The sequence below is a fragment of the Aureimonas endophytica genome, assembly GCF_014642635.1.
Lineage (GTDB): Bacteria > Pseudomonadota > Alphaproteobacteria > Rhizobiales > Rhizobiaceae > Plantimonas > Plantimonas endophytica.
Genome location: NZ_BMIQ01000007.1, coordinates 56,372 through 265,580, shown reverse-complemented (window position 1 = coordinate 265,580; position 209,209 = coordinate 56,372). Strand labels below are relative to the sequence as shown.

Genomic DNA, 209,209 nt, shown 5'->3' with positions numbered 1-209,209 from the left:
GCTCGGTGGCCCCTTGCGACAGCTGCTCGGCCGTCGCGGCGGATTGCTGCGAGCCGGCCGCGACCTGGCTCGCCGGCCGCGATCTGCGCCGACGCGCCCTGGCCGAGTTCCTGCGTCGAGGCGGTCAGCGTCGCGATCCCACGGCTGAGCGTCTGGCTGGCGGTGACCTGCGCCGCCGCGCCTTGGCCGAGCTGTTCGGCGGATGCCGCCTGTTCGCAAGCGCCTTGGCTGAGCTGCTCGATCGCCACCGCCGATTGCTGGGAGCCGGCGGCGACCAGCGTCGCCGACTTGATGACCTCGGCGGTGATGCCGCGCAGCTTCGCCGTCATCGTGTTCATGGCGCGCAGGAGATCGCCGATCTCGTCCTCCTGCTTCACCTCGACGGCGTCGGTCAGATCGCCCTGGCTGATCCGTTCGGCGACCTTCACCGATTTGGCGAGGCCGCGTCCGATGGACAAGGACATCCAGATCGCGCTGCCGAGGCCGAGCAGCAGGGCACCGAGCACGACGCCGAACAGCGTCAGGCGGGTCGTGTGATAGGCCTCCTCCGAAAGCCGTACCGACTGTCGGGCCGCCTCTTCCGCCTCGTCATTCATCTCGTCGATCTTGCCTTCGATGCGCATGGTCAGCGGCACCACCTTGCCGCCGAGGAGATCGAGCGCCCGGCTGAGATAGTTCTGCTCGCCCCGATCGACGAAGGTCTTCAAGGTCGCGTAGTAGTTGTCCCAGTCGATCCCCAGCCGGTCCAGCTGCTCGCGATGCGCCGCCATCGCCGGATTGCGCATGAGTTCGGCGAGCTTGTCATGCATGCCGCTCCTGTCGCCGGCGAAAGCGGCGGCGGCGCGGTGGATCGTATCGATATCGGTATGCGAGACGGCGGTGATCGCCTCGCCACGGCTGCGCAGGATATATTCCAGGACCTCGGTCATCAGACTGATGGCCTCGACCGAGTCGCTGCCGCCCTTGGACGTCGTCTGGTCCTTCAGCATGTCGAAGTCGGCGGTCATCTTCTCGAACACGCCGCGGCTCGCATCGAGCAGCGTGCCGCCGATGACAATGTCGATATTCTCGCCGAGATCGATCATCTGCGACGAGGCGGCCTTCAGCTCGGCCAGCATCGGGCGCAGATCCTGGAGCCGGCCGCGCGAGGCCTCGGGCATGGCGTTGGAAATCCGCGCCAGCGAATCGTCGATGCGCTGCCAGTCCTGATCGATGGCCTCGTGCAGCGGCTTCGTCTCGTGGGAACCGGCGAAGACGGCCCGGTTCACGATCCGGCGGGCATCGTTCAGGACGCCCTGGACGAAGCGTCCCTCCTCGACCTGGACGAAGGGTCCGGCGGAGAAATCCGCCATTCGCTCGTTGCTGCGGGAAAGGCTGTGGATCCCCGCGTAGCCGACCCCTGCGAGAATGGCGAGGAGAAGTCCAGAGGACGTCAATAGTTTCGTCTTGATCGTGAAACGCACGGCAGGCGCCTTTACCCGGGTGGGGGAGGGAACGCCATTTATTTAGCCAACGAAACACAACGGCGGGTTGCCGAACTTGGTTAAGTCCGAAATTCTATTCCCTGTCCGCGCGATCTCGAAAGGATCGCGCGGACAGGGCGCGATGGAGGAGCCGGTCGTGCCTCGCGAGCACGGCGAAGGCCGAGGACGCGGCATCCGGCGGAGACCGTTCAGGTGACGGGGCCGGGCGATGGCGGCACGGGGCCGGACACCCGCGCGCCGCGATCCGGAGTTCCCCGGATCAGCCGTCCATCTTCAGCGCGGCGATGAAGGCTTCCTGCGGGATCTCGACCTTGCCGAACTGGCGCATCCGCTTCTTGCCCTCCTTCTGCTTCTCCAGAAGCTTGCGCTTGCGCGTCGCGTCGCCGCCATAGCATTTGGCGGTCACGTCCTTGCGCAGGGCCGAGATAGTCTCGCGCGCGATCACCTTGCCGCCGATCGCCGCCTGGATCGGGATTTTGAAGAGATGCTGCGGGATGAGCTCCTTCAGCTTCTCGCACATGGCGCGGCCGCGCCGCTCGGCCTGATTGCGGTGGACCAGCATCGACAGGGCGTCCACCGGCTCGGCATTGACGAGGATCTGCATCTTCACGAGGTCGCCCTCGCGATAGTCGTCGAGATGGTAGTCGAAGGAGGCATAGCCCTTCGAGATCGACTTCAGCCGGTCGTAGAAGTCGAAGACCACCTCGTTCAGCGGCAGTTCGTAGGCGACCATCGCGCGCTTGCCGACATAGGAGAGGTCGGTCTGCACGCCGCGCCGCTCCTGGCAGAGCTGCAGGATATTGCCGAGATAGTCGTCGGGGGTGAGGATCGTCGCCTTGATCCACGGCTCCTCGATATGGTCGATGCGCACCACTTCCGGCATGTCGGCCGGATTGTGGAGGTCGAGCGCCGTCCCGTCGGTCAGATGGATCTTGTAGACGACGGAGGGCGCCGTCGCGATGAGGTCGAGATCGAACTCGCGCGACAGGCGCTCCTGGATGATCTCCAGATGCAGGAGGCCGAGGAAGCCGCAGCGGAAGCCGAAGCCGAGCGCGGCGGAGGATTCCATCTCGAAGGAGAAGGAAGCGTCGTTCAGGCGCAGCTTGCCCATGGCGGCGCGCAGATCGTCGAAATCGGCGGCATCCACCGGAAAGAGGCCGCAGAACACGACGGGCTGCGCCGGCTTGAAGCCCGGCAGCATCTCGGCCGTCGGCCGGCGGTCCTCGGTGATCGTGTCGCCGACGCGGGTATCGGCGACCTCCTTGATCGAGGCGGTGATGAAGCCGAGCTCGCCCGGGCCGAGCGCCTCGACATTCACCATCTTCGGCGTGAAGACGCCCACCCGGTCCACCGGATATTTGGCGTCCGTGCCCATCATGCGGATGGTCTGGCCCTTCTTCAGCTCGCCGTCGATGACGCGCACGAGCACGACGACGCCGAGATAGGCGTCGTACCAGCTGTCGACGAGCATGGCCTTCAGCGGCGCGGCGCGGTCGCCCGTCGCCGGCGGCGGCAGGCGGGTGACGATCGCCTCCAGCACCTCGTCGATGCCGATGCCGCTCTTGGCCGAGATCATCACGGCATTCGAGGCGTCGATGCCGATCACCTCCTCGATCTGCTCCTTCACCCGGTCGGGCTCGGCGGCGGGCAGGTCGATCTTGTTGAGGACGGGCACGATCTCGAGATCGTTGTCGATCGCGAGATAGACATTGGCGAGCGTCTGCGCCTCGACGCCCTGCGCGGCGTCCACCACGAGAAGCGCGCCCTCGCAGGCCGAGAGCGAGCGCGAGACCTCGTAGGCGAAGTCGACATGGCCGGGCGTGTCGATCAGGTTGATGACATAGTCCTCGCCGTTCCGCGCCTGGTAGCGCAGGCGCACGGTCTGGGCCTTGATGGTGATGCCGCGCTCGCGCTCGATATCCATGTTGTCGAGCACCTGCTCCTTCATGTCGCGCTCCTCCAGCCCGCCGGTCATCTGGATGAGCCGGTCGGCGAGGGTCGACTTGCCGTGGTCGATATGGGCCACGATCGAGAAGTTGCGGATGTTCGAGAGCGGGGTCGTCATGCCCCCGCTCTTATAGAAATTTAAGTCAAACGGAAGGGGTCGGCTGCGGCCGCGCGGCCTCGCGCCAGAGGGATTCGATCTGGCGGCGGGAAGCCTTCGGCTTCAGCGCGAAGAGCCGGCGCGAGGCACTGAGCGCCTGCGCCCGCAGTTCCGCCGAATGTTCGGCGATGAGCCCGACCGCCGTCTCGCGCTCCGCCTGCGGGCCGAAGGCCTCGGGCTCGGCCGCGATCTCGGCCAGAAGCACCGCATAGTCGTGGTCGCGACCGAGATCCTCGGCGACGCGCTCGGCCGTATCGTGCAGCGGCTTCAGCGCGTCCGGCCAGAGCTCCGAGAGGAGCCGCAGATGGTTCATGTAATATTTGGCGCGCTTGCGCAGCTCGTGGAAATCGTCGGGCTTGCCGGACCTCTCGGCGACCTTCAGGGCGCGGCGCGCCTCGGCGTAGTTGCGGGCATAGCCGCGCGCGACGATGCGGCGATCGGCCTTGCCGAAGGCCGCCGCCTCGACGCGCGCCTCGCTCTCCTCCAGTTCGGCGATGGTCGCCGCGATCGCCGCGTCGAGATCGCCCTCGGCCGCGACGGCCGCGTCGCGCCGCTGCTCCAGCACCTCGCGCACCGGCCGCAGCGGGCCGCCCTCGCCGCCCAGCGCCTCCGAAAGCCCTTCCGCCGCCTCGATCAGTGCCGTGCGGTCGCGCGTGCCGGACAATCTGCCCGCCAGATCGCGCAGCCGGGCATTCTCGCGCCGATAGAGACCCTCGTCGCCGTCGCGCACGAGGCGCAGGAGCGCCCGCAGCTTCTTGGCGCGCTTCCTCACGTCATGGATCGCCTCGTGCCGGTCCTCCTCCGGCTCGCGCAGTTCCGAAAGCGCCTTGCCGATCTGCTCGTCGGCGATGCGGCGGACCTCCTCGGCAAGCGGCTTCGTCGGGTCGATGGAAAAGCTCAAGTCCGAAACTCCTCGGGCAGGCCGTTCGTCGCCAGCCCCACATTGGAAAAAGCCGGATCGTCCGTGATCTCGCGGCCGAACCAGCGGGGAAGCTCGACGACGTCCTCCGCGCTTTCGAGTTCGATCTCGGCGACGACGAGGGGCGCCAGAGCGCCGGCAAAGACATCGACCTCGATCACGTGCCGGCCATGCGCGATGCAATGGCGACGCTTCTCGATGACGGTGCCGATATGGGCGCGCTCCAGTTCCCGCGCGTCGGCGAGCGGCAGCTCGTATTCGTATTCGCCGCGCTGGAGCCCGTTGCCGGTCTTCATGGTGAGAAAGGCACGCGCCTCGTCGATGATGCGGATGCGGACGGAGAAGCCGTCGCGCCGCGCCAGGTAGAACTGCCGGAACGTCTCGGTCGAGGCCGGCTCGTCCCGCCAGGAAGCGTCGCGAATCAGGAACTTGCGTTCGATCTCTTGCGCCATGACGGTTCGATGACAGAAGCGGCTGTCACAAAAAAGGGCAGGTGCCGAAGTTTTCGGCCCGTCCGTTCAGATTTCGAGCGGCGGCGAGCGGCCGCTTTTTTCCAGTTCCCATTCCGCCGTCCAGCGCTCGGCGCGGCGCTCCAGCACCAGATAGTTGCGCTCGGCCGTATAGACCGCCCGCTTGCCGGGCAGCGGCCGCATGCGGATCGGGCAGCCCTTGATCGGCGCCTCGCCGAAACGGGCGAGAAGGCCGAGCGCCTTCGCATAGAGCGCGGAGGGCTCGGGATGGGTGATGCCGGAGGCGACGAGCTGGTGCAGGTCGCCGCCGCCCTCGCGAAACGGCATGGTGCCGCGCGCCGCGAGATGGATCTCGCCGGACAGGACCGTCACCTGCGCCCCGTCATCGACCGCCAGACGCTCCAGGCATTCCAGGAAGTCGCGCCATTCGACGCGATGGGCATGGCTCTGCCACTGGTCGCGCAGATCGTCCTCGTAGTCCTGGGTGCCCGGCATGCGGTTCATCAGCCGCTCGACCAGGGACAGGCGCGGCCCCAGCACCGGAACGGTGGAGACGACGAGCACCCTCTCGCCCTCGCGCACGGAGGCGAGCGTGCGCTCGAAGGCGCGCCAGCCGGCCGGGCCCATCACCCGCGTCAGCCGCCGCTCGCTCCTGAGGTCCGGCAGGAGGACGCGCAGGCGCGGAAAGGCGGCGCCGAGCGTGAAGGAGAGGCCCTCGGGATCGGGCGCCAGCGGCGAGACGCCGTCCGGCGCGATGCCGAGCTGGAACAGCATGAACATCTCGCGCGCCACCGCGAAGAGCCCCTGGCCGACCGGACTCGTCTGCAATTCGGGCGGATGGCTGCCCCAGCCGTCCATGATGTCGTGATCGTCCCACATCATCAGGGAGGGCACGCGGGCGACGACCTCGGCCATGGCCGGCTCGGCGGCGAGCTTCACGTAGCGCTCGGCATACCAGCGCCGCGCCGCCTCGCGCATCTCGGGCGTGAAGGCGATGTCCGGCTTCTCGGCGAGCGAGGCCTTCGCCCAGCGGGCGAGCGCGGGATGGCAGAACATCGCCTCGTCGGCATAGAGCTGGTCGCCGCCCTGGATCAGCAGGGAGAAGGGCCGGGTGCGATGCTCCAGCGCCAGACGGCGCCACATATGGTTGCGCTCGTCGAGCGGCCGTTCGCCGTCGCCCGCCTCCTGCCCGTTGCAGGAGGCGAAGGCGACGCGGATATCGCCCGTCATGTCGGCGGCGACGGCGAAGGCGCGGTCCCCGAGCGCGTAGGACGCGCCGGCCTCGGCCGGCAGGGCGAAGTCGTAGCCCCAGGCGGTCCAGCCGAAGAACTGGTGGAGGCGCGCCGGCTTCGCCTCGCCGCGCGGACCGCGCAGCACCGGCGGCGCGTCGCCCTCGCCGAGAACGAGCAGCGCGGTCAGGCGGCATTCGTCGCTGCGCGCGCCCCTGGCGAAGAGGATCGGGCCAACGCATCGCGGCCGTTCGGCCTCCAGCGGGCGGTCGGTGGAAAACCGTTCGGTCGGGCTCGGCGAATTCATTCGGCTCGGGACGAGAAGTCGGGAGGCACCGATATAGCGCCGGCCGGAGCGCGGTCGATGCGCGTCCGGCAACGGATCGCGGCCTTTTCCGTCGCTCCGGTCAGGCCGGATCGTCGCGGGCGCCGGACGGGCGGCGGATGGCGCTCGGCGGGCGGCGATAGGTTTCCAGAAACACCGTGTTGAAGCGTCGCAGGCTGCCGAAGCCGGCCTTCAGCGCGATCTCGGTCATCGGCAGGTCCGTCTCGCTCAACAGGCGCTTCGCCCGCTGCACCCGCGCCGTCTTCGCCACGTCCGACGGGCTGGCGCCGAGATGCCGGGCGAAAAGACGCGACAGGTGCCGCGCGCCGATGCCGAGGCGTGCCGCCAGAGGCTCGATCCGCGCGCCCTCGCCGTCCAGCGCCCCCTCCTCCCGGATCAGCCGCACGGCCTTCTCGACGGTCGCGAGGCTGCCCTTCCAGGCGGGGCAGAAGGGCGCCGCTTCCGGGCGGCAGCGCAGGCAGGGCCGATAGCCGGCGCGCTCCGCCGCGGCGGCGCTCGGCAGGAACTCGACATTGCGGCGCAGCGGCAGGCGCACCGGGCAGACGCAGCGGCAATAGATGCCGGTCGTGCGGACGCCGACGAAGAACCGCCCGTCGAAGGCGGGGTCCTTCGCCTGCCAGGCCGCTTCGCAATGATCGTGATTGAGGGGCGCCATGCGCCGATCCTAACGCGGTTTCGATCGCGCCGTGAGGATGGAGTCCGAATCCGGCGAGCGCGACCCGGGCGCGGCGGCAGAATGACCCGTCATCCTGCCAGGCGAATCATCCGATGCCGAAACCACCCGCCATGGGCCCGCTCGAATGGGCGCTGCTCCTCCTGCTTTCCGTCCTCTGGGGCGGCGCCTTCTTCTTCTCGAAGCTCGCGCTGCACGAATTGCCGCCCTTCACCGTGGTGCTGGCGCGCGTCGCGATCGCCGCCCTGGCGCTCGCCCTCTATCTCGTCGCCACGGGGCGGGCGCTGCCGGCGGGAAGAGCGGCCTGGTCCGCCTTTCTCGGCATGGGCCTTCTCAACAACCTCGTGCCTTTCAGCCTGATCTTCTGGGGCCAGACGCAGATCGCGAGCGGCCTCGCCTCGATCCTCAACGCGACGACGCCGATCTTCTCCATCGTGATCGCCCATGCCCTGACCGAGGACGAGACATTGACGGCCCATCGGCTCGCCGGCATCGGGCTCGGCATCGCGGGCGTCGCCCTCCTGATGGCGGGCCGCGTCGCCGCCGCCGACGGCCCGCCCCTCCTACCCATGCTCGCCTGTCTCGGCGCCGCCTGTTCCTACGGCTTCGCCAGCGTCTATGGCCGGCGGTTCCGGCGCATGGGGCTGATGCCGGTCTCCGTCGCCTTCGGGCAGACCGCCGCGACGACGCTGATGATCCTGCCCGTCGTTCTCGCCGTCGACGCGCCCTGGCGCCTCGCCGTGCCGAGCGCGACGGTGATGCTGGCGCTCGGCGGTCTCGCCCTCCTGTCGACGGCGCTCGCCTATATCCTGTTCTTCCGCATCCTGGCGGTCGGCGGCGCGATCAACGCCTCGCTCGTCACGCTGCTCATCCCGGTCAGCGCCATCCTGCTCGGCGGGCTGGTCCTCGGCGAAAGGCTGGGCGCCAACCATTTCGCCGGAATGGGGCTGATCGCCCTCGGCCTTCTCGCCATCGACGGCCGGGCGCTGCGCGTCCTCGGCCGGAAAGCAGCGTGAACCCGGTCCGGCCGTCGCGGCGGGGCCGAGCCGCCCCGCCTCACTCCGCCGCGACGGGCCGCACCCATTGGCTCTGCGAGACGATCTTCGAGCGGTCGCAGCGCTCGGCATAGCGCCGGGCGATGGCGACGACCTCGGTCATCAGCCCGTCCGAGAGCCGCGTCGGCTGGAGGCCGAGCTTCAGCAGCATGTCGTTGGCGACGACGAGATCGTTTTCCGGCGCTTCCTTGCGCGGGTTCAGCTGGTGCTCGACCGGCACGCCGGTCATGCCGGAGATCATCGCCGCCAGATCCCGCACCCGGTGCGTCTCGGTCATCTGGTTGATGATCCGCACCCGGTCGCCGCGCTTCGGCGGCGTCTGCGCCGCCTTGTGGATGCATCGCACCGTGTCGCGGATATGGATGAAGGCGCGGGTCTGGCCGCCCGAGCCGTGGACGGTCAGCGGATGGCCGATCGCCGCCTGCATCAGGAAGCGGTTCAGCACCGTGCCGTAGTCGCCGTCATAGTCGAAACGATTGATCAGCCGCTCGTCGAGATCCGTTTCCGGCGTCGCCGTGCCCCAGACGATGCCCTGGTGGAGATCGGTGATCTTCAGCCCGTCATTCTTGGCGTAGTAGTAGAAGAGCAGCTGATCCAGCGTCTTCGTCATGTGGTAGATCGAGCCGGGATCGGCCGGATAGAGGATCTCGACATCGGCCGAAACGCCGCCGGAGCGCAGCGTCGCGTCGATATAGCCCTCCGGGATCGTCATGCCCTTGGTCTTGCCGTAGCCGTAGACGCCCATCGTGCCGAGATGGACGAGATGCGCGTCGGGCGCCGCCTCGACCATGGCGCAGAGCACGGCATTGGTGGCGTTGACGTTGTTGTCGACCGTGTAGCGCTTGTGGCGCGGCGACTTCATCGAATAGGGCGCGGCGCGCTGCTCGGCGAAATGCACGATCGCCTCCGGCCGCACTTCGCGGAACAGCTCCTCCAGCGCGTCGTAATCCTTCGCGACGTCGAGCTCCACGAAGTCGATCGGCGAATTGCGGGTCTCGCGCCAGGCCGTCAGCCGCTCCTCGATCGGGCGGATCGGCGTCAGGCTGGAGGCGCCGAGCTCCGTATCGGTACGCCGGCGAACGAGATTGTCGACGATCGTCACATGATGGCCGTTCGCCGAGAGATGAAGCGAGGTGGGCCAGCCGCAGAAACCGTCGCCGCCGAGGACAATGATTCTCATGACAGGGGAACTATCGTCTCCAAGCGGCGCGAACTCGCGACATTTCCTTCAACTAACATCGAGATGTAGAACGCGAAACCTCGACTCGAAGGGCTGGCGGCGTTTTTGACGATGCGCATCCTCATTGCAACGGACGCCTGGAAGCCGCAGATCAACGGCGTGGTGCGCGTCTTCGACATCACGGCGGACCATCTCCGCGCCATGGGCCACGAGGTGGCGGTGATCGGGCCGGACAGCTTTGCGCTGACGCTGCCGGCGCCGAGCTACCCGGAAGTGCGCCTCGCCCTGCCCTTCGGCGGCCGGCTCGGGCGCCTGATCGAGGATTTTTCGCCGGACGCGATCCATGTGCCGGTCGAAGGCCCGATCGGCCTTGCCGCCCGGCGCTGGTGCCTGAAGCGCGGCCTGCCCTTCACCACCTCGTTCCACACCCGCTTCGGCGACTATTTCGAGACGCGCCTCGGCATCGACGCCCGGCATTTCTACCGCATGCAGCGCTGGTTCCACGATGCGGGCGCCGGCTTCATGGTGCAGACCGACAGCCTGGAGCGCCAGCTCGGCGCCTATGGCTTCCGCCGCATCCGGCGCTGGGGCCGCGCCGTCGACACGGAGCGCTTCCGCCCTTGGCGCGAGGCGCCCGGCTTCGACCCGGACTTCCTCGGCCTGCCGCGCCCGATCTTCGCCTATGTCGGCCGCGTGGCGAGAGAGAAGAATCTCGAAGCCTTCTTCCGGCTGGACCTGCCGGGCACCAAGCTCGTCGTCGGCGACGGTCCCTCGCTCGCCGAGTATCGCGCGGCCTGGCCGAAGGTGCATTTCACCGGCTACCGGCATGGCGACGACCTCGCCCGGCATTTCGCGGCGGCGGATGTCTTCGTCCTGCCCTCGCGCTTCGAGACCTTCGGCCTCGTGGTGCTGGAGGCGCTCGCCTGCGGCACGCCGGTCGCCGCCCTGCCGGTGCCCGGCCCGCTCGACATCGTCGGTGCCGCCCCGGAGGTCGCCTCCCTGTCGGAGGATCTCGCCCAGGCGGCCGAGGACGCCCTCGCCCTCGACCGCACCGCCTGCCGGCGCTTCGCCGAACGCTTCTCCTGGGCCGAATGCACGCGGCAATTTTCGGCCAATCTCGTGCGAATCGCTTGAGAAAGAACCGGAAACCGGTGGAACGCGCATCGTAAAACTTGAGTTTTCTTGTCACCTATGAACAAGACATGACCGCCAGGCCGGGCCGACACGCCCTCGACCGGCCGAACGGACGCGATTTTCCAAGGAGACAGCCATGCCGATTCCCTGCCGTCGGATTTCCGCGGAAGGATGCTCCGGCAAAGCCGTCAAACGCAGCGCCGTCCTGGCTCTCGCCCTTCTGACGCTGGGCGCCGGGCCGGCTCCGGCGCAGGACGGCGCGCCCGCGTCGCCGCCGCCCGCCGCGACATCCTCGCAATCCGCGCCCGCCCCGGAGGCCTCGCCCCCGGCGACGATCACGCCCGCCGCTCCGCCGCAAGCCGGTGACGCCGCTCCGGCGCCGGGCGGCGAGACGGCGCCGCCGCCGGCGCCCGTCGGCGCGGCGACCCTGCCGCACGATCTGTCGCCCTGGGGCATGTTCATGGCCGCCGACATCGTCGTGAAGACGGTGATGTCGGCCCTGGCGCTGGCTTCGCTCGCGACCTGGGTGATCTGGCTCGCCAAGACGCTCGAACTCGTCGGCGCCAAGACGCGGGCGCGACGGGCGCTCGGTCGCCTGGAACGGGCCGAGAGCCTCGGCCGGCTGATGGCCGAATCGGAGAACCGCTTCCGGCGCGGCCCGGTCGCCGCCCTGGTGCGGAGCGCCGTCGCCGAGCGCGACCGCTCGGCCGAACTCGCGCCGGACGGCGTCAAGGAGCGCACCGCCATCGCGCTCGGCCGGATCGAGGCGCGCGCCGGACGCTCCATGGCGCGCGGCACCGGCATTCTCGCGACGATCGGCTCGATCTCGCCCTTCGTCGGCCTGTTCGGCACGGTCTGGGGCATCATGAACTCGTTCATCGGCATCAGCCAGTCGAACACCACCAATCTCGCCGTGGTGGCGCCCGGCATCGCCGAAGCCCTGCTCGCCACCGCCATCGGCCTCGTCGCGGCGATCCCGGCGGTGGTGATCTACAACATCTTCTCGCGCGCCATCGCCGGCTATCGCGCCGTGCTCGCCGACGCCTCGGCCGAGGTGATGCGCCATCTCTCACGCGATCTCGACCGCGAGCGCCGCGCGCCCGCGCCGAGGGCGCGGCCGCGCCTCGAGGCGGCGGAGTAGCGCCGCCATGGGCTTCAGCGTCAAGGACAGCCATTCGGACGACGAGGGCGAACTCGCCGACATCAACGTCACGCCGTTCATCGACGTGGTGCTGGTGCTGCTCATCATCTTCATGGTGGCGGCGCCGCTTTCCACCGTCGACGTGCCGGTGGACCTGCCGGCCTCCAACGCGCAGCCGAAGCAGCGGCCGGACGAGCCGATCTTCCTCACCGTGAAGGACGATCTCGGCCTCGTCATCGGCAACGAGCCGGTGGAGCGCGCGGCGCTCGGCCCGGCGCTCGACGGGCGCACCGGGGGCAAGCGCGACGAGCGCATCTTCCTGCGCGCCGACAAGGGCGTCTCCTATGGCGACCTCATGGAGGTGATGAACGCCATGCGCGGCGCCGGCTATCTGAAGATCGCGCTGGTCGGGCTGGAGGCCGCGCCGACATCCGCCGCACCCGCCCCCGCCGCGCCATGACGCTCTTTCTCGACGATCCGCGCCGGATCGCGGGCGAAAGCCTGTCCGCCGGGGCGGCGCGCTGGGGCTTTTCCGGGGTCGCGGTCGCCCTCGCCTTTTCCGGCGCACTGTTCTTCGCCGCGCAGCTGCCGGCGCCGCAGGGCGCTCAGGGCGATCTGAACGACGCGGTGATCATCGATCTGGAGCCGATGGAAGCGCTGGAAGAAGCCCCGCCGCCCGCCCCGGCGCCGGAACCGCCGGTCGAACAGCCTGTCGCCGAGACGCCCCCGCCGCCGCCCGAACCCGTCGTGGAACAGCCGCCACCGCCGGAGCCGCCTCCGCCGGAGCCGCAGGTCGAAGCGCCGCCGGAGCCGGCTCCCCCGCCGCCTGAGCCGATCGTGGAGCCGGTGCCGCCGGAACCCGTCGCCGAGCAACCGCCGCCGCCCGAGCCGGCGCCACCCGAGCCGGAGCCGATCCCGCAGCCGGAGCCCGTTCCCGCGCCCGAACCCCTGCCCGACCTTCCGCAGAACGAGGCGGCGGAAGCGGTGCTGAACGCGCCGCCGCCCGCGCCCCGCCCCGCTCCGCCGCGCCCGAAGGTGGAGAAGGCGGAAGCAAAGCCGCGTCCGGTGAAGAAGAAGCCCGAGCCGGCGAAGCCCCGTCCGGCGCGTCAGGCCTCGACCGCCCCGCAATCCTCGGCGCCCGCCGCCCGCAACACGGCGTCGGCGCCACAGGTCAGCCAGGCGACCTGGGCGCGTCAGGTCATCTCGCGCATCCGCGCCCAGGCACCGCGCAGCGCCGGGGCCGCCGGCCTGACGGCAAGGGTCAGCTTCTCCATCGATCGCGGCGGCCGCATCATCTCCGCCGGCATCGCCAGTTCGTCGGGAGACGGCGCATTCGACCGGGAGGCCGTGGCGCTGGTGCGGCGGGCGAGCCCCGTGCCCGCCCCGCCCGACGGCGTCGGCAGCCGGACGACGGCCCTGACCGTCCCGATCCGGGCGCGTTAATTAGAGCCGATCGTCTGGATCACCTCGAAGCCTTCGAATTCGGGATGGCCGAGATAGAGCGGGCGGGTGCCGCCCGCCTTCGCATGCGAGGCGCGGAAGGCGTCCGAGCGCGTCCAGTCCTCGAAGGCCTCGCGGCTCGCCCAGACCGTGTGCGAGGAATAGAGCCGGTGATCCTCGCGCTCCGGCCCCTTCAGCATGTGGAATTCCACGAAGCCCGGCAGGCCCTTCAGGTTCGAGGTGCGGTTGCGCCAGAGCTCCTCGAATTCCTCGGCCGCGTCCTTGATGACCTTGAAGCGGTTCATCGCGATGAACATCGAACATCTCCTCTGACCGGCGCGACGGGGCGCCGTGCCGCGCGGCGGCGGCGGGCTTGCCATCGGCCCCGGCGATGGCACATCAGGGCGCCAGGGGCAACGCGGACAGGAGCGCGGACATGATGGAGGCCGAACAGGAACGGCGCCTTAGGGCGCTGCGGGCCGAGATGGCGAAGGAGCATCTCGCCGCGCTGATCGTGCCGCGCGCCGACGAGTTCCAGGGCGAATATGTCGCGCCCTCCTCCGAGCGTCTCGCCTTCGTCAGCGGCTTCACCGGCTCGGCGGGCTTCGCCGCCGTCGGGCGCGAGGCGGCGGCCCTCTTCGTCGACGGGCGCTACACGATCCAGGTCCGCCGCGAGGCCCTGCCCGGCTTCTGGGACTTTCGGCACGTTCTCGACCAGCCCGTCGAGGACTGGGCGAAGACGCATCTGAAGGCGGGCGAGCGCCTCGGCTACGATCCGAACCTCCATACGCCGGCGCAGCTGCGCGCCCTGGATGCGGCGCTGGCCGGCCAGGGCCTCGTCCTCGTGCCGACGACCCGCAATCTCGTCGACGCGATCTGGTCGGAGCGCCCGGCCGAGCCGGAAGCGCCGGTCGAGCCCTATGGCGCGGAATTCGCCGGCGAGGCGGCCTCCGCCAAGCTCCAGCGCATCGCGGCCGCCTTGCGGGAGCAAGGACTCGACGCGCTGGTGATCTCGGCGCCGGACAATCTCGCCTGGACCTTCAACATCCGCGGCGGCGACGTCGCGATGCTGCCCGTCGCCTTCGGCCATGCCATCGTGATGGCGGACGGCACGGGCACGCTCTTCCTGTCCTCGAAGAAGCTCGGCCGCGAGGCCCTCGCCCATCTCGCCACCCTCCCCGGCTTCGACCGGCGCGAGCCGGCCGAATTCGCAGGCGCGCTCGCCGGTCTCGGGGGCAAGCGCGTGCGCCTCGACCGGGCGACCGGCAGCAGCGCCATCGCCGAAAGCCTGAAGGCGGCCGGCGCCGAGGCCGAACCCGGCCCCGATCCCGTCACGCTGATGAAGGCGGTGAAGTCGCCGGTCGAGCTCGGCGGCATGCGCGCCGCCCATCGCCGCGACGCGGCGGCGGTGACGCGCTTCCTCGCTTGGTTCGAGGAAACGCCGCCCGAGACGCTCGACGAGTGGACCGCCTCGGAAAAGCTGGAGGAGTTCCGCCGGGCGGGCAATCTCTATCGCGGCCAGAGCTTCGCGACGATCTCCGCCTTCGGCGCCAATGCCGCGCAGGCGCATTATCACGCGGATGCGGCGAGCGCCGCGCCGCTCGGCCGCGACGGCATCTATCTCGTCGATTCCGGCGCGCAATATCTCGACGGCACGACGGACATCACCCGCGTCCTCGTCACCGGCACGCCGACGCCGGAAATGAAGCGGCGCTACACGCAGGTGCTGAAAGGGCATATCGCCGTCAGCCGCGCCCGCTTTCCCGAGGGCGTCACCGGCGCGCAAATCGACAGTCTCGCGCGCCAGTTCCTCTGGGCCTCCGGCACGGATTTCGACCATGGCACCGGCCATGGCGTCGGCTGCTATCTTTCCGTCCACGAGGGGCCGCAGAGCATCTCGAAGCGCGGCACGGAGACGGCGCTGAAGCCGGGCATGGTCGTGTCGAACGAGCCCGGCTACTACAAGGAAGGCGGCTTCGGCATCCGCATCGAGAATCTCCTCGCCGTCGTGGCGCTCGATCCGCAGCCGGAAGGGGCGGAGCGCCGGACGCTCGGCTTCGAGACGCTGACCTTCGTGCCCTACGAGCGCCGCCTGATCGAGGTGGACCTCCTCGACGCGGGCGAGCGCGCCTTCGTCGATGCCTATCACGCCGAGGTGCGGGCGCGGCTCGAGGGCGAGCTCTCGGACAAGGAGCGGGACTTCCTCCAGCGCGCGACGGCGCCGCTCGGCGGGCCGGACTGAGGGCGGCGGAACGCCCTCGTTCAGGCTTCAGCAGTCACGACTTGAGGAAAAGGGCGGCGGGCGGTGGCGCTCGCGCCGGGATCGGCTAAGATCGGGCGATGTCGAAGCATGACGCCTATCCGCGCGAGGCTCCCCTCGCGCCGGCCACGGAGCCCGAACGGGAAGACCTCGCCGAACTCGTCGACGATGCGGTGAAGGCGCTGCGCATCGGCGGCGTGCTCGCGACCGACGACGCGCTGCGCCAGGCGGTCGACGAGCTGAAGCACCAGATCGAGGCCGACCGGGCGACGGTCTGACCGCGCCCCCGCGCCTTCCGAACCGTTCCGCAACACGATCCCGGCTCCGCGCCGGGATTTTTCGTTCGCCGCCGCCGATCCTTCGACCGCGCGGCGAAGGCGGCCCGGTTTCCCGCGCCGCCCGACCGCCCCGCCGTCAGAAGTTCCGGCGGAACTGGAGGAAGCCGAAGGTGCGGTCGAAATCGTCGATGCCGGCCGGCAGGTCGAGATCGCGATAGGTCACTTCGCCGGTGATCGTGAAGTTCTCGGTGACCTTGTAGTTGATGTCGCCGCCCACCGCGAAATAGCTCTCGCCATCGGCGGCGGCGAGGTTCACCCCGTTCGCATAGGCGACGTTCAGGTCTTCCGTCTGGCCATAGGCGCCGGAAACGACGAAGGTGAACTTGCCGACCTCCTGGCTATAGGCCGCGCCGATCTGGAACTTCGACGGGATGACCGAGGGATCGAGATAGGACTGCCCGAAGCCGAAGGAGCCCGACAGCGAGGTGACGACGGCATAGATGCTCGGATCGAAGGCGTAATGGCCTTCCACCTTGAAGATCGAGCCGTCGAGCAGGAGGTCCTGCAGCTGCACGCCGCCCTTCAGGACGAAGGCGTCGTCGCCGGGGGCGTAATTGTCCGGCTGGAACTCGATCGCCCCGTCGAAGGCGCCGTCCGGATCGCGGCCGGTGAAGCGGTTGAGGTAGTTCGCGTAGCCCTGCAGCCCGTCATATTGCTGCTCGTCATAGGCGCCCATCAGATAGGCCTTCAGGCCGCCATCGGCATAGACGAGCTTGCCGAGCACGTCCGGGCGCCAGTCGCCGGTGCCGTCGTCCTCGACTGAGAGGATGCCGGTCAGCTTGCCGACCGAATAGGCATAGGAGATGCGGTTGGTCTGGAAGTCGCCCGCCGCCCAGTCGTTTTCCTCGAGGAGGAGGCCGTCGGAAACGCCGCCATCCTCGTTAGTCCAGAGCGAGTCGGCGGTGCCGACGGTCAGGCCGCCGAGCTGGAGGAAGCCCTCCTTGACGGTGAAGGCGGCTGACTGGCTGAGGATCTGGTTCGCTTCCAGGCGGATCTTGGCGCGCAGCGTGCCGAGCTCGGTTTCCTCGCGCGCGTCCATGTCGAGACGCGTGCGCATCGCCGTGCCGTAGACGGCGTCATAGGGCCCGTCCGGGTCCGGCGTGAACTCGCGCGAATTGCCGCCGACGCGGAAGCGGACATAGCCGCCGAACTGAAGGCAGGTCTCGGTGCCGGGAATGTAGAAGAAGCCCTTGCCGTAGACGTCGCAGACCCGGACATATTCCGCCGGCTCCGGCTCCACCATCGTCACCGGCGCGTCGGCCGCCCGGGCGGTGCCGCCGAGCGCCGCGACGAGCCCGAGGCTTGCGAGACCGATCCGTCCCCGATCCATGGCATTCCCTTTCCGCGACCCGCCGCTCCGATGGACCGGCACCCGCATTCATCGAATGGACGGTACGGAGAAAGGTCCCCTCGCATCAATGGTTTGGCGGCTAAATCGAACTGATCGTTTCGATGCTGTGGCGCCCTCGTCACGCTTTCGCCGTGTGGCCGGCACGATCGCAGCCCTTGGCCGAGCCCGAGAAATTCCGGCCGGGGGTCGGATTCGCGGGCAAGAGCGCCTATATAGGCGCCGAGTTCATCCGCATCGATTCGACCGGGAGAAGAGCCATGCCCAGCAAGCTCGAGCAACTGCGCGAAATGACGCTCGTCGTCGCCGATACCGGCGACATCGAAGCCGTCAAGCGCCTGAAGCCGGTGGACTGCACCACCAATCCCTCCCTGGTCCTGAAGGCGATCGGCCTGCCGCTCTTCGCCGAGAAGTTCGACGAGGCGCTGGACTGGGGCCGCTCGCAGAACCTGTCGGCCGAGCAGCGCGTGGTGAAGATCGGCGACCGTCTCGCGATCTCCGTCGGCGCCGAACTGTCCAAGCTGGTCGAGGGCCGCGTGTCGACCGAGGTCGATGCCGATCTGTCCTTCGATGTCGAGGGTTCGGTGCGCAAGGCGCATGAGATCGTCGAGGCCTATGCCGAGCGCGGCGTCTCGAAGGACCGCATCCTGGTCAAGCTCGGCTCGACCTGGGAAGGCATCCGCGCGGCCGAGCAGCTGCAGAAGGCCGGCATCGACTGCAACATGACGCTGATCTTCAACAAGGCGCAGGCGATCGCCGCCGCCGAGGCCGGCGCCTTCCTGATCTCGCCCTTCGTCGGGCGCATCCTCGACTGGCACGTCAAGGCGAGCGGCAAGCAGTTCACCGCCGCCGAGGACCCGGGCGTCCAGTCGGTCAAGGAGATCTATCAGTACTATAAGGCGCACGGCATCAAGACCGTCGTCATGGGCGCCTCCTTCCGCAACACGGGCGAGATCGAGGAACTGGCGGGCTGCGACCGCCTGACCATCTCGCCGAACCTCCTCGACGAACTGGCCAAGGCCGAGGGCACGCTGGAGCGCAAGCTGTCGCCCGAGGCCGGCGGCGCCGCGCCGGAGCGCGTCTCCTATGACGAGAAGAGCTTCCGCTGGGCGATGAACGAGGATGCGATGGCGACCGAGAAGCTCGCCGAGGGCATCCGCCAGTTCGCCGCCGATCTCCTGAAGATGCGCAAGCTGATCGCCGAGCGTCTCGGCGAAGGCGTGCGTCAGGCGGCCGAGTAACAGGCGGCGGGCTCGGGGACGGGTCCGCCCCTCCCCGTCAGCCCACCAGCCGGACGTCCGAGCAGACGAGATCGTCGACCCGGACGTCCACTTCGCCGAGCCCGATGCCGGCGAGCGACAGGGCGGCGCCGAGAAGGTCGTCGATCGGCGCGGCGAGCGTCGCGAGCACTCCCTTCAATTCCCAGGGCAGAGCGGGCGCGAGACCGAGCGGCCCGGCATGCACCGTCAGCGACGCCTCGCCGAAGAGGCTGGCGACGAGACTGCTCGCGAAGAGTTTCGTTCTCGCCGTCCGTGTCGTCCCGTCGCCGATCTCCGTTCCCCTGAAGACCAGCGGAACCGGCATGTCCTGCCGGACGGCGACCGTGCTCGCCGCTTCCACGCGCAGGAGAGGCAGGCTGAGAATGGTGGCCCGCGCCGGGCTGTCCTCGACGCCGATCGCCTCCAGCGGCTTGGACGAGCGGCCGAGCGACACGCGCAACAGGCCGGGATAGGCGAGAAGCCGCACCTCGCGCCGCGCCGGGTCGCCCGAACAGGAGGCGGATACGAGCTCGACCCGCGCGCCGGCGAGGACGGCCTCCAGCGGCAAGTCGAGTTCGGCGCCGAGGCTGGCGCCGAGACCGCCCGTCCGCAGCGCCAGACGCAGCCGCGCCTGCGCCGTGCCGAGGGCGATCGGGGCATTGCCGAGGGCGATCGGCGGCAGTCGCTGCAGCCCCTCGCCGAGAAGAAGATCGAGCGCGGCCGTCGCGATGCCCGGCAAAGCGAGCCGGGCGGCGACGGCATTGCCCTCGTCGTGCCGGCCGATCGCCGCCGACAGGAGCCCGAGCACCGAGACCCGCCCCGAAAGGGCCCGGCCCGGCCCGTCGAGCGGCACGACGAGCAGCCGGTCGTCGACCCGCAGCACCTCGCCGGGCGCGAGGTCGATCGCGCCCGCCAGCACCGATCGTCCCGCCTGGCGCGCCGCCGCCGCGCCGCCCGCATCGCCGAGTTCGGCGAGCGCGTCGGCCGAGGCGCCGAGCAGCAGCCGCAGCCGGACCGGCCGGTCCAGCACCGCCCCGACCGTCGCGCCGGGCGGCAGGCCGGTCGTGGCGGCAAGCCGCGCGAGCATCGCGCCGAGCGGCGCGTTGGCGCGGAGAAGCGCGCGATAGTCGAGCACCGAAAGCCCGAGATCGGCGCCGAGGAGCGGCGGGAGCAGGTTCGGCTCGACCGAGGCCAGCCGGCTGCCGATGGAAAAGGAAACTTCGGGCCGGATGGCCGCCCGCGCCGTGGCGCCGATCGTCTGGATCTCACGCCCGAAGAGGCGCGCGAAGTAGAGAGGGACCGTGCGCGACGCCGCGACCGAGACCGCATTGTCGAGGCTCGGCCGCGCCTCGAAACGGCGCTCCGGCCTGACGGCCGCATCGAAGGCGTAATGACCGAAGCCGATCTCGAAGCGGGCATCCGCCGCCCCGTTCGCGGCCAGCATCCGCCGCGCCTCGGCTTCGGCGGTCGCCGGCCGGCGCGCGGCGGCGAGCGCCGCGGCATCGACCGCCTTCTGGAGCGCGCGCCGGTCGAGATAGAGCGTGCCGACATCCGCCGCGAGGACGCAGGCGCAGAGCAGCGCCGGGGCGAGAATGGCGAAGACGATCGCGATCGCGCCCCGCCGCGCGCCGACGAAGCGCCGGGCCGCCCCGGTCACGGAACGGCATAGGTCGAGGAGCGCGTGATTTCCTTCGGCGTCTCGAAGAAGGCGTCGAGAAACGGCACGCGCGGCAGCGCCGAGGCGTCGTAGCGCACCCGCACCGTGAAGGCGTTGCCCACCTCCTCCGTGCTGGCGCTGAGGCGCGTCTGGGCGAGAAGCGGATATTGGTCGGCCCGCGCCAGGACCCATTGCTCGGCAAGCCGGTGCCGCTCCTCGGCGGCCAGCCCCACCACCGCATATCGGCCGGCATCGGCGGCGATCTGTTCGAGCGAATGGGCGAGGCCGAGAAAAACCCCGACCACCATGATCCCGAAGAGGATGAGGCAGAGAAACGGCACGACGAGCGCGAACTCGACGGCGCTGGCGCCGCGGGAACAGGACAGCAAGGGAAAGGACGATCGTGGAAATGAAGGACCCGGCATGAACGATTTCCTCGAAATGGAAACGTCTCGCATGTTCTGGGATTGCGGCCCTATCCTAGCTCATCATTCTCTTTGAGGTTGCGTGAACATGCATGGCCGCCTAGCCGTTCCTTCGAAAACGAGGCCAGGCTCGGCGGTAGTGCTTGACGCATCGGCCGATCCGCAGGACAGGACCTCATGGAATCCCTGCCGCATCCCGATATCGACATCCGCCTGTTGCGCCTAAAGGACGCACGCGATCTGGCGCCGCTTCTGGCCGCCTATAACCAGGCCATGCTGCGCGGCGCGCCGGGCGCCCCGGACAAGGTCTATGCCGAGCAGCTTCTGCAGGATCGCACGGCCGAGCTCCTCGGCGCGCGGCTGGAAGGCGTCCTGGTCGGATTCCTGATGTTCTACGACCTGCCCGATCCCTGGACAGGCATGCGCGCCGGCCTCGCCGACCATCTCTATGTTCACCATCAGCACCGCCGGAAGGGCATCGCCCGCGCGATGGTCGACCTCCTGGCGGAGGAAGCCGATACGCGCGGTTGGTCGAAGCTGGTGCTGCATGCCCCGCGCAATGCCGGCACGAACCGGCTCTTCTACGATTCGGTGGCGGTGCCGGCCGACTGGTCGAGCTACGTGATCCGCTTCAGCGGTCCTTGAGGCAGGCTTCGGCCGCCCGGGAGGCGTCGGAGCCGTCCGGGACGGCCGACAGCCGGTGCACGCCGATACAGCCATTCGCCAGCGCGACGAGCTCGACGCCCTCGCGGGCGAAGGCATCGACGAGCTGCTGTTCCGAGCCACGGTTCAAATGGTGGCGCTCCTTCTCGAAATCGCGCACCGTGCTGCGGGACACGCCCGCCCGCAAGGCCAGCTCCTCCTGCGTCCAATCGAGCAGGCCGCGCGCGGCGCGACACTGTTCCGGCCTCAAAATCATCCCGCCGAACCCTTGAATCTTTCGGACAATTTCAACCTTAATGGTTGACGCCTGACAATAGGGCCGCGACGCGCGAATCCGAGGAGAGACATTGACCGAGATGGCGAACGGGTTCCTGCTGCTCCTTCTCGTCCTGCCTTTCGTCGGCTCCGTCGCCGCGCTGCTCCTGCCGACCAATGCCCGCCGCGTCTACGCCCTCATCGCCGGCGGCATCGCGCTCGCCGGCCTTGTGATCACCCTCTTTCTCTACTCGGACGTGCGGAACGGCGGGCGGGTGGAGGCCGGTCTCGCCTGGCTGCCGAGCCTCGGCCTCGGCCTCGATCTGAGGATGGACGGCCTCGCCTGGCTCTTCTCCTTCCTCGTCACCGGCATCGGCCTCCTCGTCGTCATCTATGCCCGCTACTACATGTCGCCGAAGGACCCGGTGGCGCGCTTCTTCGCCTTCTTCCTCGCCTTCATGGGCGCGATGCTCGGCATGGTCCTGTCGGGCAATCTCATCCAGCTCGTCTTCTTCTGGGAGCTGACGAGCCTCTTCTCCTTCCTGCTGATCGGCTATTGGAGCCACAACGCGGCGGCGCGCGACGGCGCGCGCATGGCGCTGACGGTGACGGGCTTCGGCGGTCTCGCCCTTCTCGGCGGCGTCCTCGTCCTCGGCCATATCGCCGGCAGCTACGAGCTCGACGCCGTGCTGGCGGCCGGGCCGCGCATCCAGGCCGATCCGCTCTATCCGGCGGCGCTGATCCTCATCCTCCTCGGCGCGCTGACGAAGAGCGCGCAGTTTCCCTTCCATTTCTGGCTGCCCCAGGCCATGGCCGCGCCGACCCCGGTCTCGGCCTATCTCCATTCGGCCACCATGGTGAAGGCCGGCGTCTTCCTCATGGCCCGGCTCTGGCCGGCCCTGGCCGAGACCGAGCTCTGGTTCTACATCGTCTGCTCGGCCGGCCTCGCCACGCTTCTCGTCGGCGCCTGGCTCGCGATCTTCCAGCAGGACCTGAAGGGCCTTCTCGCCTATTCGACGATCAGCCATCTCGGGCTCATCACGCTGCTCTTCGGGCTCGGCAGTCCGCTCGGCGCCGTCGCGGCCACCTTCCACATCCTTAACCACGCCACCTTCAAGGCCTCGCTCTTCATGGCGACGGGCATCATCGACCACGAGACGGGCACGCGCGACATGCGCCGGCTGTCCGGCCTCTTCCGCTTCATGCCGGTCACCGCCACGCTCGCCATGGTCGCCGCCGCCGCCATGGCCGGCGTGCCGCTCCTCAACGGCTTCCTGTCGAAGGAGATGTTCTTCGCCGAAGCGGTCGAGTTCCATCAGGGCTCGCTCCTCGACGATTCCCTGCCCTATCTCGCGACGCTCGCCGGCGCCTTCAGCGTCGCCTATTCGATCCGCTTCGTGCACAACGTCTTCTTCGGCCCGCCGCCGACGGACCTGCCGAAGGAGCCGCACGAGCCGCCCCGGCTGATGCGCTTTCCGGTGGAGTTCCTCGTCGTCGCCTGTCTCGTCGTCGGCATCCTGCCGGCGCTCGTCGCGGGCGACGTCCTCGCCACCGCCGCCCGCGCCGTGATCGGCCGAGACCTGCCCGCCTACAGCCTCTCGATCTGGCACGGCTTCAACTATCCGCTCGCCATGAGCATCCTGGCGCTTGTCGGCGGGGCGCTGCTCTACCGCCTCCTCCAGCGCGAGCTCGCCTCCAGCCGCGACGGCGCGCCGCTGCTGCGCCGGGTCGACCCGGCCCGCATCTTCGAGCGCGTGCTCGTCACCCTGTCCTGGCGCTGGGCGCGCACGCTGGAGGCCATTCTGGAAACGCGGCGGCTGCAGCCGCAGCTCCGGCTGGTCGTCGCCCTGGCGCTCGTCGCCGCGCTCGCGCCCATCGCCCAGCACGGCTTCGGCTCACGCCAGGCCTGGCCGGTGGAGATCGACCTGCCCTTCGCGCTCCTCTGGCTGATCGGCATCGCCTGCGCGATCGGCGCGGCGGTGATGGCGAAGTTCCAGCGCCTCGCGGCCCTCGTCCTCGTCGGCGGCGCGGGCCTCGTCACCTGCCTCACCTTCGCCTGGCTGTCGGCCCCGGATCTCGCCATCACCCAGCTTCTCGTCGAGGTGGTGACGACCGTCCTCATCCTCCTCGGCCTGCGCTGGCTGCCCAAGCGCGTGCGCGGCCATGGCGGACTGGACGAGGCCGATCTCGGCACGCGCTACCGGCGCGGCCGCGACCTCGTCCTGGCGCTCGCCGCCGGGCTCGGCGCCGGCGCGATCGCCTATGCGGTGATGAACCGGCCGCTGACCGACTCGATCGCCGCCTTCTTTCTCGAACGCGCCTATTCGGAAGGCGGCGGCACCAATGTCGTCAACGTCATCTTGGTCGATTTCCGCGGCTTCGACACGCTCGGCGAGATCGTCGTCCTCGGCGCGGTCAGCCTCACCGTCTTCGCGCTGCTGCTGCGCTTCCGCCCGGCCGTGGACAGCGTCGACGCGCCGGAGCAGCAGCGCATTCAGGACGAGTTCGACGAGGCGGCCGAGGCCCGCAAGCCGGGCGACACGGCGGAGGAATATCTGCTCGTGCCCGGCGTCATCATGCGCCTGATGTTCCCGCTGATCGGCACGCTCGCCGTCTATCTGTTCCTGCGCGGCCACGACCTGCCGGGCGGGGGCTTCGCCGGCGGCGTCGCCATGTCGATCGGCTTCATCCTGCAATACATGGCCGGCGGCACGCGTTGGGTCGAGGCGCGGCTGCGCATCCGCCCGGTGCGCTGGATGAGCTTCGGCCTCCTCGTCGCCGGCGCCACGGGCGCGGGCGCCGCCCTCTTCGACCGCCCCTTCCTCACCTCCTATTTCCGCTATGCGGAGATTCCGCTGATCGGCGAAGTGCCGCTGGCCAGCGCCCTGCTCTTCGATCTCGGCGTCTTCGCCCTCGTCGTCGGCGCCACCGTCCTGATGCTGATCGCCATCGGCCACCAGTCGATCCGGCGGCCGAGGCCGGCGCGGCGGGCGGCGGCCGAGGCGACCCTCGGCCCGGGAGGCGAATGATGGAACTCGTTCTAGCCATCGCCATCGGCTGTCTCGTCGGCTCCGGGGTCTGGCTGATCCTGCGGCCCCGCACCTATCAGGTGATCATCGGCATCAGCCTCGTCTCCTACGGGGTGAACCTCTTCATGTTCGCCATGGGCATGGGCAAGCCGCGCGTCGGCCTGCCGCCGATCCTCGACAAGGGCGGCAGCGGCACGCTCGCCGTCTATGCCGATCCTCTGCCGCAGGCGCTGGTCCTCACCGCCATCGTCATCGGCTTCGCCATGACGGCGCTGTTCCTCGTCGTGCTGCTCGCCGCGCGCGGGCTGACGGGCAGCGACCATGTCGACGGCCGGGAGACGCGCTGACGATGCCCATCGCCGCCCATCTGCCGATCCTGCCGGTGCTCCTGCCGCTTGCCGGCGCCGCGATCATCATGCTCTTCGACGAGCGCCGCCGCGCGCTGAAGGCCGGCCTGTCGGTCGCCGCGACGCTTCTCCTCCTCGCCGTCGCGGTGGCGCTGCTCCTCCAGGCCGATGCCGGCGGCGGCACGACCAGCGTCTACCGGCTGGGCGACTGGCCGGCGCCCTTCGGCATCGTGCTCGTCGCGGACCGGCTCTCGGCGCTGATGGTGCTCCTGACGAGCCTGCTCGGCCTCGCGACGCTGCTCTTCTCGCTGGCCCGCTGGCACGGCGCCGGCGCGCATTTCCACACGCTGTTCCAGGTGCTCCTGATGGGGCTGAACGGCGCCTTCCTCACGGGGGACCTGTTCAATCTCTTCGTGTTCTTCGAGGTGATGCTGGCGGCCTCCTTCGGCCTTCTCCTCCACGGCTCGGGGCCGGCCCGCATCCGCGCCGGCCTCCATTACATCGCCATCAATCTCGTCGCCTCGATGCTGTTCCTCCTCGGCGTCAGCCTCGTCTACGGTGTGACCGGCACACTCAACATGGCCGATCTCGCGACGCGCCTGCCGCTGATCGCGCCGGGCGACCGCACGCTCCTGGAGGCCGGAGCGGCGCTGCTCGGCATCGCCTTCCTGATCAAGGCGGGCATGTGGCCGCTCTGCTTCTGGCTGCCCCAGGCCTATTCGGTGGCGAGCGCCCCGGTCGCGGCGGTCTTCGTCATCACCTCGAAGGTGGCGATCTACGTGATCCTGCGCCTCTTCCTGCTGCTCTTCGGGCCGGGCGGCGGCGCGCCGGGCTTCGGCAGCGCCGTGCTTCTCGCCGGCGGCCTCGCGACGATCGGCTTCGGCGCGATCGGCGTCCTCGCCTCGCAGGGGCTCGGCCGCATCGCGAGCTTCAGCACCATCGTCTCCTCCGGCACGCTGCTCGCGGCGATCGGCCTCGCCACGCCCGGCGTCACGGCGGGCGCGCTCTTCTATCTCGTCAGCTCCTCCCTCGCGATCTGCGCCTTCTTCCTCCTGATCGAGCTCGTGGAACGCGGTCGCGAGCCCGGCGCCGACATGCTGGCCGTCACCGCCGAGGCCTTCGGCGAGGAGGAGAACGAGGCGACGCATGAGAGCGAGGAGGTCGGCATCGCCATTCCCGCCGTCACCGCGCTGCTCGGCATCGGCTTCGTCACCTGCGCCATCCTGATCGCCGGCCTGCCGCCGCTGTCCGGCTTCGTCGCCAAGTTCGCGATGATGACGGCGGCGCTCGATCCGGCCGGGCTCGGGGCCGGCCAGAGGGTGCGCCTCGCCGCCTGGGGGCTTCTCGGCCTGCTCCTCGCGTCGGGCTTCGCCGCCCTGCTCGCCATGGTGCGCACCGGCATCCGCATCTTCTGGGCGCCGCACGAGGGCGCGAGCGTACAGCGCGTGCGGGTGATCGAGTTCCTGCCGGTGACGGGCCTCATCAGCCTCTGCGTGCTGATGACGATCGCCGGCGAGCCGGTGATGGCCTATATGCGCGCCGCCGCCGACGCCGCCCATCGGCCGGCCGCCTATATCGACGCGGTGATGCGGCCCGCCGCATCGGTTTCGGAGGCGCGCCCGTGACGCGGACCTGGCTCGCCTATCCGCTCCTGTCGGGCTTCGTCCTCGCCATCTGGCTGCTTCTTTCGCAGAGCGTCCGGCCGGGCAGCCTGATCCTCGGCGCGGGCCTCGGCCTCTTCGCCTCCTTCATGCTGTCGCGGCTGGCGACGCCCGGCCGGCGCCCCGGCAACCCCATGGCCGTGCTCCGCCTCGCCGGCTTCGTCGCGGTGGAGATCGTCCGCTCCAATATCGCGGTCGCCAAGGTGGTGCTGACGCCGCGGATGGAGCGCAAGTCCGGCTTTCTCACCATCCCGCTCGAACTGGAGGAGCCGCAGGCGCTCGCCGCCCTCGCCTGCATCCTCACCGCGACGCCCGGCAGCGTCTGGGTCGATTACGACCGGAGCCGGAAGCAGCTGCTGATGCATGTGCTCGACCTGATCGATGAGGCGACCTGGATCGGGATCGTGCGGAACTACGAAAGCCGGCTCAAGGAGATCTTTCGATGAGCGCCGCCATTCTCGACGGGTCGATCCTCCTCGCGCAGATCATGCTGGCGCTGGCCTGCGCCTGCTGCGCCTATCGCATCGTCTTCGGGCCGCGCGCCCAGGACCGCATCCTCGGGCTCGACGCCTTCTACGTCACCAGCATGCTGATCCTTCTCACCATCGGCATGCGCACCGGCAGCGCCGTCTATTTCGACGCCGCCCTGGTGATCGCCATCGTCGGCTTCGTCGGCACCGTGGCGCTCGCCAAGTTCCTGATGCGCGGCGAGGTGGTCGAATGAGCGCGGCCGTCGATCTGCCCGTCTGGGCGGCCCTCCTCGTCGCGGCCCTCGTGCTGCTCGCCGCCGGCATCACGCTGGTCGGGGCGATCGGCCTCCTGCGTTTCGAGAATTTCTATCAGCGCGTCCACGCCCCGACGCTCGGCGCAAGCCTCGGCACGATCGCGATGGCCCTCGCCTCCCTGATCTTCTTCAGCGTGCTCCAGACGCGGCCGGTGGTGCACGAGGTGCTGCTCTTCGTCTTCGTCACGCTGACGACGCCGGTGACGCTGATGCTGCTCGCCCGCTCCGCCCTCTATCGCGACCGGGCCGAGGGCGAGAGCGACGTGCCGCCGGCCGGCGACGGCCGCTAGGCCCATCCCTCTCCGGAAGCCCGAAACGCGAAGCGCCCGCCGGGGGAGGACCGGCGGGCGCTTGCGGAACGCCTGCGGCGGGAGGAACCGTCAGGCGAGTGCCGAGGCCGGCGGGGAGACGCCAGGCCTGGCGGAAGAGAAATCGGAAGTCAGCGAACCGCGCGGCGGGCGACGGCCGGAATGTCCGCGCGGGACAGGCCGAGATCGGCCAGTTCACGCTGCGAGAGACGGTTCAGCTCGTCCACGGTGTTGCGGTAGGTCTTCCAGTTGCGGAGCGTGCGGGCGATGCCCATCGTCTTGTCCTTCGGGTTCCGTCGATCGGAGCCGGGTTCGGTTCGATCTCGTTTCGACAAGACCAAGATAGGCGCCCGCCCGCAGCGCCGGTAGGCGCGCCGCCGCATGGGTGCCCCTCTCCTTTTCGCTATGTCGCCGGTGCGCGGCAGCCATGCGGCCGGGTCGGGCCGGCGGGAGGCGACGCTCTACCCGCCGTCCGGCGACAGTAGAGGAAGGTCGATATCATCTTTTGGTTGCATGGATCGTCGGAATAGCTCCGCCGAGGGACAAAAGCATTAATCCGGCGTCAATTTCGATATCGCTAGTATAGGCATCTTTTGTCGCGGAGGATTCGATGTTGAAGTCGATCGGCCGGAAATTGATGGCCCTTGCCGCGCTCGTGATGCTGGTGGCCTGCGGCGGCGCGGCGGTCGGGCTCTGGGTGGCGGTCGACCTGACCGGCGCCCTCGGCGAGACCCGCCTGTCGGCGAGCGTCCTGCGCAATCACATGCAGGCCGACATGATGCATGACGCGCTGCGGGCCGATGTGCTGGCGGCGCTCCTGTCCCGCGCCGGCGCGGGGGCGACCGACCCGAAGGCGATCGCCGCCGATGCGGCCGAGCACGAGGCGAGCTTCCGCCAGAGCATCGCGGAGAACAAGCGGCTCGCCGCCGATCCGGAAACCCGGACCGTCCTCGCCGAACTCGACGCGCCGCTCGACGTCTATATCGGCGAGGCGCGCCGTCTGGTCGAGCTCGCCGCGACGGATCCGCAGGCGGCGACGGGCGGGCTCGGCGCCTTTCTCCAGAAATTCTCCGCGCTGGAAGGCGCCATGGCGAAGGCCTCCGACCGGATCGAGGCCGTCGTCGGCCGGACGGCCGATGCCAGCGAAGCGCGGGCGGCGCTCGGACAGCGGCTGCTTCTCGGCACGGCGCTGGCGGGCGCTCTCCTCGCCCTGGTGCTGGCCGTCTCGATGCGGCACGTCGTGCTGCGACCGCTGCATTCGCTGGCCGGCGACATGCGGCGACTGGCGAAAGGCGAGACGGATGTCGTGCTGCGCGACGCCGCGCGAAGCGACGAGATCGGCGGCATCGCCCGGGCCGTCGGCGAATTCCAGGACATGCTCGGCCGCCGCGCCCGCGAGGAGGCGCAGGATGCCGAACGGCGCGGCCTCGCCGAGCGCGACGCGCAGGCGCGGCAGTCGGCGATCGATCAGGCCCGCGCCGAGGATTTGCGGGCGTTCGTCCATGCCGTCGAGGACGGCTTCCGGCGCCTGGCCGCCGGCGACCTGACGACCCGGCTCGCCGGGCCGATGGCCCCCGAATTCGAGCCGATCCGCCAGACCTTCGACCAGTCGGTCGCGGCGCTGGAGGAGGTGATCGGTTCGGTCGTCGGCTCGGTCGGATCGATGCGCGTCGGCCTGAACCAGATCAACGTGGCCTCGTCGGATTTGGCGCAGCGCACGGAGCAGCAGGCGGCGTCGCTGGAGGAGACGGTTGCGGCTTTGTCGGAGGTGATGCGGGGCGTCGACCAGACGGCGCAGGCGGCGGACGACGCGAAGGCGGCGGCCTCGGTGGCGCAGAGCGAGGCGGAAAAGGGCGGGGCGATCGTCGGTCGCGCGGTTCAGGCGATGAGCGAGATCGAGCGCTCCTCGGCCGAGATCGGCAAGATCATCGGCGTCATCGACGAGATCGCCTTCCAGACGAACCTTCTGGCTTTGAACGCGGGCGTGGAAGCGGCGCGCGCTGGCGAGGCGGGCAAGGGCTTCGCGGTGGTGGCGCAGGAAGTGCGGGGTCTCGCCCAGCGCTCGGCGGAAGCGGCGAAGGAGATCAAGGGCCTGATCTCGACCTCCTCGGCGCAGGTGGAGGAGGGCGTCGAGCTCGTCTCGGCCTCGGGACGGAGTCTGGAACAGATCGTGACGCAGGTCGGCGGCGTGGCGCGGGTGATCACCGAGATGGCGCGGGGCGCGCGCGAGCAGGCGGTGTCGTTGAAGGAAGTGGCGACGGCGGCGGACCAGATGGACAAGGTGACGCAGCAGAACGCGGCGATGGTGGAGGAAACGACGGCGGCGGCGCAGTCGCTGTCGGCGGAAACGCAGGAACTCGCCCATCTGACGGAGCGCTTCCGCACGAAGGCCGGCGCACCGGCACCCGCCGCCGCGAACCGCACCCCGAGCCGCCGTCCGTCCGCCCCCGCCCCGTCGCGCCCCGTCGCCCAGCTGCGCACCACCGGCCACGGCGGCGCGGCGCCGAAGGCGGCGGCGAGCGCGGACGACTGGGAAGAGTTCTGAGCGACACCACCGCCGCGACGCAGCCAACTCCCACCGACAATGCCGCCGCGTCCCCTCTCCCGAGCCGGGAGAGGGTGCCGGCAGGCGGGTGAGGGAGACGTAGGGCTCTGACGTCGGCATCCCCCACCGGACGCAGACGCCCGCGCCCGTCATTCCCTCATCCCGCTGCCGCGACCTTCTCCCGGTTCGGGAGAAGGAGGAGGCTTCACGCCCTTCGCCTTCCGGGCACCGAAGAAGCGGTTGGTACAGCGAAATCGGTTGACGGAAGAGCGCCCTTCCTCTCCCCAGCGGGGAGAGGGTGGCCCGCAGGGCCGGGTGAGGGGCATGCGGCGGTGGAGACTGGCAAACAGCCGCTCGGCTGCGCCGACCCCTCATCGCCTGCCGGCACTTCTCCCCGCTGGGGAGAAGAAAGCGGTGGGGCGGCTTCGTCCCGTCGGACACCGGAGAAGCTTCCGTTGCAGGCGAGGCGCGACGGCACCACCGCGTCCCTCTCCCGAGGCGGGTGAGGGTGCCGTGGGGCGCTGACGCCGCCGCCGGGCGGCGGCGGCGAAACGGTCCTGCGACGGCAACGCGGATCGCGAAGCGCCCGTCATTCCCTCATCCCGCTGCCGCGACCTTCTCCCGACTCGGGAGAAGGGGGAGGCGTCACGCCCTCCGCCTTCCCGGCACCGGAGAAGCGATTGGTGCCGCCAGGCCGGTGGACGGAAGAGCGCCCTTCCTCTCCCCAGCGGGGAGAGGGTGGCCGCGAAGCGGCCGGGTGAGGGGTCTGCGGCGGTGGACACTCTCCGAAACCCGCTCGGCTGCGCCGACCCCTCATCGCCTGCCGGCACTTCTCCCCGCAGGGGAGAAGAAGGCGGTGGCGCGGCTTCGTCCCGTCGGACACCGCAGAAGCGGCCGATCCGAGCGCCCGGCGACGGCCCCGCTGCGCCCCCCTCTCCCCAAACCAGACGCCGCGTGGGATTGCCGCAGGGTGTCGGCGGCTAAGGCTTTTGGCGTCGCCGGTCAGGATGGCGGTCCTATCTGCCTTCCTCGATCCCCATCATCGAAGGCAGGCCCATGACCCAGGACAATCATTCCCTCACCCGTCGCGATCTCGTCGGCGTGGCCGGGGCCGGGCTTCTCGTCGCCTCGACGGCGGGCGGCGCCGGGGCTGAGGAACGGAAGGCGGCGGGCGGCGTCGCGATGAGCGACCCGCGCGACAAATATCCCGCGCCGCCCTTCGAGAAGCAGTCGCAGCCCTTTCCCGGGCTTGCCGGCAAGATGCAGCCGCGCCCCGACCATGGCGAGGAGAGCTACAAGGGCTCGGGCCGGCTCCAGGGCCGCAAGGCGCTGATCACCGGCGGCGACAGCGGCATGGGGCGCGCCGCCGCCATCGCCTATGCCCGCGAGGGCGCCGATGTCGCGATCAGCTATCTGCCGGACGAGGAGCCGGACGCGAAGGAAGTGGTCGAGCTGATCCGCAAGGCCGGCCGGAAGGCCGTGGCGCTGCCCGGCGACATCCGCGACGAGGCCCATTGCGTGGCGATGGTGGCGAAGGCCGTCGAGGAGCTCGGCGGCCTCGACATCCTCGTCAACAACGCCTCGCGCCAGCAGCAGCGCCAGTCGCTTCTCGAGATTTCGAGCGAGGATTTCGACGCGACGATGAAGACCAATATCTACGCGATGTTCTGGCTGACCAAGGCGGCGCTGCCGCATCTGAAGCCCGGCGCGGCGATCATCCAGACGGCCTCCGAACAGGCCTACGATCCCTCCGCCAATCTCGTCGACTATGCGATGACCAAGGCGGCGATGATGAACTTCACCAAGTCGCTGGCCAAGCAGCTCGGCAAGAAGGGCATCCGCGTCAATGCGGTGGCGCCGGGGCCGATCTGGACCCCGCTCCAGGTGGCCGGCGGCTCGACGCAGGAGGATCTCGTCAAGTTCGGCGGCATGACCCCGCTCGGCCGCCCCGGCCAGCCGGCCGAGCTCGGCTCGATCTATGTCCAGCTCGCCGCCGCCGATGCGAGCTATGCCAATGGACAGGTCTATGGCGCGGCGGGCGGCACCGGCCAGCCTTGAGGCCCGGAACGCGGACGGGCGCCGCGAAGGGCGCCCGCTTCCCCTTGGGCTCACGCGGCCGTCGCGAGAACCGGTCGCGACGCCCGGCGGCTTTCAGCCGATCCGCCTCTCCGTTTCCGCTTCGAAGAGGTGAATGGCGCGCGGGCTGACCGAGAGGCCGACCGCCTCGCCCGGCCGGCGGCGCTCGGCGCGCGGCACCACGGCCACCGCGTCATGGCCGTCGACATCGACATGGAGCTGCACGTCGGAGCCCGTCGTCTCCGACAGGATGACCCTCCCCCGGATCGGCCCGTCGCCGGAGACCGTGAGATCGTTCGGCCGCACGCCGAGGATCGCCTTCTGGCCGGGCCGCGCGGCATGGCCCGCCGGCAGCGGCACGGCGACGCCCGGCGCGCGGAAGGCCGTCCCCTCCCCGCCGCCGCCCGCGATCTCCCCTTCGAAGAAGTTCATCGAGGGCGAGCCGATGAAGTCGGCGACATATTTCGAGTTCGGCCGCTCGTAGATCTCGTCCGGCGAGCCGGTCTGGACGATGCGGCCGCCCTGCATCAGGACGATCTTGTCGGCCATGGTCATCGCCTCGATCTGGTCGTGGGTGACGTAGATCGTCGTCGCGCCGAGCCGGTTGTGCAACTGGCGGATCTCGACGCGCATATGCGAGCGGAGCTTGGCGTCGAGATTGGACAAGGGCTCGTCGAAGAGGAAGACGCCGGCATCGCGCACCATGGCCCGGCCCATGGCGACGCGCTGGCGCTGGCCGCCGGAAAGCTCCTTCGGGTAGCGATCGAGATAGGGCGTAAGGTTGAGGATCGCGGCGGCCTCCTCGACCTTTTGCCGGATCTCCGCCTTCGGCCGCTTGGCGACCTCCAGGCTGAAGCCGATATTCTCGCGCACCCTCATCGTCGGATAGAGCGCGTAGTTCTGGAAGACCATGGCGATGTCGCGGTCGCGCGGATGGACCTCGTTGACCCGGCGCCCGCCGATCGCGACCTCGCCGGCCGAGATGGTCTCGAGCCCGGCCGTCATGCGCAAAAGCGTGGTCTTGCCGCAGCCGGACGGTCCGAGCAGGACGACGAACTCGCCGTCCGCGATCGTCAGCGAGACGTCGCGCATGATCTCGACCGCCCCGTAGGACTTGCCGATCCCCTTGTATTCGACGGTGGCCATCGTCGCTCCGCTCAGTATCGCTGGCGCGTCGGGGTGAGGACGATCTCCTGCACCAGCGCGTTCTGCGGCATCTCGTAGGTGGCAAGGATCAGGTTCGCGACATGCTCCGCCCCAATGCCGCCCCCCATCGCCGCCTTGTTGGCGCGATAGGCGGCGAGCGTCGCCTCGTCCTTCACGCCGGACAGGACTTCGGTCTCGATGACGCCGGGCGAGATCACCTGCACCCGGACATCGTATTGCGAGAGATGTTCGCGCAAGGATTCCGAGACGGCATGGACGAAGAACTTCGTGCCGCAATAGACCGTGTGGTCGGGATAGACCTTCCGGCCGGCGATGGAGCTCATCATCACCAGGGTGCCGCGCCGCCGCGCGATCATGCCGTTCAACACGGCGTGGACGGTGTTCATCACGCCCTTGGTGTTGATGTCGATCATCGCGTCCCATTCCTCGGGCGGCTGGCGGGCGATGTCGGCGAGATGGGCGACGCCGGCATTGGCGAACATCAGGTCCACCGGGCCGAAGCGCGCCTCGCCCGCCGCGACGGCCTCGGCGATCGCGGCGCGGTCGCGCACGTCGACATCGCGGATCACCGCGTTCGGCAGGTTCAGCGCCTCCATGCGCTCGACGCGCCGCGCCATGAGAAGGAGCGGATAGCCCGCATCGGCGAAGGCCCTGGCAGTGGCTTCGCCGATGCCGGAACTCGCGCCGGTGATCGCGATGAGAGGCTTGTCGGCCATGGGCGGCGACGATCCTTGCGAATGGGTCGGGAAAGGACGGGCGAAGCGGCGCCGCCTTGCCCGGCGGCGCCGCGAGGACAGGGTGGGGCGATCAGCCGGCCAGCATCTGGTCGACCTTCGTCCCGATCTCGTCCATGCATTCCTTGGCGCTCTTGAACTCGCCCGCGAAGAAGCGGCCGAGCGCCACGGGAATGGTGTCGGAGGAGATTTCCGCCCATTCCGGCAGGTCCGGTTCCGAGCCCATATACTGGGCGATGGTCTCGCGCACGATCGGCAGATGGCGCGTGGTGCCGGCGCCGACCCTGGCATTGGCGAGAACGCGCGGATCGTCGTAGACGCTGGTGCGCGTCGGGCCGGTGCCGCCGCCGAGGACGGTGATCAGGGCCTGCGTGTCGGCCGAGGTCGCCCATTGCATGAAGACCCAGGCGGCGTCCGGGCTCTTGGAATATTTCGACACGGCGAGCGAGGAGCCGCCCTGGTGGCCGACGCCCGGGATCTCGCCGAAGCCGGTCTTGTCGGGCGTGATCAGGGTCGTCGCCTTCGGCGGCACGGCGGCCTCCATCAGGCCGGAGATCTTGCCGGACTTCGGATCGTCGAAGAAGGGGAAGAACTCGCCCCAGGACAGCATCGAGGCGGCGACGCCCTGGCTGACCGACTGGCCCTCGCCGTCCCAGGTCCAGCCCGTCACGCCGGGCGGCATGGTCTCCTTCAGCTTCGACCAGTATTCCATCGCCTGGAGACCGGCCTCGTTGTTGCCGGCGAACTTCTTGTCGGGGGTGAAGATCTGGCCGCCATGGCCCCAGAGCCAGCAGGTCCAGTCGCATTCGAGGGAATAATGGCCGGACTTCATCTGGCCGGACGTGCCGTACATCGCCGGCCCCTTGGCGTCGGTGATCGCCTTGGCGTTCTGGTAGAACTCGTCCATGGTCGTCGGGACCTTGAGCTTCAGCTCGTCATAGACGTCCTTGCGATATTGCGTGATGAAGATCGGGATGTCGTAGGGCACGCCGACCAGCCGGTCCTCGTAGCGGGCGATGCCGTCGACGAGGGCGGGCAGGAAGTCGTCGATATTGTAGTCGGGATAGGCGAGGTCCTTCTTCGCCGCGATCTGCTCGCGCGGATCGAAGACGTCCTGGCTGAAGCTCGCCGCCCAACTCTGGTCGATATAGTAGAGATCGTAGGTGCCGAGCGAGGAGGCGACGTCGAGCGTCAGCTTCTGCAGCACCTGTTCGAGCGGCAGGACCTCGATCTCGACCTTGATGCCCGTCGCCTTCTCGAAGAAGGGCTTCAGGCTGGAGGCGATGGCGTTGGACGGCGGCGTCGATTCCGTCGCGAGCTTCAGCGTCGTGCCGGCGAAGGGCTTGCCGACGTCGGACAGCCATTTCATCATCTCGGCCGAGGGCTCCAGCGAGCCTTCGGCATAGGCCGAGGGCGCGAGGCTGAAGAAGGGCCGGCGGCCGCTATAGCCCATGCCCATGCCGACCGCGCCGGCGGCGAGCCCGAGCTTGGCGGCCGAGCGCAGGAAGCTGCGCCGGTCCATCCCGCCCCGCACGTAGCGGTCGGTGATCTGAGCCAGATATCGCTTGCGATCCGTGTCTTTCATGTCGAGCACTCCTCCCATGTCGACGGTTGCGGCCCGCCGGCGGATGCCGGCGGGTCATGCGGCGCGCGGCGGCCCCTCCCAGAGCCGCGACGCGCCTATTGCTTGAGCGAGCCCATGGTGAGGCCGCGCACGAGATGCTTCTGCACCGCGATCACAAAGACGAAGGCGGGCACGATCGCGGCGGCGCCCAGCGCCGCCATGTTGCCCCAGGCGGTGCCGACCGAGGTGACGAAGGTGGTGGAGACGACCGGCACCGTCTTGATCGAGGTCTGGGTGAGGGTCAGGGCGAAAAGGAATTCGGTCCAGGAGAAGATGAAGCAGAGCACGGCCGTCGCCGCGATGCCGCCTTTCGCCATCGGCAGCACGATGCGGCGGAAGATCATGAAGCGGCTCGCCCCGTCGACGATGGCGCTCTCGTCGATCTCGGCCGGGATGTCGTCGAAGAAGCTCTTCATGAGGAGAACCGCCAAGGGCAGGTTCATCAGCGCATGAATGAGGATCATGCCGAGATAGGTGTCGAGGAGGCCGAGCGTCTTGTAGATGAAGAACATCGGGATCGCGACGGCGACGGGCGGCATCATGCGCGTCGACAGCACCCAGCCGACGAAGGAATGCCGGCCCCGGAACTGCATGCGCGACAGGGCATAGGCGGCGAGCGTGGCGATGAGAAGGGCGAGCGCCGTCGAGCCGGCGGCGATCACGATCGAATCCCAGAGGCGCGGCGCCATGTAGAAATTGCCGCCGCCGGGCGTGACCGCGCCGGTGATCGTCACACCGAAGACCTTCTGGAAATTGTCGAAGGTGGGCGTGAACTCGAAGACCTGCGGCGGCCGGGCGAAGATGTCCCGCCCCTCGCGGAAGGCGACGGAAGTCCAGAAATAGATCGGGAAGAAGAACAGCCCGACGAGAAGCCAGGCACCGAGGATGCGGAGCGTCCGCGCCGGCTTGGAATGGGTCATCTCACCACCTCACCTTCGCAACGCGGATGAAGAGATTGGCGAGGATGAGGATCATGGCGAGCGTGACGAGCGACAAGGTCGCGCCATAGCCCCATTTCACGAAGGAGAAGGTCTGCTGCCAGGCATAGAGGCTGAGCGTGTAGGTGGAGGTGCCCGGCCCGCCGGAGGTCATGACGAAGACGTAGTCGAAGGCCCGGAACAGATCCATGCCGCGGATGAGGACGGCGATGGCGATGACCTTCGACATCATCGGCAGCGTCAGGCGGCGGAAGGTCTGGAAGGCGCTGGCGCCGTCGATCTGCGCCGCCTCGTAGGGCTCGGAGGGCAGCGCCCGGAGCCCGGCGAGCAGGATCAGCACCATGAAGGGCGTCCATTGCCAGATCTCGGCGAGGAGGACGCCGGCGAGCGCCGTCGAGGACGTGGCGAGGATCGGCTTCGTCGGATCCTGGAGGCCGATCATCTGGAGGAAGTAGGAGATGACGCCAAATTGCGGGTCCTGCATCAGGAGATACATCATCCCGACGATGGCCGGCGGAATGACGAGGGTCAGCGTCAGCAGCCCGCGCAGGAAGCCGAAGCCCGGCTCGTCGGAATCGAGTAGCAGCGCGATCGCCATGCCGAGGGCGAGCTCGATCGCCAGCGCGATGATGAAATAGGTGAAGGTGACGGTCAGCGCTTGCCAGAAGCGGGCATCGGAGACGAGCTGGCTCCAATTGGCGAGACCGACATATTGCACCGCGCGCCGGCGCGGCACGAATTCGTGGAAGCTCAACCATATATTGTAGAGAAGCGGAAATATCGTGAAGACGAGCAGAATCGCGATCAGCGGCAAGAGCCACGGCAATGGATGATCGGAAATGATCGCTCGACGAACGATAGTCGACGACGCCAAGTTGACTCCTCCACCACGCCCCCTGCCGTTGCTGGCAGGCCTCCCGGGCATGTTTCATCTTGAAGCCTAGTAACGCTATTCCTTCATGTCATGCATGTTCAAGTCTTCGACGCGCGAGAAGCAGGTTCAAGCGGCCTTCGGCGGGGTCTGAAGACCGTAGCTGGCAAAGCCCTTCAGGACGCCGTCGATCTCTTCCTTTGGCAGGATGACCGGACCGCCCTCGATCTGCAGCGCGTAGGTGTATTGCTTGGCGAGCGTTTCCAGTTCGACCGCCCGCCACATCGCCTTGTCCAGCGTGTCGCCGAGCGTGATGATGCCGTGATTGGCGAGCAGGCAGGCCGTGCGCCCTTCCAGCGCCGTCAGCGCCTCGCGCGACAACTCCTCCGTGCCGTAGCGCGCGTAGCCCGAGCAGCGCACGTCGTGGCCGCCGAAACAGGCGACCATGTAGTGACAGGCGGGGATCGGCCGGCGCGTGATGGCGAGCGCGGTGGAAAAGATCGGATGGGCGTGGAACACGGCGCCGGCATCCGGCCGGGCGCGCAGGATGTCGCGATGGAAGCGCCATTCGGTCGAGGGCTTCAGCGGCCCGTCCCAGGCGGTGCCGTCGCCGTCGAGCGGCATCGAGACCAGCATCTCCGGCGTCAGCGTCTCGTAGGGCGTCGCGCTCGGGGTCAGGAGCATGCGGTCGCCATGGCGCGCCGAGATATTGCCGGACGTGCCCTGGTTGAGGCCGATCCGGTTCATCTCCAGGCAAAGCGCGATGATCTTCTGGCGGAGCGCCCGTTCCTTATCCGCCATCACCATTCCCCTTGCGTCGACAGGATGCGCTCGGCGATCTCGACGAAGCCCTCTCCGCCCCGCGCGAGCGCGACATAGGCCGGCTCCGCCTCCATCTCGCCGGCGAAGTCGCGGACATTGGCGACGCCGCAGGCATTCGGGAAGAAGCCGAACATCGGCGCGTCGTTCGGACTGTCGCCGCAGAAGACGATGCGGTCCTTTTCCGCGTCGAGATCGAGGCCCAGCACCTCGGCGGCGAAGCGCCGCGTCATCGACAGCTTGTCGTAATCGCCGAACCAGCCGTTCACATGGATCGAGGAGACCTTGGCGACGGCGCCTTCCGCCTCGAAGATCGCCTTGATGCGGCGCACCGCCTCGCGCGGCAGCGGCTCGACATCCTCGCAGAAGTCGATGGCGAGATCGGCCTCGCGATAGAGCTGGTCGGCGGAGATGGCGGCGCCCGGCACCTCGGCGAGAATGCGCCGGCCGACCGCGTCCAGGCGCTTGCGGTTCGCCGCGCGCTCGGCATCGCCGGCGAAGAAGGCGCGGCGCATCTTCCGCGTCTCGGCGTCGTAGGAGAAGTAGAAGGCGCCGTTCTCGCCGACGACGCCCGTCACCGGCCAGAAGCGCGCGACCATGTCGCACCAGCCGGCCGGGCGGCCGGTGATCGGCGCGACGAAAAGGCCGGCATCGTAGAGCCGCTCCAGCGCCGCATAGGCGGCGGCCGGCAGGCGGCCCTCGGTGGTCAAGGTGTCGTCGATATCGGTGAAGACGCCGATCACGGCGCCCGCCACGGCCTCCGGCATTTCGGTGACGATCCGCATCAGCGCTCTCCCGCCGCGAAATCGCGCAAGGTTCCGGCGTCGTCCGCGATGTCGAGCATCGAGAAGCGGTTGCGCATCTCCCGGCAATGGACGATCGCCTCGCGATAGAACTCGACCGGCAGGCCGAGCTCGCCCGCCGTCGTCGCCCCGCCGGCCGCCTTCAGGAGGCGCTCCATCTCGGCGACGGGCAGCGCGAAGGCGAGGCATTCCCGGCGGAGCTCCGGCCAGATCTCACGCAGCCGCGCGTTGAGCTTCGCCGCGCCCGCCTCGTCCAGCGCCTTCTTGCGATATTCGGCGAGGCACTGGGCGGCGATCTCCGGCCCCATCCGCCGCGCCATGTCGGCTTCGTCGATGCGCGTCGGGCGGACGGTCGGCGGCGTGTCGCGGGACAGGATGTCCTGCTGGAGCCGCGCCAGGGTCAGCGAAGCGACGCCGACCTGCTGGCCGTGCAGGGTGCCGGGATGGCGCTCGCCGGCGAAGCAGTCGATGTAATGCGAGATCTGGTGCTCGCCCATCGAGCCGTGATGCGAGACCTTGGTGAAGGCGATGCCGAGGCCGCAAAGGGTCAGCACGCGGACGAGATAGCCCATGGCCTCGATCTCGCCGGCGGCGATGCCGGCGGCCCGCGCGTTCAGTTCCGCCTCGTCCGGCAGTTCGATGTCGTAGGCGACCTGATGATAGTCGGTGCCGAGAAGGCGATGCGACATCCACCAGTCGATCTGCGCGACGGAACGGGCGAGGCAGTCGCCGAAGCCGGCGGCGCGCGTATGGGCCGGCGCCTCGGCCATCACCGTCAGATCGGCGAAGAAGCCCTTCGGCGCGCGCGAGGCGAGCGTCGTCTTCAGGCCGGAATCCAGCGTAATCGAGGCGGTGGAGGACGTATAGCCGTTCATCGAGCCGGCGGTGCCGAAGACGCAATAGGGCTTGCCGGCCTCGGCCATCGCCACCTTCACGAGGTCGTTCACCGTGCCCGAGCCGACCGCGACGGCGCCGGAGGCCCCGGCCAGCTTCGCCTTCAGGAGAGCCACATGCGCCATGTCGGCATGGGGATGGTCGAGGACGATCACCTGCGGCGCGGCCTTCGCCATCGCCATCTCGATCCGCCGCCCCATCGCCTCGTAGGTCGCGGCATCGGCGACGAGCGCGATGCGGTCTCCGAGACCCATCGCGGCGACGAGTTCCGCCTCGCGCCCGGCGAGCGAAGGGGCGATCACCACCTTGTCGTAATCGACCTCGGCCGGCCGGCCGGTCTCCGGATGGGTCCAGCGCCCGTCGATGATGTCGTCGATCAGCGCGGTCCAGCCACCCGCCGGCGCGCCGCGCCCCGCCTCGATAGTCGGCATCGTTCCTCCCGATCCGTCCGGCATATGACACCCGGTTCTGGCATCTGTCAAAACAAATGATAGGAGCGATTGACAAGTGTCAGGCGGCTGGCATTCTCGCTGCCGATGAGCGACGCGCGCCTCCTGTCCAAGCCGTCCCGCCTGCCCGCGACGCCGCCGCCGCAATTCGGCGATCTCGTCGCCTGGGCGGCCTGGCTCTACTACGTCGACGAGATGACGCAGGCCGAGATCGCGCTGAGGCTCGGCGTTTCGCGCGCCAGCGTCGCGAACTATCTCCAGGAGGCGCGGCGCGCCGGCATCGTGACGATCCGCCTCGATCCCGGCGCCGTGTCGCGCACGGCGGCGGCCAAGGCGCTCGCCGAGCGCTTCGGCCTCGCCGAGGCGACGGTGGTGCCGGCGCTCGAAGGGCGGCGGGTCGATACGCGCATCGGCGTCGCGGGCGCCAAGGTGCTGGCCGCGCTCCTGGAGGAAGGCGACACGGTGGGCGTCGCCTGGGGTCGGACGATCCTCGCCCTCGCCCGCGCCGCCGAGCCGGCCGGGATCGAGCGCCTGACGGTGGCGCAGGTCTCCGGCTCCTCCGCATCGACCGACGATTTCGCCCCCGAGCTCTGCACGACGCTCCTCGCCAACCAGCTCGGCGCGCGCTGCGTCAATCTCCATGCGCCGGCCGTCCTGTCGAGCCGCGACCTGCGCGACCGGCTGCTCGCCGAGCCGGCGCTGCAGCGCCAGTTCGCCCTGATCAATTCGGCCACCAAGATCGTCTTCGGCGTCGGCGATATCGGCCCGACCAGCACCTTCCATCGCAGCGGCATGCTGACGGAGGAGGATCTCGGCCGGATCGTCGCCGAGGGCCGCGCCAAGGGCGTCGTCATCGGCCGGCTGATCGACGCCGCCGGCCGGCCGGTGCCGAGCCCGATCGACGACGGCATCGTCGGCATCTCGGTGGAGGAGCTGAAGGCCGTGCCGGTGCGGCTCTGCCTCGCCGGGGGTCCGTTGAAGACCGAGGCCATTCGCGGGGCGCTCGTCGGCGGCCTCGCCACACATTTCGTCACGGATTCCGACACGGCGGAGCGGCTGCTGAGCGGAAGCTGAGAAGAGGAGTCGCCCGGTGGCGGGGAGGCCGCCGGGCGGGACACGAAGGGAGGAAGAGATGGGCGAGGACGGCACCGTCGTCGGCGTCGATTCGTCGACGCAAAGCGCCAAGGCCGTGGTCTTCGATCGCGCCGGCCGCACCATCGCGGAAGGCCGCGCGCCGATCGCGCTGGCGAGCCCGCAGCCCGGCCGCGCCGAACAGGACCCGGAAGACTGGTGGCGCGCCAATCTCGCGGCCCTGCGCCAGGCGACGGCGGCCAGCGATCCCGGCCGGATCGAGGCCGTCGCCATCTCCAACCAGCGCGAGACCGTCGCCTTCCTGGACGAGGCGGGCGCCGCGACGCATCCCGCCATCGTCTGGCTGGACGAGCGGGCGATGGGCACCTACGAGAGCTTCGCCGACCGGCTCGGCCGCGACTGGCTGGCGCGGACCACCGGCAAGCCGATCGATCTCATCCCCGTCGCCTATCGGCTGGACTGGCTGCGTCGCCACCAGCCGGAGGTGCTCGACGGCGCGGCGCGGATCGTCGATGTCCACGCCTTCCTCACGGGGCGCCTCACCGGCCGCTCCGCCGCCACCTGGTCGAGCGCCGATCCCTTCGGCATCTTCGACATCCATCGCATGGACTGGTCGGACCCGATCCTCGAAGCGGTCGGCCTGCCGCGCGGCAAGCTTCCCGAACTGGTGCGCCCCGGCACCAAAGTCGGCACGATCACGCCCGAGGCGGCCGAGGCGACGGGCCTGCCCGCCGGCATTCCCGTCTTCGCCGGCGGCGGCGACGGGCAATGCGCCGGGCTCGGCACCAATGCCTTCGAGCCGGGCACCGTCTTCGTTAATCTCGGCACCGCGACGATCACGGGGGTCTATTCGCCGGAGCCGCTCGTCGGGCGCCATTGGCGCACCATGACCGGCCCGACCGGCGAGGGCTATTTCCTGGAGGCGATCCAGAAGGCCGGCGCCTTCTTCGTCAACTGGGTGGTCGACACCTTCGCCGGCGGGCGCGAGGACCCGGCCGTCTTCGACCGGCTGGAGCGCGAGGCCGCCGCGCTGCCGATCGGCGCCGAAGGCCTCACCATGACGCCGCACATCCTCGGCGTCATGAATCCGAACTGGGACCCTTCGGCGCGAGCGGCGCTGGTCGGCCTCTCCTCCAGCCATACCCGCGCCCATCTCTACCGCGCGGCGCTGGAGGCGATCACCGCCGAGATCGCGCGCGGCGTCACGGCCATGGCGGCCGAAGGGCTCGCCATGGAGCGGATGCGCATCATCGGCGGCGGCGCGCGCAGCACGCTCTGGCTCGGCATGATCGCCGACGCGACGGGTCTCACCGTCGAGAAGAGCACGACGGTGGAGGCCTCGGCGCTCGGGGCCGGCATCGTCGCGGCGGTCGGCGCCGGCTGGTACGAGACCCACGGGGCGGCGGCGCGGGCGATGACGCGGGTCGAGGGCCGGGTCGATCCGCGCCCCGACCATGCCGAGGCCTGGGCCCGGCAATGCGCCCGCCAGGGCAGCGTCTACGAGAACACGCTGGCCTATCGCACGGCGCCGTCCTGATCTCAGGCGCCGGCGGGGCGGCCGCGCGCCTTCAACGCCTCCAAAGCGTCGGCGAGCAGCTTGCGCGCCCGCTCCACCGCCTGATCGTCCATGGCTTCCGGATCGACGAAGACGTCGAGGCCGCGCGCATTGCCGCTGACGACCTGGGGGCGCTGGGCGAGATCGCCGAGCAGCCCGTCCACGGCATAGGGCACGACCTCGCGGCTGATGCCCTTCATGGTGATCGGCTGGAGGGGCTTCGCCCGCACCATGTCGCGCACCAGCGCATAGGTCTCGTAGCTGAGACAGATGCCGCCGGGCTCGGCGATGGCCTGGAGCCGGGCGGCGAGATTGGCCTCGGCGCCGATGATCGTATAGTCCATCCGATCCTCGCTGCCGAAATTGCCGACATTGCAATAGCCGGTATTGATGCCCATCCGTGCCCGGAAGGGCTGTTCGATGCCGCGCTTGCGCCATTCGGCGTCGAGCTGGGCGAGGCGGTACTGCATCTCCACCGCCATGCGCAGGCACGCCCTCGCATCCTCCTCGATGCCCTTCGTCTCGGGATCGCCGAAGAAGGCGAGGATCGCGTCGCCGATGAACTTGTCGACGGTCGCGCCGTGTTTCAGCGCGATCCCCGACATCTCGGTGAAATATTCGTTGAGGAGCGCCGTCAGGTCCTCCGGCTGGAGCCGTTCCGCGATCGCGGTGAAATCCTTGATGTCGGAGAAGAAGATCGTGAGCTTCTTGCGCTCCGTCGCGATCGCGACGTCGCGCTGGCCGCTGAAGATGCTCTTGTAGATCTGCGGCGAGAGATATTTCGCGATCTTCATCGAGATCGCCGCCAGGAACTCGTTGGTCTCGCCGAGCTCGCGGTTCATGCCGCGGATCAGCGCCGCCTGCCGCCGCTGGAGGGCGATGACGAGGACGCCCGCCGCGAAGGCGGCGACGAAATAGGCGAGCAGGAACTTGAAGGAGAGGACATTGGCGGCGATCGGCTGATCGATCGAGATCTCCTGGAGGCCGCGCACGTCGCCGACCTTCCAGTCGGTCTTCGGGCTGTCGGGATGGGTGTTGTGGCAGTCGACGCAGACCTGGCCCATGATCACAGGGGCAGCGGTGCGCACCTGCCGGTCGAAGAGCGAGCCCGTCACCTCGACGATCGAGCGCTTCGGGTCCGCCCGCAAGGTCCGGAGCGCCGCCGTCTCGAACGGATCGAGCGGCCGGTGCTCGCGCCCCCGGAAGGGCAGATCGGACAGGAACTGGTACTTCACCGAGCCGTTGTCGGCGCTGATCCGCTTGCCGAGCTCGATCGACAGGGTCGCCGGGATGGGGATGGCGCCGGCGATGTCGCGGTAATTATGCACGACCACGGTATTGTCGCCGTCGGACTGGAGGACGCGGCCGACGACGTCGCTCGCGTAGAAGGCGCGCATGTCGTTGATCACGCGGCCGACTTCCTCCGCCTGGCCGCGCAGCACCCGTTCCGACAGTTGGCGCAGGTCCAGCCAAGCGGCGATCGGCAGGCCGAGCAGGCCGACGACCACCGCCGCCGCCAGCAACGGCCCGAGAGCCCGCTGCCCCTTGTCCCGGCGCACGCCCGTCTTCGCCATCGCCCTTCGCCGTTTCCGGCGCCTCCCGGCCGAGCCGAGGAATCGGTCTCGCCGCCAAGAAGTGTTAATCCCGCGACGGCGCACCCTCAAGGCCGATCGGCCGGCGCCCCGGCGCTTTCGGCGCGCAGCCAAGGAAATCACCCCTGCCTCCGATGGCGGCGGGCGGCCCCGCCCTACTTGCCTGCCCTCTTCAAGGGAGCAGAATCCGATGAGCCTCAAGACGATAGCGATGGCCTGCCTGGCGGCGAGCGCCATGATGGCGCCCGGCGCGGCGGCCCTCGCGCAGGAGAAGGCCGCAAGCTCCGCCACGATCGAGAAGGTCGCCGACTTTCCGCATCAGGTCACCGGCGTGACCGTCGCCGAGGATGGGCGCATCTTCGTCAACTTCCCCCGCTGGACGGAGGATTCGCCGGTCTCGGTCGCCGAACTCGGCAAGGATGGCGCGCTGAAGCCCTATCCCGACAACGACTGGAACGCCTGGCGCAACGCGAAGAAGGACGAGATGACGCCGCAGCAGCATTTCGTCTGCGTCCAGAGCGTCGTCGCCGACGGGCGCGGCAGCCTCTGGGTGCTCGATCCGGCCGCCCCGGCCCAGGGCTATGTCGTGCCCGGCGGGCCGAAGCTGGTGAAGATCGACCTCAAGACGAACGCGGTCGCGAAGACGATCGCCTTCGACGAGCTGGCGGCGCCGCAGGGTTCCTATCTCAACGACGTGCGCTTCTCGCCGGACGGCCGGCACGCCTTCATCACCGATTCCGGCGCCAAGGGGGCGATCCTCGTCGTCGATCTCGACAAGGGCAGCGCGCGGCGCGTGCTCGACGGCGATCCCTCGACCCAGGTCGAGAAGGGCGTGCAGGTGAAGGCGGACGGCAAGGTGCTGCGCCGTCCGGACGGGCGCGGCGTCGAATTCTCGGCCGACGGCATCGCCCTCTCCAAGGACGGGGAGTTCCTCTACTGGCAGGCGATCAAGGGCAACACACTCTATCGCGTCCCGGCGAAGGAGCTCGCCGAGCGGGCGGCGGCGGGTCGCGACGCGGCCGACCTCGTCCAGCGCTTCGGCGTGAACGGGCCGGCCGACGGACTGATCATCGGCCGGCAGAGCGGGCACATGTATGTGAGCGCCCCGGAGGAGAACGCGGTGAAGATCCGCGATCTCGGCGAAGGGCCGGAGGGCAAGCCGCGCCTCCTCGTGAAGGACGAGCGGCTGCGCTGGCCGGACACGTTCGGCGAGGGGCCGGACGGCACGATCTACGTGACCAGCTCGCATATTCAGGATTCCGCCTTCTTCAAGCCGGACGCGCCGGCCAGCCTGCCGACGGAACTCTGGCGGATCAAGCAGTAGCCAAAGCCGGCGCCCTGCCCTCGCGCGCCAGGAAGTCGCGCGCGAGGGCGATGTCCATCTGGCCGAGCCCGTGCCCGGCGGGAAGGACACGATGCTCCACCGCCGCGCCTGCCGCTTGCAGCAGGGCGGTGAGGCGCTCCGCGTTCTCCGCCGGCACGATCGGGTCCGACGCGCCGGACAGCAGCAGCACCGGCGTGCCGGCGAAACCCGCCGCCCCCGGCTCGGCGAGCGGCACCATGGCGCGGATCAGCACGGCGCCGGCCAGGACGCCGGGATGGCGCAGCAGCAGCGCGGCGGCGATATTGGCGCCGTTGGAAAAGCCGACCGCCATCGGCGCGGCCAGGCCATAGGCCTCCCGCGCCGAGCCGACGAAGGCGGCCAGCCGATCCGCGCGGAGCCGCACATCCGCCTCGTCGAAGACGCCTTCCGCCAGGCGCCGGAAGAAGCGCGGCATGCCGTTCTCCAGCACCTCGCCGCGCGGCGAGAGGAGCGCGGCGCCGGGCGCGAGCAACGCACCCAGCGGCAGGAGATCCGTCTCGTCGCCGCCGGTGCCATGGAGAAGGAGAAGCGGAACCCGGCCCGCTTCCGTCGCGGGCTCGAAGCGATGGCGATGCGACAGCTCGGTCATGGGATTCGATCCTGAAGGAATGGGAGAAATTGCCGGGGCGGCGAAGGCCGCCGCCCCTTTGCGTCTTCGTTCAGGCCGCCGTGGCGCCGAGGTCCGGCAGCGCGGCCTCGATCTCCCGCCGATGCGCCTCCAGGAAGCCCGGCAGCTTCAGACTGCGGCCGAGTTCGGCCGCCGGCTCGTCGGCGGCGAAGCCCGGAACGTCCGTCGCGATCTCGAACAGGACATGGCCCGGCTCGCGGAAATAGACCGAACGGAAATAGTTGCGGTCCTTCTGCTCGGTGGTGGCGAGCCCGTGATTGGCGCGCAGCCGCTCGACCATGGCCGCCTCCTCCGCATCGTCCGCCGCGCGGAAGGCGACGTGATGCACCGAGCCGGCGCCGGGGCGCGGCCGCAGGAAGCCGCCGACCGCGCGGATGTCGACGATGCCGCCGACCGCCGCGCCCTCCACGGCGAAGCGGGTGGTCGAGCCCTCCGTCCCGATCTCGCGGAAGCCCAAGACATCGGTCAGGACGCCGCCCGTCGGCCCGGCCTCCTCCAGGAGCAGGCTGACCGAATGGAAGCCGCGGATCGCATGCTCCGCCGGCACCGTCCCGTCGCTCCAGGCGGGCTCCTCGGCGGCGCCCGGCACCGCGACCAGCGCGAGGCGCGTGCCGTCCGGGTCCTTGAAGGACAGGACCGTCTCGCCGAAGCGCTTCACGATCGCCTCGTGCGCCACGCCCTTTTCCAGGAAGCGGTGCGTCCAATAGCCGATCGAGCCTTCCGGCACGCGGAACACGGTCTCCTGCGTCTCGCCGACCCCGAGCCGGCCAGGCGCGGTCTGCGCCCAGGGAAAGAAGGTGAGGATCGTGCCCGGGGCGCCGGTCTCGTCGCCGTAATAGAGATGATAGGTGCCGGGATCGTCGAAATTGACGGTCTTCTTCACCAGCCGGAGGCCGAGCACCCGCGTGTGGAAATCGAGATTGCGCGCGGCGGGGCCGGCGATGGCGGTGACGTGATGAATGCCATGGTGACGCATGACTTGCTCCTCGAAGCGGAACGTCCGTCGTTCGTGAGCCAAGATAGGCGCAATGCTTCATGGACGTCAGGGGTCAAGTCATTGCATAGATGCAATGGCATCATTGCAAGAGGCCGGAAGGCCGTTCGGAAGGCCGCGCATGGGTCCCGTTCTCGATCGCCTCGCCTGGGACGATTTCCGCCTGATCCGCGCGGTCGCCGAGACGGGAACCCTGCCGGCGGCGGCGGCGATGCTCGGCGTCAACCATTCGACGGTCTTCCGGCGCCTGCGCCAGATCGAGGATCTCCTCGGCGCGGAGCTCTTCGAGCGCGACCGGGCGAAGCTGATGCCGACGCAGGCCGGCGAGGAGATCGCGGCGCTGGCGCTGCGGATCGGCGCGGATGTCGATGCCGTGGCGCTGCGCCTCGCCGGGCGCGAGCCCGAGCCGGAGGGAGAGGTGCGCGTCACCACCAACGACTCGCTGCTGATCCATCTCCTGACGCCGATCTTCGCGGCGTTCCGCGCCGCCTGTCCGCGCATCCGCCTCGATATCGTGATCGGCAATCCGTCGCTGAATCTCTCGAAGCGCGACGCGGATGTCGCGATCCGCGCTACCGACCGGCCGCCGGACACGCTGGTCGGACGCAAGGCGGCGCGCATCGCCTGGGCCCTCTACGGCCCGCCGGGCGCCGAGCCCGAGAACGCGGCCTGGGTGACGCTCGGCGAGACACTGGGAGCGATGAAGGTGGTGCGTGCCGTCATCGCCCGCGTGCCGCCGGACCGGCTCGGCTACCGCGTCAATTCGGTGCTCGGCCTCGCCGAGGCGGTGGAGGCCGGGCTCGGCATCGGCTACCTGCCCTGCTTCATCGGCGACGCGCGGCCGGGGCTCGCAAGGCTCGGCGCGCCGGAGCCGGATTTTTCCACCGATCTCTGGCTCCTCACCCATGCGGACCTGCGCCGCGCCGCGCGCATCCGCGCCCTTCTCGACTTTCTCGGCCGCGCCGTCGCCGAGCGGCGCGGCCTCATCGAAGGGATGGAGCCGCGCGGCGGCTGACGCTCAGGAGGCGAGCTGCACGCTGCGCAGCGACTTCTGGAAGAGGGCCTTCATCGCGTCGTCGATGCCCTCGCTGGGGCTCACCTCGTAATAGAGGCCGGGAGAGGCGCAGGCTTCCATCTTCGAGCCGATCTCGGCCTGGAAGGGTCTGATCCAGGTATTATACCAATCGTTGGTCGTCAGCGGTAGATAGGTCGTATATAGAGCCGCGATCTTCACCCCCTTGGCCTTGATGTCCTTGCAGACCGACTGGGCGACATCGATCGGGGCCTGGCAGCGGGTACCGGTCAGCTTCTTCGTGCAGCCCGTGGAGGGCACGAAGCTGTCGTTCACGCCGTCGGACACGAGGAAGAGCACCTTCTGCGCCGTCTTGCCCGTCGAACCGTCGCCCGCGAGATCCAGCTGGCCGTTCATCGCCTTGAGCGTCGTCACGAAATCGGTGGTCTGGTCGCCGTAGAAATTCGCACGCGGAATGGTCATCAGATCGACCGACTCGGCGTCGGACCGCACCTTGGCGAGATCCGACGTCGGCGCCGTGATCGTGGTGAAGCCGTTGGCGGCCACCACGTCCTCGGCCCGGTAGCCGAAGGTATAGACACCCATCTTGAACTGATCGGGCGTTTCGGTGGAGGTCGTGGCGGTCTGCGTGAGCTTCTGGACGGCGGTGCGGACGGTATCGATGCGCAGCTTCACACCATTCGCGCGGGCGGTGGCATAGGCATCCTTCGTGTTGCCGGAAATATGGCAGGCGAAGGCGCAGCCATCGTTCTTGCTCTGGAGAATGGCGATGTCGGCCGTCGTCGCGGCAAGGCCCATCGAAGGCGTGTTGTCGATGAGGATGTAGTATTCGACATATTGCGCCAGAAGATGCTCACCCGTCGCGCTGCCGGCGACGGGACTGGCGTCGTGACCGAAAAGGCCGAGCAGCGAACTGCGCGAACTCGCGGCGAAGCTGACCTTGGAGGACAGCCTGTTGCCGGCCTTCTCCACCTTGATGGAGACATCGGCCAGGGCCGCCCGGTCGGCGGCGCTGAGATTGGCCTCGAGGATCTGGCGCCCGTCGGTCTCTCCGACCGCGACCGCGCCGTCCTTCGTCATCTGCTGGGCGGCGAGCGAGGCCGGCGCCTTTTCCGCGATGACGCCGAGCGCCGCCGCGTCGGCCGCCACCTGCAGCCGGTTGCGCAGCATGGCGGCCTGGCCGAAATCGATCGCGAGGCCCATCAGCCCGAGCATCGGCATCATCAGGAGGCCGAGGGTGATGCCGATATTGGCCTCGCGCGAGCGCAGGAAGGCGCCGAGCCGTCGGCGGCGAGGAAGGGAGGGCGGGCTAGGATGCATAGCCGGGACAGTTCCGGGTGGAGTCGATCTGCGCGACGTAGCGGGGACGGAAATAGGCGGAGCGCTTGAAGGACATCTCGCCGAACAGGAGATCGGCGAGGAAGGGCTTGAAATGGGTCTCGACGTCGACGACGACCACGGAATTGGCGCTGTAAACCTTGGAGGGCAGCGTGAAGAGCGAGCCGTCCTCGCCCTGCACCAGCGCGCCGCAAGGACGGGCCGCGCCGGACAACGCCCGGCTGAAGACGACATTCGCCTTGTACTGGCAATTGGCCTGGCAGTTCGCGTTTGTCGGCTTGAAGGCGACGCTGCTGACGATCACCGTGGCGGCCTTCTCGATCGAGACGCCGGCCGCCCGCGCATAGGTGAGGATTTCCGGGTCCGCCAGCGGCGCGGCGCCGAGGATCTGGTCGAGATCGGTGTCGCTGAGCGTGATCTTGCTCTGCGAGACGAGCTGCGCCATCGTCTCGGCGAGCTTGGTGGCGCGCCCCGCCGCCAGGATCGCGCCGCCGAGATCCGGCAGGCCGACCACGAGCAGGATGAGGACCGGAAGGACCAGGGCGAATTCTGTCGCGGCGACGGCGCGCCGGTCGCGGAAAGCTCGGCAAAGCGTCCTCAGCATGTCGCGCCTCCGGTCGAGAAGGGCTCGTTGCGGAAGAGGCTGGTCGAGCGCAGCGACTTCACCCCGTTCGCCGCCAAGAGACCGAACAAGGCGGCGATGCCGCTCGTGAAGGAATAGGACACGTCGAGGAAGACGTAGTCGCTCGCCGCCCCGATGCAGAAGCTCGCCGAGGTCGGGGCGCGCAGGGCCTTCGCCGAAGCATCTACGAACTGGTAGATTCCGGTCCCGGCGCTCGCGTCGGAGGTCAGGCCGATCTTATAGGCGCGCGCGGTGATATTGGCGCATTCGAGGCCGAACAGCAGTTTCGGGCAGATGAGCTGGTTGCGGAAGGCTTCGGCGCTCTGCTGCGTCGCCGGCACCTTGCCGGTCATGACGAGACGCGACGCCTCGCGCGTCGCGAGGTCGAGCGACTGCTGGGCGAAGTGGAAGAGCGCCGTCTGGAAGATCATCAGAACGAGCAGGAAGAAGGGCATGGCGACGAGGCCGAACTCGACCGCGGTCGCCGCCCGCCGGTCGCGGCCGAAGGCGCCGACCGTCCGCCCTCGCCTGTCGGCGCGACCCCCGCCTTTCGCCTCTTCCGCCGGTCGCGCGGCGGCATGGGCGGTCTCCGTGTTTAGGCAAGCCTGCGTGAACACGCTTTCCCGGCTCGAACAGACCTCGATCAGTAGCCGTCTACATCACCGTGATTAAGGACGGGTTTTGCAGAGCGTTAAAGCTTGACGCAATGCGGTCTCGGACACGGAATGCTTGCTTTCCCGGCTAACGACAAAGCAACCTGACGCTGGAGGACCGGAGAACGACGATGCCGGCCGAGCCGAGCGGCTTCCGCCATCCGACCCCACGCCCCCATGGCCTCTCCGCCATCGCCGCCACGGGTTCCCGATCCCGAACGCCGGAAAAAGACGATCCCCTCGCCAAGACGGATGCGAATCTATTTATGGCCCGGTATCGGTCTGTCTGAAGCCCGGTAGGAGAGGGAAACCAGCATGCTCAGCAATGAGGACAAGGATCGGATCGCGACCGAGATCGGCAAGCTCTTCGAGGGCCTGGAGCTCAACGACGTCGCGAGCATCATGACGATCCAGCTCGCCATGCTCGCCGCGCAGGGCGGCGACAATCTCGACGACGCGATCGAGTTCCTGGACGAGATCCGCGACGACGCCGAGGACGTGCTCGAAACCATCGATTTCGACGATGCGAGCGACGGGGACGAAGACGAGGACGTGTCGTTGAAGAGCTGAGCCGGGGTCCCGGCCCGCTCGCAGCGGCGCCGTGCCTCGATTCCTCGCATCGGCTCCAAACGGTTTTTTCAGGAGGCATGCCGTAGAAGTCCCGGCATAGGACCGCACGGCCCGCCCCCGGGCCGGTCGGGACGACGACCGACCGGACGGCGGCGCCGGCGCGATGCGCCGAAGGCGCCGTTGCCGGCAGCCACGGATTTCCTGCGGATGAACGAAACGGCCGGACCGTCTCTCGCCACGGAACAGAAGCTGGGCGAGGGCCGGCGCGAGGCGATGTCCGGCTTCCGCTTGGGGCGCGAGGCGGCTCTGTGGCTGGGCCTCGCGGCGCTGCTCCTCGCCTTCAGCGGCGTGTCCGCGCTCGGCCTCCTGGAACTGCGGCACAGCGCCTGGATCGAGGCGACGACCAATGCCCGCAATGTCCTGAAGCTGCTGTCGATCGAGCTTTCGCATCAGTTCACGCATTACGACGAGATGCTGCGCCGTGCCGCCGCCGGCGCCGACGATCCCTTCGCGGCCGCCCCGCCCGCGCCGGGCGACGAGGTCTCCGCCTCCGGCCACGCGACCGCTGCGGACGGTATCGTCGCCCTGTTCCTGCTCGATGCCGACGGGACGCTCGCCCGGACGCTGCGCGGAACGCCGCCCGCCCTCGCCTCCTTCGCCGGTGAGGCCGCGTTCCGCGCGCAGCGCGACGATCCCGCGCTCGGTCTCGCCATGACGGTGACGCCGAAAGGCTGGGGCGCGACGGGCGGCGAGGCGATCATGCTGAGCCGCCGCCTCGCCGGCGCCGATGGCGGCTTCGCGGGAGTCGCGGTCGAACTCGTCGATCCGCGACGGATCCGGGCCCTCTTCGCCCAGGCCGAACTGCAGGAGGACGACGTGATGGCGGCGGTCTCGACTGAGGGCATCCTCCTGATGCGCCGCCCGGCCGCGCCGCAGGCCATCGGCCGCGACTTTTCCGGGACGGAGTGCTTCCGCAGCGCCGTCCTCGCCCCGTCCGGCTTCTTCCGCGACATCTCGCCGGTCGACGGGGTGAAGCGCATCTATGCCTTCCAGCGCGTCGATGACCTGCCGCTCTTCGTCACCTTCGCGCTGTCGGAACGGGGAGTCTTCGCCTCGTGGAACCGTCTCGCGATCGCGACGGCGAGCGCGCTCGGGTTGCTCAGCCTTCTCGCCATCGGCCTCGCCTTCGTCGTCCGGCGCGAGCTGAAGCATCGGCAGCGGGCGGAGAAGGCGATCCGCCGGAGCGAGGCGCGGCTCCGGCTGATCACCGACCACGCCAATGACGTGATCATCTGGCTCAACGAGGATTTCGTCCGCGAATATGTCTCGCCCGCCTGCCGCTCGGTCTTCGGCATGGCGCCGGAGGATCTCGTCGGCCGGCGCTCGCGCGATCTGATCCATCCCGACGACTGGGAGGCCGTCGAGCAGACCCTTCGCGACGCCCGGCGCGGGCGGGGCAACCTGGAAACCGTCTACCGGCTCCGCCATCGCGACGGCCATTATGTCTGGGTCGAGGCGCGCTACGGCCATGTGGCGGAGGATGCGGCCTATATCGTGGTGCTGCGCGAGGTGTCGCGCCGCAAAGAGGCGGAGGAGCGGCTTGCCGCCGCCAATGCCGAACTCGCCGCGCTCGCCCGCACCGACGGGCTGACGGGCCTCGTCAACCGTCGCGGCTTCGACGAGGCGCTGGCGCGCGAAAGCGCGGCGGCCGGCGCCGACCGCCCCCTGTCGCTGCTGCTGATGGACCTCGACCGCTTCAAGCTGTTCAACGACCGCTACGGCCATCCGGCGGGCGACGACTGCCTGCGGCGGGTCGCGGCGGCGATCGGGGCGCAGGCCGCCGGCACGGGCGCCACCGTGGCGCGCTATGGCGGCGAGGAACTCGCCGTGCTTCTGCCGGCGATGCCGGCCCCGGCGGCGGAGGTGATCGGCGAGGGAATCCGCGCGGCGGTGGAGAGCCTGCGGATCGAGCATCCGGGCAATGCGTCCAATGGCGGCGTCGCCACGATCAGCCTCGGCTGCGCGACGATCGAGCACTCGCGGGACGGCGGCGGCGCGCTGGTCGAGGAGGCCGACCGCATGCTCTACGAGGCGAAACGCATGGGGCGCAACCGCGTCGCCTCGCGCGCCCGGCTGGCGCGTCCGGCCCCGATGCGGAGCCCGGGTGCCGAAGCCGAGCGGCTGCGGGCGGTGGAGGCCTTCCGCGCGGCGAGCCGCCGGCTGGCGGAGGCCGAGATCCATGCGATCGCGGCGGAAGCGGCCGCGCTCCTCGACGCGCCCGTCGGCTTCGTCTCGCTGGTCGGCGCGGAAGAGGTAAGCCTGCTGGGCCGCTATGGAACCGATGTGGCGCGGCTCGACCGATCCCAGTCCATATGCACGCACACGATCACGGGCGACGAGCCGCTGATCGTCGGCGACCTGCGTCTCGACCCACGTTTCGAGGCGAGCGATCTCGTCGCCGGGGCGCTCGGTCTGCGCTTCTATGCCGGCGCGCCGCTCTTCCTGCCGGGCACGGCGCAGGTGGTCGGCGCGGTCTGCGCCGTCGATTTCGCCGAGCGCCCGCCGATCAACCCCGAGCGGCGCCAGGCGCTGAAGGACCTGGCGAACCGGGCGGCGGCCCGCATCATCGCCGCCGCCTGAGCGAGGGGATCGGCCGCCTTTCATAAAAAACCCTCCGCCGGATCGCTCCGGCGAAGGGCTCGGCACGCCTCGCGTCCCCGCGCGGGGGTCGCGGCTTACTTCAGCTGGTCGGCCTTGTAGTAGCCGCTGTCGACGAGGACCTTCTGGTAGTTGTCCTTCGTCACCAGCACCGGCTTCAGGAGATAGGCGGGGATCACCTTCTGGCCGTTGTTGTAGCTCTTGGTATCGTTGACCTTCACCTCGCTGCCCGCCGCCATCGCGTCGACCATGTCGACGGTGACCTTGGCGAGATCGCGCGTGTCCTTGAACACGGTGGAGGTCTGGTCGCCGGCGATGATCGACTTCACCGAGGGCACCTCGGCGTCCTGGCCGGAGATCACCGGCATCTTCTGGTCGCCCGAGCCGTAGCCGACGCCCTTCAGCGACGAGATGATGCCGCGCGCGATGACGTCGTTCGGCGCGAGCACCGCATCGACCTTCTTGCCGGAATAGTAGGCCGACAGAAGGTTGTCCATGCGCGACTGGGCGGTCGCGGCATCCCAGCGCGGCGTGCCGACCTTGTCCATGCCGGTCTGGCCGGAGGCGACCACGAGCTTGCCGGAATCCACATAGGGCTGCAGCACGCTCATCGCGCCGTTGTAGAAGAAGAAGGCGTTGTTGTCGTCGGGCGAGCCGCCGAAGAGCTCGATGTTGAACGGACCCTTGCCGTCCTTCAGCCCCAGCGCGTCGGCGATCGACGTGCCCTGGATGACGCCGACCTGAAAATTGTCGAAGGTCGCGTAGTAGTCGACATTCGGCGTGTCGCGGATCAGGCGGTCATAGGCGATGACCTTGAGGCCCTTCTCGTGCGCCTGGGCGAGAATGTCCGAGAGCGTCGTGCCGTCGATCGGGGCGACGATCAGCACCTTGGCGCCCTTCGTCACCATGTTCTCGATCTGGCTGACCTGGGTCGGGATGTCGTCGTCCGCATATTGCAGGTCGGCGACATAGCCCTTGGCCTCGAGCTGCTTCTTCATGTTGTTGCCGTCGTCGATCCAGCGGGCAACGGTCTTGTCCGGCATGGCGACGCCGATCGTCGCCTTGTCGGCGGCGAGGGCCGCCGGGGTCGCCAGCGCGAGGCTAAGCGCCGCGCCGGTGAGAAGGGTCCTCAGAAGCACCATGTCATTCCTCCACAAGTCTGGCCGATGCGGGGCGCCAGAGCCCCGCTCCTCCCGGCCGGGTTCGAAACCTCTCCGCCGTCCGCCGCCTCAGACGTAGCGGTTGACGATGCCTTCCAGGAGCTCCTGACGCCCGGAGCGCGGCTGCGGCTGCAGCCCGAGTCCGTGCTCGGCGACCTCCTCGAACGTCTTCTCGCCGGCGAGCACCGCCTTGTATTCGGGCTTGTCCCAGCCGGCATAGCGCTCGGCGAGCGGCGTCTCCAGCGCCTTGTCCTCCAGCATGCGCTCGGCGGCGAGCAGCGCCCGGGCGCAGGCATCCATCGAGGCGACATGGGCGATCACCAGATCCTGCGGGTCGATCGACTGGCGGCGGATCTTGGCGTCGAAGTTCAGGCCGCCGGTGGAGAAGCCGCCATGCTTCAGCATCTCGTGGAAGACCAGCGTCATCTCCTTCACGTCCATCGCGAACTGGTCCGTGTCCCAGCCGAGGAGATCGTCGCCGCGATTGATGTCGAGCGAGCCGAAGAGGTCGTTCGCATAGGCGAGCTTGACCTCGTGGTCGAAGGAATGGCCGGCGAGGATCGCGTGGTTCTGCTCCAGATTGAGCTTCACGTCCTTGGCGAGATCGTATTTCTGCAGGAAGGCGAAGACCGTCGCCGTGTCGAAGTCGTATTGGTGCTTGGTCGGCTCCTTCGGCTTCGGCTCGATCAGGATCGGGCCGTCGAAGCCGATCTTGTGCTTGTAGTCGACAAGCATCGAGAGGAAACGGCCGAGCTGGTCGAGCTCGCGCTTCATGTCGGTGTTGAGCAGGGTCTCGTAGCCCTCGCGGCCGCCCCAGCAGACATAGTTCGCGCCGTTCAGGCGATGCGTCACGTCGAGCGCCGCCTTCACCTGCCCGCAGGCATAGGCGAAGACCTCCGGGTCGGGATTGGTGGCGGCGCCGGCCATGTAGCGGCGATGCGAGAAGAGGTTGGCTGTGCCCCAGAGCAGGCGCACCTTGGCGCTTTCCATCTTCTTCTCGAAGATGTCGGCGATCTCGTTGAGATTGCGGATCGACTCGGCGAGCGTCGCCCCTTCCGGCGAGACATCGGCGTCGTGGAAGGAGAAGAAGGGCACGTCGAGGATGCGGAAGAGGTCGAAGGCGGCGTCCGCCTTCTCCTTGGCGCGGGCCAGCGCTTCGCCCGGCTGCATCCAGGGCCGCAGGAAGGTCTCGCCGCCGAAGGGATCGCCGCCGGGCCAGGTGAAGGAATGCCAGTAGCAGACGGCGAAGCGGAGCTGGTCCTCCATCCGCCGGCCCATCACGGTCCGGTCCTTGTCGTAGAAGCGGAAGGCGAGCGGATTGCGGCTCGCCTCGCCCTCGAAGGCGACGCTCGCGTCCAGCCCGAAATAATTGTCCTGCGCCATCGTCGCGCCCTCCCCGAACGATTTTTGAGATACGTACCTCAAAACCGGCGCGCGGCGCAATCCGTCATTTCGGCAAGTTGTCCTTAAGGATAATTTCGATGCGGATGCGCTCCTGATCCTCGCTGAGCGCGGTGCCGGCGAGCGCCGCCATCAGGACGCGGACGGCCGAGCGCGCCTCGTGGCCGGGGTCCTGGACGATCAGGGCATCGAGCGCCTGCGACTCCAGCAGCGGCCGGGTCTCGTCCGTCAGTTCATGCGCGACGACGACCGGGCGAAGGCCTGCCTCGTGCAGCGCGGCGGCGAGGCCCGCGACGCCGGCGCCCGCGCTATAGACCGCCACCGGCGGCTCGGGCGCGGCGGCCAGCGCCTGGCGCACCGCCGCGAAGCTCTGGCCGGCGTCGTCCTGGCCCTCGACGATGCCCAGCGGCCGCAGATGCGCGAACCCGCCGGCCAGCGTCTCGCGAAACCCTTCCAGCCGGTCGCGATGGTCGCGCAGGTCGCGCGAACCGATGAGGACGAGCACCCGCCCCTCGCCCGGCGGCGCGAAGCGGCCGACGAGCGAGGCGGCGACGCGGCCCGCCGCGCGATTGTCGATGCCGACATAGCGGGCCCGCGCCGCGCCCGGCACGTCGGACACGAGGGTGACGAGCGGCACGCCCCGCGCCGCCAGCTCGTCAATGGCGAGGGCGACGCCCGGATCGTCGAGGCCGATGGCGATCAGCCCTTCCGCCTCCGCCCCGGCGCGACGGATCGCCTCGGCGAGCCGCGCCGCGTCGAAGCCGTCCACCGTCTCGACGGAAAGGTCGAGACGGCGCAGGCCCTCGATCCGCGCCGCTTCGGAAAGCTCCTCGGCGAGCCGGGCGATGAAGGGATTGGTGCCGCGCGGCAGGAGGGCCACGGCGCGGAAGCCGGCGCGCCGCGCCAGCGCCGCCGCCCCGGCATGGCGCTCGAAGCGCAGGTCGCGGATCGCCGCCTCGACGCGCTCGATCGTCGCCGCCCGCACACCGGCGCGGCGATTGACGACGCGATCGGCCGTGGCGAGGCTGACGCCGGCATGGCGGGCGACATCGCTCAGCGTCGGCGCCGCCCGCTCGCTCCCGTCATTCATGCCGTGCCGCCTTTCTTCCCGATGGCGCGAGCGGACCGCGAAGCGACAGGAAAGACAAGCGAAAAAAGCCGGACCGCGTCACGCCGGCAGCGGTGCCTGGCCGATGTCGCGCAGGAGTTCGATGAAGCCGTCCGTCTGGTAGTCGGCGAGGATGCGCCCCTTCTCGGCGCTGGCCTTCGCCGCCTCACCGACGACGCCTTGCGGATTGAGATCGGTGGCGATCCAGGAATAGGCGAAGGGGCCGGTCGCCTTCAGGAAGCGGAAGGTCGTCTCGTCGCGCTCGACGGAGGAGGCGAAGTTCTCGGCCCGCGCCATCTCCACGGCCTGCGGCCGGAAATGGCGGATCAGCGAGGTCTCGAGATCGCCGCCATGGATGCCGTAGCGCGTCTCGGCCTCCGAGAAGAGACCGGACGGCGCGCCGAAGCGGCCCCAGGAGGAGCGCACCACCAGCATGCCCGCCTCGACGCGCAGCTGGCGGGCGACGATGCCCATCACCTCCTCGTTGCCGCCATGCGAGGTGACGATGACGAGCTTGCGGATGCCGGTTCGCGCCACCGCCCGGCCGAGCGCCGTCCAATGTTCGATCAGGACCGTCGCCGGCACATGCAGGGTGCCCGGCGCGTAGAGATGCTCGTCCGACTTGCCGACGGGCTGGATCGGCAGGATGCGCAGGTCGAGATCCTCCGGCAGCTTGGCAGCCAGGGTGCGCAGCATGCCATGCGCGATGGTCGTGTCGGTGCCGCAGCCGAGATGCGGCCCGTGCTGCTCCACCGCCGCGACGGGCAGGAGCGCGATCACCCGCTCGGGATCGAGATCGCGGAACTCGTCCGCCGTGAAGTCGCCCCACCAGACGCGTCGGTCACTCGCCATCGCCCGCTCTCCGCTGCCGCCCGCCTCCCTTACTGAAGCTTTACTGGAAATCGAAGGCGGAAAGGCCGCGCCCCATCTCGTCGAGGCCGAGGGGGCGGGTTAGCGGCGGCTCGGCCCGCGCCGCGCAGGCGACGCGCTCGCAGAGCCGGCAGACGGGACCGATCGGCAATGCCCGGCCGGGCGGCAGCATGTCGCCATAGACGACGCGGTCGCGGAACTCGGCGTCGCAGCCGACGAGCAGCGCCGTGCGGCGCACCCGCTCGTCGAAACCGGCGGCGAGCCCGTCGAGGCTGCGGGCGACCGTTAGGAAGCGCGTCCCGTCCGGCATGTCGGCGGCTTCCGCGATCACCTCGCCCGGCCGGGCGAAGGCGGCATAGAGGCCGAGCTTCGGGCAGGCGCCGCCGAAGCCGAGATGCGGAAAGCCCGCCGCGCCGGCACGGCGCAGGCGGTTGCCGGCATGATCGATCTCCAGGAGAAAGAACGGCACGCCGGCGGCGCCCGGCCGGGCGAGCGTCGTCAGCCGCTCGGCGGCCTGCGCGAAGGACACGCGGAAGCGGGAGCGCAAGACGTCGATGTCGCAGCGCGCCTCGCGGGCCGCGCGCAGAAACGGCTCGTAGGGCATCGCGAGGGCATGGGCGGCATAGCGGCCGATCTCGAAGCGGGCGAGCCGCCGCGCCTCGTCGCTGGAGAGCGCCAGGGCGGCGATCTCGGCGGTGATCGCGTCCCGCATCCGCAGGAGCACCGCTTCCAGCGCCGTCTCGTGCAGCTGGTCGGCGGGCGACAGGCGCTCCGACAGGAAGAGGCGCTGCGTGTGGCGATCGTAGCGCCGGCGCCAGACCGGCATCGCGGCGACCGGCAGGCTGCGGACGACGATGCCGTGCTCCGCCTTCAGCCAGGCCTTCAGCGCGACGAAGAGGTCCTCCGCACCGCCGAGCGCCGCGCCGAAGCTTTCCGCCTCCGCCTCGATCCGGGCGAAATGGTTCGGCCGCCGCTCCAGCACCTCGCGCAGCTCGTCGGCCGGCAGGCGCGCCCCGGCGATCAGCGACGCGCGCCCTTCCTTGGCGAGAAGCTCGCCGAGGTCGGACAGCCGCTCGGCCTGCTCGCGATAGGCCTGATGCAGCTTCAGGACGGCCCGCGCCGCGTTCGGCATCGCCTCGGCGAATTCGGCGAGCTCGCCCTCCCCCGCCAGTTCCGCCGCGATCAGCGGATCGGCGAAGACGGTGCGCAGCGCCGGCAGCAACCCGCCCTCCTCGCCGAGTTCCTCCGGCTCGACACGATAGACCGAGGAGAGTTTCAGCAGGAGCTGGACGGTGAGCGGGCGCTGGTTGCGCTCGATGAGGTTCAGATAGGAGGGCGAAATGCCGAGCTCCGCCGCCATGGCGGTCTGGCTGAGACCCTTGGACAGGCGGATGCGCCGGATGCGCGGCCCCGCGAAGATCTTTCTTTCGCCCATCGGTCACGATCCATGACAAGCCTCGCCACGCCGCATCCTGTCAAATCGTGACAGATTGACAAGTTCGTGCGGTCGCGGCCCGCACAAGTTTGCACTAATCTAGCCTCAGGATCGAGCCGAATTCCTCGTCTTTGCCGTCGGATTTGTAAAAATGTCGGACAGAGGGCGCCACCGGGAAGGGCGGCGCCGACAGCCGGGACCCGCCGCGATGACCGATTTTTGCAGCCTCGTTCCCTCCGCCCCGCCCGGCCGCTTCGCCGGCATCGACCGGCCCTATGCGCCGGCGGATGTGCGGCGCCTGCGCGGTTCGGCCGAGATCCGCCACAGCCTCGCCGAGCGCGGCGCGGATCGGCTGTGGCGGCTCATCCACGAAGAGGATTTCGTCAACGCGCTCGGCGCCGTCACCGGCAATCAGGCGATGCAGATGGTCCGGGCCGGACTGAAGGCGATCTATCTGTCCGGCTGGCAGGTCGCGGCGGATGCCAACACCGCCTCGGCGATGTATCCCGACCAGTCGCTCTACCCGGCCAATGCCGCGCCGGAACTCTGCCGCCGCATCAACCGCACGCTCCAGCGCGCCGACCAGATCGAGCATGCCGAGGGCGCCGGCCTGTCGGTCGAGACCTGGTTCGCGCCGATCGTCGCCGATGCCGAGGCCGGCTTCGGCGGACCGCTCAACGCCTTCGAGATCATGAAGGCCTTCATCGAGGCGGGCGCCGCCGGCGTCCATTTCGAGGACCAGCTCGCGGCGGAGAAGAAATGCGGTCATCTCGGCGGCAAGGTGCTGATCCCGACCGCCGCCCATATCCGCAATCTCGACGCCGCGCGCCTTGCCGCCGACGTCATGGGCGTGCCGACCCTCGTCATCGCCCGCACCGACGCGGAGGCGGCGAAACTCCTCACCTCCGACATCGACGAGCGCGACCGGCCCTTCGTCGATGCCGAGCGCGGTCGCACGGCGGAGGGTTTCTTCCATGTCAGGAGCGGCATCGAGCCCTGCATCGCCCGCGCCATCGCCTATGCGCCGCATGCCGATCTCATCTGGTGCGAGACCTCGAAGCCCGATCTCGATCAGGCGCGACGCTTCGCGGAGGGCGTGCACAAGGCCCATCCCGGCAAGCTTCTCGCCTATAACTGCTCGCCCTCCTTCAACTGGCGGCGGCATCTGGACGAGGCGACGATCGCCAGGTTCCAGCGCGAGCTCGGTGCGATGGGCTACAAGTTCCAGTTCATCACGCTGGCCGGCTTCCATCAGCTGAACTTCGGCATGTTCGATCTGGCGCGCGGCTATCGCGACCGGCAGATGGCGGCCTACTGCGAATTGCAGGAGGCGGAATTCGCGGCGGAGGCGCGGGGCTACACCGCGACGCGCCACCAGCGCGAGGTCGGCACCGGCTATTTCGACGCCGTGTCGCTGGCGATCACCGGCGGCGCCTCCTCCACCACCGCCATGCACGATTCCACCGAACACGGGCAGTTCCGCGAAGCGGCGGAATAAGACGGATGTCGGCCCTTTCGACAGGCTTCGAAAGGCCGATCCGGCAGAGACAAGCCTGATCCTCCTTTCGGGGAGAGAGACCGACGTAGAGTCAGGTTCGAAAGCGTCGAACGGCGCGGCGGCGGCCGGATGCTCCGCCACCCTCTCCCCCTTCCAAGGGCGAGACAGCAACTCCATCGGCCGACGGCTGCTCCGAGAGGTCCGTCGCGCCCCCACAACCTTTCATCAAAGGAGAAGACCCATGCTCGACATCGAGACCCGCAGCTCCGAAAACGCCCCGGCCCCGCTGCGCCCGCCGATGCGCGTCAAGGAGCGCGCCGAGGAGCAGAGCAGCGTCATGACGCCCATGCAGAAGGCGGCGATCCGCACGCTCGCCAACGAGCTGCACCGGCTGAACCAGGCGGTGATGCAGGCGGTCGAGGCCGGCATTTCCGTCGAACTCGTCCGCACCGCCCGCCATCACGGCGGCAACGGCCATTGGGGCGACCTCCTCGTGCCGGTCGTCACCGGCCGGGGCTGACGGCGGGACGGAACGGTCGCGAGTCTCGGCCGTTCTCGCCGCAGCGATCGCGGGACCGTCCTGTCCCGCCCGAACAGGCGAGGTTTTCCCATGAGCATCTTCGGCAAGATCAAGGACGCCATCTTCGGCCATCACGCGGAGGCGGCCGAGGCCCAGCCGCAGGCCGGCGGCACCGGCCATGCCGGCGGCGCGCAGGCCGGCGTCAATTCCTCGGCCGGTCCTGGCCAGACGCCCGGCACGGTGCAGCAGACCGCCGCCTCCGGCGCGCCGCCCGTCCAGGCCGGCACCGCTCCGCAGGCCCAGCCGCAGACCCAGGCCCAGGTCTCCGGCGCTTCGGCGCGGTCCGTCGATGTCGAGGCGATCATGAACGCGGCGGTGAAGAAGAACGGCCAGCCGCTCGACTGGCGCCATTCCATCGTCGACATGATGAAGGCGCTCGATCTCGACAGCAGCCTCGCCGCCCGCAAGGAGCTGGCGGAGGAGCTGCATTACACGGGCGACAAGAACGATTCGGCCCAGATGAACGTCTGGCTGCACAAGGCGCTGATGCAGAAGCTCGCCGAGAACGGCGGTAAGGTGCCCGCCGACCTGATCAACTGATCGGCGCCTCGGCGACCGGCGTCCAGAGGACATCCTCGAGGCGCCGGGCGCCGGCCGCCAGCATCACCAGACGGTCGAAGCCTAGGGCGATCCCGCTCGCTTCCGGCATCCGGCCAAGCGCGGCGAGGAAATCCTCGTCGAGCGGATAGCGCTCGCCATAGATCCGCTCCTTCTCGTCCATGTCGGCCGAGAAGCGCCGGCGCTGTTCGGCCGCGTCCGTCAGCTCCCCGAAGGCATTGGCGAGTTCCACCCCGCAGCAATAGAGCTCGAAACGCTCGGCGACGCGCCCGTCGCCCGGCTTCGGCCGGGCCAGCGCCGCCTCGGGGATGGGATATTCGCAAAGGATCGTCGCCCGCCCCTCGCCGAGGCGCGGCTCGATCTTCTCCACCATCACGCGGCTGAAGAGATCGGTCCAGCGGTCGTCGGGCGCCGTGCGCATGCCGGCCGCCGCGACGGCGGCGTGAAGCGCGTCGCGATCCGTCTCACCGCCCGGGCCGACGCTCGCCAGGAGATCGATCCCGGCATGGCGGGCGAAAGCCTCGGCGACGGTCAGCCGCTCCGGATCGGCGAAGGGATCGGCCTCGCGGCCCCGGAACTGGAAGCGCGTCGCGCCGGCCTTCTCGGCCGCGATGGCGAGAAGATCGGCGGCATCCCGCATCAGGCGCTCGTAGCTCTCCTCGGCGCGATACCATTCGAGCATGGTGAATTCGGGATGGTGCAGCGCGCCGCGCTCGCGATTGCGCCAGACCGGCCCGAGCGAGAAGATCCGCCGCTCGCCGGCGGCGAGGAGCTTCTTGCAGGAAAATTCGGGCGAGGTGTGGAGATAGAGCGGCTGGCGCGCCCCGTCCGGGCCGATCGCTTCCGTCGCGAAGGCGGCAAGATGCGTCTCGTTGCCGGGCGAGACCTGGAGTCCGGCGCATTCCACCTCGACGAAATCCTCGGCCTCGAACCAGTCGCGGAAGGCGGCGCGGATGCGGTTGCGCAGGATGAGGCGGGGGCGGCGGTCGGCATGGACATGCGGCGCCCACCAGGGAGAGGCTTCGGTCATGGGCTCCGTTCGCGGAAGAGGCGGGGCGACTGGCGGCGGCGGGCAAGATGCGATAGGGCGTGCCCAATCCGCTCCAAGCCGGCCGCAGCCGGCGCATCTTTGAGGTCTTCACCCCGTGGTCAAGGTTATTGCCAGCTCGCTCCGCAAAGGCAACGTGGTCGAAAGGGACGACGGCAAGCTCTACGTGATCCTGTCGGCCGAGAACATCCATCCGGGCAAGGGCACGCCGGTGACGCAGCTCGACATGCGCCGCATCTCCGACGGCGTGAAGGTCTCCGACCGCTATCGCACCACCGAGCAGGTGGAACGCGCCTTCGTGGAGGATCGCGAGCACACCTTCCTCTACAGCGACGAGGAAGGCTTCCACTTCATGAACCCGGAATCCTTCGATCAGGTCGCCGTGCCGCCGGACGTCGTCGGCGATCAGGCGCCCTATCTGATCGAGGGCATGGCGGTGCAGGTCTCCCAGCACAACGGCGTGCCGCTGGCGATCGAGCTGCCGCAGCGCGTCGTCTTCGAGGTCGTCGAGACCGAGCCGGTGACGAAGGGCCAGACGGCCTCCTCCTCCTACAAGCCGGCCGTCCTGTCGAACGGCGTGCGCACCACCGTGCCGCCGCACATCACCACCGGCACGCGCGTCGTCATCATGACGGCCGACGGCTCCTATGTGGAACGCGCCAAGGACTGATCCTTCGCGCCTCGCCGCGGCTCACGGCGCCTGGGCGGGCGCCGGAGCCGGGGTGAGCTGGTTGGGATTGGCCGGCGCTTCCGCCCCCGGAGCGCCAGGGGTCGGTGCCGGGACGGAGTCGCCCGCCGTCCGCCCATAGATGAACAGCGCCACCACGATGGACACGGCGATCACCAGGATCACGCCGACCGGGGTGAAGGTTCCGTGCTGCTGGCGCGGATATTGGTCGTTCTCGGACATCGCGTCGTTGCTCGGCCTCGTTGCGTCGCCCCGACCTATGCAAGGATCGTGGATTCGAAAAGGCCGAAACGGCCGCGACGCCGGCGAAAGGGACGGAAACCGGCGGGGATGACCGGCTTTCCAGGAATGGCCGGCGATGGAGTTCCGCGACAAAACGCCGCGCTCGCGGGGCGGCCGACATCGCTTCGCGCATCCGGTGCGCGCAACCGAGACGATGCCCAAGGACGGCTTGGACGAAGGCGGCGCAAGCCGTGGTAGAGGTCCGGCGCAGAGCGAAGGCCGCATCCCGATACGCGCCTGGATTGCCGATTGGCGCCGAAGGGAATTTGTCCGCCGTCCCGCTCCGCATCTTTACGAAGGAAAAAAATCCGTCGTTTATAAGGGCCTGACGCAAGGCCGAGCCTGATTCTCCCGCGACGCGTCGCAGGGAGCTCCGGAGAGCGGTCGCGTCAGGCCGGCGTCGGGACAGCGCGGACAGGAATGGTGCAGGCGGACCCCTTAGGCGAGATCGCGGACATCCTGCGGACCATTCGCACGCATCTCGACATGGATGTGGCCTTCATCGGCCAGTTCGCCGAAGGCCAGCGCATCTTCCGCCATGTCGACAGCCGTTCCGCCGACGGGCCCATCGAGGCGGACACGAGCACGCCGCTCGACGACAGCTACTGCATCCGCGTGGTGGACGGACGGCTGCCGGAACTGATCCCCGATACCGGCCGGCTGGCCGAGGCCATGCGCCTGCCCGGCACGATCGAACTGCCGGTCGGCGCGCATCTCAGCGTGCCGCTGCGCCTGTCGGACGGCAGTCTCTACGGCACCTTCTGCTGCTTCAGCCATCGGCCGAACGAAGCGCTGGGGCCGCGCGACCTCGGCATGCTGCGCAGCTTCGCCGAGATCGCGGCCCTGCGCATCGAACGCGACCTGCGCCGCGACGAGGCGCTCTACGCCAAGCGCGAGCGCGTGCGCGCCATGCTGGCCGGCGGCGGGCCGTCCATGGTCTATCAGCCGATCTTCCGGCTCGCGGATCGCCGGCCGATCGGCGCCGAGGCGCTGTCGCGCTTTTCCGCCGAGCCGCGCCGGCCGCCGGACGAATGGTTCACCGAGGCCGGCGAGGTCGGGCTGAAGGTCGAACTGGAACTTCAGGCCATCCGCAACGCCATCGCCGGTTTCCGCGACATCTGGGCGCGCGCGCCCCTGCCGCTCGGCGTCAACGCCTCCGCGCCGACCATTCTCGACGCGCGCTTCGCGGCGCTCTTCGAGGGCCTGCCCACCGAGCGGATCACGGTGGAGCTGACCGAGCACGAGGAGATCCGCGACTACGCGCCGCTGATCGCCGAATTCGCCTGCCTGCGCGCCACCGGCATGCGGATCGCGATCGACGATGTCGGCGCCGGCTTCGCCAGCATGCGGCATATCCTGGCGATCCGGCCGGACGTCATGAAGATCGACATGGGCCTCGTCCGCTCGATCGACATGGATGCGATGCGCAGCGCGCTGGTGACGGCGCTGGTCGGCTTCGCCCGGCAGTTCGAATGCCTCATCGTCGCCGAAGGCGTCGAGACCGAAGCCGAGTTCGAAGTGCTGAACCGGCTCGAAGTCCAGGCGGTCCAGGGCTATCTCCTGGCGCGGCCCGAGCCGGTCGCCGCCCTTGCCGAACGTCTGCGGGCCTCCTCCCGCCTCGTCTGACCTGCCGGACCCGCCGCTCGCATTCCTTGTCGCCGCCGCCCTTGCTTGCCGGGCAAAGAAGGCAACTTATCCTTGAGACGAGGGCTGGAATTTTATGCAGATTTCCCAAATGATGGGAAGTTAGGCAGTCTAGCAGGCGGAGCGTCACGATGAAGATCCATGCGGGTTTCAGCCTCGCCTATGATTGCGTGCAGCCGACGCCGATGCTGCTCGTCCTCAACATCCATCCGTCGCGCCGCGTCGATCTCCTCACCGACCAGACCCTCTATTTCGACAGGCCGCTGGAGGCCTGGGCCTATACCGACAGCTTCGGCAATGCCTGCACCCGCATCGTCGCGCCGCCCGGCCGCACCACGATCACCACGCAGTTCGACATCTACGATTCCGGCCTGCCGGACATCGTCGCCTGGGACGCGGTGCAGCACGACATCCAGCACCTGCCGGACGAGGTGCTCGTCTATCTGCTCGGCAGCCGCTATTGCGACACGGACCGGCTGGGCGATCTCGCCTGGTCGCTCTTCGCCCATACGCCGCCGGGCTGGGCGCGGGTGCAGGCGATCTGCGACTGGACGCACAATCACATCGCCTTCAACTATCAGAACGCCAATTCGCAGCGCACCGCCTATGGCGGCTATATCGACCGCACCGGCGTCTGCCGCGACTTCGCGCATCTGGCGATCACGCTCTGCCGCTGCATGAACATCCCGGCGCGTTACTGCACCGGCTATCTCGGCGATATCGGCATTCCGCCGGTGCGCTATCCGATGGATTTCAGCGCCTGGTTCGAAGTCTATCTGTCCGGCCGCTGGTATACGTTCGACGCGCGGCACAACACGCCGCGCATCGGCCGCATCCTGATGGCGACGGGCCGCGACGCGACCGACGTCGCCCTGTCGACGAGCTTCGGCCCGAGCATCCTCTCGCAGTTCGAGGTGGTGACCGACGAGGTCGTCTGATCAGCCGGCCGTCCCGCGCGCCTCGCCGGGCGCGATCACCGCGCCTTCGTCCGGCGCCAGCGCGAGACGGGCGGGCACCGGGCGCGGCGCCGCGCCATGGACGGTGGACAGGACGAGCGTGCCGCCCGCGAAGGCGCCGGTCTCGAGTTCCGCCGTCTCGTGGCCGAGATTGAGCGCGACGAGCAGGCGATCGGCGCCCGAGCCGCGCTCGAAGGCGAGCACCGCGCCTTCGGCCCGCACGGCGGCGAAGGAACCGGACCCGAGCGCCGGACGCGCCCGCCGCAGCGCCAGGAGCGCCCGCACCAGACCGAGGATCGAGCCGGGCTCGCGGTCGAGCACGGCCACGTTGCGGGTCGAATGGTCGGGCGAGAGCGGCAGCCAGGGCCGGCCCGTCGTGAAGCCGGCGCCGGGCGAGGCATCCCATTGCATCGGCGTGCGCTCGGGATCGCGCCCGAAGCCGAGGCCCGGCTCGTTCTTCTCCCAGGGGTCGCGCACCGCTTCCGGCGGCACCTCGACATGGGCGAGACCGATTTCGTCGCCGTAATAGAGGGTCGGCGTGCCGCGCAGGGTGAGAAGCAGCATCGCCGCGACGCGGGCCTGCTTCTCGCCGACGCGCGCCGCGATCCGCTTCTGGTCGTGATTGCCGAGCACCCAGTTCGGCCAGCCGCCCTCCGGCAGCGCCGCCTCGTAATCGGCGATCAGCCGCGCCAGGGTTTCGGCGTTCCAGGCGGCATGGATGAGCTGGAAGTTGAAGGGCAGCTGCGCCCCCTCGCCGTTCTTGCCGTAATAGGCGACGAGCCGCGCCACCGGCAGGTAGATCTCGCCGATCAGCAGCCGGTCGGCGCCGAACTCCGCCAGAACACGCCGCATCCCGGCGACGACCTCGTGGACCTCCGCCTGATCGGTGGAATGGACCTGCAGCAGCCGGTCGATCTCCGGCATGCCGTCCCGCCAGAACGGGTTCGGCGGATTGTCCCGGAAGGCCGCGTCCTTGATGAGATGCCAGAGCACGTCGACGCGGAAGCCGTCGACGCCGCGCCGCAGCCAGAAGCGCAGCGCGTCGAACATCGCGGCACGCACCTCCTCGTTGCGCCAGTTGAGGTCCGGCTGCTCCTTCAGGAAGGCATGATAGTAATATTGGCCGCTCGCCGCGTCATAGGTCCAGGCGCTGCCGCCGAAATTGCTGAGCCAGTTGTTGGGCGGACCGCCGTCGGGGGCGGGATCGCGCCAGAGATACCAGTCGCGCCTGGCGCTCCCTCGCCCGCTCCGGCTCTCCTGAAACCAGGGATGCCGGTCGGACGTATGGTTCGGCACGAAGTCGAGAAGGACGCGCATGGCGCGGGCATGGGCCTCGGCGACGAGCGCGTCGAAATCCTCCAGCGTCCCGAAGAGCGGATCGATCCCGCAATAGTCGGCGACATCATAGCCGAAATCGGCCATAGGCGAGGGGTAGACCGGCGAGATCCAGATCGCGTCGATGCCGAGGTCCTGGAGATAGTCGAGGCGGCGATGGATGCCCGGCAGGTCGCCGGTGCCGTCGCCGTCGCTGTCCTGGAAGGAGCGCGGATAGATCTGGTAGACGACGCCCCGCTTCCACCATTCGATCTCGGCCATGGCCGTTCCTTTCGTGCAAGCCTGGATAGAGTGGCCTATGATGCGCCTCGGCCGGGCGGCACCGGCGGAAAGCTGGCGCGGGGGCGGATCGTGGCAAGGACATTCGGAAGGCGGGCGACGAGGGCGCTCGGCACGGCGCTCGCGCTTCTTCTCGCCGCCTCGGCGGCGCGGGCCGAACCGCCGGCCGCGACCCCGCTGGAGCGCACCGACATTTCCCGACCACCCTGGACGGCGGTCGGCCAGGTGAACAACAGCGCCTATGGCCGCTGCACCGGCGTGCTTCTGTCGCGCCGGCAGGCCGTCACGGCAGCCCATTGCCTCTACAACAAGGCGACGGGCCATTTCATGCGCCCGGAATCGATCCATTTCGTGCTCGGCTACGACCGGGGCCGCTTCGTCTTCCAGACGGTGGCGGCGGCGGTGCGGACGGGCCCGCGCTTCGATCCGAAGCAGCCGCTTGCCACGATCGCCGACGACTGGGCGCTGCTCGATCTCGCGGAGCCCGCGCCGGCGGATGTCGCGCCCCTGTCCCCCGTCGCGGCCGCGCCGGAGCCCGGCACGCCGCTGGCTTCCGCCGGCTTCGGCCAGTCGCGGCTCTATGCGCTGACGGTCGCCCATCCCTGCCCGGTCCTCGGCCTCGCGCCGGGCAACGTCGTCGTCGCCGCCTGCCGGATCGAGAAGGGCTATTCCGGCGGGCCGCTCGTCGACGAGGCGAACCGGCTCGTCGGCATCCAGGTCGCCGGTGGGCACGATGGCGGGCGGGACCTGCTCTTCGCCGTGCCGGCGAGCGCCTTCACCGGCCCGCCTTGACGGCGCGCGGTCAGGCCTTGGCGCGCTCCGCGCCCGCGCCCGGACGCGCGGGGATCGCCGCCGCGCGATTGACCGCCGCGTCGAGCGCCGTCCCGTCATAGGGCTTCGACAGGACGACGCAGCCTTCCGCGCCCTCGACCCGCGCGTCGCCGGTGGCGAAGACCACCGCGATGCCCGGCCGGATGCGCCGCGCCTCGACGGCGAGTTGCGGCCCGCTGAGGCCCGGCAGGTTCACGTCGGTGACGAGCACGTCGATCGGCGCGGTCTCCAGCGCCACCAGCGCGTCCTCGGCGCTGCCGGCCTCGATCACCACATGGCCGAATTCCTGCAACATGTCGGCCGAGACCATGCGGATCATCGGATCGTCCTCGACGAGGAGCACGGTGCGCGGCGTGAAGGAGCGTTTGGGCTGCGGCGCGGGCGCGTCGGTCTCCGCCCCGCCGGCGCGCGACGGGCCGGCGGCACCTCGCGGCGCCTTCTCCTGCCGGCCGTTGGCGAGGACATGGCGCACCTTCCGCGCCAGGGCCTCGCGCGTATAGGGCTTCGACAGAAGCTCGACGCCGACATCGAGCCGCCCGCCATGCACGATCGAATTCTCCGTATAGCCGGAGGTGAAGAGCACCGCGATGTTCGGCAGGCGCTCCTTCGCCTTGCGGGCGAGTTCCGGGCTCTTCAGCGTGCCGGGCATCACGACGTCGGTGAAGAGGAGGTCGATCGGGATGCCGCTCTCGACCACGTTGAGGCCCGACTGGGCATCGACCGCCTTCAGCACGCGATAGCCGAGATCGGTCAGCATCTCGACCACGGTGTCGCGCACTTCCGCGTCGTCCTCCACGACGAGGATCGTCTCGCCGCCGCCGACGATCGGCCCGGCGGACAGCTTCACCTCCGCGTCCTCGGCCTCCATGGCGCGCGGCAGATAGAGGCGGATCGTGGTGCCGTGGCCGATCTCCGAATAGATCTTCACATGGCCGCCGGACTGCTTGACGAAGCCGTAGACCATCGATAGGCCGAGGCCGGAGCCCTTGCCCTCCGGCTTGGTGGAGAAGAAAGGTTCGAAGACCTTCCCCATCACCTCCGCCGACATGCCGCAGCCGGTGTCGGAGACGGCGAGCATGACATATTGGCCGGGCGCGACATCGGCATGGGCGCGGGCATAATCGTCGTCGAGCGCCGCATTGCCGAGCTCGATCGTCAGCTTGCCCTGGCCTTCCATCGCGTCGCGGGCATTGATCGCGAGGTTCAAGAGCGCGTTCTCGATCTGCGTCGGATCGATGAAGGTGTTCCACAACCCGCCGCCGACCACGGTCTCGACCTCGATCCCCTCGCCGATCGCCCGGCGCAGGATGTCGTCCATGCCGCGCACGAAGCGCGTGACGTTCACCACCTTAGGCTCCAGCGCCTGGCGGCGGCCGAAGGCGAGAAGCTGGCTGGCAAGCTTGGCGCCGCGCGACACGCCCGCCATGGCATTGGCGATGCGGCGCTCGGCGCGGTCGTTGCCGGCGATGTCCTTGGCGAGAAGCTGGAGATTGCCGGAGACGACCTGAAGAAGATTGTTGAAGTCGTGCGCGACGCCGCCGGTGAGCTTGCCGATGGTCTCGAGCTTCTGCGACTGGGCGAGCGCCACCTCGGCGCGGCGCCGCTCCTCGATCGCCGCGACGATGCGGCTCTCCAGCGTCTCGTTCAGCGCGCGGAGCTGCTCCTCGGCCCGCTGGCGATGGCGGACGCTGCGCTCCAGCTCCTCGGCATGGCGGCGCAGCGCCGCTTCCGTGCGATTGCGCTCGTCGACATCGAAGACGAGGACATGGATGCCCTCCACCCGGCCGTCATGGCCGAGGCGCGGGATGTAGCGGATCTCGGCGCCGCGCCGCGTGCCGTCGCGATAGGGCAGATGTCCGTCGGACACGACGGTCTCGCCCGTCAGGGCGCGATCGATCAGCGGCCGGCGCTCGGCATAGGTCTCCTCGCCGAGGATCTCGCGCGCGTGGCGCCCGACGATGGCGGCGGGCTCGATGCCGAACCATTCCTGATAGAAATGGTTGGCGAAGCGATAGACATGGTCGGGCCCCATGAAGGCGACGAGCACCGGCATCGCATCGGTGATCAGGCGCATCTCCGCCTCGCTGCGGGCGAGCTCGCGCTGCGCCTTCACCTTCTCGGTGTTTTCGAGAACCGTGCAGAGCACGCCGCCGACCGTGCCGTCCTCCTGATGGATCGGCGTGTAGAAGAGGTCGAAGGTCACCTCCTCCGGCACGCCGCTGCGCATCAGCACCATCGGCTGGTCGCGATAGCTCTGGACCCGCCCCCCGAAGCCTTCCGCCAGGATGCGGCGGTTCCAATCCCAGATCTCCGGCCAGATCTCGGGCACCCGGCCGCCGAAGGCCTGTGGGTGATAGCCGCCGGCGATGCCGATATAGCTGTCGTTATAGATCATCACATGGTCCGGCCCCCACATGAGGACCTTCGGGATCGGCGAATTGACGATCGTGTCGACCTCGAAGCGCAGATGCACCGGCCAGTCCGCGAGCGGCCCGAGCGAGGTCTTCGACCAGTCGAAGGCGCGGACGAGCGCGCCGGTCTCGCCGCCGCCGATGGGCCAGATGATCTCGCTCGAAGCCTCAGCCGTCACGTCTCGCCCACCCTTCGCCGCCCGCCGCGGTCCCTTGCCCGCCGCACGGACCCGCCAGCCTCCCACCGGAAGCTAGCGCGGTCCATGCGAAAATCCGCGCCTCTCGAAAAAACGTTCACCCATCCGATCCGCCGGCGTTTCTGTCAATAGGATGAGGCGGTTGCGCGAAAGCCCGGCCGAACGGGCGGCCACAATTCGGACGCAAGCTTAGTGACCTCCTGGCGGCAGGGACGCGGGAGAAAGACAGTCATGAGCCACAAGGCCCTGGCGGAAGGCGCGGCCGCCTTCGCGAGAGGAGAGGCCCGCACCGCGAACCCGCACGATGCCGATAGCGAGGACTGGCTGTGCTGGCGCGACGGCTTCGAACAGGCCCGCGCCTTCGCCGAGCGCGGGACGGCGCGGCCGGAAGGGGCGGTGGACGCCCCGCCGGCCTCGCCTGCCGCTTGAGCGATGCCGGACCCGCACGACCTCGCCCGCTTCGTCGCGGCGCAGGAGGGGACGATCGAGACGGCCCTCGACGAGCTGCGGCGCGGCCGGAAGACGAGCCATTGGATGTGGTTCGTCTTTCCGCAGATCGCCGGGCTCGGCCATAGTGCGATGGCGCGGCGCTATGCCATCGCCTCGCTCGCCGAGGCGGCGGCCTATCGCGCCCATCCGCTGCTCGGGGCGCGGCTGGTCCAGGCGACGGCGCTCGTCAACGCCCATCGGGACCTGACGGCGCATCGGATCTTCGGCTCGCCCGACGACATGAAGTTCCGCTCCTCGATGACGCTGTTCCGCCATGCCGATCCCGGCGAGGCGCTCTTCGGCGAGGCGCTCGCCCGCTTCTACGGCGGTGAGGAGGACCCCGCGACGCTCGCCCGGCTCGGCGCTTGAAACGGTGCGTCGCCCGGCGGGGACTTCATCGGCGCCCCGCCCTGTGAAACAAGGACGGCACGCGGCGCGGCGAGCGCGCCCGCGACGCCTCAGGGAAGCCTTCCGCCATGTCCCAGCCTCTCGAACTCGGTCTCGACACGTTCGGCGACGTGACGCGCGGCGAAACGGGCGCGCCGCTGTCCCATGCGCAGGTGGTGCGCGACGTCGTGGCGGAAGGGCGGCTCGCCGACGAGGTCGGGCTCGACTTCTTCGGCCTGGGCGAGCACCATCGCGAGGATTTCGCCGTGTCGGCGCCGGACGTGGTGCTGGCGGCCATCGCCGCCGTCACGCGGCGCATCCGCCTCGGCTCGGCGGTGACGGTGCTTTCCTCCGACGATCCGATCCGCGTCTTCCAGCGCTTCGCGACGCTCGACGCCCTGTCGAACGGACGGGCCGAGGTGATCCTCGGGCGCGGCTCCTTCACCGAGAGCTTCCCGCTCTTCGGCTTCGACCTCGCGCAATACGAGCCGCTCTTCGAGGAGAAGCTCGATCTCTTCGCCCATCTCCTGCCCGGCGGGCCGGTGACCTGGCAGGGCACGACCCGCCCGCCGCTGCGCGACCAGCGCGTCTTTCCGACGATCGAGACCGGGCGGCTCAAGACCTGGATCGGCGTCGGCGGCTCGCCGGAATCGGTGGTGCGCGCCGCCCGCCATGATCTGCCGATGATGCTGGCGATCATCGGCGGCAATCCGGCGCGCTTCCGGCCCTATGTCGATCTCTATGCGCGCGCCTTCCAGGAATTCGGGCGCCCGGTGCAGCCGGTCGGCGTCCATTCCCCCGGCTATGTCGGCGAGAGCGACGAAAGCGCGCGCGACGAGTTCTTCCCCGACTACCAGCGCATGCATGCCCAGATCGGCCGCACGCGCGGCTGGCCGGAGCTGCAACGCGCCGATTTCGACCGCGAGGCCGATCACGGCTCGCTCTATATCGGCGCGCCCGAGACGGTGGCGAGGAAGATCGCGACCACGGTCAAGGCGCTCGGCGTCCAGCGCTTCGACCTCAAATATTCCGCCGGCCCCCTGCCCCATGGCAAGCTGATGCGCTGCATCGAGCTCTTCGGCACCAAGGTGGCGCCGATGGTGCGCGACATGCTCGCCTGACGGCGCCTATCGCGGGCGCCCGGCGAGGATGCGGCGGTAGAGCGCCTCGACGGTGGCGGCGACGTGATCCTCGGTGAAGCCGGCCCGCAGGCGGGCGGCGGCGGCCTCGCCCATGCGCCGCAACGCGTCGCGGTCCCCGGCGAGCGCCAGCATCGCCCCGGCCAGCGCCTCCGGGTCGTCCGGCGGCACGAGGCGCCCCTCGCATCCGTCGCGCAGGAACAGGCTGCAACCGGGCACGTCGGTCGCGAGCAGCGGCCGGCCGCAGCTCGCCGCCTCGAGCAGCGTCCGGGGCAGGCCCTCGCCGCCGCGCGAGGGCAGGCAGGCGACATGATGGGAGCGCCAGACTTCGGCGACGTCGCTCGTATGGCCGTGCCAGCGGATGCCGTCGCGGCGGCCCCACTCCTCCAGCACCTTCAGCGGAACCGCGCGGGGATTGGCGGGATCGGGCGCGCCATAGAGCGAGAGCTCGATCGCGCCGCCGGCGGCCCGGGCACGCGTCACGGCCTCGACCGCCAGATCGACGCCCTTCGACCAGAGCATGCGGGCGACGAGAGCGATGCGCAGCGGTCCGTCCTCGCCCGGCAGCGGGGTCGCCGGATAGGCGGCCGGATCGACGCCGGCGCCGGCGACGAGAACGACGTTCGACGCCTCCGGCGACAGCCGCAGCCAGCGCGCGTCGGCCTCGTTCTCGAAGAGATAGAAGGTGTCCGCCATCTCGAAGGGGCCGCGGATCAGCTGGCGGAACAGGAAGCGCGCCGTGCGGCCGGCGGGCCCCGAATCCGCGCCGACGACGCCGAGCCCGGTCACCGCCTGGATGAAGGCCGCCTCGCTATCGGCGATGCGGCGGGCAAGCCCGCCGAGCAGCACGGCGCGCAGCGAGATGGCATGCACGATGTCGGGCCGTTCCTCCCGCAGGAGGCGCACGGTGCGCCAGAGGGCGCGCGCCGGGCCGAGCGCGCGCCCGGCGCCGCGCTCCATGTCGAGATCCACCGTCCGCGCGCCCTCGGCCTCGATCGCCGCCCGGTGCCGGGCGAAGCGCGTCGCGACGGTCACCGACAGTCCCGCCGCGCGCGCGGCGCGCAGCATGGGCAGGAAATGGGAAGCGAAGAACCAGTCCTCGGTCGCGAGGAAGAGCAGTTTCGGTGGCGTCGGGGACAAGGCGTTCGGTTCGAGCTACGGGTGGCACGCCTCTAAACCCGAAATCCGGCGGCGTCGCGAGCGAAATCGACAGGCGAGGCCGCCGAGACCGGCGGGGAAGCCGGCGAGACGCCGGCCAGCCCTCAGGCCGCGTCCTCGATCGCCTCCGGCATGTCCGGCACCTCCGGCGCCGCGGCGGTCGGCGCGAAGGCGCGGTTCCACGCGTCGAGGCTGGCGATCTTGTAGGCCTCGGCCAGCGTCGGATAGTTGAAGGTCGATTCCATGAAATAGTCGATGGTGCCCTTCAGGGCCATCACCGCCTGGCCGATATGGATCAGCTCCGTCGCGCCCTCGCCGATGATGTGGACGCCGAGCAGGCGGCGCGTCTTCTTGGAGAAGATCATCTTCATCATGCCGGACTGGAGGCCCATGATGTGGCCGCGCGAGGTCTCGCGGAAGCGGGCGATGCCGCATTCGTAGGGGATCTTGCGCTGGATCACCTCCTCCTCGCTCATGCCGACCGTCGACATTTCCGGCACGGCGTAGATGCCGTAGGGGAAATGTTCCGGCGCCGCCTGCGGCGCGAGGCCGAAGGCGTGGCAGGCGGCGAGCCGCCCCTGTTCCATCGAGGTCGAGGCGAGGCTCGGGAAGCCGATCACGTCGCCGGCGGCATAGATATGCGGCACCTTCGTCTGGAGCGTCTTCGCATCGACCGTGAGGCGGCCGCGATGGTCGGTCTCGAGCCCGGCGGCGGCGAGGTTCAGCCCCTCGGTCGCGCCCATGCGCCCGGCGGCATAGAGCAGCATGTCGCTCGTCACGTCGCGGCCGCTGGCGATGCGGCAGACCGGCCGGCCGGCACCGTCGAACTCCACCGCCTTCACCTCCGAGCCGAGGCGCAGCGAGACGTTGCGGTCGCGCAGCTCGTGCATGAACTCCTCGATCAGCTCGCGATCGATGAAGTCGAGGAAGGAGGCGCGCGGCTCGACCAGGGTCACGGCGATTTCCAGCGCCGAGAAGATCGTCGCGTATTCGACGCCGATGACCCCGGCGCCGACGACGGTGAGCGAGCGCGGCAGCGTTTCCAGCTTCAGGATCTCGTCCGAATCGAAGACCGTCTTGCCGTCGAAGGGAACATGCGTCGGGCGATAGGGCCGCGTGCCGCAGGCGATGACGAAGAAGTCCGCCTCGTAATGCTCCGGCTCGGCCTCGCGGCTGCGAATCAGCTCGATCCGGTTCGGCGAGAGGAAGCGCGCCTCGCCCTGGACGGTCGTCACCCGGTTGCGGGCGAACTGGTGCTCCAGGACGTCGACCTCGTGCTCCAGGATCTTGGCGCCACGCTGCCAGAGATCGGCGGCCGAGATGTCCTTCTTCACGCGATAGGCCGAGCCGTAGAAGCCGCGCTCGCGCCAGCCGGTAAGGTTCAGCACCGTCTCGCGCAGCGCCTTCGACGGGATCGTGCCCGTATGCACGGAGACCCCGCCGACGCGCGGATTGCGCTCGACCACCAGCACCTGCTTGCCGAGCTTGGCCGCCTGGATCGCCGCGCGCCGGCCGGACGGGCCGCTGCCGATGACGATGAGGTCGAAACGAGGCATGGATTGCTCCACCAGAGAGGAGTGCGCGTTCATGGCCCTGCTTACGCCAGAAATATTGCATTCCCCCTACCGCTCCGCGCAACGCCTTTTTCGCGCTGCGGCGAAAACGGCCCTATCGCGTCGAATCGATGAGGGAGTCGCGCTGGGCCGCCGCCTCGTCGACGCCCTCGACGCTGGAGCGCGACGGTGCCGCGCCCGCCTCCGCCGTCTCGCGTTCGATCGTCTCGCCCGCGTCCGGCACCGGCTCCGGGCCGAGCCGCGCCGGCTTGGGATCGGGCTTGTCGGGATCGGCGTTGCGCGCGAGGTCGGCGTCGAGACGCGGATCGTCGAGACGGGCCTTGTTGGTGTCGGACATCTCATCCTCCTTCCAAAGAGATAGGGGTCTTCGGGAAGAAGGCCTCAGGGGCGGCGGCGTTCCCGTTCGGCGAGTTCGGGATCGAGGGTGAAGAGTTCCTGCGCCCGGCCGACGCCGCGCAGCGCGAAGCGGCCGACCGAGACGAGCCGTCGACGCTCGGCCGGCGGCAACGCCTCGCAGAAGGCGGCGGAGGCGACGACGAGCCGGTCCACCGAGCGGCACATGGAGGCGATGCGCGCCACCTCGTTGACGCAGGGGCCGACGACGGTGAAGTCGAGACGGTCCTGCGAGCCGATATTGCCGTAGAAGACCTCGCCGAGATGGAGGCCGATATAGACGGAGGTGGCCGGGCGGCCCTCGGCGCGCCGCCGCGCGTCGATCTCGGCCTCGCGCCGGCGCAGTTCCGCCTCGGCGCCGAGCGCGGCGGCCGCCGCCTCGCCCGCCGTCTCGAAGTTGAAGATCGCGAGCACCCCGTCGCCGATGAGCTTCAGGACATTGCCGCCGGCCGCGTGGACCGCGTCGATCACCGCGCCGGAATAGTCGTTGAGCAGCGGGATGATCTCCTCCGGCGCCGCCGTGTCGGTGATGGTGGTGAAGCCGTGGAGATCGGAGAACCACAGCACCGTCTCGATCGTCTCCGCCTTGCCGCGCTCGATCCGCCCCTTGAGGACGCGTTCGCGGGCGTCGCGCCCGAGATAGACCTCGACCAGCGTTTCGGCGATGCGGGCGAGCGAGGCGGTCTTGATGGCGAGAGTGAGGGTCGGGATCACCGCGTCGAGCGCCGCGATGCCGGCCTCCGGGAAGCCGGCCGGCTCACGCGTCGCGACATAGCCGAAGACGCAGTCGAGATCGCCGATCGCCCCGCCGGCGCCGAAGGGCTGCATGAAGGCGAGATAGTCGGTGTAGCCCTCGGCCCTCAATTCGCGCAGATGCTCGAATTCGGCATCGTCCTCGGCGGCGAGGCGGCGGCGGATGCGCGCCTCGCCGGTCTGGAGCATCCGGTAGAAGATGCTGCGCTGCCAGTTCTCGGCCGCCTCGCCCTCGTCGGTGCGGCCATAGGCGACCTCGCATTCCTCCTCGATGCCGTCGTTGCGCCAGCGAAAGGCGCGCCCCTCGTAGATCGGGTGCAGCGTGTCGGCGACGAGGATCGCCCGGCCGATGGGCAGGCCGCGCGCCCCGCCGACCTCGCAGAGCAGGCGCAGCAGCGTGCCCTCGTCCGCGCCGGCGAGCGCCGCCGCCAGGATCTGATCCTTGATGTCCTTCACGTCGGCGATCGTCATCATATCCGGGTTCATGAAGGCTTCGAGCTCATACGATCAATCTTTTAGGTCCGGTCTCCGGCGACGGCGCCCGGCGATCCCCGACGCGTTCCGGACGACGATGAAAGATGGGAACGGCCGAATCGAAAGAATTGGCGGATCACCTGCAAGATCGGGTCCGGCCCGCCTATATAGTTTCGAAGACGGCGCGATCGATCGGTGGACGAACCCACCGCCCGGGATCGCCGGTCCTCGGGAGGATTTGGCGCGACAAGGGAAGACAAGGCGCCAGGGCAGGTTCGTTCTCTTCCGAAGCCTTTGCCTCCTAAGGATAAAAATCGTTTCATCGGCCGCCGGGTTCATCGTCACGGCCATCGGCATAATGTTAGCTGGCCGCACTTATCACGATTTGAGGCGTGTCCGATTCATGGCAAGCATTCGAGCATGACGGCGACGGCGGCGAACGGACCGACTCCAGGAACCGGTAGCAACGAGTCGGACGAGCTCAATGAGTTCGTGCCGATGTTGCTTTCGATCGCCAAGTCGAGCCGGGCCTTCCTGACCCTGCTTCTCGCCGAGATCGGGCTGCATCCCGGCCAGGACCAGTTGCTCCAGGGGCTGGACCCCGGCGAGAAGGTCAGCGTCTCGGTGCTCGCCGAACAGCTCGCCGTGCGCCCCTCCACCGTGTCGAAGATGCTGGACCGGCTGATCGAGCGCGATCTCGTGAAGCGCACCGCCAACAGCCAGGACGCGCGCCGCACCATGGTGACGCTGACGGCCGAGGGCGAGAAGGTGCGCCGCGACGTGCAGGGCATCTGGGACCGGCTCGAAGCGGAGCTGAAGGGGTCGTTCGGCGAGGCCGAATTCGCCGAGCAGATCCGCATGCTGGAAAAGGTCGACATGCTTCTCACGGCGAAGCTCCGGCGCCTGCGCTAGGCTTTCCCCGCCCTTCGACCCGCCGCTCGGATTGACATGGGCGGCCGGTGCCCTTCCTTTGCGCTTCACGTCAGGGAGGAAGAGTCGATCATGGGCGCGAGCATCCGTTTGCAGAGTTCCGCGCTGAGTGTCGAGATCCTGCCCGCCGGCGCCTCCATCCGCTCGGTCCATTTCGACGGCGTCGACTTTCCGCTGGTCGTCGGCGCCGAGGATCGCGAGTTCTACGGCCCCGCCAACAAGCCCTTTCTCGGCGCGACGATCGGCCGGAACGCCAATCGCATCGCCGGCGGCCGCCTGCCGATCAGCGGCGAGACGCGCCAGCTCTCGCTGAACGAGCCGCCGAACCATCTCCATGGCGGGGCGACCGGCGCCTGGGCGCGGAACTGGGAGATCGACAGCATGTCCTCGACCGACGCCGCCCTGTCGCTGACGCTGCCGGATGGCGCCGACGGCTATCCCGGCATCGCCAATCTCGTCGCGATCTTCGCCGCCGAGGACGACATGCTGACCATCGTCTACGAGGGCGAGGTCACGGCGCCCTGCCCGATCAACATGACCTCGCATCTCTATTTCAATCTCTCCGGCGAGGCCGAGACGCGCGACCATTGCGTCGAGATCGCCGCCGACCACTATCTGCCGGTCGATGCGACGCTGATCCCGACCGGCGAGATCGCCGCCGTGGAGGGCACGGAATTCGACTTCCGCAACGGGCGCGTCATCGGGCGCGGCCCCGCCGTCCTCGACCATAATTTCTGCCTGAGCGGCGAGCGGTCCTGGACGCCCCGCCCCGCCGCGCGCCTCTTCTGCGAGGCGAGCGGCCTGTCGGTGGAGATCGCCACGACCGAATGCGGCCTTCAGGTCTATGACGGCAACATGCTCGACGGCACGGTGACCGGGCTCGACGGCCGGCCGCTCGGCCGCTACGGCGCGATCGCGATCGAGCCGCAGAACTGGCCGGACGCGCCCCATCACGACCGCTTTCCCTCGACCATCCTGCGGCCGGGCGAGCGCTATCGCCACGAGAGCGTCTACCGCTTCGTGCGGGGCTGAGCCGAATCGGCCGGGCCGGCGAGCGGCTCGGGCCGCTGCCGGGTGCGCTGCGGAACGAAGCGCGGCGCCGATCCCCGTGCCTAGCCGGCGCGCCGGCGGCGCCCCGCGTCGCGCATGAACTGGGGATGAGTGGCCGGCGCGGCCCTCACGGCTGGCTTTCCATTGAATCGTCAATATGATCGGGGTGAATGGCGTTCATCCCGCAGTCAGATTGTTGCGTGCATAGCTCGACACGGGATGATGGCACCGGCTTTCGCATGTGCTAAGTCCAGTGAGCAGGCGCAAACCGATGGAAGAGCCGATCCTTTCGTGATGAAGCAGAGTTCCCTGTCCCGTCGCGCGGCCCTGAAGGCGGGCCTTGCCGGCGCCGCCCTTTTGGCGGGCGGCCGCTACGGCTTCGCCCAGGACCCGCAGGCAGAGCCGCCCGCCGCGCCGCCGGCGCCCGCCGCCGTGCCCGGTGCCGCTCCCAACGCGGACGGCACGGTGGTCGAGAATTTCGACTTCGAATCCTTCTCCGCGATGATGCGCCGGCGCGCCAGCCAGCCCTTCGTCGAGACCCCGATCCAGCTGCCCGATCTCCTCGCCAAGCTGAGCTATGACGAGCATCGCGCCATCCGCTTTATCCCGGACCACGCGCTCTGGCGCTCCGACCCGGCGAATTTCCAGCTCCAGGCCTTCTATCCGGGGGCGCAGGCCCGCGACCTGACGCGCATCTTCGTCGGCGACGGCAAGCGCTTCCAGCTCCAGACCTTCACCGGCGCGGATTTCGAATATCGCGCGCCGCTCGACCCGACGAAGTTCCAGAATCTCGTCCTGCCGGGCATCGCCGGCTTCCGCCTGCATTATCCGTTGCAGCGGCCCGACTATTTCGACGAGCTGGTGACCTTCCTCGGCGCCTCCTATTTCCGCGCGCTCGGGATGAACACGCGCTACGGCCTTTCGGCGCGCGGCCTCGCGATCAACACCGCGACGCAGACGCCGGAGGAATTTCCGCGCTTCTCGGCCTTCTACATCGTGAAGCCCGGCCCCGGCGAGAACGACATCCGCATCTTCGCCGAGCTCGACAGCGCCAGCCTGACCGGCGCCTATGCCTTCACCATCAGCCCCGGCCCGCAGACGGTGATGGAAGTGACGGCGCGGCTCTATTTCCGCAACGCGGTCGACCGGCTCGGCGTCGCCCCCCTCACCTCCATGTTCACCTTCGGCGAGAACGACCGGCGCCTGCGCGACGACTTCCGGCCGGAAGTGCACGACAATGACGGGCTGTCGATCCATCGCCGCAACGGCGAGCGGCTCTGGCGCCCTTTGCGCAATCCCGAGGCGCTGGCGCTGTCCTACTTCCAGGAAGCCTCGCCGGTCGCCTTCGGCCTGCTCCAGCGCGACCGCGACTTCTCCCATTACGAGGACACCGAGTCGCGCTACGAGGTGCGGCCCTCGCTGATGATCGAGCCGATCGGCGACTGGGGCAAGGGCATGATCGAATTGGTCGAGATTCCGACCAAGGCCGAGATCAACGACAATATCGTCGCCTTCTGGGTGCCGGAGAAGCGGCCGGAAGCCGGCTCGCAATACGAGTTCCGCTACCGCATGCGCTGGGGCCTCGCGGCCGAGGCGCCCTATATCCTCGCCCAGGTCCAGGGCACGTTCGGCGGTCCTGGCGGCAATCCCGCCGAGGAGAAGCCGAGCGACACCAAGCTCTTCGCCATCAATTTCGAGGGCGGCACCATCGCCAGCCTGCCGCTCGACACCAAGCTGGACCCGATCGTCGACGTGCCGGACAGCGCCGAGCTCGTGCATGTCGCGTTGGACCGCCTGCCGAGCGGCGGTTGGCGCATGGCCATCGAATTACGCCGGAAAAGCGACGTGCCGGTGGAACTTCGCGCGAAACTCTCTATGTCGCAGCGCATTGTCAGCGAAACTTGGCTCTATCAGTGGACAGGCGCATGACTCCGCAGCCCGCCATCTTGCCGAAGCCGCGCGATGCTGCAATGCATGCAGCCATCAGACCCTCCCGCAACACGCCCAAGGCGCACCCGACATCGGCGATGCCATCACCGAAGATCTATGAGAGCGCCGGGGAAATCGTCGGCCGCCGCGACCTGTCGGACGATGTCATGCTGAAGGCGGTGGCCGAGCGCCTGGCCTTTGAGCGCCGCGATCCGCGCCAGGCGCGCACCGTGCTGAACGCCGCCCTCGCCGGCAAGCATATCGCCGTGAACTTCGTGCGGAGCCTGGCGCTGCCAATGCCCTCGGCCCCGCTCGACATGCCGATCCAGGCCCTGCTCGACGACAAGCCGAGCGGCGGAAGCGGGACCAAGCGCCGCTTCCTGACCTTCAGCTGGTAGGCCGGACGGCGATGCAGGGTACGCCCCTCGTCGCCGCGCTCCGGTTCGAACCTTCGCGGCGCGTGCCGCGGCCGCCCCGTCGCGCGCCGCGCCGTGCCGCCTTTTTCGGGGAACGCTCCCTTTGATCGCCTTTCGCCGCTTCCTCTTCGCCGCCACCGCCGTGATCCTGGCGCTCGTCGCCGGCGCTCTCTTCGCCGTGGTCGTCACCGCCAGCGGCACGAGCCGGCTGCAGGTGCTGCAGGTGACGCTGCTGACCATCTGCTGCGTCTGGCTGGCCTGGGGCTTCAACACCGCGCTCACCGGCATCTTCGCCGCCAGCCGCGAGCGGCGCTCCGTGCCGGTGCCGCGCCAGATGACGCTGAGCCGCACCGCCGTGCTGGTGCCGGTCTATAACGAGGATGCCGATTCGGTCTTCGCGCGCGTCGCCGCGATGATGGAGGGCCTGCGCTCGATCGGCCGACTGGAGAATTTCGACTTTTACATCCTCAGCGACTCGACCAAGGCGAGCCATGTCGAGCACGAGCGGCGCTCGACCTATACGCTCCTCTCGGAGCTCCATGTCGCCGGCCATCTCTACTATCGCAACCGCGAGAAGAATGTCGGCCGCAAGGCCGGCAACATCGCCGATTTCGTGACGCGTAACGGCGGGGCCTACGAATATATGCTGGTCCTCGACGCCGACAGCCTGATGCGGCCGCAGACCATTCTCGAAATGGTGACGCGCATGGATGCCGAGCCCGATCTCGGCCTGCTCCAGACCCAGCCGCTGATCATCGGCCGCCGCACGCCCTTCGGGCGGGCGCTGCAATTCTCGGCCGCGCTCTATTCGCCGATCTTCTCGCGCGGCATCGCCGCCCTTCAGGGCCGCGAGGGGCCGTTCTGGGGCCATAACGCCATCATCCGCGTCCGCGCCTTCGCCGCCTGCTGCGGCATGCCGAGCCTGCCCGGCAAGGCGCCCTTCGGCGGCCATATCCTCAGCCACGACTTCGTCGAGGCGGCGCTCCTGTCGCGCGGCGGCTGGCGCGTGCGCGTCGATCCCGATCTCGAAGGCTCCTACGAGGAGGCCCCCTCCAACCTCATCGAATATGCCAAGCGCGACCGGCGCTGGTGCCAGGGCAATCTCCAGCACGGCAAGCTCGTTCTCGCGCCGCGCTTCAATCTCTGGAGCCGGATCTCGATGATCACCGGCATCATGGCCTATGCCGCCTCGCCGATCTGGCTGATGTTCATCATCGTCAGCCTGCTCGACCCGATCATCGCGGCGGAGCCGAACTACTTCCCGGCCGATTCGCTGTTTCCCGTCTTCCCGACGCCGGAAACCGGCAAGGCGCTGCTTCTGCTCTTCGGCATCTTCCTCCTCCTCCTCCTGCCGAAATTCCTGATCGCCTTCGCCTCCGCCGTCACGGCGCGCCGCCGGGCCTTCGGCTCCTCCTATCAGGTGCTCGCCGGCGCCTTCGTCGAGCTAGTGATGACCAGCATCCTCGCGCCGGTCATGATGATGTTCCAGTCGAAGGCGGTGGCGGAAATCCTCTTGCGCCTCGACAGCGGCTGGCCCTCGACCGATCGCGACGACGGCAAGCTGCCGCTCGGCATGGCCTTCAAGGCCTCCTGGTGGATGGTGATCTTCGGCATGATCCTCGCCGTGACGACGCTCGCCTATTCGCCGGAACTCTTCCTCTGGATGCTGCCGATCGCGGGTCCTCTCCTCATCTCGCCGATCCTGATCAGCGTGACGGGCGACCCGGAACTCGGCGACGCCATGCGCCGCGCCGGCCTGCTCTCGACGCCCTTCGAACTCGATCCGGAGCCGGTGATCCGCGCGTCGGAGACGTGGCGGCGGCGGCTCGAGGCGATTTCCGGCCGGCTCGCCGCCGCGCCGGACGCGGCAGCGCCCGTCCGCCCGGGCCTGGCCGCCAACCCGGCCTGATCCAACCCTTCGCAGCCAAGCTTCGGCGGCGCGGACCGAAAGGTGCGTGCCGCCGCGATCATTTTTGCCGGGTAAGGGAATCGACCACCGTTCAGTCGACGTTCAGTTACCCGGGCTTACCTCGTGTACCGTGCAGAGTTCTTCGACCCATACCGGCAAGCGTGACCATCGCGTCGATTTCTTTCGAGGCGTCGCCCTGGCCATGATCTTCATCAATCACATCCCAGGCAACTTCTGGGAGAACATGACGTCGCGCAATTTCGGCTTTTCCGATTCGGCCGAACTCTTCGTTTTTCTTGCCGGCTATGCATCGGCCTTCGCCTATGGGCGGCCGTTCCTTGGCGGCCATCGGCTGGTGGTCTCGCTGAAGGCCTGGCGCCGGGCGGGCACGCTCTATCTCGTCCATACGGCGCTGACGCTTTTCGCGGTTGGCTTCTTCGCCTGGGCCGCGCTGATCTTCGGCGATGGCGGCATCCTGGCCGCCAACGATCTGGCGCCGATCGTCACCGATCCGCTGAACACGCTGGTCGGGCTCGCGACGCTTGGCCACCAGCTGCGCTTCGTCAACATCCTGCCGATGTATGTGGCGCTGCTCGTGATGCTGCCGGCGCTGCTCGCCCTCACCATCGCGGTAGGACGCAACGGCATGGTGCTCGGCGCCTTCCTGCTCTGGGCCTTCGCGGCCCTGTTCTGGCTCAACCTGCCGAACCATCCCTATTCGGGCGGCTGGTTCTTCAACCCCTTCGCCTGGCAGCTCATCTTCGCCATCGGGCTGAATTGCGGCCTCGCCCGGCTCTCGGGCGAGCAGGCGGTGCCCTATTCGCGGCCGCTCTACATCGCGGCGCTCGCCTATCTCGCCGGCTCCTTCCTGTTCATCGAATTCGAGATGTGGGGCTTCGAGCGGGATTTCGGCCTGCCGGTGATGCTGTCCGGCTTCGACAAGACCTACGTGTCGCTGCCGCGCCTCCTGCATCTCCTGGCGCTCGTCTATGTCTTCGCCCATGCGCCGCGGGAATCGGTCTTCTCCCGGATCTCGGCCGACAATCCCTTCACCCGCCTCGGGCGCCATTCGCTGCCGGTCTTCGCCACCGGCACGGCGCTGGCGCTGGTCGTGCAGGTGGTGAAGTTCGGCGAGCCGCCGCAGCATCTGCGCGACACGCTCCTGATCGCCGCCGGGCTCGGCCTGCAATTCGGTCTCGCCCATTTTCTTGATTGGTGGCGCACCGCCGGACAGGCGATAAGGAAGCCGGCCCCCATACCGGCCGCCGCGCAGCCGCGCCCCGTCCGGGCGGCGGAGGCGATGGCCGAGCGGGCGCCGCCGGACGGTGCCGGACAGGCCGGCATGCTGACCGCGAGGGCTTTCAAAGGGTGACGATGACGCCGAGCGAACGCAATATCGCCTTCTTCCGCCCGCTCTGGCGGCGCGTCCTGCTCGTCGTCGTGCTGACGGTCTGGACCGGTGTCGAGATCTTCTACGGCGACCGCATCTGGGCGTGGATCACCGGCGCCGTCCTCGCCTATTCGCTCTGGACCTTCTTTCTCAATTTCCCGAAGGAAGGGGCGAAGTAGCGCCCCTTCCCTCTTCCACCACTCAGTTCCGGTCGGAAACGCCGGCGGCGTCGAAGGTCGCCATGCCGGAATGGCAGGCGACGGCGGCCTTGACGAGGCCGGCGGCGAGCGCCGCGCCGGTGCCCTCGCCGAGCCGCATGCCGAGCGCCAGCAGCGGCACCTTGCCCATCGCCTGAAGCAGCTTCATATGGCCGGGCTCGGCCGAGACATGGCCGAAGAGGCAATGGTCGAGCGCTGCGGGATCGAGCCGCCAGAGCACGGCGGCGGCGGCCGTCGCGACGAAGCCGTCGACGATCACCGGCACGTTCTGCATCCGCGCCGCCAGCACCGCGCCGGCCATCGCCGCGAGTTCGCGCCCGCCGAGCCGGCGCAGCACTTCCAGCGGATCGGCGAGATGCGCGCCGTGCAGCGCGAGGGCGCGGTCCACCACGGCCGCCTTGCGGGCAAGGCCCGCCGCGTCGAGCCCGGTGCCCTTGCCCACCCAGTCGGTGCCCGTCCCGCCGAAGAGGCCGGCGCAGAGCGCCGCCGCGATCGTGGTATTGGCGATGCCCATCTCGCCGATGCAGAGGAGGTCCGGCTCGCCGGTCAGCGCCTCCATGCCGAAGGCCATGGTCGCGGCGCAGCCCTTCTCGTCCATCGCCGGCTCTTCGGAAATGTCGCCGGTCGGCATGTCGAGCGCGAGGTCGAAGACCTTCAGGCCGAGATCGTAGGCGGCGCAGATCTGGTTGATCGCGGCGCCGCCGGCGGCGAAGTTCGACACCATCTGCGCCGTCACCTCCGGCGGAAAGGCCGAGACGCCCTGTTTCGCCACGCCGTGATTGCCGGCGAAGATGGCGACGACCGGGCGCGTCACCGCCGGGGCGCGGCGCTGCCAGGCGGCCAGCCATTCGGCGATCTCCTCCAGCCGCCCGAGCGAGCCGGACGGCTTGGTCAGCCGCTCCTGGCGATGTCGCGCCTCATGCCGGGCCGCGTGATCGGGCCCCGGCATCTGGCGGACGAGAGCGCGGATGTCGTCGAAGGGCAGGCCGCTCGTGGACATCAGGTCGGACATGGAGGCTTTTCCTTGAGAGTCGTCAGGGCGCGGGTCTAAGAGACCCGAACGGAACCTCGCGGGGGTCAGCTGGCCGAGTCTCTTTACCCGGAGGTTCCGTCAGGACCTCTAGAGAGCCGAATTCGGCCCGCCAAGCGACAAGATTGCAATGCAGACCCTCGTTTCCGCGACGTTTCGCGCGCTTGCCTTCCTGTCGCGCCTGCCGGCGCCGGCCGGCGCCTTCCGCGAGTCGCCGCCGCTCGGCCGCGACGCCTATGCCTTTCCGCTGGCCGGGCTCGTGATCGCGCTGCCTTCGGCGGCCCTGCTTCTCGCCGCCGCCGCGCTCGGCCTGTCGCCGGCGAGCGCCGCGATTCTCGCCCTCGGCCTCCTCGTCGGCACGACCGGCGCCCTGCACGAGGACGGGCTCGCCGATGTCGCGGACGGGCTGGGCGGCAACCGGCCGAAGGAACGGGCGCTGGAGATCATGAAGGACAGCCGGATCGGCGCCTATGGCGCGCTGGCGCTCGGCCTGTCGCTGCTGCTGCGCGCCTCGCTTCTTGCCGATCTCGCCGCGCGCGGGCCGGGCCGGGCGGCGCTCGCCCTGCTCCTCGCGGCGGCGGCGAGCCGGGGCCTCATGGCCTGGCTCTGGGCCGATTTGCCGCCGGCCGTGCCGGGCGGCACGGCGGATCGGGCCGGACGGCCCTCGCCGCGCGCCGGCCGCCAGGCGGCGGCACTCGGCACGGCGATCCTCCTTCTCGGCGGCCTGCCGGGCTTCGGGCTCGGCGGCGGTCTTTGCGCGCTCGGTCTCGCCCTGGCCGGGCTCGCCGGCTTTCGCGCCCTATTGCGCCGCCGTCTCGGCGGCCAGACCGGCGACTGCCTCGGCGCCGCCCAGCAGATCGCCGAAATGGCGATCCTGATCGGCCTCGCCCTTACCGTGAGATCAGCGTGACGACGAGGGCCAGCAGCAGAAGAACCAGAGCCAGCGCGACGAGGAGGTCCGACAGGCGCCGATAGAGGACGAGGGCGCGGTCGATATCCTCGACGCCCGCCTCGCGCCGGCCGCCGGAATTCAGCTCCGGCGCATCGACGATCACTTCGCCGTAGCGGCGCGGCCCGCCGAGCGACAGGCCGAGCGCCCCGGCCATCGCGCATTCCGGCCAGCCGGCATTGGGCGAGCGGTGCAGCCCGGCATCGCGCCGCGCCGTCGCCCAGGTGGCGCGGCGCGAGGCGCCGATCTTCGGCGCGACCAGCGCGAAGAACAGCGCCGTCAGCCGGGCCGGGACGAAGTTCAGGACGTCGTCCAGCCGCGCGGCGGCCCAGCCGAAGGCGCGATGGCGCTCGCTCATGTGACCGATCATCGAATCGGCGGTGTTCACCACCTTGTAGACGAGAAGGCCCGGCAGGCCGAAGACCAGGAAGAAGAGCCAGGGGGCGACGAGGCCATCGGAGGCGTTCTCGGCGAGGCTCTCGATCGCGGCCCGGCAGACGGCCGGCTCGTCCAGCGCCTCCGGGTCGCGGCCGACAATCATCGACACCGCCCGCCGGCCTTCCGGCAGGCCCTGGCCGCGCAGCGCCCGCGCGACGGCAGCGACATGGTCGGCAAGGCTCTTGCCGGCGAGAAGCACCGCGACGACGACGACCTCGGCGAGAAGGCCGACCGGGCCGAGGGCCGCGAGCAGGAGATGCAGGTCGAAGCCGACGAGAAGGGCGAGACCGAGCATCAGCGCGAGCGCCAGGGCGCCGCGCAGGCGCCGGGCGCGAAACGAGGCGCGGCCGTTGTTCCAGATATCGTCCATGAAGGCGATGCCGCGCCCGATCAGCGCCACCGGATGCGGCAGGCGGCGCCAGAGCCAGGGCGGATCGCCCACCCATCGGTCGAGGAGCGTGGCGAGCAGCAGAATCAGCGCATGGATCAGCATCATTCGGCGCGGTCGATCACGTGGCAGAAGGAGCCGCCGACCCGGCCCCTGCGCAAGCCCATGGCACCGAGCGGATCGCCGGCCGCGTCCGTGGCGGCGAAGAGCCGCTCGGCCGCGCCTTCGCGGATGGTGCTCGCGTAGTGGAATTCATGACCCGCGAGAAGCCCCTCCCGCCAGGGAAAGCCGCCGAGCGGCCGGAGGCGGCGATAGCCGAGCTGGCGCCGGCGGCGGGCGAAGCTCGTCTCGAGCGGCAGGAGACCGAGCATCCGGTGCCGCCGGCCCTCCGCATCCTCCAGCCCGTCGCCGAGCACCATGTAGCCGCCGCATTCGCCATAGATCGCCGCGCCGCGATCCGCCGCCGCCGTCAGGCCGGCCCGGAACCGCTCCGCCCCGGCAAGCCGCCCGGCATGGAGCTCGGGATAGCCGCCGGGCAGGAACACGGCATCGGCGCCGACCTCGGGCGCCTCGTCGCCGAGCGGCGAGAAGAAGGCGAGCTCCGCCCCGTCCCGCCGCCAGCCGGCGAGAAGATGCGGATAGGCGAAGGCGAAGGCCTCGTCGCGCGCCACCGCGATGCGGCGCCCGAGCGGCGCGAGCCGGGCGACCGCCATGTCCCGTGGCAAGTCTCTCGCCGCGAGCGTCGCCAGCGCGGCGAGATCGAGCCCCGCCGCCACCCAGTCGGCGGCGCGCTCGATGAAGGCTTCGAGCGCCGGATGCTCGCCGGCCTGGACGAGGCCGAGATGGCGCGACGGCAGGCCGAGGTCCTCGCGTGTCGGCAGCGCGCCGAGAACGGGCAAGGCCAGCGGCGCCAGCGCGGCGCGAAGCAGCGCCTCGTGCCGGGGGCTGGCGACGCGGTTAAGGATGACGCCCGCGAGCGCGAGGTCCGGGCGATGATCGCGGAAGCCGCGCACCAGGGCCGCGACCGAATGCGACTGGCGCGCGCAGTCCACCACCAGCACCACGGCGAGACCGAGCCGCAGGGCGAGATCGGCCGCCGAGCCGGTGCCGTCGGCCGCGCCGTCGAAGAGACCCATCATGCCCTCGACGACCAGCAACTCGCCCTCCGCCTCGCCGGACAGCGCGGCGAGCAGCGCCGGCCGCATCGCCCAAGGGTCGAGATTGACGCAGGGCGCGCCGCTCGCCGCCGCGTGGAAGGCGGGGTCGATATAGTCCGGCCCGGCCTTGGCGCTGGCGACGGACCGGCCGGCCCGCGCAAGCGCCCGCAACAGACCGAGCGTCACGGTGGTCTTGCCGGACCCCGAGGCCGGCGCGGCGATCAAAACACCGGTCATCGCGGCGACAGTGCGAGTGGCGAAACCTCGAAACCGCGATCTTCTTCCTTGAAAGGGAGAGGAGCGGCAGCCCGGAGGGGGGTGGCGAGCTTCGGCGAGGCCCACCCTCTCCACCGCCGCGCCATTCGAAGGCTTTCGCCTTCGCACCCCCCTCTGCCTGCCGGCATCTCCCCCTCAAGGGGGGAGATCAGGCTAAGCGCGGACGATGTTGCCAGGTATCGCTTCGGACGCAGGAGTTGCGAGACCTCGAAACCGCGATCTCCCCCCTTGAGGGGGAGATGGGCGGCAGCCCAGAGGGGGGTGGCGAGCGTTAGCGAGCCTCCTCCTCTCCACCGCCGCGCATTTCGCTTGGCGCATTGACGCAAAGCGCTTGCATTGGCGCGGACGCCCGACGCCCCTATAAGCCTGTCATGGGCTTCAATCTCGGCGACGGACCTCCGGACGACGGCCGGCCGCTTCGACGCGGCTGGACGACGGGCGCCTGCGCCACCGCCGCGACCAAGGCGGCGCTGACGGCGCTTTTCACCGGCGGCTTTCCCGATCCGGTGGAGATCGTCCTGCCCAAGGGCGAGCGGCCGGCCTTCGCGCTCGCCCGGCACCGGCTGGACGGAGAGATCGCGAGGGCCGCGATCGTCAAGGATGCCGGCGACGATCCCGACGTCACCCATCTCGCCGAGATCGAGGCGGCGGTGCGCTTCGGGCACCCGGGCGCGGGCGTCACCTTCCACGCGGGACCGGGCGTCGGCACCGTGACCCTGCCGGGCCTTCCCCTGCCGCCGGGCGAGCCGGCGATCAATCCGGTGCCGCGCCGGCTGATGCGCGCGGTCGTGGAGGCGCTCTGCGCGGAGCATGGCCGGGCGCCGGATGTCGCCGTCACCATCTCCGTCGCCGGCGGCGAGGAGCTGGCGCGCCAGACCTGGAATCCCCGCCTCGGCATTCTCGGCGGGCTTTCCATTCTCGGCACGACGGGCGTGGTGCATCCCTTCTCCTGCTCGGCCTGGATCCATTCGATCCATCGCGGCGTCGATGTCGCGCGGGCGGCGGGCCTCGCCCATGTCGTCGGCGCCACCGGCTCGACCAGCGAGGACGCGGCGCGGCGCCTTTATCCCGATCTGCCGGAGATCGCCTATCTCGACATGGGCGACTTCGCCGGCGGGCTTCTCAAATATCTGCGCGCCCATCCGCTGCCGCGCCTCACCATCGCCGGCGGCTTCGCCAAGCTGGCGAAGCTCGGCGCCGGCGCGCTGGACCTCCATTCCGGCCGCAGCCAGGTCGACAACGCCTTTCTGGCGGATCTCGCCGGGGAGCACGCGCCGCGCTCCGCGATCCTCGCCGCCAATACGGCGAAGGCGGCGCTCGATCTCGCCCGCGCGGCCGGCATCGATCTGGCGGAGGGCGTCGCGCGCGCGGCCCTCGCCACGGTGCGCGAGGTTCTGCGCGACGCGCCGGTCGCGGTGGAGATTCTCGTCGTCGACCGAGGCGGCGCGGTGATCGGCCATGCCGGCTGACACGATCCTTCTTCTCGGCGGCACGGCGGAGGCCAATGCCCTTGCCCGACGCATCGCGGCGGAGATGCCGGCGACCCGACTCATCGTCTCCCTGGCCGGGCGCACGGCGAGCCCGCAACGCCCGGCGGACGAGGTGCGGATCGGCGGCTTCGGCGGCAGCGCCGGCCTCGCGCATGTGCTCCGGGCGGAGGGCGTGACCCGGCTCGTCGACGCGACGCATCCCTTCGCGATCGGCATCTCGCGCGCGGCGGCGGAGGCTGCCGAGCGCGCGGGCGTGCCGCGCCTCGCGCTCCAGCGCCCGGCCTGGGAGGCGATCGCGGGCGACGACTGGCATCGCGTTCCCTGCCTCAAGGCGGCGGCGGCGAGCCTTCCGGCGGGCGCCACGGTCTTTCTAGCGCTCGGGCGCCAGCATCTCGCGCCCTTCGCCGCGCGGCCGGACCTCCGCTTCGTCACCCGCATGGTCGAGCCGCCGGCCGAGCCGCTGCCCTTTCCGGCGCGGCTCGTCTTCGGCAAGCCGGGCGAGGACTGGCGGGCGGAAGCGGCGCTTCTGGCCGAAACGGGCGCGGACTGGCTCGTCTCGCGCAATTCCGGCGGCGCGGCCTCATATGCGAAGATCGAGGCCGCCCGCCGGCTCGGCCTGCCTGTCACGCTGATCGAGCGGATGGCGGCGCCGGCGCCGCCCGTCGTCGCCACGATCGCGGCGGTCATGGACTGGCTCGGCGCTTCGGCCTGAGCAGATGGACGTGATCGGCGCCGTAGAGATGGGACTCCTCGAACCCGCTCGCCTGGAGCGCCCGACCGACGAGGATCAGGGCGGTGCGCGTCAGCTTGGCGTCGCGCACCTGACGGTGGATATCGGCCAGCGTGCCGCGCAGGAAGCTCTGGTCCGGCCAGCCGACGCGGAAGGCGACGATCACCGGACAGTCCGGGCCATAGCCGGGCAAGGGCAGGAGTTCGCGCTGGATATGCGGGATGTTGCGCACCGAGAGATGGATCGCCAGCGTCGCGCCGCTCCGGCCGAGCGTCGCCAGCTCCTCGCCCTCTGGCATGGCGGAGGATTTCATCGCCGTGCGGGTGAGGATCACGCTCTGGCAGAGGCCGGGCACGGTGAGTTCGGTCTTCAGCGCGGCGGCGGCGGCGGCGAAGGCCGGCACGCCCGGCGTCACCTCGTAAGGGATGCCGAGCGCATCCAGCCGGCGCATCTGCTCGGCCGTCGCGCCATAGAGCGAGGGATCGCCCGAATGGACGCGCGCGACGTCGAGCCCCTGTTCATTCGCCGCCGCGATCTCCGCCAGGATCTCGTCCAAGACCATCGGCGCGGTGTCGATGACCCGCGCGCCGGGCGGCGCGGCCGCGACGATCTCCGCCGGCACCAGCGAACCGGCATAGAGACAGACCGGGCAGCGCTCGATCAGCCGCAGCCCGCGCAAGGTGATGAGATCCGGCGCGCCGGGACCGGCGCCGATGAAATGCACCGTCATGCGGCGTCCTCGAACGAGAGTTCGGCGGTGATGCGCGACCAGGGCACGAAGATCTTGCCGGCCTCGTCCTTCTCGATGAGGCCGAGTTCGAGCAAGGCCGCGACATCCGCGTGCACGCCGCGATAATCGCGCCCGAGATGTCCGGCCAGCGCCCGGATCGAGGAAGCGCCGACCGAGCGTAGACGCCCCAGCAGCGTCCAGCGATTGGCCGTCATGACCTTCAGGAAGGTCTGGAACCCCTCGAAGCCGACCACCGGACGATGGGCGATTTCCTCGCCGCGATCGATCGCGGCGGCGGCGTGCTTGGCCTCGGCGAAGAACTGGTCGAGGCTGGAGACGCGCAGCATGATCTCAGTCATCGCCTTGCTCCTTCAGGATGTCGCGTTCGAAATCGGCGATGAGTTCGGCGAGCGAGCGGAAGCGATAGGCCTCTTCCCGGTCGCCGTAATGCCGATGATCGCCCTTTCCCCGCTCGTTGTCGTATCCGACGATGCGCCGGCCGCCCCGGCCGTAGAACAGCGAATATTTGAGACCATGCGGCCGCTCGGGGGTCGCCTCCGGCAGGCGCCAGACCCGCATCTGCACGATCGCGCCGTCGGACCGCACGATCTTGTAATCCAGCAGAAGACGCGCCTTCATATGCTATATTTAGCATATGCTCTCGACAGCATCAACCGGCGCAATCCCCGTCTCCGCCTTGCCGGCATAGCCGCGCGGCGTATAGGCGAAGAGGCGGCCGTCGCCCGTTCGCACCGTCCGGCTTTCCGAGGAGCCGACGATGACCACCGTCAGCATGTCGACCTCCTCGACGTCGAGCGCCTCCAGCGGGACGACGCGCACCCTTTCGCCCGGACGGCCGAGATTGGTGGCGAGCACCACCGGCGTCGCCGCCGGCCGGTGGCGGAGCAGGAGGTCGCGGGCGAAGGCGAGCTGGGTGCGGCGGCGCCTGGAGACGGGATTGTAGAAGGCGATGACGAAATCGCCCTCCGCCGCCGCCCGGACCCGGCGCTGGATCGCATCCCAGGGCGTCAGCAGATCGGACAGCGAGATGGTGCAGAAGTCGTGGCCGAGCGGCGCCCCGGCCCGCGCGGCGGCGGCCTGGAGCGCCGAGATGCCCGGCGCGACGGCGATCTCGATCCGCTGCGCCGGTGCCGACAGGCCGCCCTTGTCCAGGAGCTCGAAGACGAGGCTCGCCATGGCATAGATGCCGGCATCGCCCGAACAGACGAGCGCGACGCGCCGGCCCTCGCCGGCAAGCTCCATCGCATGGCGCACCCGCGCCTCTTCCGCGCCGAGCGGGAAGTCGTGCCGCGCCTTGCCCGTGGCGAGCGGACCGACAAGATCGAGATAGAGCGAATAGCCGACGAGGTCGCTCGCCTCCTCCACCATGCGGCCGGCCTCCGGCGAACGCCAATCGGCGGCGCCCGGGCCGATGCCGACGACGAAGAGCGTGCCCCGCGCCCGGCCACGGGTCTCCGGCTCGATCACCCCCGGCGAGCGGGCGAGCGCGGCCGTGGTGCGGGCGCCCTTGCGCTTCGCCACGACGAGAACGCCTTCCGGCCCGGCGGCGGCGAGCGCCGCCCCTTCCGCGACGCCATGGCAGCCGGTCTCGCGGAAAACGAGATCCGACGGGTTGGCGAGGCGCGGCGTCTCGGCTTCGAGCTCTTCGGCCCCGAAGAAGCGGGCTGGCACGCCGAAATGGTCCGCGACGGCATGGACGGCCGGCTCGTCGGCCTTGAGATCGAGCGAGAACACGCCGGCCAGCGCGAGCGGCGAGAGGCCGGCCTCGGCCAGCACGCTCTCCGCGAGCGCGATCGCTTCCTCCGCCGGGGCGCCACGCTCGGCGCCGATGCCGAGCGTCAGCGTCCTCGGCCGATAAAGGAGTTCGAGCGGCCGGGCCGCGCGCGCCGCCTCGGTGACGCTGAGCGTCACGCGGCCGTCGTCGCTGAAGGGCAGCGCCGCCGCCTCCAGCCAGTCCGCCGGGGCGCCCTCGATCCAGGCCTCGCCGCCGGCGACGAGTTCGGCCATCACCGCCTTCGCATCGTCCGGATTGTCCAGCACCCAGCCCGCCGGCGGCGCGTCGAGCGACAGGCCGAAGCGCAGGTCGCCGGCCGTGGTGACGGCGGCATGGGCGCCGAGACGTTCGGCGAGGCGGCGCGCCAGATCGTTCGCGCCGTGATGGCCGCCGAGAAGAGGCACGGCGCTGGTGCCGTCCTCGGCGATGGCGAGAACCGGCGGCTCGGCCCGCTTGTCGGCGAGAAGCGGCGCCAGAAGCCGGATCAGCGCGCCGGCCGCCATCAGGCCGAGGATCGGCCGCCCGGCGAGGAAGAGCTGGCGCAAGTGATCGCCCGTCTCGGCGAAACCGATCTCGATCTCCGGCTCGGCGAGGCGCGAGCGGAGCCCATGCAGCTCGCCGCCGACGACCGCCGCGACGCGACGCGCCAGCGGCAGCGCCGAGGGCGACAGAACCACCACCGCCGGCCTCATGCCGAAAGCTCCGCTTGGCGCGACCGCAGCCGCAAAGCCGGCTCGGTGCCGCGATAGCCAAGGATCAGCGAGAAATAGGGCGCCTCGTCGCCGGTCTCCGCCAGCGGCAGGGCGCGCCCGCCGGGCATGGTGGCGTTCTCGACATAGGTGCAGTGCTCGGCGAGGCCGAGCGTCGCGAGCAGCGCCTTCACCCGGGCGAAATGCCGGCCGAGCTTCAGGATGGCGAAGCCCTCGGCGCCCTCCAGCCGCCGGGCGATGGCGGCGTCGGCGAGCGGCGCCGGCACGACGGCGAAGCCGTCATTGCGCGCCGCGAGCGGGCGGCGGGCGAGCGCGGCGGCGGCGCCGAGCGAGGAGACGCCCGGCACGATCTCCACCGGAAAACGGGCGGCGAGACGTTCGAAGAGATACATGAAGGAGCTGTAGAAGAAGGGATCGCCCTCGCAGAGCGCCGCGACGTCGCGGCCGGCCGCGAGATGCGCCGTCATCGCCGCCGCCGCCGCGTCATAGGCGTCCTGCGCCGGCCGGCGCGCCGTGGTCATGCAGAGGCCGATCGGGATCTCGATCTGGCCGCCCGGCAGATGCGGCGCCGCGATGCGCCGGGCGAGACTGTCGCCGCCCTCGGCATGGGGATAGGCGATCACCGGCACGGCGGCGAGAAGCCGCGCCGCCTTCAGCGTCAGGAGTTCGGGATCGCCCGGTCCGAGGCCGAGCCCGTAGAGCCGTCCGGTCACCGCGCGTCCCCCTTCGTCGCATGCCAATGGAGGACCGGCATCGCCGGCCGCCAGCCCTGGAACGGCCCGACCGGCTCGGCCCGCTCGACCGACAGGCGCAGGAGCTCGCCGCCGAGGCGGCGATGCGCATCGATCAACAGGACCTCCGATTCCAGCGTCACGGCATGGGCGACGAGGCGCCCACCCGGCGGCAACGCCTCCCAGGCCGGGGCCAGCACGCCCTCCGACAGGCCGCCGCCGAGAAAGATCGCGTCCGGCGCGGGCAGGCCGGCGAAGGCGACGGGCGCCCGCCCCTCGACCAGGGTCAGGCCGGGGCCGCCCAGCGCATCGGCATTCTCCGCGATCATCAGGCGTCGCTCGGCGCGCGGCTCGATGGCGATCGCCGCCATGCCCTCGGCGGCCCGCAGCCATTCCACCGAGATCGAGCCGCAGCCCGCCCCGACATCCCACAGAAGCGCGCCCGGCATCGGTTCGAGCGCGGCGAGCGCCAGGGCCCGGGGCACCCGCTTCGTCATCGTGCCGTCGTGAAGAAAGGCGTCGTCGGGAAGACCCGGCACCAGCGGACGCGGCATCGCGGCGCGGCCGGCGACGCATTCCACCGCCACGGTGTTGAGATCGGCGACGCCTTCGAGATCGAAATCGGCGGCGCTCGTCTCCCGCACGCGCTCGGCGCCGCCGCCGAGATGTTCGAGCACGGTGAGGCGGCTCGGCCCGAAGCCGCGTCCGGTGAGGCGGCGGGCCAGCTCGCGCGGGCTGTCGCCGTTCCAGGCATAGACGAGAAGGCGGGCGCCCGGCCGGAGATGCCGGTCGATCAGGCCGATCGACCGCCCATGGATCGAGAGGCAGGTGCAGTCCTCGATCGGCCAGCCGAGACGGGCGGCGGCCAGCGAGAAGGCGGAGGGTCCCGGCAGGACGCGCATCTCGCCCGGCGCCAGCCGGCGGGCGAGCGTGCCGCCGACGCCGAACCACATCGGATCGCCGGTCGCCAGCACCGCGACGCGCCGGCCGCGCCGCGCCAGGAGATCGTCGAGCGCCGCCTCGAAGGGCGAACGCCAGACGACGCGCTCCGGCCCGCCCTCCTCCAGCATGGCGAGATGGCGCGCGCCGCCGAACACGGTCTCGGCCATGTCGAGGGCGCGGCGCTGCTCCGGCGTCAGCGTCGCGAGGCCGCCGTCGCCGATGCCGATGAGGGTGAGCCAGGGCGCCGTCATGGCGCGCACAACGCGTTGACCGCCGCCGCCGCCAAAGCCGAGCCGCCGCGCCGGCCGGCCAGCGCGACGAAGGGCACGCCGCGCGGATCGCGGACGAGCTCGGCCTTCGATTCCGCCGCGCCGACGAAGCCGACCGGAAAGCCGAGGATCAAGGCCGGGCGCGGCCAGCCGGCATCGAGCTTTTCGAGAAGCGCGAAGAGCGCCGTCGGCGCGTTGCCGATGGCGACGACCGCCCCCTCGATCGAGCGGCGCCAGAGCTCGACCTGCGCGGCCGAGCGCGTCGTGCCGAGCCGGGCCGCGAGCGCCGGCACCGCCGGCTCGTTCAGCGCGCATATCACGGCATTGCCGGCCGGCAGGCGGCGGCGGATCACGCCATGCGCCACCATCTCGGCATCGACGAGGATCGGCGCGCCGGCGCGCAAGGCGGCCTCGCCGGCGGAAACCGCATCTTCCGATAGGACGAGATCGGCGAGGATGTCGGGCATGCCGCAGGCATGGACGAGGCGGATCGCCAGGGGATGGGCCGCCGGGGACAGCGCCGCGAGATCGGCCTCGGCGCGGATCGCGGCGAAGCTCGCCGCATAGATCGCCTCCGGGTCGCGCAGATAGTCGAGCGCGGCCGTCACCCGTGCCCTCCCCCCGCCTTCAGCGAGCGCGGCCCCAGCGGATGGTCGGCATGCGGATAGGGATGGTGATGGCCGTGGCCGTCCGCGCCGTGGTCATGACTATGGCCATGACGATGGTGGCCATGGTCGTGATCGTGATCGTGATCGTGATCGTGGTGAGCATGGTCGTGCGGATGCGCGTGATCGTGCCCATCGCCATGATGATGGTGGTGGTGATGCCCGTCGCCGTGATGGTGATGGCCATGATCGGCCGAGGTGCCGATGCCCTCCACGTGATGGTGGTGGCTTTCCTGCGGCAGTCCGACCTCCGCCTCGAAGCCGAGCACCTGCTCGCGATATTTGCACATTCCGCAATTCATGTTGTTCGTGCCTTCGAGGATCTCGCCGAGCCGATCGACGAAGGTCTCGACCACGAGGTCGTGCGCGCCGAGATAGGGCGCTTTCAGGAAGGCGATCTCCGGGTGGCGGGCGGCGACGAGATCCGTGTGCTCGTAGATGCGCCGCACGAGGATGCCGGTGAAGAGGAAATAGGGAAAGACGACGATGCGACGGTAGCCGAGGCGGGTCGCATGTTCGAGCCCCGGCTCGACCAGGGGAAAGGTCACGCCCGAATAGGCGGTCTCGCCCCAGCCGAAGCCGAGCCCTTCCCAGAGCATGCGCATGACCTTGGCGACGTTGGAATTGGCGTCCGGGTCGGAGGCGCCGCGCCCGACGACGACCAGCATCGTGTCGTGCAGCGATTCGCCGTCGCGCCAGCCGCCGGCGCGCAGCGCCTCGCGGATGCGCTCGCCCGCCGCGCGGATCATCTTCGGGTCGATGCCGAGCTCGCGCCCATAGGGCACGGTCATGCCGTTGGCGCTGGCCCAGGTGTTGAGGACGGAGGGAATGTCGTTCTTCGCATGGCCGGCGGCGAAGAGCATGCCGGGCAAGGCCAGGATCTCCCGCGCCCCGCCGGCCTTCAGCTTGGCGAGACCGTCGCGGATGATCGGCCGGGCGAATTCCAGATAGCCGTATTCCAGCGGATAGTCCGGCAGGCGGCGCTTCAGCTTCTCCGCCAGTCCGGCGAATTCCACCATCGCCGCCGCGTCCCGGCTGCCATGGCCGCAAAGCATGATGGCCCGCATCTCGTCGTCCTCCGTCTCGATCGCGCCGGAGGAAGCGATCCGCCCTCGAGGGCGGCGCGCCGTTCCGACAGTCCGCGCGCTCGGCCCCCGGCTTGGGTCGGCCTCCCGCGCGATCGCATCCGGCCCGGCCGCGCGCCGGGCACCGTCAGTGAAGCCGCGACCTAAACAGGACTGCGCGGCGAAGGTCAAATCGGGGAGGCCAGTTGACGGACGGATGAGGGCAGCGCATGCGATCGCGTCATGCCGATCGACCTCTTCCTGCTTCTCGTCGCGGCGGCCTTCGCCGCCGGCTTCATCGACGCCATCGCCGGCGGCGGCGGCCTCATCACGATTCCGGCCCTGCTCATCGCCGGCATCCCGCCCGTCCAGGCGCTCGGCACCAACAAGCTCCAGGGCATGTTCGGCTCCGGCTCGGCGACGCTCGCCTTCGCGACGAAGGGGCATCTGAACCTGCGCAAGCTCGCGCCGATGGCGGGCCTGTCGCTGCTCGGCTCGGTGGTCGGCGCCGGCGCCGCGCTTGTCATTCCGACGGAGGCGATGCGGGCGCTCCTGCCCTTCCTGCTCATCGCCGTCGCGCTCTACTTCGCCTTCCGGCCCGGCCTGTCGGATGCCGATGCCGAACGGCGCATGCCGGCCAAGGCCTTCGCCCTCGGCGTCGTGCCGGGCATCGGCGCCTATGACGGGTTGTTCGGGCCGGGCACCGGCTCCTTCTTCATGCTGGCCTTCGTGACGCTCGCCGGCTTCGGCGTCCTGAAGGCGACGGCGCATACCAAGCTCCTCAACTTCGCCTCCAATATCGGCGCCTTCGCCGTCTTCGCCCTGTCGGGCTCGATCCTCTGGGGCCTCGGCCTCGCCATGGGCGTCGGCCAGTTCGTCGGCGCCCGGCTCGGCGCGCATTTCGCGATGCGCTTCGGCGCCAGGATCATCCGGCCGCTGCTCGTCACCGTCTGCCTCGCGCTCGCCGCGAAGCTGCTCTTCGGCTGAGGCCTATGCGCCGCGCCGCCGCGATCATGCTGCAGGGCACGGGCTCCGACGTCGGCAAGACGGTGCTCGTCGCCGGGCTCTGCCGGCTTCTCGCCGATCGCGGTCTCGCGGTGCGGCCCTTCAAGCCGCAGAACATGTCGAACAACGCCGCCGTGGCGGCGATCCCGGGCACCGAGGCCTTCGGCGAGATCGGGCGCGGCCAATGGCTCCAGGCCTTCGCCAGCCGCGTGCCGCCCAGCATCCACATGAACCCGGTGCTCCTGAAGCCGCAATCCTCGACCGGCAGCCAGATCGTGCTCCAGGGCCGCGTCGCGGGCCGCGCCGAAGGGCGCGACTACCAGCGCCTCAAGGCGAACTTCCTGCCGAAGGTGCGGGAGAGCTTCGCCGCGCTGGCCGAGGAGGCGGAGATCGTGGTCGTTGAGGGCGCGGGCTCGCCGGCCGAGATCAACCTGCGCGCCGGCGACATCGCCAATATGGGCTTCGCGCGGGCGGCCGGGGTGCCGGTCGTCCTCGTCGGCGACATCGACCGGGGCGGCGTCATCGCGGCGCTGGCCGGCACGCATCTCGTGCTCGATCCGGCCGACCGCGCGATGATCCGCGGCTTCCTCGTCAACAAGTTCCGGGGCGACCCGTCGCTTTTCGCCGACGGGCTCGCCGCCGTCACGCGCTTCACCGGCTGGCCGTCGCTCGGCCTCGTGCCCCATCTTCCCGCCGCCGCGCGCCTGCCCGCGGAGGATTCGGTGGCGCTGGAGCGTCTCGGCCGGGCCGAGGCCGCGCCGCTCCTCGTCGCGGTGCCGGTCCTGCCGCGCATCGCCAATTTCGACGATCTCGACCCGCTGCGGGCCGAGCCCGGCCTTGCCGTCCGCTTCGTGCCGCCCGGCGAGCCGCTGCCGGAAGCGGCGCGGCTCGTCGTCATTCCCGGCTCGAAATCGACCATCGCCGATCTTGCCGCCCTGCGGAGCGAGGGCTGGGACCGCGATCTCCGCCGCCATGTCGAACGCGGCGGCCATGTCGTCGGGCTCTGCGGCGGCTACCAGATGCTGGGGCGGCGCATCCGCGACCCGCATCGCATCGAGGGCGATGTCGCGGAGGCGGAAGGGCTCGGCCTTCTCGATGTCGAGACGGTGCTCGAACCGGACAAGACCGTGCGCGAGACGCGCGCCGTCTCGCCCGCCGGCCTGCCGCTCGAAGGCTACGAGATCCATCTCGGCCGCACCGAGGGGCCGGACCGGGCGCGGCCGGTGGCGCTGATCGACGGGCGGGCGGAAGGGGCGGCGAGCGCCGACGGCCGCGTGTTCGGCACCTACCTGCACGGGCTCTTCGCCGCCGATGCCTGGCGGCGCGACTTTCTCGCCCGTCTCGGTCATACCGCCGGGCCGCGCGACCACCGGGCGGCGCTCGACGCGGCATTGGACGAGATCGCGGCGGCGCTCGCCCGCCATCTCGATGTCGAGGCGCTGCTCGCCATCGCGCAGGACGGCATCAACACCGCGTAATCGGCTCTTTTCCGCCGGCCAAAATTCTCCATCATCCGGCCGGAAGGAAGGCGACCAACGAATCGCCAAGCGGAGACAGGCATGTTCACGGCCGCACCGATGAGAGACGATCGCGAGGGCTATGGCCTCGTCACCCGCACGCTGCATTGGGGCATGGCGGCGCTCTTCGCCTGGCAGTTCACGACGGGAATCGTGCGGGTCGTCGCCGAGGACAGCCCGGTCGACGCCTTCTTCTGGTCGACGCATTATTCGGTCGGCTTCACCCTGTTCTGCCTCGTGGTGCTGCGCGGGCTCTGGGGCCTCGCCAATCTCCACCGCCGCCCGCCGCATGCCGGCCCCTCGCAGGAGCGTCTCGCCGCCAGCCTCGGCCAGCTGCTGCTCTACGGGCTGATGATCGTCATCCCGCCGCTGATGATCGTCCGCGCCATCGGCCTCGGGCGCGGCTTCACCGTCTATGGCGTCCAGCTCGTCGCGCCGGGCGAGCCCTGGGCCGATCGGGCGACGTTCGCGCCGCTGGCGGATGCCCATGTCATCCTCGCCTGGACGCTTCTCGCCTGTATCGTGCTTCACGCGGCGATCGCGCTCTATCACGGCTTCGTGCGGCGCGACGCGACGCTCGACCGGATGGTGAAGGGCTCGAGCGCCCTGCCCCTCAATCCCGGGCCAGATAGGCCTTGAACGGCTCCGCCCAGTCCTTGTGCCAGCGCGACAAGGGCGGGCGGTTCTCCACGATGTCGCCGGCCGCCCAGGCGATGCGCTTCTCGTCCAGCGCGCGCGGCACGTCATTGTCCGGGCAGAGGATATAGAAGTCGCCGCGCTCCAGGCTTTCCAGCATGAAGTCCGCCGTCTCTTCCGGCGTCCAGGCGGCGGCCGGCTTCTCCGTCCGCTCGCCCTTGGTGAGGCCGGTGAAGACGAAGCCGGGAATGAGGAGATGCGCCGTGATCCGTGCGCCCTCGCGATTGCGCAAGTCGTGCTCCAGCGCCTCGGTGAAGACCTTCACCCCGGCCTTCGCCACGTTGTAGGCCGGATCGCCGGGCGGCGTGGTGATGCCCTGCTTCGAGCCGGTATTGATCACGATGCCGCCGGCGCCGCCTTCGATCATGCGCGGCACGAAGACCTGGCAGCCGTTGACGACGCCGCCGAGATTGACGGCGAGGACCCGGTCCCAGTTCGCCGCCTCCAGCACGGAGGAGCCCGGCTGGATGCCGGCATTGTTGACGAGGACATGCACCGCGCCGAAGGCCTCGAAGACCTTCGCCGCCGCCGCCTCCATCGCGCCGCGATCGGCGACGTCGAGCGCCAGCGTCGTCAGCCGCTCGCCCGCGCCGAGCGCCTGCCGCGCCGCGGCCAGCGCCGCCTCGTCGCGATCGGCGATGACGACGGTGAGGCCGGCTTCGAGCAGGCGCCGCGCAATGGCGAGCCCGATGCCGGCGGCGCCTCCGGTGATGAAGGCGACATGATCGGGAGCAAGGGCGGGATGGGGCATGGCAGGCTCGCGGCTCGAAATGGCGTGCGCCGAAGATAAGGCCCGATCCCGCCCCCGCAAAGCCTGCCCGTTGCGGGGGCGTGAAAATCTAGTATGTTTATGCGAAGACATACTAGGATTTGCCGATGCCCGCCAAGACGACACGGGACGACGCGCAGGCGCGTGGGCGCGTTTCACGGCCGCCGGTCGGCGAGGCGCTTCCGATCATGACCTCGCAAGAGTTCAACCAGAATCCGAGCGCCGCCAAGCGGGCAGCGGCGGAGCGCGAGCTGATCGTCACCGAACACGGCCGCAACCGCTTCGTGCTCATGTCCTACGAGCGCTACGAGCGACTGACGGCGGGCGAGCCGGCGGCGGGAAAGGCACCGAAGCGGACGCTGGCGGACTTGGCCGATATGCGGCCGGAGGCCGATTTCGATTTTGAGTTCGAACGCTTTTCAAATTTCGGCCGCGAGATCGAATTGTGAAGGTTCTTCTCGATACGGTCGCCATATCCGGGCTTCGCCGGCCAGACCGTCAAACGCTGCCCTTCCAGCGCTGGGCACGACACTTCGATATAAAGGAGGCCTATCTTTCCGCGATTTCGTTGACGGAAATCCGTCGTGGCATCGAAATGGAAAGACGGCGCCAGACGAAATTCGCCGAACAGCTCGCCTTCTGGTTCAACGAGGCGCTTCTGCCGGAATTCGCGTCGCGCGTTCTTCCTTTCGATATTCCCATTGCGTTGCTTTGCGGCGGCTTGCCGACGCCGGACATGCGATTCGACGAGGACACCATGATCGCGGCGACAGCCATCTGTCACGAGCTGCCGATCGTGACCCGCAATGTCTCGCATTTCAAACGCCTGGATGTTTCGATCATCAATCCTTGGGACGATTGATCATTCCCAGGCTGGCCAAGCCGCGGATGTCGAGCGCCGCCGGTTGACGAATGTCCCTCCCCGACGCATGCAGCGCGGGATGATGACGAGTTCCATCCTTGGCGAAGGGCTGACCTTGGTGCTCGGCGGCGCGCGCTCGGGCAAGAGCCGCTATGCCGAGGGTCTCGCCGAGGCCTCGGGGCTCGCTCCGGTCTATATCGCGACCGCCCAGGACTTCGGCACGGACGGCGAGATGGCGGCGCGCATCGCCCATCACAAGGATCGGCGCGGGCCGAACTGGCGCAGCATCGAGGCGCCGTTCGAGCTCGGCGCGGCGATTCTTCACGAGGCGGCGCCCGGCCGCGTCGTCGTCGTCGACTGCCTGACGCTCTGGCTCACCAATCTGATGCTGGCCGAGCGCGACGTGGCGGACGAGGCGGCGCGATTCGCCGCGCTGTTCGAAACGCCGCCCGCCGGTCCCGTCCTGCTCATCTCCAACGAGGTCGGTCTCGGCATCGTGCCGGACAACCGCATGGCGCGCGAGTTCCGCGACCATGCCGGCCTCCTGCACCAGTCCCTCGGGACTCTCGCGGCCCGCGTCGTCTTCGTCGCCGCCGGCCTGCCCCTCCTTCTCAAAGGTTGACCCCCATGGCGTCGAAGAAACTTCCCGCGACCGTCGTCACCGGCTTTCTCGGCGCGGGCAAGACCACGCTGATCCGCAACCTTCTCCAGAATGCCGAAGGGCGGCGGATCGCGCTGATCATCAACGAGTTCGGCGATCTCGGCGTCGATGGCGACCTGCTGAAGGGCTGCGGCGCCGAGACCTGCCGCGAGGAGGACGTGGTCGAGCTGACCAATGGCTGCATCTGCTGCACCGTCGCCGACGACTTCATCCCCACCATGGAGAAGCTGATCGAGCGCGCCGACCGGCTGGACCATATCGTCATCGAGACCTCCGGCCTCGCCCTGCCCCAGCCGCTCGTCGCCGCCTTCAACTGGCCCGAGGTGAAGGCGCGGGTGACGGTGGACGGCGTCGTGACGGTGATCGACGCCCATGCCGTGGCCGCCGGCCGCTTCGCCGACGAGGAGGAGGCGATCGCGGCGGCCCGGGCCGCGGATGCGAGCCTCGACCACGACAATCCGCTGGAGGAACTCTTCGAGGACCAGATCCGCGCCGCCGATCTCGTGATCCTCAACAAGGCCGATCTCGTCGGCACGGACGAGATGCAGGCGGTGCGCGACGCGGTGGAGGCGGCGGCGGGCGGGCGCGCCGTCAAGGCGGTGCCGGCCTCGGGCGGCCGCCTGCCGGCCGAGGTCCTTCTCGGCCTCGGCGCCGCGACGGAGGAGCTCATCGCCGGTCGCCGGTCGCATCACGAGATCGAGCACGAGAACGGCAGGGCGCATGACCACGACGATTTCGAGAGCTTCGTCGCGGCGGCCGGCCCGATCGCCGACGTCGCGGCCTTCACCGAAGGGCTGAAGGCGCTGATCCGGCGGGAGGACATCCTGCGCGTCAAGGGTTTCGCGGAGGTCGCGGGCAAGCCGATGCGCCTCGTCGTCCAGGCGGTCGGCGAGCGGATCGAGACCTATTTCGACCGTCGCTGGGACGCGGGCGAGACGCGCGGCACGCGGCTGGTGGTGATCGGGTTGCACGAGGCGCTGGACGAGGCCGCCGAGGCCCGGATCGCGGCGGCGATCGAGGACCTCACACGCGCGGGCGCGCGCGCCGCGACCGCCGCCTGATGCATCTTCTCGCCGCCCAAAGGGGCACGATCGCCGACGGCGCCGAGGCGGTGGATCTCCGCCAGACGCCGGCCGATCTCCTGGTCCTGTCGGCGGCGGATACGGAACTCGCGGCGCTGGCGGCGGCGGCACGCCGGCTCGGGCCGGACGCGCCCGATCTCCGGCTCGCCAATCTCCTGCGGCTCGGCCATCCGATGTCGGTCGACACCTATGTCGAGAGGACGGCGCGGCACGCGCGGCTGATCGTCCTGCGCCTTCTCGGCGGCGCGGCCTATTGGCGCCACGGCGCCGAGCGGCTGGCGAGCCTCGCCCGCGAGCGGTCGATCCGCTTCGCCGCCCTGCCGGGCGACGATCGCGAGGACCCGGAACTGGCCGCCCTTTCCACCCTGCCGCCCGCCGAGCGCCTGGCGCTCTGGCGCTATCTGACGGAAGGCGGCGCGGAGAATGCCGGCCATTTCCTCGCCGCCTGCCGGGCGATCCTCGACGGCAGCGACTGGCCCGTCGCGGCGCGGCCGATCCTGAAGGCGGGACGGCTTTCGGATGAGACGGCGAAGGCGCGAGGATCGCGAGCGGAGCCTTTCTCCACGCCGGCCGGAACGAGCGACGCGCCAGCCACCGGCGAGACCCGCCCGACGGTGGCCATCGTCTTCTACCGGGCGCTCGTCCAGAGCGGCCAGACGGAAGCGGTGGACGCGCTGGCGACAGCGCTCGAAGCGCGCGGCCTCTCCCCCCTCCCGATCTATGTCACGAGCCTGAAGGATCCGGTCTCGATCGAGACGCTGCGCGCCCTCTTCGCCCGGACGGCGCCGGATCTCGTCGTCAATCTCACCGGCTTCGCGGTCGGCGAGCCGGGCGGCACGGTGCTTGACGAGAGCGGCGCCATGGTCTTGCAGGCGGTGCTCGGCAGCGGCACGGAAGAGGCGTGGCGCGCCTCGCCGCGCGGGCTTTCCCCCCGCGACCTCGCCATGAGCGTCGCCCTGCCGGAGATCGACGGCCGGGTCTTCGCCGGCGCCCTCGCCTTCAAGTCGGCGGGCGAATGGGACGCGCAAGCCGAGATCGACGTGGTGCGCCACAGGCCGGTGCCGGATCGGATCGCCCATGTCGCCGATCTCGCCCGTGCCTGGATCGCGCTGCGCCGCCGGCCGGCCGCCGAACGGCGCGTCGCGATCGTCCTCGCCAACTATCCGAACCGGGACGGGCGGACCGCCAACGGCGTCGGGCTCGACACGCCGGCCGGCACGGTCGAGGTGCTCGGCGCGCTGCGGGCGGCGGGCTATGCGGTCGAGGACCTGCCGGCGGATGGCAACGCGCTCGTCGCCCGCCTCCTCGAAGGCCCGACCAATGCCGGCCTTGCCGGCCGCGCCGTCCGCGAGACCCTGCCGCTCGCCGACTATCGCCGCATCTTCGCCGCCTTGCCGGAAGCGGTCCGCGCCGCCGTCACGGCGCGCTGGGGCGCGCCGGAAGACGATCCCTTCGTCCTGCCGGGGCGCGGCTTCGCCCTGCCGCTCCGCCGCTTCGGCCACGCGATCGTCGGCGTGCAGCCGGCGCGCGGCTACAATATCGATCCGAAATCGAGCTATCACGCGCCGGATCTCGTGCCGCCGCACCACTATCTCGCCTTCTACGCCTTTCTGCGCGAGGGCTTCGGCGCCGATGCGGTGATCCATATGGGCAAGCACGGCAATCTCGAATGGTTGCCGGGCAAGGCCCTCGCGCTGTCCGAAGACTGCTTCCCCGAAGCCGTGCTCGGACCCTTGCCGCATCTCTATCCCTTCATCGTCAACGATCCGGGCGAGGGCACGCAGGCCAAGCGCCGGACGGCGGCGGTGATCGTCGACCATCTGACGCCGCCTCTGACCCGCGCCGAGAATCACGGCGCGCTGCGCGATCTCGAAGCGCTGGTCGACGAATATTACGCGGCGACGGAGGGCGATCCGCGCCGCGCCGCGCTGCTGCGCAAGGCCATCCTCGACCTCGTCGCCGATAGCGGCCTCGACCGCGATGCCGGTCTTCTCGCCGGCGACGAGACCGAGCGGCTGGAGCGTCTCGACGCCTATCTCTGCGAATTGAAGGAAATGCAGATCCGCGACGGCCTGCATGTCTTCGGCCGCGCGCCGGAGGGCCGCCTGCTCACCGACCTTCTCACCGCCCTCGCTCGCATGCCGCGCGGCTTTGAACCCGGCGAGGCGTCGTTGCAGCGGGCGATCGCGGCGGATCTGGGGTTGGGCTCGGAAGCCTCTATGTCCGACGTGGTGGAGGGGGGCGACACCCTTTCCACCGCCACTCCCTTCGATCCCCTCGCCTGCGACATGGCCGCCCCCTGGCGAGGCCCGAGACCGCCGGTGCTCATGGATGTCGCGTCCGACCCCTGGCGCACGGCCGGCGACACGGTGGAGCGGATCGAGCTCCTGGCGGGAAGGCTCGTCGCCGGCGAGAGCGAACCGGACCCGGCCTGGACGGCGACGCGCGCCGTTCTCGCCGGGATCGAGACGCGGCTGCGCCCGGCCGTCACCGCCTCCGGTCCCGCCGAGATCGCCGGGCTGCTCGCCGGCCTCGACGGACGCTTCGTGCCGCCCGGCCCGTCCGGCGCACCGACGCGCGGCCGGCCGGACGTCCTGCCCACCGGGCGCAACTTCCATTCCGTCGATACGCGCAGCGTGCCGACCGAGACCGCCTGGACGATCGGCCGGACATCGGCCGAGCTGCTGCTCACCCGCCATGTCCAGGATCATGGCGACTATCCCCGCGCCCTCGGCCTTTCCGTCTGGGGCACGGCCAATATGCGCACCGGCGGCGACGACATCGCGCAGGCTCTGGCGCTGATCGGCGCGAGGCCGGTCTGGGATGCCGGCAGCCGGCGCGTTTCCGGCTTCGAGATCGTGCCGCTCGCCGCTCTCGGACGGCCGCGCGTCGACGTGACCCTGCGCGTCTCCGGCTTCTTCCGCGACGCCTTTCCCGACCAGATCGCGCTCTTCGACCGCGCCGCCCGCGCCATCGGCGCCCTCGACGAGGACGCGGCCGACAATCCGCTTGCGGCCCGCATGCGCGAGGAGACCGCCCTGCTGCGGGCCTCGGGCCTGACGGAGCGCGAGGCCGCGCGCCGCGCCGGCTTCCGCGTCTTCGGCGCCAAGCCAGGCGCCTATGGCGCAGGCCTCCAGGCGCTGATCGACGAGCGCGGCTGGGAGACCAGGGGCGATCTGGCGGAGGCCTATCTCGTCTGGGGCGGCTATGCCTATGGCGCCGGCGGCGAGGGCGAGGCGGACCGCGCCGGCTTCGAGCGGCGCCTGGAGCAAGTCGAGGCGGTCGTCCAGAACCAGGACAATCGCGAGCACGACCTCCTCGATTCCGACGACTACTACCAGTTCGAGGGCGGCATGACTGCGGCGGTCGAGACGCTGTCGGGCCGGCGCCCGAGCGTCTATCACAACGACCATTCGCGGCCCGAGCGGCCAGTGATCCGCAGTCTGGAGGAGGAGATCGGCCGGGTCGTCCGGGCGCGCGTCACCAATCCGAAATGGATCGCCGGCACCATGCGCCACGGCTACAAGGGCGCCTTCGAGATCGCCGCGACGGTCGACTATCTCTTCGCCTTCGCGGCGACGACCGGTGCCGTCGCCGATCATCATTTCGAGCTGGTGCACCGCGCCTTCGTGCTGGACGAGACGGTGGCGGGCTTTCTCGAAGCCAACAATCCGGCGGCCTTCGCGGAGCTGCGCGCGCGGCTGGCCGAGGCGATCCGGCGCGGGCTCTGGCGCCCGCGCTCCAATTCGGCCCTGATGGAACTCGGGAGATAGCGATGTCGGACAAGTCCCCGGCGCTGGCGGCGATGACGCAGGACGAGCTGGACGCGCGCCATGCCGAGAAGATGAAAAAGAAGAAGGCGGCGCGCGACAAGATCCTCGCGACCAAGACGGTCGAGAAGGGCCTGCTCATCGTCCATACCGGCAAGGGCAAGGGCAAGTCGACCGCCGCCTTCGGCCTCGTCTTCCGGGCGCTCGGCAACGGCATGAAGGTCGGCATCGTCCAGTTCGTGAAGGGCAAGTGGGAAACGGGCGAGCGCGTGGCGCTGGAGCGCTTCGAGGACCGCGTGACGATCACCGCCATGGGCGACGGCTTCACCTGGGAGACGCAGGACCGCCGCCGCGACATCGAGGCCGCCGCCGCCGCCTGGGAACGGGCGAAGGCGCTCGTCATGGACGACGAGCACGATCTCGTCCTCCTGGACGAACTCAACATCGTGCTGCGCTACGACTATCTCGATCTCGCCGAGGTGCTGGAGGTGCTGCGCAACCGGCCGCCGATGAAGCATGTCGTCGTCACCGGCCGCAACGCCAAGGAGGAGCTGATCGAGCTCGCCGATCTCGTCACCGAGATGGAGGCGGTGAAGCATCCGTTCCGCTCTGGCGTGAAGGCGCAGAAGGGCATCGAGTTCTGACGAGCCCTCGCCTCTCCGAGAGGCTCGTCGGGGCCGGTTTTGCCGGAGCGCGTCCGATCTTATATGCTACGAGAGCCATTGCATGAGGATCGTTTGGGACGAACCGAAACGCCGCAGCAATCTCGCCAAGCATGGATTGGATTTCGCCGCCCTGAACGACGAGTTCTTCGCGGGAGCCCTTATCCGTCCAGGCCATGGCAACCGCTTTCTGGCGATCGGTCGGCTCGACCATATCCTGGTGGTCGCCGCCGTCTTCCGACCGCTCGGATCGGAGGCGATCTCGATCGTCAGCATGAGACCGGCCTCGCATCTGGAAAGGAGGCTCTATGACCGACAAGAGGACTGACGGATTCGATCCCGTCCACGCCGAGATGCATGGTTATGCCCGAAAGGATTGGGACGAGGTGTCCGACAATCCGGAATGGACGGAAGAGGATTTCGCCAAGGCCAAACCTTTTGCGGAGGTCTTTCCCGGCCTCGCGGAAAGCCTCCGGCGCGACCGCGACCATCCGGCGAGGCAGGAAAAGCGTCAGGAAGTCCGGCTTCGCCTCGATGCGGATGTGGTCGCGAAGTTCAAGGCGACGGGCAAAGGCTGGCAGTCGCGGATCAACGAAGTCCTGAAGAACGCCAAATTGTAGGTCGCGTCCGCGACGATTTCCCGGGTCGAATCCGGATGTCGTCGTCCGGACCGGCGAGTCCCCGTTTCGGTCGCGACCATTCCCCTTTTCGTCAACCATATGGCCTCTGCCGCGTTGCGACCTTGGAATGGTTACAAGGAGCGCGGCTTTGCTACGACTGAACGTCAACGGGGAAGTGCACGAGGTCGAGACCGACATCCGCACGTCGCTACTCGACGCCCTGCGCGAGCATATCGGCCTCACCGGTTCCAAGAAGGGCTGCGACCATGGCCAGTGCGGCGCCTGCACGGTGCTGGTGAACGGGCGGCGCATCAATTCCTGCCTGACGCTCGCCGTGATGCACGAGGGCGACGAGATCACCACCATCGAGGGTCTCGGCCGGCCGGGCCATCTTCATCCGATGCAGCAGGCCTTCCTGGAGCATGACGGCTACCAGTGCGGCTATTGCACGCCGGGCCAGATCGTCTCCGCCGTCGGCATGATCGGCGAAGTCGCCGCCGGCTGGCCGAGCCATGTCAGCGCCGATCTCGGCGGCGGGCCGGTCGAACTGTCGGAGGCCGAGGTCGCCGAGCGCATGAGCGGCAATCTTTGCCGCTGCTCGGCCTATCCGAACATCGTCGACGCGATCCGCGAGGCGGCGCCCGCCGTCGAGGCCGGGAAGAGCGAGCGGAAGGTGGCGGCATGAGGAGCTTCGACTACGCCCGCGCCACCAGCCCGGCCGAGGCGGCGCTCGCCGCCAAGGGCGCGACGGCCCGCTTCATCGCCGGCGGCACCAATCTCCTCGACCTGATGAAGCTCCAGATCGAGGTGCCGGACAAGCTGGTCGATATCAGCCGCCTGCCGCTGACGGGCGTAGACAAGAGCGGCGAGGGCCTGAAGATCGGCGCACTCGTCTCCAACAGCGATCTCGCCGCCCATCCGGACGTGCGGCGCGACTATCCGCTGCTGTCGCGCGCGCTCCTTGCCGGCGCCAGCGGCCAGCTGCGCAACAAGGCCTCCACCGGCGGCAATTTCCTGCAGCGCACCCGCTGCAACTATTTCTACGAGCCCTCCGCCCGCTGCAACAAGCGCGAGCCGGGCAGCGGCTGCGACGCCATCGGCGGCTTCACCCGCATCCATGCCATTCTCGGCGCCAGCGAGCACTGCATCGCGACGCATCCGTCCGACATGGCGGTGGCGATGCGCGCCCTCGATGCCGAGATCGAGACGCTGAAGCCGGACGGCTCGACGCGCCGCTTCAACGTCGCCGACCTGCATCGCCTGCCGGGCGACCGGCCGCAGGACGACACCCATCTGGAACCGGGCGAACTGATCACGGCGGTCCATCTGCCCGCCCCGCTCGGCGGACGACAGATCTATCGCAAGGTCCGCGATCGCGCTTCCTATGCCTTCGCGCTGATCTCCGTCGCGGCCATCGTCAAGGTCGAGAGCGGCCGCATCGCCACGGCGAAGCTCGCCTTCGGCGGCGTCGCGCATGTGCCCTGGCGCGACGGGGCGGTGGAACAGGCGCTCATCGACGAGGCGCCGAGCGCGTCCCTCTTCGCCGAGGCCGCCGAGATCCTGCTGAAGGACGCGAAGGGCCAGGGCGACAACGACTTCAAGATCGAACTGATGCGCCGGACCCTGCCGGCGGTCCTCGCCGAGGCGACCGATCTCCACGCGGAAGGAGACGCGGCATGAGCCTGTCCCACGACTACAAGATGGACAAGCCGGTCGGCGAGACGCGTCTCGACCGCAACGGCCAGAACGTCATCGGCCGCGCCCTGACGCGCTTCGAAGGTCCGCTGAAGGTCTCGGGCACGGCGAAATACGCCTACGAGCAGCTGATCGGCAAGATGGTCGCCTATGGCTATCTGGTGACGGCGCCGATCGGCGCCGGCCGCATCAAGCGCATCGATCCCCTGCCGGCCCTGTCGCTGAAGGGCGTCCTCCATGTCGTCACCGACGAGCGCGCGGCGCGCGGCGCCGCAGATCCGAGCGATTCGAAGCCCGCCGCCATCAAGGGCGAGGTCAGCTATCACGGCCAGCCGGTCTGCATGGTGGTCGCCGAGAGCTTTGAGGTGGCGCGCGACGCCGCCCGGCTGGTCGAGGTGGAGTACGAGGTCGAGGCCGGGCGCTACGACCTCGCCACCGTCGCGGACGAGGCTTACGACCCCGGCGAGCAGCAGATGCCCTCGACCGTCGAGAAAGGCGATTTCGACAAGGCCTTCGCCGCCGCGGAGGTGCAACTCGACGCGACCTATACGACGCCGAGCCAGAACTCCTCCGCCATGGAGCCGCACGCCTCCATCGCCGACTGGAACGGCGACGAGCTGACGGTCTACGGCTCCTATCAGCTCGTCTCCACCAATGTCGGCCAGCTCGCCGCCGCGCTCGGCATCTCGAAGAGCAAGGTGCGGATCGTCAGCCCCTATGTCGGCGGCGGCTTCGGCTCGAAGCTCGGCATCGCGCCGGAAGCGGTCTTCGCCGCCCTCGCGGCGCGGGAGGTCGGCCGGCCGGTCAAGGCGGTGCTGACCCGTCAGCAGGTCTATCAGACGACCGTGCGACGCGCCGATACGATCCAGCGCCTGCGCATCGGCGCGACGCGGGACGGGCGCATCACCGCCATCGCGCATGAGACGGTGTCCGGCAATCTGCCCGAACAGAACGTCTTCGAGCCGGCCGGCATCTCGACCGTCTTCCTCTATGCCGGCGACAACCGGCGGGTGACGCATCGCAAGGCGGATGTGAACATCCTCCTCGCCGCCTCCATGCGGGCGCCCGGCGAGGCGGTCGGCATGCTGGCGCTGGAAAACGCCATCGACGAGATGGCGGAAAAGCTGGGGCTCGACCCGATCGAGTTCCGCAAGCGGAACGAACCGGCCGAGGACCCGCAGGACGGCCTGCCGTTCTCCTCGCGCCGGCTGGTGGAATGCATGGACAAGGGCGCCGAGCTCTTCGGCTGGGCCGACCGGCCGAAGGCGCCGATGAGCCGGCGCGAGGGCGAATGGCATATCGGCATCGGCATGTCGGCCGCCTCGCGCAAGAACATGCTCCAGCCCTCCTCCGCCCGCGTCACGCTGGCGCCGGACGGAACGGCGCTGGTCGAGACCGACATGACGGATATCGGCACCGGCACCTATACGATCCTCCAGCAGATCGCCGCCGAGATGCTGGGCCTGCCGCGCGAGAGCGTCGTGGTGAAGCTCGGCGACTCCGCCCTGCCGCAGGGCGCCGGTTCCGGCGGCTCCTGGGGCGCCAACTCCGCCGGCTCCTCCGTCTTCGCCGCCTGCGAGGGCATCGTCGCCGAGATCGCGCGGCGCCTCGACCTCGCGCCAGACGACGTGACGCTGAAGGACGGCACGGTGATCGCCGGCAATCGCCAGCGCCCGGTCTCCGAGATCGTCGGCAAGGCGCCGATCGCCGTCATCGGCAATTTCAAGCCCGGCAAGATGGCCAAGGAAACGCATCAGGCGAGCTATGGCGCGCATTTCTGCGAGGTCGCGGTCAATGCCGTGACCGGCGAGACGCGGGTGCGGCGCCTCCTCACCGTCGCGGCGGCCGGCCGCATCCTCAACGAGAAGACGGCGCGCTCGCAATGCTATGGCGGCCAGATCTTCGGCATCGGCGGCGCGCTGACGGAGGAGCTGATCGTCGACACGCGGACCGGCCTTCTCGTCAATCACGACCTCGCCGAATACCATGTGCCGGTCAATGCCGATATCGGCAGGCTCGAAGTGGTCTTCGTCGACGAGCGCGACCCCGCCGCGAGCCCGCTGGCGGCGAAGGGCATCGGCGAGCTCGCGATCTCCGGCGTCGGCGCGGCCGTGACCAACGCGATCTACAATGCCACGGGCGTCCGGGTGCGCGACTATCCGATGACGCTCGACAAGGTGCTGGCCGGCTGGGCGAAGCGGAACTGAGCCGGCGGCTCATCAGGACGGGGCGGCGCGGCGCACGCGCCGCCCCGCGCATTTCCGCGGGAAGGACTCGCCAGACGCCTCCGTCCGGTCTATGCGGCCCCATCGGCTGACGGGATCGAAACGCATGGCAGATATCGACGTCCTGACGATCGGCAACGCGATCGTCGACATCATCGCGCAGGTGGACGAGGAGTTCCTCGTCCGGCACGAGGTGCGCAAGGGCTCGATGACCCTGATCGACGCGGAGCGTGCCACCGCGCTCTACGAGGCCATGGGCCCGGCGGTGGAGACCTCCGGCGGCTCGGCCGCCAACACGGCGGCGGGCGTCGTCAGCCTCGGCGGCCGGGGCGCCTATATCGGCAAGGTCTCCGACGACGCGCTCGGCACGGTCTACACGTCCGACATCCGGGCGCAGAAGGTGCATTTCGCCACGCGGCCGCTCGACCGCCCGCCGCCGACCGCCCGATCCATGATCCTCGTGACGCCGGACGGCGAGCGCTCGATGTCCACCTATCTCGGCGCCTGCATGGAGCTGACGCCGGAGGATATCGACGAGGCGCTCGTCGCCTCCGCCGCCGTCACCTATTTCGAGGGCTATCTCTGGGACCAGCCGAGCGCCAAGGCGGCGATCCGGCTGGCGGCGGAGCTCGCCCACCGCCATGGCCGGACCATGGCCTTCACCCTGTCCGATTCCTTCTGCGTCCATCGCTATCGCGACGAGTTCCTGGAGCTGATGCGCTCCGGCGCGGTGGACATCGTCTTCGCCAACGAGGCCGAGGCGCTGGCGCTCTACGAGACCGACGATCTCGATCTCGCCCTGCGCCGTCTCGGCGAGGACACGAAGCGCCTCGCCCTCGTCACCCGCAGCGAGAAGGGCTGCGTCGTGGTGGAGAAGGATCGAAGCTTCGCGGTGGAGGCGACGCCCGTCCGCCAGCTGCTCGACACGACGGGCGCCGGCGACCTCTTCGCCGGCGGCTTCCTGCGCGGCTATACGGCCGGCCTGCCGCATGCCGATTCGGCGCGGCTCGGCACGATCGCCGCCGCCCATATCATCGAGCAGATCGGGCCGCGCCCGCAGCAGCAGCTGCTTCGCCTGCCCGCGGCGAAGGCGATCCTCGACCGGATCGCCTGAGGCCGGTCAGGCCGGCAGCATCCTGCGATATTGCAGGAAGCCGGAGCGCTGCGCGATCCGGTCGTAGAGCTGCATCGCATCGGTATTCGTCTCGTGCGTCAGCCAATAGACGCGCGAGCAGCCCTCGGCGGCGGCGCGCTCGTAGACATGCTCGATGAGCCGCCGGCCGATGCCGGTGCCTCGCGCCTCTGCCGCGACGAAGAGATCCTGGAGATAGCAGTAGTCGCCGGCGGTCCAGCAGGAGCGGTGGCGGATATGGTGGACGAGGCCGATCGCCTCGGTGCCGCGCCAAGCGAGCGCGCCGCCCATCGGCTCCGACGGGTCGAGCAGACGCGTCCAGGTCAGTGCCGAGACCTCGGCCGGAATCTCCGTCTGGTAGAAGGTCTGATAGCCGCGCCAGAGCGGCATCCAGGCCGCCTCCTCGCCCGCCGCCAGCGGCCTGATCTCGATCTCCGCCATGCCGATTCCATGCCCCTTCCGTCCTGGTCCGGCAGGATGACGCGGCGATCACGATGACGCCAGCCCCCTTTTCGCACCGGTTGCCGCGCCGATCTTGTGGCCTGACGAAAGGGAAGGACCGGTTCATGGCAGTTCGGCAATCGACGCTTCGCCTCGCGCTCGGCGGCGCCCTCCTCCTGCCCACGGCGGCGCTCGCCGCCGACCGGACGATCGACAGCGAAGCCGGCCCCTTGCGCGTCACCACGGTGACGGACGACCTGTCGCGGCCCTGGGGCTTCGAATTCCTGCCGGACGGGGCGATGCTGGTGACGGAAAAGGCCGGCACGATGCGGATCGTCGGCCAGGACGGCAAGGTCGGCGGGCCGATCGCCGGCGTGCCGAAGGTCGATGCCGGCGGCCAGGGCGGCCTCCTCGACGTGGCGCTCGACCCCGATTTCGCGACGAACCGTCTGATCTACTTCACCTATGCGGAACGGGGCGAGGGCGGCAACTCGACGGCGATCGGCAAGGCGAGGCTTTCGCCGAACGGCCGTGCCCTGGAGAACGTCCAGAAGATCTTCACGCAGATGCCGAAATACGACGGCCCCAACCATTTCGGCTCGCGCATCGTCTTCGATCGCGAGGGGCATCTCTTCGCCGGCTTCGGCGAGCGCTCCGACAATCGCATCCGCGAGAAGGCCCAGACGCTCGACAACCATCTCGGCAAGGTGATCCGCATCGATCGCGACGGCTCGGTGCCGGAGGGCAATCCCTTCGCGACGCGCGAGGGCGCCAAGCCGGAGATCTGGAGCTACGGCCACCGCAACATCCAGGGCGGCGCGCTGAACCCCGAGACCGGCGCGGTCTGGTTCTCCGAACACGGGCCGAAGGGCGGCGACGAGGTGAATATCGTGGAGCCCGGCCAGAACTACGGCTGGCCGCTCGTCTCCTATGGCGTGAACTATGACGGGACGCCGGTCGGCACGGGCAAGGAGTCGGGCGAGGGCCTGACCCCGCCGATCCTGCATTGGACACCGGTGATCGGCGCCTCCGGCATGGCCTTCTATACCGGCGAGGCGGTCCCCGCCTGGAAGGGCAGCGCCTTCTTCGGCGGCCTCGCCACGCGCGAACTCGTCCGGGTGAAATTCGACGGCCCGAAACCGGTGGCGGAGGAGCGGCTCCTCCAGGATTTCGGCAAGCGCATCCGCGACGTCAAACAGGGCCCCGACGGCGCGATCTACGTCGCGACCGATGACGGCGCGATCATGCGGGTGGCGCCGGCGACGTGAAGCGGCCGACGCTGCGCCCGGCGCTCTGAATTGTTCGACGCACCATCTCACAAGCCCCACTTGTCGCCATGCTCGGTCAGTTCGATCGGCCTGGGCGCGCCGTAGATCTCGACCGAAGGTCCGCCTGGTTCGTTCCAGCGGAACAGGGTCAGATGCCAACCGCCGGGAATATGTCGCGACCGATCGATGATGCCGTCCGATCCGATGGCCCGCGCTCGATCGGAGTTCGACCAGGATGGCGGCTCCCTGCCGGCCGCGAGCGCCGGACGCCAGGACTGATCGGACAGTTCACGGTCGAAGCCGAGGGCGCGGCAAGCCCCTTCGTCGCGTTGATCGACGATCCTCGCCTTGCTCACCGCCAAGGGCAGCAGGACGCGAGGACGGCCATCCTCGCGCAGATATCCCAAGATCGCGATCGTCGCCCATTCGGCGAAAGGCGACATGGGGCGGGCTGGCCGGGCCGATGGTAGCGGCCGGCGCTTGCCGCATCGGGACGTTGCAAGACCGCAGCGGCCCGCTCGACCGGCACCGCGCGGAAGAACAGTCCTTCGATGTCCACAAGATGCGGCGAATGAGGCATGGACGCCATCACGCCGCCGCCGACAGCCGCTCGCCGGCGAGGCGATAGGAGATCGCTTCGGCGAGATGGGCGCGGCGCACCAGGGCGTCGCCGTCGAGATCGGCCAGCGTGCGGGCGACCTTCAGGATGCGGTGATAGCCGCGCGCCGAGAATTGCAGCTTCTCCGCCGCCTCTTCCAGGAGGCGCCGGCCCGCCTCGTCCGCTCGGGCCACCGTCTCGATCAGCGCTGCCGGGCAGCGGGCATTGACGCTGTCGCCGGAAAGCCCGGCCTTGGCATAGCGCGCCGATTGCAGCGCCCGCGCCTTGGCGACGCGCGCCGCCACCACGTCCGACCCCTCCCCTGCCCCGGTCTTCAGGAGATCGGCGGCGGTGACGGCCGGCACCTCGATCCGAAGATCGATGCGGTCCATCAGCGGACCGGAGATTCGCGCCTGATAGTCGGAGACGCAGCGCGGCCCGCGCGCGCAGACATGGCCGGGCTCGCCCGCCATGCCGCACCGGCAGGGATTCATCGCCGCGACGAGCTGGAATTCCGCCGGATAGGTGACGTGATGATTCGCCCGGGCGATGGTGCTCGTGCCGTTCTCGATCGGCTGGCGCAGCGAATCGAGGACGGCCGGCGGGAATTCGGGAAACTCATCGAGGAACAGCACGCCGCGATGGGCGAGCGAGACCTCGCCGGGCTTCGCCCGCAGGCCGCCGCCGACCATCGCCGCCATCGAGGCGGAATGATGCGGCGCGCGAAAGGGCCGGCGATCGGTGAGCCGCCCGCCCGCCAGCTCGCCGGCGATGGAGGCGACCATCGAGACCTCCAGCAATTCGCGGCTGCCGAGCGGCGGCAGGATCGACGGCAGGCGCTGCGCCAGCATCGACTTGCCGGAGCCCGGCGGCCCGACCATCAGCAAGGTATGCTACATTAACAGCATCGAACCCGACGGACGGTTACCGATGCCCAAGGCTTTCAGCTACATACGCTTCTCGTCGCCGGAGCAGGCACGCGGCGACTCACTCCGTCGTCAGCTATCTAGGGCGAGGGACTGGTGCCAGGCTCGCGGGCTGGAGTTGGACGACAGCCTCCGGGACCTGGGCATATCTGCGTACAAGGGCGCTCACCGGGACATCGGCGCCCTCAAGCGATTCCTTGCTTTGGTTGAGGCGGGGGAGGTCCCGCACGGCTCGTACTTAGTGGTCGAGTCCTTGGACCGTCTGTCCCGAGAGGCTGTTCTGGATGCCGCGGCGCGGCTGTTCGACCTGATCCGCGCGGGAGTCATTGTTGTGACTCTCTCCGACGGTCAGGTCTACTCCGAGGAGCGCCTGCGCACGGACTGGACGCCGCTGATCGTGTCGATCGCAGTGATGGCTCGCGCCCACGAGGAGTCCCGGACGAAGGGAGAGCGAGTTGGGGCCGCCTGGGCAAGGAAGAAGGCCGCGGCACGCGATGAGGGCCGGCCCCTCACGCTGCGCTGTCCCGAGTGGATCGCGATCGAGGACGGCAAGTTCGTCCTCCGCGAGGACCGCGCCGAGATCGTGCGCAGCATCTACCACATGGCGATCGAGGGCTACGGGCAACGGCAGATCGTATCTCGGCTCAACGCGGCCGGAACCCCGACATGGCGAGGCGGCATCGGCTGGCAGACGTCCACCGTCGCCAAGATTCTCAGCGGACGCCTCGCGCTCGGCGAGTACCAGCCGCATTCGGGCACCCACCGCGGCGGCAACCGCCAGCCCGAGGGCAACCCAATCAGGGGCTACTACCCCGCCGTCGTGGACGAGGAGACCTACTGGCGGGCCCGGCAGGCATCGAAGGGCCGCCGCATCGCAGCCGGTCGACGGGGACGCGGCGTCGCTCACCTTCTCCTCGGGCTTGGCAAGTGCGCCCGCTGCGGCGGGTCCATGTACGTGATCGACAAGGGACCGCCACCGAAGGGCGGGACGTACTTCGAGTGCGCCACGCAACGGCGCGGCGCGGGGTGCGAGAACGGCACGAGGTGGCGTGCCGACCGCATCGAACGCCGCCTCCTCCGGGGGCTGGCCTACCTCGACGCAGGGGCGGTCCTCCGCGGCGCGCAGCCCACCGCCGAGGCCGATCGCGTGACCATCCTCGGCGCTCGCCTCGCCGAGGTCGAGGGCCGCCGCAAGCGCCTCCTCGGACTGGTCGAGGACGGGGACGACGGGGCGGCCGACCGCTACCGGGCGCTCGGCGAGGAGGCCAAGACCATCCAGCGCGAGCTCCGCGAGGCCGAGAAGGCCGCCGCGACGGCCGCCGCCGACCCCGGCCTACGCGCCCGTCTCGGTGAGGCCGTGGACCTGTCACGGGCGATGGAGGAAGCGGAGGGCGACGACCGGCACGCGATCAGGACGCGTCTCGCCGAACAGCTTCGCCAACTTGTGGCCGAGGTTCGATTCGATCCCGACTTGGGGGTGCTCGCGTACCTCACCCCGCGGCCGGGCGTCCCCGCCGAGGACGTGCCCGCGATCGTCGGCGCCCGCCACATGCTGGCTTGGCAGATGTGGCTCAACGACGACACGGACCCGTCCGGGTTCGTCGGCATGGATGACACACCCGACCCCGACGAGGAGACCCGCAACCTCCGTACCCTTGCGAAGATGCGCGGGCGGAGAGCGTCGGCGTAGCCGGCGCGACCCGCCCGCACCCGGCAACGCCCCTGCGAGGGGCGTGAACCCCTCCCCGCGGGGAGGGGTGGAGCTGGTCCGAAGGACCGGGTGGGGGTTCGGCGACCCGGGCCCTACTCGGCCGCTTCGAGGAATGCCGCCGACGCCGGAACGCGGACAGGCGCGCCGAGCGGGCGGCGCGGGACAGGCGTGCGCAGCTTCTCAAGCCTTGCCTCGGCCCGAGCCTTGCGCTTCGCGGCAACCTCCGCGCGCCACTTGGCATGCGAGCGCAATGCGCGCCGCAGGTCCGACTTCGCGTTCGTCGACAGCGTCGAGAAACCTTCGGCGCGCTCCAGGAGCGCCAGCTCGGCGTCGAGGTCCGCAAGGATTCGACCGCCCAACAGCTTCCGTGCCTGCTTCAGGTGCAGCCGCCGGTTCCGAAGGGACTGCCCGGTAAGACCCCTGCGACCCTTCTGGAGCCAGGCGTCGAATGCCTTCTCCGTCGTCGGGATCGACTCGCCCCGTTCGCGTGCGAGGATTACCCGCCCGACTGCCTCCGCCAACGGAGGGGGGACCGCGTTGGCGATCATCAACATCCTCTGCCTGGTCGCCGGGATGTCGAGCCAGTCCCAGTCCGCGGGGAAGCCCTGGATGCGGGAAAGGACATCCATCGGCAGCGGGTCGACGAGTGCCGACGGCGCCATGTCGCGCTCGTGGTCCGTGTACCAGTTCTGCGGTCCCTCATGCGCACTGCGCAGGAGCGTTGGGCACGGGAGGTCGATCGACCGGACGCCCGAATGCCCTGTGTAGGGCCGCATGAAGAATGCGCGGGCCTCTGGCGGATGGTCCCCGCCCGGGTGAACGCCCACGTCGTCGCCGAGGGCATCGCGGATCGACATGCGACGGGGAGAGGCGGCCTCGGCGATGGCCGACGTGAGGAAGCCGTCGGCCTCCCCGAGCCTTCCCACGGCGAAGAATCTTTTGCGCATCTGCGGCGTGCCGTAGCGGCTGCCGTCGAGTACGACTTCCGTCAGTCCGTAGCCGGCCTTGACGAACAGGGCGCGCGCCTTCGCGTACGTCTTCGTTTTCCGGGCGCGGGGAACGTTCTCCATGACGAACCACGCGGGCCTTGCGGTGATGATCGCCACGGCGAAGCCGAGCGTCAGGGACGCGTTGCGTCCCTCCTGACGCTTGCCGGCCGAGGAGAAGTCCTGGCACGGCGGGCCGCCGACGATGATGTCGGGCTCCAGGGCGGCGATGGTGGGCGCCATCGTCAGGAGGTCCGCAAGGTCCGCCTTCCGGTGGCGGTCGCGCTTGAAAAGCCGATCGAGCGGCCGGCGGAGGTTCGCGCCGTGGACCCTCAGGGCCTTCTCGTTCGCGTCGTACCCCTGGACGATCTGGAAGCCAGCCCGTGTCAGACCGAGGGACATGCCCCCGGCACCGCAGAAGAGATCGATTGCCCGCATTGGTTCGCCGTCACGTTGTTGCTCGTGACAGTTGCCTACCGCGTGGTCCGTTCGTTTCGGGTCAAGGAATCAGGTGAACGGTCGGTGACCGACGACCCGGTCGCCCCCGTTGACGCACAGGCTCCGGGGCACCTTCGGCGCCAGTTGAGGGGCGCTGCGCCCCTCCGCCTGCTCCGCCTTCGGCTTCGGCCCGTTCGGGCTGGAAAACGGGGACGGCCGTAGCCTTCCGCAACTGAGGGTCAGCTAGTCAGAGGGATGGAGCAACTTCCTTGTGGTGCCACACCCCTGAGTCGCAACGGACGACCCAACGATTCCCTGCAACACAAAGAACTGATTGTCGCAACGGCATCGAACGGATCAAACGACACGCTGCTTACGAGTGTGGGTTGTGTATAATCATCGAACCTAGATTCCCGAGCGGCAATCCGAATCATGTGGCGCGACAGCGAGAGCGAGCAGGACTTCCTGAACTTTACCGAGGTGGCGGACCAGATCGCCACCCTCGCGACCACTCCATCCCTGTTGCCCATCTCGATCGGCGTGTTCGGAACGTGGGGCACGGGAAAGTCGACCGTGCTGAAGCTCGTCGAGGCACGCCTGCCCGCCCCGAGAGACGGGGACGCGGCTGCCGTCGTCGTCAGGTTCGACGCCTGGATGTACCAAGGATTCGACGACGCGCGTGCCGCCCTGATGGAGGTGGTCGCCACCGAGCTTCTCGCGTTGGCGGAGGAGAAGAAGACCCTTGTCGAGAAGGCGAAGGAGTTCGCGGGACGGGTCAATTACTTCCGTGGTTTGGGGATGATCGCCGACTTCGGCGTCGGGATGGCCCTCGGCATCCCCCCGGGCCTCCTGACGAGGGCGGGCGTCGCAGTGTCCTCGGCTCTTGCGGGCGGTCTGACCGAGGAGCAATACGGTACGGCTAAGGAGGACGCGGCCGAGGCTCGGAAGGGGCTCGGCGAACTGATCAAGCCCGCCGAGAAGCGGACGCCGCCAAAGGAGATCGTGGCCTTCCGCGAGGAGTTCGGCTCCTTGCTAGAGGGGCTAGAGACGACGTTGGTCGTCTTCGTCGACAACCTTGACCGATGCCTTCCCGACGTCGCGATCGGCACGCTTGAGGCGATCCGGCTGTTCCTGTTCATGCCTCAGACGGCGTTCGTCATCGCCGCCGACGAGGATATGATCCGCCATTCGGTCGCGAAGCACTTCGACGATCCCAACGCGTCCCACGTGCGCGACTATCTCGATAAGGTCATCCAGGTGCCGATGCGCGTACCGAGGGTCGGGGCGGAGGACCTGCGAGCCTACATGTACTCGCTCTTCGTCGGCCTAGCCGCGCCCGACCGCCTGCCCGCCGTGCAAGAGCGGCTCCTTTCCGCACTGCAAGAAGGATGGCGCAACGAGACATTCGAGAAGGCCGAGATCGCAGGACTCGCGGGAAACCCTCCCGACCTCTTGGACAACCTCGCCATCGCCGACAGGCTGGCGCCGATGATGGCGTCGGCGCCGAAGATCCAGGGCAACCCCCGCATCGTGAAGCGGCTTCTCAACGCCGTGTCGCTCCGGCGTACCCTGGCCGCGAAACGGCAGATGAACGTCGACTTCGCGACCTTGGCGAAGCTCGCCATCTTCGAGCGCTGCACCGACGGTCCGGCAACGCTCGCGCTGTTCCAGCTCATCATGGATGGAAAGGACGTCGAGAAGGTCCTCCTGCCGGGCGGCAAGGATAAGGCCAAGCCGTCCCCGTTGCCCAAAGAGTGGGAGCCGCATGCCGATTTCGTCGAGGAGTGGCGAAAGCTCGACCCGCCGTTCGAGAACGCCGAGAGACTGAGGCCGGCCGTCTTCCTCAGCCGCGACGTCATGGCACCGGCGCGGGCACGCTCGGACATCAGCGAAGCGGCCCGAACCGCCATCGATGCCTTGCTCAAGATCGACGGCATCGCGTCCCCGGTCGGAAAGAGGATCGTCGCCGGCCTGACGCCTGACGACAAGCGCGCCGTCATGTCCGGGCTGGTGGCGACCATGCGGGAAGCCGACTGGACCTCGGCGGTCCCGGGCCTCTACGGCGCCTTGATGATCGCGGAGGCACTTCCGGAGACCAAGACGGAACTCAAGGCCTTCATTGGCAGCCTCAACACCGGCGAGATGACCAAGGGGATTCAGTTCCTCCTTCGCAAGACCGGCATGCTGGAGACCAAGTGATGGGAACCTCGCGCTCTAAGCCTGACGCTCCTCCGGCGGCTCCCCTCGTTCCGCCATGGGCCGACCAAGACCCAGCACCACCTCCGCCGCTACCGGATCCTCTTCCGGAAGATCCCGTCCCCGAGCCGGAGGACGACGACCCCGGCCCGCTGGCCGACGACGTCGTCGACGGAGAAGAGGTGGAGGAGGTTGCCGAGCCTGCTCGGTTCCGCCCCTTCCGGATGGCGCTGAGTAGGTTCGGGGCGTCGAACGATCGTGCGGATGCCAGGGCGGCCCTGGGCCGATGGGCAAACAAGTCCGTTGGGGGCGGTCCAGCCGGAGCCCGGCGCGTCGCACGGGCAGCGCGCACCGGTGGATCCGCGCTGGCGGGCCTCGCGCGCGCCGGCGCGGGAGAACCGCCCGAGGCCGGCCAGATCGACATCCGCGAACTCGCGGGACAGCCTTTGGACGTGGCAGTCGCGGCGATCGTCGACGCGTTCATGCCGGCCGGCATCATCGACGAGGTAACAGCCCGCCTTTCGATGGAGGTAGCCGTCGCGGAAGCGCTAGGCAACGCGGGGGCCTTCGATCCCGCCGCGCTCGACGCCGAGGCGGTGCAGACCGCCACCCTGGCCTTCGTGGCAGAGCTCGTGTTCACGCAGGTCGCAGGCGACGCCGGCAAGGCCCTGGCCGCGATCGGCCCCGTGGCGGCGGCACAACGGGAGGCAGACATCCGCTCTCTCGTGAAAGAGGTTGTCGACTTGGTCGGCGCTCCGATCCTGGTCGCCGCGGGAGCTGTCCTTAGCGGACAGCGGATGTCCGCGTTGGTCGCGCGGACCGTGCAGGTCGCGCTCGAGGAGATCTCGACATGGTGACCCGCATCCCTACCCGCGTGCTCGCCACGCCGAATGCCATGCGCGCGACGGCCGCGGTCGCCCACGGCGACGTCGGCGTTGCCTTGCATCACATCGGTCGCCCTGAACTCGCCGGCCTCGGCGGCACGCTTAACCAAGCGGCGGCCGCACTCCCGAGAACCCCGTCGGTCCTGGCGTGGGACTTCCTCTCCATCGCCCTGGCGGTCCATGCCGCCGACCGTTTCGTCATCCGCAAGGAAGCAGCCGACTCCTGGACGCGCATGATCGCGCTGGAGGTCGAGCTTGCCGATCCCGAGCCGTGGGCGGCCCAGGCCGGGGCGATCGAGGACACTCTTCGCTTCCTTTCGAGCGATATATGGAGCGTCAGGTTCCGCGGCGGGGGCGCACGCCCTCCGGCCGTCGCAGACCGGCCGACAGACCGGGATTGCGCATGCCTGTTCTCCGGCGGCCTCGACAGCCTGATTGGCGCGCTCGACCTACGCGCGGAAGGCCGGAGGCCCCTCCTCGTCAGCCAGGCGTCGCCGAAGGAGGGGTCGGTCCAGCGCACCTTGGCAGGGCTGATCGGCATGGACGCTGAACGTTTCTCGGCGCGTGCCTCGGAGCGCTGGCGGCAGCCGTACGAACCGTCGTCACGGGCACGATCCATGCTGTTCCTCGGCTACGGGGCCGTGGCGGCGGCGTCGCTCGCCCGGGATGGGGCGCCGGTCGACCTCTTCGTTCCCGAGAACGGACTGATCTCGATCAACGCGCCGCTGACGCATCGGCGCATGGCGAGCCTCAGCACGCGGACGACGCACCCGCACTTCATCTCGTCCCTCCAACGTGTCCTCGACGGAGTAGGCCTGCCTGCGCGCATTCGCACGCCCTACGCCCTCAAGACTAAGGGGCAGATGCTTGCCGAATGCCGAGACGAACTTATCCACGAGCTCGCGCACCGCTCCTATTCGTGTGGGAAGGGAAAACGCCTCAACCAACATTGCGGTCGCTGCGTGCCATGCCTTATACGCCGGGCTTCCTTCGAGGCAGCGGGCATGCGGGACGGTACGGATTACTGGGCGAACGACCTTTCCGAACACGCGTCGAACGAGGACGTGGCGGCGGCGAGGTTCGCGGCGGCGACGCTTGAGCGCCGCGACGTGGCACGTTGGGCAAGCGAGGCAGGCCCGCTCCCGACGGATCCGGACTTGCGGCGTGGCCATGTCGACGTGGTGCGCAGGGGCACCGCGGAGGTGAAGGCGTTCCTCGACGCGATCGCCTGGCCTTGATCGACTTGCACTGCCATCTCGACCTGTATCCCGATCCGTCGGGAATGGTCGCGGAGTGCATCACACGGCGCCTCTACGTCCTGTCGGTGACGACTGTTCCCAGCGCGTTCGAGGGCACCGCAGCGCTGGCGCCCGACGGAAGCAGGATCAAGACGGCGCTCGGACTGCATCCGGAACTCGCCGCCGCGCGAGCCCGGGAGTTGCCGTTGTTCGAGCGCCTGCTGCCCCGAACGGACTACGTTGGGGAGATTGGGCTCGACGGATCGCGGGAGCACCGCGACACGATGGATGCCCAGCTCGGGGTGTTGCGGGACATCCTCCGAATGTGCTCGCTCGCAGGTGGGCGGGTGATGTCCATGCACAGTAGGGGCGCCATCGACCGCGTGCTTGACGCCCTGGAGGCCGAGCCAAGCGCCGGCCGCCCGATCCTGCATTGGTTCGTGGGCACGAAACGCCAAGTGGAGCGTGCCGCTGAAATGGGCTGCTGGTTCTCCGTCGGCCCAAGCGTGCTGCTCGGGGAGCGTGGACGGACAGCCGTGCGTGCGATGCCTTGGGATCGGGTCCTCACGGAATCCGACGGGCCATTCGGGCAGTACCAGGGACAACCTACTAAGCCATGGGATGCCTGGGCAACCGTGGAGGGGCTTGCCCAGCTTTGGAACGCAAGTCGGGAAGAGGTCCAGTCGCGCCTTGTGTCGAACTTCCGGAAGATTGTGGCCGAGAAGTAGCTCATCCGAATGATGAGTAGGACGGCCTGCCTTCGCATCGAAGAGGGGCTTCGCAAACCTCTTGCAAGATGCGCCGCCAGCGAAAGAGGATTGTGAAAGGCCGAACGCCCGACGCGACCGCACCCTGCCGATCGCATGGGGAAACGGCCGTTTGCGAAAGGCATCCCGTACCATGTTCCTCGGCTACGCCCGCGTATCCACCTCCGACGATCAGTCCACCATGGCCAAGCGGGCGCGCTGCGCGAGGCTGGGTGCGAAAGGGTGTTCGAGGAGGTCGCGTCCGGCGGCCGCTGGGACCGCCCGGAGCTTCAACGCCTCCTCGATCACCTGCGGCCGGGCGACACGCTCGTAGTCTGGAAACTCGACCGCCTGTCGCGGTCCCTTAAGGATGCCTTGACTGTCATGGAACGGGTCGAGGCGGCCGGCGCGAGTTTCCGTTCCCTCACCGAGGCCATCGACACTTCAACCGCTCCGGGGCGGATGCTCATGCACATGATCGGCGCCTTCGCCGAATTCGAGCGCGCCATGATCCGCGAGCGAACCTCTGCCGGTCTCCGTCAGGCTCGAGCCGAGGGACGCGTCGGCGGGCGGCGCCCGAAGCTCACAGCGGCTCAACGTCGCGAGATCGTTGAGAGCGTCGTGTCGGGCCGGCGAACGGCGGCGGACATGGCGCGGCTCTACGGGGTGTCGCAGCCCACCGTCAGCCGAATCGTCGCCGACGCGCGGTCGCGCTGAACCGCTGCTTTCGACCCTTCCAAGACCTTCAAGCAATCGCCTCAACGCTCCGGAAGCGGACGTTCCGCCGGAGCTAGCTGCGCGGCTGCGGCGCAAGTGCCGCCGCGAGGGGTTGTCTTCGCTGCTGAACTCGTGGATAAGGACGGCGAGTTTGGACCCGTTTGATCGGGTGGCTACGCTGGGCGCCGATCCCCCGGCCAATTTGAACCCATCCTGACCGTTGCGTGCCCAAGGGCCGACCGTCGGGTTCACCTCCAAGACTGAAACTCATTTATGCATTTCGAAACACTCCGCAGCGAGTGGTTCGGGAATGTGCGCGCCGACCTCCTCGCGGGGCTGGTCGTCGCGCTCGCACTTATTCCCGAAGCCATCGCCTTCTCCATCATCGCCGGCGTTGACCCGAAGGTCGGCCTCTACGCCTCCTTCACGATCGCCGTCCTCACCGCCGTCTTCGGCGGCCGCCCGGGCATGATCTCGGCCGCCACCGCGGCCACCGCCGTCCTCATGATCACGCTCGTGCGCGACCACGGGCTCCAGTACCTTCTCGCAGCCACCGTCCTCGCCGGCCTCCTCCAGGTCGCGGCCGGCCTCCTGCGGCTTGGCGACGCCATGCAGTTCGTCTCGCGCTCCGTCATGACAGGCTTTGTGAACGCGCTGGCGATCCTCATCTTCATGGCCCAGATCCCCGAGCTGGTGGGCGTGCCGTCCCTGACCTACGCCATGGTCGCGCTGGGCCTTGCCATCATCTACCTCTTCCCGCGCATCACGACCGCGATTCCCTCGCCGCTCGTCGCCATCGTCGTCCTCACCGCGATCTCGCTCGGGTTCGGCATGGACCTCAGGGTCGTCGGGGACATGGGCGAGCTGCCCTCGACGCTTCCCGTCTTCCTCCTGCCCGACATCCCGCTGAACCTCGACACGCTCCTCGTCATCCTGCCCTACTCGGCGGCGGTCGCTGTGGTCGGGCTTCTGGAGTCGCTGATGACGGCGCAGATCGTCGACGACCTCACCGACACCCCGTCCGACAAGAACCGCGAATGCGTCGGACAGGGCATCGCCAACACGGTGACGGGCTTCTTCGGCGGCATGGCGGGGTGCGCGATGATCGGCCAGTCGGTCATCAACATCAAGTCGGGCGGACGTGGACGGCTGTCCTGCGCCTTCGCCGGCGTCGCGCTCCTGTTCATGATCGTGGTGCTCGGCGACTGGGTCCGCGTGATCCCGATGGCCGCCCTCGTCGCCATCATGATCATGGTCTCGATCGGCACCTTCTCGTGGGGCTCGCTGAAGGACCTGACGCTCCACCCGAAGCGCTCTTCGCTCGTCATGCTGGCAACCGTAGTCACCGTCGTGTGGACCCACAACCTCGCCATCGGCGTCGTGATCGGCGTGATGCTGTCGGGCGTGTTCTTCGCCTCCAAGGTTGCCCAGATCTTCCGCGTCACGTCCGAGCTCTCGGTGGAAGGACGCACGCGCACCTACCGCGTCGAGGGCCAGGTGTTCTTCGCCTCGACCGGGCGCTTCGCATCCGCCTTCGACTTCAAGGAGGCGCTCGACCGCGTGGTGATCGACGTCGGCCCCGCGCACATCTGGGACCTCTCCGGGGTGGCCGCGCTCGACCGCGTCATCCTGAAGTTCCGCCGCGAGGGCGCCGAGGTCATGGTCCTCGGCCTCAACGAGGCGAGCGCGACGATCGTCGACAAGCTCGCCGTCCACGACAAGCCAGGCGCCATGGACCGCCTGATGGGCCATTGAGCGAGGAGACCCGCATGACGAAGATCATCGCCTGCATCGACGGCTCGGCCTACGGCGCGAGCGTCTGCGACCACGCGGCTTGGGCCGCGGGACGTCTCGGCGCTCCCGTCGAGGTCGTCCATGCCCTCGGACGCCGCGACACGTCGAGCGCGCCGTTCGACCTCAGTGGCAGCCTGGAGTTCGGCGGCCGCGAGGCCCTGATGGGGGAGCTTGCCGAACTCGACCGCCAGAAGGCCAAGCTCGCCACGACCCGCGGCCACCACATCCTCACCGAGGCCGTCGCCCGGTTGCGGTCCGACGGGGTCGGCGAGGTCACGGAGAAGCTCCGGCATGGCGACGTGGCGGACATGATCACCGACCTCGACGCCGAGACGCGCCTTGTCGTCATCGGCAAGCGGGGCGAGGCCGCCGACTTCGCCAAGGGCCATCTCGGGTCCAACCTCGAGCGCGTCGTGCGGTCGACGACCAAGCCCGTCCTGATCGCGGCCCGCGCCTTCAAGCCCGTCGAACGGGTCATGGTGGCCTTCGACGGCGGGCAGTCGTCCGCCCGGGTGGTCGAGCGGCTGGCCGCCAGCCCGCTCGTCGCGGGGCTGCCGTGCCTCATCCTGATGGCGGGGACGCGAAGCGGAGAGCCGGCGGCCCGCCTTCACGAGGCGGAGAGGATACTGTCGGCCGCCGGCTACCACGTCACGGTCGCCATCGAGGACGGCGAGCCCGACGACGTCATCGCAAGCCGTGCGAAGGCGGACGGGATCGACCTCCTGGTGATGGGCGCCTACGGGCACTCGCGCATCCGCAACCTCATCGTCGGAAGCACGACGACCGCGCTCATACGGTCCTGCGCGATCCCCGTGCTCGTGATCCGGTGATCGCGGCCGGCCATGCCGGGCTGAGCGCTCCGGGCTTCGTGCTCGTGGCGTTCGACGGCGCCAACTGCGACCGCATCCGCAAGTCGCTCGGGTGCCGCATTCCCTTCCCGAGCCTCCTGCGGTTCCTCGTCCCCGGCGGCGAGCCGGTGCGGGCGGTCTACCATCGCGACCTTCGCGACCGCACGGAAGCCAAACGGCTGGATGGGCTCCTGCGCCATCTGGAGCGCAAGGGCTTCGAGGTGCACGGGGCCGGGCCCGACGACATGGGGAACGGTCCCCGCGAGCGGTACGGCACCAACCTCGTGGAACTCGCGGTCGCGGTCATGGGGTTCGCGGACGAAGCGCGCCGCGTCGTACTGGTCGGCGGGGACCGCAAGCTCGTGCCGCTGGCGCAGGCGCTGCGGGAACGCGGCACGCACCTGACGGTGGCGACGGCGCTGTCCGTCCCCGAGGTCATACGCGCGTCGCCGGAGCTTCTGGACGAAGCCAACGAGGTGGTCGACTTCACCGCGCACGTTCTGGCCGCGGCGGACGGCGAGAAACGGAACGACTAGAGATGGCCCCGGCACCCGCCGGGGGCATCGCACGGAAGACAGCACGGAAGGCATGGCATGGGGCGGTTCATCGCCGACAACGCACGGTGGCTGGCGGGCGGCTTCCTGCTCACCCTCTTCTCCTCCTTCGGGCAGACCTTCTTCATCTCGCTGTCGAACCCCGGCATCCGTGAGGCCTACGGGCTGACCCACGGCGAGTTCGGCGGTCTCTACATGCTGGCGACGCTCGGCAGCGCCTTCACGCTGCCCTTTCTCGGCCGCGTCATCGACCGCTACCGCACGACGACGGTGGCGGCTGGGACGATCGCCATGCTGGCGGTCGCGACGGTGGCGATGGGTCTGTCGGCATCGCTCCCGTTCCTCGTCCTGTCGCTCTACCTCCTGCGTCTGTTCGGACAGGGCATGATGACCCAGACCGCCCTGACCGCGACCGGGCGCTGGTTCGCCGCCAACCGCGGCCGCGCCGTGTCCCTCGTCACGCTCGGCCAGCAGGCGGGCGAGGCCTCGTTCCCGTTCCTGTTCGTCCTGGTCGCGGGAGCGATCGGCTGGAGGCAGTCCTGGTTCACGGGGACGGCCGCCCTCCTCTTCGTGGCGCTTCCCGCCGTCTGGCTGCTCCTGCGGCGCGATCGCATCCCGCTGAACGACCCCGTCGCGAAGGTGCGCACGGTCGCCCGGGACTGGACCCTGTCCGAGGTCCTGCGCGACCCGAACTTCTACCTGATCTCGGCGGGCGTGCTGGCGCCGCCGTTCGTCGCCACGACGATCTTCTTCCACCAGGTCTACCTGACGGAGCTTCGCGGCTGGCCGCTGACGCTGTTCGCGGCGGGCTTCGCGGTCATGTCGGTCGCGAACGTCACCTTCACGCTGTTCTCCGGCTGGCTAATCGACCGCCTGTCGGCGGCCCGCGTCCTGCCGATGTTCCTCTTGCCGCTGGCCGCGGCGAGCCTCATCGCCGCCTTCGTCACCGCTCCATGGGCGATCTTCGCCTTCATGGCGCTGATGGGCGTCAGCAACGGCTTCTCGTCGACCTTGTCGGGCGCCATGTGGCCGGAGCTCTACGGCACGAAGCACCTCGGCGCGATCCGCTCGGTCGTGGTGGCGACGATGGTGTTCGCCAGCGCGGCCGGCCCGGGGCTGACGGGATACCTCATCGACGCCGGGGTCGACTACGATCTCCAGCTCGCGGCCATGAGTGTGTACGCGCTGGTCGCGGCCGCGGGCATGTGGGTCGTGTCGCGGCGGATCGCAGGCAAGTGAAGCAGGGGCTGGTCGCCACTCGAACTCGCGGGGCGGCGGGTCCCTCCCGTCGCCCCGCGCCTTCTCACGCGTTGGCCAGGCCAGCGCCGCCATGCTCCATGACGATGATCGGGCTTCCGTTCCGCACGTTGTCGTAGAGGTGGATGACGTCCTGGTTCAGGAGGCGGATGCAGCCCGACGACACGGCCTTGCCGATCGACCATGGCTGGTGCGTCCCGTGCAGGCGGTAAAGCGTGTCGACGTTGCCTTGGTGGATGTAGTGGGCGCGGGCTCCGAGCGGGTTCGTCGGCCCAGGGTCCATGCCGCCGTTGGCGATCGAGTAGGGTCTGAGCTCCGGCTGGCGCTCGACCATGGAGTCCGGCGGCGTCCAGCGCGGCCACTCGCGCTTGTAGGCCATGTGGGCCCGCCCGGACCAGGCGAAGCCCTGCCGCCCAACGCCGATCCCGTATCGCGTGGCGCGGCCAGGCGCGGTGACGTGGTAGAGGTACTTGGCCGCGGTGTCGACGACGAGCGTCCCGACGCGTTCGCTCGTGGGATAGTCGACGTCCTCCTGTCGCCAGAACACCGGATCGACCTTCGACACGTCCACCGCCGGAACGGAGAAGCGCTCGTTCGGAAGAGCTTGGTACATCAGCGGGACGGCGCGGGGCGCAGCCGGCGTAGTCGGTTCTGCGGGAGGACGGCGAGCCGGTGGAGGCGGAGCGACGGCAGGCTTCGGCGTCGCCACGCAACCTGACAGGGCCACGGCGCACAGGCCGGAGAGGAAGGCGCGTCGGGGCATCGGGGACACGGCGGGGCGTTCGGCGGCCGCAGGATCGGCGCCGACCCCGGTTGAGATCACGGGCATGGATGAGAACACTTCGAAGGCGTGAGGGTACGGGCTCGCAGGGCGAGCGCGCCATTCACGCGTGAGACGGGGAATGGGTGACTAGGCCTTCGTTCCCGTGCCCTTCGGCGGACGGTCGAGCCCATCCGGCATCCAGTGCGGCACGGCCTCCTCAACCGCGGGGGGTGGTGCGGGCGTCGCGGCGTCCGGCTCCGTCAGCATGGATACACCGAGGCGGTCGGCAACGACCTTGCAGCCCTGCACCTGCCCTTGTCCGACAAGGGTGACGGCGCTGTCCCGGGCGGTTGTCGACGAGACCGAGACGAACCGCTTGCAGGTTCCGGCATGGGCGCTCGTCGACAGCGCGAGCGTACCCTGGGCCAGGAAGCCCAAGGCCATCACGATCGTCGCCAGCCATCTCGCCCATGCATGCATGGCGCGGACCATAGAGGGCGGCGGAGCGGATGGCCACCGCCGATCGTATCGATCGAGGCTAGGCCGTATGGCTGGGTGCCCAAGACGGGCACCCAGCCATGGGCTGCCGAACCGGAAGGGACGGGACGGTCCGGCAGCCTCCTCGAGACCCGGGATACCGCGAGCGGCGGTCACCGTGTCGATCTCCGGGCCCTGCGGTTGTGAAACGGTGAGCAACACTTCCACCAACCCCACACTCACGACGCCCTTGAACATTAGAGATCACTATATTAGATTTTTCTCATGCACAAGGAGGGCACGCAGGTGGACGGCATGCAGGAGTTCGAAGCCAAGGCGAGCGAGGTCGCCGCCATCCTGAAGGCGGTCGCCAACGAGCGGCGCCTCATGCTCTTGTGCAAGCTCCTCGACATGGGCGAGGCGAACGTCGGCACGCTGGCCGACGCCGTCGGCCTGTCGCAGTCGGCGCTTTCCCAGCACCTCACCGTCCTGCGCGAGCAGGGCATCGTCGCCTACCGGCGTGAGAGCCAGACGCTCTGGTACCACATCGCCGATCCGAGGATCGAAGCGCTCTTCGGGACGCTTCAGGGCCTGTTCTGTCCGCCCAAGAATGGGGTTTAGGTGGCGCCTTCCCCGCCGACGCTTGTCGCCTGAGGAGCCACGACCATGGATCACTTCACTCCCGTGTCCGCCCTCGGTGGCGGCCTCCTGATCGGCCTCTCCGTCGCCATCCTGCTTCTGGCGAACGGGCGCATCGCCGGCATCAGCGGCATCCTCGACGGGGCCTTGAAGATCGGCGGGTCGGAGACTGGGTGGCGCCTCGCCTTCCTGGTCGGGCTGCTGGCTGCCGTCCCTGTGATGGCCCTCGCCGGATACGCCCTGCCGGTCGTGCAGGTGGGGGCGACGCTTCCCATTGTCGCGCTCGCCGGCGTCCTCGTCGGCTTTGGCACGCGCCTCGGGTCGGGCTGCACCAGCGGTCATGGCGTCTGCGGCATCGGCCGCGGGTCGGGCCGCTCGATCGTCGCGACGCTGACCTTCATGGCGAGCGCCGCCGCCACCGTCTTCGTCGTCCGCCACGTCCTCGGAGCCTGACCCATGGCCCGCATCCTCCTCGCCCTTCTGTCCGGCCTCGTCTTCGGCGTCGGGCTCGTCGTCTCGCAGATGGTCGTCCCCGAGAAGGTTCTCGGCTTCCTCGACGTGTTCGGGAACTGGGACCCGAGCCTTGCCTTCGTCATGGGCGGCGCGATCCTCGTCTCCGCGCCCGCTTTCGCCCTTGCCCGTCGCATGGGACGCCCGCTGGTCGCCCCAAGATTCGAGATCCCGACGCGCCGCGACATCGACGCCCGGCTTCTGTTCGGTGCCGTGATCTTCGGCCTCGGCTGGGGGCTCGTCGGCCTGTGCCCGGGTCCGGCGATCGCCGCGATCGGCCTGAGCCCGGTGCCCGCGCTTGTCTTCGTCGCGGCGATGGTCGCGGGCATGCTCCTGTTTCGACTGACGCTGGATCCGAGCGCCGCGGTGGCCTCTGCCGCGCCCGGGCAGGAGGCGGACGCATGACCGCCGCTCCCGTCATGCTCGCCGCCGCGACGGGCTCGGGCGGCCTCGTCGGCCTCGTCCTCGGCCTCTTCGGCGGGGGCGGCTCGATCCTCGCGGTCCCGCTCCTCGTCTACGTCGTGGGCATTGCCTCGCCGCACGTGGCGATCGGAACGAGTGCGGTCGCGGTCGCGGCCAGCGCGCTCGGCAACCTCGTGCCGCATGCGAGGGCCGGCCGGGTGAAGTGGCGCTGCGCCGCCGTCTTCGCCCTCGCCGGGGTCGCGGGCTCGCTGGCGGGCGCAGCAGCGGCCAAGGCCGTCGATGGCGAACGGCTCCTCGCCCTCTTCGGCCTCGTGATGATCGGCGTCGGCCTCGCCATGATGCGTCGCCGAGGCACGGCGGGCGATCCCGCTGTTCGCCTGACCTGGGAGAGCGCCCCCCGCCTCCTGCCGATGCTGGTCGGCATTGGGTTCGCGGTCGGTCTGTTCTCCGGCTTCTTCGGGATCGGCGGCGGCTTCCTGATCGTGCCGGGCCTCGTCCTCGCGACGGGCATGCCGCTGGCCTACGCCATCGGCACCTCACTCGTTGGCGTCGCGGCCTTCGGCGCGGCGACCGCGGGGAGCTACGCCCTCTCCGGGCTCGTCGACTGGCCCGTCGCCGCCCTCTTCGTCGCCGGCGGTCTCGTCGGCGGCTGGGCCGGGACCGCGCTCGGAACACGCCTCGCCAGCCACAAGCAGACGCTCGGCCTCGCCTTCGCCGGCCTCGTCGTTGCCGTCGGCCTCTTCATCGTCGCCAAGGGGTCCGGCGCGCTTCTCGCCTGATCCCCCCATCCGAACCCACACACTCACCGTCATGAGAACCGACATGTCGTCCCCGACACCCGATCGCCTCGCCGGCACGCCCGTCGTCACCGGCTTCTTCGACAAGCGCACGTTCAGCGTCCAGTACGTCGTCGCCGATCCCGAGACGCGGGCCTGCGCTATCATCGACCCCGTGCTCGACTTCGACCCGAAGTCGGGCGCGACCGCCACAACCTCGGCCGACGAGATCCTCGCCTTCATCGAGCGCGAGGGCTTGCGGCTGGAATGGATCCTCGACACGCACCCGCACGCCGACCACTTCTCGGCGGCCGGCTACCTGCACGACCGGACGGGCGCCCCGACGGCGATCGGCGAGAAGGTGCGCGGGGTCCAAAAGCTCTGGCAGGGGATCTATCATATCAAGGGCTGCTGCCCGGCCGACGGCTCGCAGTGGAACCGTCTCTTCGCGGACGGCGAGCGCTTCCGGATCGGCAACCTCGAGGTCGAGGTCCTGTTCACGCCGGGCCACACGCTGGCCTCGATCGCCTACCGGGTCGGCGACACCGTCTTCGTCCACGACACGCTGTTCATGCCGGACGGCGGCACGGCGCGGGCCGACTTCCCCGGGGGCAGCGCGGACGCGCTCTGGGACAGCATCCAGCGCATCCTGGCCCTGCCGGGCAACACGCGCGTCTTCACCGGACACGACTACCAGCCGGGCGGACGAGAGCCGCGCTGGGAATCGACGGTCGACGAACAGCGCCGCACGAACGTCCACCTCGTGAAGGCGCCCACGCGCGAGGCCTTCGTCAAGCTTCGCGAGGACCGCGACCGCGAGCTCGCCATGCCGAACCTCATCCTCCATTCGCTCCAGGTGAACATCCGGGGCGGTCGCCTGCCGGAACCCGAGGACGACGGACGGCGCTACCTGAAGATCCCGCTCGACGCGCTCGAAGGCGCGGCCTGGTGAACGTGAAGGAGAGACCCATGACCATACGAAGTGCGAAGGACGTCGTCGCCGAGGCCCGTGCCGGGGTGACGAGCGTCACGGCCGAGGAGGCGGCCGCCGAGGTGGGTTCGCCCGACACCGTGTTCGTTGACGTGCGCGAGGCCAACGAGGTGGTGAAGACGGGAACCGTCGCGGGGGCCGTCCATGTGCCGCGGGGCCTTCTCGAGTTCCAGGCCGATCCCTCGAGCCCCAGCCACAACCCGCGGCTCGACCCCGCCAAGCGGATCCTCCTGTTCTGCGCCTCGGGCGGTCGCTCGACGCTGGCGGCCAAGGCGCTGGCGGAGATGGGCTACGCCGACGTCGCTTCGGTCGAGGGCGGCTTCCCGGCGCTGGAGAAGGCTGGTGCCAGGACGACCTCGACCTGATCGCGCCCGGCGGGGCAGCTTCCTGCCGGCCTCGAGGGGACGGATGTCACGCTCGGCAACACCGACGTCCGTTCTTTCTCACTTGAATACTGCAACGATATTTGCAATATCGTAGGGATGAACGACGACTCAGCCGTTGCCGCCCTGTCCGCCCTCGCTCACGCCGACCGCCTCGCGGCCTTCCGGATGCTGGTTCGGGCCGGCCCGAACGGAATGCCGTCCGGGGAGATCGCCGAGGCGCTGTCCATCCCGCCGACGCGGATGAGCTTTCACCTCGCGACGCTGGAACGCGCCAAGCTTCTGCGCTCGTGGCGAGATGGGCGCCGCATCCTCTACGCGGCGAGCTACGACGACATGCGCCAGCTCCTCGCCTTCCTGACGGAGGACTGCTGTTCGGGGAACCCGGCAATCTGCGGGAACTTCGGCGCCGACCTCCTCGCCCCGTCATGCCCGTCGGAGACATGCTCGTGACCGTCACGATCTACCACAACCCCGCCTGCGGCACGTCCCGCAACACGCTGGAGATGATCCGACAGTCCGGCGAGGAGCCGGAGGTCGTCGAGTACCTGAAGGCTCCCCCGAGCCGCGAGCGGCTGATCGAACTGATCCACGCCATGGGCATCCGCCCGCGCGACCTCCTTCGCGAGAAGGGCACGCCCTACGCCGAACTCGGCCTCGGGAACCAGACGCTGTCCGACGACGCCCTCCTCGATGCCATGATGGCGCACCCAATCCTGATCAACCGTCCGATCGTCGTGACGGACAAGGGCGCCGCGCTCTGCCGCCCTTCGGAGAAGGTGCTGCCGCTTCTCGCCAACCCCGTCGCCACCTTCACCAAGGAGGACGGGGAGACTTGTCGGAGGCACCCCGGCATGATCCCGACGCTCGTCGCGACCGCCGTCGACGATCCGGCCGGCCTCGTCGGCCTCCTGTCCGCGGCGGGGCTGCCGACCGAGGACGTGGCGGAGCCCGGCCGGGTGTTCCTGCGCTACGCCACCGAGGACGGCGAGTTCGTCGGGATCGGCGGCTTCGAACCCCTCGGCGCCGCCGTCCTCCTGCGATCCATCGTCGTCGTTCCCGAGCAACGCGGGCGCGGCGTCGGCGGCGCGATCGCGGCTGACCTGATGCAGCGTGGTCGCGGGCAAGGCGCAGCCGACGCGTTCGCCTTCACGACAGGGGAACGGACCTTCCTAGCGGCGCTCGGCTTCCGCCGCGTCGAACGGACGGAGGCTCCCGCCGCGGTGCTGGCGACCCGGCAGGCCATGGGCCTGTGTTCGGCCTCGGCCGTGCTGTGGCGGAAGGAGACCGCGCGATGACAGACCCCGCCGCGCGCGACCTGCCCTCCGCGGACCTCGACCAGCTTCGCCCGATCGACGTGGACGCGCTCGCCGGCCCCGGCGCACCGACGCACCCGCCGCGCATCCTCGTCCTCTACGGCTCGATCCGCGAGCGGTCCTATTCCCGCCTCCTGTCCGAGGAGGCCGGCCGCCTGCTTCGCTGGTTCGACTGCGAGGTGCGCACGTTCGACCCTCGCGGTCTGCCGCTTCCCGATGGGGCGGAACCCGACCACCCGAAGGTGAAAGAGCTACGCGACCTAGCCGACTGGTCCGAGGGCATGGTCTGGGTCAGCCCGGAGCGCCACGGCGCTATGACGGCCATCATGAAGGCGCAGATCGACTGGATTCCCCTGGCCCTCGGCGCCAAGCGTCCGACGCAGGGCAAGACGCTCGCCGTCATGGAGGTGTCGGGCGGCTCGCAGTCCTTCAACGCCGTGAACCAGATGCGCATCCTCGGCCGCTGGATGCGCATGGTGACGATCCCCAACCAGTCGTCGGTGCCGAAGGCCTTCCTCGAGTTCGACGAGGCGGGGCGCATGAAGCCGTCCGCCCTCTACAGCCGCGTGGTCGACGTCTGCGAGGAACTGGTGAAGTTCACCCACCTCGTACGCGGCCGCTCGGACCACCTGACGGATCGCTACTCCGAGCGCGTCGAGAGCGCCGAGAAGCTGTCCGAGCGCGTCAACCAGCGCACCCTCTGATCCTCTTGTCTCCGGACCGTCCATGCTGGCCCTCGCGATCTTCGTCGCCACCCTCGTCCTCGTCATCTGGCAGCCGAGGGGCCTCGGCATCGGGTGGTCGGCGCTCGCCGGCGCTGCCGTCGCGTTGGCGACCGGCGTCGTCGGCTGGGGCGACGTCGGGACGGTCTGGAAGATCGTGTGGGACGCGACGTTCACCTTCGTCGCGCTGATCGTCATCTCGCTCGTCCTCGACGAGGCCGGGTTCTTCACTTGGGCGGCTCTCCACGTCGCCCGCTGGGGCGGAGGCAACGGGCGGCGGCTGTTCCCGCTCGTCGTTCTGCTGGGTGCGGCGATCGCCGCCGTCTTCGCCAACGACGGGGCAGCGCTGCTTCTCACCCCGATCGTGCTCGCCATCCTCCTGCGCCTCGACTTCCCGCCGGCCGGGGCGCTCGCCTTCGTCGTCGCCTGCGGGTTCGTCGCCGACACGACCAGCCTGCCACTCGTGGTGTCGAACCTCGTCAACATCGTCACCGCGAACTTCTTCGATGTGTCCTTCGGCCGCTACGCCGCGGTCATGGTGCCGGTGAACCTCGTCTCGCTGGCGGCGACGCTCCTCGTCCTTTGGGCGTTCTTCCGGAAGGACATCCCGGCGACCTACGACGTGGGCCGGCTCGAAGCCCCCGGCAGCGCCATCGGCGACCCGGCCGTGTTCCGCACCGCGTTCCCGCTCCTCGGGCTCCTGCTCGTCGCATACTTCGTGACGGGGCCGCTCGGCGTGCCGATCGCGTTTGTCACCGGCGCCGCCGCCCTCGTCCTCATGGCGGTCGCGGGACGGTGGTTCACCGGCGGGCGCGGTGCGGTGATCGACCTGTCGAAGGTCCTGCGCGGGGCGCCGTGGCAGATCGTCCTGTTCTCGATCGGCATGTACCTCGTCGTCTACGGCCTCGGGAACGCTGGCCTGACCGACATCGCGGCAGGCGCCCTGCGCTGGCTCGCCGACCGGGGCACGTTCATCGCCACCGTCGGCACGGGGTTCGTAGTGGCGGTGCTCGCCTCCGTCATGAACAACATGCCGGCGACCCTCGTCGGGGCGCTCGCCATCGATCGGGCCGACGTAGGGCCCCTGACCCGCGAGCTCATGGTCTACGCCAACGTCGTCGGGAACGACCTCGGCCCGAAGCTCACGCCGATCGGCTCGCTGGCGACCCTCCTGTGGCTGCACGTCCTCGCGGGCAAGGGGCAGCGGATCACCTGGGGCCAGTATATGAAAGTCGGTCTTGTCCTGACCCCGCCCGTGCTCTTGGCGACGCTCGCCGCCCTCTGGGTGTGGCTGCCGCTCGTCTCGTCGCGGTGAGCAGCCCGCGAGGCCCTTGGGCGGATATCGCCGCCCTCGGGGTCAGCCAGATCGTCGGCTACGGGACCCTCTACTACAGCTTCGGCATCCTCGCCCCCGCGATGGCGCAAGACATCGGGTGGCCGACCGAATGGGTGTTCGGCGCTCTCTCGGTCGCGCTGCTCGCGGGCGGGCTGGTCGCCCCTTGGACGGGGCGCTGGCTCGACCACTTCGGCGCCGGTCGCGTCATGGCCGCGGGCTCCGTCGCGGCCGCCGTTGCGCTGGTCGCCGCTGCCCTTGCTCCCGCTGCCCCCGCCTTCGTCCTCGCCCTCGTCGCCATCGAGGTCGCGTCCACCTTCGTCCAATACGGGGCGGCGTTCCCGCTGCTGGTCCAGCGTCACCCGGAGACGGCGCAGCGGAGCATCCTTACCCTCACCCTGATCGCCGGGTTCGCCTCGACCCTGTTCTGGCCCCTGACGACATGGCTTCACGGGACGATGTCGTGGCGGGAGGTCTATCTCGTCTTCGCGGCCATGAACCTCGCGGTCTGCCTCCCCATCCACCTGTGGCTGGCCCGTCGGCCGAAGGCCTCGGAGCTCCTGGTGGCCGGAATTGAACCTGTTGCCCCCGTCGCCCCGGCATGGGGCCTCGTGCCGCCGCATCTCCGGTCCCGGGCCTTCCTCCTGATGGGGGTCGCCTTCGCCTTCCAGAGCCTCGTGGTCTCGTCCGTTCTGGTCCACATGCTGCCGATCCTGTCCGCGCTTGGGCTGGGCCTCGCGGGCGTCATGGTCAGCGCCGTGTTCGGGCCGGCGCAGGTCGCGGGCCGCTTCACCCTCATGGTGTTCGGGCGGGACCTGTCACCGCTGGCGCTCGCGGTGATCTCCGCAGCCCTTCTGCCTGCCTCGCTGGTCCTCCTCGCGGCCACTGCGCCATCGCCCGTCGGGGCTGCCGTCTTCGCCGCCCTGTTCGGCCTCGGGAACGGCCTCTACAGCATCGTCGGAGGCACCCTGCCGCTCGCGCTCTTCGGGCCAGAGGGGTACGGCGCGTTGCAGGGGCGGGTCACGTCCATACGGCTGATCGTCGGGTCAGCGGCGCCGTTCGCCTTCGCTCTCGCGACGGACTGGATGGGCGTCGGCGGCGGCCTGCTGGTCACGGCGCTCCTCGGCTGCGGGGCGGTTGTTGCCTTTGCCTCCGTCAGACTCCTCGTCAAGGAAGCAGCCTGCGCACCCTCGAACGCGTCGACGGATGTCAGCTCTAACGCGTAACTGCTCCAGAGCGGACAGTCACCTTTCCACCTTCAAAGGCGATCGGCGTTGCGGAAACGGGGATGCTAAGGCGGTCCATCCTCCATCGTCCCATTCGAGACGACGGAGTCTCGTCGTGCGTCCTCCGAGGCTGCAATTCTCAAGCAGCGGTATACGCTCTGATCGCATAGACCAAAAGTCTGACAAGGCTTATTTGCCGTTCCTTTACCAGCAGTCGGAATCATTGGAACGCGATCTACCGATCGTTATGAACCCCTATGCCAAAGATCGGCTCACGCGACTCACGCTTGTATGAGACCGAGGATACGACCGTGCTGCAAGAGATCACCGAGACGCGCCTGATGCCCGCCGACATGAAGGCGCTCGATAAGCTTGTCGCACGCGTGGCAATCGCGCCAGACGGGACGATCCTGCGCACCAATGCCCTGTTTCTGGAACTCTTCGATTATCGCGCCTGGGACCTGGCGGGACGCAGCCGCACCATTCTCCTGCCTGAAGCGACAACGGATGGGGCCGTGGACGGCTGTGGAGGCGAGGACGCCGTGACGCGTGCGATCGAGCGTGGCGAGCCCTACACGGGCGAGGTGCGCCGCGTGCGCCGCGACGGCACGCCCTTCTGGGCCGAAGCCAGCTTCGTGCCCATCCACGATGGGAATGGCGCACTCCAGGAGATCGTCGTGTTCCTGCGCGACATCACCGCCAAGCGGCAGCGCTCGGCCGACGAAGGCGGCCAGATCGCTGCCATCAACACCTCACAGGCCGTCATCCACTTCGCCATGGACGGCACGATCTTGGATGCCAACGCGCTGTTTCTCCAAGCCACCGGCTACGATCTCACGGAAATCCAAGGCCGCCATCACCGCCTATTTGTGGACCCCGCCGAGGCCGCGAGCGAGGAATACGCCGCGTTCTGGAAGCGGCTGGCCGCCGGTCACCACGGCGAGGGCGAGTATCGTCGCCTTGCCAAGGACGGACGTCCGGTTTGGCTGCGCGCCACGTACAACCCGATCCTCGACGTCAACGGGCGCCCCTTCAAGGTGGTGAAGTACGCGACCGACGTCACGGCTGAGAAGCTGCGCCAGGCCGATCACGAAGGGCAGATCGCCGCGATCCACAAGTCGCAATGCGTGGTCAGCTTCGCTATGGACGGCACGATCACGGACGCCAATGACCACTTCCTTCGCGCAACCGGCTACCGGATGGAGGAGATCGAGGGGCGCCATCACCGCATGTTCGTCGATCCCTCCTACGCCCATTCGCTCGACTACGAGGTCTTCTGGAGCGACCTGTGCGAGGGGCACCATCGCGGCGGCGAGTTCAAGCGTCGCGCCAAGGACGGTTCGGAACTCTGGCTGCAAGCGACCTACAACCCGGTGTTCGACCAGGACGGGGTGCCGTTCAAGGTGGTGAAATATGCCACCGCCATCACCCGCGAAAAGCTGCGCCAGGCCGACCACCAGGGTCAGATCGCGGCGATCCATAAGTCGCAGGCCGTTGTGTCCTTCGCCCTCGACGGCACGATCCTCGACGCCAACGACAACTTCCTCCAGCTCACCGGCTACCGTCTGTCGGAAGTGCGCGGCCGGCATCACCGCATGTTCGTCTCAGCCGCCGAGCGTGAGAGTGCGGACTACGCCGCTTTCTGGACGGACTTGGCCGCCGGCAACCACAGAAGCGGCGAGTTCAAGCGTCTTTGCCGCGACGGGCGCGAGGTGTGGCTCCAGGCGAGCTACAACCCGATCTTCGACATGAACGGGCGCGTCTTCAAGATCGTCAAGACCGCGAGCGACGTGACGGCCGAGAAGTTGCGCCAGTCGGACCACGAGGGTCAGATCGCAGCGATCGCCAAGTCGCAATGCGTCGTATCGTTCACGATGGACGGCACGATCACGGACGCCAATGCAAACTTCCTCGAGGCCATGGGCTACACGCATAACGAGGTCGTGGGTCGTCACCACCGCATGTTCGTCGATCCCAGCATGGCCGAGAGCGACCAGTACCGTCAATTCTGGGAGGACCTTCGCCAGGGTCAGTTCTTGTCGTCGAAGTTCCGCCGCACCGCCAAGGACGGTCGCGAGGTCTGGATCCAGGCGAGCTACAACCCGATCCTCGACCTGAACGGTCAGCCCTTCAAGGTCGTGAAGATCGCGACCGACATCACCGCCGATGTGCAGCTCGCCGAAAACCTGACCCGGGCTCAGCGCGAGGTGGTGCAGGACCGCCTGACAGGGCTACCGAACCGCCTCGGCCTGTCGCGCTTCATGGACGAGGCTCTGGCCGAGCCGGACGGAACGCTCTCAGTCCTTTATCTCGATCTCGACCACTTCAAGCCGATCAACGACACTTTCGGACACCATGTCGGCGACCACGTGCTGCGCGAGATTGCGGCGCGTCTCAAGCTCACGTTGTCGGTCGATCAGATGGCAGCCCGGGTCGGAGGTGACGAGTTCGTCGTGGTGGCGCCGAACCTGTCGCGTGAGGCCGCAGCCGAGTTGGCTGGTCGGCTCATCGCGGCGGTCAGCGATCCGATCCGTCACGAGAAAACGAGCCTGACCGTTGGTCTGTCGATTGGCATCGCACAGGCGCCGGTGGACTCGGTGGACGCCGAGGAACTGCTGCGCCACGCCGACGTCGCGCTCTATCGTTCCAAGGGCAGCCATCGCGGCACCCACACGTTCTTCTCGGACGCCGTCTCGTCTGAGGAAACGGTGGCAAGCCGCCACCTAGCCCATGAGATGCAGTTCGGCATCAAGGCTGAGCAGTTCGAGCTCTTCTTCCGTCCCCGCTTCACCGCCGAGGACCGTGTGCTGGAAGCGGTCGAGGCTCAGATCGAGTGGAACCATCCCGAGCGCGGACGCATGACGGCGCCCGCCTTCATGCTGCTGGCGGAGTCGAGCGGTCTCGTGGTGCCGCTCGGCGACTGGGCGTTGCGCGCGGCCACCAAGGCAGCCGCCTCCTGGCCGCTCGTCACCGTATCGGTTCCCGTCTCCTCGGTGCAGATGCTGAGCGGCGACCTTCCGGGCTCCGTCGCTCTGGCCCTACGTGAGACGGGCCTTCCGGCCTCACGGCTCGAGCTACAGATCGCCAAGGGCTTCGGGCGCCTCGACCTAGACCGCATCCGCGCGGACCTCGCCACTTTGCGCGAGATGGGGGTGCGCGTCGTTGTCGAGGGCCAGGTCGTCGGCGAGGACCTGACAAGCGGGCGCGATGGCTGGCCTGTCGATCATGTCCTGATTGACGCCAAGACGCGCAGTGACTTGGAACGCATCGGGCACGCGAGCGTCGCGGAAATTGCGCGCCTGGAACGCACGCTGGGTCTTGGCCGAAACGGCGACAGCCAAGCGGACGATGACGATGCGATCCGCGACATCCTCACGCTTCGTCTTGATCGCAACGCCAAACTCGTGGCCTTCCTGTCAGCCGAGCCGCGTCCTGCGGACGCCATGCGCCGACTCCTCGCGAAGTCCCTTTGAGGCGCAGCCGGACCCATGCTGCTGCGGATTACGATACAACAGGCTCGGGTGGGCATGTTCGTCCACCGCGTCGACGGCAACTGGCTCGATAGTCCGTTCTGGACGCGCAGCTTCAAGCTGGCGCAGCCAAGGGACCTTGTTCGTCTGCGACAGAGTGCCATCACGAGCCTCGTGATCGATCTGTCGAAGGGGGTCGGTCCCTTGAAGGCCTCATCGGCGCTCGCACTTGGCGGGAGCCGGCGCGTCGCCGCACAGCGGGCCGCCCCCACATCCCGCCTCCCGACGTCGGAGGAGCGCGAGCTGCGCCGCGCGGCCGCCATGCTGCACCGGACCACGCGCAAACTGCGCACGCTGTTCGAGACGGTGGGGGCAGGCGACGGGCTCGACACAGCCGTTGTGCACGAGGTCGTCGCCGACATCGAGACGGCGGTGCGCGAGCGCCCGCGCGCGCTTCTGACCATGACGCGGCTGAAGTCGAAGGACGAGTATAGCTACCGCCACTCCGTCGCGGTCTGCGCGCTGGTCACGCACTTTGCTCGGTTCCTCAGCCTCGACGCACAGACCATCCAGAACCTCAGCATCGCGGCTCTTCTCCACGACATCGGCAAGATCACGATCCCGTCCGAGCTCCTGGGCAAGCCGGGTAAGCTGACGGGCGAAGAGATGGCGCTCATGCAAACCCATCCGCAGGCGAGCTACGACCTCCTCCAGGACGAGCGGGACCTGCCCGACTTAGTGCGCGATCTGTGCTTGCATCACCATGAGCGTATCGACGGTCGCGGCTATCCGTCCGGCCTAGCGGGCGCTGCCATCTCGCTGCCGCTGCGCATTCTATCGATCTGCGACGTCTACGACGCCGTGACTTCGATACGCCCTTACAAGGACCCTTGGTCGACCAAGACGGCGCTGGCCCGCATGTCGCGCTGGCACGGCCAGTTCGATCCGGTGCTGCTTCTGCGCTTCTTCCAAAGCATCGGCGTTGCCGAGCAGGACTTACGAAAAGCCGGCGCCGATCTCGGCCCCCGAGCTGCCTGACTAAAACGCGATCCCTCATTCAGTGGGTGCCATTCCACAACAACAACCGCGTCCTACGCGTCCGCTTTCTTTGCCAAGGTCACACGAAGCGGACCGTCGCCTTTCCACCCAAGCTCGTCACGAAGAAATTCGTTACGTCTTCCGCACGGGCGCCCGGTCGGGGCGGTTCACTCGTCCATGTAGCCGTCGTCCGCCGACCCCGCCTCCGGCCCCTCCATCGCCGCCAGGATGGCACGGTCTAGGCTTGCGCGGGCCGACTTCGGCAGCTTGGCGGCTTTGAGCCCCGCGGAGACCCGGCTCTCCATCGCGGCGCCCGCGAAGAAGGGGTACGGGGGAACACCTAGGCTCATCCTGGCTTGAAGGTCGGCGACCGATGCCGCGACGTCGAGCGCCGCGCACTCGGCCAGCCCTCCGGCCCCGCCCTTGGCCTTGGGCGACCGGTAGCAGGTCCGGACGGCATCCGCGGCCGCGCTGATCCCGCCCTCGCGATAGATAGCCCCGAAGCGCTCGACGCCGCGCGCAGCCCCTACCTTCGTAGCGCGATCGAGGTCGGGGCCGGCGACGGCGGCGGTGGACGACAGCGCGAGAATAGCGAAGAGGGATACGCGGGCGGCGTGGCGCATGGAGGCTCCTGTCTGGTGGAGCCGCCACCTTCGCACGGTGCCCCCTACCGCGAGTTGCCCGGATCGTTCGCATTGTCGCGACCCCGTCGCGGGCGGGATCGGCGTGACGGCCGCCACCACATCCGCGCTTGACGCCCGCGAGCACCGGCGACAGCCTGAAATGGATACCCCCGCGTCATCGCGCTGCCAGGCGCTCGGCGGGGGTCCATAGAGGCGAGAGAATCATGGCGTCCATGCTGGATGCCGTCAATCTATTGGCGGCACACGTTTGACTTGCGGGCTGGGACATACCCCAGCCTCCCCGACGCCCCACTCTGTCCAAATCGCGTGTCAACAATTTGGGTCCGCCTCGCTACCCGCGTCCGTCCGCGAGTTCGAGACGCGCTGGGAAGAGGAAGCCTGGGTCCGCGCCGTCGTAGCGGACTGCAAGCAGCCGTCTCGCGGCCCCCTGAAGCCCGGAGCGGAACTCTTCGTAGCCGCTGCTGCCAGCCGCCGCGACCTGATCCATCGGCGGCTTGCGATCGGCTTCCAGCACTTCGGCGGAGAGGTCGCGGGCGAGTACCGCGACGCCTTCATCGAACAGGGCTTGCGATCCGCCCGGCACCACGTCCTGCGCCGGCTCGTTCACGCGATCCCGCGGACGAGCAGGATGCAGGTTGGGCGCGACAAGGGCGCGGTCTGGTCCACCGACTCCAAGCTCCTCGGGCTGGACGAGCCATACGTTCACGTCAACGGCACCGTCCGCGCGGTCCTGCGGATCGACCTCGACCGCATCTTCGAATCGTGGGGCGACCTCTACCTCGCGGTCGAGGAACTGGCGCTGCCGTGCTTGCCGTCCGTCGTCGTCGGCCGCGAGGACGATAAGGGTCGCGTAAGGCGCCCGCACGTCCTGTTCTTTCTGCCCTACGGAGCCGGCGTCTGGTTCTCGGACGATCCGCGTTGCCGCCGGGACATCATGGACCTATGGCGCGGCGTGCTCGCCGGGATCACGCGCGCCTTCCTCCCGCTCGGCGCCGACCCCGGCGGCCTGTCGAACCCGACCAAGATCAAGAACCCCTTGAGCCCGTTCTGGGACATCCGGGTTTGGAACGAGACCGTGTTCCCGACCCTCGGAGAGTGGGCGGAATGGGTGGACACGTCCCGACGTCGACGCGACCTCGCCAAGGAGGCTGCGGCCGGCCTCTCCGGCATGACGAAGAAGGCGTCCAACGCGCTTTTCACGGATATTCAGGCGCTCGCCTTCGAGGCGTTGAGAACGTGGCACCGTGCCGGCGATGCCGACTACGTGCGCGCAATCCTGATGAAGGACCGCGATGCCATCGCCGAGCGGCTGTTCCGCGAGTTCGTCGGAGGGGCGAGTGCCAGCGCCGGGAATCCGAAGCAGGCTCAGGCGATTCTCTACCGGGTGACGACCTACGCAGCCGACCACTGGGACCCCTCGAAATGCTCGCTCCGGGCAGCTCGCGACGTCGGCGCTTGCGCCGAGGCGGTGGCGCAGCTCAACGGCACGTCCGCACGACAGGCGGTGGGTGCCCGCCACACCCATGCTACGCGCCGCAGCCGTTCGGCCGACGCGATCCGCGAGGCGATCGACGCGGCCCGCGCCGCTGGGGAGCCGGTCACCGTCTCAGGTATCGCGCGCTGCGTCGGCAAGGACCGCAAGACCGTCCGGGCGAACTGGCCTTCCGGTGAGCCTGCGGCCTGAGGGGTGGGGAGTATGGTCTATAGTAAAAAAGCAGGGATGGTTCTCGGTACCGGATCACACTCTTCCCGTCGAACGCATTTCCCTCTCAACCGCCTGGGCTGCCTCGCCGTTGTGTCGTCTGCGCTGGGCCATCGACTGGCGTCCCACTCGGAGAGTGGTGGAAGGGCAAGGCGACGAGGCGCAACCACGTCCACTCGCGCTCAGCGCCGCCGTCGGCACCAGTGCAACGCTATCGAATCCTTCGATACGTACATTATCTGTCCGTTACGCCGATCCACCGCAAGTCCTAGGTTAAAATCTAGTTGTTCTGGATTGCGTCGCTTCGACTACGGCAAGGATTCAAGTTCAGTTCGACGCACTGGGCGTACTGTCAACAATTCCGCGCCAACGGATAAGTTCGTTACGGATCGAGGAAACTTCCCGCAGACACTAGGGGTGTTTGTCTGCGGGAAGTTTCATGCTCGATCTTCTTCATTTTCGATCGCTTACCCGGTTGACGCCCGTTTCGATCCACGCCACGTTTTGTGGAGAGACACATGACGGAGCGACAAACGATGAACGAGACCGACAACCTTCCCCCTGCCCGCCGCTGCGGGGCCATGCCGATCGGGGAGCGGGCGATGACGGATGCGGAGCGCTCCCGCCGCTACCGCCGTCGGCATTCCACCACCCGCCTTCTCCGGCTTCCGGCCGAGCCCGCAGATCGTCTCACCGCTGAAGCTGATCGTCTGGGCGTCGAGGTTGGGGCGGTCCTCGCGCAGGCCCTGGCAGCGATGGACGGACGCTGCGGCGCGGCTTGAGGCTGCCGCTCCTCCGACTCCTCCACTCATGGGAGCGGTCGGATGAGGGGCAGCTACCGTCCCTTCGACAACCATCATAGGAGGCATTGATGGAAGCAGACTTCACGAAACCCGACGCGAGGACCGTGTGCGTGCTCCTGGCTACGGGCGCCTACGACGCGCTGTCCGAGTACGGCTTGGAATCCAAAGAGGACGCCTGGGACCTGCTCGACGACCACCAGCGCGTCGTCGTCCTTGCAGAGCAGCCGATGCTGTGGCTGGAAGGTTTCGAGCACGCCCGGACCGGGGTGCAGCTCGAGAACGTGCCGGGCGTGCCGTTGGGCTGGACGACCTACCTCTGGGCCGACAACGGTAACGTGGGCGCTTACTTTCGACACGTCGACGGATCGTTCGAAGATGCCGTTCAGTGCGAGTCGAAAAGACTGCTGAAGTCGCTCAACTACGAGCAGTACCTGACTGAGCCTGAGCGCGTTGCGTCGGACCTCTGGCGGTGGGTCGCGTCCCGACGCCGGGCAGCCTGACCACGGGCGGGCATTGTGCCCGCCCTTCTTCCGACCGCCGCGCAGCGCGACCGTCGGGAGAAGGGCAAAGCCTTCCAACACAGGACACATCAATGGCCATTCATAACGCGGGCGACACTACGTCGCCCCGAACGATTTCGCTCGAGTTCCTGACGCTCGTGACCGGAGAGACGCTGCGGATGGAGCGGACCGACGTGGAGGATCACGTCGTCGAGAAGCTGAAGCCGGTCGTCCTTGACGGAGGCGGACCGGTCCTCGGATGGGACGTCCGCATGGTCCCTTGCTGCGAGCCCGGAGGCGCGGCCTTCGAGATCTGGAGGGAGGATGTTTGGATTTCCTCCTGCTGTGTCGCCTGGAGCGAGGAGGCCGCCCCCGGGATGTGGCTGGTCACCCAGGCCTTGGCCGAGCCGGCGCTCGGCTCCGTTCCGACTGAAGCCCCCAGGGGGCTGCCCTGGCTCACCTCCGTCATGATGCCCGACGCCAGAAGGACCAGCTTTCTGTTCGTTCTCGGGGCTTCCGACCTCGAGCAGTCCCTCGCCTGGACGATCATTGAATGCGCCGACGAATTCGAGCGCAGCTCGCAGGCGCTACTCGAGAACCTGCCTTTCGCCGATCCCCAAGAGGCCGGCCGACGACATGCCGTTCGGCGAAACTAAGGCTGAGGCGCTGGCGGCGTTCGCGTCAAACCACGGAGATCGCTGACATGCAGTCGATCATCGAGATCACGGTCGAGCACCTCGAACGGAGCGGCCCAGCCTGGGGCGCGCCGCTTCACACCTCGAATTCCGATGAGCCGCGCACCGCGGCTATCGGCCTCTTCCCTTCCGGGGGGCTCGAACTCCTGCCGGACATCACGGACCCCTACAGCCCTGCACAGGGCGGGTTCGCGAAGGCGCTTATTCCGCTCTACGGCGGCATTCGCCGCGATGCCTTGGTTGCGCTCCTCCGCCGCCTCGTGCCCGATCTTGGGACGATCCTCGACGGTGCGGAGGACGGCGCCTTCACCAAGGAGGCCTTGGAACTCCTGGAGAACATCAGGACCGAAGCGGGAAGGCGTGGGTTCGGCGAGGACGGCGCCGCCAGCATCGAGCACTTCCACTACTACGTCGGAGATACGGTGAGCGACCTCGGCATCGCGCCGGACACGACCGATGATGACCTCGCCCGGATCGAGGCCACGCTCAGGGCCAATGCCATCGCGCAGGAGGTCATGCTTGTGGGCAACGTCCGCGCCTTCCTGCGGGAGGTCCGGGAGAACGCTGCCGAGATCGAGAACGCCTGACGATCTGGGCGGGCACCCAGCCCGCCCCTCTCCCGGCTGCCGCGCAGCGCGACGGCTCGGAGAGGGACGGCCAGAACCCTCGAACCAGCCACAAGGAGGCACACTATGGGCATCAAGAAGGTCGTCGGCGGACTGCGCTACGACACGACCAAGGCCGAGGCAGTCTGCCGCTACGAACGCGGCTACCCCCGCGACTTCGAGTACGAGGACACCACGCTCTACCGCACGTCCGGAGGCCGCTTCTTCCTCGCTGGGGAAGGTGGCGCGCGGTCCCGATGGGCCGAGCGGGTGAGTGGCGGCCTACAGGGCGGCGAAGGCCTGATCCCCATCACCGTCGAGGGGGCCCGTGAGTTCGCGGAGCAGCATGCCGACGCCGAGACGGTGGAGCGGTTCTTCGCGGTCGAGGGCGCCTGACGATCCGGGCGGGCACCATGCCCGCCCTTCTCCCGGCCGCCGCGCATTGCGACGGCCCGGAGAGGGACGGCCAAGACGGCACCACTCGCACCCCGACAAGAGGCAGCATGGACGAGCAGCAGACCACCATCACCCAGGTCCACGACCTAAGGCAGGCCATCCGGGACGGCATCGCGTCCGGGGCCATCAACGCCCGCAACGACGCGCCCACCATCCGCGAATTCTACCGCGTCTCCGCCGAGATCACCGACGAGGAGATCGACGCGGCGCATGTCGCGGAACTGCACAGCGAGTTCGCTCCTGTCCTGCTCCTGACGCTCGGCGGCACGGTGCACGTCCAGTCGGACCAATTCGACGACGAGGACGCGATCGCCGATGCCGCGCGCCAGCTCTCGGAGATCGGAGGGGAGCCAGTCACCGTCGAACGGGTGCCCGACCGCCAGCGCCAGGAGGGTGATTTCGTGGCCGTGCGGATGCCCGAGGGCACCTACGAGGCTCATGACCATGACCTCGTAGCGCGCTTCGGCATTGAGGTCGGGACCTACCGCCAGCGATCCGCTGCCGAAGCCGCCGCCTGACGACGACCCCGGCGGGCCACAGCCCGCCGCCTTCCACCAAGCCGCCGGTCATCGGCCCGGCGGCTTGGTGGGGAGCGGTTCCCCGGAGAGACCCATGGAAAAGACGATCGAGAAGGTAGCGGCAGCATACGCGTTGTCCGCGCACGATGACGTGCATGCCAACGGACGAACCTACGTCAACGACCGCTTCTCGTCGGTCGAGGAGTTCGTCCAGTTCGAGTTCGACGGTGATGCATCCGACGAAGCCGACAAGCTCGCGGCCCGCTTCGGCGTGTCGCGGGAGGAGGCCCGACAGGCATTGGAAGCGGCTATCGCCGACGTCGACCTTGGCTACGTGAACGCAGCTTGGCGCGAGGAGTGGCTCGACACGACCGCCTCGGAAATGGCCGGGCGCGATGCCGAGGAATGGGTTTCGGCTTGCTACGACGAAGAGGGCTTCGACCCCTCCAACGCCGCGTACTGTGAGGACGAGACGTACCAGCCCGAACTCCGCGCGGCCTTGGCCGAGGCGGGCTTCCTCTCGGAACTGACCCCCGCAGATGCGGCGCTCTACGAGGACACCTTCCAGGCGCGCGTGAACGTCCTGGTGGCCCAGCGCGACAGAGAGGCCGTCGAGGCCGCGGTAGGGTCGATGGCATCGGAACATGTCGAACGGCTGTACGCCCTCATGTTCGAGGAGGTCGGGGACGAAGCACCAGGTGCCGGGAAGCGGCTGAACGAGTTTGTGCTCGCCGGCATCTTCCACGAGGTGATCGAGGCGGCCTTGGAGGCGCGCTAGGCGCCGGCGGGCTACGGCCCGCCGCTCCCCACCAAGCCGCCGCGACGACCGCGGCGGCTTGGTGGGGAGCGGTTCCCCGGAGAGACCCTTATGGACATCGAGAGAGATTTGACGCCCTCGGGCGAGGGCGAGCGGCCGCCCTATGCCGACAAGTGGGACAGCCTGTCCGACTGGATGCGCGTGAACCTGCGCTCCCGGGACGCGCGCTACTGGTCGGACGCGTACCCCCACACGATGACCGGCATCGCCGTCGAGCACGTCGCCGGCGTGCCGCGCGGCTGGACCGTCCACCTGTGCGTGGACGACGGCGAGGCGGTCGCGATGTTCTACCCGCCCGCCGGGCAGCCGGGCACGGTGTCGGTCGTGAGCCGGGCCGACGACATCGCGGCGAAGATGGACCTCTACCGTCGCTACCTCTGGGAGCCGCGCGACCTCGCCGCCGACATGTGGGAGCAGGGCGAGCAGGAGGCGGCACGATGACGAAGCCGGCAGACCTCCTCAGGTACATCGACCGCCCCGGCTACGAGCGCGCCTGCGCCGAAGCCGGAACCGTGCCGCTGCCCGACCACGAGACCGCCCGGCTGGCCGAGACCGGGTACGAGCGACTGGCGGATCTCGCGTCCGCCGGCGCCCCGATGGCTGCGAGGGCGGCCCTCGCCACGCACCTCCGCCGGGGCTGGTCGCTCCACAGCGGCCAGGCGGAGACGACCCCGGTCGGGACGCCGCTTCTCGAAGGGGTGATGTGATGACTGACGACCAACTCGACGCCGTCATCCGCCAAGCGCTGGCCATCCGCTACGGCCAGGCGCCCGTCCATGCCGCGGCAGCCGCCGTCGCCCTCGGCGTCGCGGTGCGCACCGACCTCCGTCTCACGCACTGGACGCACGAGACCGGCGGCGAGTGGAGCGCCGCGATGGTCGGTGCCGCCGACCCGCGCGAGGCCGACGCGGACGACGACGGCTCCGGCCGCGAGCGGCCGAGGCTGCTCCTCACCGTTGCACCAACGACGAGCGGCTGGCGGGCGACGGTGGAGAAGGGTCTGGCCGTCGTTCCGGGCGGCGACATGCCGCCTCTGGCCGACGCGATCGAGGACACGATCGGCGCCGCGATGGCGCGGGCCGCGCGCGATGCCTGGATGCTCGTCCATCGCGATCCGGCGCTCGCCGCAGGAGGATGCTCATGACCACGTACTCCGATCTGCGGAAATCGCTCTGGCAGGAGATGCGCGAAGCCGAGGACGCGTATCTCAAGCTGCGCGACGAGGCCGGAGCCTCGGACGACGACCTCGCGCTCGGGCGGCGTTGCCACGAGGCCATCACCGTCGCATGGAGACTGGCGGGAATCCTCGCCGACGAAGTCTGACCTGGACGCCCGAACGGCCGCGCCGCACGCTGGTCTCTCGACCACCAAGGAGGCCCCCCATGCTGCCGATCGTCCTGACCAACGCCCTCCACCGCCGCCCCTGGACGCGGCGCCTCGTCCTCGCCGCGGGCTACCTCGGCGGGACCGTCGCGCTCGCCTACGGCGGCCTCCTGTTCTGGACGGGCAGCATGAATGACGCGATGGAGTCTGGCTGGTGGATGGTCGGCGGGATCGCCGCGTGGCACTACACCGCGGAGGCCCAGACCCTATCCCAGCGCGAGCGCAGGGCCGCGTTGCCTGCTGTCAGCAAGCCCGATCCGATCGAATCCTAAGCCGCCTGGACGCCGTTCCGTAACGCCTCTACGGCATCCTCGGTCGCGGGCGCCGATGCCCAAGCGCGAGCGTCGCCGACACGTCGGCGAGGCAGCTACCCCCGGCCGGGATGCCGCTGGTCGAGGCCGGAACGGCCGCCGGGGCGGCCAGCAGATCGAGGAAACGACCATGGGACAGGCAGCCATCCAGATCACCGCAGGCATCCGCAGCCGCTGGGTCCGCGCGCTGGCGGTCATGGGGCTGATGGCCCTGCCGCCCGTCATGCTCCTGAGCGCCCCCGTCGTGGTCTACGCCGTCTGGAAGGCCCTCTACGGCTAAGGCCGGCAGGGTTCGCCGGGAACGACGAAGGGCGCCCGCATGGGGCGCCCTTTCGCATGTCTGCCGCGTCCTCGAGCACCTAGGCCGCCGCTCCGGGGCCGCCGGCCGCCGTCGCCGCAGCCTTCGCCCCGAGCTTCATCCCGGCCTTCGCGCCGTGCCCGCCGTCCTCTGACCCGCCGCCCGTCCTGCCGGACCCTCCGCCGCCCGGCTTCGGAACGTGGCGGGCGCCGCCCGTGACCCCGGCGACGACCGTGTTCCCGGCGTCGTCGTCGCCCCACGACGAGGCGCTGTAGCCGATGAACTCGGCGACCTTGGCGGGCATCTGCGTGACCATCCGGTACGACCACTGGATGATGGACCACTGGACGTAGAGCATCACGACGACGGACACGATCACCCCGACCGCCCCGATCGTCTGGCCCGCCTGCGAGGACTTGAAGGCGGCGTTGTAGCCTTCCAGGAAGGCGTTGAGGATCACCGCGTTCATCATGTGCATGGCGACGAAGGCGCCGACGGTCACGATCGGTCGGAGCATCACGCCGACCAGCAGGGAGACGTAGCCCTGACGCTGCGCCTGTCCGACGAGCTCCGGCTCGTCCAGCCTCACGTGTAGGAAAGCCCATATCGGAACCGCGATCGCCGATTTCACGACCTCCCACGCCCATGCGGCCAGCGCGAACGTCATGTAGATGAACGGGACGAGCGGCACGAGGTAGCAGAGCATCGCCCCGACGACGACGGCGCCCGCGATCAGCGGCCAGCCAGCCAGCATCACGAAGTCGAGCAGGCCGCCGCCGATCCCGCCGAACACCGCGCTGCCGCTATAGGCGACAAGCGCCGTGGCCCAGGCTGCCTGCCCAGACACGAGCAGCAGGGACCCGAGCGACATCAGGTCCCCCATGGGATCGACGCGCACGCCGTCGTACCCCGTCAGGTAGTCGGTGACGGGCAGTGTGATCGACTCCACGACCGCCGACAGGAGGTTGCTTCCCTGCGCCGCGTCCCCCGTCAGCGCCTCGCTCGTCGAGAGGGCGGCGAGCGCGGTTCCACGCCGTAGCTGGCCGTCCAACGTCGCAAGGGCAGTTCCGACCGCCCCGTCCAGCGTCTCCCACGCCGCAGGGTCCGGCTTGGTGCGTTCCGCGCGTTCGGCGACGGCCTCGGCGGACACGAGCGACGAGTGCGCCAAGGTCCGGTAGTAGCTCCCAAGCGCGTACCAGCCCCGCTCCTCGATGTCCCGGAGGACGAGCGTGCGCATGTCGCCGTCGTCGCCGTTCGAGAGCTTGGCGGCCACCGCCGACAGGCCCCGGTCGTAGCGCTCGCCGGCCTCGCGCAGCGCGGCATCGACGCCCTCTCGAAGGTAGCCGAGCCGCGCGTAGGCCGTCTCCGCGTCCGGCCCCGCGACATGGGTCTCGGACAGCGTCTTGACCGCCTCCGCGAGCCGCGGAATCCACGCCATCGCGCGGGCCTCCGAGATTACCGCGGCGACCGCCGCACGCCGCGCGTGACCGAACTCTCCGGCGCCGAACGCGTCCGCCGTCGACAGCGACAGCGACCCGCAGGCCGGACCCCACGACCACGCGTAGCCCGTCACCCGCGCGGGCTGGTCCTCGCCCCACGGGAACCAGCTTGCACGAGCCGGCGAGACGACATCCATGCCGGCCGGCGGGGGCAGCACCGCCGCCCCGTCGCCCTCGATCATCTGGTTCGCCCGCGCGGCGGCATAGGCCTGCGCGCAGACCTCGGACTCGATCACCGCGAGCACGACGTCCCGGCCGTTCGCCGACACGGGCGAGAGCGGATGCCCGTCGCGCAGCACGTACTCCGCCGCGCCGGCGGCGGCCGCGTTCGCCATGTTGAGGCCCGGCCGCGCGAACCCGTCCCGCAGCACGTAGTGGACGACGGACAGGCCGCCCGCGACCGGCACGAGGCACCCGAGGCCCAGGACGACGCGGATCATCGCCGCCGCACCCGACTGGCGCTCGGACAGCGCCTCGCCGCGCTCGGCCGCGCGCAGGACCATGGACAGCAGGGCGTAGGAGAGAACGCCGCAGGCGACGACGAGCAGGCCGGCCGAGAGGTAGCGGACGACGGTCGCGAACGCCGTGGTGTCCGACGACAGCGGCAGGATGGTGGTGACGATCCGCCACCCCACGTCCGTCGCGGGCGGTTCCTTCAGGAGGTCAGCCGGGCTCACTGTCCCGCCCCCTCGAACTCGGGCACGGGACCTCTCGCCATGTCGGCGAACAAGGCCGCGTCCCGCGGCTGCATCCGACCAACCAGCGCCGACAGAATCCAGTCCGGCGCAGTGCCGTCGCGCAGCGCCGCGAGCAAGGCGCCGCCGAGGACGACCTTGCGCCTCGTGTCGTCGCGGCGGCGAGCTTCCCGGAGCGCGGTGTCCGCGCTGGCGAGGGCCGCTTCGAGGCGCGCCTTCTTCTGCGCGAGCCGGTTGAGGTCGAGTGCCATGCGGTGTCCTCCCGTTCGTGCCGATCGACTCATCGCCGCCGGCGGAATCCGAAGCGCGGATCGGAAAACTCTTCCGCTCCGAGCGGGCCAACCGCCAGTTTTGCGAGGTTTCGTGCGGCCCGCAGGCACCCACGCGGAGCGCCCGACAGCCATGGTTCGGCGTCGGCTTGCGTCGCGCAAATCGGCGCCTGACGCTCTGCGTGGGGAAACCGGGAGAACCCGAAGGGCGCGATTATACGTTCTGCGAACGTCGCGCCCTGCGGGGCTGGTCCTCCCCGTCGCCGGCGTGGAGGGACGACATGGACGACATTCTGACGAGACTTGAGGACGCGGCCCGGTCGCGCTACGCGCTCGCCTGCGAGTACCAGGCGGACCTCCTGGCCTCCGGCACCGCGAGCGCGGACGACCTCGCCGAGGCCGCAACATACGTGCAGACGGCCGCAGCCGTCGTAGACCCCGAGTACCGCGTTCGTTGCGCGAGGCTCTACGCCACGCTCGCGGCGCTGGACTACGGTGCAGGGGGCAACCGATGAGAGCAGCGCTCCTCCTCGCTGCCGCAGTCCTCATGACCGCACCGCCCACGAGCGCCGCCGACTACGTCTTCCGGGGCAAGCTCGTGCCGATCGAGGCGATGTCCGCGCCCATGCCGCCCGCCCCCGCAGCGCCGGAATGGACGGCCGAGGGGATGCTCGCCCTACGTCCCGGCGCGACGTACCTGACCGGGCCGACCTACTCCGAGCTCATGGCGGCGGGGCTGCCTTCGCTCGTCGGCAACCGCATCGCGTCCATGCACAACGAGCCGAGGCCCAGCGCCGTCTACCTCCTGACGTACAACTGGCGCCTCGGGCACGGGTACATGGTCCGGTCGATGGACGAGTCCTTGGCATCGTTCGGGGTCCGCGCGATCGCGCATGGCGATCGCATCGCACTGAAGGTCGGCACCGCCGGCCTGTGGCTCACCCCGGCCTCGCAGGCCGGCGAGGGGCTTCTCCGTAGGCTCGATCTTCGCGAAGCGGCGCCATGACCTCGCTCCGCGACCACGAGGCCCTGTGCCACATCCGGGCGTCGGTCATCCAGCGATCGCGCGGCAAGAGCGCGGTCGCGGCCGCCGCCTACCGTGCCGCCGCCCGCCTGACGGACGCCCGCACCGGTCAGGTGTGGGACTACTCCCGCAAGCGCGCCGTAACTGATTCCTACGTCATGGCTCCCGCCGAGGCGCCCGCCTGGGTCTTCGACCGCGAACAGCTCTGGTCGCGCGTCGAACTCGCCGAGCGCCGCCGCGATGCCCAGACCGCCCGCGAACTCCAAGTCGCGATCCCCCGGGACCTTCCGCGCAGCGCGTGGGGCGCGTTCATCGCCGACGTTGCGGAACCCTATCTCGCGGTCGGGGCCGTAGCCGACGTGGCCCTCCACGAGCCGCGTGCAGCCGATCGCGGCGAGCAGCCGCACGTCCACATGCTCCTCACGGTCCGCAAGCTCGACCCCGCGTCCCCGACCGGATTCGCGGCGAAACGCAACGAGGCCGTCAACGCCCTCCTGACGTCCGGCGGGAGCCACGGCGGCGGCGCCCGAGGTGATGCCCTGACGCGCGAGCGCGAGCGCATCGCCGGGGTCATCAACGCGCACCTTCGCGCCGCTGGTTCTAAGCGGCGCGCGGACCACCGGAGCTATGCGGCCCGCGGCGATCCCCGGACCCCCGAGCCGCCCATGGGCGAGCGCCGCATGGCCGCGGTCCGAACGCGGCATCGACATGATCGACGAACCGCCGTCGTCGCGGGAATCCGCGAGACCCAGAAGCTGGACAACGAACTCACCCGAACGGAGATGGACATGGCCTTGAAAGCACGCGGATTCGCCCGCGCTCCCGACCGCAAGACGAAGGCCCCACACCAGCAGGACTACAAGCTCGGAATCCTCCGCGACCGCTTCCCCGACGCGGACTTCGCGCCCGACACGGCAGCCGCGCTCTACATGGTCGATGTGCGCGACCCGCGCCGCACCCGCGCGCTGCTCCGCGACGGCGCATGGGTCGAGAGCGACGACGAGTCCGGCACCGTGACCGTCTGGGGGGCGCGCAGCCCGGCTGCCGCCGCCCTCGCCGAGGCCATCGGCGAGTCGACGGGCTACGGCATCGACCGCCTCGCGCGCACCGCTGCGGCGAAGAAGCCGGGCAAGGGCCGCCGCAAGGGCAGCATGCCCGAGGACGAGGCGATCAGTCTCGCCGATCGCTGGAGGCGCCGCGGATTCGCCGACGTGGTGGAGTCGCCTGCCGGGGTCCGCGTCGGCCTCGGCGGACGCAGCCGCCTCTTGGACTCCGGCGACCACGTGGACCTCGTCGGGCCGGTCAGTGACGCCGCGCTGCGCGCCCTCGCGAGCAAGGCCGCCGAGGATTGGGGCAGCACCCTTGAGCTCGATGGTCCATGGCCTCCGGAAGCGCAGGCCAGACTCTGGACGGAGTGCCAGCGCCAGGGCGTCGACCTCGCAGGCTACGTCCCGCCGCCCGCCGTCGCGGCAGCCTGGGCAGCCGAGTCCGGTTCCGTCGCCGACACCGCGACGAAACTCCGCGCGGTGCGCAGCGAGACCCGCGAGGCCGATGTCCTCTTGTCCGCCGCCGCCGGCGACGTGGCTGCGCTGCGCAAGCTGGACCCCGACCTCCGGGCTTTCGTCGCCTCGCACTTGGACGACGACCAGCGGGCGGAACTCGCCAAGTCCGCCCGCGAGGAGGTGACGGCCTCGCTCCCGGCCTTCCGCAAGCTCGGGAAGGTCGAGTTGGAGCGAGACCCGAAAGCGGCAACCGTCGTCGCGCAGCCCGACGTCCCGGCCCCGGCCGACGACTACGAGCGGCGGCCGACGTGACCGGCGCGACCGCCATCCTCGAATCTCGCCGGGATGCCGTCGCGCTCCGGCGGTACACCCGCGAGCGTGCCGCCGGACGCACCGCTGCGGAGTGGGTCATCTACGACGACCGCCTCCGCGCATGGACCCTCGCCGGTAGTGAGGCCGAGGCCACTACCTCCGGCCGGCCGTGGCGGCGGACCCGCCAGCCGGGCGAGCCGTGGTGCGCGGTCCTTGGCCGGGACCTCACGGTGGCACGCGACGACGCCTTACAGGCGGTTTTCGTCACGCTCGCCGACGACGACCTGTCGGCATGGCGGCGCCTATTCGTCGCCGCCGACCGCGCCCCGGAGCGCTGCCTGTCGGACTGGCGCGCCCGCGGCCGATGCCTTCTCGCCGCGGTGTCCGGTGAACCCGTCGAGGGGAGCGAAACCCTCGCCGGGGGGTTCGCTGTTCGCGGGATGGGCAAGCGCAGTCTGGCGGGCATCTGAAACGGCCGCCCGGCACCCTCTCGCCGCAAGGACTCGACGGGGTGGTCCGATGCCGCCCGGCAAGGACTCACCGCTCTCGCGGCTCGCAGGAAGGCCCTTAAGAGCGACGGAAGTTTCAAGGGGTAGGAATGTGCCGCCCAACCTCACTTCGTCGTTCTGGCGGCTCGCACAGAAGCCTCCAGAACGCTCCGGCCTCTTCAGACGGCCTCGGGCACGTCCTCGCGGTCCCCGCCGCCCTCGTGCCGGGCAGCGCCCCGCCTAGGGGCCGGCGGGACGGGGGAGGCCCCTCACGGGACTATTGCCTGCTCGCCGGGGGCAGTCGGTCCCGCGCCTGTCTGCGGCGGCGCTCCTGCGGCTACCCCGAGAACCGGTCTCGCAGCCGAGAACTCCCGCAGCCGTGCCGGCCGCTCCGGTGCTCTGAGTCCTGCGTCGGCTTCGCCAGGGGGCATCTGCCGGTCGTCCGTGCAACGTCCTTCTACGCCGCAAATTGTTGACAAGCGGTCCGGTTAATGTCGCACACCATCAGTATGACGCGGACGCCGGATTTTAGTCAGCGTAACGTACCTCTCAGTGACGCATCTGAGTAAAAAGCTTCCTGCCCAATTTAAGGGAGTGTCGGTCGACTACCTGACATCAACTCAATTGCAGCAACGGAAGCATCACCCGTGGTACGCGACCAGCACGGCCCCCGCCGCGATGAGCCCGACGCCCAACCAGTTCGGGCCAGATAGCCGTTCGCCGAGGAACAGTGCGCCGAGGATCGCCACCAGAACGACACTCAGCTTGTCGATCGGTGCGACGCGGGCCGCATCGCCCATCTTCAGGGCGCGGAAGTAGCAGAGCCACGAGCCGCCCGTGGCCAGCCCGGAAAGGACCAGGAACAGGTAGGTCCGTCCCGACACCGCCCCCGGCCATTGCAGACGCCCGGTAACGGCCAGGATGCCGGCAAGAACGAACAGGATCACCACGGTGCGGATCAGCGTCGCGAAATCGGAATCGATGTTGGCGACGCCGACTTTGGCGAGAATCGCGGTCAGGGCGGCGAACCCCGCCGAACACAGTGCCCAGAACTGCCAGGAGGCAAGAGCGAGTTTCATGATGTGACTCCTCTTTTGAGACGGGGACTTCGTTGCGGAACACGCTATCCGACGCGGGCGACGGCTACGTCGTCGGTCTCGGGGGCCGGCGTCTTCTCCTCGAGCGCGCCGTCGCCCGCCCCGACCGTCCAGCGCTCGATATGCTTGAACACGATCACCTTGTCGCGCAGCAGCGCGCCGTGATGTCGGCAGAACGCCTCGAGGTCCGGCCGATGGCCGACCAGCTCGACGCACATCGTCAGCTCGGGGTTCGGCGTCTCGCTACCCTCGGGCTGCACGGGGCCGTGGTTGCTGAAGCCGTAGTGCGTGTGGTGGGCGACCGCGTTCACGATGCCCGCCTTCTTCGCCAGGAGCACGAGTTCACGATAGAGCGGCTTGGCGCCCCAGGAGGCGAAGCGCCCCGATCCCGGCGCCTTGTCGCGTGGCCTCAGGTAGATGCGCAGCATCCCGACGTCGCTCGGGATGAGGTAGTGGGTGTCGGTCATGGTGGTTCCTTCGGTGGCATAAGAGACGATCGGAACGACGACACCCGGACGGGCGCGTCGGCGGGGCAGCGACACGTTCGGGCGGGGACGCGGCAGGGCGCGCACCTCGCGCAGCGACACGTCGGGGGGCACGAAGCCGTGGTCGAGCTTCGGCACCCCGACGCGCTGGGACAGGTAGATGCCTGAATGGCCGCTGAAGACGTAGGCGAGGAAGCATCCGGTCGCGATGTAGACGGCGTTGTCGGCGCCGAAGAGTTCGATGCCCATGATGGTACAGGCGATCGGCGTGTTGGAGGCGCCTGCGAATACGGCGACAAAGCCGATCCCGGCGAAGAGGTCGACCGGCGCACCGATCGTGTGGCCGATCGATGCCCCGAGGCCGGCGCCGATGAAGAACAGGGGTGTGACCTCGCCGCCCTTGAACCCGCAGCCGAGCGTGACGACCGTGAACAGAAGCTTCCAGGCCCAGGCCCACGCATCGGAACGGGCGGGATCGAAGAAGCCGGAGATCGTCACGTCGGCCGGGTTCGGCGACCAGACCCCTAGGCCGAGATACTCGCGGGTGCCGAGCGCATGGACCAGCGCGATCAGGACAAGACCGCCGAGGACAGGGCGCAGCGGCGCGAACGGCACGACGCGCTTCACCAGCCCCTGCACGGCGTGAAGGCTTTCGGCGAAGAACTGGCTGACGAGCCCGAACGCGACGCCCGCGATCGCAACTTGGGCGAACAAGAGGATATCGAGCCGGAACCCTGGCCCGTCGGCACCGAACCCGATCAGGAAGTGGGTGTGCTCGATCCCCCATTGGAGGCAGACCCAATCTCCGACCACTGCCGCGACGAGACAGGGCACCAGCGCCTCGTACTGGATGCGACCGACGGTCAGCACCTCGAGCGCGAACACCGCCCCGGCGATGGGGGTGCCGAACACCGCACCGAAGCCCGCCGCGATGCCGGCCATGAGCAGGAGGCGAACCTCGCCCAACTCGAGGCGCAAAGCTTTGCCGAAGCCGGAGGCCAAGCTCCCGCCGAGCTGGACCGCCGTGCCCTCGCGTCCGGCAGAGCCGCCGAACAGGTGCGTGGCGACCGTCGAGACAAGGATCAGCGGCGCCATGCGCAAGGGCACGCCCGCGCCGGGCTCGTGGATCTGCTCGACGATCAGGTTGTTGCCGCTCTCGGCCGAGCGGCCGAACCAGTGGTAGACGAGGCCGACCGCAAGACCGCCGACGGGCAGCCAGTAGAGGAGCACCGGGTTGTCGAAGCGCGTGCGCGTCGCGACGTCGAGCGCCCACAGGAACAAGGCGCAGGCCGAACCGACGGCGGCCGCCATCGGCAGGACGAAGAGCACCCATCGGGCGAGAGCGAACGCCTGTAGGGTTCGGTTGGCGAGGGCGTTGGGCGGCATGGTCTGGCTCCGGATGAGGGCGGAGCGATCAGACGGAGTGTCGGGAAACACGGGCCGGACATGACTACTCGCCCGCGTGTGTTGCGGGTGGAGTAGGAGTCATCAGCCCATCGGGGAGCGGTTCGGCGCGAGGCCCGGCAGAATCCATTGCCGTTCATGACGTCTACGTGATCGCCGCGAGCATTGTCAACGCGGGCCTCGTGCGTCGCGAGATACGCCAACGGGGAACTGGTAGGCGAAGGGAATGTTGCTCTCTCCTGACGCAGTTTCCTGCGCCCTCGGAGATGTCACCATGCTCACAAGACGCGCCGTGCTCCAGGGGGCAAGTTCCATCGCAGTGGCTCGTACGACATGGCCCGCTTCCGCCGCTTCGGCGTCGGCGACCATGGCGGCACCCTCCGAGCCTTCCAGCGACTTGCTCGTCCACAGCAAGCTTCCCCTGAACGCCGAGACGCCGATCGCCAAGCTCCGGTCCGCCTTCGTCACGCCCCAGGCCGAGTTCTATATCCGCGACCACGGCACCGTGCCGACGATCGAGGAGGCGGGCTACAGGCTGACGATCGGCGGCAAGGTGAGAGCGCCCATCGAGCTGTCGCTCTCGGATCTCAAGTCACGCTTTCCCGAGCGCAAGGTGATGGCCGTCATGCAGTGCGCCGGCAACCGCCGGGCCGACATGGTCGACGTCGGGTATGTCGAGGGTGATCTCTGGGGTCCCGGAGCGATCGGCAATGCGGAGTGGACAGGCGTTTCACTTGCCGACGTCCTGAGCGCTGCCGGCGTCGAAGACGGTAGCGGGTTGCACGTCGCCTTCTCCGCTCACGACGAGGTGGTCATGAAGGATGACCGCTTCGACTACGGCGTTTCGATCCCGCTCGAGAAGGCGATGACGCCGGACGTGCTCCTCGCATGGGCCATGAACGGCGAGCCGTTGATGGCCGAGCACGGCTTTCCCCTACGCGTCGTGGTACCCGGCTATGCGGGAACGCGCAGCCCCAAATGGTTGGCCTCCATCATGGTGCAGGACGAAGAGGCCGATACCCCGATCCAGCGCAAGGAGTATCGGCTCTTTCCCCCGACGACGACGAAGGAGACGGCCGACAAGGACCCGAACGTCGTCATCAACGACATGCCGCTGAATTCCGCGATCTGCATGCCGGCGGCCGGGGCAACATTGAGGCCGGGAACGACGACAATCGAGGGTTACGCGATCGGGACGCAAAATGGCGTCGCGAAGGTCGAGGTCTCCTACGACGGTGGCGAGAACTGGCACGAGGCCGCCATCGACAAGCGGGCCGATACTCAATGGGCGTGGGTCTTCTGGTCCGTTGTCCTCGACCTGCCGGCCGGTCAGCACCAGCTCGCCGTCCGTTCCTTCGACGAGGTCGGCGGTTCGCAACCCGAGGACATCGCGAGGATCTGGAACTGGAAGGGCTACCTCGCCAATTCATGGCATCGCGTCTCGGTCAGCGTCGGCTAAGCTCTCGGGCTCTGACAATTACAACTCAACGCATCCGGTTGGCTTGGGCAGAGAAAAGCGCCGACCGAGATGCGGTGGGTTGGAGACCTGCGGACCGTATGATGAGGGGAACTGTCATGAGCAAACCAGACGGCTGGGAAGATCCGGAGGGGCTCGAGATGAAGGAGCTAGCCCAAATTGAAGATCGGAAGGCCGCAGCCAGAGGCGCGTCCCGATCGACCGTAGGCTCGGGTCTGACATGGCTTCTCATCGCAGGTTCGTTGCTGGCGGTCTGCGTCGTCCTGTGGATGACGCTTCGCTAGCGATGCAATGCTGGTCCACCCTTCTAGCGGCTGCTGAGGACCGGGGCGGCGGTGGCTTTCAGACCCTCGACCACGACCAGCCGCGGCTCCTCCCCCGCCGTCGGCTCCCCCGGGACGGCAAGCGTGCGCACCGGGCCGATGCTGGAGGCCATGCCGGCTCCCTTGTCGTTGGTCTTCAGCACCACGACGGGCTCGTCCTGTCCTTCGAAGAAGACGCCGTACTCCGTCATCGGCTTCAGCTTGGCGACGCTGACATCGATCGCGTCGACGAGCCCGAGATTGCGCGACACGACCATCCCGGAGCCAGTGGCCCCCTCAGGCGCCTTCAGCGAAAGCGTTAGGTTCTCCGGACCCGCCTTCAGCGGCACAAGGTTCTCGGTGCCCGCACCATCCGGGACCGCGCCCGGCACGAAGACGAGCGCCTGCGGGGCCTGTCCGATCGGGATCTCGGCGACGACCTTCTGCTCGGCCGTGTCGATCACATCGACCCGATCGTCATTCTCGAGCCCGACGAAGATACGGCTGCCGTCGTCGGATCCCCAGATGCCGTGGGGCAGGGCGCCCACCGGAATGGTTGCGACGAGTTCTGTCTTCTCTCCGGGCTTGTAGACCTTCACGACGTTCTCGCCGCCGATCGTGACATAGACCAGCGTCTCCCCGTTTACCGTGCCGAAGCCGAGATGGTTGGAGATCGGCCCGCTGTCGATGACCTCCTTCACCTCGAGCGTCCTAGCATCGACGCGCGTGACCTTGCCGACGTCCTTGTGCGTCAGCCAGACGTCGCTGCCGTCGGGGCTGACCTGCACGAAGGGCACGAAGGGCGAGACGACAGGAATGCGCTTGACGAGCGCGTGGCTCGCGACGTCGAAGACCTCCAGCACCGGATTGAACGAGTTCGCGACGAAGGCGAACTTGCCGTCGCGGGAGAACTTCGTCATGCCCGGACCGCTCGTCGTCGGGATGCGACCTGTTTCCTTGAAGGTCGCGGCATCGATCACCGAGAGGTAGTCCTCCCCGCGCACCGTCGCCCAGACTTGCGCGCCGTCCGGCGTGAAGAAGGCCTCGTGCGGGTTGCGCCCGACATAGGTCGTGCCCTTCACCGCGTTGGTCGCCGTATCGATGAAGGTGACGGAGTTCGTGACGGTCGAGACGACGACGAGCGTCTTGTGGTCCGGCGAGAACCCGAGGCCGTGGACGTTGACCTCGCCCTTGTAGAGCGGGCTCAGAACGTCCGGGCGTGGATTGCCGAGGCGGATCTGGCCGAGCAACGTGTTCCCGACGGGGTCGATGACAGACACCGTGTTGGAGTTCTGGTCGGCGGTATAGACGCGATCGGAGGCGGCAGGCAGCGCGAAGGCCGATGTCGAGACGACGAGCGCGGCGGCGAGGATGGCGGTGCGGGTCATGGGGTCGTCTCCGGAACGGGTTTCGCGGTGTCGGCTGATGCGGCAAGCATCGAGCGCATCAGCGTGATCTCGTAGGTCTGTTCGGTGATGATGGACTGGGCGAGGTTGCGGATCGCCGGGTCCTCGGTCGATCCGAGGACAGCCTTCGCCATGTCGATCGCACCCTGATGATGCGGGATCATCTGGGACAGGAAGTCATGATCGGGGTCGCCGGTCACCGGCGCCGACATCATGCCTGCGTGCATCGTCTCCATCGCCGCCGCGGTCGCTTGCGCATAGGGCGAGCCGTCGGGCGAGGCTGGTGCCATCGTCGCATGCTGATGGGCACGAGCGTCCTGCGCTTCGGCCGAAGTCAATGACATCCCGGCGAAGGCGAGGGCGAGGAGGAGCGTCTTCAACATGGGGCTGGCGTTTCCTCCGAGCACGGGCTGGAAGGGAAGACGCTCGGCGAACGCTTTCATTCCCGACGTCGCGACTTTTTTCCGCGACGCGGAGCCGAGAGCGCGTCCGCCGCTGCCGGTCCGACGCTGGAAGCAACCGATCGATGCAACCGATCGGAAAGACCGGAACAACGCGTTGGATGAATCCGTCGCCGCCGCGCATGGTCTGAGCAGAAAAAGGACCTCCGCCCATGACCTTCGAACAGATGCGTGCCGTCTCGCTCGGCCTCCACCCGCTGTCGCGCCTCGACAGCCCCCGCGAGGTGGTGCGCCAGTTCACCCCGAACTGGTTCGCCGCCACCATGGGGACGGGCATCCTGGCCATCGCGCTCGCGCAGTTCGGGACCGCGGTCCCGGTCCTCCATGCGATCGGGGAAGGGCTGTGGATGCTGAACATCGGGCTCTTCGCCCTGTTCACCGCGCTCTACGCCGCCCGCTGGATCTTCTTCTTCGACGGGGCCAAGCGCATCTTCGGCCATTCCGTCGTGTCGATGTTCTTCGGCTGCATTCCGATGGGGCTCGCCACCATCATCAACGGTTTCCTCGTCTTCGGACTACCGCGCTTCGGCTCCGCCGCGGTCGGGATCGCCGAGACGCTCTGGTGGATCGACGTCGCAATGGCGGCGGCCTGCGGGATCGCGATCCCCTACATGATGTTCACGCGCCAAAGCCACTCGATCGACCAGATGACCGCGGTCTGGCTTCTGCCGATGGTGGCGGCCGAGGTCGCCGCGGTGTCGGGCGGGCTGCTTGCACCCCATCTCGCCGACCCGCAGAGCCAGCTCCTCGTCCTCACGCTGTCCTACGCGCTCTGGGCCCTGTCGGTACCGATCGCGATGAGCGTCCTCGTCGTGCTCGTTCTGCGGCTCGCCGTCCATAAGCTGCCGCACGCATCCATGGCCTCGTCGAGTTGGCTGGCGCTCGGCCCCATCGGCACCGGCGCGCTTGGCCTGATGACGCTGGGCGGAGCCGCCCCCGCGATCCTCGCCGCCAACGGGCTGGACCGCTTCGGGGCGACGATGGAGGGCGTTGGCCTCGTCGGCGGCCTGCTTCTCTGGGGCTACGGCCTGTGGTGGCTCGCCATCGCGACGCTGGTCACGGTCCGCTACGTCAGGGAAGGCCTGCCGTTCAATCTAGGCTGGTGGGGTTACACGTTCCCGATCGGCGTCTACGCCGTGACGACGCTGAAGCTCGGCACCATCCTGCCCATTCCCGCGATCCACGGCTTCGGCGTGGCGCTGGTCGCACTTCTGGCCGTGGTTTGGTCGATCGTGGCGGTGCGCACGGTCCGGGGCGCGTGGCGCGGCGACCTCTTCGTCGCTCCCTGCCTCAAGGCCGGCTGATCCACCTTTGTGCTGACCCGATCATGCCCTCGGAACCCGCCCTGAAGGAATGCGGGCGGGGCTGGCGAGCGTCCTTCCCGACACAGCCAAGAACCGACTGTCGTCACGACCCTTCAGAACGAAACGCAGCCGCGCCAGCCTGGAACTTTGCCGCACCGCCCTGGGCGGGATGGCGGACGTAGGTGACCGGTACGCCGAACCCTTCGCTCGCGCCTTCCGCCACTCGACCGATGGCGAGGATGCGACGGGGTCGGATGGCTTCGACGAGAAGCGCCAGTGTGTCCCGAGACCTAGTGATCTCGGACCGGGACGGCGTTCGGTTGCGCACGGGTATCCCCGTCCGGTGCGGGTGGTGCATCACCGCGTTCCAGAACAGGGGCAGCCGTTCCGGCAGTGCATCCCAGATCTGGCGCGAGGTGCCGGACGGCGGTGCGGCGGAGGCGTCGGCCGTCGTGGCGATCTCGAACGGTGCGATGGCAAGGCGCGAGGAGAGGTCGACCAGTCGGCCTTCGCCCGTGAAGGGCACGCCCGTGCGCCGGGCTCCGAACCTCGAAGGCGCTTCACCGAGCCATAGGTCGATGCCGTCCCGTCCGGCAAACGCATGGAGGTATCGCCGAAGGTTGCGGCAGCGGATCGAAGCGGCATCCGGAACATCGACCGCCGGGTCCGTGTCGGCGTAGGGATTGAAGAGGGTCGGCATCCCGGCCGATGCGGCCATGTGCATGACGAGACGATCCAGCCCCGTCTTCTGGTTGCCTGTCACGCGCCCGGACCCGGATGGTCGTTTCGAAGCTCGTGCAGGAACGCCGATGCCGCTCGGCTGAGGCTGCGCTCCTTCATCTCCACCGCATGGAAGCCGCGAGCGGGAAGCGCAAAGGCGATCTCGATCAGCGTCCGGCTCCGCAGTCCCGGCTGAGCCACTGCGAGCGGCAGGACGCCCACGACGCCGCCGGCCTCGATGGCTGATCGCACGGCCTCGTTGGACGGGAGTTCGAGATCGACCGACAATGCGGCGGGATCGATGCCCGCGCCCCGCAGCGCGTCTTCCAGAATGCTACGCGTGCCGGATCCGGGCTCGCGCATGACCCATCTCACCCCTGCAAGCTCCGGGACGCGTGGCGGGGCGCCCTTGGGCGATTCAGCACCTGGGGATGCGACGAGAACGAGCCGGTCGTCGGCGACACGGGTCGTGCGCAGACGCGGATCGCGCAGTTCGTCCTCGACGAAGCCGAGATCGGCATCCCCGGCGGCCACCGCCTCGCTGACCTCCAGTGTGTTGGCGATCCGCAGGGAGAGGGTGATGCCGGGATGGCGTTCGCGGAAGTGCCGCATGCGAGGTGGAAGCCAGTGGTTGGCGACCGTCTGGCTGGCTGCCAGCGCGACATGCCCGCGCCGAAGGTCGGTCAGATCGTCGAGTGCCTTGGCCGCCTCCGCGGCCCGTGCGAGGACCGAGCGCGCTTCCGGGAGGAACAACCGTCCCGCCTCGGTCAACTCGATGCCGCGCCCGACCCGGTCGAACAGACGGACGCCGTGACGGCTCTCCAGCGCGGCCAGCGCCGAGCTCGTGGCCGACTGCGTGAGGTTCAACGACCGCGCCGCCTCGGTCACGTGTTGGCGCTCGGCGACCGCGACGAAGATGCGAAGCTGTTCCAGCGTCACGGGCGCTCCTCAAAGCTGGTTCGCGGGCTTGGGCTCCGGCGGTCGCTCCAGTTCGTCGTAGACGAGCCGGGCGACCGGCATCAACGCCTCGCGGGCTGTCGCGGCCGTCACGACATAGCCAAGGCCGCGGTCGCGCCACAGGAAGGCGGATACGCCGTCCTCCTCGACGAACTGGAACGACGTCTCCTCCGTCTCATCCGTCTTGACGTACAGCGTCAGCCGCGTGCCCGCGTCATCGTCGTACATCAGCATCGCGGCCGGACCGGAACGACCCGGCAGAAGGCGGCCGCCCATCAGGCGGTAGCCGAGCCGGGTAAGGTCTGGGACGGTGATCGGCGTTCGCAGCCGCTTCGACAGCCAGCCCACGAGATGGGCTCCCTCGTCGGCCCTGACCTCGACGGGATGGACGACCTCGACCACGAAGGTGCGGTAGGCCGCGATCGCGTCGTCCGCCATGCGGGCGGTGCGGACGGGTTCGGCGTTCGGGGCGCCGAGGATGCCGTTCGCCATCCAGCCCCCGAGCCCGCCGAGTGCGAGCCAGGCGCAGACGGCCGCGACCGACCGTAGATGAAGCAGCCGGCGACGGCGCACCCCGGCGCGGATGCTGGAGATGCGAAGGCGAGCCGGGATGGGTTCGGCGGCCTTGGGCCCAAGGCGGTCGCGCAACTCGGCGAGCAGCCTGCGATCCCGCTCCAGGTCGGCGGCGATCGCAGGGTGGTCCACGAGATAGCGTTCCACCGCTTCGACGCGTTCGGCACCGAGACGCCCGTCGAGATAGGCCTGGAGGTCGTCCTCGCCGACGGGAAGATCGATCGGGTTCACTTGACCCTCCTGAGGTTCGGCCTCGCGCCATGGTCGAGATAAGAGCGCAAGCGCTCCCGGGCACGCGACAGGCGCGACATCACGGTTCCGATCGGCAGTCCCGTGACCTTGGCGGTCTCCTCGTAGCTCAGGTCTTCGACGCCGACGAGAAGAAGCACCGTGCGGTGCTCCTCGCTGAGCGTCTCTAGGCCGGCGAGGACGTCGCGGAACTCGGCCTTGCCCAACTGGCCGCCATCGACTCCGGGCGGCTCGGCCATGTCGTCGAGCCCGACGTGCTCGCCGCGCCGGCGGCCCTGGCGCAGAGCCGACAGGTGAAGGTTGCGCAGGATGGCGTAGATCCAGGCGCGCAGGTCGCCGTCGGGGCGGCGCAGGTGCCAGCGCCCGACGACGCGCTCCAAACAGTCCTGGACGAGATCGTCGGCGGCTGTGGCGTCCCGCACTAGGGCGTAGGCATAGCGCCGCAGCCCCGGGATCAGCGGTTCCACCAACCGTGCGATCTCATCCTCGCTCATGGCGGCCCTCGCTTCCCGGCCTTACTTCGCGAGCGCCGGGTCGACCTGCCAGATCTCGTCGGCAAGCTTGCCGTCGCGGAACAGCATGACGTAGCGCACGGGAATCTTGTCCTTGCCCGCGAACACGACGTTCGCGGTGACGGTCGCACCCTTCGGGTTCATCGCCTCCGAGACGCCCATGACGTTCGCGGTCAGGTTCGGCTGGGCCTTGGCGAACTTCTCCCAGACCGCCTTGATCTCGGAACCCTTGTAGGTGCCGTCGAGCGGGCCGCCTACCCAATGAAGGGTCGCGCCGTCACCGTAGGCGCCTGCGACTGCGGCGGTGTCCCCCTTGGCGATCGATGCGATGCGGGCCTGCGCCATGTCGGCGGCAGGGCCGGCATGGGCTGCGGTTGCCGTGATCACGGCCATGGCCGCGGTGGCGAGAAGGGTCTTCATGGGTGTTCGTCCTCGACGTCGGAGATTGCTGACCATGCCGAGACGCTGCCGACGATCCCTTATTCCCGTGCGATTGGCAAAAATCTCGGGTGCGTCTCGCGGAATAAACTCCGGCGGGCAGCGTCCCTTTCTTGAACCGCCCGGTCTTTGGGGCACCCACCACCCGACGCAAACCGCCAGGAGTTCCGATGTTCCGCCTTCCACTTCTTGCTGCCGGCGCCGTGCTTGCCGCATGCGCTTTCGCGCAGGCCGCCGACACCGAACTGTTCGATCCCACCATCCGGCACGAGCCGAAGGACGGCGTCGTTCGCCTCTACGGTGCGGGCGGACCCAACACGGCGTTCCAGAAGGTCGCCGACCTTTGGATGCGGCAGACCGGGAACAAGGTCGAGATCACCGCCGGCCCGGAGGGCACGTGGTCGAAGAAGGCCCAGGGTGATGCCGACATCATCTGGGGCACGTCCGAGCAGTCGATGACGGCCTTCCTCCAGACCTACAAGACCTTCTCGTCGACCCAAGTTCAGCCGATCTACGTCCGTCCCACCGTGATCGCGGTGAAGAAAGGCAATCCGAAGGGGATCCAGGGCTTCGAGGACCTCCTGAAGGACGGCATGCGGATTGTCGTCACGGAAGGGTCGGGCGTCGCCAACACGTCGGGCACCGGAACCTGGGAGGACGTGGCGGGCCGTCTCGGCAGGCTGTCGGACATCGAGCGCTTCCGCCGCAACATCGTCAGCTTCTCCACCGGCTCTGGCGCCAGCTTCAAGGCGTTCGGGGATCTCGATGCGGACGCCTGGATCACGTGGCCGGACTGGACGGTGACGAAGGCCGACGTGCTCGACGCCGTGCCGATCGAGACGGACCGCCGCATCTGGCGCGACCTGAACATTGCGGTCGCTCCGGACGCCGATCCGCAGGCGAAGGAGTTCGCCGAATTCCTGGTCACACCGGAGGCGCAGGCTTTGATGCGCACGGAAGGGTGGGAGCGGTGACTTCCCAACCTCGCGAGAGCGCGTTACCGTCTCATCGCTACGGGGATGGGGTTCCCCCACAACCGCCCGCGTCGGGCTGATGACTCCTATCGAAACCGCGGCGCATGCTTGGATTTCTCCGAGCATGCGAACCCATGTCGATAGGAGACCCGCATGTCCTTCACCAGTTGCGTCATCGTCATGCTGGGCGGTGCGCTCGGCACGTTCCTGCGCTACGCCATCTCGGTTGTCGCCCTGCCGATCAGCCGCGACCTGCCCTGGGGCACGATCCTCATCAACATCGCGGGCTCCTTCGCGATCGGCCTGTTCGGGACGCTCACGCTCGCTTCGGGCCGTTTCCCGGCTTCGGAGAACCTTCGTCTGTTCGTGATGATCGGCCTCTGCGGTGGCTTCACCACCTTCTCCTCGTTCAGCCTTCAGACGCTCGATCTCCTGCGGGCCGGTGCCGTCCCCCGCGCCATGCTGAACGTTGCCCTGTCGGTGGTCCTGTGCGTGGCGGCCGTTGCCGTTGGTCACTTCGTGGCTTCACGCTACAACGACAGCGCCCAGCGTATCGCGCAGATCGACATCGAGGAGGATGCGTAGCCTTGTGCGGCGACCGGCGCTGTCCTGTTGAGGGAAGTTACAGAAACACGCGTGTTGTCTCCGAAGGGTCGATGGCTGATGGTCTGCTACAGGAGGCTCGTTTCGTAGTGCCGATCGTGCGAAAGGGATGGCACCCGGTCGGTCGATTTCGGGTGTGGAATGTGGTCGACCGGACGGGCCGAAGCAGCACCCAGGGTGCCGTATCGTTCGACGAGGGCGCATGGTCCTGCGACGCCTAGCGCTTGCCGTCGGCGGAAGTGCCGTCGCGTGGGCCTGCATGGCGTATCTCGTCCTGCCGTTCGCGCTGCGCCACTACGAGCATCAGACCGCGCTGAACGGCTTGGAGATGGTGACGCGTACGGCGGACGGGCTGTCGGGCGATCCTCTCAACGTCGGCGTCGTCGGATCCCGGAGCGAACTCGTGACGGCCATGGCAGCCGCAGGTTGGACGCCGGCCGATCCCGTGACGCTTCGCACCAGCATCGAGATCGTCGGTAGCGTGGTTCTCGACCGCGCTTATCGCGATGCGCCCGTAAGTCCGCTGTTCTACCAAAGGCGACAACAGGACCTCGCCTTCGAGAAGGCGGTCGGACTGAGCGCAGACCGGCGCCAGCATGTGCGTTTCTGGAATGTCCTGTCAGCCGGGGCGGAGGGCCGACCTGTCTGGCTCGGATCCGCCTCGTTCGATGTCGGCGTCGGGTTCAGCCATTACACGGGTGCCGTGACCCATGCCATCTCTCCGGACGTCGATGCGATGCGTGACGAGTTGGCGGCCGATCTTGCCAGGACCGGGCGTGTTGCGGAGGTCTACGAGGTGACGGGCGTCGGCTTGACCTTGAACGGTCGCAATGGCGAAGGGGACCGCTACTACACGGACGGCGAGATCCGCTTCTCCATCCTGGCGCCTCCGGGGGTGGCGGGACGCCAGCCGCCTCCCGTCCTGCCCAACCCGCCGCTCATCGACCTCAAGAACGCGTTGTGGAACGCCGCCACCAACTGAGGACGTGCAACGCTTTGGCAAAGTGCGCCTAGGAATCGTATCGTCCGCTAGGGAGCGGATTTATGAGAGGTACCTACGGCGCGAACGGGCCGGAAGCAGATGGGCCGCAGGCCGACGCCTACCCGATCGTCTGTATCTTTGATGGCGAGGCATTCTTCGTGACGCCGAACAACCTCTTCCGCGCCACGGTGGGGGCCGTCGTGCTGGGCCTCGGCACGATCACCTCCGTCGAGGCGTTCCCGAACGGCGGCGACACCGTCGCCGGCACGGAGGCAGTCCTGCGGACGCGCTGAACCGACGACGATCCGGCTTCCCCGTCACGCGAACATGCGGGCAGCCATCCAAACCGCCATCCCGACCATCATGAGGTTCTCGGTGAGGGACACGAAGCCGAGGGGCACGTTGGAGTCCCCGCCGACGCACGCGCACTTCAGTTCGCGCTTCTGGACGTAGACAGCCTTGAAGACCGAGATGGCTCCGACCGTGCCGATGAACAGCGCGACCGGGACGGACAGCCACATCGCGGCGCCTGCCAGCATCAGCACGCCCGCCAGCGCCTCGCCGAAGGGGTAGAGGTAGGCGTAGCGGACCCAGCGCTGGGCCAGGAGATCGTAGCCAAGGAACATCGTGGCGAAGCCCTCCACGTCCCGCAGCTTCTGCACAGCCAGGAGGCACATCGCGATCGAGACGAACCACTCGACGGTTCGCACCGTCAGCAGGGTTTCGAGAAGCGCCCAGGTCACCGCCATCGCCATCAGGGCGGCCATGGCGAAGATGGCGATAACGGGCTTGTAGGTGACGGCCTTGGGGTCGGCGACGGACTTGCCGAGGAAGCGCCGGAGGTCGTCGTACCCGCCGACCCGCTTCCCGTCCACGAACGTCTGGGGCGTCGTCTCCACGTGGTGCTCTGCCTTGAAGGCGTCGGTCTCGTCGCGGGTCGTCAGCCAGCGGTCGTCGACCTCGAAGCCCTCGCGCTTGAGGAGGTCGACGGCGCGCAGGCCCCAGGGGCAGATGTGTTTGGGCATGACCATCCGGTAGATGGTCGCCCGCTTGGCCTTCACCGCGCTTGAGGGAGCCGTGCTGCCGTCTGCAATCGTCGTGGACATGTCGGCGTCCTTTCCTTCGCTCAATTGCCGGCCGCGATGGCGGCCTCGGGCATCCGCGGCGGCAGGTCCGGTGCGCCGTCGGCGGGCGGGTTGGCCTCGAGGTCGGCGATGAGGCGCTCCATCTCCCCGATCTCGCGGACCTGCGCCTCCACGATGCCGTCGGCGAGCTCGCGGACCCGCGGGTCGCGAATGTGTGCGCGCTCGCTCGTCATGATCGCGATGGAGTGGTGGGGGATCATCGCCTTCATGTAGGCGACGTCGTGGACGGTCTCCTGGCTGCGCACGAGCCACAGGGCCCCGGCGAAGACGACGACGCCGGCCGCGACGATGGCCGCGTTGGTACCCTTCCTGGGGTACATCCCCCACATGAAGCCGATCATGATCAGTGCCATCACGGCACCCATCACCACGGCCATCCACGTCCGCGTCTGGCTGTAGAAGACGTGGTCGAGCGCGTATGTGTTTAGGTACATCAAGCCGAACATCACGACCGTCGAGGTCGCGATCATCGCGGCGAACCGTCCGTAACCCATAGCTCCTGCTCCGTTCGTTGGTGTGTCGAGATGCCCCGGAGGCGGCCGCCCCCGGGGCACGGGTCCGCCGCTTACTTCGCGAGCGCCTCGACGCGGGCGGTCATCTCCTCGATTTCCTTCTTCTGCGCGTCGATGATCATCCGGGCCATCTCCTTGGACTTCTCGTCCTTGCCCGTCTTGAGCTCGACCTCGGACATGGCGATCGCACCCTGGTGATGGGCGATCATCCCGCAGTTGAACGCGAGGTCTGGGTCCTTGATCATGGCCGCCTTCATCATGGGGCCGTGCATCTTCATCATCGCGTCCATGTTGCCCTTCTGGACCTCGTCCATCTGGCCGCCGGACATCATGCCCTCCATGCCGCCCATCATCTTGGACATGTCCATGGACCCGGCGGCGGCCTCGCAGGCGGCGGGGAGCGTCACCTGCTCCGACGACGCCGCCATGCCGTGCTGGTCCTGCGCGGAAGCGTGGGAGACGGCGGCGGCGAGAAGAGCGGCGGACAGGATCGTGATCTTGCGCATTGGTTCGTTCCTATGGATGGGGTCCCTCGGGACCTTTTGCTGGATGTCAGCGTGCGGCCGCGGGAGCGCGGCGACGCCGTTGCTTGTTCGCTCAGTGACGGCGGACCGGGTGCTCCGGCCCCGCCGACGGCATGCGTCGTCATGGATGGGGATTCGTGCCGATCCGGTCGCCGACGCCGCGGCGACCGTCGTCGGACGGGGACGGTGAGCGACGCCATCGGACTCGGACCGCCTCGCGGCCGCGAGGGCTCGGCACGGTCGGTCGGGCCTCTCGAGACGGCTCAGGCGGTCTTTGGGGGACGCTTCGGGCCGGGCGGCAGGATGCCCTTGCCGTCCTGGTACAAGGTTGGGGCGGGATCGGCCTCGAGGGCCACGCGGACGAAGCCGGGCGGCGCCGGGAACGGCAGGAGGCTGGTGCAGGACTTCCCGCAGCAGGACATGCCAGACGTGTCGCCGTCGGGCTTGTGTGCCCCGCCATGGGCATGCGTCGACGGACTCGGCGCGCAATCGGCGGCCGGATGGTCGTGGACGCTCACGCCGGCCGTCGCCGTTCCGTGCCCGGCGAACGCGGCGACCGCAACCAGGGACAGGATGACGACGAGACTACGCAGGCATGCGCCGAGCATGGGACGTTCCGACTTCCGATCCGTCGAGAACAGGCGGCGGCGGAAGGAGTTCCATTCGATCGGCACGAGGTGCGAGGAACGACGACCCAGGAGTGGCCGTATGCGTGTCTCCGGTGGGGCCATCGGGTCTCACTCCCGTCCAGCGCGGTAGAAGACCCCGGGGGCGGTCGACACGTCTCCGAACGACAGGACGTCGGACCGGGCCTTCGGGTCTTGCCATGCCGGGCGATCCCGCTGGCATGCCCGGTGCCGCGATGCCCGCAACCCTCGGCCTGTCGACATGAGCCTGTCGACGCCATCCATGGGCACGTGCCCTTCAATCACGTAGCCGCCGATCCTGGCCGTGTGGCAGGATTCGACCGCCTCCAAGACGCCGAGCAGGCGCTTCTGCCTTGCCATGTCATCTCGTTTGCTCTCGCCCCGACGTGCTTCGTTCTGCTCACAATCTGGAAGGCGCCGCCGTGGCTGGTCGTGCCCTTCGGTGCGCTGGGGGCGTGGCGATCGGGGTTTAGTAACTCAGACTGCGGAACGGCCGCTTTCGGGTTTCTAGTGAACCCCGTCGAACGGCGAGCTTGGGTCGGTCGGGGTCGGTGTATACGTGTCAATTAATGTAGCACACCCTCAGCATGTCGCGGGCGCCGGATCTAGTTCCGCGTAATGAACCCTTCCGTGACGCACTCGGGTGGTTTCCTGCCGGTCCGCTTCAGGTCGTGCCGTCGGCTAAGCGGACGTTCCTCGAAGTTCGTCCAATGCCTCAGCGATGCTCCGAACCGCACTGGCCGTGGTCGCCAAGGACCTCGATCACACGGCACTCCGCCACCGAACGGTTCGAACAGTCCGTCATCCGGGCGACCTCCACCCTTAGTGCCGTGAGCCGGGCGATCTTGTGATCGATGTCGGTAAGGTGGGCCGCGGCGATCCTGTCGGCGCTCTCGCAGGGGCGGTCCGGCTCCCCGGCCAGCGCTAGGAGTTCGCGGATCGGCTCGATCTCGAAGCCGAGTTCACGGGCATGGCGGATGAAGCGAAGCCGACGCAGGTCGCCCGCGTCGTAAAGGCGTCGGTTGCCCTCGGTCCTCGGCGGCGAGGGCAGGAGGCCGATCTGTTCGTAGTAGCGGATCGTCGGCACCTTGATGCCGCTCGCCCGCGACGCCTCGCCGATCGGAACGCCTGCCGTCATTTTTCCGCTTGCTCCTCTAGCCGCTAGAGGAAGTAGGCCTTCCCCGACACGCACGCAAGGAGAGCGCCATGAGCACGGTGGCGAACGAGAGCCGCTTCAGGGTCACGGGCATGGACTGCGCAGCCTGCGGCAACAAGGTGGATACCGCAATCCGACGGCTGCCGGGCGTCGAGGACGTTGCTGTGTCCGTGTCCACAGGCGCGGTGAAGGTCCGCCACGCGGACGGCTTCGACGTCGCCGCGGTGACGCGGCAGGTTCGGAACCTCGGCTACGGTGTCGAGAACGCGGGCGGTGCTGGCATGGCGACAGCCGGGCAAGCCGACCATGACCATGCCGGCCACACGCACGATGACCCCGCCGAGGCGGGCCGGCCGTGGTGGCGAATGAAGAAGGCCCGGCTGACGGCGGCCTGCGGTGCGGCTTTGCTCGCGGCTTACATCCTCGGCCACCTCGCACCGTCGCTGGAGCGTCCCGCCTTCCTCGCCGCGCTCGCCGTCGGTCTTGTCCCCGTCGCTTGGCGAGCGATCACGGCCGCCCGGTTCGGCACCCCGTTCTCGATCGAGATGCTGATGTCGATCGCCGCCATCGGCGCCGTCTTCATCGGCGCCGAGGAGGAAGCGGCGACCGTCGTGCTCCTATTCCTCGTCGGGGAGATGCTAGAGGGGCTGGCGGCCAGCCGCGCTCGGGCAAGCATCCAGGGCCTGTCTTCCCTCGTTCCGAAGACGGCACTCGTTGAGAAGGACGGCCAGACCACCGAGGTGCCTGCTGAGAGCCTGGCGGTCGGCGCGACCATCCTGGTGCGACCCGGGGACCGCATCCCCGCCGACGGCTCGATCATCGAGGGATCGGGCGAGGTCGACGAGGCCCCGGTGACCGGCGAGAGCGTGCCCAGACGCAAGGCTGTCGGCGACCCGGTGTTCGCCGGCACCGTCAACGCCGGCTCTGTCCTCCGGGTGCGCGTCACGGCGGCTGCCGCCGACAACACGATCGCGCGCGTCGTCCGCCTCGTGGAGGAGGCACAGGAGCGGAAGTCGCCGACCGAGCGCTTCATCGACCGCTTCTCGAAGGTCTACACGCCCGCCGTCCTCGTGGTCGGGTTGCTCGTCGCCGGAGGGCCGCCCCTTCTGCTTGGAGCGGACTGGAACGAGTGGATCTACAAAAGCCTCGCCATCCTCCTGATCGGCTGCCCCTGCGCGCTCGTCATCTCGACGCCCGCCGCCATCGCGGCCGGCCTGTCGGCGGGCGCCCGGCGTGGCCTTCTCATGAAGGGCGGCGTGGTGCTGGAGACGCTCGGCAGGATAACGGCCGTCGCCTTCGACAAGACCGGCACGCTGACCGCGGGCAAGCCCGTCGTCACCGACATCGTCGCGGTCGGCCGTCCGGTGCGGGACGTCCTGTCGCTCGCAGCGGCGCTGGAGAAGGGGTCGAGCCACCCGCTCGCCCTCGCCATCCTCGACCGCGCCAAGACCGACAAGGCCCCGGTGCCTCCCGCGTTCGACGCGAACGCCGTTCCCGGTGAGGGTGTCGAGGGCAAGGTCGGCGGTGAACCCGTGTTCCTCGGCTCGCCCCAGGCCGCCGGGCGCCGCGTGTCTCTTGGCGACGAGCAGGGGGCCGCGATCGCGGCTCTGAACGCCGAGGGCAAGACCGTATCGGTCCTCCTCGCCCGGAACGGCGTCGCGGGCTACATCGCCATGCGCGACGAGGCACGGCCCGACGCATGCGATGCCCTCGCGGCCATGAAGGCGGACGGCATCCGCGCCGTCATGCTGACGGGCGACAACCGCACGACGGCCGAGGCCGTCGCGGCCGGCCTCGGCATCGAGGCGCGGGCGGAACTTCTGCCGCAGGACAAGCAGCGCATCGTGCGCGAACTCCAATCCGAGGGGTTCAAGGTCGCGAAGGTCGGCGACGGCATCAACGACGCCCCGGCGCTGGCGGCGGCCGACATCGGCATCGCCATGGGCGGGGGGACGGACGTAGCGCTGGAGACAGCGGACGCGGCGGTGCTGCACGGGCGTGTCCGCGACGTTCCCGACATGATCGCGCTGTCGAAGGCGACCATGGGCAACATCCGCGCGAACATCACGATCGCGCTCGGCCTCAAGGCGGTGTTCCTCGTGACCACCGTCCTCGGCATCACGGGCCTGTGGCCGGCGATCCTCGCCGACACGGGCGCGACCGTCCTCGTCACCGCCAACGCCATGCGGCTGCTCGGCTGGAAGCCGCGGTAACTTCGAAGCTCGGTCAACTGATGACCCGCGGCCATGACCGCTTTCGAGCCGTCTCCATCGGCTCGTGGACGTCTTGGAAGGGTCGATAGCGGATGGACCGCTTTCAAGGCGCCAATCGGCGACCCAAGCCGGAAACCGATTAGTCCGATATTGGACGGGTTGTGCTCAAGCGCGGACCTTTCCCATGCATCCAGGAACTTCCGGCAACCCCGCGGTCTTTCCCTAGCGTGACGCGTTCCCATTCTCCGCGGGAGGAGGCGCCGAGCCTTTGCCGCGGGAATCCTAGCCTCATGCCCCTTCGCATTCTGATCGTCGAGGACGAGGCATTGATCGCCCTCGAGCTGCAAGGCATCTTAGAGGACGCCGGGCATGATGTTGTCGCCATGGCGCGCAGCATGCGGGAAGCTTTGAGTCACGCGCATGCCCATCCCAAACTCGACCTGGCTGTCATGGACGTCGACTTGGCCGGAGGGTCGAGCGGCATTGAGACCGCCAAGCGCCTGCGTGAGACGTATGATCTGACCTCTTTGTTCGTCAGCGGTCACGTGGACGACGAGACCCGGGCACTCGCCCTTGAGTGGGGGCCGCTTGGCTTCATCGGCAAACCCTTTGCTGAAAAGCAGATCCTCAAGGCCATCGCTCATCTAACGATACCCGCGACACGCTGAAACCCATCTGACCTGTTGCGGCCCTGTTCGAGCACCGCCGAATTGGTTAGGAGTTGGGCGGCCTCGGGAAACTTCAAGGGCCGACCACAGGGTTGATCATGCAAAGGGATGACCGGTGACGGAACAGGCGTCCCCTTCAGGTGAAGCGCGTCTTCGGACGCTGCAAGAATACCGCATTCTGGATACGCCTCCCGAAGCGGGCTTCGACGACGTCGTGACCCTAGCCACGCAGCTCTGCAACACGCCCGTCGCCCTCGTCAGCCTGGTCGACCGCGACCGCCAGTGGTTCAAGGCACGGCAGGGATTCGAGCCGACCCAGACCGACCTCGACTCCTCGGTCTGCCGGCACGCGCTCGGGCAAGCCGACATCCTTGAGATCGAGGATCTGACGCGTGATCCGCGCACCGCGGCAAATCCGTTGGTGACGAGCGAGCCGTTCATCCGCTTCTATGCCGGCGCACCGCTGCGGACCGCCGAGGGCCAGACGCTCGGGACGCTTTGCGTCATCGACAAGGCTCCGCGTCCGGGGGGCCTGACGGAACCCCAGCGCACGGCCCTGCGGGCTCTGGCCAATCAGGTCATGGCGCAACTCGACCTTCGGCGAGCGGTGGAGCGGCGCGAAGCGGACCGGCAGGTGGCGCTGGCCGAGGCGGCACGCCTGGAAGCCCTGATCGCGACCCAGCAGGCGGTTGCGAGTGCGGCGGCCGACCTCTCGGTCGTGTTCCAGGCCATCACCGACGGGGCGTTGCGGGTTGTCGATGCCGCCGACGGGACGGTGGTGGAACTGCGCGACGGCGGCGATCTCGTCTACGACACGGTGTCGGGAACGTCCGCGCAGTACAAGGGCGTGCGCCTGCCGATGGGGGAGACCCTGTCCGGGGAAGCGGTGCGCACGGAACGACCGCTCTACTGTCCTGACACCCTGATCGACCCGACCATGGACCATTCCCGAGCCGTCGGCCTGGGGATCCGCTCCATGATCGTCGTCCCGGTCACGCGCCGCGGCGAGCCGATCGGCGCGCTCAAGGTCCAGTCGGGACGACCCGATGCCTTCGCGCCCCGTGATGTGGTCATGACGCAGATGCTGGCCGGGCTGGTGGCGTCCGCCTTCGGCGACGTCGCCGAAGTGCGCACGCGGCGCGCCCTCAAGCAGGCTGAGACGCGCTACCGCCAGACATTCGAGAGCGTCACCGAGTTCGGTGTCGTTGTCACGGACAAGGCAGGTGTGATCACCGAGTGGAACACGGGCGCCGAGCGGATCTTCGGCTGGTCGGCGGACGAAATCCGCGGGCAGGACGCCGAGCGCTTCTTCACGCCGGAGGACCGCGCCATCGACCGTGTCGGCTTCGAGATGTCGACGTCTCTGCGAGAGGGCTCGGCGGTGGACGAGCGGTGGCACCTGCGCAAGGACGGCTCACGCTTCTACGCCAGCGGCAACATGATGCCGCTGATGGGCGACGACGGCGAGCATCTTGGCTTCATCAAGATCGTGCGCGACCGCACCGACCAGCACCTCGACGGCCTGCGGTTGCGCGAACTGGAGCGGCAGCTTCTCCATGCCCAGGCAGTTGGCGGTGTCGGGCCGTTCACAGTGGATATCGTGGCGAACCGCCTGGAGGGTACGCCGGAGTTCTCGCGCATCTTCGGCATGGAGCACCAGGCCACGCGCGATCCTCGAGACTTCGAGGCGCTGATCCTGCCGGAGGACCAACATCTTGTTTCGCATGCGGCAAGTCGCCGGTCGGGCGAAGCGTCCGTCGATGTCGAATACCGCATTCGGCGCGCCGATACAGGCGAGGTCCGCTGGATCTTACGCAAAGCCGAGGTGGAACTGGACGAGAACGGCAAGCCGGCGCGCTTCACGGGACTCGTCCGCGACATCACGGCCCGCAAGGCGGCCGAGCAGGCGCTTCTGGACAGCGAAGCGAAGTGGCGGGGCCTGTTCGAGAACCTTCAGGAAGGGTTCCTTCTGGGCCGGGTCATTCGCGACGAGATCGGCCGTGTCGTGGACTGGCGTTACGAGGAGGTCAACCGGGCTTGGGGAGATCTAATCGGCATCGACCCGGCGAGCGTGATCGGCCGCACCGTACGCGAGGCCATCCCTGACGTTGAGGACGAGTGGATCAACGAGTTCGCCGGCGTTGTCGAGACGGGTCTGGCGATCCGCTTCACGCGCCGCGTCGGCACGCTGGACCGCTGGTACGATGGCGTCGCTCAGCCGGCCGGCGCCGATCGCTTCACGGTGATCTTTATGGAGGTCACGGATCGCGTGCGCTCGGAACTGCGCCGCAGCGCCCTCCTGCAACTGGGCGATCACCTACGCGATGCGGTCGACATCGCCGCTTCAACGCGTGCCTCGTCCGAGATCATCGGCGAAATCTTCGAGGCGTCACGGGTGTGCTTCGGCGTCGTCGACCCGGACCGTGAGACCGTCACGATCGACGTGGACTGGTGCGCACCGGATGTGGCGAGCATTGAAGGCAAGCACAGCTTCCGCACCTTCGGCTCCTACGTCGAGGACCTGACGCGAGGCGCGACCGTCGTCGTACGCGACGTGCGAACCGATCCGCGAACGAAGGGTCGTGGCGCGGAGGCGTTGGAGGCGCTCGGCATTCGTTCACTCGTCAACCTTCCGATCATGGAGCGTGGTCGCTTGGTGGGTATCGCCATCGTCCACTTCGCCGGGTTGCGGGACTGGACCGATGAGGACACGGCATTCCTGCGTGATGCCGCTGGTCGCACGCAGCTCTCTGTCGCGAGGCACCAAGCCGAAGCGCGTCAGATGGTTCTGAACCGCGAGCTGTCGCACCGCATGAAGAACACGATCGCCGTCATGTCGTCCATCGTCGGGCAGACTCTGCGCGTCTCGCCCGACGTCGCCACGGCCCGCAAAACACTGGCAGACCGCATCCAGGCTCTGTCGCGAGCGCACGATATCATTCTGGCAGGGCAGCGCGACGCCGGCATGGTTCGGGCCATCGTGTCGGCGGCAACGTCACTGCACGATGCGGGCGAACGCATCCGCCTTGCAGGACCGGACGTTCTGATCGGGGAGAAGGCAGCGCTTTCCTTGTCGCTGGTGATCCACGAGTTGGCGACCAACGCCGGCAAGTACGGTGCCCTGTCGGTCGATGATGGCCATGTTGATATCCGCTGGGACCTCAACAACGACGAGCCGTCGGGCGAACCGCAACTCTCGATAGAATGGTGTGAGGTCGGCGGGCCGCCGGTCGTGGCCCCGACGCGGAGAAGCTTTGGAACCCGGCTGATTGAGATGGGTCTGTCTGGATCGGCAACAGGCACATCGCAGATCGAGTACGCGGCGGGCGGCTTGCGGTGCAGGCTCACGGCTCCGCTCGGAGAATTGCAGGCCGACGACACGGCATGAAAGCGCGCGTTGGTACCGACGCCAAAAGGCATCAGGACCACGGCCCCTTACATTGGATTGCCTCGCCCCCCACATCGTGGCTTGACAGATGTGACGCAAGCTGTCGGGGCGGCGGGTCGATCGATGCACGGCACCGTCCCACCATTCTCCGGCCATCCGCACCCACATGGGGTATGAGCGGACCACACTCAGCTTGCGCTTCGAGACATCGATACCACACAACAGAAGCGCGGTCTGGTACTGGGGCGGCGTAGGAGTTCGATATGCGCCAACCCGTTCGAGCCGTTCCGGCTCCCGCCATCCAATCCAAGGTTCGCGAGGTCATGCGTCACTGCACGGTTCACCGTGTCGACACGGCGATGCCTGACCAGCTCGCCGAATTACTGCGACGGCTCGATGTCGTGACGGATACAGATGACGGTCCGGGCGATGCAGCGAAGCGCACAGCCAATGGTACGGCGAGAAACTGATCAAAAACAGCGGCGGGCAGGATCGTGAGCTGAAGCGAAGCTATGTCCGCTTTTGGGTATGGTGGAGTAGATACGGTAGGGCAGAGTTGGGTCGAAAGCGGATGGACGGTTCGGACCGTCCGCCTCTCTTGCCGCTTACCAGGGCAACGTCTCGTCGAAGCGATCGACGTAGCGCAGACCGGGCCGGCCGCGGTTGGCCTCGATCATGTCGACGACGAGCGGAATGCTCTCCTCGACCGACAGGGTGGCGTCGCCGCCGCCCATCTCGGTCCGAACCCAGCCGGGCGCAACGAGCAGCAGCGTGTGGCCGTCGTCGGCGTTCTTCGCAGCATAGCCCTTCATCAGCATGTTGAGCGCGGCCTTGCTGGAGGAATAGAGCTGCCAGCCGCCCGACGCATTTGCGATGCTGCCGAGCTCGGACGTCATGATCGCGATCGTACCGCCTGCGGGGACGCGGCCACGCAACATCTCCGCCGCCCGCACCGGCGAGAAGGCGTTGGTCAACATCATGTCCAAGAAGTCGCCCTCGCTTGCGGTCGCCGGGCTCTCCTTGATGGCGCGGGCGATGCCGGCGTTGATGAACAGGACGTCGAGCCGGCGATCCGCCAGACGCTCGTCGAGTGCGCGGATGCTGGCTGCATCGTTGATGTCGGTGGTTTCGACCGTGAGACGGCCGGGATACCGGTCGCCAAGCGTGGACAGCTTGTCCGACCGGCTGCGCTCGGTGGCGACGACCTGCCAACCGCGTCGGAGCCATTCTTCGGCCAATGCAAACCCCAGCCCTCGGGACGCCCCGACGACGAGCACAGATTTGTGGGTCATGTGATCCTCCTGTTTCGAGATGGTGTCAAAAGGCGGACTTGCCGATCGAGGCGCCGCCGTCGACGTGGATGGTCTGTCCGGTGACAAAGCCGGCGTCGTCGGACAGGAGGAACGCGATCGCGGCGGCGATCTCGTCCGGGCGGCCGAACCGTGCCATCGGAACGGCCGAGAGATACCGTCGCTCGCCCTCGCTGCCCGGTGGGTTGTTCGCCCGGAAGAGCTCGGTCTCGGTCGGACCGGGCGCCACGGTGTTGACCGTGATGCCGGTCGTCGCGAGTTCGAGCGCCCAGCTACGGCCGAAGCTGACGAGCGCCGCTTTCGCCGCGGCATAGGCGGTTCGCTCGACCGCTCCGAGAACCGTCAGGCTGGAGATGTTGACGATCCGGCCCCAGCTTCGGGCTTTCATGCCCGGAAGCAGCGCCTGAGCTGTCTGTACCGCGGGGTGGAGATTGAGCCGCAACACCTCATCGAGCGCCGGCAGTTCGATCGAGCCAAGGCGCTGCGGGCGCACGAGGCCGACATTGTTGACGACCCCGTCGAAGGGAATGCGCTCGGCAAGATCGGCGAGGACGCGCCCCGTCGCCTCGCCGTCGCCGAGATCGACCGAGATGAGTTCGCCGGGAAAGTCCGGCGAGGGGCCGCGCGCCAGTCCGACGACGCGGTGCCCGTCACAGGTCAGACGCTGCGCGAGCGCGAGGCCGATGCCCTTGCTGGCACCGGTCACAAGAAAGGTACGAAACATGGCGATCTCCGGGGATAGGCGATCAAGCCGGCAGGAGGGCGGCGCGACGGATGGCGGGCAGCATGTCCGCCGGCTCGGGGCGCCTGGTGTAGTCCGGGTTCACCTCGGCGTAGAGGATCGTCCCGTCCTGACCGATCACGAAGCGGGCCGGCATCGGCAGCGTCCAGCTCGGGTCGCCGTTGAAGGCGGGCAGATCGTTCTTCAGCGCCTTGTAGAGGTCGACGAGATAGTCGGGGAGCGCAAAGCGCAGGCCGAAGGCGGCGGCGACGTCGTTGTGCGGATCGACGAGGATCGGGAAGCCGAGCGCGTTCTTCGTCACCGACTTCCGGCTGTTGGCTGCCGTCTGGGGCGAGATGGCCACGAGGCTTACGCCCAGCGCCTCGAACGAGGGAAGGGCGTCCTGGAGGGCCTGGAGTTCCATGTTGCAGTAGGGGCACCAGACGCCGCGATAGAAGCTGACGACAAGGGGGCCCTTCGCCAGGAGGTCGGCGGAGGCATGAACCTTGCCCGACGCATCGGCGAGCTGGAAGGACGGCGCCTTGTCGCCGGCCTTCAGCGCCCGGTCGGCCGCGCCGCTTGCGATCAGCTCCGCGGTCGCGCGGTGCATCGTCTCGATCACCGCGGGTGGGACGTTGTAGGGCGGCTTGCCCGCTTCGAAGTCGGCCTTGAAGGCGTCGAGCTTGGCTTGAAGGGTCATGGGATGTCTCCTTGGTTGGATGGGGTTCAGGCTGCGGAGGCGAGAGCGGTGGTGCGGGCGATGGCACGCTGGACGGCCGGTCGGGCCTCGACTTCGGCGTACCAGCGGGCGACGTTCGGCGCGGCATCGAGATCGACGCCGGCGAACTCGCGGCGCCAGAGCCAGCCGAAATGGGCGATGTCGGCGATGGTGAAGTCGGGGCCGGCCGCGAAGCGGCGCCGGGCCAGGACACCGTCGAGCACCGACAGTGTCCGCTTCGCCTCGTTAGAGAAGCGCTCGATCGCGATCGGCTGCGGCTCGGCGGCGAGGCGCTGGAAGAAGCCGGCCTGGCCGAAGGCCGGGCTGAGGGCCGAGGCGTGGAAGAAGAGCTGCTCGAAGACGCGGGCCCGCTTCAAGCCATCGGCAGGCAGGAGGCGTCCGGTCGTCTCCGCAAGGTGAACGAGGATCGCGGCGGAATCGGCGAGCACGAACTCGCCGTCGACGAGCACCGGCACCTTGCCGTTGGGGTTGAGGGCGAGGAAGTCCGGCGCCTTCTGCTCGCCCTTGCGCACGTTGACGGCGAGAAGGTCGTAGTCGAGGCCGAGCTCTTCCAGCGCGATCGGAACCTTGATGCTGTTCGGGGTGGAATAAGCGTAGACGGTCAGCATCGCGGGCTCCTCGTTGGGTGAGGAAGAGATGCCCGTTCCAGGCTCGACACGGCAGTCGGGCTCGAGGGATAAGGCCTATTCCGTGGAGGAATGGCGATGGATCGGTATCAGGCGATGGCGACACTCGTGCGCGTCGTGGAGACGGGATCGTTCTCGGCGGCCGCGCGCCAGCTCCATGTCGGCCAGCCGGCCGTGTCGAAGACGATCGCGCAGCTCGAGGCCCGGCTTCAGGTGAGCCTCCTGATCCGGTCGACGCACGGCCTGACACCGACGGAGGCCGGCCAGCGCTACTACGAGCGCGCCAAGGCCGCGCTTCGCGAGGCGGACGAGGCGGAACTCGCCGCCCGCGGCGTGGGGGCGGGTCTGACGGGCACCTTGCGCGTTTCGGCCGCCACGACCTTCGCGCGGCTCCATGTCGTGCCGCTCCTGCCGCACTTCCTCGACCGGCATCCCGATCTCGAGATAGACGTCATCCTCGACGACCGCGTCATCGACCTCGTGGCCGAGGGGATCGACGTGTCGTTGCGCATGGGCGCGCTGCCCGATTCCGCCGCCATGGCGCGCAAGCTAGCGACCAGCCGCCGGTCGGTGCTCGCGACCCCCGCCTATCTCGACCGGGCCGGCGAGCCGAGCGTGCCGGCAGATCTCGCCGCGCACCAGGCCGTGCTCTACAGCCAGCAACCCGACGTCTGGTCCTTCACGCGGGACGGTCAGCAGGCGTCGGTCGCGATGCGGGGACGGGTGAAGGTGAGTGCGGCCGAAGGCCTGCGGGCGGCGGTGCTCGCCGGCATGGGCCTGTCCGCCGTCTCGGACTGGATGTTCGGACCCGAACTCGCCGACGGAGCGGTGCGGCGGGTCCTGGCGGACTGGAGCCTGCCGCCGGTGGACCTGTGGGCGGTCTTTCCGGCCGGACGCCTGACGAGCGCGAAGGCGCGCGAGTTCGCTGGGTTCGTCGAGGAGGCCTTGGCGGAAGGGTATTCCGGCAGGGCATAAGGCTTATCAAGACGTGATGTCATCCGCAGCGGCCGGCGGGCCTGTACCTGATTGCTGAGCCGTCCAGCCCGGACGGACCGCAGCTTAAGGATCCGCCCGATGGCCCGCTTCGACGCCTACCGCCACGCTTTCCCGAACGCCCGCCTCGATCGCAAGGATAACGGCGTCCTCGAGGTCGCCCTTCATACCGAAGGCGGTAAGCTCGTCTTCAACGGGCATACGCACGAGCAGTTCGTCGATCTCTTCCACGAGATCGGCGAGGATCGCGACAACCGCGTCGTCATTCTGACCGGCACGGGCGACGCCTTCATGGACAGGATCGAGCCCGACGGCTTCGACTTCTTCACCCCGCGCGGCTTCGACAAGATCCTGCGCGAGGGCCGGAAGGTCCTCTCGAACATCCTAGACATCGAGGTGCCGATGATCGCCGCTCTGAACGGGCCGGTTCTGCTCCACAGCGAATACGCGCTTCTGGCCGACATCGTCCTCGCGACTCCGGGGACCGTGTTCCAGGACAAACCGCACTTCGAGTTCGGCATCGTGCCGGGTGACGGCGTGCACCTCCTCTGGCCGCACGCGATCGGCTCGGTGCGCGGCCGCTACTTCCTCCTGACGCGCCAGATCCTCGACGCCGCGACGGCGAAGGACTACGGCGTGGTCAACGAGATCATCGTCGGCGACCGCCTGCTCGCCCGCGCCCACGAGATCGCCGACACGATCGCCGCGCTGCCGCCGCTCACCAGCCGCTACACCCGCATGGCCCTCACCCAGCCGCTCCGCAGGCTGATCGATGAAGGAACCGGCTACGGGCTGGCGCTCGAGGGCATCAGCGCGGCCGACGTTGCCCGATCGATGACGGCGTGATCGGCGACCTCGGCTTGAGGCCGACTGAACATTGGGTCCATCGACGGTCCGGGTGACGCTTGAGCTTGTCTACCTGACCGATGTCTGCTTTCGGCCGACGCGAAAAGTGGATGAAAGGCCGGGTTGGGTCGTTTTCGGTCGACCAGATATTCTCAGTTAATGTAGCACACTCTCAGGAGATTGTGCCCGCCCGCCGCCGCGATCTCCAGCGCGCGCTTCGCCGTCCATTGGCCCTTGATGTCGGCAAGGTCCGGCAGCGCCTCGCCCGCCTGCCGGATCGCCGGCTCGGGCTGCCCCATGGCCTGGCGCCCGGCGAAGTGATTGGCCATCTGGATCAGGCTGCGCGGCGCGAGAATCGGCATGTCGGCGCTGGCCCAGGCGGCTTCCGCGCCGCAGGCGAAGGGGCAGATGAGGCCGAGCCCCGCCGCATTCGCCGCCATCGCCGCCGGCAGCACGCCGGCGACCGGCGCGACCGTGCCGTCGAGCGACAATTCGCCGAGCACGAGGAAGCCGGCCAGCGCCTCCGCCGGAATCGCGCCCAGCGCCGCCATCAGCCCGAGCGCGATCGGCAGATCGTAATGCGAGCCCTCCTTCGGCAGGTCGGCGGGCGCGAGATTGACCGTCACCTTCTTCGGCGGCATGGCGAGGCCGGAGGCATGGAGCGCGGCCTGCACCCGCTCGCGGCTTTCCGTCACCGCCTTGTCGGCGAGGCCGACGATCTGCATGCCCATCTTGCCGGGGGCGACCATCACCTGGACATCGACGGGAATGGCCTCGACGCCCTGGAACGCGACCGTCCTCACCCGCGAGACCATGGCTCCGCCCCCTTTCCTCACCCGTCGACAATCGCCGACGCAACCCAAACGAGACCTGTCGCCAAGCTAACGAAAGCCGGCGGGGCGGACAAGAACGTTTCTGGAACGAACGGGGCCCGAGCTTCGCCGGGAGCCGAACCCGGAGGCGCATCGGCGCGTTGCGGGAGCGGAAGCCGGCAAGAGGAGGCCTGCCATGCCCCAGGGCGACAAGAGCAAATATACCGACAAGCAGAAGCGCGAGGCCGAGCATATCGCGGACGGCTACGAGAGCCGCGGCGTTTCCGAAAAGGAAGCCGAGCGCCGGGCCTGGGCGACGGTGAACAAGCAGTCCGGCGGCGGCAACAAGTCGGGCTCCGGGCGCGGCCATCCCGATTCGAACGAATCGGCGAAGCGCGGCGGCCAGCTCGGGGGCGAGGCTTCGGCCAAGCGGCCGGCCGCCGCCCGCTCCGCCTCGGCCAGGAAGGCGGCGGCGACGCGTAAGGAAAACGCCCACGCCCATCATTGAGGGCGGCGCCTGGAGATTCAAACAAAAGGGCCGGCCGCTTCCCCCGAAGCGGCCGGCCCGGCGAGCGGTCCCCCGCTCCTTGATCTCGATGACGGGCGGCGCGCGGCCGCCCCGATCGCTCAGCCTTCGCGCTTGGTGGCGGTGGAGGCGATCTTCTTCGACTTCACGGCCGGCTTCGGCTCGACCATGCGCTCGCTGCCCTGGAGCACCACGACGCGGGCGCCGAGCGGCACGCGCTCGTAGAGATCGATGATGTCCTGGTTCATCAGGCGGATGCAGCCCGAGGAGGCGGCCTTGCCGATGGACTGCCATTCCGGATTGCCGTGCAGGCGGTAGAGCGTGTCGCGGCCGTTCTGGTGCAGGTAGAGAGCGCGGGCGCCGAGCGGGTTCATCGGGCCCGGATCCATGCCCTTGCCGTCCTTGAACTTCGTCAGGTCCTTGCGGCGCTCGATCATCTCCATCGGCGGGAACCAGCGCGGCCAATGCTGCTTGTCGCCGATCACCGCCTCGCCCGACCAGGAGAAGCCGTCCTTGCCGACGCCGATGCCGTAGCGCATCGCCGTGCCGCCGCGCTCGATCACATAAAGGAAGCGATGGGGCGTATCGACCACCACCGTGCCCTCGTCATAGCCGCCGGCATCGTAGACGACGCGCTGGCGCAGGAACTGCGGGTCGATCTTCTTGACGGGGATGGCCGGCAGCTTGAAGCCGTCGTCCTCGGTGGCGGCATAGGCTTCGATCGGCGTCGCGCCGAAGCTGCGGTCCTCGTAGGTGGCCGGGGCGGCATAGGCGGTGATGCGGGCGACGGCGGCCGGCAGTTCGGCCGCCAGCTTCGGCTGCTCGGGATTGGTGGTGGCGCACCCCGCCATCAGAGTCGCGGCGAGCGCGAAGCCGGCCGCAAGAATTTTCCGAGACATCAGCATGATCGCCCGATCCGGTCGTCTAGATGAAATGGCCTTGATCGTCGCGCGGGCGCGCACCATCCGGGAGGAGGCCTTCGCCAACCTGGATACGGCGTGGGGCATGCCCTGACAACGCCAACAATACACACGATCATGGTTAATAAAGTCTTTGTTGCGGGTGCGTCACAGTTGACCCCCGAAGCCCCTGTCACATTTCCTTCGGGGCCTTGGGACATGCCAGTCGAAGCGAGGACGTCCGATGAATATCGGTGAAGCGTCGCGGCGCTCGGGACTGCCGCCGAAAACCATCCGCTATTACGAGGAAGTCGGCCTGGTGCGGCCGGCGCGGGCCCAGAACGGCTATCGCGACTATCGCGAGCGCGACGTGCATATGCTGCGCTTTCTCCAGCGCTCGCGCTCGCTGGGATTCTCTATCGAGGAGGCGCGCAAGCTCCTCGCCCTCTATGCCGACGACCGCCGCCATTCCGAGGACGTGCGCGCCATGGCGCATCGCCGCATCGCCGAGATCGACCGCAAGATCGAGGAACTGCGCTCGCTGAAGCGCGCCCTCGGGGTCCTGGCCGAGCAATGCCCGGGCGACGGCGGGCCGGACTGCCCGATCCTCGACGAGATCGCCGGCGGCGCCTTGCCGCTTCCGTCCGAGGAGAAGCGGGTCTAGGAATCGGAGGGCGCGGTCCGAGCTGTTTTCCGCGCGACGGAGCGGGATCGCCATGGGCAGCACGAGAGTCCTCCAGATCGAATTGCCGACCAGGATCGCCGACCTCGTCCAGGAGAAGGTCGCCGCCGGCGAATATGCCAGCGAGAGCGAGGTCATCGCCGAGCGGCTGGAGGATCTCCTGATGGAAGACGCCGCGATCGAACGCTGGCTGAAGGAAGACGTCGTGCCGACCTACGACGCGATGATGCGCGATCCGGGCCGAGGCCTTTCGCTCGCCGAGGCGCGGCGGCAGATCGAGGCCCACATCGCCAAAAAGAACGAGGCGGCCGGCGACGCCTGATGCGTCCGGTGATCTTCGCCCCGGAAGCGATCCACGATATCCAGGAAATTCACGATGCGCTGTGGGAGCGCTTCGGCCCGCTCCAGGCCGCGCGGTCGATCGCCAGGCTTCTGGCACATTGCGAAGGCTTCGCTCGATTTCCGGAACGCGGACGGTTACGGAACGATCTTCGGACGGGTTTGCGCTTGGTCGGCTATCGGCGCTTGGCCTCGATCGCCTTCTTCGTCGATACCAAGCAAGTGACGATCCTGCGCGTCTTCGGCGCCGGCCGCGACATCACATCCGCCGACTTCAAACGAGGCTGAGTCATGCGCATTCTCGGGCTCGACCATATCCAGCTGGCCATGCCGCCGGGCGAGGAAGCCCGGGCCCGCGCCTTCTATGCCGGCCTTCTCGGTCTCACCGAGGTCGGGAAGCCGCCGCAGCTCGCCGATCGCGGCGGCTGCTGGTTCGAGGGCGAGGGCCTGCGGCTGCATCTCGGCGTGGAGGCGGAGTTCCGGCCCGCCCGGAAGGCGCATCCCGCTCTTCTCGTGGACGATCTCGCCGGCTGGGTCCGCCGCCTGGAGGCGGCCGGCCATCCGGCCCGCGAGGACCGGCCGCTCGAAGGCTTCCGGCGCTGCTATGTCGACGACCCCTTCGGCAACCGGATCGAACTGATGCAGCCGCTCGCCTGACGCCTGCGACATCCGGCGCGCCTTGCCGCCGGAAGCGGGCTTGGTTAACGATTCGGCCATGCCCATCGTCTCCCCCCACCGTCTCGACCCGCTCGTCGACGGCCGGCAGTCCGAGCGCGCCATGCGCGTCCGGCGCGGCGTCCAGCGCCTGATGAGCGCCGCGCGGGTCGCCCTCCTGCCCGAGATGCCGCTGGACTCCGGCCGGCGGGCCGATCTCGTCGGCCTTACCGAGAAGGGCGAGTTCGTCATCGTCGAGATCAAGTCCTCGGTCGAGGATTTCCGCGTCGACCGCAAATGGCCGATCTACCGGCTGCATTGCGACCGGCTCTATTTCGCCACCCATCCCGACGTGCCGCTCGACATCTTTCCCGAGGACTGCGGCCTCATCCTGTCGGACGGCTGGGGCGCGGAGATCCTGCGCGAGGCGCCCGAGCACAAGCTGGCCGGCGCGACGCGCAAGGCCATGGTGCTGCGCTTCGCCCGGCTGGCGGCCGACCGGCTCCAGGTCGCCGAATGGGCGGCCAATCCCTATATGACGGGACTGCCGGAAGCCTCCTGAACCGCGGGACGGGACCCGGGTTTTCCTTTTGCCGGAGCCGCTTGCGCGGCAAATCAGCCATCCATATATACCCCGCAGCCTCGGCGGGGGCGGCCGCCCGGGCGGTCCCGCGCCCGCCGGACCGGAATTCACGACAACCCAAGGGGTCGCCCTTTCGGAACGCCTCTGAAGAGGGTCCGGGCGACCTGCTCAGCAAGGAGAGTTTTCATGGCGAAAGTCATCGGCATCGATCTCGGCACGACCAATTCCTGCGTCGCCGTGATGGACGGCAAGACGGCCAAGGTCATCGAGAATGCGGAAGGGGCCCGCACGACGCCTTCGATGGTCGCCTTCACCGAGGATGGCGAGCGTCTCGTCGGCCAGCCGGCCAAGCGCCAGGCGGTGACCAATCCCGAGAACACGCTCTTCGCGGTCAAGCGCCTCATCGGCCGCCGCTACGACGATCCGACCGTCGCCAAGGACAAGGGCCTCGTGCCCTACAAGATCGTCAACGCCTCCAACGGCGATGCCTGGGTCGAGGCCCATGGCGAGAAATATTCCCCCTCGCAGATCTCCGCGATGATCCTTCAGAAGATGAAGGAGACGGCGGAAGCCTATCTCGGCGAGAAGGTCAGCCAGGCCGTCATCACGGTCCCGGCCTATTTCAACGACGCCCAGCGCCAGGCCACCAAGGATGCCGGCAAGATCGCCGGCCTCGAGGTGCTGCGCATCATCAACGAGCCGACGGCGGCCGCCCTCGCCTACGGGCTCGAGAAGAACGACGGCAAGACCATCGCGGTCTACGATCTCGGCGGCGGCACCTTCGACGTCTCGATCCTCGAGATCGGCGACGGCGTGTTCGAGGTGAAGTCGACCAATGGCGACACGTTCCTCGGCGGCGAGGACTTCGACATGCGCCTCGTCGACTACCTGGCCTCCGAGTTCAAGAAGGACCAGGGCATCGACCTGAAGAACGACAAACTCGCCCTCCAGCGGCTGAAGGAAGCCGCCGAGAAGGCGAAGATCGAACTGTCCTCGGCCGCCCAGACCGAGATCAACCTGCCCTTCATCACGGCGGACGCCACCGGGCCGAAGCACCTGACGATGAAGCTGACGCGCTCGAAGTTCGAGACGCTCGTCGACGACCTCGTCCAGCGGACGGTCGGCCCGATGAAGGCCGCGCTGAAGGATGCGGGCCTGTCGCAGAGCGACATCCACGAAGTGGTGCTGGTCGGCGGCATGACGCGCATGCCGAAGGTCCAGGAAGTCGTGAAGAACTTCTTCGGCAAGGAGCCGCACAAGGGCGTCAACCCGGACGAGGTCGTCGCGATGGGCGCCGCCATCCAGGCGGGCGTGCTCCAGGGCGACGTGAAGGACGTGCTGCTGCTCGACGTGACCCCGCTGTCGCTCGGCATCGAGACGCTGGGCGGCGTGTTCACCCGCCTCATCGACCGCAACACGACCATCCCGACGAAGAAGAGCCAGGTCTTCTCCACCGCCGAGGATTCGCAGAGCGCCGTGACCATCCAGGTCTTCCAGGGCGAGCGCGAGATGGCGCAGGACAACAAGCTGCTCGGCCGCTTCAATCTGGAGGGCATCCCGCCGGCACCGCGCGGCGTGCCGCAGATCGAGGTGACCTTCGACATCGACGCGAACGGCATCGTCAACGTCTCGGCCAAGGACAAGGGCACCAACAAGGAGCAGCGGATCACGATCCAGGCTTCCGGCGGCCTGTCCGACGCCGACATCGAGAAGATGGTGAAGGAAGCCGAGCAGAACGCTGACGCCGACAAGAAGCGGCGCGCGGGCGTCGAGGCGAAGAACCAGGCCGAGAGCCTCGTCCATTCGGCCGAGAAGTCGCTGAAGGAATATGGCGAGAAGGTCTCGGCCGCCGATCGTCAGGCGATCGAGGACGCGATCGCGGCGTTGCGCGCCGAGCTGGATCGCGAGGAGCCGGATGCCGAGGCGATCAACGCCAAGAGCCAGACCCTGGCCGAGGCCTCGATGAAGCTCGGTCAGGCCATGTACGAGGCGAACCAGGCCGAGGCGGCGGGCGCCGGCCAGGCCGGCGCCACGGGCGCGGCGCCGAAGGACGACGTGGTCGATGCCGACTTCGAGGAAGTCGACGAGGACCGCAAGAAGTCGGCCTGAGCCGCCCTTCCCTTTCGGACCATCGAAGACCCCGGCGAGCGATCGCCGGGGTCTTCTGCTATGAAGGCGGCATGTCGCGCGCCGCCCGCCTTCTCGATCTTCTCCAGACCCTGCGCGAGCGGCGGCGGCCGGTCAGCGCGGCGGCGCTCGGCGAGGCGCTCGGTGTGTCGCTGCGCACCGTCTATCGCGACATCGAGACCCTGCGCGGGCAAGGCGCGGCGATCGAGGGCGAGGCGGGCCTCGGCTACGTGCTGAAGCCGGGCTTCACCCTGCCGCCCCTCATGTTCGACGACGACGAGCTGGACGCGCTCATCCTCGGCTTGCGCCTTGTGATGCGCCGGGGCGACGGGGACCTGGAAGCGGCGGCGGAAGGGGCGCTCGCCAAGATCGTCGCCGTCCTGCCGGAGGAGCGCGAAAGGGCGGCGGCGGCGAGCGGGCTCCTCGCCGGCCCCGTCTGTGGCGAGGCGGCGGAGGCGCCGCATCTCGGCCTCATCCGCCGCGCCCTGCAGGAGGAGACGAAGCTGCGCCTCGCCTATCGGGACAAGAAGGGCGCGGCAACCGATCGCGTCGTCTGGCCGATCGCGGTCGGCTTCTTCGAGGGCTACGAGATGCTCGCCGCCTGGTGCGAGACGCGCCGCGACTTCCGGCATTTCCGGCTCGACCGGATCGGCGCCGCGACGGCCCTCGACCAACGCATTCCGAAGCATCGCCGCCTGCTTCTCGCCGAATGGCGGGCACGCGAGGATCTCGACGGCTGAGCGGACGGACGCCGGCCGCTGCTGCCGTTTTCTGGCAGCCGGGCGGTCTAGGGAACGGGGGCTTCCTCTCGGAGACCCTTCCCGATGCTGACCTTCGGCCTTGCCATTCTCTATGTCGACGATCCCGCCGCCAGCGCGCGTTTCTATGCCGGCCTGTTCGGCGAGGAGCCGGTCGAGCTCTCGCCGAGCTTCGCGATGTTCGCCTTGCGGTCCGGCCTGCGGCTCGGCCTCTGGTCGCGCCACACGGTGACGCCCGGCGCGGCGGGCGCCGGCGGCGGCACGGAACTCGCCTTTCTCGGCGAGGATATCGACGCCATCCATGCGGACTGGGCGGGACGCGGTATTCCGATCCTTCAGCCGCCGGTCGATCTCGATTTCGGCCGCGCCTTCGTCGCCCTCGATCCCGACGGCCATCGCCTGCGCATCTATCGCCCCGCGCCGGAATGAGGGGCGGCGGCCCGGTCTCGCTTCGGGACGGGCCTCGTGGCGGCATGCTGATCCCCTGCCGCCACCATGTCATTCCGTCCGAGAATGAGGTCAGACGGAATCCTTGATTGCGGGGCGGGGCCGGCTCGTCGAACATCATGCCGTCTCCCGTTCGCGGCCCTCCCCTTCGTCCGGCCGCCTCTCCGAAGAGTCCGCCAGATCATGGTCGCTTCCGCCCTCGCAGCCGGTTTCGTGTCGCGCGATCGCGTGCGCACGCTGTTTTCCCGGGCGATGTCCGACATGTATCGCGCGGAGGTCCCGCAATATGGGACGCTCATGGCGCTGGTGAGCGAGGTGAATGCGAAGGTGCTGGCCCGCGAGCCGGGGCTCAAGGCCGAGCTGGAGCGGGCCGACGAGCTGGAGCGGCTCGATCTCGAGCGCCACGGCGCGATCCGCCTCGGCACGGCGGCCGAACTCTTCACCATGCGCCGCCTCTTCGCGGCGATGGGCATGGAGCCGGTCGGCTATTACGACCTCTCCGTCGCCGGCGTGCCGGTCCATTCCACCGCCTTCCGGCCCATCGCCGACGCCGCGCTGGCGCGCAATCCCTTCCGTGTCTTCACCTCGCTCCTGCGGCTCGAACTGATCGAGGACGCGGAGCTGCGCGCCGAGGCCGGCGCGATCCTGGCGCGGCGGCGGATCTTCACGCCGCGCGTCCTCGAACTGATCGACCGTCACGAGACGGCGGGCGGACTGACCGAGGCGGAGGCCGCCGAATTCGTGCGGGAGGCCTTGGAAACCTTCCGCTGGCATGGCGAGGCGACGGTCGATGCCGCGACCTACAAGCGGCTTCACGACGCGCATCGCCTGATCGCCGACGTGGTCAGCTTCAAGGGCCCGCATATCAACCATCTGACGCCGCGCACGCTCGATATCGACGCGGTGCAGAAGGGCATGCCGCTGCGGGGCATCGCCGCCAAGGCGGTGGTGGAAGGCCCGCCGACGCGCGCCTGCCCGATCCTCCTGCGCCAGACGAGCTTCAAGGCGCTGGAGGAGCCGATCCGCTTCCAGGGGGCCGGCGGCGAGGCGGCCGGCACCCACAGCGCGCGCTTCGGCGAGATCGAGCAGCGCGGCATCGCGCTGACGCGGCAGGGCCGCGCGCTCTACGACGCGCTTCTCGCCTCCGTGCGCGAGATCGGCGGCGCGGGCAGCGCCGAGGCCGATTACGACGGCCGGCTGGCCGCCGCCTTCGCCCGCTTTCCCGACAGCCATGACGAGATCCGCCGGCAGGGGCTCGGCTTCTTCCGCTATCGCCCGACGGGCAAGCCCGGCGCGCCGCTTTCCGGCCCGCTCAACGCCGCCGCGCTCGACCGGCTGATCGCGGCGGGTCTCGTCCATGCCGATCCGATCGTCTACGAGGACTTCCTGCCGGTCAGCGCCGCCGGCATCTTCCAGTCCAATCTCGGCGGCACCGAGCAGCGGGCCTATGCCGGCAATGCCAGCCGCGCCGCCTTCGAGGCGGCGCTCGGCGCGACGGTGCTCGACGAGTTCGCGCTCTACGAAGCGGCCGAGGCGCGCTCCATCGCCGAGCTGGAGGCCGCGTTCGGCCTCGCGGCGCGCGAAGCCGCGGAATAGGCGCGGCGATGGACAGGGTGCTGGCCGCCGGCGTCTCGTGCCGGAGCCGGACGACGCGTATCATCAAGGTTCGGCCGCCCCGTCCCGCGAAGGCGCTGGCGGCCCTGTTCGAGGAACGCCGGCCATGAGGAACGATCCGCGCAGCCACGGCCTCTGGAAGCGTTCGGCGCCCCCCGCCCCGCCGACGGTGGCGCTCACTGATGAGTTGACGGTCGATGTCGCGGTGATCGGGGCCGGCTTCACCGGCCTTTCGGCCGCCCTGCATCTCGCCGAGGCCGGGCGCGGCGTCGCGGTGCTGGAGGCCGAGGAGATCGGATTCGGCGGTTCGGGCCGCAATGTCGGGCTCGTCAATGCCGGCATGTGGGTGATGCCGGACGACCTGCCGGCGGCGCTCGGCGAGACGCATGGCGAACGGCTTCTCGCCATGCTGGGCGACGCGCCCCGCGCCGTGTTCGAGCTCGTGGAAAAGCATGCGATCCCCTGCGAGATCGAGCGCCAGGGCACACTCCACTGCGCCGTCGGCGAGAAGGGGCTTCGGGAACTGACCGAGCGAGCGCGGCAATGGCAGGCGCGCGGCGCGCCCGTCGAGCTTCTCGACGCGGCGGAAACGGCGCGCAAGGTCGGCACGAGCGCCTATGCGGGCGCCCTTCTCGACCGGCGCGCCGGCACGATCCAGCCGCTCGCCTATGCGCGGGGACTGGCGAAGGCGGCGATCGCGGCCGGCGCGCGGATCTTCACCGCGAGCCCCGTCGCGGTGGCGCGCCAGGAGAACGGCCTCTGGCGGCTGGAAACCGAGGGTGGCGGCGCGGTCAAGGCGCGGCACGTCGTTCTGGCGACCGACGCCTATGCGAGCCGCATCTGGACCGAGATCCGGCGCGAACAGGTGCATCTCCCCTATTTCAACATGGCGACGCCGCCGCTCGGCGACAATCTCAGGCGCTCCATCCTGCCGGAGCGCCAGGGCGTCTGGGATACGGAGGAGATCCTGTCCTCCTTCCGCTTCGATCAGGCGGGACGGCTCGTCTTCGGCTCGGTCGGCGCCCTGCGCGGCTCCGGCCGGCCGATCCACCGCAACTGGGGCCGCCGCGCCCTGGCGCGGCTCTTCCCGCAGCTCGCCGGCATCCGCTTCGAGATGGAGTGGTATGGCAAGATCGGCATGACGGAGAACAGCCTGCCGCGCTTCCACCAGCCGGCCCGCAACGTCTATGGCTTCAGCGGCTATAACGGGCGGGGCATCGCGCCCGGCACGGTCTTCGGCCAGACGCTCGCCCGGCTCGTCCAGGGCGAGCTGGCGGTCGAGGACCTGCCCCTGCCGGCGACGGCGGCGGTGCCGGCGCGCTACCGCGTGGCGCGCGAGGCCTATTACGAGATCGGCGCCCAGCTCGCCCACGCGGCGGGCGCCAGATTCTGAATGTCTTCGGACGAACGACCGGATTTCCCAGGAGGTTTCATGCTTCAGACCGTTTCCGCCGCCTCGCTGAAGGAGGAGACCGCGACGCTTCTCGGCTCGCTCGGCCTGACCGAGGCCGAGTTCACGGGCGGCACGCGCGAGGTGCGCTCGCCGATCACCGGCGAGGTGATCGCCGCCGTGCCCGAGACGACGCCGGAAGCGGCCCGCGCGGCGATCGCCAAGGCGGCGGAGGCCTTCCGCCAATGGCGCCTCGTGCCGGCGCCCCGGCGCGGCGAGCTCGTCCGCCTGCTCGGCGAGGAGCTGCGCGCCGGCAAGGCGGCGCTCGGCCGCCTCGTCACGATCGAGGCCGGCAAGGTCGTCTCGGAAGGGCTCGGCGAAGTGCAGGAGATGATCGACATCTGCGACTTCGCCGTCGGCCTGTCGCGCCAGCTCTACGGCCTGACGCTGCCCTCCGAGCGCGCCGACCACCGGCTCGCCGAGCAATGGCACCCGATCGGCCCGGTCGGCGTCATCTCGGCCTTCAACTTCCCCGTCGCCGTCTGGTCGTGGAACGCGGCGCTCGCCCTCGTCTGCGGCGATCCGGTGCTGTGGAAGCCGTCCGAGAAGACGCCGCTGACGGCCCTCGCCACTCAGGCGATCCTGGAGAAGGCGCTGAAACGCTTCGGCCCCGACGCGCCGGAGGGCCTCTCCGCCGTCCTCGTCGGCGATGCCGCGATCGGCGAGCTCCTGGTCGAGGACCCGCGCGTGCCGGTCGTCTCGGCGACGGGCTCCACCCGCATGGGCCGCATCGTCGCGCAGAAGGTCGCGGCGCGCTTCGGCCGCTCGATCCTCGAACTCGGCGGCAACAATGCCTCGATCGTCACCCCCTCCGCCGATCTCGACCTGACGCTGCGCGCCGTCGCCTTCGGCGCCATGGGCACCGCCGGCCAGCGCTGCACCACGCTGCGCCGCCTGATCGTCCATTCCAGCGTCCATGACGCGCTGGTCGAGAAGCTGAAGCGCGTCTACGCGACGATCTCCGTCGGCTCGCCGGTCGCGAGCGAGGCGCTGGTCGGGCCGCTGGTCGACCGAGCCGCCTTCGAGGGCATGCAGCGGGCGCTGGCGGCGGCGAAGTCCGCCGGCGGCACCGTCCATGGCGGCGAGCGCGTCGACGTCAACGGCGAGGCCTCGTTCTATGTCCGCCCGGCGCTCGTCACCATGCCGGCCCAGACGGGCCCGGTGGTCGAGGAGACCTTCGCCCCGATCCTCTACGTCCTCAGATACGAGACGATCGAGGAGGCGATCGCGCTGCAGAACGGCGTGCCGCAGGGCCTTTCCTCGTCGATCTTCGCCACCGACATCCGCGAGGTCGAGCGCTTCCTGTCGGCGGCGGGCTCCGATTGCGGCATCGCCAATGTCAATATGGGCCCGTCCGGCGCCGAGATCGGCGGGGCCTTCGGCGGCGAGAAGGAGACGGGCGGCGGCCGCGAGAGCGGCTCCGACGCCTGGAAGGCCTATATGCGCCGCCAGACCAATGCCGTGAATTACGGTCGCTCCCTGCCGCTGGCGCAGGGCGTGAAGTTCGACGTCGACGGCGGCTCGGCGGAAGCCTGACGATCGCGCCTTTCCTGAACGGGAAGGTCCTGCGGCGCGGCGTCTATTCCGCCGCGCCGTAACGCAGGCCGTCGATCACCGCGCGGATGGCGGGCGCGTTGCGCATGTCCGAATGGACGACGAGCCAGATCCCGCGCCGCAGCGCCGGCCTGTCCGGCGGGACCGGCACGAGCCTCGGGTCGTTCTCGGTCATGAAGTCGGGCAGGATCGCGATGCCCCCGCCGGCGGCGGCGAGGGCGACCTGGATCTCCACATGATCGGAGCGCAGGCCGAAGGGCCGGTCGCCGGCGATGCCCTCCAGCGCCGTCTGCTGCGGCGAGCCGGCCATCGCCCCTTCCGAGCCGATGAAGCGCCAGTCGGCCTCCGGCACCGCCGCGAGATAGGCGGGCGCCGCATAGAGGCGGAAGGCCATCTCGCCGAGCTTGATCGCCGTGAGGTCGCCCGCCTCGGGACGGCTGAGGCGGATGCCGATATCCGCCTCGCGCCGGTCGAGCGAGGCGGTGCGCGCCTCGCCGAGAAGGCGCAGGGCAAGGCCCGGATGCCGTTGCCGCAGACGCGCTAGCTTCGGCGCGAGGACCGCCCCCGCATAGGCCGAGGGCGCGCTGATCGTCACCGTGCCGGCAAGCTCGGAGCGGGCCCCCTCGGCAAGCCTTTCGAGACGGCGCATCTCCGTCGCGACGCCCTTCGCCAGATCGGCCACGCGCTCGCCGTCCGGCGTCAGGACCAGCCGCCGGCCGCGCCGGTCCACCAGCTTCAGCCGCAGCCGCGCTTCCAGCGCCGCGATGCGGCGGGCGACGGTCGCATGCTCGATGCCGAGCACCCGCGCCGCGCCGGCCAGGCTTCCCGCCTCGACGAAGCCGGCGAAATGGCGAAGATCGTCCCAGTCCATATCGGCGATTTTCTCCCATGCGATGGGCAGGATCGGGGAATTTCTACCCTATCGCCCATCGCCTAATCCTTGTCCCGACGCAACGAGGCGGGCGACATGGCGATGGACAGGGATTTGGCGGTGCGGCTGGCGCGGCCCGGCGGCATCGAGGAATTGGCGATCACGGACTGGCCGGCCGAGGCGCCCGGTCCCGGCGAAATCCGGCTGCGGCAGGCGGCGGTCGGCCTCAACTTCATCGACATCTATCACCGCACCGGCCTTTACCCGCTGCCGGCGCCCGCCATTCCGGGCGTCGAGGGCGCGGGCATCGTGGAAGCGCTCGGCGAGGGCGTCACCGGGCTGGCGCTCGGCCAGCGCGTCGCCTATGCCGGCGCGCCGGGCGCCTATGCCACGACGCGGCGGCTGCCGGCCTGGCGGGCCGTGCCGCTGCCGGAGGCGATCACGCCGCAAACGGCCGCCGCCTCGCTGCTGCGCGGCCTCACCGCGCATATGCTGCTGACGCGCACCTATCCGGTCGGCCCCGGCACCAGCCTTCTCGTCCATGCGGCGGCGGGCGGGCTCGGTGCGGTGCTCACGCGCTGGGCGAAGCATCTCGGCGCGACGGTGATCGGCACGGCCGGCAGCGCGGCGAAGGCCGAGGCCGCCCGCGCCCATGGCGCCGACGCGGTGATCGTCGGCCGCGAGGCCGATATCGTCACCGAGCTGCGGCGCCTGACGGACGGGCGCGGCGTCGATTTCGTCATCGACGGCATCGGCGGGGCGATGCTAGCGAAGAGCCTCGGCTGCGCCCGCCGCTTCGGCACGGTGGCGAGCATCGGACAGGCGGCCGGGCCGATCCCGCCGCTGGCGGTCGAGGAAATCGGGCCGCTGCGCTCGCTGAACTTCGCGCGGCCGAGCGTCATGGCCTATGCGGCCGAGCCGGCGACCTATGCCCGCGCGGTGCCGGAGGTTTTCGCGATGATCGGGGCCGGCATCGCCGCCGGCACCGGCCCGACCTATCCCCTGGCGGAGGCGGCGCGGGCGCAAGGCGATCTCGAAGCCGGCCGCATCCTCGGCAGCGCCGTGCTTCTCCCCTGACTGGATTTCACTGAAAGATTCTCGCGATGATGCCCCGCACCTTGTTCCAGCTCGCCGGCCGCGAGCCCCGCCCCGCCGCCCTGACGGAGGCGACCCTCGTCCTCGTCGACTATCAGAACGAATATCTAATCGGGCCGCTCGCCTTGCCGGGCGCCGAGGCCGCGGTGGAGCGCGCGGCGCGTCTTCTGCAGGCGGCGCGGGCTTGCGGCGCGCGCATCGTCCATGTCGCGCATCGCGGCGCGCCGGGCGGGCTCTTCGATCGCGCGCAGCCGCGCGGCGCCATCGTCGCGCCGCTGGCGCCACGCGAAGGCGAGGCCGTGGTCGAGAAGACCCGGCCGAACGGCTTCTCCGACACCGATCTCGCGGCGCGGATCGGGGCGACGGCCGGCAGCGCGATCGTCGTCGCCGGCTTCATGACGCATAATTGCGTGTCCTCGACGGTGCGGGCGGCGCTCGATCTCGGCCTCGCCATCACCGTCGCCGGCGATGCCTGCGCGACGCGCGACCTCCCCGCGCCGGGCTGCGGCCTTATCGGCGCCGAAGCGCTCCAGGCCGCCGAGCTCGCCGCCCTCGCCGACCGCCATGCCGCGATCGTCACGGTGGACGAGCTTCTTGCCCTCTGACGGCGCTTCGGGAAGCGCCCGCCTCAGGCGGCCTTCATCCTGAAATGCTTGTCGACATAGTGCCCGATCCGCTCGCGCATGAAGCGGCCGGACTCGTCCGCCCGCTCTTCCCAGCCGAAGACGCAGGCCGTGACGATGCCGTCGAAGCCGACCGCGGCCAGCGAGCCGAAGAACACGTCCCAGTCGATCTCGCCCTGGCCGATGTCCATGTGCTGGTGGATCGTCACCTTGGCGCCCGGCGGGTTGATGATGTAGCGCAGGCCCGAACTGGCCTTGTGGTTGTAGGTGTCGGCGACATGGATATGGGCGATGAGATCGCCCGCGTCGCGGATCATCTTCGCCATGTCGTCGCCGAAATAGAAGGTATGCGGCGCGCAATAAAGGAACTTGACGTTCTTCGAGCCGATCGTCTTCAGCATGTCGATCGCCGGATGCAGCGTCTCGCACCAGTCTTCCGGGTGCGGCTCCATGTTCAGCGTGACGCCCTCCTTCTCGAAGACGGGCACCAGTTCCTCCATCGAGCGCCACCAGGCGGCTTCGGAATGTTCGTGGCCGAAGGAGCCGCCGCAGCAGTTGGAGCGGTGCGAGCGGTCGGGGGACGGCCCGCGCCCGAACTCGGAATTCATCGTGTCGCAGCCCATCGCGACGGTGGCGCGGATGGCCTCCTTCCAGTAGCCGACCGCAGCCATGCGCTCGTCCTCGTGCGGGCTCGCCCAGCGATACATCGGCAGCACCGAGGCGAGCTTCACGCCATGGTCGGAGAGCGCCTTCTTGAACTCGGCGATCCGCTCCTTGTGGGCGCGCGGGCGCACCCACCACGGGATGAAGTCCTCGCGCGGGCTCAGCTCGATGTATTCGTAGCCGAGCTCGGCCGTCTTGCGGCAGAGATCGCCTAGCGACAGGTGGCGATGCATATAAGGGTCGAGCGCGATCTTCATGCCGGTCCCCCTCCCCAGGAGACGATCGAAAGGAACCGGCGGCGCGAATCCTGCCGCGCCGCCGGGAAGCCTGTCAGTTGATGGCGCGCTGGAAGCGGCGCTGCGCCTCGTAGTCCCGGCGCGCCTCGCCGACCTCCGGGCGCGTCGAGGTCTCGGGCACGGCGACGTCCCACCAATAGCCGCCGGCCTCGGTGGTGATCAGCGGATGGGTGTCGATCAGGATGAGGGTCGAGCGCGTCTCGGCGCGCGTCCGCTCCAGCGCCGCTTCCAGCTCGGCGATGGAGGCGACCTTCTCGGCCGCCGCCCCCATGGCCCTGGCATGGGCCACGAAGTCGATCTCGGGAAAGACCTCGTAGCGGCAGTCTTCCAGGAGATTGTTGAAGTTCGCGCCGCCGCAGGCCATCTGCAACCGGTTGATGCAGCCGTAGCCGCGATTGTCGAGCAGGACGACGGTGATCTTCTGGCCGAGCATGACCGAGGTCGCGAGCTCGGAATTCAGCATCATGTAGGAGCCGTCGCCGACCATCACGACGACGTCCTTGTCCGGCCGGGCCAGCTTGACGCCGAGGCCGCCGGCGATCTCATAGCCCATGCAGGAGAAGCCGTATTCCATGTGGTAGCCGCCCGGCCGCGTCGGCGCCCAGAGCTTGTCGAGCTCGCCCGGCAGGCCGCCGGCCGCACAGACGACGACGGAATTCTCGGTGCCGCGCGCCCGCGCCACCGCGCCGATCACCTGCGCGTCGGAGGGAAGTTCGGCATTGGTCGCGGCGAGCGCCCGGCCCGCCGCCTCGAACCAGGCGACGCGCTCCTCATGGGCGCGCCGCGCCTGCGCCGCGTCCGCCGTCCAGGCGCCGAGCGCCTCGGAGAGAAGCCTGAGCCCGACCTTGGCATCGGCCACCAGCGGCACGCCGCCATGCTTCACCGCGTCATAGGGTGTCACGTTGAGGCCGAGGACCGTCAGGCGCTCGGCATGGAACAGCGCCCAGGACCCGGTGGTGAAGTCCTGGAGCCGCGTGCCGACGGCGAGCACGAGATCGGCATCGGTGGCGAGGGCGTTGGCGGCGCTGGTGCCGGTGACGCCGACGGCGCCGAGCGCGAGGTCGTGCGTCTCGTCGATCGCGGACTTGCCGGCCTGCGTCACCGCGACCGGCACGCCGTGCCGTTCGGCGAAGGCGAGGAGTTCGGCCGTCGCCTCGGAATAGAGAACGCCGCCGCCGGCGATGATCATCGGCTTCTTCGCGGCCTTGATCAGCGCCACGGCATGGGCGAGCTCGTCCTCGTCCGGGCGCGGGCGGCGCACGCCCCAGACGCGCTCCTCGAAGAGGGCGGCCGGGAAGTCATAGGCCTCGGCCTGCACGTCCTGGCAGAGGGCCAGCGTCACCGGGCCGCAATCGACAGGGTCGGTCAGCACCTGCATGGCGCGCTGCAGGGCGGGGATCAGCTGCTCGGGCCGCTGGATGCGGTCGTAATATTTCGACACCGGGCGGAAGCAGTCGTTCGCCGAGACGGTGCCGTCGTTGAAGTCCTCGATCTGCTGGAGCACCGGATCGGGCAGG

At 69.1% G+C, this 209,209-nt stretch carries 209 protein-coding genes, 3 pseudogenes, 2 riboswitches and 1 other annotated feature (1 of these 215 only partly in view); of the genes and pseudogenes, 126 read left to right on the top strand and 86 right to left on the bottom strand.

Translation table 11 applies throughout. The features are described from left to right. The 6 genes from IEY14_RS20495 to IEY14_RS20470 all read right to left on the bottom strand — a co-directional run. Positions 1 to 1,463 (bottom strand): HAMP domain-containing protein (locus IEY14_RS20495; protein ID WP_188911788.1); only part of this gene is annotated, 1,463 nt, incomplete at its 3' end. A gap of 280 nt (positions 1,464 to 1,743) precedes the next feature. Continuing rightward, positions 1,744 to 3,549: a translation elongation factor 4 gene (gene lepA / locus IEY14_RS20490; protein WP_188911786.1), complete on the bottom strand. Its 1,806-nt coding sequence runs from the start codon at positions 3,547 to 3,549 to the stop codon at positions 1,744 to 1,746. A 25-nt stretch (positions 3,550 to 3,574) separates the two neighbouring features. Continuing rightward, complete coding sequence (locus IEY14_RS20485) at positions 3,575 to 4,489, bottom strand: CHAD domain-containing protein (RefSeq protein ID WP_188911784.1); 915 nt, start codon at positions 4,487 to 4,489, stop codon at positions 3,575 to 3,577. Continuing rightward, on the bottom strand, positions 4,486 to 4,959 hold the full coding sequence (locus IEY14_RS20480) for a CYTH domain-containing protein (RefSeq protein WP_188911782.1): 474 nt from the start codon (positions 4,957 to 4,959) through the stop codon (positions 4,486 to 4,488). The genes IEY14_RS20485 and IEY14_RS20480 overlap by 4 nt, the downstream gene beginning before the upstream one ends. Positions 4,960 to 5,025: 66 nt before the next feature. After that, entirely contained in the window at positions 5,026 to 6,513 is a 1,488-nt protein-coding gene (locus IEY14_RS20475) for an alkaline phosphatase D family protein (protein WP_244639609.1), read from the bottom strand. A 100-nt stretch (positions 6,514 to 6,613) separates the two neighbouring features. Then, positions 6,614 to 7,207, bottom strand: a complete 594-nt coding sequence (locus tag IEY14_RS20470; protein ID WP_188911781.1) for a bifunctional transcriptional activator/DNA repair enzyme AdaA — start codon at positions 7,205 to 7,207, stop codon at positions 6,614 to 6,616. A gap of 113 nt (positions 7,208 to 7,320) precedes the next feature. Here IEY14_RS20470 and IEY14_RS20465 point away from each other — a divergent pair, with 113 nt between their 5' ends. Then, a complete protein-coding gene (locus IEY14_RS20465; protein WP_244639608.1) occupies positions 7,321 to 8,241 on the top strand; it encodes a DMT family transporter in 921 nt (306 codons plus the stop codon). A gap of 40 nt (positions 8,242 to 8,281) precedes the next feature. Here IEY14_RS20465 and IEY14_RS20460 read toward each other — a convergent pair whose 3' ends face one another. Then, on the bottom strand, positions 8,282 to 9,460 hold the full coding sequence (locus tag IEY14_RS20460) for an NAD-dependent epimerase/dehydratase family protein (protein WP_188911779.1): 1,179 nt from the start codon (positions 9,458 to 9,460) through the stop codon (positions 8,282 to 8,284). Positions 9,461 to 9,571: 111 nt separating this feature from the next. Here IEY14_RS20460 and IEY14_RS20455 point away from each other — a divergent pair, with 111 nt between their 5' ends. From IEY14_RS20455 to tolA, 4 genes are all read left to right on the top strand, one after another. Continuing rightward, positions 9,572 to 10,594, top strand: a complete 1,023-nt coding sequence (locus IEY14_RS20455; RefSeq protein WP_188911777.1) for a glycosyltransferase family 4 protein — start codon at positions 9,572 to 9,574, stop codon at positions 10,592 to 10,594. 136 nt (positions 10,595 to 10,730) lie between these two features. Continuing rightward, on the top strand, positions 10,731 to 11,735 hold the full coding sequence (exbB, locus tag IEY14_RS20450; protein WP_188911776.1) for a tonB-system energizer ExbB: 1,005 nt from the start codon (positions 10,731 to 10,733) through the stop codon (positions 11,733 to 11,735). Positions 11,736 to 11,742: 7 nt separating this feature from the next. After that, the gene (gene exbD / locus IEY14_RS20445) at positions 11,743 to 12,195 is read left to right on the top strand and encodes a TonB system transport protein ExbD (RefSeq protein WP_188911774.1); all 453 of its coding nucleotides are present in this window, start codon (positions 11,743 to 11,745) and stop codon (positions 12,193 to 12,195) included. Next, positions 12,192 to 13,178, top strand: coding sequence for a cell envelope integrity protein TolA (tolA, locus tag IEY14_RS20440; protein WP_188911772.1), 987 nt, complete (start codon positions 12,192 to 12,194; stop codon positions 13,176 to 13,178). The genes exbD and tolA overlap by 4 nt, the downstream gene beginning before the upstream one ends. On the opposite strand, the gene hmuQ is transcribed toward tolA, so the two are convergent. After that, the gene (gene hmuQ, locus IEY14_RS20435; protein ID WP_188911770.1) at positions 13,175 to 13,492 is read right to left on the bottom strand and encodes a heme-degrading protein HmuQ; all 318 of its coding nucleotides are present in this window, start codon (positions 13,490 to 13,492) and stop codon (positions 13,175 to 13,177) included. The two genes, tolA and hmuQ, sit on opposite strands and share 4 nt — an antisense overlap. Positions 13,493 to 13,611: 119 nt before the next feature. Between hmuQ and IEY14_RS20430 the strand changes: the two genes are divergently transcribed. Together IEY14_RS20430 and IEY14_RS20425 are read left to right on the top strand one after the other, a co-directional pair. Next, the gene (locus tag IEY14_RS20430; protein ID WP_188911768.1) at positions 13,612 to 15,417 is read left to right on the top strand and encodes an aminopeptidase P family protein; all 1,806 of its coding nucleotides are present in this window, start codon (positions 13,612 to 13,614) and stop codon (positions 15,415 to 15,417) included. Positions 15,418 to 15,515: 98 nt separating this feature from the next. Continuing rightward, on the top strand, positions 15,516 to 15,713 hold the full coding sequence (locus IEY14_RS20425) for a hypothetical protein (RefSeq protein ID WP_188911766.1): 198 nt from the start codon (positions 15,516 to 15,518) through the stop codon (positions 15,711 to 15,713). Positions 15,714 to 15,849: 136 nt separating this feature from the next. Here the strand turns inward: IEY14_RS20425 and IEY14_RS20420 are convergent, their stop codons facing one another. Next, the gene (locus tag IEY14_RS20420; RefSeq protein WP_188911764.1) at positions 15,850 to 17,103 is read right to left on the bottom strand and encodes a porin; all 1,254 of its coding nucleotides are present in this window, start codon (positions 17,101 to 17,103) and stop codon (positions 15,850 to 15,852) included. A gap of 278 nt (positions 17,104 to 17,381) precedes the next feature. Here IEY14_RS20420 and tal point away from each other — a divergent pair, with 278 nt between their 5' ends. Beyond that, on the top strand, positions 17,382 to 18,362 hold the full coding sequence (gene tal / locus IEY14_RS20415) for a transaldolase (RefSeq protein ID WP_188911763.1): 981 nt from the start codon (positions 17,382 to 17,384) through the stop codon (positions 18,360 to 18,362). 37 nt (positions 18,363 to 18,399) lie between these two features. Here the strand turns inward: tal and IEY14_RS20410 are convergent, their stop codons facing one another. Both IEY14_RS20410 and IEY14_RS20405 read right to left on the bottom strand, forming a co-directional pair. Further along, on the bottom strand, positions 18,400 to 20,037 hold the full coding sequence (locus IEY14_RS20410; RefSeq protein WP_188911761.1) for a TadG family pilus assembly protein: 1,638 nt from the start codon (positions 20,035 to 20,037) through the stop codon (positions 18,400 to 18,402). Beyond that, the gene (locus IEY14_RS20405; protein WP_188911759.1) at positions 20,034 to 20,426 is read right to left on the bottom strand and encodes a TadE/TadG family type IV pilus assembly protein; all 393 of its coding nucleotides are present in this window, start codon (positions 20,424 to 20,426) and stop codon (positions 20,034 to 20,036) included. The genes IEY14_RS20410 and IEY14_RS20405 overlap by 4 nt, the downstream gene beginning before the upstream one ends. Before the next feature lie 213 nt (positions 20,427 to 20,639). Between IEY14_RS20405 and IEY14_RS20400 the strand changes: the two genes are divergently transcribed. After that, positions 20,640 to 21,107 carry a GNAT family N-acetyltransferase gene (locus tag IEY14_RS20400; protein WP_188911757.1) on the top strand — a complete coding sequence of 156 codons (468 nt, stop codon included), beginning with the start codon at positions 20,640 to 20,642 and terminating at the stop codon, positions 21,105 to 21,107. Here IEY14_RS20400 and IEY14_RS20395 read toward each other — a convergent pair. Further along, positions 21,094 to 21,381 (bottom strand): helix-turn-helix transcriptional regulator, encoded by a 288-nt coding sequence (locus IEY14_RS20395; RefSeq protein ID WP_188911755.1) that lies wholly within the window; start codon positions 21,379 to 21,381, stop codon positions 21,094 to 21,096. The two genes, IEY14_RS20400 and IEY14_RS20395, sit on opposite strands and share 14 nt — an antisense overlap. 100 nt (positions 21,382 to 21,481) lie before the next feature. Between IEY14_RS20395 and IEY14_RS20390 the strand changes: the two genes are divergently transcribed. The 6 genes from IEY14_RS20390 to mnhG are packed head-to-tail and all read left to right on the top strand — an operon-like array spanning position 21,482 to position 27,491. After that, positions 21,482 to 24,409, top strand: a complete 2,928-nt coding sequence (locus IEY14_RS20390; protein WP_188911754.1) for a monovalent cation/H+ antiporter subunit A — start codon at positions 21,482 to 21,484, stop codon at positions 24,407 to 24,409. Further along, positions 24,409 to 24,756 (top strand): Na+/H+ antiporter subunit C, encoded by a 348-nt coding sequence (locus IEY14_RS20385; protein ID WP_188911752.1) that lies wholly within the window; start codon positions 24,409 to 24,411, stop codon positions 24,754 to 24,756. Before IEY14_RS20390 ends, IEY14_RS20385 begins: the two co-directional genes overlap by 1 nt. A gap of 2 nt (positions 24,757 to 24,758) precedes the next feature. Beyond that, positions 24,759 to 26,381: a monovalent cation/H+ antiporter subunit D gene (locus IEY14_RS20380; protein ID WP_188911749.1), complete on the top strand. Its 1,623-nt coding sequence runs from the start codon at positions 24,759 to 24,761 to the stop codon at positions 26,379 to 26,381. Then, positions 26,378 to 26,863 carry a Na+/H+ antiporter subunit E gene (locus tag IEY14_RS20375; RefSeq protein WP_188911746.1) on the top strand — a complete coding sequence of 162 codons (486 nt, stop codon included), beginning with the start codon at positions 26,378 to 26,380 and terminating at the stop codon, positions 26,861 to 26,863. Before IEY14_RS20380 ends, IEY14_RS20375 begins: the two co-directional genes overlap by 4 nt. Then, positions 26,860 to 27,141: a K+/H+ antiporter subunit F gene (locus tag IEY14_RS20370; protein ID WP_188911744.1), complete on the top strand. Its 282-nt coding sequence runs from the start codon at positions 26,860 to 26,862 to the stop codon at positions 27,139 to 27,141. The genes IEY14_RS20375 and IEY14_RS20370 overlap by 4 nt, the downstream gene beginning before the upstream one ends. Continuing rightward, positions 27,138 to 27,491 carry a monovalent cation/H(+) antiporter subunit G gene (gene mnhG, locus IEY14_RS20365; protein ID WP_188911741.1) on the top strand — a complete coding sequence of 118 codons (354 nt, stop codon included), beginning with the start codon at positions 27,138 to 27,140 and terminating at the stop codon, positions 27,489 to 27,491. Before IEY14_RS20370 ends, mnhG begins: the two co-directional genes overlap by 4 nt. Positions 27,492 to 27,640: 149 nt before the next feature. On the opposite strand, the gene IEY14_RS20360 is transcribed toward mnhG, so the two are convergent. Beyond that, positions 27,641 to 27,784: a DUF1127 domain-containing protein gene (locus IEY14_RS20360; RefSeq protein WP_188911740.1), complete on the bottom strand. Its 144-nt coding sequence runs from the start codon at positions 27,782 to 27,784 to the stop codon at positions 27,641 to 27,643. Between the two features lie 335 nt (positions 27,785 to 28,119). Between IEY14_RS20360 and IEY14_RS26200 the strand changes: the two genes are divergently transcribed. Both IEY14_RS26200 and IEY14_RS20350 read left to right on the top strand, forming a co-directional pair. Continuing rightward, positions 28,120 to 30,054 carry a methyl-accepting chemotaxis protein gene (locus IEY14_RS26200; protein WP_188911738.1) on the top strand — a complete coding sequence of 645 codons (1,935 nt, stop codon included), beginning with the start codon at positions 28,120 to 28,122 and terminating at the stop codon, positions 30,052 to 30,054. 1,182 nt (positions 30,055 to 31,236) lie between these two features. Next, positions 31,237 to 32,112 (top strand): SDR family oxidoreductase, encoded by an 876-nt coding sequence (locus tag IEY14_RS20350; RefSeq protein ID WP_188911820.1) that lies wholly within the window; start codon positions 31,237 to 31,239, stop codon positions 32,110 to 32,112. Positions 32,113 to 32,205: 93 nt separating this feature from the next. Here IEY14_RS20350 and IEY14_RS20345 read toward each other — a convergent pair whose 3' ends face one another. From IEY14_RS20345 to IEY14_RS20310, 8 genes are all read right to left on the bottom strand, one after another. Then, positions 32,206 to 33,276 carry an ABC transporter ATP-binding protein gene (locus tag IEY14_RS20345; RefSeq protein ID WP_188911736.1) on the bottom strand — a complete coding sequence of 357 codons (1,071 nt, stop codon included), beginning with the start codon at positions 33,274 to 33,276 and terminating at the stop codon, positions 32,206 to 32,208. Positions 33,277 to 33,287: 11 nt separating this feature from the next. Continuing rightward, entirely contained in the window at positions 33,288 to 34,013 is a 726-nt protein-coding gene (locus tag IEY14_RS20340; protein WP_188911733.1) for an SDR family oxidoreductase, read from the bottom strand. A gap of 91 nt (positions 34,014 to 34,104) precedes the next feature. Continuing rightward, complete coding sequence (locus IEY14_RS20335; protein WP_188911731.1) at positions 34,105 to 35,616, bottom strand: ABC transporter substrate-binding protein; 1,512 nt, start codon at positions 35,614 to 35,616, stop codon at positions 34,105 to 34,107. 95 nt (positions 35,617 to 35,711) lie between these two features. Next, positions 35,712 to 36,575, bottom strand: coding sequence for a carbohydrate ABC transporter permease (locus tag IEY14_RS20330; protein WP_188911729.1), 864 nt, complete (start codon positions 36,573 to 36,575; stop codon positions 35,712 to 35,714). Between the two features lies 1 nt (position 36,576). After that, entirely contained in the window at positions 36,577 to 37,419 is an 843-nt protein-coding gene (locus tag IEY14_RS20325) for a carbohydrate ABC transporter permease (RefSeq protein WP_244639607.1), read from the bottom strand. 174 nt (positions 37,420 to 37,593) lie between these two features. Then, positions 37,594 to 38,265, bottom strand: a complete 672-nt coding sequence (locus IEY14_RS20320; RefSeq protein ID WP_188911725.1) for a class II aldolase/adducin family protein — start codon at positions 38,263 to 38,265, stop codon at positions 37,594 to 37,596. Continuing rightward, positions 38,265 to 39,068, bottom strand: a complete 804-nt coding sequence (locus IEY14_RS20315; RefSeq protein ID WP_188911723.1) for an HAD-IIB family hydrolase — start codon at positions 39,066 to 39,068, stop codon at positions 38,265 to 38,267. The genes IEY14_RS20320 and IEY14_RS20315 overlap by 1 nt, the downstream gene beginning before the upstream one ends. Continuing rightward, complete coding sequence (locus tag IEY14_RS20310; protein WP_188911721.1) at positions 39,068 to 40,411, bottom strand: sn-glycerol-1-phosphate dehydrogenase; 1,344 nt, start codon at positions 40,409 to 40,411, stop codon at positions 39,068 to 39,070. The genes IEY14_RS20315 and IEY14_RS20310 overlap by 1 nt, the downstream gene beginning before the upstream one ends. Before the next feature lie 105 nt (positions 40,412 to 40,516). Between IEY14_RS20310 and IEY14_RS20305 the strand changes: the two genes are divergently transcribed. Together IEY14_RS20305 and IEY14_RS20300 are read left to right on the top strand one after the other, a co-directional pair. After that, on the top strand, positions 40,517 to 41,503 hold the full coding sequence (locus IEY14_RS20305) for a sugar-binding transcriptional regulator (RefSeq protein WP_188911818.1): 987 nt from the start codon (positions 40,517 to 40,519) through the stop codon (positions 41,501 to 41,503). A 58-nt stretch (positions 41,504 to 41,561) separates the two neighbouring features. After that, positions 41,562 to 43,058, top strand: a complete 1,497-nt coding sequence (locus IEY14_RS20300) for an FGGY-family carbohydrate kinase (RefSeq protein WP_188911719.1) — start codon at positions 41,562 to 41,564, stop codon at positions 43,056 to 43,058. A 2-nt stretch (positions 43,059 to 43,060) separates the two neighbouring features. Here the strand turns inward: IEY14_RS20300 and IEY14_RS20295 are convergent, their stop codons facing one another. Beyond that, positions 43,061 to 44,650, bottom strand: a complete 1,590-nt coding sequence (locus tag IEY14_RS20295; RefSeq protein WP_188911717.1) for an adenylate/guanylate cyclase domain-containing protein — start codon at positions 44,648 to 44,650, stop codon at positions 43,061 to 43,063. A gap of 208 nt (positions 44,651 to 44,858) precedes the next feature. Here IEY14_RS20295 and IEY14_RS20290 point away from each other — a divergent pair, with 208 nt between their 5' ends. Continuing rightward, positions 44,859 to 45,992, top strand: coding sequence for an SMP-30/gluconolactonase/LRE family protein (locus IEY14_RS20290; protein ID WP_188911715.1), 1,134 nt, complete (start codon positions 44,859 to 44,861; stop codon positions 45,990 to 45,992). On the opposite strand, the gene IEY14_RS20285 is transcribed toward IEY14_RS20290, so the two are convergent. Together IEY14_RS20285 and IEY14_RS20280 are read right to left on the bottom strand one after the other, a co-directional pair. Then, positions 45,982 to 46,620: an alpha/beta hydrolase gene (locus IEY14_RS20285; RefSeq protein WP_188911713.1), complete on the bottom strand. Its 639-nt coding sequence runs from the start codon at positions 46,618 to 46,620 to the stop codon at positions 45,982 to 45,984. The genes IEY14_RS20290 and IEY14_RS20285 overlap by 11 nt on opposite strands. 70 nt (positions 46,621 to 46,690) lie before the next feature. Then, a complete protein-coding gene (locus IEY14_RS20280) occupies positions 46,691 to 47,635 on the bottom strand; it encodes a ring-cleaving dioxygenase (protein WP_188911712.1) in 945 nt (314 codons plus the stop codon). A gap of 139 nt (positions 47,636 to 47,774) precedes the next feature. Here IEY14_RS20280 and IEY14_RS20275 point away from each other — a divergent pair, with 139 nt between their 5' ends. Next, on the top strand, positions 47,775 to 48,668 hold the full coding sequence (locus IEY14_RS20275; protein ID WP_188911710.1) for a LysR family transcriptional regulator: 894 nt from the start codon (positions 47,775 to 47,777) through the stop codon (positions 48,666 to 48,668). 3 nt (positions 48,669 to 48,671) lie between these two features. Here IEY14_RS20275 and IEY14_RS20270 read toward each other — a convergent pair whose 3' ends face one another. The 3 genes from IEY14_RS20270 to IEY14_RS20260 are packed head-to-tail and all read right to left on the bottom strand — an operon-like array spanning position 48,672 to position 51,263. After that, positions 48,672 to 50,006, bottom strand: a complete 1,335-nt coding sequence (locus IEY14_RS20270; RefSeq protein WP_244639606.1) for a pilus assembly protein TadG-related protein — start codon at positions 50,004 to 50,006, stop codon at positions 48,672 to 48,674. Further along, the gene (locus IEY14_RS20265) at positions 49,996 to 50,628 is read right to left on the bottom strand and encodes a TadE/TadG family type IV pilus assembly protein (protein WP_188911708.1); all 633 of its coding nucleotides are present in this window, start codon (positions 50,626 to 50,628) and stop codon (positions 49,996 to 49,998) included. The genes IEY14_RS20270 and IEY14_RS20265 overlap by 11 nt, the downstream gene beginning before the upstream one ends. After that, entirely contained in the window at positions 50,622 to 51,263 is a 642-nt protein-coding gene (locus IEY14_RS20260; RefSeq protein ID WP_188911706.1) for a TadE/TadG family type IV pilus assembly protein, read from the bottom strand. The genes IEY14_RS20265 and IEY14_RS20260 overlap by 7 nt, the downstream gene beginning before the upstream one ends. 351 nt (positions 51,264 to 51,614) lie before the next feature. Between IEY14_RS20260 and IEY14_RS20255 the strand changes: the two genes are divergently transcribed. Together IEY14_RS20255 and IEY14_RS20250 are read left to right on the top strand one after the other, a co-directional pair. Continuing rightward, positions 51,615 to 51,869, top strand: coding sequence for a hypothetical protein (locus IEY14_RS20255; RefSeq protein ID WP_188911704.1), 255 nt, complete (start codon positions 51,615 to 51,617; stop codon positions 51,867 to 51,869). Between the two features lie 207 nt (positions 51,870 to 52,076). Next, complete coding sequence (locus tag IEY14_RS20250) at positions 52,077 to 54,509, top strand: diguanylate cyclase domain-containing protein (protein WP_188911702.1); 2,433 nt, start codon at positions 52,077 to 52,079, stop codon at positions 54,507 to 54,509. 95 nt (positions 54,510 to 54,604) lie between these two features. Here IEY14_RS20250 and chvE read toward each other — a convergent pair whose 3' ends face one another. The 5 genes from chvE to IEY14_RS20225 form a co-directional block, all read right to left on the bottom strand. Beyond that, positions 54,605 to 55,669, bottom strand: a complete 1,065-nt coding sequence (gene chvE, locus IEY14_RS20245; protein WP_188911700.1) for a multiple monosaccharide ABC transporter substrate-binding protein — start codon at positions 55,667 to 55,669, stop codon at positions 54,605 to 54,607. An 87-nt stretch (positions 55,670 to 55,756) separates the two neighbouring features. Further along, a complete protein-coding gene (xylA, locus tag IEY14_RS20240; protein ID WP_188911698.1) occupies positions 55,757 to 57,070 on the bottom strand; it encodes a xylose isomerase in 1,314 nt (437 codons plus the stop codon). 64 nt (positions 57,071 to 57,134) lie between these two features. Further along, entirely contained in the window at positions 57,135 to 58,178 is a 1,044-nt protein-coding gene (locus IEY14_RS20235) for a LacI family DNA-binding transcriptional regulator (RefSeq protein WP_188911697.1), read from the bottom strand. Positions 58,179 to 58,256: 78 nt separating this feature from the next. Continuing rightward, positions 58,257 to 59,048, bottom strand: coding sequence for a creatininase family protein (locus tag IEY14_RS20230; protein ID WP_188911696.1), 792 nt, complete (start codon positions 59,046 to 59,048; stop codon positions 58,257 to 58,259). Between the two features lie 40 nt (positions 59,049 to 59,088). Further along, positions 59,089 to 60,501 carry a helix-turn-helix domain-containing protein gene (locus tag IEY14_RS20225; protein WP_188911695.1) on the bottom strand — a complete coding sequence of 471 codons (1,413 nt, stop codon included), beginning with the start codon at positions 60,499 to 60,501 and terminating at the stop codon, positions 59,089 to 59,091. Positions 60,502 to 60,709: 208 nt separating this feature from the next. On the opposite strand from IEY14_RS20225, the gene aceA reads away from it, so the two are divergent. The 3 genes from aceA (at position 60,710) to IEY14_RS20210 (ending at position 63,119) form a co-directional block, all read left to right on the top strand. Continuing rightward, the gene (gene aceA / locus IEY14_RS20220; protein WP_188911694.1) at positions 60,710 to 61,999 is read left to right on the top strand and encodes an isocitrate lyase; all 1,290 of its coding nucleotides are present in this window, start codon (positions 60,710 to 60,712) and stop codon (positions 61,997 to 61,999) included. A 298-nt stretch (positions 62,000 to 62,297) separates the two neighbouring features. Further along, the gene (locus tag IEY14_RS20215) at positions 62,298 to 62,519 is read left to right on the top strand and encodes an SMc00767 family acetate metabolism repressor (protein WP_188911814.1); all 222 of its coding nucleotides are present in this window, start codon (positions 62,298 to 62,300) and stop codon (positions 62,517 to 62,519) included. Positions 62,520 to 62,609: 90 nt separating this feature from the next. Further along, positions 62,610 to 63,119, top strand: coding sequence for a DUF3597 domain-containing protein (locus tag IEY14_RS20210; protein WP_188911693.1), 510 nt, complete (start codon positions 62,610 to 62,612; stop codon positions 63,117 to 63,119). Here IEY14_RS20210 and epmA read toward each other — a convergent pair. Beyond that, positions 63,112 to 64,167, bottom strand: a complete 1,056-nt coding sequence (gene epmA / locus IEY14_RS20205; protein WP_188911692.1) for an EF-P lysine aminoacylase EpmA — start codon at positions 64,165 to 64,167, stop codon at positions 63,112 to 63,114. The two genes, IEY14_RS20210 and epmA, sit on opposite strands and share 8 nt — an antisense overlap. 115 nt (positions 64,168 to 64,282) lie before the next feature. Between epmA and efp the strand changes: the two genes are divergently transcribed. After that, positions 64,283 to 64,855: an elongation factor P gene (gene efp, locus IEY14_RS20200; RefSeq protein WP_188911691.1), complete on the top strand. Its 573-nt coding sequence runs from the start codon at positions 64,283 to 64,285 to the stop codon at positions 64,853 to 64,855. Positions 64,856 to 64,876: 21 nt separating this feature from the next. On the opposite strand, the gene IEY14_RS20195 is transcribed toward efp, so the two are convergent. After that, a complete protein-coding gene (locus IEY14_RS20195; protein WP_188911690.1) occupies positions 64,877 to 65,095 on the bottom strand; it encodes a hypothetical protein in 219 nt (72 codons plus the stop codon). A gap of 136 nt (positions 65,096 to 65,231) precedes the next feature. Here IEY14_RS20195 and IEY14_RS20190 point away from each other — a divergent pair, with 136 nt between their 5' ends. From IEY14_RS20190 to IEY14_RS20180, 3 genes are all read left to right on the top strand, one after another. After that, positions 65,232 to 65,501, top strand: coding sequence for a hypothetical protein (locus IEY14_RS20190; RefSeq protein ID WP_188911688.1), 270 nt, complete (start codon positions 65,232 to 65,234; stop codon positions 65,499 to 65,501). 74 nt (positions 65,502 to 65,575) lie between these two features. Continuing rightward, positions 65,576 to 66,781 carry a sensor domain-containing phosphodiesterase gene (locus IEY14_RS20185; protein WP_188911686.1) on the top strand — a complete coding sequence of 402 codons (1,206 nt, stop codon included), beginning with the start codon at positions 65,576 to 65,578 and terminating at the stop codon, positions 66,779 to 66,781. 149 nt (positions 66,782 to 66,930) lie between these two features. Further along, complete coding sequence (locus IEY14_RS20180; protein ID WP_188911684.1) at positions 66,931 to 67,737, top strand: transglutaminase-like domain-containing protein; 807 nt, start codon at positions 66,931 to 66,933, stop codon at positions 67,735 to 67,737. On the opposite strand, the gene IEY14_RS20175 is transcribed toward IEY14_RS20180, so the two are convergent. Then, a complete protein-coding gene (locus IEY14_RS20175) occupies positions 67,738 to 69,351 on the bottom strand; it encodes an alpha-amylase family glycosyl hydrolase (protein WP_188911682.1) in 1,614 nt (537 codons plus the stop codon). A 90-nt stretch (positions 69,352 to 69,441) separates the two neighbouring features. Here IEY14_RS20175 and IEY14_RS20170 point away from each other — a divergent pair, with 90 nt between their 5' ends. Beyond that, positions 69,442 to 70,161 (top strand): trypsin-like serine peptidase, encoded by a 720-nt coding sequence (locus IEY14_RS20170; RefSeq protein WP_188911680.1) that lies wholly within the window; start codon positions 69,442 to 69,444, stop codon positions 70,159 to 70,161. Positions 70,162 to 70,171: 10 nt separating this feature from the next. On the opposite strand, the gene IEY14_RS20165 is transcribed toward IEY14_RS20170, so the two are convergent. Continuing rightward, complete coding sequence (locus tag IEY14_RS20165) at positions 70,172 to 72,790, bottom strand: response regulator (protein WP_188911678.1); 2,619 nt, start codon at positions 72,788 to 72,790, stop codon at positions 70,172 to 70,174. 249 nt (positions 72,791 to 73,039) lie between these two features. Between IEY14_RS20165 and IEY14_RS20160 the strand changes: the two genes are divergently transcribed. From IEY14_RS20160 to IEY14_RS20150, 3 genes are all read left to right on the top strand, one after another. Further along, a complete protein-coding gene (locus IEY14_RS20160) occupies positions 73,040 to 73,237 on the top strand; it encodes a hypothetical protein (protein WP_188911676.1) in 198 nt (65 codons plus the stop codon). A 3-nt stretch (positions 73,238 to 73,240) separates the two neighbouring features. Beyond that, positions 73,241 to 73,666, top strand: coding sequence for a DUF1810 domain-containing protein (locus IEY14_RS20155; RefSeq protein ID WP_188911674.1), 426 nt, complete (start codon positions 73,241 to 73,243; stop codon positions 73,664 to 73,666). A gap of 107 nt (positions 73,667 to 73,773) precedes the next feature. Continuing rightward, complete coding sequence (locus IEY14_RS20150) at positions 73,774 to 74,805, top strand: LLM class flavin-dependent oxidoreductase (protein ID WP_188911672.1); 1,032 nt, start codon at positions 73,774 to 73,776, stop codon at positions 74,803 to 74,805. Between the two features lie 6 nt (positions 74,806 to 74,811). Here IEY14_RS20150 and IEY14_RS20145 read toward each other — a convergent pair whose 3' ends face one another. The 4 genes from IEY14_RS20145 to IEY14_RS20130 all read right to left on the bottom strand — a co-directional run bounded on the left by IEY14_RS20145 (position 74,812) and on the right by IEY14_RS20130 (position 79,187). After that, complete coding sequence (locus IEY14_RS20145; RefSeq protein ID WP_244639605.1) at positions 74,812 to 75,963, bottom strand: glycosyltransferase family 4 protein; 1,152 nt, start codon at positions 75,961 to 75,963, stop codon at positions 74,812 to 74,814. A gap of 122 nt (positions 75,964 to 76,085) precedes the next feature. Continuing rightward, positions 76,086 to 77,537: a Si-specific NAD(P)(+) transhydrogenase gene (gene sthA, locus IEY14_RS20140; RefSeq protein WP_188911670.1), complete on the bottom strand. Its 1,452-nt coding sequence runs from the start codon at positions 77,535 to 77,537 to the stop codon at positions 76,086 to 76,088. A gap of 112 nt (positions 77,538 to 77,649) precedes the next feature. Beyond that, entirely contained in the window at positions 77,650 to 77,892 is a 243-nt protein-coding gene (locus IEY14_RS20135) for a hypothetical protein (protein ID WP_188911668.1), read from the bottom strand. Between the two features lie 44 nt (positions 77,893 to 77,936). Further along, positions 77,937 to 79,187, bottom strand: coding sequence for an adenylate/guanylate cyclase domain-containing protein (locus IEY14_RS20130; RefSeq protein WP_188911666.1), 1,251 nt, complete (start codon positions 79,185 to 79,187; stop codon positions 77,937 to 77,939). 486 nt (positions 79,188 to 79,673) lie between these two features. Here IEY14_RS20130 and IEY14_RS20125 point away from each other — a divergent pair, with 486 nt between their 5' ends. The 7 genes from IEY14_RS20125 (at position 79,674) to IEY14_RS20095 (ending at position 86,978) form a co-directional block, all read left to right on the top strand. After that, positions 79,674 to 80,087, top strand: a complete 414-nt coding sequence (locus tag IEY14_RS20125) for a MarR family winged helix-turn-helix transcriptional regulator (RefSeq protein ID WP_188911664.1) — start codon at positions 79,674 to 79,676, stop codon at positions 80,085 to 80,087. A gap of 90 nt (positions 80,088 to 80,177) precedes the next feature. Continuing rightward, entirely contained in the window at positions 80,178 to 81,137 is a 960-nt protein-coding gene (locus tag IEY14_RS20120) for an aldose epimerase family protein (RefSeq protein ID WP_188911662.1), read from the top strand. Positions 81,138 to 81,449: 312 nt separating this feature from the next. Next, on the top strand, positions 81,450 to 83,084 hold the full coding sequence (locus IEY14_RS20115) for an OpgD/OpgG family glucan biosynthesis protein (RefSeq protein WP_188911660.1): 1,635 nt from the start codon (positions 81,450 to 81,452) through the stop codon (positions 83,082 to 83,084). Next, entirely contained in the window at positions 83,081 to 83,482 is a 402-nt protein-coding gene (locus IEY14_RS20110; protein ID WP_188911658.1) for a hypothetical protein, read from the top strand. The genes IEY14_RS20115 and IEY14_RS20110 overlap by 4 nt, the downstream gene beginning before the upstream one ends. 121 nt (positions 83,483 to 83,603) lie before the next feature. Continuing rightward, a complete protein-coding gene (mdoH, locus tag IEY14_RS20105; protein WP_188911656.1) occupies positions 83,604 to 85,409 on the top strand; it encodes a glucans biosynthesis glucosyltransferase MdoH in 1,806 nt (601 codons plus the stop codon). A 130-nt stretch (positions 85,410 to 85,539) separates the two neighbouring features. Further along, positions 85,540 to 86,781 (top strand): OpgC family protein, encoded by a 1,242-nt coding sequence (locus IEY14_RS20100; protein ID WP_244639604.1) that lies wholly within the window; start codon positions 85,540 to 85,542, stop codon positions 86,779 to 86,781. Between the two features lie 2 nt (positions 86,782 to 86,783). After that, positions 86,784 to 86,978, top strand: a complete 195-nt coding sequence (locus IEY14_RS20095) for a DUF3329 domain-containing protein (protein WP_188911654.1) — start codon at positions 86,784 to 86,786, stop codon at positions 86,976 to 86,978. A 22-nt stretch (positions 86,979 to 87,000) separates the two neighbouring features. Here IEY14_RS20095 and cobT read toward each other — a convergent pair whose 3' ends face one another. After that, positions 87,001 to 88,017 carry a nicotinate-nucleotide--dimethylbenzimidazole phosphoribosyltransferase gene (gene cobT / locus IEY14_RS20090; RefSeq protein ID WP_188911810.1) on the bottom strand — a complete coding sequence of 339 codons (1,017 nt, stop codon included), beginning with the start codon at positions 88,015 to 88,017 and terminating at the stop codon, positions 87,001 to 87,003. A 160-nt stretch (positions 88,018 to 88,177) separates the two neighbouring features. Here cobT and IEY14_RS20085 point away from each other — a divergent pair, with 160 nt between their 5' ends. Further along, on the top strand, positions 88,178 to 88,957 hold the full coding sequence (locus IEY14_RS20085) for an adenosylcobinamide-GDP ribazoletransferase (protein ID WP_188911652.1): 780 nt from the start codon (positions 88,178 to 88,180) through the stop codon (positions 88,955 to 88,957). Here the strand turns inward: IEY14_RS20085 and cbiB are convergent. Further along, positions 88,938 to 89,927 (bottom strand): adenosylcobinamide-phosphate synthase CbiB, encoded by a 990-nt coding sequence (cbiB, locus tag IEY14_RS20080; protein WP_188911808.1) that lies wholly within the window; start codon positions 89,925 to 89,927, stop codon positions 88,938 to 88,940. The two genes, IEY14_RS20085 and cbiB, sit on opposite strands and share 20 nt — an antisense overlap. After that, a complete protein-coding gene (locus IEY14_RS20075) occupies positions 89,927 to 91,216 on the bottom strand; it encodes a cobyrinic acid a,c-diamide synthase CobB (protein WP_188911649.1) in 1,290 nt (429 codons plus the stop codon). The genes cbiB and IEY14_RS20075 overlap by 1 nt, the downstream gene beginning before the upstream one ends. Positions 91,217 to 91,626: 410 nt before the next feature. Between IEY14_RS20075 and IEY14_RS20070 the strand changes: the two genes are divergently transcribed. Both IEY14_RS20070 and IEY14_RS20065 read left to right on the top strand, forming a co-directional pair. Beyond that, complete coding sequence (locus IEY14_RS20070; RefSeq protein WP_188911647.1) at positions 91,627 to 92,724, top strand: cobalt-precorrin-5B (C(1))-methyltransferase; 1,098 nt, start codon at positions 91,627 to 91,629, stop codon at positions 92,722 to 92,724. After that, complete coding sequence (locus tag IEY14_RS20065) at positions 92,714 to 93,457, top strand: cobalt-precorrin-6A reductase (RefSeq protein ID WP_188911645.1); 744 nt, start codon at positions 92,714 to 92,716, stop codon at positions 93,455 to 93,457. Before IEY14_RS20070 ends, IEY14_RS20065 begins: the two co-directional genes overlap by 11 nt. Here IEY14_RS20065 and cobM read toward each other — a convergent pair. Genes cobM through IEY14_RS20025 form a run of 8 tightly spaced genes read right to left on the bottom strand, consistent with a single transcriptional unit; the run spans position 93,429 to position 100,384 of the window. Further along, positions 93,429 to 94,205, bottom strand: coding sequence for a precorrin-4 C(11)-methyltransferase (gene cobM / locus IEY14_RS20060; protein ID WP_188911643.1), 777 nt, complete (start codon positions 94,203 to 94,205; stop codon positions 93,429 to 93,431). The genes IEY14_RS20065 and cobM overlap by 29 nt on opposite strands. Further along, entirely contained in the window at positions 94,202 to 94,564 is a 363-nt protein-coding gene (locus tag IEY14_RS20055; RefSeq protein ID WP_188911641.1) for an HVO_A0114 family putative DNA-binding protein, read from the bottom strand. Before IEY14_RS20055 ends, cobM begins: the two co-directional genes overlap by 4 nt. Beyond that, entirely contained in the window at positions 94,557 to 94,844 is a 288-nt protein-coding gene (locus IEY14_RS20050) for a toxin-antitoxin system TumE family protein (RefSeq protein ID WP_188911639.1), read from the bottom strand. Before IEY14_RS20050 ends, IEY14_RS20055 begins: the two co-directional genes overlap by 8 nt. Before the next feature lie 9 nt (positions 94,845 to 94,853). Then, a complete protein-coding gene (gene cobJ / locus IEY14_RS20045) occupies positions 94,854 to 96,692 on the bottom strand; it encodes a precorrin-3B C(17)-methyltransferase (protein ID WP_188911637.1) in 1,839 nt (612 codons plus the stop codon). Beyond that, entirely contained in the window at positions 96,689 to 97,423 is a 735-nt protein-coding gene (gene cobI / locus IEY14_RS20040; protein ID WP_188911635.1) for a precorrin-2 C(20)-methyltransferase, read from the bottom strand. Before cobI ends, cobJ begins: the two co-directional genes overlap by 4 nt. Further along, positions 97,420 to 98,634, bottom strand: coding sequence for a precorrin-6y C5,15-methyltransferase (decarboxylating) subunit CbiE (gene cbiE / locus IEY14_RS20035; protein WP_188911633.1), 1,215 nt, complete (start codon positions 98,632 to 98,634; stop codon positions 97,420 to 97,422). Before cbiE ends, cobI begins: the two co-directional genes overlap by 4 nt. Further along, positions 98,631 to 99,260 carry a precorrin-8X methylmutase gene (locus IEY14_RS20030; protein WP_188911631.1) on the bottom strand — a complete coding sequence of 210 codons (630 nt, stop codon included), beginning with the start codon at positions 99,258 to 99,260 and terminating at the stop codon, positions 98,631 to 98,633. The genes cbiE and IEY14_RS20030 overlap by 4 nt, the downstream gene beginning before the upstream one ends. Continuing rightward, complete coding sequence (locus IEY14_RS20025; RefSeq protein WP_188911629.1) at positions 99,257 to 100,384, bottom strand: sirohydrochlorin chelatase; 1,128 nt, start codon at positions 100,382 to 100,384, stop codon at positions 99,257 to 99,259. The genes IEY14_RS20030 and IEY14_RS20025 overlap by 4 nt, the downstream gene beginning before the upstream one ends. A gap of 240 nt (positions 100,385 to 100,624) precedes the next feature. Between IEY14_RS20025 and IEY14_RS20020 the strand changes: the two genes are divergently transcribed. The 3 genes from IEY14_RS20020 to IEY14_RS20010 all read left to right on the top strand — a co-directional run bounded on the left by IEY14_RS20020 (position 100,625) and on the right by IEY14_RS20010 (position 103,542). Continuing rightward, positions 100,625 to 101,368 (top strand): TSUP family transporter, encoded by a 744-nt coding sequence (locus tag IEY14_RS20020; protein ID WP_188911628.1) that lies wholly within the window; start codon positions 100,625 to 100,627, stop codon positions 101,366 to 101,368. 5 nt (positions 101,369 to 101,373) lie between these two features. Beyond that, the gene (locus IEY14_RS20015) at positions 101,374 to 102,864 is read left to right on the top strand and encodes a cobyric acid synthase (RefSeq protein ID WP_188911627.1); all 1,491 of its coding nucleotides are present in this window, start codon (positions 101,374 to 101,376) and stop codon (positions 102,862 to 102,864) included. A gap of 81 nt (positions 102,865 to 102,945) precedes the next feature. After that, the gene (locus IEY14_RS20010; protein WP_188911626.1) at positions 102,946 to 103,542 is read left to right on the top strand and encodes a cytochrome b; all 597 of its coding nucleotides are present in this window, start codon (positions 102,946 to 102,948) and stop codon (positions 103,540 to 103,542) included. On the opposite strand, the gene IEY14_RS20005 is transcribed toward IEY14_RS20010, so the two are convergent. Then, on the bottom strand, positions 103,517 to 104,350 hold the full coding sequence (locus IEY14_RS20005; protein ID WP_188911625.1) for an SDR family NAD(P)-dependent oxidoreductase: 834 nt from the start codon (positions 104,348 to 104,350) through the stop codon (positions 103,517 to 103,519). The genes IEY14_RS20010 and IEY14_RS20005 overlap by 26 nt on opposite strands. 125 nt (positions 104,351 to 104,475) lie before the next feature. Here IEY14_RS20005 and IEY14_RS20000 point away from each other — a divergent pair, with 125 nt between their 5' ends. From IEY14_RS20000 to IEY14_RS19945, 12 genes are all read left to right on the top strand, one after another. Next, positions 104,476 to 104,817 (top strand): type II toxin-antitoxin system prevent-host-death family antitoxin, encoded by a 342-nt coding sequence (locus IEY14_RS20000; RefSeq protein WP_244639603.1) that lies wholly within the window; start codon positions 104,476 to 104,478, stop codon positions 104,815 to 104,817. Then, complete coding sequence (locus IEY14_RS19995) at positions 104,814 to 105,230, top strand: type II toxin-antitoxin system VapC family toxin (protein WP_188911624.1); 417 nt, start codon at positions 104,814 to 104,816, stop codon at positions 105,228 to 105,230. The genes IEY14_RS20000 and IEY14_RS19995 overlap by 4 nt, the downstream gene beginning before the upstream one ends. A gap of 82 nt (positions 105,231 to 105,312) precedes the next feature. Beyond that, positions 105,313 to 105,852, top strand: a complete 540-nt coding sequence (cobU, locus tag IEY14_RS19990) for a bifunctional adenosylcobinamide kinase/adenosylcobinamide-phosphate guanylyltransferase (RefSeq protein ID WP_188911804.1) — start codon at positions 105,313 to 105,315, stop codon at positions 105,850 to 105,852. 5 nt (positions 105,853 to 105,857) lie between these two features. Beyond that, the gene (gene cobW, locus IEY14_RS19985; protein WP_188911623.1) at positions 105,858 to 106,952 is read left to right on the top strand and encodes a cobalamin biosynthesis protein CobW; all 1,095 of its coding nucleotides are present in this window, start codon (positions 105,858 to 105,860) and stop codon (positions 106,950 to 106,952) included. Continuing rightward, positions 106,952 to 110,746, top strand: a complete 3,795-nt coding sequence (cobN, locus tag IEY14_RS19980) for a cobaltochelatase subunit CobN (protein WP_188911620.1) — start codon at positions 106,952 to 106,954, stop codon at positions 110,744 to 110,746. The genes cobW and cobN overlap by 1 nt, the downstream gene beginning before the upstream one ends. Before the next feature lie 2 nt (positions 110,747 to 110,748). Continuing rightward, a complete protein-coding gene (gene cobO, locus IEY14_RS19975) occupies positions 110,749 to 111,387 on the top strand; it encodes a cob(I)yrinic acid a,c-diamide adenosyltransferase (RefSeq protein ID WP_188911618.1) in 639 nt (212 codons plus the stop codon). A gap of 82 nt (positions 111,388 to 111,469) precedes the next feature. Beyond that, positions 111,470 to 111,733, top strand: a complete 264-nt coding sequence (locus IEY14_RS19970; protein WP_188911616.1) for a BrnT family toxin — start codon at positions 111,470 to 111,472, stop codon at positions 111,731 to 111,733. Further along, positions 111,714 to 112,025 carry a BrnA antitoxin family protein gene (locus IEY14_RS19965; protein ID WP_188911614.1) on the top strand — a complete coding sequence of 104 codons (312 nt, stop codon included), beginning with the start codon at positions 111,714 to 111,716 and terminating at the stop codon, positions 112,023 to 112,025. The genes IEY14_RS19970 and IEY14_RS19965 overlap by 20 nt, the downstream gene beginning before the upstream one ends. 148 nt (positions 112,026 to 112,173) lie before the next feature. Next, positions 112,174 to 112,710 (top strand): 2Fe-2S iron-sulfur cluster-binding protein, encoded by a 537-nt coding sequence (locus IEY14_RS19960; RefSeq protein ID WP_244639602.1) that lies wholly within the window; start codon positions 112,174 to 112,176, stop codon positions 112,708 to 112,710. After that, complete coding sequence (locus IEY14_RS19955) at positions 112,707 to 113,705, top strand: FAD binding domain-containing protein (RefSeq protein ID WP_188911609.1); 999 nt, start codon at positions 112,707 to 112,709, stop codon at positions 113,703 to 113,705. Before IEY14_RS19960 ends, IEY14_RS19955 begins: the two co-directional genes overlap by 4 nt. Beyond that, the gene (locus IEY14_RS19950; protein ID WP_188911608.1) at positions 113,702 to 115,927 is read left to right on the top strand and encodes a xanthine dehydrogenase family protein molybdopterin-binding subunit; all 2,226 of its coding nucleotides are present in this window, start codon (positions 113,702 to 113,704) and stop codon (positions 115,925 to 115,927) included. The genes IEY14_RS19955 and IEY14_RS19950 overlap by 4 nt, the downstream gene beginning before the upstream one ends. Positions 115,928 to 116,051: 124 nt before the next feature. Next, positions 116,052 to 117,059: an adenosine kinase gene (locus tag IEY14_RS19945; RefSeq protein WP_188911607.1), complete on the top strand. Its 1,008-nt coding sequence runs from the start codon at positions 116,052 to 116,054 to the stop codon at positions 117,057 to 117,059. A gap of 6 nt (positions 117,060 to 117,065) precedes the next feature. Here the strand turns inward: IEY14_RS19945 and IEY14_RS19940 are convergent, their stop codons facing one another. After that, complete coding sequence (locus tag IEY14_RS19940; protein WP_188911606.1) at positions 117,066 to 117,518, bottom strand: GNAT family N-acetyltransferase; 453 nt, start codon at positions 117,516 to 117,518, stop codon at positions 117,066 to 117,068. Between the two features lie 125 nt (positions 117,519 to 117,643). Between IEY14_RS19940 and IEY14_RS19935 the strand changes: the two genes are divergently transcribed. Further along, positions 117,644 to 118,786 carry a PQQ-dependent sugar dehydrogenase gene (locus IEY14_RS19935; RefSeq protein WP_188911605.1) on the top strand — a complete coding sequence of 381 codons (1,143 nt, stop codon included), beginning with the start codon at positions 117,644 to 117,646 and terminating at the stop codon, positions 118,784 to 118,786. 47 nt (positions 118,787 to 118,833) lie between these two features. Here the strand turns inward: IEY14_RS19935 and IEY14_RS19930 are convergent, their stop codons facing one another. Together IEY14_RS19930 and IEY14_RS19925 are read right to left on the bottom strand one after the other, a co-directional pair. Continuing rightward, positions 118,834 to 119,229 carry an RES domain-containing protein gene (locus tag IEY14_RS19930; RefSeq protein ID WP_244639601.1) on the bottom strand — a complete coding sequence of 132 codons (396 nt, stop codon included), beginning with the start codon at positions 119,227 to 119,229 and terminating at the stop codon, positions 118,834 to 118,836. Between the two features lie 145 nt (positions 119,230 to 119,374). Further along, positions 119,375 to 120,277 (bottom strand): annotated as a pseudogene (locus tag IEY14_RS19925) (YifB family Mg chelatase-like AAA ATPase); the annotation flags it as partial. Positions 120,278 to 120,314: 37 nt separating this feature from the next. On the opposite strand from IEY14_RS19925, the gene IEY14_RS19920 reads away from it, so the two are divergent. Then, entirely contained in the window at positions 120,315 to 122,000 is a 1,686-nt protein-coding gene (locus IEY14_RS19920) for a recombinase family protein (RefSeq protein WP_373289015.1), read from the top strand. Positions 122,001 to 122,113: 113 nt separating this feature from the next. Here IEY14_RS19920 and IEY14_RS19915 read toward each other — a convergent pair whose 3' ends face one another. Next, positions 122,114 to 123,445 (bottom strand): DNA cytosine methyltransferase, encoded by a 1,332-nt coding sequence (locus IEY14_RS19915; RefSeq protein ID WP_019994354.1) that lies wholly within the window; start codon positions 123,443 to 123,445, stop codon positions 122,114 to 122,116. 432 nt (positions 123,446 to 123,877) lie between these two features. On the opposite strand from IEY14_RS19915, the gene IEY14_RS19910 reads away from it, so the two are divergent. From IEY14_RS19910 to IEY14_RS19870, 9 genes and pseudogenes are all read left to right on the top strand, one after another. Further along, positions 123,878 to 125,644: a KAP family P-loop NTPase fold protein gene (locus IEY14_RS19910; protein WP_188911603.1), complete on the top strand. Its 1,767-nt coding sequence runs from the start codon at positions 123,878 to 123,880 to the stop codon at positions 125,642 to 125,644. A gap of 179 nt (positions 125,645 to 125,823) precedes the next feature. Then, positions 125,824 to 126,498: a Qat anti-phage system associated protein QatB gene (locus tag IEY14_RS19905; protein ID WP_019994352.1), complete on the top strand. Its 675-nt coding sequence runs from the start codon at positions 125,824 to 125,826 to the stop codon at positions 126,496 to 126,498. Further along, a complete protein-coding gene (gene qatC, locus IEY14_RS19900) occupies positions 126,492 to 127,763 on the top strand; it encodes a Qat anti-phage system QueC-like protein QatC (RefSeq protein ID WP_019994351.1) in 1,272 nt (423 codons plus the stop codon). Before IEY14_RS19905 ends, qatC begins: the two co-directional genes overlap by 7 nt. After that, on the top strand, positions 127,760 to 128,491 hold the full coding sequence (qatD, locus tag IEY14_RS19895; RefSeq protein ID WP_019994350.1) for a Qat anti-phage system TatD family nuclease QatD: 732 nt from the start codon (positions 127,760 to 127,762) through the stop codon (positions 128,489 to 128,491). The genes qatC and qatD overlap by 4 nt, the downstream gene beginning before the upstream one ends. Before the next feature lie 172 nt (positions 128,492 to 128,663). Continuing rightward, positions 128,664 to 129,226 (top strand): annotated as a pseudogene (locus IEY14_RS19890) (recombinase family protein). A 150-nt stretch (positions 129,227 to 129,376) separates the two neighbouring features. Beyond that, positions 129,377 to 129,429 (top strand) — a sequence feature (sul1 is cis-regulatory element that is thought to sense ions involved in sulfur or methionine metabolism; They are found in Alphaproteobacteria). A gap of 70 nt (positions 129,430 to 129,499) precedes the next feature. Further along, complete coding sequence (locus tag IEY14_RS19885) at positions 129,500 to 130,981, top strand: SulP family inorganic anion transporter (RefSeq protein WP_019994448.1); 1,482 nt, start codon at positions 129,500 to 129,502, stop codon at positions 130,979 to 130,981. 14 nt (positions 130,982 to 130,995) lie between these two features. Beyond that, positions 130,996 to 131,850 (top strand): universal stress protein, encoded by an 855-nt coding sequence (locus IEY14_RS19880; protein ID WP_019994449.1) that lies wholly within the window; start codon positions 130,996 to 130,998, stop codon positions 131,848 to 131,850. Beyond that, on the top strand, positions 131,847 to 132,404 hold the full coding sequence (locus IEY14_RS19875; RefSeq protein ID WP_019994450.1) for an NYN domain-containing protein: 558 nt from the start codon (positions 131,847 to 131,849) through the stop codon (positions 132,402 to 132,404). Before IEY14_RS19880 ends, IEY14_RS19875 begins: the two co-directional genes overlap by 4 nt. Before the next feature lie 57 nt (positions 132,405 to 132,461). After that, positions 132,462 to 133,661 carry an MFS transporter gene (locus IEY14_RS19870; protein WP_019994451.1) on the top strand — a complete coding sequence of 400 codons (1,200 nt, stop codon included), beginning with the start codon at positions 132,462 to 132,464 and terminating at the stop codon, positions 133,659 to 133,661. Positions 133,662 to 133,725: 64 nt separating this feature from the next. Here IEY14_RS19870 and IEY14_RS19865 read toward each other — a convergent pair whose 3' ends face one another. After that, a complete protein-coding gene (locus IEY14_RS19865) occupies positions 133,726 to 134,442 on the bottom strand; it encodes a L,D-transpeptidase (protein WP_051091487.1) in 717 nt (238 codons plus the stop codon). A 147-nt stretch (positions 134,443 to 134,589) separates the two neighbouring features. Continuing rightward, positions 134,590 to 134,886 (bottom strand): hypothetical protein, encoded by a 297-nt coding sequence (locus tag IEY14_RS19860; protein WP_188911601.1) that lies wholly within the window; start codon positions 134,884 to 134,886, stop codon positions 134,590 to 134,592. A 318-nt stretch (positions 134,887 to 135,204) separates the two neighbouring features. Between IEY14_RS19860 and IEY14_RS19855 the strand changes: the two genes are divergently transcribed. From IEY14_RS19855 to IEY14_RS19795, 13 genes are all read left to right on the top strand, one after another. Continuing rightward, a complete protein-coding gene (locus tag IEY14_RS19855; protein WP_019994454.1) occupies positions 135,205 to 135,540 on the top strand; it encodes an ArsR/SmtB family transcription factor in 336 nt (111 codons plus the stop codon). A 45-nt stretch (positions 135,541 to 135,585) separates the two neighbouring features. Further along, positions 135,586 to 136,011 (top strand): YeeE/YedE family protein, encoded by a 426-nt coding sequence (locus IEY14_RS19850; RefSeq protein ID WP_019994455.1) that lies wholly within the window; start codon positions 135,586 to 135,588, stop codon positions 136,009 to 136,011. Between the two features lie 3 nt (positions 136,012 to 136,014). After that, on the top strand, positions 136,015 to 136,473 hold the full coding sequence (locus tag IEY14_RS19845) for a YeeE/YedE family protein (protein ID WP_019994456.1): 459 nt from the start codon (positions 136,015 to 136,017) through the stop codon (positions 136,471 to 136,473). Further along, on the top strand, positions 136,470 to 137,270 hold the full coding sequence (locus IEY14_RS19840) for a sulfite exporter TauE/SafE family protein (protein ID WP_019994457.1): 801 nt from the start codon (positions 136,470 to 136,472) through the stop codon (positions 137,268 to 137,270). Before IEY14_RS19845 ends, IEY14_RS19840 begins: the two co-directional genes overlap by 4 nt. A gap of 43 nt (positions 137,271 to 137,313) precedes the next feature. After that, positions 137,314 to 138,219 carry an MBL fold metallo-hydrolase gene (locus tag IEY14_RS19835; RefSeq protein ID WP_026358209.1) on the top strand — a complete coding sequence of 302 codons (906 nt, stop codon included), beginning with the start codon at positions 137,314 to 137,316 and terminating at the stop codon, positions 138,217 to 138,219. 17 nt (positions 138,220 to 138,236) lie between these two features. After that, complete coding sequence (locus IEY14_RS19830) at positions 138,237 to 138,623, top strand: rhodanese-like domain-containing protein (RefSeq protein WP_019994459.1); 387 nt, start codon at positions 138,237 to 138,239, stop codon at positions 138,621 to 138,623. A 117-nt stretch (positions 138,624 to 138,740) separates the two neighbouring features. After that, positions 138,741 to 139,094 carry an ArsR/SmtB family transcription factor gene (locus IEY14_RS19825; RefSeq protein WP_019994460.1) on the top strand — a complete coding sequence of 118 codons (354 nt, stop codon included), beginning with the start codon at positions 138,741 to 138,743 and terminating at the stop codon, positions 139,092 to 139,094. Next, positions 139,085 to 139,939, top strand: a complete 855-nt coding sequence (arsC, locus tag IEY14_RS19820) for an arsenate reductase (glutaredoxin) (RefSeq protein ID WP_019994461.1) — start codon at positions 139,085 to 139,087, stop codon at positions 139,937 to 139,939. Before IEY14_RS19825 ends, arsC begins: the two co-directional genes overlap by 10 nt. Further along, complete coding sequence (gene arsH / locus IEY14_RS19815) at positions 139,936 to 140,661, top strand: arsenical resistance protein ArsH (protein ID WP_188911599.1); 726 nt, start codon at positions 139,936 to 139,938, stop codon at positions 140,659 to 140,661. Before arsC ends, arsH begins: the two co-directional genes overlap by 4 nt. Before the next feature lie 22 nt (positions 140,662 to 140,683). Continuing rightward, entirely contained in the window at positions 140,684 to 141,994 is a 1,311-nt protein-coding gene (locus tag IEY14_RS19810) for an arsenic transporter (RefSeq protein WP_019994463.1), read from the top strand. Then, entirely contained in the window at positions 141,991 to 143,238 is a 1,248-nt protein-coding gene (gene arsK, locus IEY14_RS19805; protein ID WP_244498137.1) for an arsenite efflux MFS transporter ArsK, read from the top strand. The genes IEY14_RS19810 and arsK overlap by 4 nt, the downstream gene beginning before the upstream one ends. A 311-nt stretch (positions 143,239 to 143,549) precedes the next feature. Further along, positions 143,550 to 146,711, top strand: a complete 3,162-nt coding sequence (locus IEY14_RS19800) for a sensor domain-containing protein (protein WP_162141918.1) — start codon at positions 143,550 to 143,552, stop codon at positions 146,709 to 146,711. Positions 146,712 to 146,726: 15 nt separating this feature from the next. After that, positions 146,727 to 147,746: an HD-GYP domain-containing protein gene (locus IEY14_RS19795; protein ID WP_060577651.1), complete on the top strand. Its 1,020-nt coding sequence runs from the start codon at positions 146,727 to 146,729 to the stop codon at positions 147,744 to 147,746. A 167-nt stretch (positions 147,747 to 147,913) separates the two neighbouring features. On the opposite strand, the gene IEY14_RS19790 is transcribed toward IEY14_RS19795, so the two are convergent. Both IEY14_RS19790 and IEY14_RS19785 read right to left on the bottom strand, forming a co-directional pair. Next, a complete protein-coding gene (locus IEY14_RS19790; protein WP_019996291.1) occupies positions 147,914 to 148,369 on the bottom strand; it encodes a hypothetical protein in 456 nt (151 codons plus the stop codon). A gap of 352 nt (positions 148,370 to 148,721) precedes the next feature. Continuing rightward, the gene (locus IEY14_RS19785) at positions 148,722 to 148,997 is read right to left on the bottom strand and encodes a hypothetical protein (protein ID WP_019996290.1); all 276 of its coding nucleotides are present in this window, start codon (positions 148,995 to 148,997) and stop codon (positions 148,722 to 148,724) included. Between the two features lie 21 nt (positions 148,998 to 149,018). Here IEY14_RS19785 and IEY14_RS19780 point away from each other — a divergent pair, with 21 nt between their 5' ends. The 14 genes from IEY14_RS19780 (at position 149,019) to IEY14_RS19715 (ending at position 156,460) form a co-directional block, all read left to right on the top strand. Then, entirely contained in the window at positions 149,019 to 150,074 is a 1,056-nt protein-coding gene (locus IEY14_RS19780) for a hypothetical protein (protein WP_019996289.1), read from the top strand. 554 nt (positions 150,075 to 150,628) lie between these two features. Beyond that, entirely contained in the window at positions 150,629 to 150,874 is a 246-nt protein-coding gene (locus tag IEY14_RS19775) for a hypothetical protein (protein ID WP_188911597.1), read from the top strand. A gap of 89 nt (positions 150,875 to 150,963) precedes the next feature. Next, a complete protein-coding gene (locus IEY14_RS19770) occupies positions 150,964 to 151,395 on the top strand; it encodes a hypothetical protein (RefSeq protein ID WP_019996287.1) in 432 nt (143 codons plus the stop codon). 92 nt (positions 151,396 to 151,487) lie between these two features. After that, the gene (locus IEY14_RS19765) at positions 151,488 to 152,051 is read left to right on the top strand and encodes a hypothetical protein (protein ID WP_019996286.1); all 564 of its coding nucleotides are present in this window, start codon (positions 151,488 to 151,490) and stop codon (positions 152,049 to 152,051) included. 47 nt (positions 152,052 to 152,098) lie between these two features. Continuing rightward, positions 152,099 to 152,677 (top strand): hypothetical protein, encoded by a 579-nt coding sequence (locus IEY14_RS19760; protein ID WP_019996285.1) that lies wholly within the window; start codon positions 152,099 to 152,101, stop codon positions 152,675 to 152,677. A gap of 105 nt (positions 152,678 to 152,782) precedes the next feature. Next, on the top strand, positions 152,783 to 153,091 hold the full coding sequence (locus IEY14_RS19755; protein ID WP_019996284.1) for a hypothetical protein: 309 nt from the start codon (positions 152,783 to 152,785) through the stop codon (positions 153,089 to 153,091). A 107-nt stretch (positions 153,092 to 153,198) separates the two neighbouring features. Further along, complete coding sequence (locus IEY14_RS19750; RefSeq protein ID WP_019996283.1) at positions 153,199 to 153,669, top strand: hypothetical protein; 471 nt, start codon at positions 153,199 to 153,201, stop codon at positions 153,667 to 153,669. A gap of 94 nt (positions 153,670 to 153,763) precedes the next feature. Further along, the gene (locus IEY14_RS19745) at positions 153,764 to 154,447 is read left to right on the top strand and encodes a hypothetical protein (protein WP_019996282.1); all 684 of its coding nucleotides are present in this window, start codon (positions 153,764 to 153,766) and stop codon (positions 154,445 to 154,447) included. Positions 154,448 to 154,537: 90 nt separating this feature from the next. Beyond that, positions 154,538 to 154,927, top strand: a complete 390-nt coding sequence (locus IEY14_RS19740) for a hypothetical protein (RefSeq protein WP_019996281.1) — start codon at positions 154,538 to 154,540, stop codon at positions 154,925 to 154,927. Next, positions 154,924 to 155,193, top strand: coding sequence for a hypothetical protein (locus IEY14_RS19735; RefSeq protein WP_019996280.1), 270 nt, complete (start codon positions 154,924 to 154,926; stop codon positions 155,191 to 155,193). The genes IEY14_RS19740 and IEY14_RS19735 overlap by 4 nt, the downstream gene beginning before the upstream one ends. Next, the gene (locus IEY14_RS19730) at positions 155,193 to 155,630 is read left to right on the top strand and encodes a hypothetical protein (RefSeq protein WP_019996279.1); all 438 of its coding nucleotides are present in this window, start codon (positions 155,193 to 155,195) and stop codon (positions 155,628 to 155,630) included. Before IEY14_RS19735 ends, IEY14_RS19730 begins: the two co-directional genes overlap by 1 nt. Then, positions 155,627 to 155,809, top strand: coding sequence for a hypothetical protein (locus IEY14_RS19725; RefSeq protein WP_019996278.1), 183 nt, complete (start codon positions 155,627 to 155,629; stop codon positions 155,807 to 155,809). Before IEY14_RS19730 ends, IEY14_RS19725 begins: the two co-directional genes overlap by 4 nt. Before the next feature lie 59 nt (positions 155,810 to 155,868). Next, positions 155,869 to 156,141, top strand: a complete 273-nt coding sequence (locus IEY14_RS19720) for a hypothetical protein (RefSeq protein ID WP_019996277.1) — start codon at positions 155,869 to 155,871, stop codon at positions 156,139 to 156,141. 169 nt (positions 156,142 to 156,310) lie between these two features. Further along, complete coding sequence (locus IEY14_RS19715; RefSeq protein ID WP_019996276.1) at positions 156,311 to 156,460, top strand: hypothetical protein; 150 nt, start codon at positions 156,311 to 156,313, stop codon at positions 156,458 to 156,460. Between the two features lie 79 nt (positions 156,461 to 156,539). Here the strand turns inward: IEY14_RS19715 and IEY14_RS19710 are convergent, their stop codons facing one another. Then, positions 156,540 to 158,654 (bottom strand): DotA/TraY family protein, encoded by a 2,115-nt coding sequence (locus IEY14_RS19710; RefSeq protein WP_019996275.1) that lies wholly within the window; start codon positions 158,652 to 158,654, stop codon positions 156,540 to 156,542. Next, on the bottom strand, positions 158,651 to 158,923 hold the full coding sequence (locus IEY14_RS19705; protein ID WP_019996274.1) for a hypothetical protein: 273 nt from the start codon (positions 158,921 to 158,923) through the stop codon (positions 158,651 to 158,653). The genes IEY14_RS19710 and IEY14_RS19705 overlap by 4 nt, the downstream gene beginning before the upstream one ends. A gap of 299 nt (positions 158,924 to 159,222) precedes the next feature. Between IEY14_RS19705 and IEY14_RS19700 the strand changes: the two genes are divergently transcribed. The 4 genes from IEY14_RS19700 to IEY14_RS19685 are packed head-to-tail and all read left to right on the top strand — an operon-like array spanning position 159,223 to position 162,249. Further along, positions 159,223 to 159,456, top strand: a complete 234-nt coding sequence (locus IEY14_RS19700; RefSeq protein ID WP_019996273.1) for a hypothetical protein — start codon at positions 159,223 to 159,225, stop codon at positions 159,454 to 159,456. Between the two features lie 32 nt (positions 159,457 to 159,488). After that, entirely contained in the window at positions 159,489 to 159,947 is a 459-nt protein-coding gene (locus IEY14_RS19695) for a hypothetical protein (RefSeq protein ID WP_019996272.1), read from the top strand. Continuing rightward, positions 159,944 to 161,779 (top strand): MobA/MobL family protein, encoded by a 1,836-nt coding sequence (locus IEY14_RS19690; RefSeq protein WP_051091530.1) that lies wholly within the window; start codon positions 159,944 to 159,946, stop codon positions 161,777 to 161,779. Before IEY14_RS19695 ends, IEY14_RS19690 begins: the two co-directional genes overlap by 4 nt. Next, entirely contained in the window at positions 161,776 to 162,249 is a 474-nt protein-coding gene (locus IEY14_RS19685; RefSeq protein ID WP_019996271.1) for a hypothetical protein, read from the top strand. The genes IEY14_RS19690 and IEY14_RS19685 overlap by 4 nt, the downstream gene beginning before the upstream one ends. 659 nt (positions 162,250 to 162,908) lie before the next feature. On the opposite strand, the gene IEY14_RS19680 is transcribed toward IEY14_RS19685, so the two are convergent. Together IEY14_RS19680 and IEY14_RS19675 are read right to left on the bottom strand one after the other, a co-directional pair. Then, positions 162,909 to 163,346 carry an EamA family transporter gene (locus tag IEY14_RS19680; protein ID WP_019996270.1) on the bottom strand — a complete coding sequence of 146 codons (438 nt, stop codon included), beginning with the start codon at positions 163,344 to 163,346 and terminating at the stop codon, positions 162,909 to 162,911. 44 nt (positions 163,347 to 163,390) lie between these two features. Then, the gene (locus tag IEY14_RS19675) at positions 163,391 to 165,235 is read right to left on the bottom strand and encodes a DUF190 domain-containing protein (protein ID WP_019996269.1); all 1,845 of its coding nucleotides are present in this window, start codon (positions 165,233 to 165,235) and stop codon (positions 163,391 to 163,393) included. 86 nt (positions 165,236 to 165,321) lie between these two features. Further along, positions 165,322 to 165,396, bottom strand: a riboswitch (Fluoride riboswitch). 224 nt (positions 165,397 to 165,620) lie between these two features. Between IEY14_RS19675 and IEY14_RS19670 the strand changes: the two genes are divergently transcribed. Further along, positions 165,621 to 166,712, top strand: a complete 1,092-nt coding sequence (locus IEY14_RS19670; RefSeq protein ID WP_026358493.1) for a molybdopterin-dependent oxidoreductase — start codon at positions 165,621 to 165,623, stop codon at positions 166,710 to 166,712. A 325-nt stretch (positions 166,713 to 167,037) separates the two neighbouring features. On the opposite strand, the gene IEY14_RS19665 is transcribed toward IEY14_RS19670, so the two are convergent. Together IEY14_RS19665 and IEY14_RS19660 are read right to left on the bottom strand one after the other, a co-directional pair. Next, positions 167,038 to 168,420 carry a YncE family protein gene (locus tag IEY14_RS19665; RefSeq protein WP_019996266.1) on the bottom strand — a complete coding sequence of 461 codons (1,383 nt, stop codon included), beginning with the start codon at positions 168,418 to 168,420 and terminating at the stop codon, positions 167,038 to 167,040. Beyond that, on the bottom strand, positions 168,417 to 168,881 hold the full coding sequence (locus IEY14_RS19660; RefSeq protein WP_019996265.1) for a DUF305 domain-containing protein: 465 nt from the start codon (positions 168,879 to 168,881) through the stop codon (positions 168,417 to 168,419). The genes IEY14_RS19665 and IEY14_RS19660 overlap by 4 nt, the downstream gene beginning before the upstream one ends. A gap of 170 nt (positions 168,882 to 169,051) precedes the next feature. Here IEY14_RS19660 and IEY14_RS19655 point away from each other — a divergent pair, with 170 nt between their 5' ends. Then, the gene (locus IEY14_RS19655; RefSeq protein WP_019996264.1) at positions 169,052 to 170,203 is read left to right on the top strand and encodes a TDT family transporter; all 1,152 of its coding nucleotides are present in this window, start codon (positions 169,052 to 169,054) and stop codon (positions 170,201 to 170,203) included. Positions 170,204 to 170,306: 103 nt separating this feature from the next. Here IEY14_RS19655 and IEY14_RS19650 read toward each other — a convergent pair whose 3' ends face one another. Genes IEY14_RS19650 through IEY14_RS19630 form a run of 5 tightly spaced genes read right to left on the bottom strand, consistent with a single transcriptional unit; the run spans position 170,307 to position 173,634 of the window. Next, the gene (locus IEY14_RS19650; protein WP_119541073.1) at positions 170,307 to 170,927 is read right to left on the bottom strand and encodes a uracil-DNA glycosylase; all 621 of its coding nucleotides are present in this window, start codon (positions 170,925 to 170,927) and stop codon (positions 170,307 to 170,309) included. Positions 170,928 to 170,962: 35 nt separating this feature from the next. Next, positions 170,963 to 171,862, bottom strand: a complete 900-nt coding sequence (locus IEY14_RS19645; protein WP_019996262.1) for a LysR substrate-binding domain-containing protein — start codon at positions 171,860 to 171,862, stop codon at positions 170,963 to 170,965. Positions 171,863 to 171,871: 9 nt separating this feature from the next. After that, positions 171,872 to 172,684: an anti-sigma factor family protein gene (locus tag IEY14_RS19640; protein WP_019996261.1), complete on the bottom strand. Its 813-nt coding sequence runs from the start codon at positions 172,682 to 172,684 to the stop codon at positions 171,872 to 171,874. Further along, positions 172,681 to 173,196: an RNA polymerase sigma factor gene (locus tag IEY14_RS19635; protein ID WP_019996260.1), complete on the bottom strand. Its 516-nt coding sequence runs from the start codon at positions 173,194 to 173,196 to the stop codon at positions 172,681 to 172,683. The genes IEY14_RS19640 and IEY14_RS19635 overlap by 4 nt, the downstream gene beginning before the upstream one ends. 21 nt (positions 173,197 to 173,217) lie before the next feature. Continuing rightward, the gene (locus IEY14_RS19630) at positions 173,218 to 173,634 is read right to left on the bottom strand and encodes a nuclear transport factor 2-like protein (RefSeq protein ID WP_019996259.1); all 417 of its coding nucleotides are present in this window, start codon (positions 173,632 to 173,634) and stop codon (positions 173,218 to 173,220) included. A 188-nt stretch (positions 173,635 to 173,822) separates the two neighbouring features. Between IEY14_RS19630 and IEY14_RS19625 the strand changes: the two genes are divergently transcribed. The 4 genes from IEY14_RS19625 to IEY14_RS26195 all read left to right on the top strand — a co-directional run bounded on the left by IEY14_RS19625 (position 173,823) and on the right by IEY14_RS26195 (position 176,504). Next, the gene (locus IEY14_RS19625) at positions 173,823 to 174,626 is read left to right on the top strand and encodes a substrate-binding domain-containing protein (protein ID WP_019996258.1); all 804 of its coding nucleotides are present in this window, start codon (positions 173,823 to 173,825) and stop codon (positions 174,624 to 174,626) included. Between the two features lie 32 nt (positions 174,627 to 174,658). Next, a riboswitch (Fluoride riboswitch) is annotated at positions 174,659 to 174,722 on the top strand. Between the two features lie 57 nt (positions 174,723 to 174,779). Next, a complete protein-coding gene (gene crcB, locus IEY14_RS19620; protein WP_062236508.1) occupies positions 174,780 to 175,211 on the top strand; it encodes a fluoride efflux transporter CrcB in 432 nt (143 codons plus the stop codon). A 277-nt stretch (positions 175,212 to 175,488) separates the two neighbouring features. Next, the gene (locus tag IEY14_RS19615; protein WP_019996256.1) at positions 175,489 to 176,211 is read left to right on the top strand and encodes an LssY C-terminal domain-containing protein; all 723 of its coding nucleotides are present in this window, start codon (positions 175,489 to 175,491) and stop codon (positions 176,209 to 176,211) included. 158 nt (positions 176,212 to 176,369) lie between these two features. Next, positions 176,370 to 176,504, top strand: a complete 135-nt coding sequence (locus IEY14_RS26195) for a hypothetical protein (protein ID WP_280515059.1) — start codon at positions 176,370 to 176,372, stop codon at positions 176,502 to 176,504. A gap of 24 nt (positions 176,505 to 176,528) precedes the next feature. Here IEY14_RS26195 and IEY14_RS19605 read toward each other — a convergent pair whose 3' ends face one another. The 6 genes from IEY14_RS19605 to IEY14_RS19580 all read right to left on the bottom strand — a co-directional run bounded on the left by IEY14_RS19605 (position 176,529) and on the right by IEY14_RS19580 (position 180,177). Beyond that, complete coding sequence (locus IEY14_RS19605) at positions 176,529 to 177,317, bottom strand: glutaredoxin family protein (protein WP_019996254.1); 789 nt, start codon at positions 177,315 to 177,317, stop codon at positions 176,529 to 176,531. A 20-nt stretch (positions 177,318 to 177,337) separates the two neighbouring features. After that, a complete protein-coding gene (locus IEY14_RS19600) occupies positions 177,338 to 177,850 on the bottom strand; it encodes a DUF305 domain-containing protein (RefSeq protein ID WP_019996253.1) in 513 nt (170 codons plus the stop codon). A 71-nt stretch (positions 177,851 to 177,921) separates the two neighbouring features. After that, positions 177,922 to 178,374 (bottom strand): DUF305 domain-containing protein, encoded by a 453-nt coding sequence (locus IEY14_RS19595; protein WP_019996252.1) that lies wholly within the window; start codon positions 178,372 to 178,374, stop codon positions 177,922 to 177,924. A 281-nt stretch (positions 178,375 to 178,655) separates the two neighbouring features. Continuing rightward, complete coding sequence (locus tag IEY14_RS19590) at positions 178,656 to 179,123, bottom strand: hypothetical protein (RefSeq protein WP_244639599.1); 468 nt, start codon at positions 179,121 to 179,123, stop codon at positions 178,656 to 178,658. 6 nt (positions 179,124 to 179,129) lie between these two features. Further along, entirely contained in the window at positions 179,130 to 179,399 is a 270-nt protein-coding gene (locus IEY14_RS26010) for a DUF411 domain-containing protein (protein ID WP_051091529.1), read from the bottom strand. A gap of 355 nt (positions 179,400 to 179,754) precedes the next feature. Beyond that, complete coding sequence (locus tag IEY14_RS19580) at positions 179,755 to 180,177, bottom strand: MerR family transcriptional regulator (RefSeq protein ID WP_188911595.1); 423 nt, start codon at positions 180,175 to 180,177, stop codon at positions 179,755 to 179,757. A gap of 68 nt (positions 180,178 to 180,245) precedes the next feature. On the opposite strand from IEY14_RS19580, the gene IEY14_RS19575 reads away from it, so the two are divergent. From IEY14_RS19575 to IEY14_RS19565, 3 genes are all read left to right on the top strand, one after another. Next, entirely contained in the window at positions 180,246 to 182,408 is a 2,163-nt protein-coding gene (locus tag IEY14_RS19575; RefSeq protein ID WP_188911593.1) for a heavy metal translocating P-type ATPase, read from the top strand. A 290-nt stretch (positions 182,409 to 182,698) separates the two neighbouring features. After that, a complete protein-coding gene (locus IEY14_RS19570; protein ID WP_062018339.1) occupies positions 182,699 to 183,076 on the top strand; it encodes a response regulator in 378 nt (125 codons plus the stop codon). 115 nt (positions 183,077 to 183,191) lie between these two features. Then, positions 183,192 to 186,464 (top strand): GAF domain-containing protein, encoded by a 3,273-nt coding sequence (locus tag IEY14_RS19565; protein ID WP_188911591.1) that lies wholly within the window; start codon positions 183,192 to 183,194, stop codon positions 186,462 to 186,464. A 605-nt stretch (positions 186,465 to 187,069) separates the two neighbouring features. Here IEY14_RS19565 and IEY14_RS19560 read toward each other — a convergent pair. Genes IEY14_RS19560 through IEY14_RS19545 form a run of 4 tightly spaced genes read right to left on the bottom strand, consistent with a single transcriptional unit; the run spans position 187,070 to position 189,842 of the window. Then, positions 187,070 to 187,756 (bottom strand): SDR family NAD(P)-dependent oxidoreductase, encoded by a 687-nt coding sequence (locus tag IEY14_RS19560; protein WP_188911589.1) that lies wholly within the window; start codon positions 187,754 to 187,756, stop codon positions 187,070 to 187,072. A 25-nt stretch (positions 187,757 to 187,781) separates the two neighbouring features. After that, positions 187,782 to 188,498: an SDR family oxidoreductase gene (locus tag IEY14_RS19555; RefSeq protein WP_188911587.1), complete on the bottom strand. Its 717-nt coding sequence runs from the start codon at positions 188,496 to 188,498 to the stop codon at positions 187,782 to 187,784. Between the two features lie 22 nt (positions 188,499 to 188,520). Then, entirely contained in the window at positions 188,521 to 189,195 is a 675-nt protein-coding gene (locus tag IEY14_RS19550; protein WP_188911585.1) for a peroxiredoxin-like family protein, read from the bottom strand. 26 nt (positions 189,196 to 189,221) lie between these two features. Then, positions 189,222 to 189,842, bottom strand: coding sequence for a glutathione S-transferase family protein (locus tag IEY14_RS19545; RefSeq protein WP_188911583.1), 621 nt, complete (start codon positions 189,840 to 189,842; stop codon positions 189,222 to 189,224). A 96-nt stretch (positions 189,843 to 189,938) separates the two neighbouring features. Between IEY14_RS19545 and IEY14_RS19540 the strand changes: the two genes are divergently transcribed. Next, a complete protein-coding gene (locus tag IEY14_RS19540; RefSeq protein ID WP_188911582.1) occupies positions 189,939 to 190,835 on the top strand; it encodes a LysR family transcriptional regulator in 897 nt (298 codons plus the stop codon). 99 nt (positions 190,836 to 190,934) lie between these two features. Beyond that, positions 190,935 to 191,699, top strand: a complete 765-nt coding sequence (locus IEY14_RS19535) for an enoyl-CoA hydratase/isomerase family protein (protein WP_188911580.1) — start codon at positions 190,935 to 190,937, stop codon at positions 191,697 to 191,699. 167 nt (positions 191,700 to 191,866) lie between these two features. On the opposite strand, the pseudogene IEY14_RS19530 reads toward IEY14_RS19535, so the two are convergent. Continuing rightward, positions 191,867 to 192,514: pseudogene (locus IEY14_RS19530) on the bottom strand (magnesium chelatase domain-containing protein); the annotation flags it as partial. Positions 192,515 to 192,707: 193 nt separating this feature from the next. Between IEY14_RS19530 and IEY14_RS19525 the strand changes: the two are divergent. Continuing rightward, positions 192,708 to 193,019, top strand: coding sequence for a plasmid stabilization protein (locus IEY14_RS19525; protein WP_188911576.1), 312 nt, complete (start codon positions 192,708 to 192,710; stop codon positions 193,017 to 193,019). 119 nt (positions 193,020 to 193,138) lie between these two features. Here IEY14_RS19525 and IEY14_RS19520 read toward each other — a convergent pair whose 3' ends face one another. After that, positions 193,139 to 193,942, bottom strand: a complete 804-nt coding sequence (locus IEY14_RS19520) for a L,D-transpeptidase (RefSeq protein WP_373289013.1) — start codon at positions 193,940 to 193,942, stop codon at positions 193,139 to 193,141. A gap of 238 nt (positions 193,943 to 194,180) precedes the next feature. Between IEY14_RS19520 and cueR the strand changes: the two genes are divergently transcribed. The 11 genes from cueR (at position 194,181) to amaB (ending at position 204,126) form a co-directional block, all read left to right on the top strand. Further along, on the top strand, positions 194,181 to 194,600 hold the full coding sequence (gene cueR / locus IEY14_RS19515; protein ID WP_188911574.1) for a Cu(I)-responsive transcriptional regulator: 420 nt from the start codon (positions 194,181 to 194,183) through the stop codon (positions 194,598 to 194,600). Positions 194,601 to 194,652: 52 nt separating this feature from the next. Then, a complete protein-coding gene (locus IEY14_RS19510; RefSeq protein WP_188911572.1) occupies positions 194,653 to 194,940 on the top strand; it encodes a ribbon-helix-helix domain-containing protein in 288 nt (95 codons plus the stop codon). Next, complete coding sequence (locus IEY14_RS19505) at positions 194,940 to 195,245, top strand: type II toxin-antitoxin system RelE/ParE family toxin (protein WP_244639597.1); 306 nt, start codon at positions 194,940 to 194,942, stop codon at positions 195,243 to 195,245. The genes IEY14_RS19510 and IEY14_RS19505 overlap by 1 nt, the downstream gene beginning before the upstream one ends. Before the next feature lie 3 nt (positions 195,246 to 195,248). After that, positions 195,249 to 195,614, top strand: coding sequence for a VOC family protein (locus tag IEY14_RS19500; protein WP_188911570.1), 366 nt, complete (start codon positions 195,249 to 195,251; stop codon positions 195,612 to 195,614). Positions 195,615 to 195,672: 58 nt separating this feature from the next. Beyond that, positions 195,673 to 196,173, top strand: a complete 501-nt coding sequence (locus IEY14_RS19495; RefSeq protein ID WP_188911567.1) for an MmcB family DNA repair protein — start codon at positions 195,673 to 195,675, stop codon at positions 196,171 to 196,173. A gap of 207 nt (positions 196,174 to 196,380) precedes the next feature. Further along, positions 196,381 to 198,303, top strand: a complete 1,923-nt coding sequence (gene dnaK, locus IEY14_RS19490) for a molecular chaperone DnaK (RefSeq protein ID WP_188911565.1) — start codon at positions 196,381 to 196,383, stop codon at positions 198,301 to 198,303. Between the two features lie 71 nt (positions 198,304 to 198,374). Then, the gene (locus tag IEY14_RS19485) at positions 198,375 to 199,061 is read left to right on the top strand and encodes a helix-turn-helix transcriptional regulator (protein WP_188911563.1); all 687 of its coding nucleotides are present in this window, start codon (positions 198,375 to 198,377) and stop codon (positions 199,059 to 199,061) included. 84 nt (positions 199,062 to 199,145) lie between these two features. Beyond that, positions 199,146 to 199,508 (top strand): VOC family protein, encoded by a 363-nt coding sequence (locus tag IEY14_RS19480; RefSeq protein WP_188911561.1) that lies wholly within the window; start codon positions 199,146 to 199,148, stop codon positions 199,506 to 199,508. Positions 199,509 to 199,709: 201 nt separating this feature from the next. Further along, positions 199,710 to 201,122, top strand: a complete 1,413-nt coding sequence (gene hglS, locus IEY14_RS19475) for a 2-oxoadipate dioxygenase/decarboxylase HglS (RefSeq protein ID WP_188911559.1) — start codon at positions 199,710 to 199,712, stop codon at positions 201,120 to 201,122. 124 nt (positions 201,123 to 201,246) lie between these two features. Then, entirely contained in the window at positions 201,247 to 202,533 is a 1,287-nt protein-coding gene (locus tag IEY14_RS19470) for an NAD(P)/FAD-dependent oxidoreductase (RefSeq protein ID WP_188911557.1), read from the top strand. 39 nt (positions 202,534 to 202,572) lie between these two features. Next, positions 202,573 to 204,126, top strand: coding sequence for an L-piperidine-6-carboxylate dehydrogenase (amaB, locus tag IEY14_RS19465; RefSeq protein ID WP_188911555.1), 1,554 nt, complete (start codon positions 202,573 to 202,575; stop codon positions 204,124 to 204,126). A 43-nt stretch (positions 204,127 to 204,169) separates the two neighbouring features. Here amaB and IEY14_RS19460 read toward each other — a convergent pair whose 3' ends face one another. Next, positions 204,170 to 205,015 (bottom strand): LysR family transcriptional regulator, encoded by an 846-nt coding sequence (locus IEY14_RS19460; RefSeq protein WP_188911553.1) that lies wholly within the window; start codon positions 205,013 to 205,015, stop codon positions 204,170 to 204,172. A 102-nt stretch (positions 205,016 to 205,117) separates the two neighbouring features. Between IEY14_RS19460 and IEY14_RS19455 the strand changes: the two genes are divergently transcribed. Together IEY14_RS19455 and IEY14_RS19450 are read left to right on the top strand one after the other, a co-directional pair. Continuing rightward, entirely contained in the window at positions 205,118 to 206,092 is a 975-nt protein-coding gene (locus IEY14_RS19455) for a quinone oxidoreductase family protein (protein WP_188911796.1), read from the top strand. 26 nt (positions 206,093 to 206,118) lie between these two features. Next, positions 206,119 to 206,715: an isochorismatase family protein gene (locus IEY14_RS19450; RefSeq protein ID WP_188911551.1), complete on the top strand. Its 597-nt coding sequence runs from the start codon at positions 206,119 to 206,121 to the stop codon at positions 206,713 to 206,715. A gap of 23 nt (positions 206,716 to 206,738) precedes the next feature. Here the strand turns inward: IEY14_RS19450 and IEY14_RS19445 are convergent, their stop codons facing one another. Next, on the bottom strand, positions 206,739 to 207,653 hold the full coding sequence (locus IEY14_RS19445; protein WP_188911550.1) for a sugar phosphate isomerase/epimerase family protein: 915 nt from the start codon (positions 207,651 to 207,653) through the stop codon (positions 206,739 to 206,741). 73 nt (positions 207,654 to 207,726) lie between these two features. Next, positions 207,727 to 209,209, bottom strand: partial view of a 3D-(3,5/4)-trihydroxycyclohexane-1,2-dione acylhydrolase (decyclizing) gene (gene iolD / locus IEY14_RS19440; protein ID WP_188911548.1) — the 3' portion only. The gene runs 374 nt beyond the window's last position; 1,483 of the gene's 1,857 nt are visible here — the last part of the coding sequence; the start codon falls outside the window, past its right edge; it ends in the stop codon at positions 207,727 to 207,729.

Bases quoted from the DNA above. Each gene is read 5' to 3' on its own strand.
- lepA (WP_188911786.1), bottom strand. From the start codon at position 3,549: ATGACGACCCCGCTCTCGAACATCCGCAACTTCTCGATCGTGGCCCAT.
- IEY14_RS20480 (WP_188911782.1), bottom strand. From the start codon at position 4,959: ATGGCGCAAGAGATCGAACGCAAGTTCCTGATTCGCGACGCTTCCTGG.
- IEY14_RS20475 (WP_244639609.1), bottom strand. From the start codon at position 6,513: ATGAATTCGCCGAGCCCGACCGAACGGTTTTCCACCGACCGCCCGCTG.
- IEY14_RS20470 (WP_188911781.1), bottom strand. From the start codon at position 7,207: ATGGCGCCCCTCAATCACGATCATTGCGAAGCGGCCTGGCAGGCGAAG.
- IEY14_RS20465 (WP_244639608.1), top strand. From the start codon at position 7,321: ATGCCGAAACCACCCGCCATGGGCCCGCTCGAATGGGCGCTGCTCCTC.
- IEY14_RS20460 (WP_188911779.1), bottom strand. From the start codon at position 9,460: ATGAGAATCATTGTCCTCGGCGGCGACGGTTTCTGCGGCTGGCCCACC.
- IEY14_RS20455 (WP_188911777.1), top strand. From the start codon at position 9,572: ATGCGCATCCTCATTGCAACGGACGCCTGGAAGCCGCAGATCAACGGC.
- exbB (WP_188911776.1), top strand. From the start codon at position 10,731: ATGCCGATTCCCTGCCGTCGGATTTCCGCGGAAGGATGCTCCGGCAAA.
- exbD (WP_188911774.1), top strand. From the start codon at position 11,743: ATGGGCTTCAGCGTCAAGGACAGCCATTCGGACGACGAGGGCGAACTC.
- tolA (WP_188911772.1), top strand. From the start codon at position 12,192: ATGACGCTCTTTCTCGACGATCCGCGCCGGATCGCGGGCGAAAGCCTG.
- hmuQ (WP_188911770.1), bottom strand. From the start codon at position 13,492: ATGTTCATCGCGATGAACCGCTTCAAGGTCATCAAGGACGCGGCCGAG.
- IEY14_RS20430 (WP_188911768.1), top strand. From the start codon at position 13,612: ATGATGGAGGCCGAACAGGAACGGCGCCTTAGGGCGCTGCGGGCCGAG.
- IEY14_RS20425 (WP_188911766.1), top strand. From the start codon at position 15,516: ATGTCGAAGCATGACGCCTATCCGCGCGAGGCTCCCCTCGCGCCGGCC.
- IEY14_RS20420 (WP_188911764.1), bottom strand. From the start codon at position 17,103: ATGGATCGGGGACGGATCGGTCTCGCAAGCCTCGGGCTCGTCGCGGCG.
- tal (WP_188911763.1), top strand. From the start codon at position 17,382: ATGCCCAGCAAGCTCGAGCAACTGCGCGAAATGACGCTCGTCGTCGCC.
- IEY14_RS20400 (WP_188911757.1), top strand. From the start codon at position 20,640: ATGGAATCCCTGCCGCATCCCGATATCGACATCCGCCTGTTGCGCCTA.
- IEY14_RS20395 (WP_188911755.1), bottom strand. From the start codon at position 21,381: ATGATTTTGAGGCCGGAACAGTGTCGCGCCGCGCGCGGCCTGCTCGAT.
- IEY14_RS20390 (WP_188911754.1), top strand. From the start codon at position 21,482: ATGGCGAACGGGTTCCTGCTGCTCCTTCTCGTCCTGCCTTTCGTCGGC.
- IEY14_RS20385 (WP_188911752.1), top strand. From the start codon at position 24,409: ATGGAACTCGTTCTAGCCATCGCCATCGGCTGTCTCGTCGGCTCCGGG.
- IEY14_RS20380 (WP_188911749.1), top strand. From the start codon at position 24,759: ATGCCCATCGCCGCCCATCTGCCGATCCTGCCGGTGCTCCTGCCGCTT.
- IEY14_RS20370 (WP_188911744.1), top strand. From the start codon at position 26,860: ATGAGCGCCGCCATTCTCGACGGGTCGATCCTCCTCGCGCAGATCATG.
- mnhG (WP_188911741.1), top strand. From the start codon at position 27,138: ATGAGCGCGGCCGTCGATCTGCCCGTCTGGGCGGCCCTCCTCGTCGCG.
- IEY14_RS20360 (WP_188911740.1), bottom strand. From the start codon at position 27,784: ATGGGCATCGCCCGCACGCTCCGCAACTGGAAGACCTACCGCAACACC.
- IEY14_RS26200 (WP_188911738.1), top strand. From the start codon at position 28,120: ATGTTGAAGTCGATCGGCCGGAAATTGATGGCCCTTGCCGCGCTCGTG.
- IEY14_RS20350 (WP_188911820.1), top strand. From the start codon at position 31,237: ATGAGCGACCCGCGCGACAAATATCCCGCGCCGCCCTTCGAGAAGCAG.
- IEY14_RS20345 (WP_188911736.1), bottom strand. From the start codon at position 33,276: ATGGCCACCGTCGAATACAAGGGGATCGGCAAGTCCTACGGGGCGGTC.
- IEY14_RS20340 (WP_188911733.1), bottom strand. From the start codon at position 34,013: ATGGCCGACAAGCCTCTCATCGCGATCACCGGCGCGAGTTCCGGCATC.
- IEY14_RS20335 (WP_188911731.1), bottom strand. From the start codon at position 35,616: ATGAAAGACACGGATCGCAAGCGATATCTGGCTCAGATCACCGACCGC.
- IEY14_RS20330 (WP_188911729.1), bottom strand. From the start codon at position 36,575: ATGACCCATTCCAAGCCGGCGCGGACGCTCCGCATCCTCGGTGCCTGG.
- IEY14_RS20320 (WP_188911725.1), bottom strand. From the start codon at position 38,265: ATGGCGGATAAGGAACGGGCGCTCCGCCAGAAGATCATCGCGCTTTGC.
- IEY14_RS20315 (WP_188911723.1), bottom strand. From the start codon at position 39,068: ATGCGGATCGTCACCGAAATGCCGGAGGCCGTGGCGGGCGCCGTGATC.
- IEY14_RS20310 (WP_188911721.1), bottom strand. From the start codon at position 40,411: ATGCCGACTATCGAGGCGGGGCGCGGCGCGCCGGCGGGTGGCTGGACC.
- IEY14_RS20305 (WP_188911818.1), top strand. From the start codon at position 40,517: ATGAGCGACGCGCGCCTCCTGTCCAAGCCGTCCCGCCTGCCCGCGACG.
- IEY14_RS20300 (WP_188911719.1), top strand. From the start codon at position 41,562: ATGGGCGAGGACGGCACCGTCGTCGGCGTCGATTCGTCGACGCAAAGC.
- IEY14_RS20295 (WP_188911717.1), bottom strand. From the start codon at position 44,650: ATGGCGAAGACGGGCGTGCGCCGGGACAAGGGGCAGCGGGCTCTCGGG.
- IEY14_RS20290 (WP_188911715.1), top strand. From the start codon at position 44,859: ATGAGCCTCAAGACGATAGCGATGGCCTGCCTGGCGGCGAGCGCCATG.
- IEY14_RS20285 (WP_188911713.1), bottom strand. From the start codon at position 46,620: ATGACCGAGCTGTCGCATCGCCATCGCTTCGAGCCCGCGACGGAAGCG.
- IEY14_RS20280 (WP_188911712.1), bottom strand. From the start codon at position 47,635: ATGCGTCACCATGGCATTCATCACGTCACCGCCATCGCCGGCCCCGCC.
- IEY14_RS20275 (WP_188911710.1), top strand. From the start codon at position 47,775: ATGGGTCCCGTTCTCGATCGCCTCGCCTGGGACGATTTCCGCCTGATC.
- IEY14_RS20270 (WP_244639606.1), bottom strand. From the start codon at position 50,006: ATGCATCCTAGCCCGCCCTCCCTTCCTCGCCGCCGACGGCTCGGCGCC.
- IEY14_RS20265 (WP_188911708.1), bottom strand. From the start codon at position 50,628: ATGCTGAGGACGCTTTGCCGAGCTTTCCGCGACCGGCGCGCCGTCGCC.
- IEY14_RS20255 (WP_188911704.1), top strand. From the start codon at position 51,615: ATGCTCAGCAATGAGGACAAGGATCGGATCGCGACCGAGATCGGCAAG.
- IEY14_RS20250 (WP_188911702.1), top strand. From the start codon at position 52,077: ATGAACGAAACGGCCGGACCGTCTCTCGCCACGGAACAGAAGCTGGGC.
- chvE (WP_188911700.1), bottom strand. From the start codon at position 55,669: ATGGTGCTTCTGAGGACCCTTCTCACCGGCGCGGCGCTTAGCCTCGCG.
- xylA (WP_188911698.1), bottom strand. From the start codon at position 57,070: ATGGCGCAGGACAATTATTTCGGGCTGGACGCGAGCGTCGCCTTCGAG.
- IEY14_RS20235 (WP_188911697.1), bottom strand. From the start codon at position 58,178: ATGAATGACGGGAGCGAGCGGGCGGCGCCGACGCTGAGCGATGTCGCC.
- IEY14_RS20230 (WP_188911696.1), bottom strand. From the start codon at position 59,048: ATGGCGAGTGACCGACGCGTCTGGTGGGGCGACTTCACGGCGGACGAG.
- IEY14_RS20225 (WP_188911695.1), bottom strand. From the start codon at position 60,501: ATGGGCGAAAGAAAGATCTTCGCGGGGCCGCGCATCCGGCGCATCCGC.
- aceA (WP_188911694.1), top strand. From the start codon at position 60,710: ATGACCGATTTTTGCAGCCTCGTTCCCTCCGCCCCGCCCGGCCGCTTC.
- IEY14_RS20215 (WP_188911814.1), top strand. From the start codon at position 62,298: ATGCGCGTCAAGGAGCGCGCCGAGGAGCAGAGCAGCGTCATGACGCCC.
- IEY14_RS20210 (WP_188911693.1), top strand. From the start codon at position 62,610: ATGAGCATCTTCGGCAAGATCAAGGACGCCATCTTCGGCCATCACGCG.
- epmA (WP_188911692.1), bottom strand. From the start codon at position 64,167: ATGACCGAAGCCTCTCCCTGGTGGGCGCCGCATGTCCATGCCGACCGC.
- IEY14_RS20195 (WP_188911690.1), bottom strand. From the start codon at position 65,095: ATGTCCGAGAACGACCAATATCCGCGCCAGCAGCACGGAACCTTCACC.
- IEY14_RS20190 (WP_188911688.1), top strand. From the start codon at position 65,232: ATGGAGTTCCGCGACAAAACGCCGCGCTCGCGGGGCGGCCGACATCGC.
- IEY14_RS20185 (WP_188911686.1), top strand. From the start codon at position 65,576: ATGGTGCAGGCGGACCCCTTAGGCGAGATCGCGGACATCCTGCGGACC.
- IEY14_RS20180 (WP_188911684.1), top strand. From the start codon at position 66,931: ATGAAGATCCATGCGGGTTTCAGCCTCGCCTATGATTGCGTGCAGCCG.
- IEY14_RS20175 (WP_188911682.1), bottom strand. From the start codon at position 69,351: ATGGCCGAGATCGAATGGTGGAAGCGGGGCGTCGTCTACCAGATCTAT.
- IEY14_RS20160 (WP_188911676.1), top strand. From the start codon at position 73,040: ATGAGCCACAAGGCCCTGGCGGAAGGCGCGGCCGCCTTCGCGAGAGGA.
- IEY14_RS20155 (WP_188911674.1), top strand. From the start codon at position 73,241: ATGCCGGACCCGCACGACCTCGCCCGCTTCGTCGCGGCGCAGGAGGGG.
- IEY14_RS20150 (WP_188911672.1), top strand. From the start codon at position 73,774: ATGTCCCAGCCTCTCGAACTCGGTCTCGACACGTTCGGCGACGTGACG.
- sthA (WP_188911670.1), bottom strand. From the start codon at position 77,537: ATGCCTCGTTTCGACCTCATCGTCATCGGCAGCGGCCCGTCCGGCCGG.
- IEY14_RS20135 (WP_188911668.1), bottom strand. From the start codon at position 77,892: ATGTCCGACACCAACAAGGCCCGTCTCGACGATCCGCGTCTCGACGCC.
- IEY14_RS20130 (WP_188911666.1), bottom strand. From the start codon at position 79,187: ATGAACCCGGATATGATGACGATCGCCGACGTGAAGGACATCAAGGAT.
- IEY14_RS20125 (WP_188911664.1), top strand. From the start codon at position 79,674: ATGTTGCTTTCGATCGCCAAGTCGAGCCGGGCCTTCCTGACCCTGCTT.
- IEY14_RS20120 (WP_188911662.1), top strand. From the start codon at position 80,178: ATGGGCGCGAGCATCCGTTTGCAGAGTTCCGCGCTGAGTGTCGAGATC.
- IEY14_RS20115 (WP_188911660.1), top strand. From the start codon at position 81,450: ATGAAGCAGAGTTCCCTGTCCCGTCGCGCGGCCCTGAAGGCGGGCCTT.
- IEY14_RS20110 (WP_188911658.1), top strand. From the start codon at position 83,081: ATGACTCCGCAGCCCGCCATCTTGCCGAAGCCGCGCGATGCTGCAATG.
- IEY14_RS20095 (WP_188911654.1), top strand. From the start codon at position 86,784: ATGACGCCGAGCGAACGCAATATCGCCTTCTTCCGCCCGCTCTGGCGG.
- cobT (WP_188911810.1), bottom strand. From the start codon at position 88,017: ATGTCCACGAGCGGCCTGCCCTTCGACGACATCCGCGCTCTCGTCCGC.
- IEY14_RS20085 (WP_188911652.1), top strand. From the start codon at position 88,178: ATGCAGACCCTCGTTTCCGCGACGTTTCGCGCGCTTGCCTTCCTGTCG.
- cbiB (WP_188911808.1), bottom strand. From the start codon at position 89,927: ATGCTGATCCATGCGCTGATTCTGCTGCTCGCCACGCTCCTCGACCGA.
- IEY14_RS20075 (WP_188911649.1), bottom strand. From the start codon at position 91,216: ATGACCGGTGTTTTGATCGCCGCGCCGGCCTCGGGGTCCGGCAAGACC.
- IEY14_RS20070 (WP_188911647.1), top strand. From the start codon at position 91,627: ATGGGCTTCAATCTCGGCGACGGACCTCCGGACGACGGCCGGCCGCTT.
- IEY14_RS20065 (WP_188911645.1), top strand. From the start codon at position 92,714: ATGCCGGCTGACACGATCCTTCTTCTCGGCGGCACGGCGGAGGCCAAT.
- cobM (WP_188911643.1), bottom strand. From the start codon at position 94,205: ATGACGGTGCATTTCATCGGCGCCGGTCCCGGCGCGCCGGATCTCATC.
- IEY14_RS20055 (WP_188911641.1), bottom strand. From the start codon at position 94,564: ATGACTGAGATCATGCTGCGCGTCTCCAGCCTCGACCAGTTCTTCGCC.
- IEY14_RS20050 (WP_188911639.1), bottom strand. From the start codon at position 94,844: ATGAAGGCGCGTCTTCTGCTGGATTACAAGATCGTGCGGTCCGACGGC.
- cobJ (WP_188911637.1), bottom strand. From the start codon at position 96,692: ATGAGGCCGGCGGTGGTGGTTCTGTCGCCCTCGGCGCTGCCGCTGGCG.
- cbiE (WP_188911633.1), bottom strand. From the start codon at position 98,634: ATGACGGCGCCCTGGCTCACCCTCATCGGCATCGGCGACGGCGGCCTC.
- IEY14_RS20025 (WP_188911629.1), bottom strand. From the start codon at position 100,384: ATGCGGGCCATCATGCTTTGCGGCCATGGCAGCCGGGACGCGGCGGCG.
- IEY14_RS20020 (WP_188911628.1), top strand. From the start codon at position 100,625: ATGCCGATCGACCTCTTCCTGCTTCTCGTCGCGGCGGCCTTCGCCGCC.
- IEY14_RS20015 (WP_188911627.1), top strand. From the start codon at position 101,374: ATGCGCCGCGCCGCCGCGATCATGCTGCAGGGCACGGGCTCCGACGTC.
- IEY14_RS20010 (WP_188911626.1), top strand. From the start codon at position 102,946: ATGTTCACGGCCGCACCGATGAGAGACGATCGCGAGGGCTATGGCCTC.
- IEY14_RS20005 (WP_188911625.1), bottom strand. From the start codon at position 104,350: ATGCCCCATCCCGCCCTTGCTCCCGATCATGTCGCCTTCATCACCGGA.
- IEY14_RS20000 (WP_244639603.1), top strand. From the start codon at position 104,476: ATGCCCGCCAAGACGACACGGGACGACGCGCAGGCGCGTGGGCGCGTT.
- cobU (WP_188911804.1), top strand. From the start codon at position 105,313: ATGACGAGTTCCATCCTTGGCGAAGGGCTGACCTTGGTGCTCGGCGGC.
- cobW (WP_188911623.1), top strand. From the start codon at position 105,858: ATGGCGTCGAAGAAACTTCCCGCGACCGTCGTCACCGGCTTTCTCGGC.
- cobN (WP_188911620.1), top strand. From the start codon at position 106,952: ATGCATCTTCTCGCCGCCCAAAGGGGCACGATCGCCGACGGCGCCGAG.
- cobO (WP_188911618.1), top strand. From the start codon at position 110,749: ATGTCGGACAAGTCCCCGGCGCTGGCGGCGATGACGCAGGACGAGCTG.
- IEY14_RS19970 (WP_188911616.1), top strand. From the start codon at position 111,470: ATGAGGATCGTTTGGGACGAACCGAAACGCCGCAGCAATCTCGCCAAG.
- IEY14_RS19965 (WP_188911614.1), top strand. From the start codon at position 111,714: ATGACCGACAAGAGGACTGACGGATTCGATCCCGTCCACGCCGAGATG.
- IEY14_RS19955 (WP_188911609.1), top strand. From the start codon at position 112,707: ATGAGGAGCTTCGACTACGCCCGCGCCACCAGCCCGGCCGAGGCGGCG.
- IEY14_RS19950 (WP_188911608.1), top strand. From the start codon at position 113,702: ATGAGCCTGTCCCACGACTACAAGATGGACAAGCCGGTCGGCGAGACG.
- IEY14_RS19945 (WP_188911607.1), top strand. From the start codon at position 116,052: ATGGCAGATATCGACGTCCTGACGATCGGCAACGCGATCGTCGACATC.
- IEY14_RS19940 (WP_188911606.1), bottom strand. From the start codon at position 117,518: ATGGCGGAGATCGAGATCAGGCCGCTGGCGGCGGGCGAGGAGGCGGCC.
- IEY14_RS19935 (WP_188911605.1), top strand. From the start codon at position 117,644: ATGGCAGTTCGGCAATCGACGCTTCGCCTCGCGCTCGGCGGCGCCCTC.
- IEY14_RS19930 (WP_244639601.1), bottom strand. From the start codon at position 119,229: ATGTCGCCTTTCGCCGAATGGGCGACGATCGCGATCTTGGGATATCTG.
- IEY14_RS19920 (WP_373289015.1), top strand. From the start codon at position 120,315: ATGCCCAAGGCTTTCAGCTACATACGCTTCTCGTCGCCGGAGCAGGCA.
- IEY14_RS19915 (WP_019994354.1), bottom strand. From the start codon at position 123,445: ATGCGGGCAATCGATCTCTTCTGCGGTGCCGGGGGCATGTCCCTCGGT.
- IEY14_RS19910 (WP_188911603.1), top strand. From the start codon at position 123,878: ATGTGGCGCGACAGCGAGAGCGAGCAGGACTTCCTGAACTTTACCGAG.
- qatC (WP_019994351.1), top strand. From the start codon at position 126,492: ATGGTGACCCGCATCCCTACCCGCGTGCTCGCCACGCCGAATGCCATG.
- IEY14_RS19885 (WP_019994448.1), top strand. From the start codon at position 129,500: ATGCATTTCGAAACACTCCGCAGCGAGTGGTTCGGGAATGTGCGCGCC.
- IEY14_RS19880 (WP_019994449.1), top strand. From the start codon at position 130,996: ATGACGAAGATCATCGCCTGCATCGACGGCTCGGCCTACGGCGCGAGC.
- IEY14_RS19870 (WP_019994451.1), top strand. From the start codon at position 132,462: ATGGGGCGGTTCATCGCCGACAACGCACGGTGGCTGGCGGGCGGCTTC.
- IEY14_RS19865 (WP_051091487.1), bottom strand. From the start codon at position 134,442: ATGCCCCGACGCGCCTTCCTCTCCGGCCTGTGCGCCGTGGCCCTGTCA.
- IEY14_RS19860 (WP_188911601.1), bottom strand. From the start codon at position 134,886: ATGGCCTTGGGCTTCCTGGCCCAGGGTACGCTCGCGCTGTCGACGAGC.
- IEY14_RS19855 (WP_019994454.1), top strand. From the start codon at position 135,205: ATGCACAAGGAGGGCACGCAGGTGGACGGCATGCAGGAGTTCGAAGCC.
- IEY14_RS19850 (WP_019994455.1), top strand. From the start codon at position 135,586: ATGGATCACTTCACTCCCGTGTCCGCCCTCGGTGGCGGCCTCCTGATC.
- IEY14_RS19845 (WP_019994456.1), top strand. From the start codon at position 136,015: ATGGCCCGCATCCTCCTCGCCCTTCTGTCCGGCCTCGTCTTCGGCGTC.
- IEY14_RS19840 (WP_019994457.1), top strand. From the start codon at position 136,470: ATGACCGCCGCTCCCGTCATGCTCGCCGCCGCGACGGGCTCGGGCGGC.
- IEY14_RS19835 (WP_026358209.1), top strand. From the start codon at position 137,314: ATGTCGTCCCCGACACCCGATCGCCTCGCCGGCACGCCCGTCGTCACC.
- IEY14_RS19830 (WP_019994459.1), top strand. From the start codon at position 138,237: ATGACCATACGAAGTGCGAAGGACGTCGTCGCCGAGGCCCGTGCCGGG.
- IEY14_RS19825 (WP_019994460.1), top strand. From the start codon at position 138,741: ATGAACGACGACTCAGCCGTTGCCGCCCTGTCCGCCCTCGCTCACGCC.
- arsC (WP_019994461.1), top strand. From the start codon at position 139,085: ATGCTCGTGACCGTCACGATCTACCACAACCCCGCCTGCGGCACGTCC.
- arsH (WP_188911599.1), top strand. From the start codon at position 139,936: ATGACAGACCCCGCCGCGCGCGACCTGCCCTCCGCGGACCTCGACCAG.
- IEY14_RS19810 (WP_019994463.1), top strand. From the start codon at position 140,684: ATGCTGGCCCTCGCGATCTTCGTCGCCACCCTCGTCCTCGTCATCTGG.
- IEY14_RS19795 (WP_060577651.1), top strand. From the start codon at position 146,727: ATGCTGCTGCGGATTACGATACAACAGGCTCGGGTGGGCATGTTCGTC.
- IEY14_RS19790 (WP_019996291.1), bottom strand. From the start codon at position 148,369: ATGCGCCACGCCGCCCGCGTATCCCTCTTCGCTATTCTCGCGCTGTCG.
- IEY14_RS19780 (WP_019996289.1), top strand. From the start codon at position 149,019: ATGCAGGTTGGGCGCGACAAGGGCGCGGTCTGGTCCACCGACTCCAAG.
- IEY14_RS19775 (WP_188911597.1), top strand. From the start codon at position 150,629: ATGAACGAGACCGACAACCTTCCCCCTGCCCGCCGCTGCGGGGCCATG.
- IEY14_RS19770 (WP_019996287.1), top strand. From the start codon at position 150,964: ATGGAAGCAGACTTCACGAAACCCGACGCGAGGACCGTGTGCGTGCTC.
- IEY14_RS19765 (WP_019996286.1), top strand. From the start codon at position 151,488: ATGGCCATTCATAACGCGGGCGACACTACGTCGCCCCGAACGATTTCG.
- IEY14_RS19760 (WP_019996285.1), top strand. From the start codon at position 152,099: ATGCAGTCGATCATCGAGATCACGGTCGAGCACCTCGAACGGAGCGGC.
- IEY14_RS19755 (WP_019996284.1), top strand. From the start codon at position 152,783: ATGGGCATCAAGAAGGTCGTCGGCGGACTGCGCTACGACACGACCAAG.
- IEY14_RS19750 (WP_019996283.1), top strand. From the start codon at position 153,199: ATGGACGAGCAGCAGACCACCATCACCCAGGTCCACGACCTAAGGCAG.
- IEY14_RS19745 (WP_019996282.1), top strand. From the start codon at position 153,764: ATGGAAAAGACGATCGAGAAGGTAGCGGCAGCATACGCGTTGTCCGCG.
- IEY14_RS19740 (WP_019996281.1), top strand. From the start codon at position 154,538: ATGGACATCGAGAGAGATTTGACGCCCTCGGGCGAGGGCGAGCGGCCG.
- IEY14_RS19735 (WP_019996280.1), top strand. From the start codon at position 154,924: ATGACGAAGCCGGCAGACCTCCTCAGGTACATCGACCGCCCCGGCTAC.
- IEY14_RS19730 (WP_019996279.1), top strand. From the start codon at position 155,193: ATGACTGACGACCAACTCGACGCCGTCATCCGCCAAGCGCTGGCCATC.
- IEY14_RS19725 (WP_019996278.1), top strand. From the start codon at position 155,627: ATGACCACGTACTCCGATCTGCGGAAATCGCTCTGGCAGGAGATGCGC.
- IEY14_RS19720 (WP_019996277.1), top strand. From the start codon at position 155,869: ATGCTGCCGATCGTCCTGACCAACGCCCTCCACCGCCGCCCCTGGACG.
- IEY14_RS19715 (WP_019996276.1), top strand. From the start codon at position 156,311: ATGGGACAGGCAGCCATCCAGATCACCGCAGGCATCCGCAGCCGCTGG.
- IEY14_RS19705 (WP_019996274.1), bottom strand. From the start codon at position 158,923: ATGGCACTCGACCTCAACCGGCTCGCGCAGAAGAAGGCGCGCCTCGAA.
- IEY14_RS19700 (WP_019996273.1), top strand. From the start codon at position 159,223: ATGGACGACATTCTGACGAGACTTGAGGACGCGGCCCGGTCGCGCTAC.
- IEY14_RS19695 (WP_019996272.1), top strand. From the start codon at position 159,489: ATGACCGCACCGCCCACGAGCGCCGCCGACTACGTCTTCCGGGGCAAG.
- IEY14_RS19690 (WP_051091530.1), top strand. From the start codon at position 159,944: ATGACCTCGCTCCGCGACCACGAGGCCCTGTGCCACATCCGGGCGTCG.
- IEY14_RS19680 (WP_019996270.1), bottom strand. From the start codon at position 163,346: ATGAAACTCGCTCTTGCCTCCTGGCAGTTCTGGGCACTGTGTTCGGCG.
- IEY14_RS19675 (WP_019996269.1), bottom strand. From the start codon at position 165,235: ATGCCGCCCAACGCCCTCGCCAACCGAACCCTACAGGCGTTCGCTCTC.
- IEY14_RS19670 (WP_026358493.1), top strand. From the start codon at position 165,621: ATGGCGGCACCCTCCGAGCCTTCCAGCGACTTGCTCGTCCACAGCAAG.
- IEY14_RS19665 (WP_019996266.1), bottom strand. From the start codon at position 168,420: ATGACCCGCACCGCCATCCTCGCCGCCGCGCTCGTCGTCTCGACATCG.
- IEY14_RS19660 (WP_019996265.1), bottom strand. From the start codon at position 168,881: ATGAAAGCGTTCGCCGAGCGTCTTCCCTTCCAGCCCGTGCTCGGAGGA.
- IEY14_RS19655 (WP_019996264.1), top strand. From the start codon at position 169,052: ATGACCTTCGAACAGATGCGTGCCGTCTCGCTCGGCCTCCACCCGCTG.
- IEY14_RS19650 (WP_119541073.1), bottom strand. From the start codon at position 170,927: ATGCACATGGCCGCATCGGCCGGGATGCCGACCCTCTTCAATCCCTAC.
- IEY14_RS19635 (WP_019996260.1), bottom strand. From the start codon at position 173,196: ATGAGCGAGGATGAGATCGCACGGTTGGTGGAACCGCTGATCCCGGGG.
- IEY14_RS19630 (WP_019996259.1), bottom strand. From the start codon at position 173,634: ATGAAGACCCTTCTCGCCACCGCGGCCATGGCCGTGATCACGGCAACC.
- IEY14_RS19625 (WP_019996258.1), top strand. From the start codon at position 173,823: ATGTTCCGCCTTCCACTTCTTGCTGCCGGCGCCGTGCTTGCCGCATGC.
- crcB (WP_062236508.1), top strand. From the start codon at position 174,780: ATGTCCTTCACCAGTTGCGTCATCGTCATGCTGGGCGGTGCGCTCGGC.
- IEY14_RS19615 (WP_019996256.1), top strand. From the start codon at position 175,489: ATGGCGTATCTCGTCCTGCCGTTCGCGCTGCGCCACTACGAGCATCAG.
- IEY14_RS19605 (WP_019996254.1), bottom strand. From the start codon at position 177,317: ATGTCCACGACGATTGCAGACGGCAGCACGGCTCCCTCAAGCGCGGTG.
- IEY14_RS19600 (WP_019996253.1), bottom strand. From the start codon at position 177,850: ATGGGTTACGGACGGTTCGCCGCGATGATCGCGACCTCGACGGTCGTG.
- IEY14_RS19595 (WP_019996252.1), bottom strand. From the start codon at position 178,374: ATGCGCAAGATCACGATCCTGTCCGCCGCTCTTCTCGCCGCCGCCGTC.
- IEY14_RS19590 (WP_244639599.1), bottom strand. From the start codon at position 179,123: ATGGCCCCACCGGAGACACGCATACGGCCACTCCTGGGTCGTCGTTCC.
- IEY14_RS26010 (WP_051091529.1), bottom strand. From the start codon at position 179,399: ATGGCAAGGCAGAAGCGCCTGCTCGGCGTCTTGGAGGCGGTCGAATCC.
- IEY14_RS19580 (WP_188911595.1), bottom strand. From the start codon at position 180,177: ATGACGGCAGGCGTTCCGATCGGCGAGGCGTCGCGGGCGAGCGGCATC.
- IEY14_RS19575 (WP_188911593.1), top strand. From the start codon at position 180,246: ATGAGCACGGTGGCGAACGAGAGCCGCTTCAGGGTCACGGGCATGGAC.
- IEY14_RS19570 (WP_062018339.1), top strand. From the start codon at position 182,699: ATGCCCCTTCGCATTCTGATCGTCGAGGACGAGGCATTGATCGCCCTC.
- IEY14_RS19560 (WP_188911589.1), bottom strand. From the start codon at position 187,756: ATGACCCACAAATCTGTGCTCGTCGTCGGGGCGTCCCGAGGGCTGGGG.
- IEY14_RS19555 (WP_188911587.1), bottom strand. From the start codon at position 188,498: ATGTTTCGTACCTTTCTTGTGACCGGTGCCAGCAAGGGCATCGGCCTC.
- IEY14_RS19550 (WP_188911585.1), bottom strand. From the start codon at position 189,195: ATGACCCTTCAAGCCAAGCTCGACGCCTTCAAGGCCGACTTCGAAGCG.
- IEY14_RS19545 (WP_188911583.1), bottom strand. From the start codon at position 189,842: ATGCTGACCGTCTACGCTTATTCCACCCCGAACAGCATCAAGGTTCCG.
- IEY14_RS19540 (WP_188911582.1), top strand. From the start codon at position 189,939: ATGGATCGGTATCAGGCGATGGCGACACTCGTGCGCGTCGTGGAGACG.
- IEY14_RS19535 (WP_188911580.1), top strand. From the start codon at position 190,935: ATGGCCCGCTTCGACGCCTACCGCCACGCTTTCCCGAACGCCCGCCTC.
- IEY14_RS19525 (WP_188911576.1), top strand. From the start codon at position 192,708: ATGCCCCAGGGCGACAAGAGCAAATATACCGACAAGCAGAAGCGCGAG.
- IEY14_RS19520 (WP_373289013.1), bottom strand. From the start codon at position 193,942: ATGCTGATGTCTCGGAAAATTCTTGCGGCCGGCTTCGCGCTCGCCGCG.
- cueR (WP_188911574.1), top strand. From the start codon at position 194,181: ATGAATATCGGTGAAGCGTCGCGGCGCTCGGGACTGCCGCCGAAAACC.
- IEY14_RS19510 (WP_188911572.1), top strand. From the start codon at position 194,653: ATGGGCAGCACGAGAGTCCTCCAGATCGAATTGCCGACCAGGATCGCC.
- IEY14_RS19505 (WP_244639597.1), top strand. From the start codon at position 194,940: ATGCGTCCGGTGATCTTCGCCCCGGAAGCGATCCACGATATCCAGGAA.
- IEY14_RS19500 (WP_188911570.1), top strand. From the start codon at position 195,249: ATGCGCATTCTCGGGCTCGACCATATCCAGCTGGCCATGCCGCCGGGC.
- IEY14_RS19495 (WP_188911567.1), top strand. From the start codon at position 195,673: ATGCCCATCGTCTCCCCCCACCGTCTCGACCCGCTCGTCGACGGCCGG.
- dnaK (WP_188911565.1), top strand. From the start codon at position 196,381: ATGGCGAAAGTCATCGGCATCGATCTCGGCACGACCAATTCCTGCGTC.
- IEY14_RS19485 (WP_188911563.1), top strand. From the start codon at position 198,375: ATGTCGCGCGCCGCCCGCCTTCTCGATCTTCTCCAGACCCTGCGCGAG.
- IEY14_RS19480 (WP_188911561.1), top strand. From the start codon at position 199,146: ATGCTGACCTTCGGCCTTGCCATTCTCTATGTCGACGATCCCGCCGCC.
- hglS (WP_188911559.1), top strand. From the start codon at position 199,710: ATGGTCGCTTCCGCCCTCGCAGCCGGTTTCGTGTCGCGCGATCGCGTG.
- IEY14_RS19470 (WP_188911557.1), top strand. From the start codon at position 201,247: ATGAGGAACGATCCGCGCAGCCACGGCCTCTGGAAGCGTTCGGCGCCC.
- amaB (WP_188911555.1), top strand. From the start codon at position 202,573: ATGCTTCAGACCGTTTCCGCCGCCTCGCTGAAGGAGGAGACCGCGACG.
- IEY14_RS19460 (WP_188911553.1), bottom strand. From the start codon at position 205,015: ATGGACTGGGACGATCTTCGCCATTTCGCCGGCTTCGTCGAGGCGGGA.
- IEY14_RS19455 (WP_188911796.1), top strand. From the start codon at position 205,118: ATGGACAGGGATTTGGCGGTGCGGCTGGCGCGGCCCGGCGGCATCGAG.
- IEY14_RS19450 (WP_188911551.1), top strand. From the start codon at position 206,119: ATGATGCCCCGCACCTTGTTCCAGCTCGCCGGCCGCGAGCCCCGCCCC.
- IEY14_RS19445 (WP_188911550.1), bottom strand. From the start codon at position 207,653: ATGAAGATCGCGCTCGACCCTTATATGCATCGCCACCTGTCGCTAGGC.